Origin of the sequence: Halobellus sp. MBLA0158, from assembly GCF_041477585.1 — an archaeon.
Taxonomy (GTDB): domain Archaea; phylum Halobacteriota; class Halobacteria; order Halobacteriales; family Haloferacaceae; genus Haloquadratum; species Haloquadratum rubicundus.
Map to the genome: position 1 here is coordinate 2,000,109 of NZ_JBGNYA010000001.1, position 221,922 is coordinate 2,222,030.

Sequence of the window (221,922 nt, forward strand, 5' to 3'; positions counted from 1 at the left end):
CGCCGTCTCGCCGGGGTGGACGTCGACGCTGGCGACGGCGTCGCCGGATTCCAAGTCCATCACGATCACGCCCATCGTGTTGCGGCCGACCGTCGAGATGTCCTCGACCGGGGTTCGGAGGATCTGCCCGTCGCCGCTCATCACGAACAGGTGATCGCCGGGGCCGACGGTCTCCAGTTCGCAGACGCGCCCGTTGCGGTCGTTGGTCTTGATGTCGATGAGCCCCTTGCCGTTCCGGGACTGCCGCCGGTACTGGTCGACGTCGGTCCGCTTGCCGTAGCCGTGTTCGGTCACGGTCAGCACCCACTCGTGGCGGTCGGGCTCGACGGCCGCGAGCGCGGCCACCTCGTCGTCGCCTTCGAGGTTGATCCCCCGAACGCCGCGCGCCGAGCGGCCCATCGACCGGACGTCGGCCTCCTCGAAGCGGATCGCCATCCCGTCGCGGCTCGCGAGGATCAGGTCCCGGCTCCCGTCCGTGACCTCGACGTCCGCCAGCGCGTCGTCCTCGTCGAGCTTCGTCGCGATGATCCCGGTCGAGCGGATGTTCTGGAACTGCTCGACGCTCGTCCGCTTCACGTAGCCGTTCCGGGTCGCCATCGTGAGGTACTTCTCCTCGTCGGCCTCCATCTCGGCGGTGTTGACGACGGCGGTGATCTCCTCGCCGTCGTCTAAGTCGAGGAGGTTCACCGCCGACTTCCCGCGGGCGGTCCGGGACATCTCCGGCACCTGGTAGGTCTTGAGCTGGTAGACCTGACCGTGGTTGGTGAAGTACAGGAGGTAGTCGTGCGTGCTCGCGACGTACACCGACGAGACGCGGTCGCCCTCCTTCAGTTCAGTCCCGATGATGCCCTTGCCGCCGCGGTGCTGGGCGCGGAAATTATCGAGGGGCATCCGCTTGATGTAGTCGTCTTCGGTGACGACGACGACGACGTCCTCCTCGGCGATGAGGTCCTCGTGGGTGACCGTCCCGGTGTCCTCGACGATCGAGGTCCGGCGGTCGTCGTCGTACTCGTCTTTGATCTCCTCCAGTTCGGACTCCACCACGGCGTCGAGCTCGTCGGGGTCGTTCAGGATCGTCTCCAATCTCCGGATGCGGGCCTGGACCTCCTCGTACTCGTCTTCGATCTCGCCGGCCTCCATCGCGGTGAGCGAGCCGAGCTGCATCGCGACGATGTGGTCGGCCTGCGCCTCCGAGAAGTCGAAGGTCGGCAGCGCCTCGCCGTCGACCTCGACGACGTGCTCGCCGCGCAGTGCGGCCTTGGCGTCGTCGCGGCTCTCCGAATTGCGGATGACGTCGACCACGTCGTCGACGTTCTCCAGGGCCGTCAGCCGCCCTTCGAGGATGTGCGCGCGGTCTTCCTTCTCTTCGAGTTCGTAGGCCGAGCGGCGGCGGACGACCTCGCGGCGGTGGTCGAGGTACTCCTCCAGGGTCTCTTTCAGATCGAGGACCTTCGGCTGGCCGTCGACAAGCGCGAGGTTGATGACGCCGAAGGTGGATTCGAGGTGGTGTTCGAGCAGTTGGTTCTTGACCACCTCGGCGTTGGCGCCGCGCTTGAGTTCGACGACGACGCGGATGCCGTCGCGGTCGGACTCGTCGCGGAGGTCGCGGATGCCCTCGATCTTCCCCTCGTTGACGTCGTCGGCGATCCGCTCGACGAGGCGCGCCTTGTTCTCCTGGTAGGGGAGTTCGGTGATGACGATTCTGTCCTCTTGGACCTCGAACTCCGCGCGGACGCGGATCCGGCCGCGACCCGTCTTGTACGCCTTGTGGATCGCGTTGCGGCCGACGATGTTCGCGCCGGTCGGGAAGTCCGGCCCCTTGACGTGCTCCATCAGGTCCTCGACCGTGCAGTCGGGGTGCTCGATGAGGTGGGTCGTCGCGTCGATCACTTCCCCTAAGTTGTGCGGCGGGATGTTCGTCGACATCCCGACGGCGATGCCCGAGGAGCCGTTGACGAGGAGGTTCGGGAACGCGGAGGGGAGGACCTCAGGCTCTTCCAGCCGGTCGTCGTAGTTGGACTGGAAGTCGACGGTGTCCATCTCGATGTCGGCCAGCAGCTCTTCGGCGATCGGCGCCATCCGGGCCTCGGTGTAGCGCATCGCGGCCGGCGGGTCGCCGTCGACCGAGCCGAAGTTCCCCTGGCCGTCGACGAGGGGGTACCGCATCGAGAAGTCCTGGGCCATCCGCGCGAGCGTGTCGTAGATGGCGGAGTCGCCGTGCGGGTGGTAGTCACCCATCGTCTCGCCGACGATCGAGGAGGACTTCCGGTGCGAGGAGCGGGCGGTCACGCCCGACTCGTGCATCGCATAGAGGATGCGGCGGTGGACCGGCTTGAGGCCGTCGCGGACGTCGGGCAGCGCCCGGCCCGCGATGACCGACATCGCGTAGTCGATGTAGGACTGTTCCATCTCCTGTTCGATCCGGGCGGTCTCGACCTCGGCGGCGATGCCCGCGCCGGGATCGAACTTCTCGGGGGCGTCCGAGCTCATATGTCGACCCACTCCGCTTCGGTGGCTCGCTCCTTGATGAACTGCTTCCGCGGCTCGACGGCGTCGCCCATCAGCACCGAGAACATCTTGTCGGCGGTGGCGGCGTCCTCGACGGTGATCTGCTTCAACACCCGGTTCTCGGGGTTCATCGTCGTGTCCCAGAGCTGTTCGGGGTTCATCTCGCCGAGGCCCTTGAACCGCTGGACCTGGGTGGGGTTGCCGTCGCACTGCTCCTCGATGATGCGGTCGCGCTCGGCTTCCGTCATCGCGTCGTAGGTCTCGCCGCGGTACCTGACGCGGTACAGCGGCGGCTTGGCGGCGTAGACGTAGCCGGCCTCGACGAGCGGACGCATATGGCGGTAGAAGAGCGTGAGAAGGAGCGTGCGGATGTGCGCGCCGTCGACGTCGGCGTCTGTCATCAGGATGATGCGCTCGTAGCGCACGTCGTCGATGTCGAACTCCTCGCCGACGCCCGCGCCGATCGCGGTGATGAGCGCACGGACCTCGTCGTTCTCCAACACTCTGTCGAGCCGGTGCTTCTCGACGTTCAGGATCTTCCCCTTCAGCGGGAGGATCGCCTGGAACCGCCGGTCGCGGCCCTGCTTCGCCGAGCCGCCGGCGGAGTCGCCCTCGACGACGAACAGTTCGGACTCGCTGGGGTCGCGGCTCTGACAGTCCGCGAGCTTGCCCGGCAGCGACGTCGACTCCAGGGCGGACTTCCGCCGGGTGAGCTCCTCAGCCTGTTTGGCGGCCTTGCGGGCCTTCGCGGCCTCGACGGCCTTCATCACGATCGCCTGGGCGGTGTCGGGGTGCTCTTCGAGGTAGGTCCCGAGCTTCTCGTGGGTCACCGACTCGACGATGCCCCGGACCTCGCTGTTGCCGAGTTTGGTCTTCGTCTGGCCCTCGAACTGCGGGTCGGGGTGCTTGATCGAGATCACGGCGGTGAGGCCCTCGCGGACGTCCTCGCCCTTCAGGGAATCCAGATCGTCCAGGAGATTCTGCTCCTTGGCGTAGTCGTTGACGACGCGGGTGAGCGCCGTCTTGAACCCCGTGAGGTGGGTCCCGCCCTCGCGGGTGTTGATGTTGTTCGCGAAGGCGTGGATCGAGCCCTGGAGCTCCTCTGTGGCCTGCATCGCGACCTCGATCTCGATGTCGTTCTCCGAATCCGAGTAGTAGATGACGTCGTCGTGGAGGACTGTCTTGGTCTCGTCGAGGTAGCGGACGAACTCCCGAATGCCGCCCTCGTAGAGGAACGTCCGCTCGCGGGCGACGTCCTCTGGGACGTCCTCGTCGGCGCGCTCGCCCTCGGGCGCATCGTCGCGGCCGGCCTCCTCGACCAGCCGGATCTCGACGCCGGAGTTGAGGAAGGCCAGTTCGCGCAGTCGGCTTTCCAGGGTGGAGAAGTCGAACTCGACGGTCTCGAAGATGTCGCCGTCGGGCCAGAAGCGGACGGTCGTGCCCGTCTCTTCGCCATCCTCGAGGTCGCGGACGCGCTCGAAGGCGCCCTCCTCGGGCTCGCCGTGGTCGAAGCTGTCGCGCCACAGCGCGCCGTCGCGTTTGATCTCGACCGCCAGGCGCTCGGAGAGGGCGTTGACGACGGAGACGCCGACGCCGTGGAGCCCCCCGGAGACCTGGTAGGACTTGTTGTCGAACTTCCCGCCGGCGTGGAGGACCGTCATGATGACCTCGACGGCGGGTCGGTCGTACTGCTCGTGGGTGTCGACCGGGACGCCGCGGCCGTTGTCCGAGACCGACACCGAGCCGTCGCCGTGGAGGGTGACTTCGATGTGGTCACAGTAGCCCGCGAGGGCCTCGTCGATCGCGTTGTCGACGACCTCGTAGACGAGATGATGTAAGCCGCGAGAGTCCGTCGACCCGATGTACATTGCCGGGCGCTTCCGGACGGCCTCGAGGCCCTCCAGAACCTGGATCTGCCCGGCACCGTACTCTGTATCGCGTGACATTGAACGTATCTTCGTTAAGCCACGTCCGTTCTTAAACCCTCGCACGCGCGGGCGCGAGAAGGAGAATGCGGAGTCAGTCGAACCGACAGCACAAAGGCATCGCCCGCGCTACCGACACGTATGAGCGACGCCGAACGCGACGCCCCGAAGCCGAGCGAGATCGGCAACGAGACGGACGCGCCGCCGGTCTCGGAGAAGCCGTACAAGATCATCTTCGAGGGGAACAAATGCATCGGCGCGGGCCGCTGTGCCGAGGTCGCCGACAACTGGGAGATGGACATTAAATCCGGGCTCGGACGGCCCCAGTCGTACTACATCGGCGAGGACGAACTCGACGAGAACGTCCGGGCCGCGGAGATCTGCCCCGGCAAGAAGGACAAGGGCGTCATCCACGTCGTCGACCGCCGGACCGACGAGGAGATCGCGCCGGACCCGCACGGCGACGGGACGCTCAGCGTCGACTGGTAGCGCGAGCGGTCGGGCGAAACGAAACCACTAACCCGACGTCCCCGGAATCCCCGTGTGCGCGGGGGTGGCTGAGCCAGGCCAAAAGCGGCGGACTTAAGATCCGCTCCCGTAGGGGTCCGCGGGTTCAAATCCCGTCCCCCGCATCCGAATCTGCGAGCGACGCGAGCAGTTCGGTTCTACGGACGGATCTGAATCAGAAAGCGTCGCGAGCGTTGATTCTGCGGCACTCACGGCGTGAATCGGAAAGCGACTGCGTTGCGACCGCGGAGTGGACCCCTCATCCGACGATTTCGGTCCCCGACGGGAGGTACTCCCGCGCGGTCCGCTCGGCCTCCTTGCCCGCCGGCACGAGCGTCGGCTCGGTGATGGGCTCGTCGAACCGATCCCGGTCGGGCTCGACGGGCGCCAGCATCTCGGTGAACATCGATCCCCGGCGGCCGGCCGCGCCGACGATGCCCCCGTAGACCGGCACGTCCTCCGGGAGGTCGTCGGGATGCGGGAACTGCTCGCGGTAGGTCCACGTGGCCCGCCGGAGGTAGTCCGCCGCCCGCTCCTGCTCGTACTGGCTCTCGTCGAAGTACTGCTGGGCGTGCGGGTCGTCGGGGCCGACCTCGCCGTGCTCCGGCGACTCGAAGAGGACCGACTCGGTCGTGGTGTGGACGTGCGGGAAGCGGAGGTTCGCCGTGTAGCTGTCCGGGTATCGGATGATCAGCGGGAAAAACAGCATCCCCGGGACGGTCGAACGCCGCTGGATGCGCCACAGCGCTTCGAGGTAGTAGACGGCGAGCTCGCCGGCCAGATCGTCGCGCTCGCCCATAATGTACGCCCTCGCGACGTCTTCGTAGTCGTCGCCGGCGACCTGGCGAAGCCGGTATTTGCACCGCTCGGCGATGTACTCGAACTCCCGGTCGTAGGCCGTCGCGACCGAAATCGAGGGGTCAGAGAGCATATCGGCCTTCCGGCGGCACCCCTCCGCGAGCTTCATCGCCGTCTTGTGGAGCTGCAGCTCGTCCTCGTAGTTCCGTAGCGGCATCCGGATCGCCCGCCCCTCCAGTACGTCCGCCCGATCGCGCCACCCTTGCTCCCCTGAACTCATCAACCAAACACACGTTCCAGTGAGATAATAACATAAGCGGTCGGGCGGCCGCGCCAGTCGGGCGGATCCGCCGGCTGACGAGAGGGCGACGCGAGGGCGGGCCGATCGCTCCGACAGGGGTAAAAACCACCGCGCGGTAGGAGGACCAATGAGTCAGGAAGCGGCCGAGGAGGGTCGCGTCCGCGTCGTCGGGACCGCCCACGTCTCCGAAGAGAGCGTCCGCGAGGTCGAGGAGACGATCGAGGCCGAGCGCCCCGACGTCGTCGCCGTCGAACTGGACGAGGGCCGGTACCAGCAACTGAAGGGCGGCGAGCCCGACGACATCGAGCCGAGCGATCTGCTCTCCGGCAACACGGTGTTCCAGTTCATCGCGTACTGGATGCTCTCGTACGTCCAGGCGCGCCTGGGCGAGAAGTTCGACGTGACGCCCGGCGCGGATATGCTTTCGGCAGTTGAGACCGCCGAGGAACTGGGCATCGACGTCGCGCTCGTCGACCGCGATATCAACGAGACGATGCGGCGCTTCTGGTCGCAGATGGGCCTCGTCGAGAAGCTCCGGATGGTCGGCGGCCTCGCGTTCGGCATCGGCGACAGCCGCGGCGTGGGGCTCGCGGGAGGGACGATCCTCGGACTGGTCTTCGGCCCGCTCGTCGCGATCTTCGGCGGCAGCGTCGGCATCGGACTCCCGGTGCTCTCCAGGGTCGCCGGCGGCGCGATCCTGGGTGTCGCGGCCGCGGTCGCCGTCTGGATCGCTTCGGCGTCGATGGCCTCGACCGAAGACCGCCTGCTCGCCGCGCTCGGCATCGGCGTCGCCGCGGGCGGTATCGGCGGCGTCGGACTCGGGCTCGCCGCGCCCGTCACCGACCTGCTCGGGTCCTTCGTCGTTCGCGTCGTCGGAAGTATGACCCTGGGCGTCTTCGGCGGCCTGCTCGTCGGCGGCGTGCTCGGGCAGTTCGCGGCCTCGTTCGGCTACGGCGACGTCGAGGACGTCGAGGAACTGGATATGTCCGAGATGACCGACACCGACGTCGTGAGCGCGATGATGGAGGAGTTCCGGCAGTTCTCGCCCGGCGGCGCGCAGGCGCTCATCGACGAGCGCGACGCGTTCATCGCGCACAAGCTGATCGCGCTCAGACAGACCGGCGCCGACGTCGTCGCCGTCGTCGGGGCGGGCCACCGCGAGGGGATCGAGCGCTACCTCGACCACCCCGAGGAACTCCCGCCGATGGAGTCGCTCACGGGCACCCAGAGCGGCCGGATCCCGTGGGCGAAGGTCGTCGGCACCGGCATCTCGGTCGTCGTCGTCGGCTTCTTCGTCCTGCTGGCGCTGTCGTCGGCCGGCGACGGCACCCTGCTCCGGCTGTTCGGCGCGTGGTTCCTCGTCAACGGCCTCTTCGCCGCGGGGCTGGCGAAGGCCGCGGGCGCGCGGTGGTCGTCGTCGCTCGTCGGCGGCGCCGTCGCGTGGATGACCTCGATCAACCCCTTCCTCGCGCCCGGGTGGTTCACGGGCTATATGGAACTCCAGCACGACCCCGTGAACATCTCCGACATCGGGACGCTCAACGAACTGCTCGCCGACGAGGAAAAGCCGATCCCCGATCTCTTGGAGGAGATGTTCGCCGTCCCGCTGTTCCGCCTCATCGTCGTCGTGGCGGCGACGAACGTCGGCAGCATCGTCGCCTCCGCGCTGTTCGTCGCGTACCTCCTGCCCCTGTTCGCGCTCGACCTCGGCGGCGCGGCGGGCGTGACTCGGCTCCTCTTCGAGGGCGCGCGGAACGGCTGGGAGATCCTCTGGAGCGTGCTCGGATGAACAGAGCGACCGGCGCTGCCGAGGCTCGCGTGCGGTCCGCATCCGCACTCGCACCCGTGCCCACAAGGGCCATCACGCTCTCGCCCCAACCTCGCCCACGATGAGCGCGCCCAGTCCCAGCCTCTCGTTCAGCTCGAAGGAACTCCGGGACCTGGCGCTCGCGTGGATCGCGCTCGGTCTCGCGTTCGCCATCTTCTTCGCCGGCGGCGGCCAGCGCGCCGTGACCGGGATCCTCCGCGGCGGCATCGTCGGCCCGCTCCTGCTCAGCCTGCTCACCGCCGGGATGGGCTTTCTCCTCCACGAGGTCGCCCACAAGGTCGTCGCCGTCCGGTTCGGCCAGGTCGCGGAGTTCCGCGCCGACTACGGGATGCTCTTTCTGGCCGTGGTGAGCGCGCTCGCCGGCTTCATCTTCGCGGCCCCTGGCGCGGTCCACCACCGCGGCCGACTCACCAGGCGGGAACACGGGCTGATCGCGCTGGCCGGCCCGGCGACGAATATCGTCCTCGCGGTCGTGTTCCTCCCGGTGTTCTTCGTCGGCCTGCTGGTGAACTCGGAGTTCGTCGCGCTCGCGGGCTCGCGCGGGCTGACGATCAATCTCTTCTTGGCGACGTTCAATATGCTCCCCTTCGGACCGCTCGACGGCAAGACCGTACTGGGCTGGAGCAAAACGGCGTTCGCGGCCTTCTTCGTCCCTTCGGTGGTGCTGACGATCGGCGCCTTCGTCGTCGGGTTCGGGTTCTGATCAGTCGCGGTCCGCCGACGGCTGTCGGTGGCCGTGCCCGGCGACGAGGGCGAGCGCGTTCGCCGCGAGCAGGCCGGCGAACAGCGCGCCCTCGCTCCCGGTGAGCCCGCCCGCGAGGAGCGGGAGGTAGGCCGCCGGGAGCAGGACCGCGATCCAGAAGCCGACGGCCGCGACGCCGCGGCGTCCGACGTCGGCCGCGACGGCCGCGAGGTCGATCGGCCGCCTGAGCGCGTCGCGTTCGATGGAGGGATCGAAAGATTCGGGGACACTGGACATCTGTTCTCGTCCGTACGAAGGGGCGGGACCCCCATATAACGCCGAGAGCGTTCAGTCGTTTCGCGACCGTTCACCGCGGGCTCCCGGCACTTTGGCGACGTTTTACGAGCGTTTTAGAAGGCCGTAGATCGTTCAAAGACTGATCTGATACGTTCTCGCCGCTTGTGGTGAACAGATCCGAACGGGACCTCAGCGCGCTCGCAGACCGGACGTATTTTGATTCCTCGCCGCGGGTGTCCGCGTATGAGCGACGACGACGCGGCTCCGGGGGGCTCGGACGCCGACGACGAGGAACTGACCTACGCCGACGCGGGCGTGGACATCGAGGCCAGCGAGGCGGCGACGGCGGCGCTGATCGGCGCCGTCGGCGAGAGCGAGGGCGACTACGCCGGGCTGCTCGACATCGGCGACCGCTACCTCGCGCTGGCGACGGACGGGGTCGGCACGAAGCTCCTCGTCGCGGAGGCGCTGGCGGACTACTCGACGGTCGGTATCGACTGCATCGCGATGAACGCCAACGACCTCGTCGCGGCCGGCGTCCGCCCGGTGGCGTTCGTCGACTACCTCGCGGTGGACGAGCCCGACGAGACGTTCTCCGAGCAGGTGGGCCAGGGGCTCGACGCGGGCGCCGAGGCGGCCGACATCGAACTCGTCGGCGGCGAGACGGCCGTGATGCCCGAGGTCGTCCGCGGCCTCGATCTCGCGGGCACCTGCGCCGGCCTCGCGGCCAAGGACGCCGTCTTCCCCGGCGAGGCCGAACCGGGCGACGCGCTCGTCGGCTTTTCGTCCTCGGGGATCCACTCCAACGGGCTGACGCTCGCGCGGACGGCGGTCACCCGCGAGCACGAGTACACCGATCCCTGTCCGTTCGGCGACTACGACACCCTCGGGGAGGCGCTCCTCGAACCGACGCGGATCTACACCCATCTGCTGGATCCGATGCGCGACCACGACGTCCGCGCGGCGGCCCACGTCACCGGCGGCGGGTGGACGAACCTCGAACGGCTGGGCGAGCACCGCTACGTGATCGAGGATCCCTTCGACGCCCAGCCCGTCTTCGAGTTCGTCCAGTCGGCGGGCAACGTCTCCGACGAGGAGATGCACCGGACGTTCAACATGGGGACCGGCTTCGTCTGCGCGCTCGCGCCCGACGACGCCGAGGCGCTCGCCGATGACACGGAGGGCCGCGTGATCGGCCGCGTCGAAGAAGGAACGGGCGTTTCGATCCGCGGGCTCGAACTCTGAGGGCGGGACGAAGCGGCCTCGCAACCGGATTACAGATGTGCGGCGACGTCGGCCTCGGTGATGATGCCGATGGTGTCGCCGCCCTCGACGACCAGGACCGCGGAGTGGTGATCCAGCGCCGCGTCGATCTCTTCTAACGTCGCCGACCGCTCGACGGTCGTGACCGACTCCCGCATCACGTCCGCGACGGGGAGCGTCCCGACGTCGTCCTGCTCTTGTGCGTGCCGGATGTCGCTGTTGGAGATGATCCCGACGGGGCGGCCGTCGCGGATGACTGGCAGTTGGGAGAAGCCCTCGTCGAGCATCACGTCGCGGGCGAAGCGCACCGAGTCGTCGGGGGCGACGCTCGTGACGTCGTCGTTCATCAGGTCCTCCGCGCGGACGACGCTGCCTTCGGCCTCTTCGAGCGCGTTGACGATCCGACGGAGCGTCGACAGCCGGGGGTCGACGTCGCCGCCCTCGATCCGGGCGATGAGCGGCTGAGAGACCTCGGCCATCTCGGCGAGCGTGCTCTGCGTCAGGTCGAGCTCGGTGCGACGCTGACGCAGGTCCTCGGGCGTGGGAAGGTCCATACCCCTAATTACCCGAAGTTATACGAAAGTGTTTCGGGGCCGGCCGCTCACTGACTGCGCTCTGTGTCCCGGTCGTCCTCGTCGGCCTCGGTCTCGACGACCTCGATGACGTCGAGGGGGACGTCCCGCAGTGCGCCGCCGACCTCGCTCTTGGCGATCCGGGAGGCGTGCTCCTCGCTGTCGGCGTTGAACACGTCGATCTCCAGGAGGAGTCCGACGAGCGCCGTGTTCGCGGCGATGAACGCCGAGTCGAACGGCTCGCCGCAGGCGGGACACGGCGTAGCGCCCACCTCGACCTCGACGTACTCCTTGTCCTTGTCGTTGAGTCGCTTTCCGGCCTCGCTGACGGCGACCCCGATGGCGTCGTCGATGTCCTCGACGTCGCGGACCAGCCACGCGGCCTCCATCGCGACGAGATAGTTGCTCATACGAGCAGGTGGTGCCGTGGGGTTTCGTGTCTTGTGGTTCGATCCCGCGGGTGCGACTCCGTGACACTGAGATCGTCCATTTCAGGCACCCTACGGTGCGTACGCCACTCCGATACTGCGCATAACTTATGCGAACGAACCGTGCTGTTGAGCCCGTTCGTACGGCTCGCGCTCGGTGAGAATCGGAATCGTCCGGGGATCCGTGGCGAACGACAGAACCGCATCACAGCGTCGGCCAGCGCCACAGACTCGACGAGAAAAGCTTATATACACCGGCTGCCGCGGGAACGCCAAGGCGATGATAGAAGACCTGCACCGGGGCATTACCCTCGTACTGTATCAGACGACACTGCTGTTGGGCATCCTCGCGATGCCGGTCGCGCTCGCCGCGCGGCGTCTGGGACTCACGCTTCCGGTCCGCCCGCTCATCGAATCCGCAGAACGGACCTACGAGCGCGCCGACGGCGGGGCCGAGGGTCGCTAGGGATCGAAACGCTGTTTCTGTGCGGACGTCGCTACGCCGTCAGCGTCGGCTACGCGGGCGCCTGCGGCGTCGACGCGGCCGGCGGGGCGATACGGGCAACAGCGGTGGGAAGGGTGGCATTTATCAGCGGCGGGCGTTAACTGCGGGTAATGCGTACTCCTACGAGCGACGACGTTTCGGGGCGTCTCGATCCGCTGAACGGCGAGCACTCCGGCGTATTTGCGCCGGAACTCGGCGAGTTCGAGAACGCCGAACAGCGGGCCCAACAGATGGGCGACAAAGAGACCAAGACGGGGACGACCACGGTCGGGCTGAAGACCGAAGACGGCGTCGTGCTCGCGACCGACATGCGCGCGAGCCTCGGCCGGATGGTCTCCTCGAAGAACGTCCAGAAGGTCGAAGAGATCCACCCGACGGGCGCGTTGACCATCGCCGGGTCGGTCTCGGCCGCGCAGTCGCTCATCAGTTCGATCCGCGCCGAGGTCCGCCTCTACGAGGCCCGTCGCGGCGAGGACATGAGTATGCAGGCGCTCTCGACGCTCCTCGGCAACTTCCTCCGCTCGGGCGCGTTCTTCATCGTCCAGCCCATCCTCGGCGGCGTCGACGAGGAGGGCCCCCACATCTACAGCATCGACCCGGCCGGGTCGATCCTCGAAGAGGAGTACACCGTCACGGGCTCGGGCAGCCAGTACGCCCTCGGTGTCCTCGAACAGGAGTACAGCGACGACCTCTCGATCGAGGAGGCAAAGTCCGTGGCCGCCCGCTCGATCAAGAGCGCCGTCGAGCGCGACCTCGCCTCGGGCAACGGCATCAACGTCTGTGTCGTCACCGAAGACGGCGTCGACATCACCCAGCACAAGGACTTCGACGACGTCCTGTAGACGGGCGCCCCGCGGTCACGGCTCGACGCGTCTTCTCTTGGATTCGACCGTCGAGTCCCGACTACAGCCAGTCCGCGAACGACCCGTCCAGGAGCGTCTCCCGCTGCTTCCGGATGTAGTCGCGCTGCATCCCGGTGACGGCGTCGGCGAAGGAGTCGCCGTCGGCCAAGTACTCTCTCACCCGCGCGACCTTCCAGTCTGCGGGCGTCGTCTCGTGTTCGACCCGCGCCCGGAGCGGGCTGACGTACTTTTCGGCCTCCTCTTCGGTACAGCCGGCGGCGGTGAGCCCGTCGACCGCGTGGGCGAAGATGTCCTCGTAGATCTCCGCTTTGTCCATCGTCTCCGCGCCGTCGTTGCGGATCCACCGCTGGCGGCTGTCGAGCCCGTCGCGCATCGCCGCGTAGAAGTTCTGTCTGGCGGTCGACCACGACTGGTCGGTCGCGGGGTGGCGGCGCCGCGGCAGGCTCTCCATCAGCCCCGCGAACGTCGCCTGGAAGGCGACCGAGTCCCGCACCGTCGGCTGGGCGGCCAGCGGGCGGAACTCGATCCGGGCGTTCGCCGACGAGCGCGAGGCGCCGTCGAAGACCGGGCGGACCCACCGCCAGTACGTGCCGTGTTTCCGGCGGAGGGTCGCGAACTCGTCGTCGAAGCGGTTGCCCTCCTCGACGGGCATCGGGACCATCGTGTCGTCGGCGGCGACGCGGTCGACCGCCTGTTCGACGGTCTCCAGGTCGTCGGGGAAGCGCACCTTCTTCACGTCGTCGGTGTTGAGCACCGACTCGAAGACGACGATGCGATTCTCGGCGTAGCCCTCCGAGAGGATCTTCTGGGCGCCGACGTCGTCGTAGAGGTCCGGCGGGAAGAACGGGGAGTTTACCCCGAGGGCGAGCAGCGGGCCGGCGATCCGGAGCGCGTACGTGAAGAGCGTCGGGAGGTCGGCGGCGTGAGCGACCTGGAAGTGGGGCTGGATCGAGGTGATGAGCGACTCGGGCATCACCGTGTCGGCCGACAGCGAGACGTTCGGCGCGTCGATCGTCATCTCCTCGGCGGCGTTCGGCCCGTTCGCCATCGTGTGATACCGCACGGCGCCGCTCATGTTCGTCGCGATGCGGACGCCCTCGGCCTCGACGCTGCCGGTGAGGTACTCCCGGGCCGTCTCGCCGGCGGGGGGAATCGTCCAGAGGCCGTCGCTGACGAGCCGGATCCCCTCGGCGCCCGTGCAGTCCAGGGCCGCGGCCAGTCGGGCGCGCACCTCCGACTCCTGGGCGCGGAGTCCGGCGGGGTTCAGGGGCTGGGGGCTGGTCGTCATCTCGGCGTTGTGGAGCCCAAGTTCCTTCTCGAAGCCGATGAGTTCGAGCAGTCGACGGGGGACGCGCATCAGGCCGTAGGTGTCGGCGTCGTCGTCGGAGGCCGACCAGCGGCCGTCCGCGACGGCGTAGAATTCGTATTCGAGGCCGACGATGGACTGGTGGTTGTCGAAGGTTCCCTCCCGGAGCTCCGACTTCACGACCTCGGCGTCCGTCCGGGCCTGGGCCTCGAACTCCTCGGCGTCGACGGCGAGGGCGTCGCGCACGTCTGCCGCCAGCTCCTCGGTCATAGGACTCCCTGGACGGCCGGAGGGCTTCAATCCCGTGGCTCGGGTCCCGCGGCGACGCTCGCGGCCGCCCGACGCAGTCGGTTCGAGTCGGCGGACTCTTGTCGGCCCGCCGGATAGGAGGAGTCGATGCAGTTCGCAGCGCTGGCAGCGCGCGCCGAGGAACTGGAGGCGGAACCGGGCGACCTGGCGACGATCGGTCTCGCGGCCGATCTCTTCGCCGAAGCCGACGAGGATCTCCCGACCGTCGTGCGGTTCCTCCAGGGGCGCGTCTTCCCGGCGTGGGACTCGACGACGCTCGACGTCGGGCCGGCCCTCCTCCACGAGGCCATCGCGCGCGCCGCGGGACAGAACGTCACGGCCGACGACGTCGAAGCCGACCTCGCGGAGATCGGCGAGATCGGCGCCGTCGCGGCCACCTACGACTTCGGCGGACAGCGCGGCCTGGGCGCCTTCGCCGGCGACGACGGCGACGACCTGACCGTCGCCGAGGTGGACGAAACGCTCCGTGAGATCGCGCGGGTCACCGGCGACGGGAGCGAGCGCCGGCGGCTCGACACCCTCTTCGGCCTGTTCAACCGCGCGTCGCCGAGCGAAGCGAAGGTCCTCGCGCGACTCGTGCTGGGCGAGATGCGGATCGGCGTCGGCGAGGGGACCGTCCGCGACGCAGTCGCGCTCGCGTTCCTCGACGGCGAGACGGGCGACGAGTCGGAGGCTGGAGAGGCGGAGGCCGATGACGGGGATGACGAAGATTCCGACGACGAGCCGATCTCGCCCGCGGACGACGCCGTCGCGGCCGTCGAGCGCGCCCTGCAGGTCTCGAACGACTACGGGATGGTGGCCGAGGTGGCTCGCGAGGACGGGCGCGCGGGGCTCGACGACATCGGCCTGGAGGTCGGTCGCCCGGTCCAGGCGATGCTCGCGCAGGCCGGGACCGCGACCGAGGCCGTCGATGACTGGGGCGAGGCGGCCGTCGAGACGAAGTTCGACGGCGCGCGCGTCCAGGTCCACCACGATGGCGAGGGGACGAGGCTGTTCTCGCGGAATATGGACGACGTCACCGACCCGCTGCCGGAGGTCGTGGAGTTCGTCGACCGCGAACTGGACGGTCCCGCCGTCCTCGACGGGGAAATCGTCGCCGTCGCCGACGACGGCTCGCCCTGTCCCTTCCAGGAGGTGCTCCGCCGCTTCCGCCGGAAGTACGACGTCGAGCGGATGCGCGACGAGGTCCGCGTCGAACTCCGCGCCTTCGACTGCCTCCACGCGGACGGGGAGGACCTGCTGGACGCGTCGCTGTCGGAGCGCCACGAACGACTGGAGGAACTGCTCGGTCACACCGACGCCGTCTCGGACCTCACCGTCACCGACGACCCCGAGGAGATCGCCGAGATCGAGGACGCGGCGCTATCGGCGGGCCACGAGGGGATTATGCTCAAGGATCCGGGCTCGACCTACGCGCCGGGCAAGCGCGGCCGTAACTGGCTGAAGCGCAAGCCCGACGTGGAGACGCTCGACCTCGTCGTCACCGGCGCCGAGTGGGGCGAGGGCCGGCGCGCGAACCTCCTCGGGACGTTCCTCGTGTCCGCGCGGATCGAGGAAGCCGACCGGACCGACGCGACCGACGACGCCTACGCCACGCTCGGGAAGGTCGCGACCGGCATCACCGACGAGCGACTCGAATCGCTGACCGAGCGGCTCGAACCGCACATCGTCCGCGAGGAGGGACAGACCGTCGACATCGAGCCCGCGGTCGTCTTCGAGGTCGGCTACGAGGAGATCCAGCGCTCGCCGACCTACTCCTCGGAGTACGCGCTCCGATTCCCCCGGTTCGTCGACGTCCGCGAGGACAAATCCCCGAGCGACGCCGACACGCTCGCCCGCGTCGAGCGCCTGGCCGACGGACAGTAGCGGATCGATTGCTCGGTGACGGCGGCGGGGTCGACGGCGGTCACTCGACGGCGGTACCCGGCTCGTAGACCTCGATCTCGTCGCTGGTAATCACCACGGGGTACTCCCAGATCACCGCCGACAGGCGGAGGTTCGCCCGCGCGGAGTCGAGTAGATCGTCGATCGCGTCCGCGTCGACCCACGTGTACAGCGTCTCGGCCTCGGTGGGGACGCCGTCGAGCGGGGGCTCACAGAACGCCGAGACGACCGCGTTCGTCCCGTCCTCGTCGCGGTCCCGGGAGTACCTGACGAGCGGCTCCGGACCCGACAGTTCTCCCGCCCCGATTGGCTCTCCGATGCTGCTCATACGCGGCTTTGGGAGACCTAGGAAATAAACGCAAGCCTCCGAGTATCGTATTTGATATTCGTGAGAGGGAGAGTGCCTCGCTCGCCGGAGCCTTCCGGAGGCTCAGAGCACGCCCATCGCCGACAGCCGCTCGGGGAGGTACGTGTCGGTGACGAAGTCCAGCCCGCGGGAGGCCAGCGCCTGCTGTTCGGCCTTCTTCTCGATGTCGAGCTGGAGTTCGATCTGCTCGGTCCAGTAGTCGGTCTCGAATCTGGGGTCCTCCAGTTCGGATTCGAGCGCGTTGACGTCCGAGTCCGCCAGCGGGTCGGTGGGGAGGTCGTACTCGACGATGTCCTCCGGCTGGATCCCGACGAAGCGCGCCTCGGGCGTCGCGAGGTACTCCGAGAGGTGCGCGGACTTGATCGAGCCGTAGGCGACCGAGCCGTAGATCCGGTAGGACCACGGGTCGCCGTCTGTGAAGACCACGACCGGCAGGTCGAGTTCGTCGTGGAGGCGCTTCGTGATCCGGCGGGTCGCCCGGGCCGGCTGGCCCTTCAGGTGGACGACGAGGCAGTTGTACTCCTCGTCGAAGCCGTTCTCCACGAGGCGATCGCGCATCCCGCCGGTCTCGACGCAGAGCACGAAGTCGATGTCGTGATCGAGGAAGTCGATCGTGTCGGGGTTGTTGGGGATCTGGTAGCCTCCCTCGCCGACGTCCTTCTGGCAGTGGATCTCCCGTTCGCCGCGGCGGGTCTGCTCGCGGAGTTCGAGCGGGCCCATAAGCGTCGCACCCGACTCCTCGGGGCGCATGTGGAAGTCCTCGCGGGTGACGCCCGAGACGATCTCTAAGTCCTCGATCAGTTGGTTCGACTCGTCCTGACTCGAGAACTGCGCCTCCTCGTTGTCCCACGACTCCGAGAGGTAGTACAGCTCACGCAGCGTCGACGAGCGGTCGGCCTCCAACTGATTGACGAGGAACTCGATTGCGTAGGCGGCCTTCAGCAATTTCCGCGCGCCGCGGACGCTGTTGGCAGACCGCGTCGACGTGCGGTCGCCGTAGACCCAGACCTTCGATTCCTCGTCGAAGACGATGTTCGACTTCGTCCGCGTGGGGATGTTCATCTGGGGCACTTCGCCCGACGCGAACTGGTCGTAGAACTCCGCGGCGAGATCGACGAGCCGTTCCTGTGCGATTTCGTCGTCCTGTTTCGTGCTCATGGTTAGGCGTTGACCGTCAGTTTCTCCGCTTCGATGCCGTCGACGTCGACGTCGAACTCCGCGTCCCCGCTCGCCGTGTAGGTGAGTTCGACCGTCTCACCCGCCGGGACCGTCGGTTCCCACTTGACGAACCACTCGCCGTCGAGGTCGACGACGCTCGCGTCCTCGGGGAGGTCCGCGGGCTCGACCGAGACGATGTCTGTGATCTCGGGGTCCTCGTTGCGGTCGGAGTGGTTTTCGACGATCAGGGTGACGCTGTCGCCGTCGACCTCGCGCTCGACGCTGACGTTGTTCATAATCCGGGCCAGGGCGCCGTCGATGTTGGGCCGCGGCCGATCCGTGACCTCCGAGAGCTTGTCGGCCATCTCCGGGAGGATCTTCCCGAGGACGTCCTGCTTCTTCCGGCGCTTCTGCATCGAGCGCCGCTTGTTGAGGTAGGACTTGAGGTCGCGGGCGGCCTCGCGGATCGCGAGTTCGATCTCGTCTTCGATCGCGGGGATGTTCGCGATGGCGTCCTTGGACTCGCTCGTGAACGGGACGTTCGTGGACGCGACGTGGATCATAATCACCGCGGGGCCGTTCGGCATCCCCGACCCGCCGGGCTGGTCGAGCCCGTAGTTCCGCCAGCCGATCCCCTTCACGACGTCGGTCGTCGCACACGCCCCGCGCTGGTAGACGAGCGGCACGCGGTTGGCGAAGCGGAGGAGGTCGACCGTCCCGTCTTCGAGTTCGCCGCCGTAGGCGATGCCGGCCTCGACGATGAACGGGTCGCCGCCGTGGACCTCCGCGTCGCGCGTCGCCGCGGCGTAGAAGTCGGCGTCGAACTCCTTTCGAAGGCCGGCCTCGACGAGCTCGGCCGTGATCGGCGACAGGCAGTTCGTCGGCGGCGCGAGGATGTCGGTCTCGCGCATCGCCTCCAGGAGTTCGGAGGCGACGTCGCGCTCGCCCGCGACCTCCCGGACCTTCGGGACGTCGTCGGGGACGGTCCGCATCGTCTCCCAGACCGCCTCGACGACGTTCTCCCTGGCGGTCTCGCCGAAGGAGATCTCCTCCGAAACCAGGAGATCCGCCGAGCGGTCGACGTAGTCCACGAGGGTCGCTCGCGTGGCGCGGTGCGTCGGATCCCCGTCGCGGAATTTGTCGGCCAGCCGCTCGGCGATGCCGGCGACGGTCGCGTCATCCTTCCGCGTGCTCGTGGCCTCGTCGACGAGCGCGTAGAGGTCCGAGTCGAGGTCCCCCGTCAGGACCGCCCACGCCGCCTCGACGGCGTTTTCTCGCACCGTGTCGCCGAAGTTCGCGTCGAACTCGTCCTCGACGTCGTCGGCGACGGTGTCGACGATCCCCGCCAGTTCGCTGTGGGCCGTCCGCTCGCGCGACTGGAGGGTGTCAGCGACGCGCTCGGCGAACGTCGCGGTCGCCTCGGCGCCCTTGTTCGCGACGCTGTCTTCGATCGCGGTTTCGAGGTCGGTCTCGGGCTCGCGCGGCGCCGACCAGCCCATCTCGCGGCCGAAGTGCCGGTCCCGGAAGCGGTCGATGACCTTGTCGGCGGTCTTCGACCCGACGCGGGTGAACTCCTCTTGGAGGAAGCCCGACACCGAGTAGGACTCGGTGGCGTTGAGCATCTTGATCAGCGTCCCGAGCTCGACGCCGTGGGGGTGCGGGCGGATCTCTTCGGTTTCGGCAGGCAGGGACGCGCCCTCGACGCGCTCGTACCGCCGCGGCTCGTCGAGGCCGGGCTCGTCCAGAACCAAGCGGGCGTGGGGGTTGACGACCGCGGTGTGCTTGACATAGTCGTGGAGCTGCTGGCGCGCCCGCATGTTCGCCTCCATCTCCATCTCGATGCGGGTACCGTGAGTCGGCGAGAGTTCCGACTCGCCCGGTGCGCGCTCCTCTTCGACCTGGATCTCGGGCTCGTTGGTGTCGGTGTCGATGATTAGCTCGAAGTACTGGGCCGTCTCCGAACGCTGGGTGCGGGAGGTGATCTTCGCGGGCTTGCCGGAAGTGAGCTGCGAGTAGAGTACAGCCGCCGAGATGCCGATTCCCTGCTGGCCGCGGCTCTGCTCACGGGCGTGAAACCGCGAGCCGTACAGCAGTTTCCCGAACACCTTGGGGATCTGTTCGCGGGTGATCCCGGGGCCGTTGTCCTCGACGATCAGGGTGTAGTAATCGCCCGATTCCCTGATCTCGATCGAGATGTCGGGCTTGATCCCGGCCTCCTCGGTCGCGTCGAGGGCGTTATCGACGGCCTCCTTGACGGCCGTGACGAGCCCCCGCGCGCCCGAGTCGAAGCCGAGCATGTGCTTGTTCTTCTCGAAGAACTCGGCGATGGAGATGGCGCGCTGGCCCTCGGCCAGCTCCTCGGCGATCCCGCCGCCCTCCTCGCCGAGCGTCGACTGGAAAGACGTCATCTGCGGAGTCCTTCCTCGTGGACGGTTAAGAAGGGTTCGGGAGCGGGGTGAAAGTGAAACGACGGACGGCAGTCAGGTCCGCGGGAAACGCGGCGCTACTGCTCGACGTCGACCGACTCGATCTCGATGTCTTTCACCGGCTTGTCGTCGCTGTCGGTCGGCACGTCGCCGATCTCCTCTACCACGCTCATCCCCTCGACGACCTGCCCGAAGACCGCGTGGCGGCCGTCGAGGTGCGGCTGGGCGTCGAGCGTGATGAAGAACTGCGAGCCGTTGGTGTTCGGGCCGCGGTTGGCCATCGAGAGCTTGCCCGCCTCGTCGTGGTTCAGGTCCTCGTGGAACTCGTCGTCGAAGGTGTAGCCCGGGCCGCCGCGGCCGGTGCCCTCGGGGTCGCCGCCCTGGATCATGAAGCCGTCGATCACGCGGTGGAAGACCGTGCCCTCGTACAGCGAGTCGGTGCGGGTCTCGCCCGTCTCGGGGTCGCTCCACTCCTTGTCGCCCGTCGCGAGGCCGAGGAAGTTCTCGACTGTGCGCGGCGCGCGCTGTTCGAACAGTTCGACGGTGATGTCGCCCTTCGTGGTTGACAGCGTCACGACGGGGTTCTCGGGGTTTTCGAGTTCGGCGTCGTCGACCATAGGGGAGGAAGGAGCGACCGATACAAAACGGTGTCCACTCGGCCTCTCGACGCCCGCGCCGACTCACTCCGCGAGCGGCCCCGACGGAACGGCGCTCACGTGCATTCCGACGAAGCGCCACGTCGAGTCTGCTTCGTCGCCGACGCCGTCGGCATCGCCCTCGCGCGCTCGCCGTTCGAGCGTCCCGCTCCAGCGACTCTCGAAGTCGTATTCCCGCCCGGATTCGACGTCTCGCCACGCCATTTGGACGTCGTCGGAGAACCACGCGTGGTCGTCGCGTTCGGTAACCGAGAGCGCGTCGCTCTCGACGGTCCAGTCCGCCGTCGTTCGCGTCTGCGCTCTGAGCCCCGCTTCGATCTCGTCGTAGCCGGTCAGCTTCTCGGTGATCCCGTATTTCACGATGTCGTCGTCCCGCGCGAAGAACGGAGACAGCGGCTCGCCACTCCTAAGCGCGTCGTAGTACGCGCGGATCCGGTCCGCGGCGGTCGTCTCGCTGGTCATACTCGGCCCACGGCGGCCGCGGGGAAACGAGTGTCGGCGGTCAGAAACGAACAGCGGCGAGGAGACGGGACGAGAAGACGCCCGTATCAGAAGTCGCGGAGGTCTTCGAGGACGGCCGCAGCAGCGCCGGAGTCGATGCTCTCGCGGGCCATCTCCAGGCCCTCGTCGAGGGTTTCGGCGTCCTCGCGGGCGTAGATCCGGAAGGCGGCGTTGAGCGCGACCGCGTCGGCGAAGTGGTCCTCGCGCTCGCCGGCGATGATCTCCGCCGTCAGGTCCGCGGAGTCGCCCGCGACGTCGTCGGGGTCGACTTCGAGGTCCTCGTACTCGAAGTCCATCCCGTACTCGGGCGTCTCGATCTCGTAGTCGCGGAAGTCGCCGTCGGTCCACTCGCCGACCTTCGTGTAGCCGGGGCGGATGTCGTCGTAGCCTTCCATCCCCTGGAACATCACGACGCGGTGGGGGCTCTGGGAGTCCATATTCTCGAAAGTCTCGACGATCTTCTTCGCGAACGCTAGGTGGTAGAAGGAGCCGAGGTGGACGTCGGCCTTCGCGGGGTTGGCGATCGTCTCGACGGTGTTGACGAACGTGCGGACGCCCATCTGATCGCGGCGGTCCCACAGGGCGTGGACCCGCGGCGCGAACTCGGGCTGGTAGTAGAAGCCGAAGCCCGTCTCGTCGACCATATCCGCGCTCTCGTTCGGGACGAGTTCGGTCCGGATCCCGAGTTCGTCGAGGACGTGCTTGTAGGCGTCCTGTTTCTGCGTCGGGACGCGGTCGCCGGAGTGGACGACGACCGGCGTGCCCGCGCCGGCGGCGACGATGCCCGCCGCGGCGCCCAGGATCGCGGTGTCGCCCTTGCCGTCGTAGTTCGCCCCGCAGTCGACGGGGTCGGCGTCGGGCTCGGCGTAGACGACGTCCTCGGCGATCACGTCGGCGTAGGCCGCGAGCTCCTCGGCGTTGTTGTGCTTCCAGCGGTTCGCGAGCCAGAACGCCCCCAGCGTGGTGGGGTCGGGCTCGCCGGCGAGGATCCGCTCCATCGCTTCTGTCGCCTGCTCGCGCGTCATGTCCTCGGCGGACTTGACGCCCGTGCCGACGACCTCGGTCATCAGGCGCTTCAGCGGCCACTCCCCGAATTCGGCGGGCTCCGTCGCTTGAGCCATACGAATCGATTCGGGTTTGAGCATAAAAAGTGACCCGTTCGATTCCCACCTGGGAAGAGCCGAGACGGGAGCCGAAATAGGTACGTCCGTTCGGTCCCAGGTGTCGACAATGAGCGCACTGGACGAGGACTGGCGCGCCGACCTCGATGCGGTGGACGCCGCCCTGATCGACGACTACCAGAGCGGCTTTCCCGTCGTCGAGCGCCCGTTCCGCGCCGTCGCCGCGGACCTCGGCATCGACGAGGCGGAGGCGCTGGAACGGGTCCGTCGCCTCCGCGAGCGGGGCATCTTCCGGCGCTTCGGCGCGGTGCTGAATCCGCCGGTGATCGGCAGTTCGACCCTCGCGGCGGTCGCCGCGCCCGCAGATCGGTTCGACGAGGTCGCCGAGGTCATCAACGGCTACCGCCAGGTGAACCACAACTACCGCCGCGACCACACCTGGAATATGTGGTTCGTCGTCACCGCGGCTTCGAGGCGGAAGCGGGACGCGATCCTCGCGGAGATCGAAGACCGCACGGGCTGTCCGGTGTTGAATCTCCCGATGCTAACGGATTACTACATCGACCTGGAGTTCCCCGTCGTCAACGACGACGCCTTCGCCCGCGAGAGCGTCGCCGCGACCGACGCCTCCGCGACGCGCATCTCCGAGGAGGCCGTCGGCGACCTCACCGAACTGGAGGCGGCCCTCCTGATCGAGATCCAGGACGGCTTCCCGCTGTCGGCGACGCCCTACCGCGACGTCGCCGAGGCGATCGGCGCCGATCCGGGGGACGTCGTCGACGCCGTCGAGCGCCTCCTCGCCGACGGCTGTATCAAGCGCGTTGGCTGCGTGGTGAACCACATCGTCACGGGCTTCGACGCGAACTGCATGGTCGTCTGGGACGTCCCCGACGACGAACTCGACGCGCGGGGCGAGGCCGTCGGCGAACTGCCGTACGTGACGCTCTGTTACCACCGACCGCGACGCCCCGACCAGGACTGGGAGTACAACCTCTTCACGATGATCCACGGCCGCGAGGCGGACGCCGTCGACGCGAAGATCGACGAACTCGCGGCGGAGCACCTCCCCTTCGATCACGAGCGGCTCTACTCGACGGCGACGCTGAAGCAGACCGGCGCGCGCTACGACGAACTGGTGAGCGCCGGGAGCGAGTCCTAACCTAATCGAGGATCGCCGACAACAGCTTGTCCTGTGCGGTCGCGAGGTGCTCGGAGAACGTCGAGGGATCGATGTCCAGTTCCGAAGCCACGTCGCCGGCGTTCGCGCGCTTCGGGTGCTCGAAGTACCCCATCTCGTGGGCCGTTTCGAGCACCTCCCGCTGGCGCGCGGTGAGGGCGCTCCGGTCGACGACGGCCAGATCGGACTCCTCGCGGTCCCCGTCCGAGCGGACGAGCCGATGGACGGAGACGCCGTCCCAGCCCTCGTCGAGCCGCCTGATCACGTCGCGGAGCGTGTCGACGTCGGGCGCGTGGAAGCTGATCATCAGGGCCCCGTCGCGGGTGTGGACGTCGCGGACGGGGCACCCGAACGCCTCCACCGACTCGCAGAAGCAGTTCCGGTCGGGCGAGCGGTCGAAGCGGTAGACCTGCTCGGACCCGTACGAGAAGACCTCCGTGAACTCCCGGTCGTCGTCGGGGAGGCCGTCTTCGAGCGGGGCCGCCTCGTCTGTCTCCAGCACGAACTCCTCTGTCATCGGCGCGTCGGGGTCGCTGGGTGCGGACTTCGTCACCGACGTCGCCGGCGCGTCGGCCGCCTCGGACGCCCGAACGGCCGGGCAGTCGGGCGGGGATTCGACGGTCACCTCCGCGCGGATTCCGGTCACGGTCGCATCCAGGCCGCCCTGCCTGATCAATAATTCGGGATCGATCCGGATCGACTTATAAATGCCCCCGATATTTGGGGTCTTTCTATAACCATTTTACCGGTGAATCAGCAACCGTCTAGGAGAGTTCACCGCGAGAACTCACCATCACGAACGCAACCATGAAACGACGACAATCCCCCGTAGCCAAACTCGGACACGTCGCAGCGCACACGCCGGACCTCGACGAATCGCTCTGGTTCTTCAACGAGGTGATGGGCTTCCAGGTCACAGAGCGCGACGGCGACACCGCCTATCTCCGCGGCATGCGCGACTGGGAGCACCACACGCTCAGCCTGACAGAGAGCGGCCAGACGGGCGTCGACCACTTCGCGTTCCGGACCGAGAGCGAGGAAGCTCTCGACGAGCTCGAACAGCAGCTGAAAGACGAGGGCGAAGAGATCACCCACGTCGAGGCCGGCGAGGAGAACGGCATCGGCGAGGCGATCCGGGTCGACAAGTTCGGCCACAACTACGAGTTCTACTGGGACGTCGAGAAGCCGAAGGCCCCGGAGGGCAAGCGCTCCGGTCTGCTGAACCGGAATTACAGCGAGTCGGTGGGCAACCGGATCGCGCCCCGCCGGATCGACCACGTCCACGTCAACGACCCCGGCGAGAACGCGTTCAAGCACGACGAGTGGCTGCGCGAGGCGATGAACTTCCAGCTGAACGAGCGCTACGAGGACAAGAACGGCGAGTACTGGGGCTGGTGGTACGCCGTCACGCCGCTCCCCCACGACATCGCCATCCACCGCGAGGAGCCCGGCGACCCGACGCAGTTCCACCACGTCGCGTTCCACCTCGACAGCCTCCAGGACCTCTGGACGGCCGCCGACATCTGCAGCGAGCACGGCATCGAGATCAACAACCGGAGCAACGGGCCCGCGATGCACGCGATCACCCGCGCGGACTGTATGTACGTCAAGGACCCCGCGAGCCAGCTCCGCCTCGAACTGTTCGCCGGGCCGGGCTATCTGAACTTCGAGCCCGACTGGGAGCCGATCGAGTGGAAGGAAGAGTCGCTCGGCGGCCCGACGAACCACCAGTGGCACGGCGGCGGCCCGACCTGGGACGGTATCGACTACGTCTGAGAACGGCCGCTCTCGACGTTCGCAATGCTATTTTCGCTGCTGTCGTAGCTACCCGGACAGCGGCGAGAGCCGATACAGCATCCGCGCGGCGCCGAGCGCCCCCGTCTTGGCGAGCGCGCCGCCGCGGTAGGCGCCGTACTTCGCGTAGAAGCCGCTCTTCCTGACGCCCGCGCCGGCGTAGTGGCGCGCCGAGGTCGGGATCGGCGTCCGCCGGCCCTCGACCCGCGTGGCCCCGTCGCGGATCGCGTCGAGGACGATCTCGGCGGTGAGGTCTGCGCGCTCGATCCCCTCGATCTCGATCTCGGTGTAGGCGCGGCCGACGTACCCCACCTTGTGGGCGTCGCTCCCCGCGACGCCGGGATAGCCGCGAGCGTTGGCGTAGCGGCGCGCGCGGCGGTTCTTCCAGCCGGTGAACGCCCAGGAGTTGTACACCTCGATCGCGTCGGGGTCGACGTCGCGGAGCCGGCGTTTGCGCACGCCGTGTCGGCTCCGCTGGAAGGGGTGCGGCACGATCGCGACGCCGCCGCGCTCGCGGACCCACGAGGCCGTCTCGGCCATCGGCGCGCGGTGCGGGGGCATCTCCTCGATCCCCAGCGCGAGCAGGTGTCCGTCGGCGGTGGAGACCTCGACCCCCGGGATCCCGATCAGGCCGTACCGGGGCGCCAGCTCCGCCGCGCGGACGGACTCGTGGATCACGTCGTGGTCGGTCACGACGACGGCGTCGAGCCCGATCTCGGCGGCCTGTTCGAGGAGGAGCTCGACGGGGTCGGTCCCGTCGTAGGAGGCCTCGGAGTGGACGTGGGGATCGAGTCTGACGGTCAGCGACACGGGCGATCGTACGAGCCGGTAGCAGTAAAGCCTGTCTGCCTGGCGCGCTCGTCCGGTGCCGACTCCGTCAGTCCAGCGCCGCGCCGATGCGCTCGCCCGTCTCGTGGCCGTTCCAGAGCGCGCTCGGGACTCGGCCCTCGCCGGCGACCCAGTCGCCGGCGAAGTAGAGCCTGGCGTCCTCGGCGGTCCGGATCGCCTCCGCGTCGACCGCCGAATCCGGGAGCGCGTAGCGCCAGCCCTGATCGTCGGTCCAGTCGGGGTCGCGGTAGCGGTCCTCGCCCAGGAGGTCGGCGACGCGGTCGCAGACCTCGGACTCGATCTCGGCGAGCGCGTCGTCGTACGTCTCGGTCGACCACGCGGGGCTCATCTGGACGACGAGGAGGCTCTCGCCGTCGGGGACGTGCCCCGGCTTGCACTCCTCGCGGGAGAGCCAGCCGATCGCGTGCTCGCGGTCGGGGTTCACGAGCCCGTACCACGGGTAGGATTCGCGGAACGGGTAGTGGAGAACGACCGTCCGGATCGTCCGATACGGCACCGCGTCGACGGCGTCGACGAGCGCCTCGCGGCGCGCGTCGTCCCAGTCGGTCGCGCGCAGTAGCTCGGCCGTCTGCGGCGCCGGCGGCGTGACGAGCAGCGCGTCGAACGGGCCGTACTCGCTCCCTTCGGTGTCGGTGAGCCCCCATCGGGTCTCCGCATCGGTCTCGCGGTCTGTCCCCCGAGCCCGGATCTCGTCGATCCGCGTCCGGCGGTTGACCGTCGTGCCCGCGCGGTCGAAGAGCCGCTTTGCGAGCTGGGTGATACCCTCGGTCCACGTCCGCTTTGTCGACTCGCGGTCGCCCGGTTCGATGGTCCCCTCCCCGTCGAACGTCCAGACCGGCTCGTCGATCTCGACCAAGCCCTCGGTCCCCAGTTCTTCGAGGAGCGCGGCCGTCCGCTCGTCGGCTTCCTTCACGTAGTTGGCGCCGTGGTCGTAGTAACAGCCGTCGCGCCGCCGGGTGGCCGCCCGGCCGCAGACGCCGCCGCTCTTCTCGAAGACGGTCACCGCGACGTCGGCGTCGCGGAGGGCGTACGCCGCGGCCGCGCCGGCCGCGCCCGCGCCGACGACACCGAGCCGTGGGGTCGATCCGTCCGCTTGCTCTGCGCTGTCGCTCACAGCGGGTAGAAGGACGGTCCGGGCTTCAGCGTTCGGGCCGGTCGGCCCGGTCGGCGCCGTCCCGCAGGTATTTCACCGCCCACCACCCAGGACCGCGTATGGAGTACGACGCGGTGGTCTTCGACAACGACGGCGTGCTGGTCGAACGGCCCGGTGTGGAGCTTCTCCGGTCGGCCGCGCGCGAGGCGTTCGCCGCCGTCGGAATCGAGAACCCGGCCGACGAGGACGTCGAGGCCGTCGCCTACGGCGTCACACCCGAGACCCTAACGCGGGTCTGCGGCGCGTACGGCGTCGACGTGGACGACTTCTGGGCGGCCCGCGAGCGGACGGCGAGCGCGGCGCAGATCAGCGCGATGGAGGGCGGCGAGACGGACCGCTACCCCGACATCGACGTGCTCGATGACCTCGCGGCCCCGCTCGGAATCGTCAGCACGAACCAACAGGCGACGATCGACGCGATCCTCCGCCACCACGGACTCGAATCCCTCTTCGGGACCGCCTACGGCAGGGAGCCGACCGTCGAGAGCCTCCGCCGGAAGAAGCCCGCACCCTACTACCTGGAGCGCGCCCTCGACGACCTCGGCGCCGAGTCGGCGCTGTTCGTCGGCGACAGCGAGACCGACGTGCTGGCCGCACACCGGGCGGGCGTCGACTCCGCGTTCCTGCGACGCCCCCACCGCGCGGACACGATGCTGGACGCGGAGCCGACGTACGAACTCGACTCGCTGCGGTCGCTCCGAGACCTTCCTGGCGTTACGCTGCGTGAAAATTAGCCCGGAACGGTTATGAGGCGGGTCGACGGACCTGCCAGTATGCGGATTCCGAGCGGGGTCAGCGGGTTCGACCACCTGATCCAGGGCGGCTTCCTCCCCGGGCGGCTGTACGTCCTCTCCGGCCCACCCGGCAGCGGGAAGACCACGTTCACGGCCCAGTTCATCGCCGAGGGGCTCCGGAACGGGGAGAACTGCCTGTACATCACGATGCACGAGTCGCGCGACGAGCTCGTCGAGGATATGTCGAACTACGAGTTCGGCTTCGAGACGCTCACGAGCTCCGAGCAGTTCCGCTTTGTCAACCTCGCCGGCCAGCAGGGCACGCGGCTCCTGAATCAGTCCTCGGGGAGCGGCAACCCCTCCAGCGTCCAGGGCCTGACCGACAAGATCGTCGGCTTCGTCAACTCCCGGGACATCGACCGGCTCGTCATCGACTCGACGATGCTCCTGGAGCTCTTCTTCGCCGACGGCGAAGAGGAGATGACGCGGTTCCTCACGGCGCTGAAGACCTGCGATGCGACGACGCTTCTCATCTCGGAGATGACAGACCCGAGCGCCTACGCCGACGAGCACTTCCTCGCCCACGGGGTCATCTTCTTCCACAACTACCTGGAGGCGACCGGGATGCGGCGGGGGATCCAGGTCGTGAAGATGCGGGGGACAGACATCGACTCCGACATCCGGTCGCTGTCGTTCACCGACGAGGGGATCGTCGTCGACCCGACCAAACGGGTGGACTTCTAGATGTACGAACGCGCCTTCGACGTCGGCTGGGAGTCGCTCTCCGCGGAGGAGGCCGTAGAGCGGATGTACGCGCTCGGGATCGCAACCGAACTTGGCCACGAGTTCCCCGAGGAGCGAAAGCGGCTCCGCGGGCTCGCGTCGACGGCCTACGAGCGGAGCGTCCTCGATCTGGCGTTCGAGGAGGGGCGCCGCGAGGTGCGGGACGTCCGCCCGAACCACGAGACCGACGAGGGCGCCTGGGAGGAGCTGATCGAGGCCGCCGACTCGCCCGCGCCCGCCCGCGAGTCGCTGTCTGTCGACCCGTCCACGGACGTCCCCGAGGTCGTGGACCGCCCCGGCGCGCTGGACGGCTTCGACATCGACGAACTCGGCCGGCTGCGGTTCCCCTCGCTGCTCAAGCGCGACGAGGAGTAACCCCCTCGGGGGCGAGACTCTTGGCGCTCCAGCCCCAACTGCGGGTATGGCCGACGAGACACCCGTCGAGAGCGGACGCGACGACGTCCCGGACTCAGAGGACGAATGGCGCGAGCGGCTCTCCGAGGAGGAGTACGAGATCCTCCGCGCCCGCGGGACGGAACCGAAGTTCAGCGGCGAGTACCTCGACGAGAAGGACGACGGCAGCTACCGGTGTGCGGGCTGCGGCGCGGTGCTCTTCGACAGCGAGACGAAGTACGACTCCGGCTCCGGCTGGCCGGCGTTCTACGACGCCAATCAGGACGCCATCGAGACGCGGACGGACACGCGCCACGGGATGCGCCGCATCGAGGTGCTGTGTCGGAACTGCGGCGGGCACCTCGGACACGTCTTCGAGGACGGTCCCGAGCCGACGGGCAAGCGCTACTGCATCAATTCGGTCGCGCTCGACTTCGATTCCGACGCGGAGTGAGGAGACGCGAAGCGGGCGACGCCGCCGCGTGTCGGGTCACTCCTCGACGGCGAGGTTCGTCGTCAGCACCGGGACGTCGGCGCGGGCGACGACCTTCTGGGAGACGCTGCCCATCAGATTGTTGGTGTAGTCGCCGCGGCGGGTCCCCATCGTGATGAGGTCGACGCTGACCTCGTCGCTGTACCCGAGGATCTGCTCTGCGGGGTCGCCCTCGCGGATCGCGGTCGTGACGTCGATGCCGGCCTCGCGCAGGCGGGTCGCCGCGCGGTCGACGGCGGCCTCGCCCTCGCCCTCCAGTTCGGCGACGACCTCGGTCTTCATCTCGTCTTGCAGCGTGAGGAAGGCCCGGTCGTCGATGACGTAGAGGACGTGTACCTCGGCATCGCGCTGGACGGCGATGTCGGCGGCGGTCTCGACGACCGCGTCCATCGACTCGGTGCCGTCCGTCGGGAGCAAGATTCGCTCGAACATATGGCTCTGTGGGTGCTTTCGGCTGGGGCATCCTATATCCTCCTTTCTCGTCCCGTCGGCTCGGTTCGGCGAACGAGTCGTTGAAGTCGCTGCCGACCCAGGGTACCGGCGATGGACCTCCGGCTCCCCAGTCGGCGACCCTCCCGGGCCGAGACGGCCGTCTTCGTCTCCGGGGTCACGAGTATGGGCCTCGAAATCCTGGCCGGGCGGATCCTCGCACCGGCGTTCGGCAACAGCATCTACACGTGGGGCGGCATCATCGGCGTCTTCCTCGCCGCCCTGAGCCTCGGCTACCACCGCGGCGGCCAGCGCGCCGCCCGCAACGCCTCCTACGGCCGGCTCGGCTGGATCTTCCTGGCGACGGCGCTCTACGTCGCGGGCGTGATCCTGATCGGCGACGCCGCGGTGCAGGCGACGGAGCTGTTCCCGCTCCCGAGCGAGTTCGCGTCGCTGCCGGCGATCACGCTCCTCTTCGGCCCGCCGACGTACCTCCTGGGCTACGTGAGTCCCTACACCGCCGAGCTCGCCGGCGGCGACGTGGGCGCGACCGCGGGCCACGTCTACGCCGTCGGGACCGTCGGCAGCATCGTCGGCGCGTTCGGGACGACCTACCTCCTCGTGCCGACGCTCTCGGTCCCGCAAATCGGCCTCGTGCTCGGGCTGACGGCGCTCGTCGCCGCGGCAGCGGTCACCGCGCCCGACCTCCGCGGGACGGCCGGGCTCCGCGTCGGCGTCGTCGCCCTGGCGCTCGTCGCCGCGACGGCGACGGGCGGCCTCGGCCCCGCGGTGGCGGGCGAGACGGTCTACGGGACACAGACCGCCTACCAGGAACTCCAGGTCGTCGACCGCGGCGACGTCAGGACGCTGTACCTCGACGGCCAGCGCCACAGCGCGATGGACCTGACCGACCCCGACAGGCACGTCTTCGAGTACACGCGGTACTTCCACGCGCCGCTCCTCTTCACCGAGGACGCCGACGCGGTCGACCGCGTGCTGTTCGTCGGCGGGGGCGGATTCACCGGCCCGCGGATCTTCCACGAGACCTACCCGAACGTCACCGTCGACGTCGTCGAACTCGACCCCGCGGTCGTCGACGCCGCCGACCGCTACTTCGGCATCCCCGACTCACCGCGGATGAACGTCCACGTCGGCGGCGCCCGGCAGTTCCTCGAATCGACGAACCGCACCTACGACGTGATCGTCCTCGACGCCTACCGGAAGGACTCGGTGCCGTTCCAACTGACCACGGTGGAGTTTATGCGCCTCGCCGCCGACCGGCTGGACGACGACGGGGTCCTGCTCGCGAACCTCATCGCGGCGCCGACGGGGCCCGCCTCCGACTTCTACCGCGCGGAGTACAAGACGATGGAACAGGTCTTCCCGCGGGTGTACAGCTTCCCGACCGCCGGGGGGCCGGTCGTCCAGAACATCGAGGTGATCGCGACGAAGCAGACGGGGCTGGTGTCTGAATCGGAACTCCAGGGGCGGAACGACCGCCGCGACATCGGGATCGACCTCGCCGCGGATCTGTCGTCGTACCGACGCGGCGAGCCGACCGACGACGTGCCCGTGCTGACCGACGACCGCGCGCCCGTGGACAGCCTGCTCGACGAGGCCGTCGGCCAGCGGTACGTCCGCGTCCGGACGAACGAGTCGACCAACGGAACGGCGACGGCGGCGGCAACGGAGTAGGTACTGGGCCGACCAGTTCGCACCCGCCCGGATTCACCGCGAGAAGGAATGAGACGACCGAGAGATGTCGTTCACGCCACGAAGAGCAGCACGTACAGCAGTGTGGCGAACGCCGCTGCGAGCAGCGCGTGACCGATGCCTCCCGCGACCGCACAGACCCCGGCGACGAGGCGTTCGAGCGGCGTGAGTTCGGCGCCGAACGTCTGCCGTTCCAGGTGTTCGATTGCCATTGGAGTCACCTCCTATCTGGACAGTCGTACGGAGTACAAATACACCTGCCGAGGATTCTTATCGAGTGGGAACCGGAACGTGGCCGAATCGAAACCGCGAACTCAGAAGCCCAGGCTCCCCCAGCGGATGTACACCATCACGGCAACGATGCTGAGTTGCAAGACGCCCTGGAGTCCGCTCAGTTTCGCGTTGCGCATCCCGATCCGCCCGATGAGGTCGGCGTCGGGATCCGAGGAGGTCATCTCCAGATACATCCGCGCTTCGCCGGGCATCAGCACGCCGAAGCCCAGGATCGTGAGCACGCTGACGATGGCGAGCGCGAGGAGGATCGGGAGCCCCGGCATCGCCAGCGCGCCGAGGTTCGCCACCAGCGAGACCGCGCCGCCGCCGACGATGATTGCGAACAGCGCGAGCCAGCGCCAGTCGGTGAAGGCGTCGAACTGGAACGCGACCGCGGCGAGCGCCGGCCCCATCGCTACGACCGAGAACACGCCGCCCCAGGCCGCGAGCCCCGGGAGGTAGCCCATCTCGCTCGCGAGGACCATCCCGCCGATGATCGTCGTGAACGCCAGGGTCGGCATCAGGAACGCCATCTTCGGCGTGAAGCGCTGGAACACCTCGGCGCGCTCGTCGACGTCGAGGCCGCCCAGCACCGGCCCCAGGACCAGCGCCATAAACAGGTCGGTGCCGGTCCAGAGGACGCCGGCCATCACGTGGACGTAGGTCAGTTGCTGTACCGTTCCGAACGCGATCGCCGCGAGCAGGAGTCCGAGCGGGAGGACGACCGCGCCGACCCCGAAGGCGGGGTTCGCGCGGTTCGCCATCCCGCGGATCGTCCCGGTGATAGAAACGCTCACGCACGGCAGTCCGTCCGACGCCCGCATATATTTTATCGAACCTGACACGACGCGCCGCTTCCGCTCCGAGCGTCCGCTCTCAGGATGGCTATTGTCAGTCCAGGGTCACCGCGGCCGGGCCGCTGGTGTCGATCTCGAAGCGCGCGCCGCCGTCGCGCCCGCTCGTCGCCCGCACCGACCAGCCGTGCGCCTCGACGACCTCCTCGACGATCGAGAGCCCCAGCCCCGTCCCGGTCGGATCGGTCGTGTAACCGAAATCGAAGATGTGCGGGCGCTTCTCAGCCGGGATCCCGGGGCCGTCGTCCTCGACGAAGAACCCCTCGACGGCGTCGCCTTCGCCTGTTCGCAGGGGACCAACCTTGACCGTGACGCCGGGATCGGCGTGCTCGACCGCGTTCCGAAAGAGGTTCGCGAGCACCTCCTCCAGCCGGGAGGCGTCCGCCGAGACCACCGGCAGGCCCGCCTCGATCTCGACGCTCGCGTCCCCGCGGACCTGCGTCCACGCGGTCTCCGCCAACGCGGCGAGGTCGACGGGCTCGCGCTCGGCGATCGAGCGGCCCTGCCGCGCGAGGGTCAGGAGGTCGTCGATCATCCGTTCCATCCGCGCGTGGGCGTCGGCGACGCGCCCGAAGTGCTCATCGGCGTCGGTCTCCAGGGCGATTTCGAGGAAGCCCCGGGCGGCCGTGAGCGGGCCCCGGATGTCGTGGGCGACGACGTGGGCGAACTCCTCCAGCTGCTCGTTCTGCCGCCTGAGTTCGCGCTCGTTCGCGCGGATCTGCTGTTCGTCCGCGACGCTCGCGAACGCGGCTTCGAGGGCCCCCGCGAGCGTCTCCAGCACCTTGGCGTCCGTCTCGTCGAAGGCGTCGGGCGCTTCGGCGGCGACGGCGAGGACGCCCCACTGACCGACGGGGACCGCCACCGCCGACCCGATGGCATCGAGGCCGTCCGATGTCGCCCACCCGCCCCGGAAGTCGCCGAGCCGCGTCCGCTGTCCCGTCTCGAACGCGTCGCGGACGACGTCGATCCCGTCGCCCGCAGTCGCCGCCGAGAGGGCGGCTCCCTCGCCCACCAGTTCCCTCCAGGCGTCCGTCGCGGCGAGCCGGTCGAAGGAGTCGGTCGTCTCGTCGTGGCGCCAGACCGCGGCCGCCGGGAAGCCGACCGCCTCCGACGGCGCCTCGACCGCGATCGAAGCGACCGCGTCGTCGGTGTGGGCCTCGACGAGCCGCTGGGTCGCCCGCCGCAGCGCGTCGAGCCGGCGCTGTCGCCGCCGCTCGCCGGTGACGTCCGTGACGGTGACGACGGCGCCCCCGGTCCCGTCGTCCGCCTCGGTGACCGGCGCGGCGTTGATCGAGAGGTCGCGCCGCGTCCCGTCGGGCCGCTCGATCGAGCCCTCGACGCCCGTCACGGTCTCGCCCGCCATCACCCGCTCGAAGAGGTCCTCGAACACGGGGCGCCTGGACTCGGAGATCGCCGGGTACTTCGTCCCCACCGCCTCCGATTCCGGAATCCCGAAGAGCGACTCCGCGGCGTCGTTCCACCGCCGGACGACCGCGGACGCGTCGACCTCGATGATGGCCAGCGGGGAGGCCTCGAGGATGGAGACGACCTCCCGGGTGAGCGATTCGAGCTCGGACTCGTAGCGGTCCCGCTCGATCTCGTAGCCGAGCCACTGGACGACCAGTTCGACGAAGGCCCGCTCGGCGTCCGAGAAGTCGCGGTCCCTCGGCTCGGGACTGGCGAAACAGACCGTCCCGTAGAGCTCGCCGTCGACGACGAGCCTGCCGCCGAGGTAACAGCGCAGCCCCGACTCCCGGTACGCCGCGTCGTCGGCCCACCCCTCCTCGGGCGCGTTCCGGATCCCGAGGAGGCCCTCGCGCTCGATCGTCCGCCGGCAGTACGCCTCCTCCAGGGACCGGGTCGCTCCGGGCTGGAGGCCCTCGTGCTCGCCGACGGCCTCGACGACGCGCTGCTCCCGGCCGTCGATGCGCGTCACGAACCCGATCGGCAGGCCGAGCCGCTCACGCCCGATGTCGAGCAGTTCCCGGAGCCGCTCTTCCATCGAAAGCCCCGTCCGGGAGGCGCGGCCGTGGAGGTCCGTGAGGGCGCGCTCGTTGGCGCGGAGTTCGGACTCCAGCCGCTGGCGCTCCGTGACGTCGACCGCGACGCCGATGACGCCGTCGACGTCACCCGACTCGTCGTATGCGGGCTCGTACCACGCGTCGAAGACGACGTCCCCGAGTTCGACGGTCCGCGAGACCGACTCGCCGTCGAGCGCCCGGCGGCACGCGTCGCGGATCTCCTCACGCCCTGCGTACACCTCGTCGATCGACTGGCCGACGACCTGGCCGGGCTCCCGCCCGAGGGCGTCGAGGCCGCGGCCGGTCGACTGCACGAACACGCCGTCTTCGTCGAGCTCGAAGAGGACGACCGGGACATTCTCGGTCAGGGCCGACAGCCGCTCGTTCTGCTCGCGGAGGTCGGAGACGAGCCGCTTGCGGCGGGTGATATCCCGCGCGAAGCCGACGTGCCGGGTCAGTTCGCCGTCCTCGTAGATCGGCACGCCCTCGACCCAGACCCAGCGCTCGAAGTCCTCGCCCTCGTTGACGCGGTACTCCGTCTCGACGCGCGAGCCGTTCGCGAGTCGCTCGATCGCGTCCCGGACCGTCTCGCGGTCGTCGGGGTGGACGCCCGCGAGGAAGTCCATCGGATCGGCTTCGAGCGCGTCGGTCGACCGCCCCCAGATCCGCTCGTAGGCATCGTTGATGAACAGGCACTGCTTCCAGTCCGCCGAGAACATCCAGAACACGTCGGGGCTGTGCCGGGTGAGAAGCGAGAGGCGCTGGCGGCTCTCTTCGAGGGCGGCCCGGTCGCGCTCGCGCTCTGTGACGTCGCGGAGGATCGCCAGCACCCGGTCGTCGCCGTCGATCTCCGTGCGGTGGAGCGACACCTCCGCCGTCCTGATCTCGCCGTCGGCCCGTTCGACCAGCCACTCGAACTGCTGGTCCCGCTCGGCGGCCCGATCGACGAGCTCCGCCGCGGCGCGCTCGACCTCCTCGGGCGGGCCGCTGCTGAACTGCGTCACCGGCCGGCCGACGAGGGCCTCGACCGAGTAGCCGGTGAGATCGGCGACGGCGGGGTTCGCGTCGACGACGACGGCCGTCTCGGGGTCGTAGACGACGATCGCGTCGGAGACCTCCTCGAAGAGCTGGCGGTAGAAGTCGCCGGAGGACATACCCGAAAGACTGTCAGCAGCGGAGTAAATCTTTCCCGCTGATACGTGCGGCCCGAACCGGATGGGCGCGGGCTGATGATGTCGTCAGACATCATCAGGACTCAGCGGGGTGAGAGCGGACGCCGAGTCGGCGTCGCAACTGTCGTTCGTAACTGTCGGAAAATCGCGGATCGTCGTCGCCTTCGTATTACGGAGCGGCGACGGGTAGAACCGGATTAGACGCGGACGACGTTCGTCGCGCGGGGGCCCTTGGGGGCCTGTTCGATCTCGAATTCGAGTTCCGTACCCTCAGTGAGATCCTCGCCACCGACGTCTTCCATGTGGAAGAACACGTCCTCGTCAGCGTCCTCTGTCTCGATGAAACCGTAACCGCCCGTGTCGTTGAAGAAGTCAACCGTACCGTTTGCCATTGCAAATAGACGAATGCGAGGTATACGGATAAGGCTTCTGAATCTATTTTTCAAAATCCCGAATACGATTTACGAACATTCGATTTTCGTCGAATCCGTTTTGTCGTCTTTCGTTCGGTCGGTTCCGCGCGGCAGATCCCGTCGGTTCGCCGATTCGCGGGCGCCGGTCGACGGAAACGACAGATTTCGTTTCCTCCCCCCGAGACGGCGGGTCGTGTGCGGGTCGAACGTCACTCTCGACCGGCGTCGGCGACTCTCGCGGGGATCTACGCCTCTCGCGGGAAGTTGTCGATCGTATCCGCGCGGAAGGCGTCCTCGTCGAACTCGTAGTCCGCATCGAAGAACTCCAGGATCGTCTCGGTGTCGCGCATCGCGTTCTTCAGACTCGTCGAGGCGCCCGGCGAGGGCGTGATGTTGAAGATGATGTCGTCGCCGACGATCTTCGCCTCGCCCATATCCAGGGACTTCGCGCTCGTGTCGACGATCTGGGGGCGGACGCCGCCGTAGCCGCTCGCGCGGTCGATGTCGTCGAGGTCGACGCTCGGGACGACCTTCTGGACGTGCGGGAGGAACGCCCGCGGGCCGACCTCCGGGAGGTCGTAGAGCAGATTCCGGACGACGAACGGGAAGAGGATCCGGTCGGCCAGGATGTTGGCGTAGCTCAGGAACGACGCCGGATCGAAGCCGAAGACATCGAGGAAGTCCGGGACCGTCGAGAGCCGGCCGCGCTCCAGCGCCGGCACGAGCTTCGCCGTCGGCCCGAAGCGGGTGATGCTCGGGTCGTGGACGTCGGCGTCGCCGTGGACCGCCGCGAAGGGGAGCTTCTTCATCTGGAGGGTGTAGACCTTCCCGTTCAGCAGGTCGTTCGCGAGGAAGAAGCTCCCCGCGACGGGCAGGAGCGCCATATCCTCGCCGTAGCCGAGTTCCTTCGCGATCTGGAGGCTGTGAGAGCCCGCGGCGACGACGGCGACCTCGCAGTCGAAGGGCCCGCGGTCGGTCGTGAGCGTGTAGCCCTCGGTGTTGCGGGTGACGTCCGCGACTTTCGTGCCCGTGAAGACGTCGACGGAGGCCTCCTCGCGGGCCTGTTCGACGAAGGACTTCGAGGTCGCGCCGTAGTCGACGACGTAGCCGTCGGGCGTCTGGAGCGCGAGCAGGTCGACGTCGGGGTCGCGGCCCTCGACGACCTTCGGTTCGATCTCGGCGATCTCCTCGCGCCCGATCGGGCGGAGCTTCGGGAAGAGGTCGCCGAAGCCCTCGTCGTGGTAGCGCGTCTCCAGTTTCTCGACCTCGTCGTCGCCCACGCCGAGCACCATCTTGCTCCGCTTTGCGTGCATCTCCCGGTCCTCGTCGTGGTTCTCCAGGTAGCCCGCCAGCAGCTCGGCGCCGGTCTTGACGCTTTCTGCCTTCTCGTAGGTGTAGTTCGTCTCGATGTCGCCGAAGTGAAGCGTCTGAGAGTTGTTGGTGTGATGAGAGTTGATCGCCGCGATCTCGGGTTCCTTCTCGATCAGCGCGATCGATTCGATGTCGGTGAACTTCGCCGTCGTGTAGAGGAGCGATGCGCCGCTGATGCCGCCGCCGACGATGACTAAGTCATATTTGCCAGACATACTGAGTCCCTGTGGGTGTGACTACCTCGGTCACTGCGCTCCAACGGGATAACTCCATATCTTTCGATCGGCGTTTAGACGATCGACGAAGTCGATTTCGACGGTTTCAGGAATCGATGGGGTCGCTCCAGTTGTGGGAGAGACACCCACCCGGACGCCCGCCGCATCGTGTGGTTCTTCCGTCGGCGTTTGAACGAACGGGTATGGGATTCGGAAGCTACGACGAGTCCGAACAGCAGGACGCGAGCGCGGACCAGGAGACCGACGGCGAGGCCCTCAACGTCCACGAACACGACCACGACGGCGACGTCGCCGTCGAGTCCGACGTCGACACCGACGCGCTCGTCGACCGACTCGGCGAGATGCGCGAGGAGTAGCGGTCAGTCCGCTCCGGGGAACCCCTCGACGATCTCGACTCCGGAGGACGCGCCGATGCGCTCGGCGCCCGCATCGAGCATCGCTTTTGCCTCCTCGTAGGAGCCGACGCCGCCGCTGGCCTTGACCGGGAGGTACTCGGCCATCAGTTCGACGTCCGCGACGGTCGCGCCGCCGTCGGCGAACCCCGTCGAGGTCTTGACGAAGTCGGCGCCGGCGTCGACGGCGGCCTCGCAGGCCCGGTGTTTCTCCGCGTCCGTGAGGAGCGCGGTCTCGATGATGACCTTCACCGGGATCGGGACCGCGGCGACGACCTCCGCGACGTCGCTTTCGACGCCCTCGTCGTCGCCGGCCTTCAGCCGCCCGACGTTGATGACTATGTCCAGCTCGTCGGCGCCGGTCTGCCAGGCGTCGACCGCCTCGCCGTGCTTGGCCGCCGTCGAGTGCTGGCCGTGCGGGAATCCGATCACGGTCGCGATCGTGACCTCGGGCGCGTACTCGACCGCCTCGGCGATGTAACACGGCGGGATGCAGGCGTTCATCCCGTACTCGCGGGCCTCGTCGAGGACCCGCTCGACGTCTTCGATCGTCGTCTCCGGGCCCAGCACCGTGTGGTCGATGCGGGCCGCGAACTCGGCGCTGTCCATACCTCGTCCCTCGACGGCCAGCGAAAAAAGCCACCGGGTCGGACGGCCGTGTCCCCGTGCCGGGACGCTGGAGCGCTTCGGTACCGTTTTGCCCGCGGGAACGGACGCCGAGATATGGCGATACTCCCCGAGGGGTTCGCGCTCCCGCCGCCCGCGTATCTCCTCGTCCTGGTCGCGACGGGCGGGATCGTCGGACTGGCCCTGCGCCGCCGTCGCCCGCGGGTCACGCCCGCGCGCGTGCTCGCGTTCGCGCCTTGGATGGTGCTCGGATCGGCCGCCCACGTCCTCTACGTGGTCGACGCGCTCCCCAGCGTGATCCGCCCCCTCGCGGGCACGCCCGCGGTGTACCTCAGCGTCGCGATCGCCGCCGCGACCGCCTGGCTCGCGGTCGACGAACTGCTCGACGGATCCGGAGACGGACCGACCGTCGCGGGGGCGCTCGCGGGCACGGGCGGCCTGCTCGCGCTCGTCGCCGTCGGCGCAGTCCTCGCCGCGGGCGCCGCGGCCGGGACGCTCTCGCCCGCGCTCCCCGCCGCGGGGGTCGCGGTCGCGCTGGCCCTCTCCGCGGCGGTCTGGACGCTTCTGACGCGAGCGGTCCCGGACGTGGCGCGGACGGGCGCGCTCGGCGCCTTCGCCGTCTTCGCCCACACGCTCGACGGCGTCTCGACGGCGGTCGGCGTCGACCTGCTAGGCTTCGGCGAGCGGACGCCGCTGTCGCGGATCGTGATCGAGTTCGCCGCCGGGCTCCCGACCGCGGGGGCGATCGGCGGGGGCTGGCTGTTCGTCGTCGTGAAGATCGCGGTCGCGGCCGTGGTCGTCTGGCTGTTCGCGGACCTGATCGAGGAGGATCCAACGCAGTCGCAGCTCCTCCTCGGTTTCGTCGCGGCCGTCGGCCTGGGGCCGGCCGTCCACAACGTCCTGCTGTTTACGATCTCCGCGCCCGGGTGATCCCCGGGGCGGGCGAAGCGACAGAGCGCTTTTGTGACGCGGGAGCGTCGTCTCGGGAAATGCCCCGAGTCATCTGCGCCGGACACCTGAACTGGGACGTGACGCTCCGCGTCGACGCGCTGCCGTCGCCCGACGGCGAGGTGACGGTCGACTCGCGCCGGCGCGGCGGCGGCGGGAGCGCGGCCAACGTCGCCAACGGCCTGTCGGACCTGGACGTCGACGCGTCGCTGCTCGGGAGCGTCGGCGAGGACGAACACGGGTACGTCGCCCGCGACGAACTGGCCGAAAACGGCGTCGACGTCTCGAACGTCGTCGTGACCGGCGAACTGGAGACCACGACGAAGTACATCGTCGTCGAGCCCTCCGGCGAGGTGATGGTGCTCGGCTGTCCCGGCGCCAACGAGGCGTTCACCGCGGCCGATCTCCCCGACTCGGAACTGGCGGCCGCCGACCACCTCCACCTGACGAGCCAGGACCCCGAGACCGCGCGGCGGCTGGCCGAGCGGGCGCGCGAGCTCGACGTCCCGGTCAGTTTCGACCCCGGGCGGCGGATCGACGACCGGGGATACGGCCCGGCGCTCACGACCGTCGACTACCTCTTTCTCAACGACCGCGAGGCGGCGCTCGCCCTCGACGCGTTCGATCTCGCCGAGCAGACGCTGGTCCTGAAACACGGCCCCGAGGGGGCCGAGATCCGCCGGGGCGACGAGCGCACGGCCCACCCGGGCTATCCGATCGACGCCGTCGACACGACCGGCGCGGGCGACGCCTTCGCCGCGGGCTTCATCGCGGCGCTCGCCGACGGCGGCTCCGACCAGCGGGCGCTCGCGGTGGGCAACGCCTGCGGCGCGCTCGCCTCGAAGGTCCCCGGCGCGCGGACGACGCTCACCTGGGAGGAGATCCGCGCGTTCATCGGCGAGTGAACGGAGCGGCGTCCGTCTCGGCGGTCACGGACGTCGATCGACGGCGTCCCGCACGATTGATGGCGTCGCGGGGCGCGAGTCGTCGAAGCGGAGCCCTTTTGCTCGCGGGGCGAGAGGAGACCGACTCGTGACGGTTCCACTGGCCCTCGTCGTCGGCGGCACGCCCGTCGTCCGCTTCGCGCTGCTCGCTGCGGTCTGCGGACTGCTCGGAGCGCTCGTGATGGACGTCCCGATGGCGAACCAGGAGCACGGATTCACGCCGGCGTACGTCGCCGCGGGCACGCTCCGCCGGGTCGGCGCCGAGGAGGTGTCGTTCGAGTCCGCGTTCGTCTTCCACCACGTCACCGGAGGCGTCGCGGGGCTCCTGTACGCAGCGGCGTACCTGGCGTTCGGGCTCGCGTCGGCGGCCCTCGCCGGCCCGGGGGTCGCCCTCGGCGGCGTCGCCGCCTTCCCGCACGTACTCGCGACGCTCCTGGTCTCGGGGTTCGTCTACGGCTTCTTCGCCCACCTAGTGCTCCCGCGGGCCGGCCGCCGGATCTACGAGGAGCGCGCGACCGCGGTCCGGGGGCAGTGGCTCCGCTCGACCGTCGTCTTCGGGATCGTCCTCGGCGTGAGCGTGCCCGCGGCGACGACGCTGCTCTGAGTCCGGGCCGAAACCGGCCGAGTCCCGGCCGCCGCTCGATCGACCGGGTCGCTTTTCACCGTCTCCCGTGAGGTGTCCGTATGGCGAAACAACCCCACCTCCTGGTCGAGTCGGGCGACGTCCACGAGACCGCGCTCATCCCGGGCGATCCCGGCCGGGTCGACCGGATCGCCGACCAGTGCGAGGACGCCGAGACCGTCGCGCAGAACCGCGAGTACAAGGTCGTGAACGCGACCTACGAGGGCGTGCCGCTGACGATCTGCTCGACCGGCATCGGCTGTCCCTCGGCCGCCATCGCCGTCGAGGAACTCTCGGCGGTCGGCGTCGAGACGCTGATCCGCGTCGGGACGACCGGCGCGCTCCAGCGCGGGATCGAGATCGGCGACATGGTGGTCGCGACCGGCGCCGCGAAGGAGGAGGGGACCTCCAAGCGCTACGAGGACAGCGTGATCCCCGCGGTCCCCGATTACGACGTGCTCTCGGCGCTCGTCGACTCGGCCGAGGCGAACGGCGAGGACGTCCACGTCGGCCCGATCGTCTCCGACGACGCGTTCTACAACGAGAACGACGCCTACGTCGAGGAGTGGGAGGCCGCGAACCTCCTGTGCGTCGAGATGGAGGCCGCCGCGGTCTTCTCGCTCGCCCGCCGGAAGGGCCTGGCCGCGGGCGCGATCTGCACCGTCGACGGCAACCTCGTCGAGGGGACCCAGAAGGGCGCCGACTCCGACTCGGAGCTCCCGGAGAAGGCGAAGAACAACGTCGAGCGCGCGATCTCGCTCACGCTGGACGCCGTCGTCGACCTCGCGTAGGCGATGCTGGGCGAGCGGCTCTTCAACGCGGCGGCAGAGCGCCTCGCCGCGGCGCGGAGTCGCATCCGGCGGATCGAGCGCCGGGAGCTCTCGGAGTTCCGGCGGTGGATCCAGAACACCGACAATCTGCTGCACCTCTCGATCGTCCTCTTCGTCCCCGTGGTGATCGGGATCGTCACGTACCTCTCGAACCACGTCCAGACGCTGTCGTTCCTGCTCTTTCCGCCGCTGGCGTCGGGGACGTACACGCTGTTTTCCGACCCCGACGGCCGGCACGCCGATCCGGTCCGCTTCGTCGCGAGCCTGAGTTCGGGCGCGCTCTGCGGGCTGGCGGCCTACTCGACGACGGCGTGGCTCTACGGCGACACCGGCGGCGCGTTCGTCCACCCCGAGAGCGCCGCGCTCGCCATCTTCCTCACCGGGCTCGTGACGTGGGCGGGCCACGTCGAGGCGCCCTCGGCCTTCTCGACGGCGCTCTTGGCGCTCGTCACCGGCGACGTCGACCCCGTCACGTACGTCGTCAGCGTTTTCCTCGCGGCGGTGTTCGTCGCGGGCGCGTTCGTGATCTGGCGCGAGAGCTTCTACGAGAAGCGAGCGGAGTACCTCTACGAGACGGTCCACGGCGACGACCACGTGCTCGTTCCGATGCGCGGCGAGACCGCCGAGCGGACCGCGCTGTTCGGCGCGCGCCTCGCGGCCGCCCATGAGGCGGGCAAGGTAGTCCTGCTGGAGGTCGTCTCCGAGGAGCGGGCGGACGCGTTCGACCCCGACGATCCCTCGCCGTTCCACGAGTCGATCGGCGACTCCGACGGCCCCGAGGAGGCGGATCCCACCGAGACGGATTCCGACGCGGCGGCGCGCGACGGAGCGGTCGCCGGCGACGCCGACCCCGACGCGGGCTCGACCGAGTCGGGCCCGATGCTGATGCGCGAGACCGTCCAGCGGCTCGAACGCTGCGCCGCGAGCATCCACACCCGCGTCGGCGTCCCCTGCGAGGTCGTCGTCGTCTCCGGCGATCCGGTCACCGCGACGGTCGAAGCCGCGCGGGACGCCAACTGCGACCTCGTCGTGACGCCCTACGAGGAAGACCGGGGCACGCTGTCGTCGTTCGTCCGGGGCGTCTTCGCGAGCGACCTCGACGCGGTGGCCTTCCGATCGATGCTCGACCGGCGGCGGTGGACCCGGGTGCTGGTGCTCGTGGCCCGCCCGGGCGACGTCGCCCACGGGATGATCGACTTCGCCACCCGGCTGACCGGCGACCGCGGGACCGTGAGCGTCACGACCTGCATCGGGAGCGAGGTCGAGCGCCGGACCGCCGAGACCCACCTCGATCACCTCGTCGAGACCGTGAGCGGCAACGTCGAGACCCGGGTGGCCCGCTCCGACGTCGACGACTTCATCGCGGCGAACGCCGGCAACTACGACCTGCTCGTCTTGGGCTCCAGCGGCGAGCGCTCGCCGGCCTCGCGGTTCGTCTCCCCGCCGACGTTCCAGCGGCTCCAGGAACTGGACTGCGACGTCGCGGTCTTCGATCGGGGACGGCCGTAGGCGGGAGACCGAGCCGGAGTCCGAGCGAGGCGCTACTCGTCCTCGTTCTCGTCCCGGCCTTCGGGCGCGTCTCCCGCGTCCGGCTCCGCGTCAGTGTCGGAGTCGAAACTGAAGCCGGTCCCGTCGGCGTCCTCCGACTCGCCCGACGCCGACGTGTCGCTCTCACCGTCCGCTTCCGAGAACGACTCGTCGGCCGCCTCTGATGCTCCGCTGACGGCCGCCGCGGCGCTTTCGAGGTCCTCTTCGCCCGCGCCGAGCAGACGCTCTTCGAGTTCCTCGGCGCCGTGGCCGCCGAGCGCGGACTCCGCGAGGAAGTGCGCGCCGAGGGTCGCCGGGCTGATCACGGTGTCGGCGCCGGCGCGCTTCAGCTTGTTCACGTTCTCCCGCTGGGTCGCGGCGGCGACGATCGTCACCTCGGGGTTGAGCTGCCGCGCGGTCAGGATCGCCAGGGCGTCCTCGGCGTCGTTGTTCGTCGCGGCGACGACCGCCTGAGCGACCCCGACCTTCCCGCGGTGTTGGGCCTCCTCGTCGCTCGGGTCGTCTGTGAGGACCGTGTAGCCCCGATCGGAGAGGCGCCGCGCGCGCTCCTCGTCGGGGACGACCACGAGGACGTCCGCCTTCGCCGAGAGCTCTTCGAGAATCGGTTCCGTCAGGTCCCCGAAGCCGAGTACGAGGACGTGGTTGTCGAGTACGTCGAGTTGTTCTTCTGTCATACGTCCGAGTGCTTTCGAGAACTGCGCTTCGATCAGCGGCGTGAAGACGACCCCCAGCACCACCGCGAACGACGAGACCGTCACCAGGAGCACCGAAAGCGCGAACAGCTTCCCGACCGCGGAGGTCGGGGTGATGTCGCCGTAGCCGACGGTGCTCCCCGTGACGAGCGAGAAGTAGAAGGCGTCCAGCAGGGTGTCGACGCTGTTGAAGTGCTCTCGGAGCGCGAAGGCGCCGGCGGTCCCGTAGCCCTGCGCGCCCGCGAGCGCCGCGAGCGACGCGATCTGGGTCGTCGACAGCGAGATCTCCCGGTCGAACGCGCGGAAGTTCAGCCCCACGATGACGAGGGCGAACGCCGAGAGCGCGACGAGCGGGATCGACAGGCGCGAGGACTGGAGGAGCCCCTGCAGTCCGGAGATCGGAAAGAGCAGCAGCGCCGCCCACCACGCGCTCCGAAGCCGCCGGCGGAGGCCGAAGGCACACACGAGCAGGACGAAGCCGGTCAGCGTGCCCGTGAACGCGGTGATCTGCTTTACGACTCCCGGAACGACGACGCCGAAGAAGAGGAAGTCCGCGGCCCCGCCGACGCCGATGTTGGCGATGCCGGTCACGACCGAGACCACGCCGACGACGAGCGTCAGCACGACGGAGGCGCGCGCGCCGATCCAGTCCCGAGAGATCGCCATACGTTCGGGTCCCGCGCCGCCGCCTTAAGAATCTCGCGCTCGCGCTCGAAAAGCGTAAAGCGCCGGGCCGAGTGAGGCCACCGATGGCTTCGCTCCCGGTCGAAATTCTGTACGGGCTCTATCTGGGGATCCTGACCGGCCTCGTCCCCGCGCTCATCGCGTGGCTGCTCGGATTCGGGTTCAAGTACTTCACGGGCATCACCGTACCCGGGCTGGGGGTCGTCGCCCTCGGGGTCGCGATCGCCGGGCTCAACGGGGGCCTCTTGGCCCTCGCGGACCCGAGCCTCACCGGCTCGACGAATCAGCTCCGACTGACGATCGCGCTCCTGGTCGTCCTGATGGGCACGCTCTACGCGCACGGCCAGGGCGACAAGATGGGCGCGTCGCTGCCGAAGCGCCTCAGCCTGCGCGAACTCACGAAGCGGACGCTCTCGGCGGACGTCGTCGAGCTGGTCGGCGGCCGCGGCCAGGTCCGCATCTCCGTCGTCGGCGACGTCGGCGACCTCGAAGGCTATCCGCCGCTACCGGCCGCGCTCCGGGAGACCATCAGGGACGATACCTGGACCTTCCCCGCGGACCTCCCGCTCCCGGAGCTCGAATCGCGGGTCGAGGCCGCGCTCCGGACCGACTACGACCTCGTCGAGGTGTCTGTCACCCTCGACGAGCGCGGCCGGGCGTCGATCGTGGCCGCCCCGCCGTCGAGCGGGCTCTCGAAGCACCTCGACCCCGGCGAGCGCGCCGTCTCCGTCGAGGCCCTCGTGCCGACCGGCGCCGCGCGCGGCGACGAAGTGATCGCCTGGGCCGACGGCGAGCGCTACGAGGCGACCGTGCTCGGTGTCGTCGACGAGGCGGACGCGACCGAGGCGGAACCGACGCCCGAGCCTGACCTATCGGAGGACGAAGACCAGCCGGTGGCCGCCGAACCGACGGCCCCGGCGGCGGCCGGCGGTCGCGCCCGACTCACGCTCGCGGCGTCGCGAGCGACCGCGACATCGCTGCTCGCGGCCGACGACGTCAGGGTGGCGGTGCGGTCCCGCGGGAGCCGACGCGAGTTCGAGCTCGTCGGGCTCCTCCGACGGACCGGCAAGCGCTTCCGGCGCGTCACCGTCCGCGAGGGGACCGACATCGCCGGGACGACGCTCGGCGAGACGGCGGTCCGGGACGCCTACGGCGTCGCGGTGCTCGCCGTCCGCCACGGCGGCTCGTGGGTGATCGCGCCGCGGGGGTCCCAGGCGGTCGACGCCGGCGACGACCTCCTCGTAGTCGGGAGCAAGAGCGACCTGGACGCCTTCGCGGGGGTGGTGGCGTGACCCCACTCCAGGTCGGCGGCGCGATCCCGGACGATCCGACGCTCGTGAGCGCGGGGATCCAGGTCCTCGGGCTGTCGGCGCTGGCCGCGGGGCTCGCCGCGCTCGCGGCCATCGTCTACCGCTGGTACGCGCGCGAGGAAATTCCCGCGTGGTTGGCAACGCTCGTCGGCGCGGCGGGCGTCGCGCTCTACCTCAACGCCGTCGGGCTGTTCCAGCGCGCGGTCGGGACCGGCGCCACGGAGATCTTCGACCCGTCGACCGTGCTCGTCAACGCGGTGACCCTCGGCGCGGCCGTCGTGGTCTCGCCCGCGGGTCGGGCAGTCGGCGACCGACTCACCACGAGCGCGTTCGCGATCGCGGGCTCCCGCCAGCTCGACACCGACGTGAGCCGGATCGTCAGCAGCGTCGGCCGCGTCCGGCCGGTCGAACTCCCCGAGGAGCCGGGCGACATCGACGACATCGAGGGCTACGACCCCGTCCGTCCCGCGACGAAGGAGGAACTGGCGGGCAAGACGCTCCTCGTGCCGCGGCACCTCCGGGGCGAGGACCTCCGCGAGCGCGTCGTCGCGAGAATCAAGGAGGACTACGCCGTCGGCTACGTGGACCTCGAACTCGACAGCGACGGGGCGGTCACGCGACTCGGTCTCGGCCGTCGCATCGCCGGCATCGGCACCACGCTCGCGCCCGGCTTCGCGGCCGTCGCAGTCCAGGCGGACCCCGGTGCCGGCGCGTCCGCCGGCGACGCGGTGCAGTTGTGGCGGCGGGTCGAGCCCGACGAGACCGGCGCCGACACCGACGCGGAGGCGCCGGGCGTCGGGAGCGCAGAGCGCGTCGCGAGCGGTGAACTTCGTGCGGCGGGCGACGACGTCGCCACGGTCATCCTCGACGAGGCCGACGTCGCTGGCCTCGACCCGGAGGGGACCTATCGCCTGCTGACGCTGCCGACCGACCCCGGCGCCGAGCGGGAGTTCACCTCGCTCCTCCGCGCGGCCGACGAGACGATGGACGTCGTGACCGTGCAGGCGGGAAGCGCCCTCGACGGCGCGGCGCTCCGCACGCTCGAAGCGACGGTCGCGGCCGTGCGCTCGTCGGGCGGCGCGATCGAGCCGATCCCCCCGCGGAGCCGCGAACTCGCCGCGGGCGACGACCTCTACCTGGTCGCGCGACCTGAGCGCCTCCGCGAGATCGCGGGGCTGGCGAGCGCGTCGTCGGGGGACGGCGCCGGGCAGTGACCGAACGCCGGCCGCCCCGTCAGCGCGGCAGATCGTCCGCCGGTCCCACTGCGTAACGCTCAACTCGGCCCGGGCGCGAGTGAGGGTATGGACACGGTCAACTGGCGGCTCTTCGCCGACCTCGCCGAGGTCGCCGGCGGGCGGGAACACACGGTCTCGATCGAGGCCGACGCCACGGTCGAGGACGCGCTCGCGGCCCTGCTCGACGGGAGAGACGACCTCCGGGAACGGATCTTCGACGGGGACGAGCTCACGGACGACGTGAATCTGATGCGGAACGGCTCGCCGACCTCCCTCTCGGAGGGCGTCGACGACGGCGACGAACTCGCGATGTTCCCGCCGGTGACGGGCGGGAGCGGAATCGGACGCGGCGACGCCTGAGGCGGCCGCGACGGGACTACGACAGCCACTCGTCGGGCTTGGTGTCGTAGTCGACGTCGGCGGCCTGGATCCGGCGCTCCAAGTCGGGATCGAGATCGAACTCCTCGAAGCTCTCGCCGTCGTAGCGGATCCGGAGCCCCACCTCGGTCGGCTCCGGCTCGCGGTTCCGACGGCGCGCGACCTCGACGTCGTGTTCGTCGTACTCCTTCCGGATCGTCATCAGGTGGACCGGCCGGCCCCACAGCTCGTGGACGCGTTCGAGGACGTCCTGGGCCTGGTCGAGGTCGAGCATCACGCCGTTGTAGCGGTGGCCCAAGAGGAGCTCGCCGCGGTTGCCGAAGTTGTCGTCGAAGACCGCGATCGTCGGCTTCCCGAAGTTGGTGAACTGCAAGAGGAGCTTCTTCTTCACGTCGTCGGGGTCGACAGAAGCCACCCGGAAGTCGCCGGTCGAGCGGGTGTACTCGTAGGTGAAGTAGTTGTTCGACTCGACGAACTCCGGCGAGAGGAACGCGTCGACGAACGTCACGTCGTTGTGGCTCTCGCGGACCTCCCGCATCCGATCCCAGCCGGCCGTCCGGTCGACGTCTGCGATCGCGGCCTCGACGGTGTCGTACTTCTCGTCGTCGAACATATAGCGGGAGAGCTGTTCGAGCTTCTCCCGGCGAATCCGGCGGAGGAATCCGCGGTACTGCGGCTTCACGAGCGAGAAGTGACGCTCCGCGAGCCCCTCGTAGGTGAGCACCTTCCAGGGGTATCGGTCGACGTCGACCGCCTCGGGGTCCGACAGCGCCCGATCGAGCGTCTCCCAGTCGACGCGGGGGTCGCCCTCGGGGAGCGCCGCGAGATCTGAGAGCGTCTCAGAGCTGACCCCGTCGATCGCCGGGTGGGGCTCCAGGCGGTCTTGGACCTCGTCGAAGTCGACGACGTCGTGGAAGTTCCGCCAGGTGATCCCCTCGACGCGGAGGAGCTTGTCGGCGACTTCGCGCCTGTTTTCGGCGTTCTCGACGTACTCCCACAGCTCCTTGCCGAGCTTGTAGGGGTTCAGCCCCGGCGAGCCGAGCACCCTCGATTGGTGGTCCGCGTAGGTGAGGAACTCGTCCCTGCCGGCGAAGCGCTCTTCACCCATCATCAGCGACTCCCAGTAGGCGGCCCAGCCCTCGTTCATCGTCTTCGTCATCTTCTGGGGGGCGAAGTAGTACGCCTCCCGGCGGAGCAGATCCAGGATGTCCTTCTGCCAGGACTCCATCTCGACGGCCTCCTTGCTTTCGGGGTCGTAGACCGTCCCGTGCTCGCGGAGGAACCCGAGCACGTCCGTCCGCGGGTGGTCGAGGTCGGCGGCGGCCGCCTCCGCAGCGGCGAGTTCGTCGAGCCACTCGTCGTCGAAGACCGCGCCCTGGACCGTCTCGGAGAGGTCCATCTCGTCGAGTCGCTCCCGGAGGTCCTCCGGTTCGGTGGGCTCGCCGTCGCGGTCGGCGTCGATCGGGTGGTGCTGGTCGATCGTGTCCTCCAGGCAGGTGACGGCGTCGACGAAGCGCTCGACGGCCTCCTGGTCGATGTCGGGGTCGTCGACGTAGCGCTGGATCGTCTCGGCGTGGCGCTCCAGCATCGCGGCGGCGTCGAGGTCGCCGTCGCCCGAAAAGCGGGAGAACCACTCGTTGTTGCGGAAGAAGTCCGCGTGCGCCTCGACGTGGGTGATGACCGCCTTCTGGTCCGCGAGGGAATTCGACTCCTGGAGGAAGGCGTGGCTCGGATCGTCGTTGTTGACGATCTCGAAGGCCTTGCCCATCCCGAACTGGTCCTGCTTCCGCTGGCGGTCGTAGGTCATCCCCCAGCGCCAGTGCGGATAGCGGGTCTGGAAGCCGCCGTAGGCGATCAGTTGGTTCATCTCGTCGTGGTCGACGATCCAGTAGTTCACCGGGTAGGGGTCGAGTCCGAGCTTGCGGGCGAGGTTCGCGGCCTCCTCGACCGGCTCCTCCAGTCTGTCGGCCTCCTCGCGGGCGACGCGTCTGAATCGGTCTGGTCTGCTCATTCGTTGCCTCCGTCGGATCCTGATTCGGTCGACAGCACCTCGTAGATCGCGTCGGTGACGTCCTCGGCGGCGCCGACGCGGGCGACGACCACGCCGTCACCGTCGCCGAACGCGCTCTCGACCTCCTCTGCGTGGGTCGCGTTGATCGCGGTCCCGCCGGGCTGGGTCTCCACGTAGGCGTGGAGGTTCGCCGGGATGTCCCGCATCAGCGGGATCACCTTCTCGGTCGTGTCGTTCGAGGAGTTCTCGGAGTCGCCGGCGGCGAAGACGTAGCGGTTCCACTCCGCCCAGGGGTACTCCTCCTCTAAGATCTCCTTCGCGAGCTCGTAGGCGCTGGAGATCCGGGTGCCGCCGCCCGAGCGGATGCCGAAGAACTCCTCGCGGTCGACCTCCCAGGCGTCGGCGTCGTGGGCGATGTAGACGAACTCCGCGTTGTCGTACTTGCCCTGGAGGTACCAGTCCAGCGGCGTGAACGTCCGCTCGACGAGCTCGCGCTTGGTCTCCCGCATCGATCCCGAGACGTCGCGGATGTTGACGACGACGACGTTCTTCTGCTTCTTCTCCTCGATCTCGGGGTGACGGTAGCGCTCGTCGTCGCGGCGGAAGGGCACCTCCTTGAGGCCCTTCCGACGGATGCGCTGGACGGCCGTCGTCCGCTCGACCTCTTCGGTCATCTGCGCGAAGGAGTCCCAGCGGCCCCGTTCCTCACCGGGGATCGCGTCCCACTCGGACTCGATCCACGCCAGCGAGACGAGGATGTTCTCACCGCGACACCACTCGTAGACGGACTCGGGCGTCGCGCCCGCGACGCGCATCGCCTCGCGGACGAACTCCTCGTCGAAGTCGGTCGCGAGCTTGCGCTTGAGGCCCTGTTTGAACAGGCGCTCGAAGTCGAGCGTGCTGTTCGGCCCGGTGCGCGTGACGTCGGTGAAGTCGCCTTCGACCTCCTCGATCACCTCCTTGCCCTTGGGTTCGAGGTCCAGGCCGAGCTCCTCGTCGAGCTCCTCGGCGAACTCCTCGGGGTCCATCTCGTAGTGGCCGTGCTCGCCGCCCTCCTCGCCCGGCTCGCCGTCTTCGTCCCCGTCTCCGTCGCCGTCGCCGGGCTGGGCCTCCGGCTGGCCCACGGGCTGGCCGACGTCCGGGGTGTCCCCTTGGCCCTGGCCGACGCCACCCTTGTCGAGGCGGTCGTACTCGAACTCCGGTAGATCGACGACCTTGATCGGGATCTCGATCGTGTCCGACTCCGAGCCGCTGAGGTCGCCGTAGCGGATGAACGACTCCAGGTCCTCGCGGCGCTCCTCGCCGATCTCCTTGAACCGTTCGAGGTCCTCTCTCAGTCCCATCGGTGGCGCACCTCCCGGAGGACCGCCCGGCTCGTCAGTTCGGCGGAGGCCTCGGTGTAGCCCCGGGTCGTCAGCTCCGCGATGGTCTGGTCCTTCAGCCGCTCGGTTTCGGTCCCCTCCGGCGGGTCGTCCCACTGGGCGGGGTCGAAGTCCTCGTAGAGCCGCCTGACGTCGCTCCAGTCGTAGGTGTCGAGCACAGAGCGGATCACCGGGATCTCCGAGAGCTCGACGTCGTCGACGGTGAAGCCCTCGTCGCGGTTCTCCCAGGCGTAGCGGTTCAGGGCGGTGATGATCTTCTCCCTGCGGAACTCCGCCACCGCGTCGGTCGGGCGGTTCCCGAGGTAGTCCTCGTCGGCGAAGCGGCCCAGCTGTTCGGTCTCGAAGAGTTTCATCAGGAGCGGGTCGGGGTCGACGGGGCCGCGTTCGGTCTCGACCTGCTCGTCGCCGGCCCACGCGTAGACGTGTTCGACGTACTCCGCGACCGTCTCGCGATCGACGGAGCGCTCTGCGAGCAGCGCCGAGAGGACGTCCGCTTCCTGGCGGTCGAGGATGTACTCCTTGGCCTGGGTGACGCGACCCTCGTACTCGGCGCGCTCCGAGCGGGAGAAGACCGGCGCGTCCTGGAGTGCGTCGGCCATCGCGTCCAGGACGTCCTCGGGGAGGAGCACGCGTTCGACGTCGAGGTCGGCGTGGCGCCGTCCGGTGTCCTCGTGGAGCAGGTCGGCGACGACGTCGCGGGTGAACGTGACGGGGATGCCGTGGACGCCGTCGTCGCCGTCGAAGTCGAACTCCTCGACGGAGGTCCGGGTGTCGCCGTCCTGGACGTAGCCGAAGTCGAAGAGCAGCGCCTTGTCGACCAGCTCGTAGCCCGACGGCACGTCGTCGGTGTCGAGCCGCGTGAGGACGCTGTACATCGCCGCGGCCTCGACGGCGTGGGGCGCGAGCTCGCGCTCGTTCACTGATCCGGGGCCGCTCCGCACCTCGACCGAAAGCGGCGCGCGGATCCGCTCGCGGAGGTCGGCCTCGTCGGCGACGGTCCACACCGAGGTCTCGTCCGTGAGCTCGCGGCGGATCAGCTCCGCTTCGAGCGAGACGTTGGTGAGGTACCGGAACTCGTGTTTGTCGAGCCGACGCTTGAGCGCCTTCAGCGGATCTCGGCCGTTCCGGTCGGCGTACTTGTCGAGCTCGGCGTCGAGGTCCGGGTTCGAGATGATGAGCAGTTGGGTGTCGACGTCCATCCCGATGCCCTTGTCGAGCTTGACGTGGCCCTCGTCGGGGACGTTCAGCAGTTTCTGGAGCAGGTCCGCGTGCTGGGCGGCGTCCTCGACGATCGTGAGCAGGCCGTTGCCCTGCGAGAGCACGCCGTCGTAGCTGAACGCCTGGGGGTTCTTCCGACCCCTGGAGTCGAGTTCGCGGAGCATCCCCGGCATCCACGAGCCGACGAGGCGCTCCTTCGGCGTGCCGTCGTCCTCGGAGTGGAGGACGCCGATGCCGCGGCCGACGTCGACGACGTAGTTCTTCACCCGGAGGTGGGTCGGGTCCGTGACCGCCGAGAACAGCTCGCGGGTCCCCTCCCGGCGGTACCGCTCTTCGAGGTGGTCGTAGGCCTCCCGGGAGAAGGGATCGAGGTCGTTCCCGACCGCGATCGGTACGTGGTCGCCGGACTCGCGGTTCAGCGCCTCCAGCAGATCGGCGCGGACGTCGTCGGGGAACACGGAGAGGGGATGGGCCTGGACGGGGCTCTCGTACCAGTCCTCCTCGCGGTCGGGGTCAGCCTCCCCGCCGTAGGAGAGCCCGCGGGTGTCGCGGCCGGCGGCGATGTTCCACTCGACGGTGTAGCGCCGGCCCGAATCGGTCCGCGAGTACGCGCGCAGGCCGTTGATGAGACAGCGCTTCAGTTCGGACTTGCCCGTGGCCGTCGGCCCGTCGAACCAGAGGATCTTCTCGGATTTGCCCCGCTCGGCGGCGATCGTCCGCAGGTCGTCGACGAAGCGGTTGAGGACCTCGGTGTTGCCCAACACGGCGTGTTCGCCGTCGTTCGCGGGGTCGTCGAAGAAGCGGTAGCGCTCGCGGATCTCGCCCTCTTCGAGCACCTCGCGGGTCCCCATCGACTCGATCGCATCGAGCAGGTACTTCGAGGCGTGGGCGGCGATCGAGGGGCGCTCGAAGGCGGCCTCGACGTACTCTGCGAGGCTCATCGGCTCCTCGTAGGTGCCGCGGAGGTGCTCGTCGGCGCGTTCGACGTAGTCCCGCGCGGCGTTCGTGTGTGCCGTCATCTTAGCCCTCTAGCTCGCTCTTTGCCACCTCCGCGCCGGCGAACTCGAGCACCTCGCGTGCGCCCTCCGAGGAGTACCCCTGCTCGATCAGCGCGTCGATCCACGCGCTCCGCTCGTCGTCGTCGAGTTCGTTGGCGCTGACAAGCGCGGAGAAGTTGATGTTGTGCTTCTTGTCCTCCCAGAGCTTTCGTTCGAGGGCGCGGCGCAGGCGGTCGTTGTCCTGCGGATCGAAGGAGGTGCCGTCGCGGGCGCGCCGGGAGACCCAGTTCGAGACCTCCTGGCGGAAGTCGTCCTTCCGGTCCTCGGGGATGTCGAGCTTCTCCTCGACGGACCGGAGGAACGTCTCGTCGGGGTCCTGTTCGCGCCCGGTGAGTTCGTCCTCGACGGTGTCGTCGTCGATGTAGGCCATCACGTGGTCCATGTACTTCTCGCCCTGGCGGCGGATCTCGTCGATGTCGTAGGCCAGCGCGTGGCGGACGTCCTCGATGGCGCGCTCTTTGTACTCCTCGCGGACGAGTTCGAGGTAGCGGTAGTACCGATCGAGGTTCTCCTCGGGGATCGAGCCGTGGTTCTCGAGGTTGGCCTCGAAGTGCGAGAAGACCGTGAGCGGCGAGAGGTACGAGCGCCCGCGGTGGGTCGAGTCCATAATCGCCTCGGCGATCTCGTCGCCGATGAAGCGCGCGGAGACGCCGTCCATCCCCTCGGCGATGTCGGCCTTCTCCTCGCCGGCCTCCCGGAGCTTCCGGACGTCGACGTCGTCGCCGTCGTCGATCTCTCCGTTATACGCCTTCGCCTTCTGGACGAGCGAGACGTTCTCGTCGGGTTCGGTGATCCGCGTGAGGACGCCGAACAGCCCCGCCATCTCCAGGGCGTGGGGCTCGATGTGCATATCCGGCACGTCGGCGTTACGGAGCATCTTCCGGTAGATCTCGGCCTCCTCGTCGTACTCTAATACGTAGGGGAAGTCGATGCGCTTCGTCCGGTCGTTGAACGCCTCCATCTTCTCGTCGCCCTTCTTCTCCCTGTACTCGGGCATGTTCGTCCGCCCGACGATCACCTGGTCGATGTCGATCCGGGGGTTGTTCTTCGGCTTGATCGTCTGCTCCTGGGAGGCGTGCAGGAAGTCGTAGAGGAACTCCCGCTGGAGCTTCAACAGTTCCTCGCCGGAGAACAGTCCCCGATTCGCGTTGCAGAACGCGCCGGAGTAGTCGAAGGCGCGGGGGTCGGACTCGCCGTAGACCGCGAGCTTCGAGTAGTTGACGTCGCCGGTGAGTTCGGTCTCGTCCTGATTCTTCTTGTCCTTCGGCTCGAAGGTCTCGACGCACTGGCGCTTGTTCTCGCTGGCGAGGAGCCGGACGATCTCGACGTGGTTCTCCAGGACGGTCTGGAGGTCGTCGTCGTAGCGCGCCAGGAGCTTGTCGAGGTAGAACTCGGAGGCGGGATCGAGCGTCTGGTCGTTCCGGATGGTGTAGGGCGCCTCCAGCCGCTCGTTCAGTCGGTCGATCACCTCGTCGCGCTGCTCCTGGGGGAGGAGCACGAGCGGGTCCTGATTCATCGGCGAGGTCACGACGTCGTCCTCGGGGTCCTGATCGCGGATGACCTCACAGAGGTCGGTCCAGCGGAAGGTGTACATCCGGCCCGCGTCGGTCGTGGTGTAGTCCTCGAAGTAGCGCCGGACCATCCAGTCGAAGTGGGACTTCCCGGAGCCGACCGGGCCCAAGAGGAGCTTGATCCGCTTTTCCGGGCCGAGTCCGCGGGCGCCGGACTTCACCTTGTTCACGAACTCGTGGATCGACTCGTGGACCTCGCGGCCGTAGAAGGTGTTCTCGCCGTCGTGGAGCGGGTCCTCGGCGGCCATTCGGTACTCCACGACGCCGGCGTCCTCGTCGTAGTCGGTGCCGTAGTGGTCGAACATATCCGCCACGCGCTGGTGGGCGTTGCGGGCGATTCGCGGGTCCTCGTACACCGCATCAAGGTACCACTCGAACGACTTCGCTTCGCGGAGGTCCGAGGGAACCGAGTCCTTGTACTGCCGACTGAGTGATTCGAGGGTTTCTCTGTCACCGTTCATTGTTTCTCCGTCTCGGGGAGCGACGTCGGGACCGGTCCTCGGGAGGCCGGCCCCGCGCGAACGATGACGCGTTCGCGGCACCACCGGGACGTAGCTCCCGTTGGTCACGCAGGCGGCGAGACGGCGCGAGGCAGCGGCGACGAGACGGCGACAGGGCGACAGAACGTCGGTATTCGGCGCGTGATGCGTGTGCGGGCAGTCGCTCGATCCGATCGACCGAGACTGAGAGTGTGTGAGGGATACGCACACATAAGCCTTCCTTCGGTTTCGCGGTTTATGCCCGCGCGGTCACCGAATCAGTCCGAACGCGACGATATTTGTAGGCTCGCACAGAAACGTCCTCGTATGGACGACCCTCCCGAGGAGGCAGGGCCGGAAGGCGAGGCCGCGGCCGACGCGGACGCGTCCCCGCCCGCCGAACCGCCCGACGGCTGGACGCTCTGGAACGACGAACCCCGCGGGCGGCGGATCCTCGTGTTCCGCCCCGACGTGTTCAACGAGCGCGAGGGCCTCCCCGCGGCGTGTCTGCCCACCATCCTGATCTCGAACCGCTCGCGCGCCCCGCGTCCGGGCGCCTCGCGGGTCCGGACCGCGACCTGGCACGTCGTGCTCACCCTAGAGCCCGAGGTCGAAGCCGTCGCGGAGTCCTACGACAGCCGGGCGGCGGCCATCGAGGGGGCTCACGATCTCGCGCGCCGCTTCGCCGCGGGCGCGGTCGACTACCGGGAGGCGTACCAGATCCCGCGGGAGGAGTACTTCGAGCGTCTCGACGCGGTCATCGACGGCGACGGGGACGAGCCGTAATCGCTCCTGTCTCCGTCTACCACTCCGCGAACGGCACGCCGCCGGCCGCGTGATCGACGTAGGCCGACTGCATCACCCTGATCGCCTCCGGGAGGTCGGCCCCGTCGGTCCGAGCCTCCCGGACCCGCGCGCGCTTCCACGCGCTCGGGCTCGTGTAGGTCGCCTCGCGGCGCGCCTCGATCGGCGACAGCGCCCACTCGATCGCCTCGGCGCCGACCCCGAGGTCGTCGAGGCCGCGCCGCGCCAGCGAGAACAGTTCGTCGTAGATCCGCGGCGTCGCCGTCGTCGCCTCGCCGTCGCGGTCCACCCAGCGGAGGTCCGCGTCGGGACCGTCTTCGACGGCCGCGTAGAACGACGTGCGGGCGTCCTCCCACGACAGCGACGCGAGCGGGTGGTCCGTCACGTCGACGCCGCGGAGGACGCCGGCGACGAGCGCCTGGAGCCCGACGGTGTCGCGGAGCGTCGGCTGAGTCGGCAGCGGGCGGTACTCGATCCTGACGGAGGTCCGAGTCCCGTCGGGGTCGACCTCGCCGTCTGGCCCGCGGGGGAGGTCCCCGCCAAAGACCGGGCGGACCCACCGCCAGTACGTGCCGCGCTTGGCGCTGAAGGCGGGGTACGGGTCGGCATCGGCATCGGCCTCGGCGTCGGCGCCCGCGTCCTCCGCGTCGCCGCCGGTTCCGACCGCCCGCATCGCATCCGGCGCGGCGACGAGCGTCGGGTCCGTCGCGATCCGGTCGATCAGCTCCCCGATCGTCTCGACGTCCCGCGGGACGCGGCACTTTTCGGCGCCGTCGTCGACGGACCGCTCGAAGATCGGGATCCGGAGTTCGTGGGGCGTCCGGTCGACGACGTCGGGGTCGGCGCCGAGGTCGCCCTCGTAGCAGTCCGCCGGCAGGAACGGGGAGTTCGCAGACAGCGAGAGCAGCGGCCCCATCGTCCGCGTGGCGACGTTGAGGTACTCCGGCACGTCGTCGGGATCGGGGATCTGGAGGTGCGGCTGCATCGACGTCGCGAGCGACTCGACGAGCATCGAGGTCGCCTCCTCGAGCCCGGGCAGCCCGAGTTCGATCGTCCCGTCGTTGGCCTCGCGGATGGCCTGATCGAGCGCGACGTACCGGGGGACGGGCCGCATGTTCGACGCCCGGAAGACGCCGTCATCCTCCTCGCCCGCGTCGAGGTACTCGCGCGTGCCGACCGCGGGGCCGACGGTCCACATCGCATCGAGGACGAAGTCGCGGCCGTCGCCTTCGAGCGCCGTCCGCACGTCGCGGAGCGTGGTCCGGAGCTCGTCGAACTGCCGCCGGAAGCCGGCGTCCGAGACGACGTCCGGGGCCGTGTGGAGCTCGGCGTTGTGGAGGCCGAGCTCCCGGCTGCAGCCGTCGATGTCGAAGACGTGCTCGGGCGCCGGCGCCAGCGCGCCGTCGGCGTCGATCACGTACCCTTCGAGTTCGAGCCCGACCGCGAACGTCGCGGTGTCGTAGCTGCCGTCGCGGACGGCCGCCCGGAGCGATTCGGCCTCCGATTCGACCCGTGCTTCGAACGCCTCCCGCGTCTCGGGATCCAGGGCGTCGCGGACGGCGTCGGTCGTCTCGGTCATCAATCAGGTATCGATACCGACGGATAGTGAGGCTGTCGACTGCGGATCATTCCGCCTCCCGCTCGTCGGCGCCCGCTCTGTCCCGCGCGGTCGGGCTCTGTCCGCCCTGGCTCCCGCCCGTCGTCCGGAGGATGAACGGCCCGATCGAGAGGGTCCGCTTGGCGACGGTCCCGATCCGGAGCACGAACGACAGCAGGGCTGCGAAGGGGACGAGCGCGACCGCCGCGGCCGCGGCGACGACCCAGACGAAGTGCGTCACGCCGAGCGTCGAGCCCGCGAGCGAGTCGAGCGACGCGTGAAACAGGAGCATACTCGTGGCGACGACGAGCGCCGGAAGCGCGGTGTAGAGCATCGCCCGCGAGAGGTCGACGAGTTCCCACTGGAAGTAGAGCGTCTTGAAGTGCTCGCGCGCGGGGCCGAACAGCGTCAGCACCGACACGAGGTCGTCGAGCGCGTCGCTCGTGGCGCCGTCGTCGCCGACGCGCTCGTCGCGGAGGCGGCGCGCCTCCTGGACCTTCCAGGAGTAATTGAAATCCAGCGCCGAGGAGAGCACCGCGAACGTCCCGAACTGCCGGTTCGAGAGGTCGTCGCCGACGCGCGAGGCGTGCCGGCGGAGGTCCTCGGCGTAGTTCCGGACCTGCTCTGCGACGTCGTCGTCGAGGTCGGCGTCCGTCGCGGCGTCGCGGAGGCGTTCGGCGCGCGTCTCGACGGCGTCGACCAGCCGTCGGAGGAACGCCGACGGCGTCGCGGGCGCGACGTCGAGGCCCAGTTCGGACTCGACGTCGCGCCGGAACGACATCGCGCCCTCCATTCGGTCCCGCTGGTCGCCGAGCGTCCCGAGCTCCTGCGAGAGGACGAGCGAATTGATGGAGACGACGAGCGTGACGCCGGTGATCGTGGCGGTCACGAAGCCCTGAAACAGCGTCTCGATCGGATCGCCGGCGTCGCCGATCGGGGCCGGAGCGAGCACCGATGCGACGATCACGCCCGCGAAGAAGACTCCGACGGCGATGCCGGCGACGACCCATCGGTTCGCATCGAGCAGGATCCACAGCTTCGTGCGGCTCTCCTCGCCGCGCTGGCGCATCGTGTCGTCCGGTTCGCTCCCCGACGCCGACGAGTCCTCGACCATCGCTGTGGGGTTCGACGAGCGGACACAAAGAAGGCGGGGATGGGCGGTACGCGGCGCGCTCGCCGGCGCCGAGCTACTGCTCGTCGTCTTTCAGCTCTTCGAGTTCGGCCTCGACCTCGGCGTCGGAGACGTCCACGTCGACGTCGCTCTCGACGTCGTCGAGCTCCGCGTCGGCGTCCGCCTCGTCCCGGTCGCCGCTACCGCCGCTCTGGCTTTGGCCGTCGACTTCGGCCTTCAGCGTTTCGAGCTCGGCGTCGACCTCGGAGGCGGTCCGGCCGCTCTCCAGTTCCCGGTCGATGCTGTCCTTGTCCGAGAGCGCGTCGTCGAAGGCGCCGGTGTCGACGAGTTCGTCCATCGCCTCGGCGCGGGCCTCCATCTCGTCGGTCCGCTCCTCGGCGCGCTCGATGGCGCGAGAGACGTCCTCCATCTCGTCGCCGACGCCCGTCATCGCCTCCGAGACTCGGGAGGAGGCCTCGGCGGCCTCGTAACGGGCCTTCATCGTCTCCTTCTTCGTGCGGAACTCCTCGATGCGGTTCTGGAGTTCGTTCTTCTTCTCGACGAGGTTGTCCTGGGTGTTCTGGAGATCCGCGATCTGGGTCTCCAGCTCTTCGATCTGGGACATCTTCGCCTGCTTCTTTTCGAGCGCCTGGCGGGCGAGGTCGTCGCGGTCCTGGCGGACGGCCTCCCGCGCCTGGTCGTTGTGCTTTTCGACGTTCTCTTCGAGCCGCCGCTTCTGGATTTCGAGGCGCTTCTTCTGGGTCGTCAGGTCGGCGATGCCCTGCTTTACGTCCTGCAGTTCGTCGCGCATCTGCTCGTAGGAGTAATCGAGCGTCTCCGAGGGGTCCTCAGCGCGGTTGAGGAGGGCGTTCACTTTCGATCGGACGACGTAGGACGCGCGTGAGAGGATTCCCATATCCCCGCATTGGGCACGCCGGAGTTAAAACCTCACGTGCCGAACGCGCCGGGGATGAGCGAGACGGTCTTCCTGCCGGGCGGCCGCGACGCCCGCGGGACGCTCGACGTCGCGGCCGACGCCGCCGCCTCCGACGGTGCCCACCCCGCGCGCTGCGTGGTCGCCTGTCCGCCCCACCCGCAGCACGGCGGCACCCGGAGCGACGGGCGACTCACCGCGGTGAGCGACGAATTGAACGGAAGAGACGTCGACTGCCTCCGCTTCGACTACGGCCCCTGGGACGGCGGACGGGGCGAGCGGACGGACGCGACGAACGCCGTCGCGTGGGCCCGGGAGCGGTACGACCGGGTCTCTCTCTTCGGATTCAGTTTCGGTGCGGCGGTCGCGCTCTCGGCCGCGGCGCGTGGTGCGGACGTCGACGCCGTCGCCGCCTTGGCGCCGCCCGCACGACTGGGGTCGGCGCGGGCGGACGTCGAAACGGATCCCGGAATCGGCGGCGTCGACGTCGTCGCCGACCTCTCCGAGATCCCGGCGGAGGTCCGCGTCGGCGTCTTCTACGGCGCCCGCGACGACGTCGCCGCGGTCGGGCCGGTGGTCGAGCTCGCCCGCGAGCGCGGCTTCGACGTCACGGAGTTCGCGGCGGACCACTTCTTCGTCGGCCGGGAGCGAACAGTCGCGCGAGCGATCGCGGCGTTCCTGCTGGAGCGCGACTGAGCGACCTGTTCGCGCGGGGCGGGTGCGCGTCGCCTCCGCCTACGACGCCTCGCCGTAGCCCGCGGCGAACTGGACGGCGACGCCAACGAGGGCCGCGACGACGACGAAGGTCCAGAACGCGGCCCAGGCCGCCGCGCCGAGGCTCGTCGTCGCCGCGTAGGTGAGGACGGCCGCGGCCGCCCCGCTGCCGATGGTAGCGAGGAAGGGGAGGTCGCTCCACTGGCCGCCGGCGTTGGCGTACTCCGCGGCGTAGCCCCAGACGTTCCCGAGCGTGACGCGGAGCACGAACACCGCGAAGAGGCCCGAAACCGCCGCGACGGCGAGCGCGAACGGGTCGAGCGCGAGCAGATCGGCCGCCGAACTGGTCGAGCGGCGGAGCCAGGTCCCGACTCCGACGACGAACGCGGCGGCGTCGAGGAGGTACCACGGGCGGAACTCGTCGGGGAGGACTGATCGCGGGGACATACGTCCGCGTTCGGCGCGAGCATTCAAGAAATCACCGCGGGATCGCCGCCCTCGATCGGACTCCCGACGGGGTCAGTTGTACCCGCGCCAGCGGTGGCCGCACTCGGTACATTTGAAAAAGCGCGTCGGAGGCTCGTCGGCCGAGCCGGTCTGCTTGATCGTGTACCAGGCCTCGCCGTTGCCGCACTCGTCGCAGGTCACGTCGCTGGCGGTCGGCTTGCCCTCGAAGTTCGCGTCCTCGGTGGTCTCGATGACGTCGTCGTCGCTCTGTGCCTCGGTCGAGACGAACTGCTCGGCCAGTTCGGCGTCCTGTTCGGCGCGGGCGCCGCAGTCCTCGTTGGTGCAGACCATCTCGCCGCCCTCGGAGACCATCATCGTACCGCACTCGTCGCAGAACTGCATTTGGCCGGACTGAGACGCTGCGGACACAAGTGTCTCTCGGGAGCGTCCCCGAAACTCGGCTCGGCCCGTTCGCCCCTGACGAGCGGCGAGTGGTGGACCCCGAACCCCGACTACTCGTCGACCATCGGGCAGTTCCGGACCCGGAAGTGCTCTGCGTCCTCGACGGCGACGATGTCGGTCCCCTCGTGGGTACACGCCAGCTCCGGCGGGTCGTGGAGGTACGGGCACTTCTGGCAGTAGTCCCCCTTCGAGATGACGTGTTCGTTCGGCTCATCGGTCGCCTTTGCCCCCTCCGTGTCCTCCCCAGCGGCGTCACCGGACGTCAGCGATCCGACCGCGATCGACGGCTCCGACGCGTCCTCCAGCGAGGACCACAGCGACTCCTCGTCGATCTCGGCGACGGACATCTTCCGGAACGGCTCGTCCGGATCGACGTCGGCCTCCGGCTCTACTTCCGATTCCGGATCGGCATCGAGGGACGCCGTCGACGCCGCACCGGACTCGCGTTGGCGCCGCCGCTCCGAGACCTGACGGGCGAGGTCCGCGAGCGGTGCGTCGGTTCGGGTGTCGGTGTCGGCGTCAGTGTCCGCACCAGCACCAGCACCAGCACCGGAATCCGACCCCTCACCCGACTTCGAACCCCGGTCTTCCGATTCGATCTCCTCGCCGTCGCCGTCGTCGGGAGTCTCGCTCATCGACCCTCTCCTCCGTCCTGACTGGTACTCCCCTCGGAGCCGACGTCGGAACCGACGCCGACTCCGGAGTCCGACATCCGCCCGCCGAACTGGAATCCGCCGAGGGAGTCGTCTTCGGCGTCCGTGCCGGCCTCAAGCGCGGGACGCTGGCCGACCGTCAGGCGGTTCGATCCGAAGAAGCCGCGCTTCGGATCGATCTCCTCGAAGGTCGCCTCGCAGTGCGGGCAGTAGGGGGAATCGAGCAGGCCGAGGTGGACGGCCTCGCCGCAGGCGCCGCACTTGGCCGTGGTGACGCCGTGGCGGTTGGCCTCCCGGCGCAGCGACGCCGCGGCGTCGCGCTCGTTGGCCCGCCGTTCGAGATCGGTAACGCGCTCTCGGACGTCGGCGATCACGGACGCCAGCGTGTCGAGCTTCGCGTCGTGGTCGTCGCTGAGGTCGGTGAGGTACTGCAACACCTCCTCGTAGTTCTCGAAGCCGCCTTCGAGGCGGCGCTCCAGGTCGGGGTGGTCGTGATCCGCGGGCGCCTTCGCGTCGGTCTCGCGCTTGACCTGGATGACCCGCTCGCGGACGTCCGTGATCTTCTCGTCCAGTTCGGCCTCCAGTTCGGCGATTCTCGACACCAGGTCCTCGAGGGCGTTCGCCACCGTGTCGGCGTCCGAGTCCGCGAACGCCTCCGCGGCCGCGGCGCCGTCGGTCTCCGGGCCGATGGCGCCGTCGTTTAGCGCGTCTCTGACAGCCGCTGGATCCGGCGTCGTGCCGTCCTCGAACAGTTCCGGGTGCTCGTCGAGGAGGCGGTGGGCCGCGAGCAGCCGACGGACGATCTCCGGGCGGGACTCGCCCGTGGCGGCCGCTCGATCGGCCACCCACGCGTCGAGGTCCTCGGGCAGTCCGTCGGCCTGCTCGCTCGACATCTATCGGTCGTTGGGACTCGCTGACTTAAGTATGTGCGCCCGATCCGGGCGAGGTCTTATAAACGAACACGGGACCACCGCGACCGTGCGCTGACATCCGACCCGCGTCGCGCAGCGGTCGTGCGGCACGTCGACGCGGAAACCGAACCGGTGCCGCCTGTCCGCCACTCCCGTACTGGTGCGTCCGACCGGCCGTCCGTCTCCGCCCGCGTCGCCGCTTCGAGCGCGACGTCCCCGAGTCGCTACTCCAGGTACTCCTCTTCGCGGTCCGCGTCGTCCGGGCCGCCCTCGTCGGTCCGGCGGGTGACGTCGACCTGGTAGTGCTGGAGGATGTCCCGACCGAGGAGGAGGGGGTAGTCCATATGCGAGCGGTCCTCGACGCTCGCGGTGACGGTGTGTTGGGTGCCGCCGATCCCGATCACGAGATCGACCACGGGGCGCGCCTTCCCGGACTTCACCGACCCGGACTTCACGCGCGTCATACTCTTGATCGGTCCCGCACCGATCTCGGCCGCCAGCGACGTGTCGATGCTCGTCCGGGTCGCGCCGGTGTCCGACTTCGCGAACGCCTGCGTCGACCCGCTGGTCCCGGAGACGACGACCTCCTCGATGTAGCCGATCGTCGGGCGCTCGCCGGCCGGGCCGGTCTCGACCCGCGGCATCCCGTCGGGCCGTGAGTCGTCGAGCGTCGCCGACAGCTCTTCTACCCGACTGTCGTCGACCTCGCCGCCGACCTGCTCGATGGCGAGCTTGGCGATGTAGGGGGCGGGGCTGCGGCCCGTGGCGCGGTGGAGGCCGCGGAAGCCCGCGGTGGGGTTCATCTCCAGGACGAACCACCCGTCGTCGCCCTCGATGAGGTCGACGCCGACGTAGTCCAGTCCCATCACCTCGGCGGCGTACAGCGCCGTCTCGCGCGCCTCCTCGGGCATATCGTCCGTCGCGTCGAGGACGTCGCCGCCGAGCGCGACGTTCGTCCGCCACTCGCCCTCGGGCGCGTAGCGGTACATCGCGCCGATGACCTGGCCGTCGACGACGTACACGCGGAGGTCGCGGTGCTTGGCCTCGTCGCGCTCGATGAGGTCCTGGAGGAACGCCTGCCGGTTCCCGACCTTCGGGTTCACGGGGTCCGTGAGGTCGACCTTCCAGGTCCCGCCGCCGTGGGTCCCGATCGCGGACTTGTAGACGCCGACCTCGCCGAAGCGTTGCCGGCCCTGATTCAGCCGGTCGTTCGACAGCGCCAGCAGCGCGTCGGGGACCTTGATGTTCCAGTTCGCCAGCGTCGACGCCGTCGCGAACTTGTGGACCGCGGTGAGGACGGCCGCGGGCTCGTTCAGCATCGGCCGGATCCGCTCGAAGGTGGTCGCGAGCCCCAGCAGCTCGGCGGGCTCTTCGGTGTTCGAGAGCAGCAGGCGGTTGGCGACGATGTCGACCTCCGGCTCGATCGCGACGTCGCCGTCCTCGATCGAGACCGCGGTGTTCTCGCGGCGGAGCCAGATGCCCTCGTGGCCGAGGTCGTCGACGGCGTTGAGGATCGCCTTCGTCTCCTTGCTGTTGTGAAGCGAGAGGACGCCAACACGGACCTGCTCGTCGGAGTCGCGTGGATCGGTCATACCTATCGTACTCCTCCGGCGGATGAAATTAATGCCGATCCGGCAGCGCGCGACGCGGCGTTCCGAGGTACGAGCGTTTATCCCGCCGGATGTCCGAGGGCGGGTATGAGCATAGACGGGGCCTTCACCTACAATGGGGGGAAGGTCGAGCCCGGGGAGCGCCAGAACCTCCGGTACGGCATCAGCGAGACGTACCTGGGGGATCCGGTCCGCATCCCGGTGACGATCATCAACGGCGAGCGCGACGGACCGACGGCCTTCCTCTCGGCGGCCGCCCACGGCGACGAACTCAACGGCATCGAAGTGGTGCGGGAGGTCGCCCACGAGTGGGACCTCTCGGAGCTCGCGGGCACTCTCGTCTGTCTCCCCGTGCTGAACGTCCCCGGATTCCTGGCACAGCAGCGCTACCTCCCGATCTACGACCGCGACCTGAACCGATCGTTCCCCGGCGACGAGACCTCGACGAGCGCCAAGCGGATGGCCGCGCGGATCTTCGCGAACTTCGTGGCGCCCTGCGACTTCGGCCTCGACTTCCACACCTCGACCCGGGGCCGGACGAATATGCTCCACGTCCGCGCGGATATGGCCGACGACGACATCGCCCGCCTCGCGCACGCGTTCGGATCGAACGTCATCATCGACAGCGAGGGGTCGAGCGGGATGCTCCGCACCGAGGCCGCCGAGGTCGGGGTCCCGACGGTGACGATCGAGATGGGCGAGGCCCACCGCTTCCAGCGCGGCCTCATCGACGAGGCGCTCCGCGGCGTCGAGAGCGTCTTCGCCGAGTACGACCTCTGGGACCGGTCGACCGTCCGCTGGCCCGGCTGGCGGACCGTCATCGACGACGACAACGAGAAGACCTGGATCCGCGCGGACGCCGGGGGAATCGTCGATATGCACTACGAGCGCGGCTCGCTCGTCCACGAGGGCGACCGGATCTGCACGCTCACCGACCCGTTCAAGAGCGACAACATCGCCGTCGAGGCGCCCTTCACGGGGCTCCTCGTCGGCGTGCTCGAAAACCCCGTGGTCTACCCCGGAAACCCCCTGTGTCACCTGGTCGAACTCGAATCCGACGTCCGGCAGGTCGTCGAGCGCGAGCAGTCGCGGCGGGTGCAGCCGAGAGCGGATCGGTAATCGAGCATCGATCGAGCATCGACCGGGCGGTTCGCGCCGTCGGTCGGAGAGACGGCGCTCGATCCGCACGACAGCGACGCCGTCGAAATCGCCGCCGTCCGGCGATCGAGCCCGGCTGTGTGCCGGGACGTACACGTAAGTTCTATAGTGGGTCCGTCCCGACGTCCAGAAGAGTATGAGTCAGTCTTACAATCGGGGCCGCATCGAGGACTTCGGCCGCTGGCGGGAGTTCTCGGCGGGAATGTGGGCCTGGGTGTTCCACAAGTTCACGGGCTGGGTGCTCGTGGGCTATCTCTTCACCCACATCGCCGTGTTGTCGACGGCACTGCAGAGCCCGGAGGCGTACACGACGACGATCCAGTCGCTGGAGAGCCTGCTCGTCGTGCGCATCCTGGAGGTCGGGCTGCTCGCGGTCGCCGTCTTCCACATCCTCAACGGGCTCCGACTCCTGTTCGTCGATCTCGGACTCGGACTCGAATCGCAGGACAAGAGCTTCTATGCGTCGCTGCTTCTCACCGGCGCGATCGTCGTCGCGAGCGTGCCGACGTTCCTCGCGGGGGTGTTCGGCTGATGGCCGAGCGCTACTCCTCTTTCGAGCGCGGCGGCCGCCGGTGGCTCTGGCAGCGCATCACCGCCGCGTTCCTGGTGGTCGTCCTCGCGTTCCACTTCTTCCTCTTGCACTTCGTCCACCACGCCGACGAGGTGACCTTCGCGATGTCGCAGGGCCGGATGCAGGAGCTCACCTACTTCTCGCTGATGATTCTCTTTCTGCTGACAGCCACGTTCCACGGCGTCAACGGCGTCTACAACGCCCTCGTCAATCAGGGCATCAGCGGGACCCGCAAGACCGCCGCGAAGCTCGTCCTCGGGCTCGCGAGCGTCGTCGTGATCGTCCAGGGTGTCAGAACCGCACTCGCGTGGGCCGGAGGCGTCCCGATCTAAGACAATGAGCACGCAACTCCCAGAACAGGTCGACGACGAATCGTCCGCCGACGAGGTCGAACCGCAGCCGGAGGCCCAAGAGCGCCGCCTCCAGAAGAAGCGCGACCGCGCCGCAGAGCAGGAGCGCCAGCGGCAGGCCGAGGAGGCCGAGAAGGCGCTCGACGACGAGGACACCTACCACCTGAAGGTGTTCCGCTACGACCCCGAGATCGCGGGGAAGAAAGAGCCGCGCTTCGACGACTTCCACGTCCCCTTCGAGAAGGGGATGACCGTCCTCGACGCGCTGATGTACGCCCGCGACACCTACGATTCGAGCCTCACGTTCCGGCACTCCTGCCGGCAGGCGATCTGCGGCTCGGACGCGATGTTCGTCAACGGCTCCCAGCGCCTCTGCTGTAAGACCCAGCTGTCGGACCTCGAAGAGCCCGTCCGGATCGAGCCGCTCCCGCACGCGGAGGTCGTGAAGGACCTCGTCGTGGACATGGAGCACTTCTACGACCAGATGGAGGCCGTCGAGCCGTACTTCCAGACGAACGACCTCCCCGACGGCGAACTCGAAGAGCAGCGCCAGTCGCGGGAGAACCGCGAGAAGGTGAAGATGTCGACGCGGTGCATCTGGTGCGGGGCGTGTATGTCCTCGTGTAACATCGCCGCGGGCGACAATCAGTACCTCGGCCCGGCCGCGCTCAACAAGGCCTACCGCTTCACGATGGACGAGCGCGAGGGCGAGGAGATGAAGCAGCAACGCCTCGAAATCCTCGAACAGGAACACGGCGTCTGGCGGTGTCAGACCCAGTTCTCCTGTACGGAGGTCTGTCCGAAGGACATACCGCTGACGGAGCACATCCAGGAGCTCAAGCGCGAGGCGGTCAAGAACAACCTCAAGTTCTGGTAATCAAAGGTACGACTATGCACGAACACGACGTCATCGTGGTGGGCGCCGGGGGCGCGGGGCTCCGGGCGGCCATCGCGGCACAGGAAGAGGGGGCCGACGTGGCCATCGTCTCGAAACTCCACCCGGTCCGGAGCCACACCGGCGCCGCGGAGGGCGGCATCAACGCGGCGCTGCGGGAGGGCGACTCCTGGCAGGACCACGCCTACGACACGATGAAGGGGTCGGACTACCTCGGCGACGCGCCGGCCATCGAGACGCTCGCCCAGGACAGCCCCGAGGAGGTCATCCAGCTCGAACACTGGGGGATGGCCTTCTCGCGCGAGGAGGACGGCCGCGTCAGCCAGCGGCCGTTCGGCGGCCTGTCGTTCCCGCGGACGACCTACGCGGGCGCCGAGACGGGCCACCAGCTGCTGCACACGATGTACGAGCAGCTCGTCAAGCGCGGCATCGAGGTCTACGACGAGTGGTACGTCCTCGATCTTGCCGTCTCCGACGAGCCCGAGCCCGAAGACCGGTCGTGCCACGGCGTCGTCGGCTACGACATCCAATCGGGGACGATCGAGGGCTTCCGCGCCCGCGACGGCGTCATCCTCGCGACCGGCGGCCTCGGCCAGGTCTACGACCACACGACAAACGCCGTCGCGAACACGGGCGACGGCGTCGCGATGGCCTACCGCGCGGGCGTCCCGATCGAGGACATGGAGTTCATCCAGTTCCACCCGACGACGCTTCCCTCCACGGGGGTCCTGATCACCGAGGGCGTCCGCGGCGAGGGCGGCATCCTCTACAACGAGGAGGGCGAGCGGTTCATGTTCGAGTACGGATACGCCAACAACGACGGCGAGCTCGCCTCCCGCGACGTGGTCTCCCGCGCCGAACTCACCGAGGTCAACGAAGGACGAGGAATCGAAGACGAGTACGTCCACCTCGACATGCGTCACCTCGGCGAGGAGCGGATCGTCGACCGGCTCGAAAACATCATCCACCTCTCGGAGGACTTCGAGGGCGTCGACCCCCTCGAAGAGCCGATGCCCGTCAAGCCCGGTCAGCACTACGCGATGGGCGGCATCGAGACCGACGAGAACGGCGAGACCTGCGTCTCGGGGCTGTACGCCGCCGGCGAGTGCGCCTGCGCATCCGTCCACGGCTCGAACCGCCTCGGCGGCAACGCCCTCCCGGAGCTCATCGTCTTCGGCGCGCGCGCCGGCCACCACGCCGCCGGCCGCGATATGAAAGAAGCGGAGATCCCGACGGGCAAGCGCGGCGACTGGGAGGCCGGCGACGTCGACACGCCCGTCGAACCGGGCGACGTGCCGGGCACCGGCGCCGGCGATGCGGTCGCAGACGGTGGCGCGGCCGCGTCGGATCTCGATCCCGACGAGCTGGTCCAGCGCGCGACAGAGCGGACCCAGGTGCGCATCGAATCGCTCCTGGACAACGAGGACGGGCGCAACCACGCCGAGATCCGCTCGGAGGTCCAAGAATCGATGACCCAGCACGTCAACGTCTTCCGGGAGAAGGAGGGCCTCAAGCAGGCGCTCCGTGACATCCGCGAGGCGCGCGAGAAGTACGCCGAGGTCGGCGTCGCCGACCAGTCGCGGACGTTCAACACCGACCTCCTGCACACGATCGAGACGCGGAACATCATCGACCTCGCCGAGGCGATCACCCTCGGCGCGCTCGCCCGCGAGGAGTTCCGCGGGGCCCACTGGCGGAAGGAACACCAGGAACGCGACGACGAGAACTGGCTGAAGCACACGCTGCTGTCGTGGAACGGCGGCTCGCCCGAACTGTGGTTCAAGCCGGTCATCCTCGAAGGCGAGGACAAGCGCTACGAGCCGAAGATCCGGAGCTACTGAGCCCCGTCTCGACTCCTCGGTATCGTATCTCCCGTTCCGGCGTCACCCCTATAGGGGACCGCAGCGTACCGCAGTGTGGAAGGGTGGCTCAGTGGTAGAGCAATCCGGCAGCGACCGTCACTCGGTCGCTCCGGCATACGGCTTCGCGTGGTTCGACTCCCGCCCCTTCCACTCCGAACCCCGTGCCAACGCGTCTCACTGTCGTCAGGAGTCGAAAGACAACCCGTCGATTCGGCGCGAAATCGCGATGAAGGATCGTTCGGGATTCTCGAAACAGCCGTTTCAGCCGCTCTGAAACCCCGTCACGAATCCGGGCAGTTCGACGATCGTTGTAGATGGGTTTTATTATCGTCGAACCCAACGATCCGGTAACAACGATGCAGCGCTCGATGCACTCTCAGCCGACAGCCGGGATCGACGCCCCGTCGATGCCGTCTGAACTCGAATCGCCGCGGGCGAAACTGGTCTATCTGTTCCTCTCGACCCACGGTGAAGCCTCACTCGCCGAACTCGAAGCCAGTCTCGATATGAAGAAGATCTCGCTGTACAGCATCCTCTCGACGCTCCGAGAGCGCGAACTGATCGATCAGGACGCCGAGCGGTACCGCCTCAGCTAGGCGCTGTTCCTCGCAGTTCGGAACGTAATCGATGCGGAGCGGAGCGTTTATGCACCGAATAGAGCCGTTCCGGCTCGGATCTAGACTTCGTCGCCGCTGTGGAAGAGGGTGAGCTCTTCGGCCTCGTAGATGTTGATGAGTTCGGTCACGATCTCGTCGTAGTCTTCCTCTCCCTGCCGGAGGGAGTCGAGTCGGGCGACGGTCTCCTCGTCGAGGTGTACCTGTGGCATACGTAGGGCCACGCCGCCGGGCAACTTAAACGCCCGGTCGCGACCCGGATAACGGAGCGAATGGCGAGACGGCGCGGGGACGTCGCCCCGCGGTCACAGCCCGACCAGCGCGATCGACGTCGCGATCGCGGCGCTCGACCAGCCGACGCCGACCCAGGTCAGCACGGCGAACGCCTGTCGGGCGCCCTCCTGGGTCCACCCGGAGTGGCCCCCGAGCCGGTCCTGCACCGCGCCCAGCGACTCGCCGAACCCCACGGTTCCGGCCCACGTGGCGACGCCGAACCCGAACACCAGCGCGCCGAGGGCGAAGGACGTGTCCGTGGCGGCCTTCGGTCCGGACAGCGGCAGCAGCGCGCCGGCGACGACGACGCCGAGGGCGGCGCCGACGCCGAGCCACCGCGCGATCGCGCGGCCGTCGGGCCGGCCGTCGGTCTCAGTCAACGGTCTCCCGCATCCGCGGGTCCAAGGCGTCGCGCATCCCGTCGCCGAGGAGATTGAAGCCGAGCACCGTCAGCGCGAGCAGTAGACCGGGGAAGAACGACCACCACCACGCGCCCGAGAACAGCCCGAACTCGACGCCGTTCGAGAGCATCATCCCCCAGGTCGGTTCGCCCGGGCTGGCGCCGAAGCCGAGGAACGACAGCGCCGCGATGTCGATGATCGCGAGGCCGTAGTTGAGCGTCGACTGCACGGTGATCGGCGCGAGGCAGTTCGGCAGGACGTGCCGGACGAGGAGCCGAGGGTCGGTCGCCCCGAGCGCCTTCGTGGCGTCGGTGTACTCGTCTTCGAGCACCTTCAGCGCCGCGCCGCGGACCACGCGCGCGAACCGCGGCGTGTAGACGAGCGTCAGCGCGGCGACGGCCCGCCACAGGCCCAACTCCTCGGGGAAGATCGTGACGAGCGCCAGCGCCAAGAGCAGCGACGGGAACGACAGCAGGACGTCCATCGTCCGCATGATGAGGTTGTCCGTGAGGTCGCCGTAGTACGCCGCGAGGATGCCCAGACCGACGCCGAGGACGGTCGAGGCCGCGACGGTGACGGTCCCGTAGAGCACCGCGTACCAGGCCCCATAGAGCACCCGGGGGAAGATGTCGCGGGCCTGTCCGTCGGTGCCGAACGGGTAGTCCATACTGGGCGGCGCCTCGGCGGGGTGTGTGCCGAACTGCGTCGCCATCAGGTCGCTCAGGTCGTAGGCGACCCGCGCGTACGCCGCGAGCACGATGACCCCGGCGATGATGACGAGCCCGGTGACGGCGAGTCGGTTCGAGAGCAGCTGCGAGAGGAACGGGCTCGCGCGGAGCCGCTCGACGATGCCTCGGTCGACGGTGCCGGTCTGTGTTTCAGTGCTCATTGTTCGATGCGGGGGTCGAAGACCGAGTAGGTGATGTCCACCGCCAGATTCACCAGCGTGTACAGCACGGCGAAGACCAGGACGGTCCCCTGGACGACGGGGTAGTCGCTACGGTTGATCGCGTCCACGAGCAGCGTGCCGATGCCGTTGATCTCGAAGACGGTCTCGGTCAGGACGGCCCCGCCGAGCAGGGAGCCGAACTGGATCCCGATGACGGTGATGACGGGGATGAAGGCGTTGCGGAGGCCGTGTTTCATCACGGTGATCTTCGAGCCCTGACCCTTCGCGCGGGCGGTCCGCATGTAGTCCTGGCGGATCACCTCGACCATCGACGAGCGCATCATCCGCGAGAGCAGGGCCATCTGGTAGATCCCAAGCACCACCACCGGCAACAGGAGGTGATAGACGGCCGAGCGGAACGCCGCGACGTTTCCGGCCAACAGCGTGTCGACGAGGATGAACCCGGTGACCGGCTCGATGAAGAACTCCGAGCCGATCCGGCCGCTCGTCGGCAAGAGGCCGAGGAACTGCGCGAAAAGCAGGATGAGGAGCGGGCCGCTCCAGTAGATCGGGACGCTGATGCCGCTGAGCGCGCCCACCCGGGTGAGGTGGTCGGCCCAGGTGTCCTGTTTCACCGCGCTGAGGACGCCGAGCGGGAGCCCGAACAGCAGGCCCGCGATCTCGCCGAGCAGCGCGAGTTCGATCGTGATCGGGAGCCGATCCGCGAGGATCTCGCTCACCGGCGTGCCGCGATTGACCTGGTAGGACTGGCCGAAGTCGAACGTCGCGACGTCGCCGAGGAACCGCACGTACTGCTGCCACAGCGGGTCGTCGAGGCCGAGATCGGCCCGGACCTCGTTGACGAACTCCTGGCTCGCGCGCTCGCCGGCGATCGTCACCGCGGGGTCGCCCGGCGAGAGGTGGAGGATGGCAAAGACGACCGTCGCGACCCCGAACAGCACGGGGAACAGCAGGAGGAGCCGTTTCAGGACGAACCGTTTCGAGACCATTCAGGGAGAACGGCGAGTGGGAGGCGGAAAAAGTCTGTGCTCGTTACTCGACCTCGACGACTTCGAGGTACGGCCCGCCGATGGCCGCGACGGTGTAGTTGCTCACGCCGTTGGAGACGCCGCGGACCTCGTCGGCGTAGTCGATGAACACCCAGGGGGCCTCGTCGTGGGCGAGCTGTGCGGCCTCACGGTAGAGCTGGGCCCGCTCTTCCTGGTCGGTGGTCGTCTGGGCCTGCTCGACGAGATCCATATACTCGCTGTTTGCCCACGCCGCGTTGTTCGAGGTGTTGAAGCCCTCGGTGTCCCAGGAGACCCAGTCCTGTCCCTCGGGGACCTCGGTCTGGGGATGGAGCAGGACGTAACAGAAGTTGTCGGGGTCGGCATTGTCGGTGTACCAGCCCGCGAGCGTCGCGTCGTGGCGCCCCTGGCTGGTGTAGGTGAGGTAATCGGAGAACTGCCGGTCGTCGATCGACACCTCGATCCCGACCTCTGCGAGGTTCGAGCGGATCGTCTGGGCGGTCGGGAGCGGCGCGGGGTTGTACCCGCGGGGGTTCTGGAACGTCGTCAGCGAGAACGAGAAGCCGTCGCCGTAGCCCGCCTCTTCGAGGAGGCTCTGGGCCTGCTCGGGATCGTACTCGTAGGGGCTGATGTCGTCGTTGTGCCCGAACAGCGCCGGCGGGATCGGCTGGTCGGCCTCGGTGGCGATCCCCGAGTAGATGTTCTCGACGATCGCCTGCGTGTCGATGGCGTAACTGATCGCCCGGCGGACCCGGCGGTCGCGGAACGCCTCGACCCGCGAGAGATTGAACGCCATATAGCCGATGTTGATCCCCGTCGCCGTCCGGTTCTCCGCGGTGTCGGAGCCCTCGATGATCTGCATACTGTCGGGGTCGAGCCCGTCGATGATGTCGAGTTCCTCCTCGACGAGGGCCTGCGCCCGCGTGGAGTTCTGCCCGCGCGTCAGGAACAGCACCTCGTCGACGTTCGGGGTCTCGCCCCAGTAGTCGTCGAAGGCGCTGAGCCGGATGCGGTTGTTGGCGTCGTCGAGGGTCTCGAGCTGGAAGGGGCCGGTCCCGACCATCTCCTCGTTGAGGTTGGTGTCGCCCTCGATGGCCTCCTGGGAGATGACGACGGCCGCGAACATCGCCAGGTTCCGGAGGAACGGCGCGTACGTCTGAGTCAGCGTGATCGAGAGCTCGTAGTCGCTCGGGGCTTCGACCTCCTCGATCCAGTTGCCCAGCGTGAACGGGCCGTACACGGAGGCGTCCTCGAAGTAGTACTCGTAGTCCTCGTCGACGAACCGCCGGTAGGTGGCGATGAAGTCGTCGGCGGTGAACTCCGAGCCGTCGTGGAACGTCACGTCCTCGCGCAGCGTCAGCGACACCGACTCCCCGTCGAGGGACCACTCGGTGGCGAGCCCCTCGGTGAGGGCCGCCTCGCCGATCTGGAAGCTGATCAGCCCCTCGTAGGCCTGATTGGTCACCTTCGCGACCTCGCCGCTCGTGGTGTTCTGCGGGTCCAGCGTGCTGGAGTGCGCCCCGCGGCCGTATCGGAGCCTGGTCGTGTCACCGCCGCCGGTGTCGCCGTCGCCCTCGGTCTCGGTGTCTTCCATCCCGCCGTCGGTGTCGCCCTCGGTCGCGGTGTCCTCACCGCCGCCCCCGCCGCACCCGGCGAGCGAGGAGATCGACGCCGCGGCGACCGACGCGCCGCCGGCTCGTTTGAGGAAGCTACGTCTCGAGGTACCGTTGGTATCAGGGACCATATGTCGGATATATAGTGCTATCTTGTTAATACTGATGGAAAAATAGAACTATTATGACATACATCCGGAAGGGGTCGTCTCGGCGCTCGCGCGCCGGGCGATTCACTCGTCGTGGAGGTGACAGGCCGCGGGGTGATCGCGTTCGCCGAGGCGGGGATGTTCCCGCTCGCAGACACTTTCGAAGGTCTCCCGGAGGGTCGCTTCGGCCCGGTCCCACCGGTCGTTCTTCAGATGCTCGAACGACTCCGCCACCACCGCTCTGGCCTCTTCGGGAAGGGGGCCGTCGAAGAAGTACTCGAACAGCGCCGGGTGCTCGTCGGTGGCCGCAGCGCCGCCGTCGGCGACGGCCGCCGGCGAGGACTCGGACTCGATGCGGACCTCCGATTCGATCGCGTCGAGGTCGATGTCGCCCGCTTCGAGGCGCTGGCGGTAGAACATCACCTCGCGGTAGCGCTCCTGGTCGATGTCGAGGTCGTCCGGCGGAATGATCGACGGACAGCGGGTCCGGAACCGACAGTTCGACGGCGGATCGATCGGCGAGGGTACGTCGCCCCTGAGGATGGTCCGATCGCCGGTGTCCGCCAGCGGGTCGGGTTCGGGGATCGCCGACAGGAGCGCCCGGGTGTAGGGGTGCTTCGGCGTCTCGAAGAGGTCGTCGGTGTCGGCGACCTCGACGATCTCCCCGAGGTACATCACCGCCACCCGATCGGAGATGTGCCTGACGACGCTCAGGTCGTGGGCGATGAACAGGTAGGTGAGTCCGAACTCCTCCTGGAGGTCTTCGAGGAGGTTGATGATCTGCGCCTGCACGGACACGTCGAGCGCCGACACCGGCTCGTCGGCGACGATGAAGTCCGGATCCACGGCGAGCGCGCGCGCGATGCCGACGCGCTGGCGCTGGCCGCCCGAGAGCTCGTGCGGGTAGCGTCCGTACTGGGCGCGTTCGAGGCCGACTGCCTCCATCAGCTCGAACACCCGCTCGCGGCGGTGGCCCTCGGCGAGGCCGTGGATCTTCAGTGGCTCCATAATCGTCTGGCCCGCCGTCATCCGCGGGTCCAGGCTGGACATCGGATCCTGGAACACCATCTGCATCTCCTTGCGGCGCTTCCGCAGTTCCGACTTCGACAGCGAGCCGAGGTCCTCGCCGGCGAACACGACGGTGCCGTCGGTCGGCGGGTCCAGGTGCAGGATGGCCCGCCCCGCGGTTGACTTCCCGCAGCCGGATTCGCCGACCAGCCCGAGCGTCTCGCGTTCCCGGACGTCTAGGTCGACGCCGTCGACCGCCTTGACGCTCCGGTCGCCCCCGCCGACGACGCGGTCCAGCGGACCGTCCTCCTGTTGGTAGTACTTCCGCATCCCGCGGACCTCGACGAGCGGGTCGCCGACGTCGGCCTCGCCCCCCGCTTCGACGCCTTCGGTCCCGTACGCGGCCTTGTCGAAGCTCTCGTGGACGCACTTCGCGCGGTGGTCGACGTCTTCCGGGCCGTGTTGCAGGTCGGGGATCTCACCCTCCAGACACCGGTCTTCCGCCCAGGGACACCGGGGCGCGAAGTGACAGCCCTCGGGGAGGTCGATCAGGTCGGGGACGTTCCCCTCGATCGGGGTCAGCCGCTCTTTGTCCTCGGTGGGGATCGACTCCAGGAGCGTGTACGTGTAGGGGTGGCTGGGGTTGTGGAAGATCTCCTCGACGGGGCCCTCCTCGACGATCTCGCCGGCGTACATCACGGCCACCCTGTCGCAGGTCTCGGCGACGACGCCGAGGTCGTGGGTGATCATCAGCACCGACATCCCGAAGTCCTCCTGGAGGTCGTCGATGAGGTCGAGGATCTGCGCCTGGATCGTCACGTCGAGCGCGGTCGTGGGCTCGTCGGCGATGAGCAGATTCGGCCGGCACGCAAGCGCGATGGCGACGAGCACCCGCTGGCGCATCCCGCCGGAGAACTCGTGTGGGTAGTCGTTCACCCGCTGTTTCGCCTCCGGGATGCCGACGGCCTGGAGCATCCGTACGACCTCGTCCATCACCTCTTCGTCGCCCTTCCGGCCGCCGATCTTCGGGAGGATCTCGCGGATGCCGTTGAGCCAGGAGTCCTTCTTTTGGCCGCCGTAGCGGTGCAGCCGCAGCGACTCCGCGATCTGCTCGCCGACGGTGACGGCGGGGTTCAGCGACGTCATCGGGTCCTGGAAGATCATCCCCATCTCGCCGCCGCGGATCCGCCGGACGGCCGCCTCGGGCGCAGACGTCACGTCGACGACGCCCTCCCGAATCTCGACGTCGCTCGGGGCCGTGCCGTCGCGAAGCCGGGCGCGGGCGTCGTCGTCGACGTAGACGAAGCCGTCGGCCGCGTCGTCGAGGGCCGCGGCGAGCGCCCCGCCGACGTCTTCGGGAGGCGCTCCCTCGGCGAGCCGGTCGGCGGCATCGCGGAGATCAGCCGCGAGGTCTGCGGGGTCGGCGTCGCGATCGAGGTCATCCGCCATCCCGCGGAGTTCGGCCGAGGCGTTTCGGGGCCGGTTTCCGGCGCGGAGGTCGCCGCCGAGGGACGAGACGGCTTCGACGAGCCCCGACGGATACGGGACCAAGGCGTTGCCGAACTCGTCGAGGAGCGAGGCGGCCAGCGCCGCGTCGCGGAGGGTGATGCGACCGTCGACGATCTCGCCCGGATCGTCGATGAGGTCCATCGCGGACAGGGCGGTGACGCTCTTTCCGGAGCCCGACTCCCCGACGAGGCCGACGGTCTCGCCCGGTTCGACGGTGAGGTCGATCCCGTCGACGGCCTTGACCGCGCCCCGTTCGGTTTTGAACTGGGTCCGAAGGTTCGAGAGCGAGAGGAGGTCGGTCACCCTCGCCGATTGCACAGTTTCGGAAAAATATCTTGGGGGAGCAGTGGAACGTTTTATGCCGCCACCGGCACGCGTGCCCGTATGAGCGACCCGCCCGCGGACGAGACGCCACCGAACGTACAGGCACGGGACGGCTGGACGGCCGTCATCGAGGACATGGAGGCCACGGCAGCGGAATACCGGGAGCAGGGATGGGAGACGCTCGAACTCCATCCCGGGGACTCGGTCCTCGTCGACTCCGGCCGTCGGACCGGCATCGACGTCCTCCTCCCGGATCCGGAGTTCGAAGAGCTGGAAGGGCTGGTCGAGCGCGGGTCCTTCCGCGACGTGGAGGTGTTCCGCGCGACGGGCGACGCGCTGGTGTACCTGCTCGTCGTCGAGACCGACCCCGACGACGAGACGGCGGTCTTCGTCCCCGCGTACTACGACCCGGCCGCCGGCGCCGACACCCTCGAATCGATCCGCGAGACGGGATCGATACGGCTCTTCTGCCGCCGGCTGAACGACGACACCGTGACGTTCGTCCACGACGACCCCGCGCCGTTCCTGCCCGAGACGCCGTAAGCACGGACCGGGGATCCGGCGCCGGAGTGACGACGAACGAACAGATCGAATTTCGAAGGACGGTAAATTGAAACCCTTTCGATGGAATACCTCGTGATATGAGACACATCGACGACTCGCCGATCACGCGGGACGGAAACTCCCTCATTCTCGCCTACGACCACGGGACCGAACACGGGCCCGTCGACTTCGAACCGATGCCGAAGAGCGCCGACCCCACGCACGTCTTCGAGGTCGGCCGCCACGACGCGGTGACGGCCATCGCCTTACAGAAGGGAAACGCGGAGTACTACCGCGCCTGGGAGCGTGAAAACGACGTCGGCGACGGCGCGCCGCTGCTCGTCAAACTGAACGGCAACTCCAACCTCGCAAAGCGGGACGACTACTACTCCCCCAAGCAGTGCTCGGTGCGGTACGCCGCCGAGGAGCTCGACGCCGACGCGGTCGGCTACACGATGTACGCGGGCTCGCTCCACGAGGACGAGATGTGGAAGGAGTTCCGCGACGTCCAGGAGGCCGCCCGGAAGCACAATCTCCCCGTGGTGATGTGGAGCTACCCGCGCGGCAAAGGGATCCAGGAGAACGACGAATACACGGGCCAGGAGGACCCCGACGTCGTCGCCTACGGCGCCCGCCTCGGCCTCGAACTCGGCGCCGATATGGTCAAGTGCAAGTACCCCGGCACGCAGGCCGGCTGGCAGCAGGTCGAAGACGCCGTCAGCGGGCTGAAGACGGTGATGAGCGGCGGGTCGAAGCGGAGCGACGACGCCTTCCTCGAAGACGTCTACTCGACGATCGCGGTCGGCGGCAACGGCCTCGCGGTCGGTCGGAACATCTTCCAGCGCGAGGACCCCGAGGGGCTCCTGGACGACCTCGAACGCGTCATCTTCGAGGGAACGGACCCCGCGGAACTGTAGGTCGTAGGTCGTGTAGGTCGCCGCCGCGCCGACCCCGCTACCGGGACGCGTCGAGTATCTCTGTGACTTCCTGCTTCGTCGCGGCCGCGAGTGCCCGCCGGGCCAGTTCCCGCGCGTCGGAGCGCGTCGTCTCCGCCACCGCCCGTTTTATTTGCGGGACGGCGGGCGGGCTCACGCTCAGTTCGTCGAAGCCGAGCCCGACGAGCAGTGGCGTCAGGTCGGGATCGCCGGCCATCTCGCCGCAGATCCCGACCCAGGCGTCGGTCCCCGCGGCCGCCGCGACGGTCGCTTCGATCGCGCGGAGCACCGCGGGCTGGCGGTAGTCGCGGAGGCCGGCGACCCGCTCGTCCCCGCGTGCGGCGGCCATCACGTACTGCGCGAGGTCGTTCGTGCCGACGCTGAGGAAGTCGACGCGGTCGAGGAGGTCCTCGGCGAGGAACGCCGCGGCCGGCGTCTCGACCATTACGCCGAACTCCGGGCGCGCGTTCGAGACGCCGTCCGCGTCGAGGTCGGCCGCGACGGAATCGAGCGTCTCGGTCGCGGCGTCGACCTCCTCGACCGTCGAGACGAGCGGGACCATCACCGACAGGCGCCCGCCGTCGGCGTCGCCCGCGGCGCGCAGCAGTGCGCGGAGTTGCGTCTCGAAGAGGTCCGCGTCGGGACCCAGCGAGCGTCGGACGCCGCGCTCCCCGAGGAACGGATTCTCGGACTCGGGACGGTCGAGGTAGTCGACCGGCTTGTCGCCGCCGACGTCGAGCGTCCTGACGACGACCCGACCGTCCGGGAACGCCGCCAGCGCCTCGCGGTAGACGTCGTACTGCTCGTCTTCGGTGGGAGGCGAAGACTGGTCGAGGAAGAGGAACTCCGTCCGGAAGAGGCCGATCCCGTCGGCGCCGTGCTCGACCGCGGCCCGGACGTCGGCTTCAGTCCCCGCGTTCGCGGCCACCTCTATCGGCGTGCCGTCGGCAGTCGCGACCGGGTCGCGGCGGACTTCGACGTCGGCGTCGGCCGCGGCGGCTTCCAGCGTCGACTCGGCCGGATCGACGACGACGGTCCCCTCGCTGCCGTCGACGACGACCTCGGCGCCGTCGTCGACATCCCGCAGCGCCTCGCCGACGCCGACGACCGCCGGGAGCCCGAGCGACCGCGCGAAGATCGCCGCGTGGGAGGTCGGCCCCCCGGAGACCGTGGCGAAGCCGGCGATCCGGTCGGGGTCGAGCCGGGCGGTGTCGCTCGGCGTCAGCCGCTCCGCGAGGACGACGCTGCCCGGCGGCAACGCGGCGAGGTCAGTCCGCTCCTCGTCGAGGAGGAGTCGGAGCAGCCGGTCACGCACGTCACGCAGGTCGTCCGCGCGCTCTGCCATCCGGCCGTCCAGGTCGGCAAACTCCTCGATCACCCGGTCGAACGCTCGCCTCACCGCGTGCTCGGCGGGGTATCCCGCATCGAGTTCCGCGTCGACGTCCTCTGTGATCTGCGGGTCGTCGAGGAACTGGACGTGCGCGTCGAACACCGCGGCCTCGGACTCGCCGAGCCGTTCGGCGGTGCGATCGCGCGCCCGGCGGAGCTCCTCGCGAGCGACCTCGCGGGCCTCCTCGAACCGATCGCGCTCCCGCTCGGCGTCGACAGAGTCGGGGTCGGGCGGGTCGCCGAGAGCGACCGCCGCGTCGGGACCGTACCAGACGCCGGTCCCGGCTCCCGACCGCGGGGCGACGCCGGTCCCCGAGAGCCGTCGTTCGGTCACCGGCTCAGAGTTCGTCTTCCGGGGTGGTCAGGATCCGCACCAGTTCGTCGAGCGCCGCCTCGGCGCCGTCGCCCTCGGCGATCAGTCGCACCTCCTCGCCGGGTTCGACGTCGAGGCGGGTGACAGAGACCATACTCACGGCGTTCACCTGGTCGCCGTCCACGCGACCGACGGTGATCTCGGCGTCGGCCTCGCCGGCGGCCTCGACGAACTTCGAGGCGGGCCGGGCGTGGAGTCCGTCCTCCGGGACGACGGTGACGACGCGTTCTGGCATCAGCGGTTCGCCTCCTCCGGGGTGCGGTCTGGCGTCAGGTCCGGCCGTGCGGCCCCGCTGGTCCTTCGGGACATCGGTGGTCGTACCAGGCACTCTAGATCTGTAAGTGTTCCTCGCGGTCGGGGGATCGAGCGCGGACGAGAGATCAAAAGCAGTCGATTCGAGCTCCGAGCACGAGCCCGAGCGCCGACTCGACGCCGAAATCGGGACTGCGAGTCAGTCCAGCCGCTTGAGGACGGCCGTGGTGACGTCTTCGGTTCCGGCGTCGCCGCCGAGGTCGGGCGTCCGGGGGCCGTCCGCCAGGACGGACTCGACCGCCGCGCGCACGTCGTCGGCCGCGTCGCCGTACCCGAGGTGATCGAGCAGCATCGCCGCCGAGAGGATCGCCGCCGAGGGGTTGGCGACACCCTCGCCCGCGATGTCGGGCGCGGTGCCGTGGACGGGCTCGAACAGGGCGTTGTCCGGGCCGACGTTTGCCGACGGGAGGAGGCCGAGGCCGCCGACGAGGCCGGCCGCGAGGTCCGAGAGGACGTCGCCCGCGAGGTTGGGGCAGACGACGACGTCGAACTGCGTGGGGTCCAGACAGACGCGCGTCGCGAAGGCGTCCATCAGGACCTCCTCGGTCTCGACGCCCTCGCGCTCGGCGACGTCGACGACGGCGTCGCGGAAGCGGCCGTCGGTCTCGCGCATCACGTTCGCCTTGTGGGCGACGTGGAAGCCGTCGGCGCCGCGCTCGTCGACGTACTCGCAGGCGAACTCCGCGAGGCGTTCCGAGGCCGAGGTCGTGACGACGCGCGTCAGCGTCGAGAGGTCGTCCGAGAGGCGGTCCTCGTGGCCCGAGTAGACGCCCTCGGTGTTCTCCCGGAGGAAGACGAGATCTGTCTCCGGGCGGACGGCGTCGACACCCGGGTAGGCCCGCGCGGGCCGGACGTTGACGAACGAGCCGACGGCCTCCCGGAGCGGGAGGATCACGTCGGCCGCGGTCTCGCCGGCGGCGCCGAACAGCGTCGCGTCGGCCTCGGCGACGGTGTCGTAGGTCTCCTGGGGGAGCGCCTCGCCGGTCTCGTCCTTCACGGCGTCGCCGGCCTCGGCGCCGACGAAGCGGAAGTCGCCGACGGCTTCGAGGACGGAGACGGCCGCGGGGACGACCTCCTTGCCGATGCCGTCGCCCTCGATGACGACGATCTCCTCAGACATCGACGTAGGGGAGTTCGGCGGCTTTCTCGGCGACCGCGTCGGCGTTGGACTTCATCAGCGCCGTCGTGTCCCAGACGCCCTCGGTGAGCGCCCGCCGCTGTGCGTCGTCGACGGTCGCTTCCACAGTTTTGTCGCCGTAGGTGACCGTCTCCGATTCGACGTCGACGTGGATCTCGCCGTCGGGGTTCTCGTCGATCCACTCCTGGAGGTCGACGATCGTCTCGTGGTCGGCGGTGACCGTCGGAATGCCCAGCGCGAGGCAGTTGCCGGCGAAGATCTCGGCGAAGGACTCGCCGACGATCGCGTCGATCCCCCAGCGCATCAGCGCCTGGGGGGCGTGCTCACGCGAGGAGCCGCAGCCGAAGTTGGCGTTGACCGCGAGGACCGAGGCGTCCTGGAACTGCGGTTCGTTGAAGGGGTGGTCCTTCTGGTTGTCGTCGTCGTCGAACCGCTGGTCGAAGAAGGCGAACTCGCCGAGGCCGTCGAAGGTGACGACCTTCATGAAGCGCGCCGGGATGATCTGGTCGGTGTCGATGTCGTTGCCGCGGACGGGGATCCCGGTGCCCGTCACCGAATCGATCTCGGGGATCTCGTCCGTCATACCGTGGTCACCTCCTGCAGGTCGCGCACGTCAGTCACTTCGCCGTTGATCGCCGCCGCGGCGACCATCCGCGGATTCATCAGGACCGTCCGGCCGTCCTTCGAGCCCTGGCGGCCGATGAAGTTCCGGTTCGAAGAGGACGCACACGCCTCGTCGCCCTGCAGCTGGTCCTCGTTCATCCCGAGACACATCGAACAGCCCGCGTTGCGCCACTCGAAGCCGGCGGCCTCGAAGATTTCGTCCAGGCCCTCCGCCTCGGCGGCGGCCTTCACGCGCTGGCTTCCGGGGACGACCATCGCGCGGACGTCCTCGTCGACCTGTCGGCCCTCGACGATCTCCGCCGCGCGACGGAGGTCGGGCAGGCGCGCGTTCGTACAGGATCCGAGGAAGGCGACGTCGATCTCGTAGCCCTCCATCGTGTCGCCTGGCTCGACGCGCATGTGCTCTTGAGCGCGTCGCGCCGTGTCCTGCTTGTCTTCGGGCAGGGACTCCGGCTCCGGGATCGGCTCGGAGATGCCGATGCCCTGGCCGGGCGTGGTGCCCCAGGTGACGACGGGCTCCAGTTCGGAGCCGTCGATGGTGACGACGTCGTCGTACTCGGCGTCGTCGTCCGAGCGGATCGACTCCCAGTAGGGTTTGAGCTCGTCGAACTTCTCGGGGTGCTCCTGGAAGTAGTCGGTCTCCTTGAGCCACTCGTAGGTGGTCTCGTCGGGGTTGACGTAGCCGGCGCGAGCGCCGCCCTCGATGGACATATTGCAGATGCTCATCCGGCCCTCCATATCGAGGTTCTCGATGGCCTCGCCGGCGTACTCGTAGACGTAGCCGACGCCGCCCTCGGTGCCGAGTCGGCGGATCACTTCGAGGATGATGTCTTTCGCCTCGACGCCCTCGCCGAGTTCGCCGGTGACCTCGATCTTCCGGACCTTCTTCTTCTCCATCGCGACGGTCTGGGTCGCCAGCACGTCGCGGATCTGGCTCGTCCCGATCCCGAACGCCAGCGCGCCGAACGCGCCGTGGGTCGAGGTGTGGGAGTCGCCGCAGACGATCGTCTTGCCGGGCTGGGTGAGCCCCTGCTCGGGCCCGATGACGTGGACGATCCCCTGATCGCCGGTGGATGGGTCGGAGAACTGGATCCCCGACTCGCGGACGTTCTCCTCCAGTTCGGACATCATTTCCTCGGCCGCGTCGTCGCGGTACGGACGCGACTGGTCGGCCGTCGGGACGATGTGATCGACGGTCGCGTGGGTCAGTTCGGGGTAGGCGACCTCCAGGTCGCGCTCCTGCAACATTCCGAACGCCTGGGGGCTCGTCACCTCGTGGATGAGGTGGAGGCCGACGAACAGTTGCGTCTGTCCGGTCGGCAGCTCCGAGACGGTGTGTTCCTCCCAGACCTTGTCGTACAGCGTGCCCTCACTCATCGACATCACCTTGGACGTCAGTGGATACCCGTGTTTCGGTCATCTTCGGATCAGTCGTCCGCGGCCGCCTCGGCGGCCTCTTCTTCCTCGTCGGCCCACGCGAACAGGTCGCGCAGCGGCTCGCCGACCTCCTCGATGTGGTGGGTCTCTTCGGCGTGCTTCAGCTGCGTGTAGGACGGCCGGCCCGCCTGGTTCTCGTTGATCCACTCGCGGGCGAAGGTGCCGTCCTGGACGTCTTCCAGCATCGCCTCCATGTTCTCCCGGACGTGCTCGTCGATGATGTCGTCGCCGCGGGAGAGCCCGCCGTACTCGGCGGTGTCGGAGACGGAGTCCCACATATTCGAGAGCCCGCCCTCGTACATCAGATCGACGATGAGCTTCAGTTCGTTCAGGCACTCGAAGTACGCCATCTCCGGGGAGTACCCGGCGTCGACGAGCGTCTCGTAGCCCTCCTTGACGAGCGCGGTCGCCCCGCCGCAGAGCACCGCCTGCTCGCCGAAGAGGTCGGTCTCGGTCTCCTCGCGGAACGTCGTCTCGATGACGCCGGCGCGGGTGCAGCCGATCGCCTTCGCGTACGCGAGGCCTTCCTCCTTCGCCTCGCCGGTCACGTCCTGGTAGATCGCCAGCAGACCGGGCGTGCCCTGGTCGTTCTCGTAGTTCCGGCGGACCAGGTGTCCGGGGGACTTCGGCGCGACCATCGTCACGTCGACGTCCTCGGGCGGCTGGATCTGGTTGTAGTGGATGTTGAAGCCGTGGGCGAACTGGAGCGTGTCGCCGGGCTCCAGGCTCCCTTTGATCTCCTCGAAGACCGCCGGCTGGACGGTGTCGGGGACCAGCACGGAGACGATGTCCGCCTCGTCGGCGGCCGTCGCGGGCGTCGCCACGCGGAGGCCGTCGTCCTTCGCGGCCTGTCGCGAGGACGAGCTCTTCCGCAGGCCGACGACCACGTCGACGCCCGATTCGGCGAGGTTCTGCGAGTGGGCGTGGCCCTGGCTGCCGTAGCCGATGACGGCTACTGTCTTGTCGTCGAGATACGAACTGTCCGCGTCGTCGTCGTAGTATACGGTGGTGTCTAGATCTGCGTCTGTCATTATGCGTTGAGTCTCTATTGTGCGTTTGTCGGTCGGGTCGGTTCGTCCGCGGTGCCCGGCTTCTCGCCCGGCACGGTCGCCTGATTGCCGCGCGCGAGCGCCGTGTAGCCCGTGCGGGCGATCTCGATGATGCCGAACTGCCGGAACGCGTCGATCGCGTCGTCGATCTCCTGCTCGTCGCCGGTGAGCTGGACCGTGATGGTCTTCGGCCCGGCGTCGAGCGTCTGGCCGTCGTACATCTCGGTGACGGCGTGGACCTTGTCGGGCTCGTCGCCCTCTACCTTCAGGAGGACGAGTTCGGTCCGCACGGCGTCGGCGTCGAGTTCGCCGACGGCGATGACGGGCTTGAGCTTGGCGAGCTGCTTTTCGACCTGGTCGATCCCCGGTTCGGGCTCTTCGACGACCAGGGTGATCCGCGAGTGGTTCTCGACGGTGGTCGGCCCGACGGTGAGGCTCTCGATGTTGAACTGCCGCCGGGAGAACAGCCCCGAGACCCGCGAGAGGACGCCGGGGTCGTCTTCGACGAGCGCCGAGATGACCGCGCGCCGCGGCTCGTGTTCGGCCTCGGCTTCGGGATCGATGCGGATCCCCTGGGAGTTGCGCCGTCCCTCCGGGTGGGGGCGCTCGTCCGGCGAGGGGCCTTTCAGTCCGTGCTTCGGCAGGTCTTCGTCCGAGTCGTCGGTCACCTTGAAGTCGTCCGAGCTCATAGCTGGTCCTCCGTGAGTGCGAATTTGCCGTTCGCGCCACCCGAGGGAACCATCGGGTAGACGTTCTCCGCCGGGTCGATGTGGAAGTCGATGACCGAGGGGCCGTCGTACGACAGCGCCTTTTCGACGGTGTCTGCGACCTCGTCGTAGTCGTCGACGCGGAAGCCGCGCGCTCCGAACGCCTCGGCCAGCATGTCGAACTCCGGACACCAGTTGTACTCCGCGGCCATCCGGCGGCCCTCGAAGAAGGCGTCCTGCCACTGGCGGACCATCCCGATGTACTCGTTGTTCAGGACCGCGACGGTGATGTCGAGGTCCTCGCGGACGGCGACAGAGAGCGCCTGGATCGTCATCAGGAAGGAGCCGTCGCCGTCGATACACACGACCTGCTGGTCGTCGTCGGCCGCGATGCGCGCGCCGACGGCGGCCGGGAGGCCGTAGCCCATCGTCCCGAGCCCGTGGCTGGAGACCCAGGTGCGCGGCTCGGAGAAGGTCCAGTACTGGGCGGCCCACATCTGGTGCTGGCCGACGCCGGTCGTGACGATGGTGTCGTCGGCGGTCGCCTCGTCGAGCACCTCGACGACGAACTGCGGCTTCAGCGGCTCGTCGTCCGGGGTCGCATAGTCCATCGGGTACTCGTCCTGCCAGGTGAGACACTGCTCGCGCCACGATTCGGCCTCGGGCGCGCGACCGATGGCGTCGTCGAGCTGGTCGAGGACGATCCCCGCGTCGCCGATCAGCGGGTAGTCAGCGTGGACGTTCTTCGAGATCTCGGCGGGATCGATGTCGATGTGGATGACCTCCGCCTCCGGCGCGAAGGTGTCGATGCCGCCGGTGAGGCGGTCGTCGAACCGGGTCCCGACCGCGATCAGCAGATCGGTGTGGGTGATCGCCATATTGGCGTAGCCCGTGCCGTGCATCCCCGCCCACGAGAGACAGAGGTCGTCGTCCTCGGGGAACGAGCCGATGCCCGGCATCGTCGTGACGACGGGGATCTCGTACTCGCGCGCGAACGAGCGCGCCTCGTCGGTCGCGTCGGCCTTGATCACGCCGCCGCCGAACAGCAGCAGCGGGCGCTCTGCGGCCTCGATCGCGTCGGCCGCCTCGCGGACGTCGGCCTCGTCGGCGACGTACTGCGGCTGGGTCGTCTCCGGCGGCGTCGCCGGGCCGGGCTCGGCGTCGGTCTCGCCGAGCGTGACGTCCTTCGGGAGGTCGACGAGCGTCGGCCCCGGTCGCCCCTCGTCGGCCAGGGCGATCGCCTCGCCGACGGTGTCGCCGACGGAGTCGGGGTCGTCGGCGAAGTAGTTGTGCTTCGTGATGGGCGCTGTCACGCCGGTGGTATCTGTCTCCTGGAACGCGTCGGAGCCGACCATGTCCGCCGGGACCTGGCCGGTGAGCGCGACGAGGCCGTCGGAGTCCATGTTCGCGTCGGCGATGCCGGTGACGAGGTTCGTCGCCCCCGGCCCCGACGTCGCGAGGCAGACGCCCGGCTCGTTGCGGACGACGCTGAAGGCGTCGGCCGCGTGTGCGGCGCCCTGCTCGTGGGCCATCGTGATGTGCCGGATGTCGGAGTGATACAGCGCGTCGTAGACGGGCATAATCGCCCCGCCCTGGACGCCGAAGGCGGCCTCGACGCCCGCGTTTTCCAGGGCGCGGATGACCGACTCCGAGCCGGTCGTTACGGGGCCGATGGCCCGTTCCTCGTCGGCCTCCTCTTCGGTCGCCGACGGCGGCTGTTCCTGCTTGCTCATCGGCGAGACCCTCCTGCGGGGGTGGTCTGCTGGCGGTGCGTCGGTCGTGTGTGTGGAGTTCGGGGTCGAGCGTCGTGTGGCATTGGCCTGGTGTTACGGTTGCTGGTCGGTCGAACGGCGGGCGCGAACTGACGAGAATCGAAAACGGGTGTGTGAGGGGCTAGGGGGCCCCTACGATGATCCGCGAGACGACGTCGAGACCGCCCTCGACGCCGGGCGACCGCCGCCCGTCGACGGGAGCCGCCGCTCTCCGAGCGGCGGACGTCGCGGGGGTGTGCGGTCGTCGCATCGTACCCGATAGATGATTCTGGTCCGTAATTAACGTTTCGCGCTCCGGTTCCCCGACGAGTCGCCCGGCGACGCGCCCGTGGCTCGGGGAAGCGAGCGAACGGGGCGCGCGCCATCAGGCGCGGACCTCCTCCTCGTCCTCGTCGGCGCGGTCGACGCCGACCTCGCGGGCGAAGCGCGTCAACACGTCGACGGTGACGCGCTCCTTCTCCGCGCCGTAGTCCTTCACGCGACGGGTCACGTCACGTACCTCGGTATCGGTCGGCGCGAAGCCGGATTCTTCGAGCCGCTTTCGGACCGAGTGCGTCCCGGTGTGCTTGCCGAGGACGAACTCTCGCTGGGCGCCGACCATCTCGGGGGTCATCACGCCCGGCTCGAAGGTGTCGGAGTTCTCGATGACGCCCGCGGCGTGGATGCCGCTCTCGTGTGAGAAGGCGTTCCGTCCTACGACCGGCTTGTTCGCCGGAACCGGGATGTCGCTCGCCTCCTCGACCATCCGCGACAGTTCGGTGATTCGGGTGGTGTCGATCCCCGTGTCCACGTTGTACAGCGACTCCGCGGACATCACGACCTCCTCAAACGCGGCGTTACCGGCGCGCTCGCCGATGCCGTTGACCGACACCTGCGCCTGCGACGCGCCGGCCTCGAAGCCCGCCATCGCGTTGGCGGCCGCCAGCCCGAAGTCGTCGTGGGCGTGGACGTCGATCCGCGCGTCGGTGTGCTTGCGCACCTCGCGGATCATCCCGGCGAAGCGGGTCGGCGTCGCGACCCCGCAGGTGTCCGGGATGTTGATCCAGTCCACGTCGACCTCGTCGACGGCCGAGATGATCTCGGCCAGGAAGTCGATGTCGGTCCGGGTGGCGTCCATCGGGGAGAACATCACCTCGACGCCCGCGTCCTTCACGCGCTCGACGCTCTCGACCGCCCGCTCGACGGCCTCTTCGCGGGAGGCGTGCATCGAGTCGGCCAGCTGCACGTCGCTCGTGCTGACGAAGACGTGGACCAGTTCCACGCCGGAGTCGAGCGCGGCCTCTACGTCTTTCTCGACGACGCGCGCCAGCCCGCAGACGGTCGTGTCCGTCGCGGCGGCGATGTCGCTCACGGACTCGAACTCGGCGTCCGAGTTGACCGGGAACCCCGCCTCGATGACGTGGGTGCCCATCTCGTCCAGCGTCGCGGCTATGTCCCGCTTTTCGTCGTAGCTGAACGAAGTGCGTGGCGACTGTTCGCCGTCGCGGAGCGTCGTGTCAAAAATCCGTACCTCGTCGATCTCGGATTCAGTTATTTGGGCTAATGTGCCCTGGAAGAACTCGACCAGCCGGGGTGTCCGACTGAGCCTCCATGTCGTCGTGAGACATTGTACTCGATACCTGCCCGGAAAGATATTAAAGGCTTTCGCTGTGGGGATCTGCGTCACGAGGGCCGAGAAAGGCGATTAGCGTCCGTTTCACCCGCTCTCGATGGATCTTGAGGCCGCTTTCCGAGTGATGGCACGAGCTCTCGGGCGTCGGCGACGCGAGCCCTCTCTCACCCGATCGCTGTCCGTTCGGCGTAAATTTCGCCTCGTTTTCGGAGTTCGTTCATCCCTCGCGGCTCGCGCGCGGTCGTTACTGGACGAACGACCAGCCCGGAATTCCGCGGTCGCTCGCCGACGACGAGCGCCGTGGGGCCGACGGCCGTCAGAATCCTTTTCGTGTCGCTTTCCGTTGAGGCGGGTATGAGCGACTTCAATCTGAATCTCTCCGCGGCCGAAGAGCACCTCGAAGACGACGTCGAGGGGGAGGTCGTCCTCGGGGTGCTGGACGGAACGACCGCCGACGAGGAGTGGATCGACACCGTCGAGCAGGGCAACGTGTTGGTGCTGGCCGTCGAGGGCGACCTCAACGAACTCGCGAACGGCTTCGCCCGGCCGGTGAAGGATATGGGCGGGAACCTGACGCACTTCCGGCGGTTCCTCGTCGTCTCGCCGCCGGGCGTCGAGATCAACACCGAACGGCTCTGAACGGGAGCGGGCCGTGCCCGACGGTCACGTCCCGGGCAGGAACGTCAGCACGTGGCCGTCGTCGTCGACGACCCGGAGTCCGCCCTCGGCCGCGGTCGGACCGGCGGCCCAGGGACCGCCCGCCTCGACGGCCGCGTTGGGGTCGACCGTCCGGAGCGCCAGGTCGACGTGGAGGCCGCCGCGGGCGTCGGCGATCCCCAGTTGCGGCTCCCAGAGTTCCAGGTCGACGGGTCCCGAGAGCCGGACGCGGCGCCGCTCGTCGCCGCGGTCGACGACCTCGAAGCCGAGGCGTCGGTAGCGCGCCTCGGCGCGGTCCAGATCCGTGACCTCGAAGACGACCTCGAAGATGCCCGAAAGCGGCGGGGCTTCCGTATCGACGGCCTCGTCCGGCGCGGTCGCGTCCGCCGACGTGTTCGACGCGTCGGCAGGGCTCTCCCCGTGGATGCCGCCGATCTCGACGCAGTGACCCGCGGGGTCGTAGACGTACAGCGAGTCGCTCGACCCGAACGAGAACTCGACGGGGTCGAGGTCGGCCAGGCGGCGTCGCCATCGGGGGTAGGCGGACCGGGACGTCGCGAACGCGAAGTGCGTGTGGACGCCTCCGCGGGGGCGGTCGACGGGCCGTCGGAGCACGAGCGCGGTCCGGCCCGCGCCGTCGTCGGGGCGCTCTGCGGCCTCGCCGATCGGGTAGCGGACGCGGGTCGCATCGGCCGCGTCGGCGGCGAGCCCGAGTCGGCCCTCGTAGAACTCCCGCACCGTCGCGAGATCTTTCACCTCCAGCCCGAGTCTGGCGAGCCCGGTGAGCATACGCGTGCTCCGGACGCGACGGGCAAAGAGGTACTGGACGTCAGAGGGGGAGGACAGTCTGACGAGGAGCATCGACTCGGGGGCGGCGGGCTCCGAGGACCCTCACCCGGCAAACCTATTTGACCGAGGTGTCTGTACGGAGAGGTGATGACCGAGAGCGGGGACCCGGAGCGTCCGATTTCAGACAGACACAGCGAAATCCGGGTCCTTCACGTGGACGACGATCCCGACTTCGTCGACCTCACCGCGTCGTTTCTGACTCGTATCAACGACTCTTTTTCCGTCTATACCTCGACGAACCCCGAGACCGTCCTCGAACGCGTCCGCGGCGAGCGCCTCGACTGCGTCGTCAGCGACTACGAGATGCCACAGATGAACGGCCTCGAGCTGCTCGAACGCGTCCGCGACCTCGACGAGGACGTCCCGTTCATCCTCTTTACGGGCAAGGGCTCCGAGGAGATCGCGAGCAAGGCCATCTCCGCGGGCGTGACGGACTACCTCCAGAAGGAGGTCGGGACCGAGCAGTACACCGTCCTCGCGAACCGGATCGAAAACGCCGTCGAGCAGAACCGCTCCCTAGAGGCGCTCGCCGAGAGCCAACGGCGGCTCTCGCGGTTCATCGACCAGTCGCCGCTCGGCACGATCGAGTACGACGAGAACTTCAGGATCGTCCGCGTGAACGAGGCGGCCGGGGAGATCACGGGCTACGAGCCCGAAGAGCTCGTCGGCGGGACCTGGCTGCCGATCGTCCCCGAGGAGGAGCGGCGGCACGTCGCCGAGGTCGAGCGACAGCTCCTGTCGGACCGCGGCGGCTACCAGAGCGTCAACGAGATCGTTCGGAAGGACGGCGAGCGCCGGCTGTGTTCGTGGCACAACCGCGTCGTCACCGACGAGGACGGCGACGTGATCACGATCTTCTCGCAGTTCGAGGACATCACCGAGAAGCGCCGCCAGCGGCGGGAGCTCGAACGGACGAACGCGATCCGCTCGACGCTCTTCGAGACGCTGCCGGTCGGCGTGCTCGCCGAGGACGCCGACCGGAACGTCCTCCAAGTCAACGACCGGCTGTTCGAGCTCTTCGAGTTCTCCCAGTCACCCGAGGACGTCGTCGGCGACGACTGCGAGCGGTTCGCGAAACGGATCAGCGGCCGGTTCGCGGAGCCGGAGCGGTTCGTCGACCGGATCAACGAGATCATCGCGGAACGCGAGCCGGTCTGGAACGAGGAGGTCGTCTTCGCGGACGGTCGCGCGCTCGAACGGAGCTACCGGCCGATCGAACTGCCGGAGGGCCGGGGGCACCTGTGGGTCTACCACGACGTCTCCGAGCGGCGCAAGCGCGAGCGGCGGCTGGAGGCGCTGAACGAGACGGCCCGTGAGCTGATGCGCGCCGAGACCAACGAGCGGGTGGCCCAGATCGGCGTCGACGCCGCGCGGTCGATCCTCGATTTGGATCTGAACGCGATCCACCTCTACGATCCCGACAAGGGGCTCGATCCGGTCGCCGCCACCGAGGGGACCTACGACGTGATCGGGGAGCCGCCCACCTTCTCGCTCGACGACAGCATCGCGGGGCGAGTGTTTCAGGAGGGGGAGCCGAGCGTCGTCACCGACGTCCACGAGGATCCCGATCGCCACAACGAAGACACCCCGATCAGGAGCGAGGTGTTCTTCCCGCTCGGAGACTACGGGATCCTCCTTGCGGGCTCTAAGGAGCCCGACGCCTTCGACGAGAGCGAACTCGTCCTCGGGGAGATCCTCAGCGTCAACGTCGTCCGCGCGCTTGAACAGGTCGAGCGCAACGAACGCCTCCGCGAGCGCGAGCGCGAACTGACCCGGCAGAACGCCCGGCTCGAACAGTTCGCCTCGGTGGTCTCTCACGACCTGCGCAATCCGCTGAACGTCGCGGAGGGCCGGCTCGAACTCGCGATGGAAGAGTGCGACAGCGAACAGCTGGAATCCGTCCGGAACGCCCACGAGCGGATGAAGTCGCTCGTCGACGACCTCCTGACGCTCGCCCGCAAGCGCGACACCGAGGTCGATCGGGAGCCGGTCCGGCTCGACCAGTTCGTCCGGACCTGCTGGGCGAACGTCGACACCGGCGAGGCGGCGCTCGAAGTCGAGACCGACAGGGAGCTCGCCGCCGACGAGAGCCAGCTCAGACAGCTGTTCGAGAATCTGTTCCGGAACGCCGTCGAACACGGCGGCGCCGACGTCACCGTCACGGTGGGATCGGTCGAGGGCGGCTTCTACGTGGAAGACGACGGCCCGGGTATCCCCGCAGAGGACCGCGACGAGATCTTCGAATACGGCTTCTCGACGGCGCGGAACGGCACGGGCTTCGGCCTCGCGATCGTCCAGCAGTGCGTCGAGGCCCACGGCTGGGAGATCCAGCCCGCCGAGGGGGAGGCCGGCGGCGCCAGGTTCGAGATCTACACCGACTGAGCCGGCCGGGGGAAGTCCGTGTCCCCGGCGCCGCGACCGACAGCATATATACGACGCCGACGCACGTCCCCAACGATGACGCTCGATCTGTACCCCGAGGCGCGCGAGGCACTGGACCCCGACGACGGCGAGGTAGACACGACGGAGCTTGTCGTCACCGACGACGTCCTGGTGAAGGGGTTCGCGCTGGGTCCCGGCGCGGAGCTCGAACCGCACGAACACGCCGACAGCACCAACGTCTTCCACGTCCTCGAAGGCTCGGTCGTGGTCGTCCGCGATGGGGCGGAAGAGACCGTCGAGGCGCCGGGGGTCGTCCGACACGACCGCGGAGCCGTCCACGGCGCGCGCAACGAGTCCGACGACGTCGCCGTCTTCACCGCGAGCCTCTGCCCGCTGCCCTGACGGGGGTGACGTGGCTTCCGACACCGGGTCGGATTGCCCCCGTCGCAATCACCAACGGCGTGTCGCCCCTCCGTTGCGGTGATGAGCCGCGTTCGCGTCGCGACCGGCGCCCGCCTCCACTTCGGATTCGGCAATCTGAGTCTCGACCACGAGCGACTGTACGGCGGCCTGGGTGTCGGTCTGGACGCGCCGCGGACGGTGGTGACCGCCGAGCCCGCAGACGACGTCGCGTGCGCGCACGACCTCGGCCGCGAGTACGCCGAGCGCGCGGTCGAACTGCTCGGCGTTTCGGGCGCGTCGGTGGCCGTCGAGTCGACGCTACCGCGACACGTCGGACTCGGCAGCGGGACGCAGTTGGCGCTCGCGACCCTCGCGGCCGTCGCCCGCGCCCACGGCTGTGACCCGCGGGCGAGGTCGCGGGCGCCGGAACTGGGACGCGCCGGTCGCTCCGGCGTCGGCGTCGCGGCGTTCAAGCGAGGCGGCGTCGTCGTCGACGGCGGCCACCCGAGCGAGGCGTTCACCCCCGAGCGCCCGGCCGACGGGACGTGGGAGACGCCGCCGGTCGCGATCCGTCGCGACGTGCCCGAGGGATGGCGGTTCCTGCTCGTCGTCCCCGAGGCCGACGTCGGACGGAACGGCGAGTGCGAAGACGAGAGTATGCGCTGTGTGATCACGGACGCCGACCCGGGCGTCGCCGACCGGATCGCGGGCGTCGTCCTGCGGCGGCTGCTGCCGGCGCTCGCCGACGGATCGGCCGCGCGGTTCGGCGCCGCCGTCGAACGGATCGACCGACTCAACGGCCGCTGGTACGCCGACGAGCAGTCGGGGATCTACCGCGAGCCCGTCGGGACGCTCGTCGACTTCCTCTCCTCTGAGCCGTCCTGTTTCGGCGTCGGCCAGTCCTCGTGGGGCCCGTGCGTCTACGGCGTCACCGACGTCGACCACGCCGACGCGGCGCGCCGGGCCGGGGAGGAAGCGCTCCGATCGGCCGGCCTCGACGGCGAGGTGCGCGTCGTCGCGGGACGGAACGAGGGCGCCGAGATCGTCAGGACGTAGCCTCGGGCGACCGCGCGGAGCCTCGGACGGTGGCCCGAAACCGTTAACGCCGCCGCCGGAAACGTGTGCGTATGGACCGAATCCCGTTCGGGGTCTCGCGCTTCGATCGGATCGTCGACGGCGGCGCGCCTCCGGGAACGGTCGTCCTGCTGGTCGGCGAACCCGGGGCCGGGGCCCGGGAGTTCATGTACACCAGCGCGACGATGAACGCGCTCGCCCACGGCGACGAGGAGCTCTTCGAGCTCCACTACGGCGACCTCCACGAGGCGGCGTCGCCGCCGCCGGAGGTCCACTACCTCTCTTTCACCGCCGACGAGTCGAACGTCCGCCGCGAGATGTCCTACGTCCTCGACGACGAGCTCGTCGAGGCCGCGGCCGACGGGATCACGGTCCGGGACTTCTCGCCGGAGTTCTTCCAGCTGAGCCCGGTCCCGCGGGAGTGGTACCTCGGCGAGACGACGACCCTGCGCGACCTCGGCGGCCGCGAGGAGCGCGCGGACGTCCTCACGGCGCTCGGCCAGTACCTCAACGCGAACGCCGCGGAGAACCTCGTCGTCATCGACTCCATCACCGACCTCGTCTCGGCGATCTCCGACGAGATGGCCTGGAACGACATCGCGATGCTCATCCGCGGGCTGGGGAAGGCCGCCCACCGGTGGAACGGCCTCGTCCTGGCGTACGCCAGCAGTGAGACCCTCGAACCGACCGAACTCGGACACCTGATCGACGCCGCCGACGGGACGCTCCAGTTCGAGTGGGAGTCCGGCGGCTCCAAGCGCGCGCGGACGATGGTCGTCCAGGAATTCCGGGGCGTGCTCTCACAGATCGAACGCGAGAACATCGTCCGCTTCGAGACCGAGATCCACGAGGGCGGCTTCGACGTCAGCGACGTGCGGAAGATTCGCTGACGTTGACCGAATGGGCGCTTGCTGCGGGAGTCGGACTCAGGACGCCGATTCGGACTCTGACTCTGACTCGGACTCGGACTCGATCTCGCTCACGCCGACGATCTCGAATCTGGCGCCGCCGTCCGCCCCGTCGACCGCTCGGATCTCCCAGCCGTGGGCCTCGACGATCTCCGAGACGATCGAGAGCCCGAATCCCGTGCCGTCCGAGGCGGTCGTATAGCCCGCCTCGAAGATCTCGTCGCGGGCGTCTGCGGGGATGCCGGGCCCGTCGTCTTCCACGTAGAAGCCGTCTTCGAGGCAACCTACCGTCACGGTGACGTCGGCGCCGCCGTGCTCGATGGCGTTCCGGAACAGATTCTCGAACAGCTGCTGGAGTCGCTCGGGATCGGCCTCGACCTCGCACTCGACGTCCTCGGTGACGACGAGGTCGGCCCCGTCGGCGGCGATCATCGACCAGGACTGCTCGGCGAGCCGCGATATCACGACCCGCTCGGTTTCGTCGATCGAGGCGCCCTCGCGGGCGAGAGTCAGGATCTCCTCGATCAGCTGTTCCATCCGCTCGTGGGCGCGCACGACCGCGTCGAGGTGGTCGACGTCGCCGGAGTCGATCGCGAGCTCGGTCCGGCCCTTCGCGACCTGGAGTGGGTTGCGGAGGTCGTGGCTGACGATGCTGGCGAACTGTTCGAGCTTCTCGTTCTTCGCTTCGAGCTCCCGCCGGTACTGCTCGCGGTCGGTTACGTCCGTGAGGACGATCGACCGGCCCGTCTGAGCGCCCCCGGTGGTGAAGGGGTTCGACGAGACGTTGAAGTAACGCGTCTCCCCGTCGGTCTCGGTCTCGAACATCGGTTCCTCGTCGTCGAGCGCGGCTGACAACTGCGGCGCTACCTCGTCGAGCGGTTCGTCGATCCCGTCCGCGAGGCCGGGAAAGACCTCGCTCGCACGCGCGTTGAAGTCGCGGATCTCCCCGTCCTCGTCGAGGACGACGATCGGGTCGGCGGCCTCGCCCGCCACGCGGACGTACTGGAAGCGGTCGAAGTAGATGGAGAAAACGCCGACCGCGAACGCGGCCACCCCGATCGATGAGTAGGTGATGTCGAGCGCCCACGGGAAGATGGCGCCGGCGACGTCGAAGACGACCGGGATGCCGGTCAGGGCCAGCAGGACGAAGAGCGGCCTGGTGTCGGTGTTGACGCGGACGAACAGCTCGAAGAGCGTGAAGAAGCCGACGGCGGTGAGCGCGTAAGCGACGCCCATCACGAGCCAGTGGAGCGGGCGGTGTCTGACCTGGAGGTACGCAAAGGGCGTCTCGACGACCTCCGTGACGAAGTACCAGTGGTGGACCGGATTCGTCACTTTCACCGCCACGATGAGGAGAAACACCGCGAGGAACGCCTTCCGGACCGTGGTACTGCGGTGGAGCGACCGCCCGGTGTAGGCCGAACAGAAGTACAGCCACGGACCGACCGACGCGAGGCCGACGACGAGGCCGACCTCGTAGAAGACGTACTGGAGCGTCGGTGTCGGCATCGTCAGATATCCGACGTGGGCGGCCGCCCAGCCCCCGCTCGTGACGAGGAGCCAGAAGAGCCCTCGGCGGGTCTCTTCGTGTTCGATTCGGCGGCATCTGGGGACCATCCAGAGGCAGGCGACGGCGGCGGCGGCGAACGCGAGAACGTATATTCCGTAGAGCGCGCCAGACGATAGTGAAAGCGGCATTACTTGACATAGGGACATTGTCAGGAGTCGGTATTAAGCCACCGACCCGGCGCAAAACGGAACGCGGGTGTGGGGTGTCGATCGGCGGTTTGGGTGCATTCCCCGTGGGTGCCTCTGACTCGGGCGGCGGGTGGAGACGGGACCGGCCGCCAGCGGTGAGTGCCGCGAGCGGGCGGTCAGCCCGGCACGCGGCGGTTCGAGGCCGGCCGGAGCAGGACCGGCCTGATAGTCCGCACCCGGCACGCTGTCAGCGCGGCGGGATGCCGCGAGTACGGCCCCCCTGTGCCGGGGGTGCGGGCGTCGCCGACCCGTCCATCCATCGGGTCGGCGTACCGCGACGCCGCCGAAGCGACGTCGCAGTTACCCCTTGGACGGGGAAGTACTTCAACTGAGGAGACCGTCAATTCGGATTTGATCCGCGGCGAAATCCAAATCCGGCTAAATTCGGCTAAAACGTCAACGGATCGACCGACTGCGTCGGGGTCGAAAATATGCGCTCGAACGTCCTCTGTGCCGTCCTTCCGCCGTCTTCTCGCTTTCTCGCTGTCTTCCTGCCCCTCTCTCGGTTTCCTCGTCGCTTTCTTCCCGATCGCCGCCAGATGGATCATCCCTGACGCGCGTTCCGGCGGACCGACGGCCTTTCGGTCGGAGAAGTGGAGCCGTCGGGTATGTGGTCCCGAGACGCCCTCCTGTTCGCCATCCTGCTCGCACTGTTGAGCCTCGCGTACCGCCTGCCCGCGGGGGGCGGTTCCCAGCCGCTCTTGGCCGCCGCGGGAATCCTCGGTGTCGTCGCGTTCGCCGGCCGGACGCTGTATGCGGTCGCCGAAGCGTTTCGGCCGCCGGAGTCGGACGCCGGGAGCGACGCGGCCTGACTGACGCCCGCCGATCCAGCGGGTGCTCCGGGCTCCGGATCGGGCGACGCTTTTTGTAGGATCCGGCGCTAGCCGACGTATGGCGACGATCAAAGACAGCGTCCACGACCACATCGAGGTCGAGGGCGTTGCCGAAGCCCTCCTCGACACCGAGCCGGTCCAGCGGCTCCGACACATCAAGCAACTGGGCACGGTGCAGTTGGTCTACCCCTCGGCGAACCACACGCGATTCGAACACTCCCTGGGCGTGTACCACCTGGCCGACCGCGCGCTCGACCACCTCGGCATCGACGGCGTCCAGGGCGAGCGCATCCGCGCGGCGGCGCTCCTCCACGACGTCGGCCACGGGCCGTACAGCCACAACGTCGAAGAGGTGACCCACCGACACACCGGGAAGTACCACGACGACGTCGGGGAACTCCTCGCGCAGGGCGAGGTCGGCGAGACCCTCCGCGAACACGACCTCGACCCCGAGCGCATCGCGGGGCTCGTCGCCGGCGAGGGCCAGTACGGGCAGTTGGTCTCCGGCGAACTCGACGTCGACCGGATGGACTACCTCGTCCGCGACGCCCACCACACGGGCGTCCCCTACGGCACGATCGACCACGAGCGGCTGATCCGCGAGCTCACCTTCGTCGACGGAGAGCTGGTGCTCGCGGAGGGGAACGTCCAGACCGCCGAGTCGCTCCTGCTCGCGCGGGCGCTGATGAACCCGACCGTCTATCAACACCACGTCGCCCGCATCTCGAAGGCGATGCTCCGCCGGGGCGCAGAGCGGCTGCTCGATCAGCCCGACATCTCGGCCCAGCAGCTCCGCCGGATGGACGACCACGACCTGCTGGCCGCGCTGCGGGCCACCCCCGAGACGAGCGAAGTGGCCCGCCGCCTCTTCACTCGCGACCTCTACAAGCGGGCGGTCTGGGCCGAGCTCGAAGCCGTCCCCGAGGACGTCGTCGACGCCGACGTCGAGACCCTCCGGGACCTCGAACGGGCCGTCGCCGAGCGGACGGGGCTCGCCCACGAGGAGGTCGTCCTCGACGTCCCCGAGCGGCCCTCGATGACCGAGTCGACCTCGCGGGTGATGGTGAGCGGCGAGATGCGGCAGCTGGGCAAGCAGTCGCCGCTGGTGTCGGCGCTCCGTACCGCCCAGAAACAGCAGTGGCGGCTCGGCGTCTACGTCCCCGCGTCCGAGACCGACCGCGCGGGACGGGCCGCCGTCGAGGCGCTCGGGCTCGATCTCGACGGCGCGCTCGTTTCGGACGTCCGGCCCGGCGTGACGGCGACGCTGGACGAGTTCACCGACTGATCCCCTCCGGGCGCCGCCCTGCCGAGGGTTTCAAGCCGCTGGGTCGGCGACGATGAGCCGATGCTCATCGAGGGGACGATACTCGCGGGGCCGTCGTTCGAGCCGATCGAGGGCCGCGTCGTCGTCGAGGACGGGGAGATCCAGGCGGTCGAGGAGGCCGAGGTGCATTCGGAGAACATCGTGCTGCCGGCGTTCGTCAACGCCCACACGCACATCGGCGACTCGATCGCCAAGGAGGCGGGCGCGGGGCTCTCCCTGGACGAACTCGTCGCGCCGCCGGACGGGCTCAAACACCGGCTCCTCCGCGCCGCCAGCCGGGAGGAGACCGTCGGCGCGATGCGGCGCTCGCTCAAGCTGATGGGCGACACCGGCACGGCCGCCTGCGTGGAGTTCCGCGAGGGGGGCGTCGAGGGCGTGGAGTACATCCGCGAGGCCGCCGCGGACCTCCCGATCGAGCCGGTCGTGCTGGGCCGAGAGACCGAGGCCGCGATGCGCGAATCGGACGGCTTCGGCGCCTCGGGCGCGCGCGACGGCGACTTCGACAGCCTGCGGACCGCCACTCGCGAGGAGGGAAAGCTCTTCGGCATCCACGCCGGCGAGCGCGACCCCCACGACGTCAACCCCGCCTTGGACCTCGATCCCGACTTCCTCGTCCATATGGTTCACCCCGAGCCCCTCCACTACGAGCGGCTGGCGGACAACGAGATCCCCGTCGTGGTGTGTCCCCGCTCCAATCTCGTGACCGGCGTGGGGGTACCGCCGGTCCGCGAACTCGCCGAGCGGACCACCGTCGCGCTCGGCACCGACAACGTGATGCTGAACTCCCCGTCGATGTTCCGGGAGATGGAGTTCACCGCGAAGCTCGCGGACGTCTCCGCCAGGGAGGTCCTCCGGATGGCGACGCGGAACGGCGCCCAGATCGCGGGGCTCGACTGCGGGCTGATCGAGGCCGGGCGGCCGGCGAAACTGCTCGTCCTCGACGGCGACTCCGACAACCTCGCGGGCGCGCAGGACGTCGTCCGCGCGGTGGTCCGCAGGGCCGGCGCCGCCGACGTCGCGGACGTGATCCTCTGATACTGACTGACGACGAACAGTACGCGGCCCGTCGGCTGACCTGCGCTTCGATATAAATCCATCTACCTGCCAACGACTCACACGGAATAATCGACATACAGCGTCGACCCGAACCACAGCCGGAGAGACCGCTGTCTAGTAACCTTTAACCGATTTAGACCAGTAGTTAGCGACAAGATGGCGAGCAACAAGATTCTCGGTATCGACCTCGGTACCACGAACAGCGCGTTCGCGGTGATGGAAGGGGGCGACCCGGAGATCATCGTGAACTCCGAGGGCGAGCGGACGACGCCCTCCGTCGTCGCGTTCGACGACGGGGAGCGACTCGTCGGGAAGCCGGCGAAGAATCAGGCCGTCAAGAACCCCGAGCAGACGGTGCAGTCGATAAAGCGCCACATGGGCGAAGAGGACTACACCGTCGAACTCGACGGCGAGGACTACACGCCCGAGCAGGTCTCGGCGATGATCCTCCAGAAGATCAAGCGCGACGCCGAGGAGTACCTCGGCGACGAGGTCGAGAAGGCCGTCATCACGGTCCCCGCGTACTTCAACGACCGCCAGCGCCAGGCCACGAAGGACGCCGGCGAGATCGCCGGCTTCGAGGTCGAGCGCATCGTCAACGAGCCGACCGCGGCGTCGATGGCCTACGGCCTCGACGACGAATCCGACCAGACCGTCCTCGTCTACGACCTCGGCGGCGGCACCTTCGACGTCTCTATTCTGGATCTCGGCGGCGGCGTCTACGAGGTCGTCGCCACCAACGGCGACAACGACCTCGGCGGCGACGACTGGGACGAGGCCATCGTCGACTACCTCGCCGACGAGTTCGAAGACGAACACGGCATCGACCTCCGCGACGACCGGCAGGCGCTCCAGCGGCTCGAAGACGCCGCCGAGGAGGCGAAGATCGAACTCAGCAGCCGGAAGGAGACCACGATCAGCCTCCCGTTCATCGCGACGACGGACTCGGGCCCGCTCGACCTCGAAGAGAAGCTCACCCGCGCGAAGTTCGAGTCCCTCACCGCGGACCTGCTCGACCGGACGGTCGACCCGACAGAGCAGGCGCTCTCGGACGCCGGCTACGACAAGTCCGACATCGACGAGGTGATCCTCGTCGGCGGCTCCACGCGGATGCCGCAGGTCCAAGAGAAGGTCGAGGAGATGACCGGCAAGGAGCCGAAGAAGAACGTCAACCCCGACGAGGCCGTCGCGCTGGGCGCGGCGATCCAGGGCGGCGTCCTCGGCGGCGAAGTCGACGACATCGTCCTGCTGGACGTCACGCCGCTGTCGCTCGGGATCGAGGTGAAGGGCGGCCTCTTCGAGCGGCTCATCGAGAAGAACACCACCATCCCGACCGAGGAGTCGAAGATCTTCACGACCGCGGCCGACAATCAGACCTCGGTGAACGTCCGGGTCTTCCAGGGCGAGCGCGAGATCGCCGAGGAGAACGAGCTCCTGGGTGAGTTCCAGCTCACGGGCATCCCGCCGGCGCCGGCCGGCACCCCGCAGATCGAGGTCGCCTTCAACATCGACGAGAACGGCATCGTGAACGTCGAGGCCGAGGACAAGGGCTCCGGGAACGCCGAGTCGATCACCATCGAGGGCGGCGCGGGCCTCTCCGACGAGGAGATCGAGGAGATGCAGCAGGAGGCCGAAGAACACGCCGAGGAAGACGAGCGCCGCCGCGAGCGCATCGAGGCGCGCAACGAGGCCGAGAGCACGATCCAGCGCGCGGAGACCCTACTCGAAGAGAACGAGGAGAACGTCGACGACGACCTCCGGGAGTCGATCGAGGCGAAGATCGAAGACGTCGAGGAGGTCCTCGAAGACGAGGACGCCACGAAGGAAGAACTCGAAGAGGTCACAGAGGCGCTGACCTCCGAACTCCAGGAGATCGGCAAGCAGATGTACGAGGCCCAGCAGGCCGCCGGCGGCGCGGGCGGCGCCGGTGCGGGTGCCGCGGGCGCAGGTCCCGGCGGCGCCGGTCCGGGCGGCGCGGGCCCCGGCGGAATGGGCGGCGCCGGCGCGTCCGGCGACGGCGACGAGTACGTCGACGCCGACTTCGAGGACGTCGACGACGAAGACGAAGAATAGCCGGAGCACTCGTCTGCTCACGAGATTTTTCTCGTAGACGTCGACATCGAGGACGAGGAGACGGGCGCGCGGCCGTCTCCTAGCCGTCTCCCGTTTCGAAACCGCCGGACGAAACGGGGACAGATTTATGTACTTCATCTAGTATTTACCGGCGGAGATATGACAAAAGCACTCAAAGCATCCGGATTCCTCGGTCTGGCGACGATGATGGCGGTCGGCCTGCACCAGTTCGTGATTCTCTCGGGCGGCAACCCCGTTCCGCCGTGGATGATCGGCGGACACGCCCACCTGGGCGTGCTCTCCATCCTGGCTATCGTGATGGGCTTTGCCGTGCCCGCGCTCGGCGTCACCGGGCAGCTTCGGACGGCCGTGACGGTCCTCTACATCGCCGGGCAGTGGGGGATCCCCGGCATCGTCTGGCTCGGCGAGGGGTTCGGCCTCACCTTCCTGATGCCGACGGGCTTCCTGTGGGGGCTCGCGCTCATCGCCTCGATGCTCATCATGTTCTACGTGACGATCACGGGCGACGGCGACGCGGGCGACCGCGGCCCGACGGCGACGGCGCCCGCGGACGACTGACCCGCTGGCGGACGGTCGGCGTCAGCGCGGCGTCTGACACCGAACCAATACTTTTCCCGTAGGCCGCGCACGGATCTCCTATGCCGATAAGCGACGACGAGTGGGAGTCCGGTAGGGCGTGGACCGATCTCGAACGCGCGGTCGCGGAGTTCCTTGGCGCGGTCGGCCCGCGCGCGTACTCGGTGCCCGAACTCCACGAATTACTCGTCGACGGCGGGACGGTCGCACCGCCCGAGTCCGACGAGGCGGGCCTCGACGTCGTCCGGGACGACGAGCACGACGAAACGGCATCCGCAGATTCCGAGCGGGTCGACGTCGCCCGGATGGACGTGACAGAGCGAGAGGTCCGCGAGGCCGTCACCGGGCTCCGGGACGCGGAGTACCTGGACTCGAAGGAGATCCGGACTGGCGACGGCTTCGTCACGTACTACCGGCGGTGCGACTGCGGGATGTTCTAAGCACGTTCGTGTATACTTTCGGCCGAGAAAAGGCAGAAGATGGCATATGGACGGGTTTTTAGCCCCCGGAATCCGTACGATCGGATATGCCAGACGGGCGGGACCCATCGAACCCCACACCCGGACGCGGACCGACGGACGCGGGATCGGCGCACACACGAGCGAGCGACCCGGCGGAGACCCGGGCTGACCTCTCGGGGCCGACCGAGAAGTGCGGGGTCGTCGGCGTCGCGCTCGAAGACCGGGCCGCGGCACGCCCGCTGTACTACTCCCTGTACGCCCTCCAGCACCGGGGCCAGGAGTCGGCGGGCATCGTCACTCACGACGGCTTCCAGCAGCACAGCCACGTCGAGATGGGCCTCGTCGGCGACGCCTTCGACGAGTCCGACATCGAGTCGCTGGCGGGCCAGACCGGTATCGGCCACGTCCGCTACCCGACCTCCGGCGGCGTCAACGCCTCCTGTGCCCAGCCCTTCTCCGTCTCGTTCAAGTCGGGCTCGCTCGGGCTCTCGCACAACGGCAACCTCGTCAACGCCGACGAGATCCGTGACGAACTCGCCGAACTGGGCCACGCGTTCACCTCCGACGGCGACACGGAAGTGATCGCCCACGACCTCGCGCGGAACCTCCTCGAGGCCGATCTGGTCCGCGCCGTCAAGCGGACGATGGACCGCATCCACGGCTCCTACGCCCTGACGATTATGCACGACGAGACCGTGCTCGCGGTCCGCGACCCGCAGGGCAACCGCCCGCTCTGTATCGGCAAGCTCGACGACGGCTACGTCGTCGCCTCCGAGTCGGCCGCGATCGACACCCTCGACGGCGAGCTCGTCCGCGACGTCCGCCCCGGAGAGCTCGTCGTGCTCGAAGCCGACGGCTCCGGCTTCGACTCCTACCAACTGGTCGAACAGGAGAACACCGCCCACTGCTTCTTCGAACACGTCTACTTCGCCCGCCCGGACTCGATCATCGACGACACGCTCGTCTACGAGGCCCGCCGCGGGCTCGGCCGGAAGCTCTGGGAGGAGTGCGGCGTCGAGACCGACGTCGTGCTCCCCGTGCCGGACTCCGGCCGCGCCTTCGCCTCGGGCTACGCCGAGGCCGCAAACGAGACGACGCCCGACGGCGCCGCCCGCGGCGAGGACGAAGAGCCCGTCGAGTTCGCCGAGGGGCTGATGAAGAACCGCTACGTCGGCCGGACGTTCATCATGCCGACCCAGGACGAGCGCGAGCGCGCCGTGCGGCTGAAGCTCAATCCGATCAAGAGCACGATCGAGGGCCGCTCGGTCACGATCATCGACGACAGCATCGTCCGCGGGACGACCTCGCGCCAGCTCGTCTCCCTGCTCCGCGACGCCGGCGCCGAGGAGGTCCACGTCCGGATCGGCGCGCCGCCGATCGTCTCGCCGTGCTATATGGGGATCGACATGGCCTCCCGCGAGGAGCTCATCGCCGCCGACCGCTCGATCGAGGAGATCTCCGAGGAGATCGGCGCCGACAGCCTGGGCTACCTCTCGGTCGACGCCATCGCCGAGGTGCTGGACCAGTCGAAGCTCGATCTGTGTCTCGGTTGCGTCACCGGCGAGTACCCCTACGATATCGACGGCGAGGAGACCGACCGCGACGTGAGTCGCCCCGTGATCGGCGACCCCGCGCTGGCCGACGACTGAGCGGCGCCGACGGGGAATCCGGGCGCTAGCGACGCCTCAGACGCAGAAGAGGAACGGATTGACGAGCGCGACCCGGTCGCCGTCGTCCAGTTCGGTGTCGAAGCCGTCGAGCGTCTCGTTGAACCGCCCGTTCACCAGGATCCGCGCGTAGGCCCGCGTCTGTTCGCCGTCGGGGTTCTTCAGGAGGTCGCCGGGGACGTCGCCGGCGTCGATCGGCGCCCACCCGCGGGTGGCGGACTCGGCTTCGGTCTCGGCGATCACGAGGTCGCGGACGTCGTGTTCCTCGAAGAACGCCGCGGCGAACTCCCGCAGCGTGTCGCCCTCGAACGTGAAGGTGATGCTCGGCGTCCCGAGGGCGTCGCGGACGTGGCCGGTCGCGCGCACCTCGACGGTCGTCTCGGGCCGCTGTCGGAGATCCGTGGTCGATGTCTGGGCCATACGGGCGGTAGCACCGCCGATCGGTTAGGCGGATCGGCGAACATCTTCGCCCGGCGTCAGTAGACCACGTACAGGAGCAGGTAGACCACGTCGCCGAGGAAGAACGAGATCAGCCACAGCGAGGCGGCGATTCGGCCCACGCGGCGATGGGCGGTGTCGTAGATGGCGCTGACGGGCCGCGTGACCGCGAGCAACAGCACGTAGTACACGAGCGGGATGCAGACGATCGCCAGGAGGATGTGGACCGCCAGGATCGGGAGGTAGACGAACTGGTACACCGTCTCCGGACCCGGAAATTCGGCGGGGCCCTGAAGCGCGATCCGGTAGAGATACAGGACGAGAAAGGCGACGAAGAGCCCGAGCGTCGAGAGCATCATCGCGCGGTGGCGGTCGACGTCGCCGGCGCGGATGAACCGGACTCCGAGGACGATCGTCGCGATCGCGAGGGTGCTGAAGACGGCGTTGATGTGGGGGATCGCATCGAGGAATGCGGACGGCGCCGTCGGGAGAAGCCCCACCGGAACGGCTCCGAGAACGGTCCCGAAGACCGCCGCCAACGAGACGACCGTGAGCGCGGCCGTGAGTCCCGGCACGTGGTCTCGCGCGCGGAGTTCCATACCGGAGAATGCCGGACGGAGCGGTAAAAACAGTGCCGGCTCACGCCCGCTCCGCCGTCGAAAGGAAACTCATTTAAATTACCCCGGACAACCACTGAGTGCGTAATACGACACCGCGAGCGTGGGTAGCCAAGCCAGGCCAACGGCGCAGCGTTGAGGGCGCTGTCCCATAGGGGTCCGCCGGTTCAAATCCGGTCCCACGCATCGCACGGCGGCACACCCGCCACTCGATGCAGGTGCTCATCCCTTCGGGGACACAGCACCCACGCACAATTCTACCGCAGCTACCCCGGACAGCCACGGGTGCGGATTCCGTCACGCCGTCCGGGGGGTACGCTTTACACCGTGGAGGCAGTACGGGAGGCTATGCCGAAATACTCCACCGGTAGCGGCGGGGGCGGTGGCGACGGGGACAGCTGCGAACTCTGCGGTCGCGCCACCGGCTCGCTCCGGCGCGCGAACGTCGCCGGCGCGGAACTTCTGGTCTGCGAGGACTGCGCTCCGCACGACGACTCTCGGAAACAGAGCGGCTCGGGTGCCGGCGCAGGCGCAGGCACCGGAGGCGGGAACGGCGCCGGCGGCGACTCGGGGCCGTCCCGGAAGAAACGCGCCGCCCAGCGACAGGCGCGGATGTACGACCAGGCGAAGGGCGATTCCTCCCACTGGGAGGAGTCCGGGACGGACTACGAGCGCGACCGCCTCCCGTACCTCGTGACTGGATACGGCGAGCGCACCGAGACCGCCCGACAGGAGGCGGGGCTCACGACGGAGGAACTGGCGGCCGAACTCGACGTCGCGGAAGACGACGTGGTCGCGGTCGAGCAGGGCCGCGCGACGCGGGCCGGCGTCGGCGGCTCGCTGATCCGGGCGCTCGAAGAACGGCTGGACGTCGACTTGGTCGACGAGTAACCGATCAGCCGATCGGAACTGCCACCATTTTTGTCGGCGCCACGCCTGAGCGGACGTGTATGAACACGCGCGCACCGGCGGAGCCGGAGGTCCGCGAGTTCACCGCCGAGGTCGTCGACGTCGATGCCGACGACCGGACGGTGACGCTCGATCAGACGTACTTCTACGCCGAGAGCGGGGGCCAGCCCGCCGACACCGGAACGATCGACGGAATCCGCGTCGTGGACGTCCAGGACGACGGCGAGGTCGTGCGGCACACGCTCGCCGAGGAACCGGGCCCGGGCTTCGAGGCCGGCGAGACGGTCACGGGCGTCGTCGACGACGACTTCCGGACCTACTGTATGCGGGCCCACACCGCGAGTCACCTGCTCTACGGCGCCGGCCGGCGGCTCCTGGAAGACCTCGGCTACGGCGGCTTCGACATCTCCGAGGAGAAGGTCCGCGTCGACTTCACGACGACGACCGACATCGACGACGAGACGCTCGTCGAACTCGAACGGCTCACGAACCGCGCCGTGTGGGAGTCCCGGGACGTGAGCTGGTACGAGCTCCCGACCGAGGAGGCCACCGCTCGCGAGGACGTCGCGTTCAACACCAAGACCGAAGAGGGCGTGATGGCCGGCGCCGACACGGTCCGGATCGTCGAGGTCGACGGCTGGGACGTCGCCGCCTGCGGCGGCACCCACGTCTCGAACACCCGCGAGATCGGGCCGGTCACGGTGCTCGACCGCTCGAACCCCGGTGAGGGGCTCACCCGCGTCGAGTTCGCGGTCGGTCCCGACGGCATCGACCGCCGGGCGAGACAGCACGCCGCGCTCCGCGAGACGGCGGCCGAACTCGAAACGAACGCCGGCGAACTCGCCGAGACGGCCGCGTCGCTCCGGAGCGAGCGCGACGACCTCGAAGCGCGCGTCCGCGAACTCGAACAGGCGGCGCTCTCGAACGCGCTCTCCGACTTCGAGACCGTCGACAAGGCGGCAACGTGGCGACTCGGCGTCCTCGCCGACGCGGACCCGAACGACGCCGGCGACGCGGCCAAGGACGCCGTCGACGACGACGGCGTGGTCGTCGCCGTCGGCGACGGCGAGCGCCCGTTCGTCGTGGTCGCGGCCGGTCCGGACAGCGGCGTCAACGCCGGCGACGTGGTCGACGACGTGACCGACGCGTTCGGCGGCGGTGGCGGCGGCGGGCCACCGTTCGGCCAGGGCGGCGGCCTCGACGCCTTGCCCGAGGAAGTCCTCGACTACGTCCGGCAGTGGGAGCCGAGCGACTGACGCCGTTCGCTGACCGCTCTCCCTCGAACCGACGCTTCCGAAGCGCCTTTTCCCGTAGCGCTCCTATCGACTCCGATGATGGACGGTACGCAGTCGGACGCGAGGCGTCCGCTCGACGGGTTCGACGCCGCGGTCTGGGACCTCGACGGGACGCTCGTCCGACTCCCCGTCGACTGGGACCGGGTCACCCGCGACGTCGCCGCCGTCTTCGAGTCGGCCGGCCACGACGTCCCCGGCACGGACCTCTGGGACCTCTTGCAGCGCGCGGACGGGACCGACCTCGCCCAGGAGGTCGAGACCACGATCGCCGACCACGAGCGGGCCGAGGCGATACACGCCGAGCGGCTCCCGTACGCCGACGCCGTCGGCGGCTTCGACGCCGAGGGCGTCTGCTCGCTGAACTGCGAGGACGCCTGTCGGACCGCGCTCGATGTCCACGGGCTCACGCCGCACGTCGACGCCGTCGTCGGCCGCGACACCGTCGCCGCGCGGAAGCCCGACCCGGCGCCGCTCCTGGAGACGATCCGACGGCTCGGCGTCGACGCCGACGACGTCGTCTTCGTCGGCGACTCGCCGCGGGACGAGGAGGCGGCGCGGCGGGCCGACGTGGCGTTTCGGTACGTCGACGACGCCTCCCTGCGGCGATAGGCTAACAGGCGGCACGGCCGCTCGCGGGACGGTGTGCCGCACACCCGCGTTACGCCCCGCGGTCACTCTCAGCGCACGGCGGGGGTGGCGTCCCGATCGCACTTGAACGCTCGGAGCGACCGCCCCGATTCCGGCCGGGGCCGTTAAGTCCGGTCAGATCCGATTTCGCGGCGATGAGCTATCCCGTTCGCTACTACTGCCCCCACTGCGGAGCGGTCTTCGAGCTGGAGCGCGAGGGCTACCTCGCGGACAAGTCCGTCACCCCGTATCCGCTCGTCGGCTGGGAGTACGTCGCGCCCGACGCGGACTTCGAATCCGCCGACGGCGTTCGTCTCGTCTGCGGCGACGGAGCGGACGGCCTGCGGTGGATCGGCGAACGGAGCGAGGCCGACGACGTCGAGGACCCTTCGTCGGAGGCGCCGTGCGGCCGGGAGCTGTACCTCTCGTTCGTCCGCTTCGTCGACGGCGAGGAGGTCGAACCCGAACCCGACCGCGAGCAGACGACGATCGCGGGACCGGGTCCGTCGGGTCCGCGCGGACCCGACGGGCCTCGCGGTCCGGGCGGTCCGAGCGGCTCGGGCGGATTCGAGCGGTAGTCAGAAAACCAGAAAACGACGGCTCAGGGAAGGTCGACGTCGATACCGGCCACGTCGCCGGCGGCCTTCACGGTGTTCCACAGGAGCATCGCGCGGGTCATCGGACCGACGCCGCCCGGCACGGGCGTGATCGCGCTGGCCTTCTCCTTGGCGCTCTCGTACTCGACGTCGCCGATGAGCTCGGAGCCCTCGTCGGTCTCGACGCGGTTGATCCCGACGTCGATGACGACGGTGCCCTCGGTGAGCATCTCGCCGTCGATCATCTCGGGGACGCCCGCGGCGGCGATGACGATGTCGGCGTTGCGGGTCTTCTCGGCGAGGTCGTCGGTGCGGGAGTGACAGACCGTCACGGTCGCGTTGCCGCCCTTGTCCTTCTGGATCAGGAGGTTCGCCATCGGCTTGCCGACGATGTTCGAGCGGCCGACGACGACGGCTTCCGCGCCCTCGGTTTCGACGTCCGCGGCTTCGAGGAGCTTCTGGACGCCGTGGGGCGTACAGGGCTTGTACCGGGCGTTGCCCGCGACGAGGCGGCCGACGTTCTCGGGGTGGAAGCCGTCGACGTCCTTCGCGGGGTCGATGCTCCGCAGGACCTCGCGCTCGTCGACGTGGTCGGGGAGGGGCATCTGGACGAGGATGCCGTGGACCTCGGGGTCGGCGTTGAGTTCGTCGATGGTGTCGAACAGTTCCTCGGCCGGGGCCTCGGGGTCGATCTCGACGTCCTTCGTCGCGATGCCGACCTCCTCGCAGTCCTCGTGTTTCATCCGGACGTACGAGGCGCTCGCGGGGTCGTTGTTCATCAGTACGGTCGCGAGACACGGCGTCGTCCCCGCCTCGGTCAGCGTCTCGATGCTGTCGAGGAGGCCGTCTCGGACGTCCTGGGCGACGGCGTTGCCGTCGATGATCTCCGTCATATCCAACAGAGAGCGGGTAGCACACTTCAAATGTGCGGGTTCGGTCTCGCCGGGCGTCGGCAAATGTCGCGGGACGTCGTCGCCGAAAACGAATCCCGTAAAAGGAGAATCTCCTTAGATCAGACCTCTATCTCCGACTCTCCGCTACTGCTACTCGTAGAGCGGGTACTCGTCGCAGAGTTCCTGGACCCGCTCGCTCACGTCGGCGACGACGTCCTCGTCGTCGTAGTCGTCGACGACGCGGACGACGAGTTCCCCGACCTCGCGGACGGCGTCCTCGTCGAAGCCGCGGGTCGTCAGCGCCGGCGTCCCGAGACGGATCCCGCTGGGGTCGAAGGCCGAGCGCGTCTCGCCGGGCACCGTGTTCGCGTTCATCACGATGCCGGCCTCCTCGAGGGCGGCCTCGACGTCCTTGCCCGTCGTGTCCGGATGCGAGGGCCGGAGGTCCACGAGCACGAGGTGATTGTCGGTGCCGCCCGAGACGAGTTCGAGTCCCTGCTCGCGGAGTTCGTCCGCGAGGGCCTTGGCGTTCGCGACGGTCTGTTCGGCGTAGGCCTCGAATTCGGGCGAGAGCGCCTCTTTGAAGCCGACGGCCTTGCCCGCGATGTTGTGCATCAGCGGGCCGCCCTGCGCGCCGGGGAAGACAGCGTTGTCGACGGCGTCGGCGTGCTCCTCGTCGCACATAATGATCCCGCCGCGACCGGCGCGGATGGTCTTGTGCGTCGAGCCCGTCACGAAGTCGGCGACGCCGACGGGCGAGGCGTGGACGCCCGCGGTGACGAGCCCCGTGATGTGGGCGATGTCCGCGAGGTGGTAGGCGTCGACCGATTCGGCGATCTCCTGCACCCGCTCGAAGTCGACCTCGCGGGGGTACGCAGAGTACCCAGAGACGATGATGTCGGGCTCGAAGGTCTCTGCTTTCTCCGCGAGGTCTTCGTAATCCACGTAGCCGGTGTCGGCGTCGACCTCGTACTGCTCGACCTCGTAGGTCTTGCCCGTGAAGTTCGCGGGGTGGCCGTGCGAGAGGTGGCCGCCGTGAGTCAGATCCAGCGAGAGGATCTTGTCGCCCGGTTCGAGCATCGCCAGGTAGACGCCCATATTCGCCTGGGTCCCCGAGTGCGGCTGGACGTTGACGTGCTCTGCGCCCCACAGCTCCTTCGCGCGCTCGATCGCCAGTTCCTCGATCTCGTCGGCGTACTCACAGCCCGCGTAGTAGCGCTCGCCAGGGTACCCCTCGGCGTACTTGTTCGTGAGCGCGCTCCCCTGGGCTTCGAGCACCGCCTCGCTCACGTGGTTCTCGCTCGCGATCATCGCCAGCGTGTCCCGCTGCCGCTGTACCTCGTCTGAGAGCGCGTCGGCGACGGCCGGGTCGACGTCGCGGACGTGGCTGTAATCCATACGTGATACCGAGCCCGTACCTCCAATAAGTGTGTCCACTTCGTCTCCGGCGTCGCCGTCGGCGGCGACGCTACGCCCGCGAGCGATCAGTTCAGGAGGTCGCGCGCGACGGCCGCGAGCTCGTCGAGGTCGGCGTCGGCGAGGCGCTCGTCCGCGAGGCGGAGCCGAAGGCGGGGCCGACCCACGTCGATCGGGACCTTCTCGGTCTCGATCAGCCCTCGCTCTTCGAGGTCGCTCTTCGTGCGGGAGAACGTCGCCTTGCTCGCGATACCGACGTCTTCGCCCCACTTCGAGACGTCGTAGAGGAGCACCTCGTTCCGGGCGGCGACGAGCAGGCTGATCGTCACCTCGTCGATGCCGTCCGCGCCGTCGACCGACTGAAGCGAGTCGAGGACCCCGTCGAACTCGTCCCGGACGTCGCCGCCGAGGTCGTCTTCGAGCGACGACCGGACCTCGGAGAGCGCCGGCGTCCGGAGACGGAACGCCTCGGCGTCCTCGAAGCGCTCGCGGTACGCCTCGTGGGCGCTCTCGACGAAGGACTCGTCGTCGGTCGTCAGGCCGGCCACGCTGTCGCCGGCCGCGACGACGGCGACGACGGACGACTCCGTCACCAAGAGCGTGTTCGACGTGCCCTCTGCGGTGCTCCGGAGGTCCAGGGATCCGGACGCGACGAGATCGGACGCGTGGCTGGCGACGAGGAAGTCGCCCATCACCGACTTCAACTGCGACTCGCCGGCGAGGACCCGGAGTTCGGGCGGCGCGTCGGCGCCGACGGCGAACTCGACGAGCGATTCCACGACGGCGTCGCTCGGCCCGATCACGTAGACGGGGCCCGAGGCCGCCCGGAGGGACGACGACAGGACGTGCTCGACGCTGTCTCCGAGCACGTTCGACGCGGGGGACATACCTTGTCTCATTTACCAGTGTCTACTTAATTTTACCGCAGTCGGGGCTGTATATTCCCCGGACCGGACGCGAGAGGCATCTCGGGAGCGCTTCCGCGTTCCGAGACCCGGCGATTTTTCCCCGTGAGCGTCGAGGGCGGATCTATGCCCTACGAGATCGAACTCGCCGGCAGCGGTCCGGCCGCGGCGGCCGCGCGGGCGGCCTTCGAGGACGTCGACGCGACCGTCGGGACCGGCTTCGACGATCCGGCGCTGACTCTCGCCGTCGTTCCCGCCGGACGGGACGCCGCCGGACTGGTCGGCTCCGACGACCGCCTCGTGCTCGTCGAGATCGGCGGCGTCGGCGGCCGCCCGGTCGAGAGTCTCGACGCCGCGGTCTCGGTGTTCGACGCCGACGGGCCGCGGTTCGACGACCTCCGGACCCGCGTGGCCGCGACGACCGACGCCGAGGGCTCTCCCTCGGGCGACCGCAGCGCGGTTCGACTCGCCGGCGCGGTCGCCGGACGGCGCGCTGTGGCCCTGCTCGCTGGCGATACGAGCGTCGCGGACACCACGGTCGAGGTGTCCGGGACTGGCATCGCGGCCGAGCGGCCGGTACTTCCCGTGCCGGACCCGGACTCGCGGGATCGAACGGTCCGCCGCGACCACCGGTCGGTCGATGTCGACGACTCGCTGGCGCGGGCGGAGCAGGCGCTCGACGAGCGGACCGGACTCGTCGCTCAGGTCGGCGAGCGGGAATCGTTCCCCGTCCCGTACTACCTCGCCCAGATCGCGACGACCGAGGGCTTCAGCGACGCCCGCGCCGCCGAGTTCGCCGCGGGCGTGGACCCCGACTGGGACGTCGCCTTTATGAAGGCGCTCGGCGAGGGACTCGAACGTTACTGCGCCGGCGTCTATCGGCAGACGGAGTTCACGGTCGCGCCGGAGCGCACGCGCTCGCGGCCGGTGCCGCCGTCGGCGTTCGTTCTCCCCGAGGACACCACGCCGGTCGACCCGGACACGCCGACCCCCTGGGTCGCGGGCGAGGACCTCCACACCGGCGAGTCGGCGTCGCTGCCGGCGGAGTTCGTCCACTACCCGCCCCCGTCGGAGCGGCACACGCCGGCGATCACGACCGGCCTCGGACTCGGCAACTCGGGGACGGAGGCGCTGCTCTCGGGGCTCTACGAGGTGATCGAACGCGACGCCACGATGCTCGCGTGGTACTCGTCGTTCGAGCCGCTCGGGCTCTCCGTCCCGGATTCGCGCTACGACGAACTGCGGAAGCGCGCGCGAGCCGAAGACCTGTCGGTGACGTCGCTCCTCGTCACGCAGGACGTCGACGTGCCGGTCGTCGCGAGCGCGGTCCACCGCGACGGCGAGTGGCCGCGGTTCGCCGTCGGCTCGGGGGCCTCGCTGGATCCGGCCGACGCCGCGCGGTCGGCGCTGGCGGAGGCGCTCCAGAACTGGATGGAGCTGCGCTCGATGGGTCCCGAAGGAGCGGCCGAGGAAGGGGGCGCGATCGGGGAGTACGCCGACTTCCCCGCGGCCGCGCAGGACTTCGTCGATCCCGACGTGACGGTGCCGGCCGCGGAGGTGGGTCCCGCGGACGTTCCGGCTGGAGAGGCCGAGCTATCGGAGGCGCTGGATCGCGTCGCCGACGCCGGCCTCGACGCCTACGCCGCGCGGACGACGACGGCGGACGTCGCATCGCTCGGATTCGAGGCGGTCCGGGTGCTCGTGCCGGCGGCGCAGCCGCTGTTCCAGGGCGAACCGTTCTTCGGCGAGCGGGCGCGGACGGTCCCCGAATCGCTGGGGTTCGAACCGCAGTTGGATCGGGCGTATCACCCGTACCCGTAGGACCTGAGGCGCGACCGACGCTCCGCTATCGGGGCAAAGCGAACAGCCGACACGAACCGCTCGCGCGACGACGTGTCGGACACCCGCGGCCCGTCGCGCGACACATTCCGGGGAGACGCGGGGTCTGGCCGCGTTCGAGTATAAAAATCCGAGGCGGGAATCGGCTCAGACGCCGAAGGTCGCCCGGAGCATATCCCGGGTGCCCGGACCCAGTCCGACCGCGAGGACCGCGACGAGGAGCAGTATCGTGTACCGCGGGCTCTCCTCGAAGATCTCCTCTTCGAAGACCCAGAGCACGAACGTCGCCGCGGCGAGCTTCAGGACGAGGAACGGCCAGGTGTCGCCCGTGACGGCGAGCACCGACGCCGGCAGCACCGCGCCGGTGACGTCCACGACGAACTGATTCACCGGGTGCTTCGGGATCAGGTTCGGGCCGGCGCCGATCGCGGTCATCCAGTCGAGGCCGACGACGTTCGCGACGCCGTCGACGGCGTGGCCCCACAGGACCACGAAGCCGATCCGGCCGGTCCCGGCGTTCACCGCGGGCGCGTACCGCTCGATGAGCCACCAGGAGGCGGCCGCGGCGAGCGTCGCCCCGACGAGGGTGATGACGAGTACCTGCGGGTAGAATTCGACGCCCTCGGCGCCGGAGAGGACGAGCGAGACGAGATAGCCGAGCGTCACGGCGAAGATCGCCGTCCCGATCCCGAAGAGCAGCCGATCGTAGCGCTCGACGAGGTCCGCCCGCGACGCGGCGACGGCGGCGACGACGGCCCCGAGGGTGATGACGAAGACCGTGAAGTAGATGATCGGGCTGATGACGAGCGTGTTCAGGGGATAGCTGATGAGCGCGTCGGCGGCCGAGCCGGCGTCGTTCGCGTCCTCGACGACCCGGAGCGCGCCCCCGAAGAAGACGAAGGGCAAGAGCGCGTAGAAGAACGTCCGGTCGGTCCCGAGATCGAGTCGGCGGAGGAGGAACACCACGCCGATGAGGGCGACGAGCAGCGTCACCATGTACCCGACCTCGGAAACGAGCGTGTAGCCGGGGTAGGCGACCGGCTCGGCCGCGTTCGCACACGCCTGCGCGTCGTAGAGGTACTGGACCGTGCTCCCCGGCCGGACCGCACAGACCGCGGAGTTGGCGTCGGCCTGAACGGGGCCCCAGAAGTAGTGCCAGATGAAGCCGTCGTAGACGACCTCCGGGCGGACGAGCGTCCCGACGACGAGGGCCGCAAGCGCCAGGAGGACGCCCGCCCCCCAGAGGCGTTCGGGGTCCGATCCGACCCGGTCGGCGACTGTCGACATACACGGAACCCCGGTTCCGGACGTGTTGAGGATTCCGGTCGACGGCGGGCGATCGACCGCCGAGCGGCGCCGATTCCGCGAGGGAACGCCGATTACTCCCCGTCGATCTCGCGGGCGGCGTCGAGGAGGGCGTCGTGGACGCCGCCGTTGGAGGCGACGAGCCCGACCGAATCGTGGCGCCAGCGGTCCCCCGACAGGTCCGTGACGGTCCCGCCGGCCGCCCGCACCATCGCGACGCCGGCGACCGTATCCCAGGGGTGCGACCGGATGTTCGTGACGACGCCGTCCAGGGAGCCGTCGGCCACGCCCGCCAGCTCCGCCTGCGCACAGCCGATCCGGCGGAGGTCCCCGAAGCGGTCCACGACGGCCTGACACGCCCGGGTGTACTGATCGCGCGAGTCGAAGTCCCACCACATCGTCGGCGTGGCGACGCCGGCCTCGGGGTCTGTCTCCGCGGAGACGGTCACGGCCTCGCCGTTCCGGTACGTCGTCTCGCCGTCGGTCCAGTAGTCGTCGCCGAGGGCCGGCAGCGACGTCGCACCCGCCGCCGGGTCGCCGTCGCGGACGACGGCCACGGCCGTGCCCCACGAGCGGATGCCGCGGACGAAGTTGTTCGTCCCGTCGATCGGGTCGACGATCCACGCGGTCCCGGATTCCGGCACCGACTTCGAGGCCCCCTCTTCCTCGCCGACGATCGCGGCCTCCGGGTACTCACCGCGGATCACGTCGATGACGGCGGCCTGCGCGTCCCGGTCGGCCTGGGTGACGACGTCGGTCTTTTCGCCCTTCTGCTCGACGTCGATGCCCGTGCGGAAGCGGTCGGCCGCGACCGCCGCGCCCGCCTCGGCCGCCCGGCGGGCCAGCGCCACAAGGTCTCCGTTCGCCATACCGACCCTCCAGGCCCGCGCGTGGTAAACGTCTCGGACCGGGACCCGGCGACTCGATCGCCATCCCCGTGGTCCCCGTTCGCGCCGTTTTCCGGCGGTACGAGACGATTAACTCGATTTCGAGTCTGAGTACACTTTAGTGGTCGGGACCGTATGTGACAGATATGAACCCGTCCGACGCGGCACGACAGCTCCAGTACGCGGTCGCCTCGCAGGCCGACACCTACGACTACGAGATCAGCCACTGGGAAGCCCACGCCTACGAGGACGTCTTCGCAGAGGTCGCCGACCGCGGGGACCTCTCGGACGTGATGAACGTCGTCGAGGAACTCGGCGACCGCTTCGTCGACGGCACGCGACCCTCGGCGGCCGAGGCGCGGCAGATCGCCGACGGCGTGCTCACGGCCGGCGGACGGCCGCTCACGGACGGCGGCGAGAACTGATAGTGGTTACTCTCGTCTCTTCCCGCTGAACGCCGTCACTCGGGGCGGCGTTCGGCGGTAAACAGCGAGAGTAATCCTATGAGCCGGCTGTCGCGACGGACGCTCTTTTCACCGCAGTTTCGCGGAGTCAGTCTCCTCACTCGGAGTCGCTCGGCCGCAAGTGCTCGCAGTCGCCGGCGCTGACGACGCGCTCGCCGTCGTCGGTGCGGACCACGAGGCTGCCGGGGAGCCGGACGTCGACGGCCTCGCCCTCGATCGTCTCGGTCGGCGTCTCGACGCGGACGCGACGCCCGAGCGTCGCGGCGTACTCGCGCCACGCGTCCAAGATGTCGCTCGGATCGGCGCCCTCGCCGGTCAGCTCAGCGAACCGCTCCAGCACGCGCTGGAGGAACACCCGACGGTCGACGTCGCCGACCTCGGCCCGGAGGCTCGTCGCCCCGGGGGGCAGCGCGTCGGCGTCGACGTTCGCGTTCACGCCGATGCCGACGACGAGCCACGAGACCCGGTCGGCTTCGCCCTCCATCTCCGTCAGGATCCCCGAGAGCTTCCGCTCTGTGCGTCCCGCATCGTCGCGTCCGTCGTCCTCGGCCGCCACGAGCACGTCGTTCGGCCACTTGATCCGGGCGTCGACGCCGGCCTCGCGGGCGGCGCGGGCGACGGCGACCGCCGCGGCGAGGGTGTAGATCGGCACCTCCGCGGGGGGGCGTCGCGGGCGCACGAGCAGGCTGGCCCAGACGCCGCCGGCGGGTGATCGCCACTCGCGGTCGAGCCGACCGCGGCCGCCCGTCTGCTCGTCTGCGACCACCACTACGTCTTCCTCGCCGTCGGCCGCGAGCTCGCGGGCGCGGTCGTTCGTGCTCGGGAGCCGGTCGTGGTACTCGATCCGGTACGGCGCGTCGAGGCCGAACTCGATCGCCGCGGCGCCGTACTCCGGAACGGAGGCGACCTCGTAGCCGTCGTCGGCGCTCTCGATTTCGAAGCCTGCGTCCCGGAGGAATTCGATGTGCTTCCAGACCGCCGCCCGCGACACGCCCAGGCGGTCGGCCAGCGCCGGTCCCTCGACCGGCCCGTCTTCGAGCGCCGCCAGGACGTCGCGTCGGGTGTCGTTCATCGCTGGGGTCACGCCGCGCTATTCGAGGACGACGAGGGTGTCGCCCATATCGACGCTGTCGCCCTCGGCGACGAGGACGTCGGAGACGGTGCCGCCGCGCTCGGTGACGACGTCGTTCTCCATCTTCATCGCCTCCAGGACGCAGACCACGTCGCCGGCGCCGACCTCGTCGCCGACCTCGACGTCGACGGCCAGGATCGTCCCCTGCATCTCGGCGGTGACCTGCTCGCCGTCGCCCTCGACGACGACCTCCTCGTCGTCGGACTCGGCCGCCTCCGGGCGGGAACGGGTCGACGGCCCGCCGGCGTCGGCGGCCGCTCCCGCGCCGTTGGCGACGGCCTCGACGTCCGGGACCGGCGGCGCGCCGCGCTCTTCGAGGTTCACCTCGAAGCGCTTGCCGTTGACCTCGACGGTGAACTCCCGTTCGGTGACGTCGTCGCTCTCGCCGTCGTCCTCTTCCCCGGTGTCGTCGCTCCCCGCATCGCCCCACTGCTCGACCGCCTGATCGATGCGCTCGCGATCGAGCTCCTCGTCGAGGTACTTCGTCGTGTGCTCGCCCGCCCGGAACGTCTCGTCTGTCACCATCAGTCGGTGGAACGGGATGATCGTCTCGATCCCCCGGATCTCGAACTCCGAGAGCGCCCGTTCCGACCGGGCGAGACACTCCTCGCGGTCCCCCGCGGCGACGATCAGCTTCGCGATCATCGAGTCGTAGTCGCCGCCGATCTCGTCGCCCTGGCGGACGGCGTCGTCGATGCGGACGCCCGGCCCGCCGGGCGGGTCGTAGGTCTCCAGCGAGCCCGTCGCGGGCGCGAAGTCGTCGGCGGCGTTCTCGGCGTTGATCCGGTACTCGATCGCGTGGCCCTCGATCTCGACGTCGTCCTGTGCGAAGTCGATCTCCTCGCCGGCGGCGACCCGCAGTTGCCACTTCACGACGTCGATGCCGGTGACCTCCTCGGTCGCGGTGTGTTCGACCTGGATCCGCGTGTTGACCTCCATGAAGTAGAACTCCCCGTCTTCGACGAGGAACTCCACCGTGCCGGCGTTGGTGTACTCCGCCTCGCGGACCCCGCGGCGGGCCGCGTTGCCGATGCGCTCCCGGAGGTCGGCGTCGAGCGCCGGCGACGGCGCCTCCTCGATCACCTTCTGGTGCCGTCGCTGGAGCGAGCAGTCGCGCTCGCCGAGGTGCCGGACGTTGCCGTGCTCGTCCGCGAGGATCTGGACCTCGATGTGGCGCGGCGATTCGAGGTACTTCTCGACGTAGACGGAGGAGTTGTCGAAGTAGGCCTCGCCCTCGCGCTGGGCCGTCTCCAGTTGGTCTTCGACCTCGTCCTCGGAGTGGACGACCTTGAGGCCGCGGCCGCCGCCGCCGCCCTCGGCCTTGATCGCGACGGGGTAGCCGTACTGCGCGGCGATCTCCTTCACCTCGTCGGCGGACTCGACGGGCTCTGTCGTCCCCGGGACGACCGGCACGTCGGCCTCCTGCATCAGCGCGCGGGCCTTCGTCTTCTCGCCGAGGCGCTCCATCGCGTCGGCGGAGGGGCCGATCCAGGTGAGGTCGCTCGCTTCGACCTTCCGGGCGAACTCGGCGTTCTCCGCGAGGAAGCCGTAGCCCGGGTGGACGGCGTCGGCGCCGGCCTTCCGTCCGGCCTCGATGACCGCCTCGTGGTCGAGGTAGGAGTCGGCGGCGCGCGCGGGGCCGACGTTGTACGCCTCGTCGGCGTAGCGCACGTGTCCCGCGTGCTTGTCGGCGTCGCTGTACACCGCGACGGTCCGCACGCCCAGGTCGCGGCAGGCCCGCATCACCCGCACGGCGATCTCTCCGCGGTTAGCGACGAGCACCTTGGTGAACATTTGGCGATGTATTCCGAAACGCGGTACCTCTATCTGTCGGTTCCCGACGAATCGAGTATCGACGACCGTCGAATAATCCGGATCGGTGGCGATGCCAGAACTGACCGTTCGGCGGGGCAATCAGCCCAGGGCGTTTCAATTTTGAACGTCCGTGAAATACGTCGCGAATCCAAACCGCCTTATGTGTGTGTCTCCCACGCCCACCAATGTCAGTACGTGTCGGCATTCTCGGTGCGACCGGTGCGGTGGGACAGCGATTCATCCAGCTTCTCGACGACCACCCGACGTTCGAGCTCGCGGCGGTGACCGCCTCCGAGGAGAGCGCGGGCAAGACCTACCGCGAGGCGGCGAAGTGGCGCGTCAACACGCCGATCCCGGACGACGTCGCGGAAATGACCGTCGGCGCCACGACGCCCGACGACGTCCCGGACGACGTCGATCTGCTCTTCTCGTCGCTCCCGTCGGGCGCCGCCGCGGAAGTCGAACCCGACTTCCTGGAGGAAGGCTACGTTGTCTCCTCGAACTCCTCGAACGACCGGATGGCGCCCGACGTCCCGCTCACGATCCCCGAGATCAACCCCGGCCACCTCGACCTGATCGAGGTCCAGCGCGACGAGCGCGGCTGGGACGGCGCCCTCGTGAAGAACCCCAACTGCTCGACGATCACGATGGTCCCGACGCTCGCGGCACTGGACCAGTTCGGCCTGGAATCCGTCCAGGTCTCGACGCTGCAGGCCGTCTCCGGCGCGGGCTACTCCGGCGTCACCTCGATGGAGATCATCGACAACGCCATCCCGCACATCGGCGGCGAGGAGGAGAAGATGGAGACCGAATCGCGGAAGCTCCTGGGCACCTTCGACGGCACGGGCGTCGACCTCCACGGGATGGACGTCGCCGCCTCGTGCAACCGCATCCCGACGCTCGACGGCCACCTGGAGAACGTCTTCGCCGAGACCGAAGAGGACGTCTCCCCGGAGGAGGCGGCCGCGGCGATGCGGGAGTACCCGAGCGCGGACCTGCCCTCCTCGCCGGACCAGCTCATCCACGTCTTCGAGGACCTCGAACGGCCGCAGCCCCGACTCGATCGCGAGCGCGGCGACGGGATGCAGATCTCCGCCGGCGGCCTCCAGGAGACCGAGGCCGGCCTGAAGTACAACTGTCTGGCGCACAACACCATCCGCGGCGCGGCCGGCGCCTCGCTCCTCAACGGCGAACTGCTCGTCGAAGAGGGCTGGGTCTAAGGTACCTCCGTTCATCGTTTCGGAGTCGCGTCCGCCGGGGTCGTTTCCGTCCGCGGTCGTGAGTCGTCCGAACACGTTCCCCACCAGGTTTTGGTCGTTCGGTCCATATCCAACGGACGAGATGTCCGACACACCATCCGAAGGCGACGAAGCACCGACGTTCACCGCGACGTACAAGGGCAGCGACCACGAGACGTTCGACCTCGCCGACCACCTCGGCGACGGGCCCGTCGTGTTGGCCTTCTTCCCCGGCGCGTTCACGCCGCCGTGTTCGAACGAGATGGTGGCGTTGCAGGAGCGCTACGATGACTTCGCGGACGCGGGCGCGACGCTGTTCGGCGTGAGCGCCGACTCGTCGTTCTCGCTCGGGGCGTTCGCCGACGAGTACGACCTGGCGTTCGACCTCGTGAGCGATATGTCCGGCGACGCCATCGAGGCGTACGGCCTCTCGATGGAGATCCCCGACCTGGGGCTGTACGGCATCGCCAACCGCGCGGTGTTCGTCCTCGACGACGACGGCGTCGTCACCTACAGTTGGGTCGCCGAGGATCCCACGAACGAACCCGACTACGAGGAACTGCTGGCGGCCGTCGAAGCGGCCTGATCGGCCGGCGCGACCGAGTCGGCTCGGAACCTACTTTTCCGTCCGCGACCGAGCGGTCGTATGACCGAAGACGCGGTCCGAGCGGCGTTTCCCGAACTCGACGCGATCGAGGATCCGGACCTCCGCGCGGGCGTCGTCGACGCGTGGGCGACTGCGATGGCCGAAAACGGCGTTTCCGACCTCGCGTCGGTGCCGTGGCTGCCGCCGACCCAGCGCGAGCTCTCGCTTGACGGCGAGTACCTCGTCGATCACGTCCGCGACGTGGCCGCCGGCGCGATCGGCCTCGCCGAGACGCTGTTGGACCGCCGGGGCGACGCCCTCGCGATCGACACGGACGTCCTCGTCGCGGGCGCGCTCGTCCACGATGTGAGCAAGCTCGCCGAGTTCGACGGGATGGACGACACGGCGGTCTACGACCTGCTGGGACACCCCTACTACGGCGTCCACGTCGTCGCCCGAAGCGGACTCCCGGTCGAACTGGCGCACATCGTCCTTTCGCACACGAGCCGGACGGCGGTCGAGCCGGCGACGATCGAAGCCGAGATCATCAGGCGGGTCGACGAGGTGGCGGCCTCGGCGATCCGGTGGCGGGCGACCGACGACCTGCGGACGGTGTGAGCGGTCGGAGTCAGATTCGACGCGAAAACGGCGATCAGAGCAGCGCGAGCGCGAACTCAATCAGCCCCTGCATACCGCTGCGAATCTTCGGCGGACCGCCGTGCTCGATCACGTCGGCGGGAATATGCACCCAGACCGCCAAGAGCAACAGTAAGCAGAACTGCCGTGAGGAGATCAAGCTGGTGGAGCCATCTCGGGCCGTCGATGAGGACCGTGAGGATATCAAATAGATCAACGCTAATCCCAGCGAGCCCACAAGCGCCGACGACCAGAAGTGGTACCAGGCGGGATGTATCGGGTCGTACATTCATATTCCGAGACCCGATCTGCGTCCAGTTAACTGAACGGGTGTAATTACCAACGCTGAAAATCTCTCTCGTTTTGACCCGTCGCGCGCAGGCAGGGGTCGTCGTCGGATCAGAGACGAGCCGAAAAAGAGCGGCGAGCTAGCGTTCTTTCGCGCCGGGGTTCGTCACGGCGCCGTTCGCCGCCGAGCCGAAGTCGTTGCCGTACTTCGCGAGCACGCCGGAGGTGTACGCCGGCTCCGCGGGCTCCCACTCTTCCTTCCGGGCGTCGAGTTCTTCCTCCGAGAGGTCGACAGAGAGCTCCCGCTCGGGGATGTCGACGGTGATCTCGTCGCCGTCTTCGACGAGGCCGATCGCGCCGCCGACGGCGGCCTCCGGCGCGACGTGGCCGACCATCGGGCCGCGGGTCGCCCCGGAGAAGCGGCCGTCGGTCAGGAGCGCGACGTCGTCCTCGTGGCCCTGGCCCACCACGGCCGCGGTGACGCCGAGCATCTCGCGCATCCCGGGACCGCCCTGCGGGCCCTCGTTGCGGATGACGATGACGTCGCCCGACTCGATGTGGCCCTCCTGGACGTACTCCATCGCCGCCTCCTCGTTCTCGAAGACGCGCGCGGGGCCCTGGTGGTGGAATTTGTCGTCGCCGGTGACCTTCAGGACCGCCCCGTCGGGCGCGAGGTTGCCGGTGAGGATCTTGATCGCGCCCTCCTCCTGGTAGGGTTCGTCGACGGTGTAGATGAAGTCGCCCTCGATCTCGTCGTCGTTCGGGAGGTCCAGTTCGTCGAGTTCCTCCTCGATCGTCCGGCCGGTGACGGTCATCGCGTCGCCGTGGAACAGCCCCGCGTCGAGGAGGCGCCGGATCACGACCGGGACGCCGCCCTCCTCGTGGAGGTCGTTCATCGTCTTCGTGCCGCCGGGCTGGAGGTTCGCGATCTTCGGCGTCCGGCGGGAGATCTCGTCGAACTCCTCGATCGAGAGGTCGATGCCGGCCTCCGCGGCGAGCGCGAGCAGGTGCAGGACCGCGTTGGTCGAGCCGCCGATCGCGACCTGGAGCGCGATGGCGTTCTCGAAGGACTCCTTCGTGAGGATGTCGGAGGGGCGGATGTCGTTCTCGACGGCGTTGAGGACCGCTTCGCCCGAGCGGCGCGCGACGTCGTAGCGCTCCGGCGACTCGGCGGGCGCGTCGGCGGTGCCGAGCGGCGCCATCCCGAGGGCCTCCGAGATGGAGGCCATCGTGTTGGCGGTGAACATCCCGCCGCAGGAGCCCGCGCCGGGGCAGGCGTGCCGCTCTAAGTCGTCGAGTTCGTCGGCGCTCATCTCGCCCTCGGCGTAGGTGCCGACGCCCTCGAAGACGTTCTGGATGGTGACGTCGCGGCCGTCGTGCTCGCCGGGCATAATCGACCCGCCGTAGAGGAACACCGAGGGCAGGTCGGTCCGGATCGAGGCCATCATCATCCCGGGGAGGTTCTTGTCGCAGCCCGCAACCGTGACGAGGGCGTCCATCCGCTCGCCGAAGGCGACGAGCTCGACGGAGTCGGCGATGACCTCCCGGGAGATCAGCGAGGCCTTCATCCCCTCGGTGCCCATCGAGATGGCGTCCGAGATCGTGATCGTCCCGAACTCGATCGGCATCCCGCCGGCGTCCTCGACGCCCTCGACGGCCGCGTCGGCGACGTCGTCGAGGTGGACGTTACACGGCGTGATGTCGGCCGCCGGGTTGGCGACGCCGACCATCGGCGAGCCGAGGTCCTCGTCGTCGAAGCCCATCGCGCGGAACATCGCCCGGTGCGGGGCCTTGTCGGCTCCCTCGGTGACGTCCGCGCTGGGGAGGTCGGGGTCCTTCCCGCTGGAGAACGGCTCCTCGTCGCCGTCCTCGCGTTCGCGTGGTTCCTGCTTGCTCATACATCAGGGTTGTCGCAGCGCCATTAAAAGGCCACGTTTGGGGCGGTCGGCGTCGATCGATCCGACGCGGACGGCGGGGCGGCGGGCGGCCAGCGGCTTCCGAACTGTCCGGTACTTACAAGCGCTCGCTGGACGAACGGATATATAACACCCGAAGAATGGTTCAATCGGACATATCGCAGACGGAGTACGAGACGAGCCAGGAGCTGATGGACCTGCTCCGGTACACGGCGGAGTCGCTGAGCCTGGACTTCACGCGGTGGGACGAACAGCACGTCTCAGGTCCCAGCCTCTACTTCCTCGTCGTCGCCGACGTCGACGTGAGCGGGTACACAGATCCGCTCGGCGCCAACAAGTGGCCGGTCAATCGGTGCCGGGTGGTGTCGGGGTCGGCCGAGGCGTTCGTCGAGGCGGCGCGGGACGTCGCGTTCACCTGCGACGGCGCGATCGTCGTCGCCGCCGACGGGACCGTCCAAGAGCAGATGGTCCGGGTCAGGAGCCCCAGCCACGAGTCGACCGCGGCGTTCGATCTGGAGTACGCCGACTGGATGGGGACGAAGCATATGAGCGCGCTCGAAGCGTCGACGCGCGAGGAGGTGCTGTGGGCGGTGACGCTCAGCGAGGAGGACGGCCGCGTGACCTCGTTCCTGAACGGGACCTACCAGGACTACCCCCGCGAGGAGATCGGCGGGCGGTGGCGACCCGAGTGACGGCGGCCGCCGGTCCCCGTCCTCGAGTTCTGTGACTACTGTCAGTTCTCGTCTCCGTCCCCGTCCCGCGTCGCCAACCCCGCGAGGTGGGGCGCCTCGGGGACGATGATCTCCTCGCTGCCGAGCCGCGCGGCGTTCTCGCTCCCCGGCAGACAGAACACGGGGACCCCCTGGACGACGCCCGCGGTCGCCCGCGTCCCGACGATCCGGGTCCCGATTTCGGCCTCCGAGCGCCGTCGGAACAGCTCCCCGAACCCCGGGAGCGACTTCGCGAAGAGGTCCCCGACCGCCTCGACGGTCACGTCGTCGGGCGTCACGCCGGTCCCGCCGGTCGTCACCGCGACGTCGACGTCCTCGCGGTCGACGAGGCGGTCCACGGTCGACTGCACGGCGTCGAAGTCGTCCTCGACGACCTCGCGGACGGCGACGTCGTGGCCCTCGGCCTCGAACGCCGCCTCGATCACGTCGCCGGCGGGGTCGTCCTCCAGCGACCGCGAGGTCGATATCGTGACCACCGCCGCCTGCAGCGTGCCGACGTCGTGGGCGTGGTGGCCGTCGTGGTCGTGGTCGTGGTCGTGGTGATCGTGTCCGTCTCCGTGATCGTGGCTGTGGTCGTCCCCGTGGTCGTGATCCGAATCGTGATCGCTCATACACCGGGGTTTTCGCCCCACCGACAAAGGTCCACAGCATTCAGGTGGCCCTCGGCGATGGCGAGGCCGACACCGAATGAATGGACCGCGAAAACAGTCTGCAGCGAGGAGACGAGAGCGCGGGCGTCAGTTGTCGCCGGCCTTCGACTGCCACTCGTAGTCGCGGCGCTTCGCGGACTTCCCGAAGCCGCACGACGAACAGACCTTCTTCTTCACGTGGTAGGACTTCTCGCCGCAGCGTCGGCATTTGACGTGCGTCGTCTTGTTCTTCTTACCTTGACTCGGGGTGCCTGCGCCCGTCATGTTTGTATCGTCACGACGTTGTCGCCGCGTATAATCGTTGTGTCTTCGACCGCTGTGACCTCCAGTTCGGCCTGGACGGCGTCGTCGACGTCGGTCGCCGGCTCGAGGACGGCGTTCATGTGCTGGTCGTATCCGGCGAGCGTGCCGTAGTACGCCGTGCCGTCCTTCAGCGTGATCGTGACGACATCTTCGAGCGCGGCTTCGAGAACGTCGAGGGGTCGTCCGCTCATACCCCAAGCGCCTCCCGTTTCGGTATTAAATGTGCCGAACCGGCCCCGTCCCCGGGGAATTCGCCCGAGGCGTCGTGATGCGACTCCGGGTGTCGGGCCTGCGCGGCGGGCCGTCCGTATCCCACTCAGCTACGACGAGCCTCTTCTTCGACGAGCGGGACCGAGAGCACCACCACGCCGCCGGCGTAGTCGTCGTCGCCGACCGAGATCGCTCCGCCGAGCTGCCGGATGATGAACCGGACGATCCAAAAGCCCAGCCCGCTCCCGTGGCGGAGCGGCGTCTCCTCCTCCTCGAAGAGGGCGACGCGCTCGTGGTCCGGAATCCCGGGCCCGCGGTCGGCGATCCGGACGTCGACGTAGCCCGCCGCGTTGCTGGCCGAGATCGTGACCGTCACGACCTGGCAGTCCGCGTGCTTGATCCCGTTCTCGCAGAGTTCGACGACCGCGGGGTGGAGGCGCTCGGAGACCGAAAGCGCCGGGTCGACCTCGATCGAGGCCCGGACGGTGCTCTCGGGCCAGTCCCGCGTCACGGACGTCCGGACCGCGTTCGTGAGGTGTTCCAGGGTCACCGTCCCCCCGGCGTCCTCGTCGAACAGGCGCTCGATCTGTCGGGCCTTCTCCGCGAGGCCGATCCACCGGTCGGCGATGCGGTCGATCACCTCCGCGGAGGCGGCGACCTCCTCGTCGTCGTGCTCGGCGAGGGTTCGCGCGTGCCCGCGCAAGAGATTCAGATCGTTGCGGACGTTGTGGCGCATCAGTCGATTGAGGACGTCGGCCTGCCGCTCCCGGTGCTTCCGACGCGTGACGTCGATGTGGAGAAGGACGCGGCCGCGGGCGTCGCGTCGGGGCACGCCCTCGACCAAGGTGTGTATCAGGCGGCCGTCGGCACCCACGAGACAGTGTTCGACGGTCGAAGCGCCCAGGTGCGAGACCCAGCGTTCGTGACGCCAGTCGGCTCGGTCCGACTGCGACCCGTCCGTCGGGTCGGCGCCGGCCGACGAATCGGCCAACGGTTCCCTATCGCGTGCGGTCGCGCCCTCGAAATTCGAGGACTCGTCCGCCGCCGGGGCGGAACTCCACCGCCAGGAGTCGCCGCCGTCGGACCGGGTCGACCACGGGCCGTTCTCGGGCCCGGTGTCGGGCGTGGTCTCGGACGCGTAGACCGAACGCAGCGGCCGGCCGGTGAGTTCGTCGGACGACAGATCGAGCCGGCGGACGAACGCGTCGTTGCACTCTTCGATGCGCTCTATGCCCCGATCGTCGACGACGGTCCGAACCGCCAGCAACGGGAGTTGCTCGAACGCCCCCACGTCCCCCCTCGTGAACACCCCGTCACGATCCATCGTACATCACGCTTGTGCCAACGACTACCAGATAGGCTAATGAACCTTGCCTCGGAAATATCGAATCCGATAACTCCGATCCGATTCTGTCCCCGTTTCGAACGGTCGAATCGCTCGCCAATACGGCTTTCTGACTACCCGACTGCGCCGGTACAAACGGTGAGAATCAGGGCCGGCGTCTTTGAACAAGCGCGTGACCCGAGTGCTCGTCCGGCGGCGCGAGACGGGCGAGCGCCAACCCGGTTAGTTTTTAGTACCAGGCCGAGAATGGGTTCGTACCAGACTCCCGCGGGCAAGTGCCCGACCGCCGGGCACGCGGGACCGACGACCGACGCGCTGCAAGACGCCGGGGCCGATCGGTCCCGAGACCGGCCCACCCGGGGCCACGGAACTCGACGGGACGTTTACGTGAGCACCCTCGCCACGTCGGCGGACAGTCGCGACGACCGTCCGAACCGGTGGCTTTCGATGCTCGGATTCGACTATGGAAATCGAAATTGCGACAATCGGCGGATACGAAGAGGTCGGTCGACAGATGACGGCCGTTCGCGCGGGCGACGACGTCGTCATCTTCGATATGGGCCTGAACCTCAGTCAGGTCCTGATCCACGACAACGTGGAGACCGAAAAGATGCACAGCCTCGATCTGATCGACATGGGCGCCATCCCGGACGACCGGGTGATGTCCGACCTCGAGGGCGACGTGCAGGCCATCGTGCCGACGCACGGTCACCTCGACCACATCGGTGCCATCTCGAAGCTCGCGCACCGGTACAACGCGCCGGTCGTGGCTTCGCCCTTCACGATCGAGCTGGTGAAACAGCAGGTCGAAGGCGAGACGAAGTTCTCCGAGAGCTTCAACAACGACCTCGTGAAGATGGAGGCCGGCGAGACGATGTCGATCGGCGACTCCGGCAACGTCGAACTCGAGTTCGTCCACGTGACCCACTCGATCATCGACGCGATCAACCCCGTCCTCCACACGCCCGAGGGCGCGATCGTCTACGGCCTCGACAAGCGGATGGACCACTCGCCGGTCCTGGAGGACCCGATCGATATGGAGCGGTTCCGCGAGATCGGCCGCGAGGACAACGGCGTCCTCTGTTACATCGAAGACTGCACCAACGCGGGCCGGAAGGGCCGGACGCCCTCGGAGTCCCACGCGCGCTCGCACCTCGAAGACACGATCCGCTCCATCGAGGACTACGACGGCGGCATCGTCGCCACGACGTTCTCCTCGCACGTCTCGCGGGTCTCCTCGATCGTCGAGTTCGCCAAGGACATCGGGCGCCAGCCCGTGCTCCTCGGCCGCTCGATGGAGAAGTACTCCGGGACGGCCGAGCGGCTCGGCTTCGTCGACTTCCCCGACGACGTCGGGATGTACGGCCATCGCAAGTCCGTCGACCGGACGTTCAAGCGGATCATGAAGGAGGGCAAGGAGAACTACCTGCCCATCGTGACCGGCCACCAGGGCGAGCCGCGCGCGATGCTCACCCGGATGGGTCGCGGCGAGACCCCCTACGAGATCGAGGACGGCGACAAGGTCATCTTCTCGGCGCGGGTCATCCCCGAGCCGACCAACGAGGGCCAGCGCTACCAGTCCGAGCGCCTCCTGAAGATGCAGGGCGCCCGCATCTACGACGAGATCCACGTCTCGGGCCACCTACGCGAGGAGGGCCACTACCAGATGATCGACGCGCTCCAGCCCCAGCACATCATCCCGGCTCACCAGAACCTCGAGGGGCTGGCGCCCTACGTCGACCTCGCGGAGTCGCAGGGCTACGCGATGGGGCGGGACCTGCACGTCACGCGGAACGGCAATATGATCCAGCTGGTGGAGTGAGATGAGCTCGGAAGCGACGGAGGAACGGGTGCTCGAGGCCATCGCCGCGCGGCGCGAACTCGTCAACGACGCGCTCGACGACGACGTGCCGATGGGATCGCCCGAGCGGCTCTACGAGGCGACGCGCTACCTCTTGAAGGCCGGCGGCAAGCGGCTCCGGCCGACGGTCTCGCTTCTGACCGCCGAGGCGCTGGCGGACGTCGAGCCGCTGTCTGCGGACTACCGCGCGTTCCCCGCGCTCGACGGCACGGAGATCGACGTGATGTCGGCGGCCACGAGCATCGAGGTCATCCAGTCGTTCACGCTCATCCACGACGACATAATGGACGACGACGACCTCCGTCGCGGCGTCCCCGCGGTCCACAAGGAGTACGACACCGAGACCGCGATCCTCGCGGGCGACACCCTCTATGCGAAGGCCTTCGAGCTGCTCTCGGAGACGGGCGCCGACCCCGCGAACGGCCTCGAAGCCGTCCGGCGGCTGGCGACGACCTGCACGCAGATCTGCGAGGGTCAGGCGCTCGACATCGAGTTCGAGCGCCGGACCGAGGTGCTCCCCGAGGAGTACCTGGAGATGATCGAGCTGAAGACCGCGGTGCTGTACGGGACCGCGACCGCGACGGCCGCGACGCTGATGGGCGCCGACGACGACGTGGTGGAGGCGCTCTACCGCTACGGCATCGACTCCGGGCGGGCGTTCCAGATCCAGGACGACGTCCTCGATCTGACCGTCTCCTCGGAGCAGCTCGGCAAGCAGCGCGGCTCGGACCTCGTCGAGAACAAGGAGACGCTCATCACGCTCCACGCCCGTCAGCAAGGCGTCGACGTGGACGGCCTCGTCGAGACCGACGACGTCGACGACGTCTCCGAGGCGGAGATCGAGGCGGCGGTCGAGCGGCTCGAAGCCGCCGGGTCGATCGAGTACGCCGAACAGAAGGCCGAAGAGCTGACCGCGCGGGCGAAAGAGCACCTCGACGTCCTGCCGGACAACGAGGCGCGCGACCTGCTCGCGGACATCGCGGACTACCTCATCACCCGCGGGTACTGACGCGACCGCGTTCTCCCGCGGTCGCCTCACCGCTCACGCCGACAGCGCCTCGGCCAGTTCGTCGAACGTCTCGACCGTCAGGTCCGGGTCGCCGCCGAAGCCGTCCCAGGGGTCGCCCTTCCGATCGACCCGGACGCCCTGCATCCCGGCGTGCTGGGCGCCGTACACGTCGAACCACGCGGCGGTCACGTGCGCGATCTCGTCGATCGGCGTCCCCGTCCGTGCGGCGGCGTGGCGGTAGAGTTCGGCGTCGGGCTTGAACGTCCGCACCTCGTCGGCGCTGATCGTGTCCGCGATCAGGTCGCCGATCTCGGCGTGGTCGACCATCGAGGCCAGCATCTCGGGGTTGCCGTTGGAGACGACGTAACAGTCGTAGCCCGCCTCGCGGAGCCGTTCGATCCCGTCCCGGACGTCGTCGAAGACGTCGAGTTCGTGGTAGACGGCCAGGATCTCGTCGCGTTCCGAGTCCCGGATGTCGACGCCGTGGGCGTCGAGCGCGTACTGGAGCGCGTCGCGGTTCATCTCGTAGAAGGGCTGGTAGGCGTCGACGTGGTTGGCGACGAAGGTGTACTCGATCGAGCGCGCCCGCCAGAGCTTCGAGACCGGCTCGGGGTCGTCGACTCGGTCCGCGAGGGCGGCCTCGGCGGCGTCGACGTCGACGATGGTGCTGTACGAGTCGAAGGTGACCGTGCGGACGCGGTCGGGGGCGAAAGACATCGCCGGGGGATTACAGAGCCACCGACAAAACAGTGAGGCGGCGGTCCCGCGCGGCCGGACGGTTCTTGTCGGCGGCGGGTGAAGGCGAGATATGGTCTCGAACACGCGGCTGTACGGCGCGGCGATCGCGTTCGCCTCGGGTCTGTACTCGCTGTGGAGCGCCTCGATGACGGCGCGGATGGGCGTCGGCGGGTGGCTGATGGCCGCGATCGGCGTCGTCGTGCTCGTCCACGGGGCCGTCCTGCTCACGAGCTACGCGTCGCGACTGCGGAGTACGAGCGGCCCGCTGATGATCGGATACGCCGCCGTGATGCTCCTGCTCCAGGCGCTGTCGGGGGCCGGGATGACGACGATGGGCGGGTCGGGTCCGGGATCGATGAACGGCGGGATGGCGGACGGCGGGATGATGGGCGAAAGCGCGATCAGCGCCGGGATGGGGTGGGACGCCGGGATGGTGTTTCTCGCCCTGTTGATGCTCGTGAGCGGCGTCATTATGACGCGAGAGCGGGACTCGACGGAGATGTGAGTCGGCGGGAGCGACCGACGACGACGCCGAAGACGAGCACGAGCGGAACCGCGACCGCTCCGGCCCCCGGAATCCGCTTCTGTTTTTACCGGGGAGGACGCACCGACGCCTAATGGACGACGATCTACGCGAGCGCGTCGAGCGCGCGGCGGAGAAACACGCCCTGCTCAACGCGGTCAAGTACGAGAGCGACGCCGACGTCGGCGCCGTGATGGGCCCGCTGATGGGCGAGAATCCCGACTTCCGGGAACACGGCGACGAGATCCCGGGCGTGGTCGGCGGCGTCGTCGCCCGCGTCAACGACCTCTCGACCGAGGAAAAGCGCGAGCGGCTGGAAGAGCTCGCGCCCGAGGAGCTGGCCGAGATCGAGGCCGAAGACGAGGGCGACGACCACGACCTCCCGGACCTCCCGAACGCTGAGGACTACGACGAGGTGCGGATGCGCGCCGCGCCGAACCCCAACGGCCCCTGGCACATCGGCCACGCGCGGATGCCCGCGGTCATCGGGACGTACAAGGAGCGCTACGACGGATCGTTCGTCGTCCGCTTCGACGACACCGACCCCGAGACGAAGCGCCCGGATCTGGACGCCTACGACGCCATCCTGGAGGACATCGACTACCTCGGCTTCGAGCCCGACGAGGTCATCGTCGCCTCCGATCGCCTGGGGACCTACTACGAGCACGCCCGCGAACTGATCGAGTGCGGCGGCGCCTACACCTGCTCGTGTTCGGGCGAGGCCTTCTCGGACCTGAAGAACAGCGGCGAGGCGTGCCCGCACCGCGACAAGGACGAGTCGACGACGATGGCGGAGTTCGAGGAAATGGTCGACGGCGAGTACGACGCCGGCGAGATGGTCCTCCGGGTCCGGACCGACATCGAGCACAAGAACCCCGCGCTGCGCGACTGGGTCGCCTTCCGGATGATCGACACGCCGCACCCGCGCGAGGAGGCCGCGTCCTACCGGTGCTGGCCGATGCTCGACTTCCAGTCGGGCGTCGACGACCACCTCACGGGCGTCACCCACATCATCCGCGGCATCGACCTCCAGGACTCCGCGAAGCGCCAGCAGTTCGTCTACGACTACTTCGACTGGGAGTACCCCGAGGTCGTCCACTGGGGTCACGTCCAGGTCGACGCCTACGACGTGAAGCTCTCGACCTCGGAGCTCAAAGCGAAGATCGACGCCGGCGAACTCGACGGCTGGGACGACCCGCGAGCGCCGACCCTTCAGAGCCTCCGTCGGCGGGGGATCCGCGGCGAGGCCGTCGTCGAGGCGCTCACGGCGCTCGGGACCTCGACCTCGAACGTCGACCTCTCGATGAGTTCGATCTACGCCGAGAACAGAGAGCTCGTCGACGACGAGGCCGCGCGCTACTTCCTCGTCCGCGACGGGCGAGCATTCGATGTCGAGGGCGGCCCCGACGCGGGACACCCGCCGCTGCACCCCGACCACGAGGAGCGCGGCGAGCGGACGATCCCGGCCGATCGCGTCGTCGTCGAGCCCGAGGACGTGCCCGCGGAGGGCGAGCGCGTCTGGCTGAAGGGCTACGCCTGCGTCCGTCGCGAGGGCGACGCGCTCGTGGCGACCGGCGATTCCATCGACGCGGTGCGCGAGGGCGGCGTCGACGTGATCCACTGGGCGCCGGCCGAAGACAACGTCGAGGTGCGGATGCGGACGCCCGACGGCGACGTGAGCGGCGTCGCAGAGCCCGACTTCGCCGGGACTGACGTCGACGACGTCGTCCAGTTCGAGCGGATCGGCTTCGCCCGCGTCGACGACCACGGCACCGAGGAGTCGGTCGCCTACTGGACGCACCCGTGAGCCGGGGGCCGGACGCGGGATCGACGGAGGGCGACGGGGTCGACCGCGACATCGTCGATCTCACGCGGCCGGTCGAGTCCGGAATGCCGACGTATCCCGGCGATCCGGAGGTCCGAATCGAGCCCCACGCGACCCACACGGACGACGGCTACCGCGTCTCCCGCATCGCCCTCGGCAGTCACGCCGGCACGCACGTCGACGCGCCGGCCCACACCGAACCCGACGGCGCGACCCTCGGATCGTTCTCGCTCGCGGACCTCCGATTCCGCGCCCGAGTGGTCGACTGCCGCGGCGCGGGCGCGAACGAGGCGATCGGGGCCGCGGCGCTCGATCCGCTCCCGCTCGACGACGTCGGCGCGGTCGTCTTCCGGACGGGCTGGAGCGACGCCTGGGGGACAGGTCGGATGACCGACCACCCGTACCTCGCTCCCGAGACGGCCCGGCGGTGCGCGGAGGCGGGCGTCGCGGTCGCGGTCGACGCGCTCAGTCCGGACCCGACCGGCGGAGACGGCTTCGACGCGCACCGCGCGCTCCTCGGGGCGGGCCTGCCGATCGTCGAGAACGTCCGCGACCTCGGGACGCTTCCCGACCGCGCGTTCGAGCTGTGCGTCGTGCCCCTCGCCGTGGACGTCGACGGCGCACCGGCCCGCGTCTTCGCTCGCGTGTGAGGCGCGCGCCGCGCGGGATGGCCGGACGGATGCCCGATCACCCCGGCCCTGGCGACCGATCGGCGGGCGTCCGGCTTAATCCGGATTAAACGGCGGAAAAACGGCGGGAAAACCGGCCGAACCGCGGTTCACGGTCGTCCCGGTTTAGGTACTCTCGGGTCGTCCGTCCGGGTGAGGATCGACGATGAAGCGAACAACGATACTCGCCGCCGCGCTCGCGGTGCTCGTCGCCGCGACGGGCGCGGCGGTCGCGGCGCCCGGAAGCACAGCCCAGTCAGACGCCGGAAGCGCGGACGCGGCCGGCGACGCGCCCGCACAGGCGCAGTCAGGTGCCGAGGAGGCGGGCGACGCCGGGCCGCCGGACGAGCTGCCCGGTCCCGTCCCGGACTTCGTCTCGAATATCCACGGGCTGATCCAGCAGTTCATCGACGGCACGCTGGACTCCCTGGGGCCGAACGTGAGCGAGGCGGCCGGGAACGGCGACGAGAGTTCGACCGACGGATCGGACACGGACACCGCGACGACGACTCCGTGAGCCGATCCCGGCCCTCTCGGAGGGTGACCGATACCACTTTGGGCGGGTCGGACGAATAGCGAGGCGAACGCAGGACCCCTCCCGCTGAGTTGGCTATGGAAGGCAAACCGATCATCATCATCGCGCTCTTGGTCGCGGTCGGCGGCGGGGCCGCCGTCATCGGCGGCGATCTGCTCCCCGGAAACGGCGACGAGAGCACGGCACCGTTCCCGACCGAGACGCCGGGACCGAGCACGGCGACGGAGACCGGCGGCGGCTCCGGCGACGCGACCGCGACGGCGACAGCGACGCCGACGCCGCCGTTCGGATTCGTGATCGAGGACATCACGTCCTGCGGGACGACCTGCCGGAACGTCACCTCGACGCTCGTGAATCAGCAGGACACGACGGCCTCGGACATCACCGTCTACACGCGGATCTTCGCCGGCCGAGGCGTCGGCAGCGACGACGACGTCATCTGGCGCGGCCAGGAGGGCGTCGGCACGCTCGGTGCCGGCGAGTCGTATACGACGACCCGCCAGGTCGAACTGTCCTACTCGGAGGCGCTCGCGGTCCAGAACAACGACGGCTGGATCACCGTCCAGACGACCGTCGAGACGGCCGACCAGACCGTGACGTTCAGCGACGAGCGGCAGGTCGCCTGACCGGCACCTCACTCCCGGATCCGGAACGTCCTTACCCGCAGGCGCCGAACCGCGCGGTATGGTGCTTGAAGTGCGGGCCGTCTCCGACCTCTCGCCCGACGAGCGCGCGGCCTTCTTCGACCGCGACGCGGGCGTGAGCGACGTCCGGAGCGACGTCGAGGAGATCGTCGACCGGGTGCGGACCGAGGGCGACGTGGCCGTCCGGGAGTTCTGCCGGGAGTTCGACGGCGTGGAGGTGGGCAACCTCGACGTGACCGACGACGCCGAGCGGGCTTACGACGAGATCGACGCCGAGGTGCGCGAGGCGATCGAGACCGCCGCGGCGAACGTCCGGGCGTTCCACGAGCGGCAGGTCCCCGAGGACTGGCGGGACTCGTTCGGCGGCGACTCGGGCGGCGTCCGGGAGCTCGGCCGCCGCTTCCGCCCGTTGGAACGCGTCGGCGTCTATGCCCCCGGCGGGACCGCCGCCTACCCCTCCAGCGTCCTGATGGGCGTCGTGCCCGCGAAGGTCGCGGGCGTCGACCACGTCGCGCTCGCGACGCCCCCGGCCGAGGAACTGAATCCGGTGACGCTCGCGGCCGCCCACGTCGCGGGCGCGGACCGGATCTACAGCGTCGGCGGCGCGCAGGCGATCGGCGCGCTGGCGTACGGGACAGAGAGCGTCACGGGCGTCCAGAAGGTCGTCGGCCCCGGAAACAAGTGGGTCACCGCGGCGAAGGCGGCCGTCCGCGGCGACGTCGACATCGACTTCCTGGCCGGGCCCTCGGAGGTCCTGGTGCTCGCCGACGAGACGGCCGACCCCGACCTCGTCGCCGCCGACCTCGTCGCGCAGGCCGAACACGACCCCGCCGCGTCGGTCGTCGCCGTCACTGACGACGAGGCGCTCGCCGCAGACGTCGTCGAGGCCGCAGGAAGCGAGATCGACGAGCGCGAGCGCGCCGGGGTGATCCGCGAGGCGCTCGAAAACGACGCCTCGGGCGTCCTCCACGCCCGCTCGATGTCCGAGGCGGTGCTGTTCGCCGAGGAGTACGCCGCCGAACACCTCTCGATCCAGGCCGACGACGACGAGGCCCTGTTGGACCGGATCACGAACGCCGGGAGCGTCTTCCTCGGACCGCACACGCCCGTCGCGGCCGGCGACTACGCCTCCGGGACGAACCACGTGCTCCCGACCTCAGGCGGCGCGAAGCGCTACGGCGGCCTCTCGGTCGACGCGTTCCTCCGATCGACGACGGTCCAGCGCCTCGACCGCGACGGCCTGGACGGCCTCGCGGACACGATCACGACGCTCGCCGAGGCCGAGGGGCTGGAGGCTCACGCCGAGAGCGTCAGGGCGCGGTTCGACGACGGAGACGCCGGGGCGGGATCCGATTCCGGCCCCGAGGCGGAGCCCGAGTAACGGATGGTCGCCCGCCGCCCGCCGACGTTCGCCGACGCCTGCCGCGCCGTCCTCGACGACCCCGCGGGCGACCACGCCGCCGACACGACGCTCGCGCCGATCCACGCGCGGACCGTCCCCGAGACGTGGGGCGAGCGGCGCGCCCACCTCGTCCGGACTCGCTTCCCGGCGGACGTCGAGCGGGTCCTCGAACTCGGCTGCGGGATCGGCGCGCTCCTCGGGCCGCTGAGCGCGCGGTACGACGTCGTCGGCGTCGACGACGCCCGCGCGTACCTCCGCTTTCCGGCCGCGCGCGGCGAGGCTGTCGTCAGGGGTTGGCCGACAGATCCCCCGGTCGGAGCCGCCTTCGACGCCGCCTGTGTCTTAGAGCGTAGCGCCGCGCGATACGGGCCGCTGGACCTCTGTGTGGCCGCCTACGGATCGCTCCGCCCCGGCGGCATCGTCGTCGTCGCGGCGCCGACCGACCCAGATGCGGTGATCGAGCCCGGAGTCGAGACGTACAGCGGCGCGCGATACTTCCTGGAGCGCGCGGTCGACGTGGCCGGCGACGGCACCGCCGTCGTCGACTACCGCGTCACCGACCGGCGGACCGGCGACGCGGCGGTGGCGACCGAGCGCCGAACCGTCGCGACGACCTCGGCGGACGGACTCGCGGCCGCGCTGCAGACTGCGGGCTTCGAGGACGTGCTCGTCTCCGGGGAGAGCGATCTGCCGGGCCTCGTCGTCGGACGCGGCGTCCGCCCCGTCGAGACCGGCGCGGCGGGCGCGGACCTCGAAGCGCTCCCGTCCGGAGACGAGGAGCGAGAGCGAGAGTGAGAGCGGGGACGAGCCCGAACGATCAGTCGGAGTCCTCGCTGCGGATCGTCAGGACGGGCACCGGAGAGCGTCGCACGACCCGCTCGGTCGTGCTCCCGAGGAGATACCGATCGAGCCCGCGGCGACCGTGGGTGCCCATCACGATGACGTCGGCGTCGACGGCGTCGGCGTAATCGAGGATCGTTTCGACCGGATCGCCCGTCTCCACGGCGTCGACGAGGTCGACGGTGTCGGTGAGGCGTTCTGTCGCGTCGGCCAGGATCCGCTCGCCCTCCTGTTCGAGCGCGTCGACGACCTCGCCGCCGAGCGTCGTGACGCTGTCGCGGTTGCTGTCCGCGACATAGAGGAGATGGAGCGTCGCGCCGTGGTCCCGCGCCAGCCCCACCGCGTGGTCGAGCGCCGCGTTGGCCTGGTCGCTGCCGTCGGTCGGAACGAGGATGGTGTCGTACATACCTGGGGGTTCGCGAGCGGAGGGGATATAACCCTCGCAGGCCGGCGTAATGGGATCCGGTTATCCCCTCGGGGGGTCGGTGGCGTCAACATTAACATCGTCGGCGCGGAAGGGGTGTGTATGAGTACAGAGACGGCCGGCGGCGACGCCGACGCGACCGTCACCGTCACCCAGGAGGCTGCCGAGGAGGCGCTCGGCCTCATCGAGTCCGAGGGGCTCGACACCGACGAGGCGGGACTGCGCCTGTTCGTCCAGCAGGGCGGCTGTGCGGGCCTTTCCTACGGGATGCGGTTCGATCACGAGCCGGAGCCCGACGACGCGGTCGTCGAACAGCACGGCCTCCGGGTCTTCGTCGACCCGGCGAGCCAGAACTACGTCGGCGGTTCGACGCTGCGCTACGAGGGCGGCCTCCAGGGCGCGGGCTTCCACGTCGAGAACCCGAACGTCGTCAGCGAGTGCGGCTGCGGCGAATCCTTCCGGACGTAACGCGGCCGGCCCCCCACCGACGGGCCGAGCGTGAGGCCTATACTGCCACGTCGTCAACCCCGGGTATGGCTGTCGAACTCGATCCCGTCGCCGCGCCCGGCGGCGAGACGGTGTACGTCGATCGCGACCGGGCCGAACGGGGGGCCAAGGGGCCGTTCTACGTCGCCTACGCGACCCCCGACGGGACGGAGCGCTGGGGGTTCTTCTGTGCGAACTGCGAGTCGGCGGACAACGCGATGGACACGATGGGTAGAATCGAGTGCAACGTCTGCGGCAACATCCGCAAGCCCGACGAGTGGGACGCCGCCCACGAGTAATCCGACTGAAATCGGAATCTGAGCCTCCGTCGCCCGCGATTCCCAGGTGTGTGATACCGTAACAAGCTTTATGCACCAGGCTGTCGTAGGTCCGAGTACATGCCCCCTGTCAGCATGCCTCCCTCGGAGGACGCCCGGGCGATCTTCAGTCGGCTGGGCTACAGTGTCTCTGGCGACGGCGCGGAGTTCGTCGCCGAGCGAAAGTGGCGCACCGTCCGCGTCACGGCGCTTGCGGACGGCGACGACCTCAACGGACGCCGCGCGCTCGCGGACGGCGGCGAGCCGTCGAACGACTATCAGTTCCGATGCTTCGTCGCGCCGAAGGAAGCGACAGGGGACGTACAGAATCGGCTCGCGAGCGTCGATCCGGGATACGAGTGGGCCGTGATCGGCGTCGACGACGACGGCGACTACGACGTCCACCTGCCGGACGCCTCCTGAACGCCGTCGGCGTCGGAGCCGACACCGCGCGTTTTTCGATGCCGGCCCGACCGACTCGAACGGACCGAGAGCTCGCGGCTCGTCGACCGCGTCGCTACCGACCCACGAACCGTTTTGTATCCGGCGGTACCTACCCGTCGGTATGTCGGACTCCGGGCTGTCGAGCGTCGTCGAGAGCCGCCGCGTCAACGCCGCCCTCGCGGGGAGCATCGCGCTGTTCCTGGCGGCCGCGGCGGTCGGGCAGTTCCTCGACGGGGAACTGGAGTGGGCGGGGTTCACCGTCGCGGTTCTGGTGGTCGCGTTGATCCCGCCGGTCGCCCGCCGCCGCCCGACGGCGATGCTGCCCTGGGAGGTCGTCTTCCTGGCGGCGCTGCCGATCGTCTCCCGCGCGCTCGTCGCCGGCGAGACCGTCGGCGGGATGACGTTCTCCGGGCGGATCATCACCTACGTCGCCGTGGCGGCGCTCGCGCTCTTGATCGCCGTCGAACTGGACGTGTTCACGGGCGTGAAGATGAACCACCGCTTCGCGGTCGTCTTCGTCGTCGTGACGACGATGGCCGCCGCGGGCCTCTGGGCGGTCGTCCGGTGGCTCTCGGACGTCCTCATCGGGACGCGGTTCCTCTACGACGGCCGGACGGAGCACGTCATCGAGGAGGCGCTGATGTGGGACTTCGTCGCCGCGACGCTCGCCGGCGTCGCCGCCGGCGTCCTGTTCGAGTACTACTTCCGGCGGCACGCCCGCCTCCTGAAACGGATCCCCGACGCCGAGCCGGGCACCAGGCCCGACGGCGAGGAGGTGCCCACCCGATGAGGGTCCGCGACAACCTCCAGATCACCGTGCGGCGCCAGCGTCAGGCCGCGCGCGCGATGCAGTTCCTCCTGGCGCTGATGTTCCTGAGCGGCCTCGCGCTCCGCAACGCGGGGGTCGCAGTGAACGCGCTCGTGGGCCTGCTCGTGACGTTCCTGCCGGGCGTCCTCGAAGAGGACCTCGGCATCCCGATCGACGCCGGCCTCGCGCTGTGGATCACGGCCGCGGTCTTCCTCCACGGGCTGGGGACGATCACGATTCCGGGGATCGGCAAGCCCTACGCCGACATCTGGTGGTGGGACCACCTGACGCACGCGCTGTCGGCCAGCCTCGTCGCGGCCGTCGGCTACGCGACGACCCGCGCGGTCGACATCCACTCGGACGCCGTCACGTTCCCGCCGCGGTTCCAGTTCGTCTTCATCCTGCTTTTCGTCCTCGCGTTCGGCGTCTTCTGGGAGGTGATCGAATTCGCCATCGGCCTCGCGGCCTCGCTCACGGGAACGCCGGGCGTCCTCACCCAGTACGGCCTCGGGGACTCGATGCTGGATCTCGTCTTCGACACCGTCGGCGCGGTCCTCGTGGCCATCTACGGGAGCAATCAGCTCTCGGATGTCATCGACGCCCTGACGGCGCGACTCGAAGCGGCGCAGGGCTGATCCGGCGCCGCTTCACCGTCCGCTTGCCCCGGCCGTGTGACCGATTCCGTCGCTCCGCGGGAGGTCGTCGGGACAGGCCCGATCCGGCGTTCCGTCTGTCGCACCGTCGTACGTGTTCCCGCAGACTGCCCGCTGGTCGTCCTGGCCCCTGACGGCGGGGAACGCGATCGCTTTGTCGTCGAAGCCGGTGATTCGGTTCCCGTAGACGGCGTTGTCGGCGCCGCCGCGTCGTTCGATCTCCGAGGGGTCGTCTTTCGCCGCCCGCGCGTCGCGAGCCTTGTAGCTTCCCACTTCGACGCCGTGGCCGTTCCCGTTCCGCAGGTCGCACCACCGGACGGTCGCGCCGAAGCTCTGGAACCGCACGGACGCCGCCGGGGAGTCTTCGGTGTTCGCCGAGCCGCCGCCGTCGGTGCAGTACTCGACGAGGATGTCCGAGGTACCCAGTTTCGTGTTCACGATCTCGGAGTGGGGGTGGCCCGCGCTGTTGTCGAGGTGATGCACGTGGATGTCCGACGTCCGGTCGTACTCGGTCCAGGGGTGCCAGTCTTTCCCGAGGTTGCTCGGTGAGGTCCCGACGTAGACGATTTCGCCGTTGTGCCCCGGCGTGTCGGTCAGGAAGTACTTCGTCCCCGCGGGGCCGATCACCTCGAACGGCCCGACCGTCGAGTGCTGGGTGCGTTCGAGGCTCACCAGCGACTTCTGCGTGTTGCCGATGCGGTGCGGCGCGATCACGAGGTCTTCGAGGTACTCGTCGGTGTCCGTCGGCGGCCGGGCCTGGACCAACTGCGCGCGGCTGTAGGAGTTGACATCGTCGGGCGCGTCGGGATTCTCCAGCCCGTCGATCGAGAGCCCCGTCAGGTGGATGTGGCTGTGACGAATGAACACGACGTTATAGATCCGTGGATCGCTCCGGAGGACCGCCTCCGGTGGCCCGGTGATCGTGATCGGCGCGCCCGGTTCGCCCCCGTGCGGGGGCTCGATCTTTTCAGTGTACGCCCCGGGTCGAACGTGGACGGTGTCCCCCGGTCGCGCGCGTTCTACCGCCTCCTGGATGAATTTGTGCGGGTCGTCGCTCGTCCCCGACGCGCCGAGGGAGCCGTCAGGCGCGACGAAGATCGTGTTCGGCCGCTCTCGCGGAGTCGAGGTCTGCGGTGCCCCCGTCGTGGACCCCGACACCGTGTCGGCCCCGCCCGACGTCCCGCGTCGGTCCGTCCCGGCACAGCCGGCGAGCAGGCCGACGCCGAGGGCCGAGAGATACGACCGTCGTTTCATACGTCGCCCTGTGGTCGCGGCCGAAAGTAGCTATTCGACGCGAGCTGACATATCTTGGGCGGCGTTGGGGTGACGAGCGACAGCCGCCGCCTCCCCGAGACTTATCGTGCTCCGTGCTGTACCTCCGCACGGCGATGGTCTTCAAGAAGGTCACCCTAATCGGTCGTAGCGGAGAGAGCTTCGACGAGGCGGTCGACGACGCGATCGACCGCGCGGAGGAGACGCTCGACAACGTCCACTGGATCGAGGTGGACGAACTCGGCGTCGAGATCGCCTCCGTCGAAGACAGAGAGTACCAGGCGGAGGTCACCGTCGCGTTCCAGCTCCGAGACGGCGACTAGCGGACGCGAGCCCGGCCGCGACGACCGGCGCGTCGGCCCGACCGTGACACACCGACGATTTCTTCTCCGTCGCCCGACCAGTCAGTGACAATGCCGCGTCTCCTCCACTACTCTGACATCGAGAACGTCTACGACGACCCGGTCCGCGTGGGTCGGCTGGCGGGCGCGGTGCGCTCGCTCGACGGCCCGGACGCGGTGGTCTGCGGCAGCGGCGACGACACCGCGCCGGGCGTGCTCTCGCTCATCGAGCGCGGCCGGCAGGCGCTCGATTTCTTCCGCGCTGTCGACGCCGACGTCGAGACCTTCGGCAACCACGACTTCGACTACGGGCCGGCGGCGGCGCGGGACCTCGTCGCCGACGCGCCCCAGACTTGGCTCTCCGCGAACGTCTTCGACGCCGACGGCGAGCGCTTCGCGGGCGACCACGTCGCCCCCGCGACCGTGATCGAGGTCGACGGGGCGCGCCTGGGGTTCTTCGGCGTCACCGACCCGGCGACGCCGTCGCTGAATCCGATGGCCGGCGACATCCGGGTCACGGACCCCTACGAGGCCGCCGCCGAGGCCGTCGCATCCCTCCGCGAGCGTGACGTCGACTACGTCGTCGCCGTCTCGCACCTGGGCGGTGGCGACGACGAACTGGTCCGCCGGGTCGACGTCGACCTCGTCCTCGGGGGGCACGTCCACGCCGAGCGCCGGGAGCGGGTCACCGGGACGCCCCTGCTCCGGCCGGGCGCGAACGGTCACGTGATCTTCGAGGTCCGCCTCGGCGACGGGATCGACGTCGTACGCCACGAGACGGGCGACGCGCCAGTCGCCGAGGACGTCGTCGAGGCCCTCGAAGGCCGCGTCGACGCCGCCGGCTTGGACGAGGTGGTCGCCCGCGTTGCGGAGCCACTGGACCGGAGCGAGGAGACGGTCTTCGGCGGCGAGTGCCGACTCGGCAACTTCGTCGCCGACGCCTACCGGTGGTCGCTCGGCGCCGACGTCGGCCTCCAGAACAGCGGCGGGATCCGCAACGGGCCGCCGCTGTCGGGCGACGTGACCGTCGCCGACCTCGTGAGCGTCATCCCCTTCGAGGAGCACGTCGTCCGCGCGGAGGTCACCGGCGCGGAACTCCGCGAGATCGCCCGCGAGTCCGCGGCCAGCGTCGTCGACTTCGGCGAGCCCGGCTGGTGGCACGGCCACTTCTCGGGGCTGTCCGTCCGCTGGGACGACGGCTCCGACGAGCTGCTCTCGGTCCGCGTCGGCGGCGAGCCGATCGATCCCGAGCGGCGCTACACGATCGCTACGTCCGCCTATCTCCTGCATACGGACCACGAGTTCCCGACGCTCGGCGAGCGACACCGCGCGGGCGAGGGCGACATCCAGTTCGAGGTGCTCGCCGCCTACGCCCGGGAGTTCGGCGTCGGCGCGGCCGTCGAGGGGCGCGTCCGGCGATACGGAGCCGACGAGGCGGAGTCGGCGCTCCGCGGGGAGTCGGAATGAGACGCGGGACCGCGCCGCCGATCCCGCGGCCGAGTGGAAACGTTCAGGGGCCGCGGGGGCGTTCGCTCCGACGATGACGCGCGTCGTGGTCCCCGTCCGGTATCCGCTGTCGAAGCACTCGCGAGCGACGCTGTCGGAGGCGATCCGGATCGCCGACGAGCGGGAGGCCGAGCTCACGGTCCTGCACGTCGACCTCTACCAGGAGAGCCACGGCGTGACCCGCGCCGAACTGAAGCGCGCGGTCGAGGTCGCCTTTGGCCCGCAGGACCGGACGCGGTACGTGGTCCGGCGGGGGTTCCTCGTCGAGGAGACCATCCTCGAGGAGGTCGCGGCCGACGAGGCCGACATCGTCGTCTTGGGCTCCAAACAGGCGAGCCGGTGGCGGAGTATGCTCCGGCGCTTCCTCGACGACCCCGACATCGAGTCGTACCTCCGCGAGAAGCTGGAGTGTACCGTGATCACCGTCCAGGCCGAGTAGGACCCGACGCCGCGGGGGGCCCCGGCCTCGCGACCTCGGCGGCGCTCGGGTCACTCCTCGCCCGCGCCCGAGGACGCGTCTCCGGGCGGGGCGCCTTCCGACGGTGGCCCGTCAGCGATCTCGGCGTCCCGCTCCCGACGCGTCGCGGGCGCCGCTTCGGCGGCGACGTCGGATCGGTCCCCTCGCTTCCCGACCGTCGCGTCCAGCGTCCCGCTCGTGTCGTCGAAGACGAGGTGACGGTGCGGGTACGCGAACTCGACGTCGCCGTCGGTCTCGGCGACGCCGTCCCAGATCCGGTCGCGGACCCGCGACTCGACGGTCGGGATCTTGTACGGCTTGTGCGCCCAGTAGCGCAGTCGGAGGAGCACGCCGTCGTCGGCGAACTCCGAGCGGAGGACCGTCGGCCGCGCGGGGTACCGGGCGCTCCCGATGCGGATGTCCGGACCGCCGCCGATGACCGCCTCGTCGTCGGCGGCTGCGCTGCGGAGCAGCTGCTTCGCGCGCTCGGTGTCCGACTCGTAGGTGACGAGGACGTCGAGCGAGAGCCGAACGCGCTCGTCCTCGGCGGAGTAGTTCGTGACCAGCTGATCGCGGATCACCGAGTTCGGAATCACGAGGAAGGTGTTGTTGAGCGTGAACAGCTTCGTGTAGCGGATCGTGATCTCGTCGACGAAGGCGCGGCGACCGTCGGTCAGTTCGATGAGGTCGCCGATCTCGTACGGCTGGTCGGCGAGGATGAACAGGCCGTTGATGATGCTCCCGACGATCGGCGCGAGGACGATACCCAGGACCGCCGAGAACACCGTCACCGAGAGGACCAGATCGCCGACTTCGAGGCCGAGAATCCTGGCCGCGCCGCCGGCGGCGAGCAGCACGACGCTGACCCGAATCAGGCGCAAGACGGTCTGTGCGACGCTCTGGCGTCGGAACTGCTTGGCGACAGAGCGCCCGACCAGCCTGACGACGTACCGCGAGAGGAGGACGCCGAGGCCCAACATCAGGACTGCGCCGACGATCCGCCACCCCGGGAACTGGAGCCACTGCGGCACCGTCGCCGCGATCGGTCCGCTGGCGGGGGCCGTGGTGCTCGCGGCCGTCGTAGCCGACTGCATATCTCCGTCCACGACGGGGGCGAACAAAAAGCGTTCTTCCCGTCCGGGTAAAGTGATAAGTCACCGCTCCGTGTCGGATCGGTATGGCAGGCGCCTCCGACCGCGAGCCCGACTTCACGATCACCCACGACGCCGACCCGAGCGAGACGCTTCTCGTCGGCCTCTCGTCGTTCGGCCTCGCGGGGCTGACCGCCGTCGACTACCTCGTCGATCACCTCGACCTCCGCGAGCAGGGCCACCTCTCGGCGGAGGGGCTCCCCACCGTCACGCCCTTCGAGGAGGGTCGACCGCGACATCACACCCGGCTGTTCTCCCGCGACGACCTCGACGTCTCGGTCCTCGTCGGCGAGCTGTTCGTCCCCGTCGGCGCCGGGCGGGCCTTCGCGGACGCGATCCTCGACTGGACCGAGGCGAACGGCGTCCGCGACGTGGCGATCCTCTCGGGCGTGCCCATCCCCCACGGGCCGGACGACCACCGGACGTACTACATCGCGACCGACGACTACCGCGAGCGGTACCTCGGGGAGTCCCCGATCCCGCCGATGGGGCGGGGGTTCCTCGACGGGACCAACGCGGCGCTCATCGAGCGCGGCCTCGACTCGCCGCTCGGCGTCTGCACGTACGTGACGCCCGTCCACGCCCGCGTGCCCGACGTCGAGGCGTCGATCCGCCTCGTCGAGACGGTCCAGTCGGTGTACGGCCTCGACGTCGACGCCGGCCCGCTCGAAGCGTTCGCGGGCGAGATCGAACAGTACTACGCCGAACTCGCCGAGCGGATGGACGCCCGCGACGAAGACCTCCCCGAGGATCGGATGTATATGTGACCGTCGATCGTGGAAAACGACGTTTCGGAATCTAGTGCTACTCGAAGCATAGTAAATTGTAAGTGGGCGCGACGAGACGGGCTCGTATGGCAGACGAACTCCGGACGACGCTCGAACGCGTCGGAGAGCGATTCAACCTCGGCGAGTACGAGATCGAGGCCTACCTGGCCGTCCTCGAACACGGCGAGCTGACGGCCTCGGAGATCGCCGACGGGACCGAGATCCCCCAACCGCGGGTGTACGACACCGTTCGGAGCCTCTCGGACCGCGGCCTCGTCGAACTGCGGGAGTCGCGGCCGATGAAGGTCGTCGCCGTCGACCCCGACGACGCCTTCGGGAACGTGAAGCAGTCGCTCGACGACCTGGTCTCGGAACTGGAGGCCCGATACACCGCGCCGGCGCGGGACACCGAGGCCGTCTCGCTGGTGAAGTCGCGGTCGACGATCCTCCGGTACATCGAGGAGATCATCGACGACGCCGAGTACGAGCTCGTGCTGTCGCTCACGCCGGACCTCCTCCGTCGCTTCCGCGACGACCTCGCGGCCGCGATCGACGACGGCGTGAGCATCGACCTGCTCGTGACGCCCGCCTCGCGCGCGCCCGACCCCGAGGAGTTCGACTACCTGGAGATCGCCACCGTCGCCCGCGCCCGCCGCGGGATCACGACGCCCGTGCTGGCGGTCGCCGACGGCAACTACTCGATCTACGCGACCCAGGACGCCCTCCGCGACGACCGCGACCGCTACGGCGTCATCTTCAACCGCTCGGCGCTCGGCTTCCTGGTCTCGGGCTTCTTCGGGACCGTCCTGTGGACGACCGCGGAGACGCTCGTCGCAGACGGCAAGCGCCGGCCCTTCCCGCGCCGCTACGCGTCGATCCGCCGCGCGGTGAAGGACGTCCGGGAGTTCGACGGGCCGTTCTACGCGTCGGTGACGGGACGGGACGTCGAGACGGGCGACCCCGTCCTCGTCGAGGGCGAGGTCGAGACGACGACGTTCGAAGAGACGGAGGAGGTCGCCTCGCTCCGCCTGGAGACCGAGGAGGGCATCCTCGAAGTCGGCGGCCTCGTGGCCTCGCTCGAAGACGTCGAGGCCCAGGAAATCATCCTCGGGCGGGACGGGATCCCGGACCGCGACCAGTTCGAGTGACCGGGGCTCCGCCGGCGGCCCGACCCGTCAGGACCCGCCGATCGCCTCCCAGTCGGTCACGTCGGTGACCGTCCGGTTCCGGAGGTCGACGACCGCGGTGTACCGCGTCTCGCCGGTCGCGTTCCGAACCCTGACCACCGCCTCACCGGGGACGTAGCTCCGATTGCGGGTGACCGTGACCGAGCCCGACTCCGAGGTGGAGTCGACCCGGAAGACGGACGCGTCTCCCTCGCCGGCCCCGCCTTCAGATGAAACTTCGTATTCGACGTGTCGACCGACGTCGAGCCGCTGGATCGGTTCGACGACCAGTCGCGGATCCCGCACCGTCGAGAGGTATCGCCGGAGCGTCCTGTTGTTCCGCGCGACGGCCTTCGCTCGCTCACGCTGGCGCTCGGTGAGCGGGCCCTCGTCGACCGAGAGGCTGTACCGCCTCGCTCCGGTGCGTTCGATCTCGACGCTCCGTATCTCGCTCGTGTCGTTCGCGACGACCGCCTCCCGGCCGTCGCCCGCGACCGTGACCGAGTCCTCGGAGACGACGAACGCGCCCCCGGGGTCGGGAGTCGCCGGGCCGATACCGATCGCGACGCCGATACCACCGATCGCGACGCCGACCGCCGCCAGTCCGAACAGGAGGGCGATCGGCGAGCGGGGAGCGGATACCATCACTCGACCGTTGTGTGAAAGGCCTCATCAGCGCTTCGTCGGAAGGCGTTCGAAACGGCTTCGAAACGCGTTTCATCGGTGTTTCAGTCGCTTTCGCGGGCAAATAGGATAACTTACATACGGGTCGAAATGCCAAGCCCCGACGATGGAAGCCCTCCGAGACGACCGCCTGATCGCGGCGACGGTCTTCGTCGTCGCGACGCTGGTGTTGACGGTGCAGTTCCTCACCCCCTCGCCCGTCGTCGTGTCCGTCGGAGACGGCGGCGCAACGACGACCGAGCTGGGGAGCTACTACACGCGGGAGGACGCCGCCCTCCTCGCCATCGCGGCGTGCCTGTTCGGCGCGGCGGGGACCTACCTATTCGCCTCCCTCCGCAGCGATCCGGCGACAGGGGAAAACGAAGCCGACGCTCAGCCCGAACCCGAGACGTCGAATCCGGGGTCGGAGTCCGAACGGGAGTCGGAATCAGCACGCGAGGACACCCGCCGGGACGAGTGGGCGGCGACGGCGGACCGCCTCGCCGGCACCGAGGAGACCGTCTACCGGACCGTCCTGGAAGCGGAGGGAGAGCTCCCGCAGGCCGAGGTAGTGGAGCGGACCGACCTCTCGAAGGCGACCGTCAGTCGGGTGCTGGACAGCCTGGAGCGCCGGGATCTGGTGGATCGGCGTCGGCGCGGCCTGGGGAACGTCGTGCGCCTCCGCTGATCGTGGCCCGGCGGGAGACACAACGGCTTTACCCCTCCCTTCGCAATCGGATTTGACTGATGGAGTCGCGCACGCGGACCTACCTGGAGGGGCGGTTCGGCGACTACTACCGCCGGAGCGACGTCGCCCTGCCGCCCGCGGCCGAGCGCCGCGAGTGGGGGCACATCCCCTGGAGCGCGGGCTCGACCACGATGGTCCGACACCAGTCGCTGCTGGACATCGGCGACCTCTCGGACTTCCTCCACCGGACCGCGCCGCGGCACGTCTACTTCTCGTCGGCGCGCTTCGCCGACCCCGGCGCGGGCTCGATGGACGAGAAGGGCTGGCAGTCCGCGGACCTCGTCTTCGACCTCGACGCCGATCACCTCCCGGCCGTCGATCCCGCGGAGGCCTCCTACGCGGAGATGCTCGCGGCCTGCAAGGAGGAGCTCCTGAACCTCCTTTCGTTCGTCGACGACGACTTCGACTTCTCGGACGTCACGGTGGTCTTCTCCGGCGGCCGGGGCTACCACGTCCACGTCCGCGACCCCGAGGTCCGGGGGCTGGACAGCGAGGCCCGCCGGGAGATCGTCGACTACGTCCGGGCGATCGACCTCGACGTCGACGGCCTGATCGAGACGCGCTCGGTCCGGGGGACGACCCGGCGGATGCTCCGCCGCCGCGGCGGGTGGGGCGCCCGCGTCCACCGGCGGCTCGTCGACCTGTCCGAGCGCCTGCGGGAGATGGACGAGGGCGATGCGCTCGATCGCCTCCAGGAGCTGGAGGGGATCGGCGCCGGGCGCGCGGAGACGATCCTCGGCCAGATCGAGCACAACTTCGACGCGATCCGCGAGGGCAACGTCGAGGCCGGCGGCCCGGGCACGCGGATCCTCGTCGAGGCGCTCGCCGAGGAGGCGATCGAGGCGGAGACCGCGCCGATCGACGAGCCCGTGACGACGGACACGAAGCGGCTCATCCGCCTGCCGGGGAGCCTCCACGGCGGGTCCGGCCTCGCGGTGACGCCGCTCGATCGCGACGAGATCGAGGCGTTCAGGCCGCTTGAGGACGCGATCCCGGACCGCTTCCGCGGGCGGGAGATCCGGGTCTCTGTCACCGAGCCCGGCCCGGTCGACTTCGACGGCGACACGTTTACTATCCCGGAGGGAGAGCAATCCGTAGAAGAGTGCCTCGGGATCTTCTTGATGACCCGGGGACGCGCGGAGAAGATCAAAGAGTGACACGAGTGAGGGACCGAGAATGGATCTAGACGAGCTGCGGAGCGTCCAGCGGACCGAGCGTCAGAAGGACAGCCTCCAGCACCTCCGCGACTCGTTCTACGAGGACGTCGCCGACTACATCGCCGACCGGAAGGCAGAGCGCAAGCGCCTCGCCCAGGATGCGGACGACCCGTTCTCGGACCCCGACGTGGGGCGGCTGACCGACGAGATCGAGACCGCAGAGGACGTCGTCGAGGCCATCTACGAGCGCCGCGTCGGCAAGGTCGTCAAGCTGGCGTCGTTCGCGGCCGCGGATATGAACGCCGACACCGGCGGCCTGACGGCCGAAGAGCGGAACCTCTTCGAGGACCTCGTGGCGCGGATCAAGGGGAACCGCGAGACCGTCCTCGACGTCCTCGCCGGCGAGGGAGGCTCGTCGGGGGAGTCGCCGGCGACGTCACCGTCGACGCCGTCGGAATCGGCCGCGGCCGGCGGCGCGGACCCCACGCCGGCCGACCCCTCGCGAGCGCCCGAATCGGAGCCCCAACAGAGCGCGTCGCCAGCGGCGGACGACGGCGCCTCAGCGTCCGACGGGACGCCGCCGACGCCGGACGACGTCCTCGCCGAGGCGATGGGCGGCGGCTCGGCCTCCGGCGAGGCCGCGTCCGCGGACCCGACCGAGAGCGAGGGGTCGGATCCGACGGTCCCCCCGGACGCCCCGCCCGATGCGGTCGCGGCGGACGCCCCGGTCGTCGGCGACGAGCAGAGCGACCAAGGCCCAAACCGAGAGCCGACGAACGGTGACGGCCGCGACGAGGCTTCCGACCCGCCGGGTGGACCGGAGGCCGTCCGCGACGGAGGCGTCGCCGCGGCCGCCGACTCGGGAGGGTCCGCGACCGACTCCGCTGGTGAGGCCGCCGGCGACGACGCGGCGGCCACTGCCGAGTCCGCGTCCGACTCCGACGCCCGAACCGGGGACACAGAGCGCGTGACGCTCAAGATCACAGAGGACGTGGGGCGGATCTTCGGCGTCGACGAGCGGGAGTACGACCTCGCCTCCGAGGACGTCGTCACCCTCCCGACGACCAACGCGGGGCCGCTCATAGAGCGGGACGCGGCCGAGCGACTGGAGTGAGTCGGCAACCCCCGCGGTCGAACGGTACGTTCAAGCGGCCGAGCGCGGAACCCCCACTGTGCTCGACCAAGGCGCCCCCGCACCGAACTTCGAGTTGCCCGACCAGTACGGCGAGCGCGCCTCGCTCGCGGACCACCGCGGCGAGTACGTCGTAGTCTACTTCTACCCCCGCGCCGACACGCCAGGGTGTACGACCGAGGCCTGCGGCTTCCGCGACGTCTACGACGAGTTCGAAGCGCGCGGCGTGACGGTGTTCGGCATCAGCGACGACCCCGTCTCTGACCTCGCGGACTTCGCCGACGACTACGACCTGCCGTTCCGACTGCTCTCCGACGAGGACGGCGCCGTCGCGAGCGCCTACGACTCCTACGGCGAGAAGAATATGTTCGGCAACACCTTCGACGGCGTGTTCCGGAACACCTACGTCGTCGATCCCGAGGGCGAGATCGCGCTCGCCTACGAGGGCGTCTCGCCCGAGGACCACGCCGTCGAGATCCTCGACGACCTGGCCGACCTCGGCGTCGAAGCCTGAGGCGATCGACACCGCGTTTCCGGTGAAAGAAACGGTAAACAATGGGTTAGTTTTTCAACCGTCTCGACCATCAGATTCGCGAAAAATCCGCGTTCAGTCCGGCGTGGAATCCGGGATCCGGAATCCGATCGGCGAGCGCTACTGGAACGTCCGGCTGACGCCGGCGTCGGGTTCGCGCTCGACCTCGTTCTTCTCGAAGCGGTCTTCGATCTCCTCGTAGCGCTCGCGGGTCTCGGCCGTGACGCTCGGGCCGACCTCGTCGAGCGCCCGCTCGAAGTGGTCCATCGTCACGCGGACGTTGCCGATCGAGTCGGCGACCTCCTCGCGGGAGACGCTGTTGATGAACTCCCGGCTGGCGGCCATCGAGGCCTCGCGGCAGACCGCCTCGATGTCGGCGCCGACGTAGCCTTCGGTCCGGCGGGCCAGCGAGTCGAGGTCGACGTCGTCGGCCAGCGGCTTGTGCTCGGTGTGGACCCGGAAGATGGCCCGGCGGGCCGCCTCGTCGGGGACGGGCACGTGGACGTGGCGGTCCAGCCGGCCCGGCCGCAGGAGCGCCGAGTCGATCAGGTCCGGGCGGTTCGTCGTCGCGACCACGACGACGTCCTCCAGGGTTTCGAGCCCGTCGAGTTCGGTGAGCAGCTGGGAGACGACGCGCTCGGAGACGCCCGAGTCGCCGGTGTTCGAGCCGCGCTCGGTCGCGATCGAGTCGATCTCGTCGAAGAACACCACGGTCGGGGCGTTCTCGCGGGCCTTCTTGAAGATCTCGCGGACGCCCTTCTCGGACTCGCCGACGTACTTATCGAGGAGTTCGGGGCCCTTCACCGAGATGAAGTTCGACTCGGACTCGTTGGCGACGGCCTTCGCGAGCAGGGTCTTCCCCGTGCCCGGCGGGCCGTACATCAGCACGCCCTTGGCGGACTGCATATCCATCGCCTCGAAGACCTCGGGGTAGTCGAGCGGCCACTGGATCGTCTCGCGGAGGCGCTCCTTCGTGTCTTCGAGGCCGCCGACGTCCTCCCAGGTGACGTCCGGCACCTCGACGAACACTTCGCGGAGTGCCGAGGGCTCGATGCCCTTGATGGCCTCCTTGAAGTCGTCCTTCGTGACCTCGATCGAGTCGAGCACGTCGGCGTCGATCTCGTCGGATTCGAGGTCGAGTTCGGGGCGGATCCGCCGCAGTGCGGTCATCGCGGCCTCCTTCGCGAGGCTCTCGATGTCGGCGCCGACGAAGCCGTGGGTGTTCTCGGCGTACTCGTCGAGGTCGACGCCCTCGCCGAGCGGCATGTTCCGCGTGTGGACCTGGAGGATCTCCTTTCTGCCGTCCCTGTCGGGCACGCCGATCTCGATCTCGCGGTCGAAGCGGCCGCCGCGCCGGAGCGCGGGGTCGATCGCGTCCACTCTGTTGGTCGCGCCGATGACGACGACCTCGCCGCGCTCGTCGAGGCCGTCCATCAGCGATAGCAGTTGGGCGACCACGCGCCGCTCGACGTCGCCGCCGGCCTCGCCGCGCTTGGGCGCGATCGAGTCGATCTCGTCGACGAAGACGATCGCCGGCGCCGACTCCTCGGCCTCCTCGAAGATCTCGCGGAGCTGTTCCTCCGATTCCCCGTAGTACTTCGACATGATCTCGGGACCCGAGATCGTGTGGAAGGAGGCGTCGATCTCGTTGGCGACGGCCTTCGCGATCAGGGTCTTCCCCGTGCCCGGCGGGCCGTGCAGGAGCACGCCCTTCGGCGGCTCGATGCCGAGCCGCTGGAACAGTTCGGGGTGCCGCATCGGGAGTTCGATCATCTCCCGCACCTGTTCGAGCTCCTGGTCGAGCCCGCCGATGTCCTCGTAGGTGACGTTCGGCGTGTCGCTCTCCTCGTCCGCGCCGGACTGGATCTCCTCGGCGGGCGTCTGGCTGATCGTCACCTCGGTCGAGTCGGTGACGACGACCGTGCCCTCGGGCTCGGTCGAGGCGACCTTCAGCGGGATCGGCTGATTCGACGCGGACATAAAGCCGAATCCGAAGGGGACGCGGATGTTTTGCCCCTGGGTGACCGGCTGGCCCGCGAGCTTGTCGCGGAGGTGCGCGCCGATGTTACCGCTGATCCGGAGGTTCTGCGGGAGCGCGACCGAGACGGACTTGGCCGGCTTGATGTCGGCCTTCTCGACCTCGACGCGGTCGTCGATGCCGACGTTCGCCTGCTGGCGGAGCCGGCCGTCGATCCGAATGACGCCGGAGCCCGTGTCCTCGGGGTAGCCGGGCCACACGCGGGCGATGGCGGTGCCTTCCTTGCCGTCGATTCGGATGTAGTCGCCGCCCTCCAGGCCCATCTCCTCTGCGGCCTGGCGGTCGATGGCCGCGAGCCCGCGGCCGGCGTCCTTCTGCTTGAGGGGCTTGACAGTGAGCTTCATCTATTTTTCACCCGTGATGGTGAGTACGCCGTTGTTCGTCGTGACCGATGCCTCGGGTCCGGGGAGTTCGAACTCCGCCTCGGAGACGTCGTCGTCGATCTCGGCCACGATGATCGCGGTGTCGCCGACGACGTCGACGTCGAGATCCTCGTCGGCGACGCCGAGGTCCGCGACGAGAACCCAGCTGTCGTCGTATTCGTACCGGCGGACGATCCGCTCGTCTCCACCGGCGAGTTGCGTGTTGCTCATCGTTGATTCCTAACTCAAGGTTAGTCGCTTAAGTATTTAAATCTGTCGCACACGAATCGCAGTACAGCGGTGGGTACTGCGATTGACCGGTCGAATTGCAGTTCGGGCCGAGACGTCGGTGGCGTCGGTCGATTCCGTTCAGTCGTTCGAGGCTTTATGACCCTGCCTCGCGAACCGACGCGGTATGGACACGGTCACACACCACGGTCGGGAGACGGCCTACCGGACGGTCGATCGGGGCGGGGCCGGGCCCGCCGTCCTGGCCGTCCACGGGAGCGGCGGCACCCACCGGGTCTGGACGCCGCAGTCGACGCTGGCCGACGAGTATCCGATCACCGCGCTCGACCTCAGCGGCCACGGCGAGAGCGACGACGTCGCCGCGGAGCCGGGCTACGAGACGCTCTCGGCGTACGTCGACGACGCGGTCGCCGTCGCCGAGGCCGTCGACGCCGACGTCATCCTCGGCAACTCCCTCGGCGGCGCCGTGGCGCTCCAGGCCGCCTTAGAGCGGGAGGTCGACCTCGACGGACTGCTCCTCACCGGGACCGGCGCGCGGCTCCCCGTCCTCGACGACGTGCTCCAGTGGGTCAAAGACGACTTCGACCGCGTGGTCGAGTTCTTCCACGAGCCCGATCACCTGTTTCACGACGCCAACGAGCGGACGCTCGAGCTCTCCCGGCGCGCCCTCCGCCAGACGGGGCGGGCCACGATGGAGCGGGACCTCCTGACCGCCCACGACTTCGACGTCCGCGACCGGCTGGGCGAGATCGCCGTTCCCGCGCTCGCCGCCGTCGGCGAATACGATCGCCTCACGCCGCCGCACTACCACGAGCGGCTCCGCAAGGACATCCCCGACTGCGAACTGCGGATCCTCGACGACGCGGCCCACCTCGCGATGCTGGAGCGACCGGACGCCTTCAACGACGCCGTCGCCGACTTTCTCGACCGACGCGTGGGAGACTAATCCGCCCGGCCGCGGCGATCGGAGCGTCGCAACGGCCCAAATCGGCACGCCTTTGCGCCCGCGCTCGAAGCCCGGAACCGTGCAGCCAGTCGAGACGTCCGACCCCGACGGGGTCGACTACGGGTGGGTGATGCAGACGACGTTCGTGCTCACCATCGTCGTGGGCGCGCCCGTGGTCGCCCTGCTCTCGCTTCGGACGCCGCTTCCGACCTGGGGCGCCCGCGTCGAGTTCGCGATCCGCGTCGGCGCCGTCGTCTGGATCGTCGTCGCGCTCGCGGTGTACGCGTACGCCCGCCGCTTCGACGCCGGCGACGGCGGCCGGGACCCCGACGAGATCGACGGCGACGAGGGCTCGTAGGGGCCACGGTCCGCCGCCGTCGGAAGGTCTTTCACCCGAGTCGTCCACGCTCAGGTATGATCGACGAGACCATCGCCGAGATCCGGGAGATGCAGACGCACAGTTCGTCGGTCGTCGCCGTCAAGGCGACCCAGGCGCTCTCGGAGCTCGCCGCCCGCGATCACGCGACCGTCGAGGAGTTCGAGCGCGACCTCGAACGGAACGCGAGCGCGCTCAAGCGGGCGAACCCCTCGCACGCCTCCCTGTTCAACGCGATGGAGACGGTGCTCGTGAACGTGGTCGACCGGAAAGACACCGTCGACGAGGCCAAGGAACTCCTCGACGAGGTCATCGACCGCGTCGTCGAGGACGTCCGCGAGGGGAAGTCCCGCGCGGCGCAGAAGGCGGTCTCCACCTTCGAGGACGGCGAGACGTTCCTCACTCACGACTACTCCTCGACCGTGCTGGAGGCCGTCGAGACGGCGGCCGGGGAGGGCCGCGACCTCACCGCCTACGTCACGGAGGCCCGCCCGCGGTTCCTCGGCCGCAAGACCGCCCGGCGGCTCGCGGCGGTGGACGGCATCGAACCGCACCTGCTCGTCGACGGCGCGGCCGGGTCGTTCCTCGGCGAGTGCGACCGCGTGATCGTGGGGATGGACTGCATCGTCCAGGACACCCTCTACAACCGCGTCGGCACGTATCCGATCGTCGCGACCGCGAACCACCTGGGCGTGCCGGTCACGGTCGTCGGCTCGGCGGCGAAGATCGTCGACGACGGCTTCGTCTTCGAGAACGAGTACCGATCGCCCGCGGAGGTCTCTCTGGAGCCGATCGAGGACGTCCTGATCGAGAACCCCGCCTACGACGCGACGCCGACGGACCTGATCGATCAGGTGATCACCGACAACGGCGTCCGCGAGCCCTGATCACTCGCCGACGACGGACCGCCGGAAGAAGTCGGCGAACCGCTCCCGCAGGGTCGCGCCGTCGCCCAGTCGAAGGTAGTACGCGTCGCCGCCGTCCTCGTAGTAGCCGGTGATCCGCCGCTGGATCTCGAAGCCGAGGTGCTCGTAGAAGGAGAGCGCGTCCTCGTTCGTCGCTCGCGCGTGACAGGAGATCGAATCGTGATCCTGGAGCGCGGCGGCGACGAGGCGCTTGCCGTAGCCCTCGCCGCGGCGCTCGGGCGCGACCGCGAGAAAGAGGATGTAGCCGTCGCGGCGGACCGACGCGAAGCCGACGAGGTCGTCCTCCTCGAAGAGCAGGTGGTCTTCCGCGCGCCGGTAGGCGTCGACGAAGAACGTCCGCCGCTGTTTGAGGACCCCCTCGCGCTCCCGGATCCGCTCTTTGAGGTCCCAGGCGGCCTCCGCGTACTCCGCGGATCCGGGTGCGTCCACCCTCGTCTCGACGTTGACGCTCACACTCCCGTATAGACCCACGACCGATATAATTCCACCGTCGGTTCGGAATCCTGCCGGAGCGTCGCCCCCGAGAGAGCCGATCAGAACGCGACCACGAGCGCGAGCGCGACGAGGACCGAGCCGGTCAGGAGGACCTGCGCGACCGTCGACGCGAGCACGCCCACCGTCGAGTAGAGCGCGATCCGGAGGCTCGCATCGGCGTCGGCGTGCTGGGCGAACTCGACCGCGAACACGGTCGCCGCGAGGCCGAACACGAAGCCGACGGGGCCGGCCACGAACAGGAGCACGACGCCGACGACGACCGCGGCCGCTGTCGTCGCGAGCGAGGCCCCGCCGGCCCGGGCGGCGATGGCGCCGCCGAAGTAGTCGACCGCCATCGTCAGGAGCCCGACGGCGACGAGGGCAATAACGACGGGGAGCGAGGGGTCCGCGTACCCCGTCGACCACCAGTACAGCGCCACCGCCGCGACGGAGAGCGCCCCGCCGGGCAAGAGCGGGAGCGCGGCGCCGACGACCGCGAACGCGGCGAGGCCGAGCGCGAGCCACGCGAAGAGGTCCATATCCGGGAGTCGTCGCCGGCGGAAATGAAGCCGGCGGCTCGGCGGCGTCCCCGTCGACGCCTACTCCTCGAACCGCGCTCGCTCTCGGCGGACGACATCGCGGCCGGCGCCGTAGCGGTCGACGAGCGTCCCGCACGCCGAGCCGAACGCGCGCATACACTGCCGCGTCGAGACGAAGCCCAGTTCGTCGGCGACGTCGCCCCAGGGACGGGTCTGCAGGACCTTGCGCACGAGCAGTCGCTCCTCGCGCGGCGTCAGTCCCACCTCCTCGCCACCGGAGTCTCCGCCCGCGGGCGCGCCGACGAGCGCCGCGAACGCCAGCCGTCGGAACGCGTCCGGCGCCGTCGCGTACTGGCCGGGCCCCGCGGCGGCGCCGACGACGACGCGCCACTCCCGATCGGAGAGCGTCGGCGGCTCCTCGGGCGGCGGACACGACGCCAGGGCGGCGCGGACCACGTCCGGGTCGGCGTCGCGGAGCTGGTCTGCGAGGATTCCCGGCGCGCGCCCGCGGAACCACCGCGCGTGTCGGTCCCGGAGCTTCCGTCCCGCCTCCGAGAGCGGATCGAGCATCAGCGCGGAGTACTCGCCGCTGGACTCGTTGCGCGTCGTCGAGAGGTGAACCGTCTCGAAGCCGTTGCGTTCCCAAAAGGAGCACAGTTCGGGCGTCGCGCCGTATCCCACCCCGAGGTAGTCGGCGGCGCCGTCGAACTCCGCGCGGATCTCGTCGAGGAGCCGCGACCCGAGCCCGCGGGATCGGGCGGCGTGATGGGTCGCGATCCGGACGACGCGGTAGCCGACCGGGACGCCTGCCGCCTCGTCCCGAAGCTGGCTCGTGAACACGTCAGGCAGCATATTCCCCCGGACCCGCTCGCCCTCGTACATCGCGCTCCGCGTCTCCGCGTCGAGCCCGCCCTCGCGCGCGAGCAGCGCGACGCTCACGACGTGGCCGTCGTATTCCAGCGCCCGCACGCGGAGGTTCGGCGCGTCGAGCAGCCGCGCGAGGTCGTCCGGCTCGGTCCGGTAGTGCGCCAGGACGAGCAGGCCGAACACCTCCCGGAGCAGCGATTCGTCCGCGGCGAGCTCGTCCGGCGTGAGCCGGCGGTAAGCGACCGACGACGGCTCGGCGTCGGCGACGGCCTCGTCGACCGGTGGGCGCGCGTCCAGAAGCAACGCACGAAAGGCCCAGGTCTCGACCGGATCGCCGGGCGCGTACCGGATCGGCTCCCGCATCGAGACGTCGGTCACGACGTGGGGCGCCTCGGTCAGGTCGTCGCGGAACCGCACCGAGAAGCCCCGACCGGCGCCCTCGTAGCCGTGGACGGTCGTGACGAAGGCGACGGCGTCGGCGTCCAAGAAGGCCGAGAGCAGCCGAACCGGAAGCGCAGCCGCTTCGTCGACGATCACGGCGTCGGGGGCCTCGGGGAGGTCGGCGGCCTCAGCGGGTGGGGAAAAGCGGACGCGACCGCCGCCGGTCGCGACGAGGGTCCCGTCCGCGTTCGCACCTTCATTTCCCTCTCCCGGCTCATCGAGCGCGCCAAGTGCGTCGAGAAGCTCCCGGGCGCGGGCGAAGACGTCGGCCGCGTTCCGCCGGTCCGGCGCCGTGACGAGGACGTCGCTCCCCGCGGCGGCGAGCGAGCCGGCCGCGAGCCCCGCGGCGCTGGACTTCCCGCGCCCGCGGTCGGCCTCGACGACGACCGCCTGCGGAGTCGCGATGTCGCCGTCGCTCTCTCCCGTGCCGTCCGGCCCCGCGAGCGCCTCCAGCGCGCGGACCGCCCGGCGCTGATCCGTCGTCAGACACGCTTCGTAGGCGGCCTGGGGGAACCGCCGCGAACTTTGACTGGAGGGCGTGATCGCCGTCGAGGAGCGACTCGCAGCGGCGGACACACCGGAGTCGTCGGGTCGCCGCACGACCGTCCCCGCGTCGACGTCGACGATCGCGACGCCCGGATGCGTTCGCAACGTCTCGACGAGCCGGCGGCGGAAGCGCCCGCCGACGTCGTCGACGCCGGACGGCGGGACTGCCAGCGACGCCTCGAAGTCGCCCGGCCGATCGGGCCACTCCTCCAGCGGCGGCGTCAGGAGCACGAACAGCCCGCCGCCGTCGACCGTCCCGACGAGGCGGCCGACGACGTTCGGCGAGAACGACTCGTGGGCGTCACAGATCACCGCGGTCCGGGTGGTCCCGAGGAGCTCGCGCGCGTGCTCCGGCGCGACGCGGTCGAACCGGAACCCGTCGCGGGCCGTGACGATCGTGACCTCGTCGTCGGGGACCTCAGCCCCCTCGACGGCGTCGAAAGCGGCGTCGATGCCGGCCTCGCGCGCGCCGGCGAGGACGAGCAGCCGGCGGTGGTTCGACTCGCGCGCCGCGTCGCGGAGGGCGGCGGCGAGGGCGGCGACGCTCATACCCGCGGAGAGACGGCGGTCGCGTAAGGGAATTGCGCTCGGCGCGGCCCACGGCCCGGGTGAGATTGGTGATCGGGCGGCGGGACCGGTGAATCCGCGTGTGGTCGCGTGACACGCCAGGGCGCCATTGAAAGCGCTTTTATGGGATCCCCAGCTACCGATGTGTACAGCCTGCCCGGGGTTGATGATACTCCCCGCCGTCAGGGAACCACCGTTTCCGGCGGGGCAGTCGAGCCCGCGAGCAGGAGAGGAACAAACCATGCCAGTCTACGTAGAATTCGACGTCCCAGCCGACCTCGCCGAGGACGCCCTCGAGGCCCTCGAGGTCGCCCGAGACACAGGAACCGTAAAGAAAGGAACCAACGAGACGACCAAAGCCGTCGAGCGCGGCACCGCCGAGCTCGTCTTCATCGCCGAGGACGTCTCGCCCGAAGAGATCGTGATGCACCTGCCCGAGCTCGCCGACGAGAAGGGCATCCCGTACGTCTTCATCGAGACCCAGGACGAGGTCGGCCAGGCCGCCGGCCTCGAAGTCGGCTCGGCCGCCGCCGCCATCGTCGACGCCGGCGACTCCGAGAGCCAGGTCGAAGACATCACGGCGAAGGTCGAGGAACTGCGGTAAGCCACGATGAGCGCAGAAGAGACCGCCAGCGACTCGACCTCCGCCGAGGTCATCGAGATCGTTGGCAAGACAGGGATGCACGGCGAGGCCATGCAGGTCAAGTGCCGCATTCGCGAGGGCTCGAACCAGGGCCGGATCATCACCCGGAACGTCCTGGGCCCCGTCCGCGAGGGTGACATCCTCCAGCTCCGCGAGACGCAGCGCGACGCCGACTCCATCGGAGGCCGATAAGATGGTCGAAACGCGCACCTGCGACTACACCGGCGAAGAGATCGAACCGGGCACGGGCACGATGCTCGTGAAGAACGACGGCACCATCCTCCACTTCAAGGACTCGAAGGCCGAGAAGAACTACCGCCTCGGCCGCGAGCCGCGCGATCTGGAGTGGACCGAAGCCGGCAGCGGGGACAGCGAATGAGCCACCACGACGAGCGCACCTTCGTGATGGTCAAGCCCGACGGCGTCCAGCGCGGGCTGATCGGCGAGATCGTCTCGCGCTTCGAAGAGCGCGGGCTGAAGCTCGTCGCCGGGAAGTTCATCCAGATCGACCAGGACCTCGCCCACGAGCACTACGGCGAACACGAGGACAAGCCGTTCTTCGACGACCTCGTCGAGTTCATCACCTCCGGACCGGTCTTCGCGATGGTCTGGGAGGGCGCCGACGCGACCCGTCAGGTCCGGTCGATGGTCGGCGAGACCGACCCCGCCGAGTCCGCCCCGGGCACGATCCGCGGCGACTACGGCCTCGACCTCGGTCGGAACGTCATCCACGCTTCCGACCACGAGGACGAGGGCGCCAACGAGCGCGAGATCGACCTCTTCTTCGACGACGAGGAGCTCCTCGACTACGAGCGGATCGACGAAGCCTGGCTGTACGAAGACGCCGGCGACCACTGAACGGTCACGACCGATCGGGTCCGCCGATCGCTTCTCCGATTTTTCGACCCCCGAGACCCATCGCTATCCTCTTTGGCGTGCGACGGGAACGCCGGGTATGCAGAAGACCTGTACGCGACTGCTGGCCGCATCGTCGCTCGTGTTCGGCCTCGCGGGCGCGCTCTTCCCGCGACGCGCCATCGACCTCGCCGGCCGGTTCGTGCTGGCGGGCTACGAGAACCCCGAAGACCTCGAACCCAGCGAGTGGTACGTCTCGGCGTGGCGGGCGCAGTCGGCGCTCTCCGCCCTGGCCGGAGCTGTCGTGCTGACGCTCGAATACGGACTCGACGGCGACGAGAACGGGGACGGAGACGCGGACGTCGGGGCCGAAGAGGCCGGCGCGGCGTAGCCCCTCCTACGGTCCGGGCTCGGGCGCGACGACGTCGATCTCGCCGGCGTCCAGTTCGGCCTCGACCTCGCGGGCGGCCGCCACCAGATTCTCCATCTTCTGGTAGGCGACCTCGCGGGGGAGCAGTTTGACGCCGCAGTCCGGCGAGACGGTGAGCCGCTCGGGCGGGACCACCTTCAGTCCCTCTTGGATGTTCGCCTTGATCTCTTCGACGGACTCGACCTCGGCGTCGTGGACGTCGACTACGCCCAGGGCGAGGTCGGGCTCGAAGTCCGGCTCCCGGAAGACCTCGATCTGCTCGTAGCCGTCGTTGCAGAGCTCGACGTCGAACTCGTCGATCGGGAAGTCGTTGATCTCGGGGTAGATCCGCGAGTAGTCGCCGTAGCAGACGTGCAGGCAGATCCGGACCTCGTCGGGGATGCCGTCGACGATCCGTTCGAGGGACTCGCCGACGATGGCGTGGTCGTCCGGCGTCGTCGCCAGCGCGGGCTCGTCGATCTGGACGTACCGCGCGCCGGCGTCGACGAGCTGTTCGACCTCCTCGTTCACCAGGTCCGCGAGGTCGTACGCCAGCGCGGCCTCGTCGTCGTAGGCCTCGTTGAACGACCAGCGCGCGAGGGTGTAGGGGCCCGTGATCGGCACTTTCACGGGCTTTTCCGCGACGTCCGAGGTGAACTCGAACTCGTCGACGAGCCACGGCTCGTCGTATTCGACCTCGGAGACGACCGAGGGCTTGTTGAAGTAGTTGTGGCCCCAGACCTTCACCGGGCCGTTGAACTCGTAGCCGGGGATCCGGTGGGCGAAGTACTCGACCATCTCTTCCCGCCGCATCTCGCCGTCGACGACGGTGTCGAGGCCGGCGCGTTCGTGCTCGCGGGTGATCACGCGCGCGGCGTCGTCGTGGGCTTCGCTCAGGTCCTCGTCGTCGAACTTCGCGTCGGGATCGTCGACGAGGTCGCGGACGCGATTGAGCCACGTCGGCTTGGGGTAGCTGCCGACGACGGTGGTGAGCAGGAAGTGCTCTGTGTCGTGGCCGTCAGGGCGGAACTGCTCGCGGTTGTCGGCGTCGCGGGCCATCAGGCCGTCACCTCCTGATCGAGGTCGGCGGCCGCAGCCAGCGCGCCGAGTTTCTCGCGGTACTTGTTCACGGGCAGGTAGAACGGCTCGGTGTTCGTCGAGAGGTAGACCGTCTCGAAGTCCGTCGCGGGCACCTGCTCGCGGAACCACGAGGCGCGCTCGCGCAGGGTCTCGCCGGACTCAACGAGCGTGTTCTGGCCGTCGGCGACGCCCAGCGCGACGTCCTCGGGACAGCCGTACTCGGAGGCGTTGTAGACGGTCTGCTCGCGGTCGTCGGCGACGAGATCGAGGCCGACCGCCGAGACGTCCGCGTCCAGGAGGTGCGCGTAGGTCTTCTCCGAGAGCGCGCCGAAGTAGGTGTGGACGACGACGTCGGCGTCGGTGGCCGCGGCGACGGTGTCGATCGCCTCGGGCACGTCCGGCGCGATGTCGTCGTCGGGCGGCGCGGCGACGAGCGAGGGATCGAGAAGGAAGAGCGTCTCGTGGTCGGGGAACGCCGCGACCTCGTCGGCGAGGAACTCCGCGACGGCGGCGAGGAACTCCGCCTCGTCGCCGTAGTGCTCGTCGGTCGCGAGGTCGGCGAGCGAGTAGGGGCCCGGCAGGACGGCCTGGAGCGGGGCGTCGCCGTCGAGGAGTTCCGTCGCCGCGTCCAGTTCCCCGGCCACGTCGCCGGAGGGCGTCAGCGCCTCGACGACGCGCGGGTCGCGGTAGAAGTTGTTGTTGTCGTAGTAGCGGACGATCCCGCCCGTGTCGACGCTGTCGTGGACCGCGAGCGGGTGCGCGAGCATATCGTCCCACCGGAGCTGGCCTTCGACGATCCGATCGAGGCCGGCGTCGCGCTGGTCGTCGACGGCGTCCGAGCGCGCGCGGTCGTACGCGTCGGCGATCTGTCCGGACTCGTCGCCGCCGATCAGGTCGCCCTTCTGATGCCCCTTGAGGTCTGCGAGCTCCGACTTCGCCCAGTCCGGGAGCGGGAACAGCCCGGGCGTCGTCGCGAGGAGTTCTGTCATCGCCCGTGGCTAAGAAATGCTGTTGCTTAATATTTGCTATGCACTAATATTTCTATTAGTAATTATCTGGCGTCGGACCGAAGCGCCACGACGGTGAGCGTCTCGAACGGATACGACTCCTCGACGACGACCTCGTGGGCGAACCCGCAATCGGCGGCGTGTTCGAGGACCTCGTCGTAGCCGGTGAGCGAACTGACGAGGAGCAAGACGACGCCGTCGGGTGCGAGCACTCGCCCGACAGAGTCCAGGAACGGATCGACCAGTTCGCGCCCGGACTCACCGCCCGAGAGCGCCCGCTCCATCCAGTCGTCCCACTCGTTGTCGGGGTCGGTCGGGAGGTACGGCGGATTGAACGCCACCGTGTCGAAGGCGCCGTCGGCGAACGGCTCGACGAGGCTGCCGCGGACGACCTCGAACGCGGGCGCTTCGCTCCCGTCGCCGTCGGAGACGGCGTCGACCGCTCGCGCGCGGGCCGCGCGGCAGGCGTGGGGATTGAGGTCGCTCGCGACGACGGCGTCCACCTCCGGGGCGTCGGTCGCGGCCCGCTCTGCGACCCAGCCGGAGCCGGTCCCGACTTCAAGCAGCCAGCCGCGACCCCGCTCGACGACCGCGGTGGCGAGCAGTCCCGAGTCCTCGGCAGGCTGGTAGACGTGGGTCTCGACGCCCCGGCTCTCGGCGAGGTCGCGGGCGGAGTCGTCGGTCACGAGGCCTCTCCGTCGGCCCCGTCGGTTTCGGACCGGTCCCCGCCGCTGTCCCCGCTGTCGGGATCGCCCCCGTCAGCGGCGGGCGGTTCGGCCGCGACCGACCCCTCCGGGGACGCGCCCTCGCCCGCGAGGACGAGGCCGCCGGCCTCCTCCCGGCCCGTCAGCTCGCGCTGCGGGAACGGGATCTTGATGCCCTCGTCTTCCAGCGCCTCCTTGACAGCGCCGATCACCGCCGTCTGGGAGCGCCACTTCCGCCGCGCGCTCGGATTGTCGATCCAGTACCGGACCCCGAGCACGACCGCGGAGTCGTCGAGCCGCTTGAGCACCACCTGGGGCGTGGGGACGTTCATCGGATCGTCGAGTCCCGAGACGGCCTGTTGGGCCACCTTCGCCGCGCGCTCCGGGTCGGCGTCGTAGTCGATGCCGACCTCGACCTCGATCCGGAGGCGACCCTTGCGGCTACGGTTCACGAGGCTCTCCGAGGAGACCACGTCGTTGGGGATCATCACGTACTCGCCGTCGAACGTCTGGATCCGGGTGTTGACGATCGTGATGTCGGTGACGATGCCCTCGTGGTCGCCGACCTGGATCCAGTCGCCGATCTCGAAGGGGCGGGAGAACATCAACACGAAGCCCGCGAGCAGGGCGCCGAGGGTCTGTCTCGCGGCCATCCCGACGACGATGCCCAGGAACCCCGCGCCGACGAGGATGCCGCCGATGTTGATCCGCCACAGCGACAGGACGATCACGAACGCCAGGAGGTAGAGGGACACCTGACCGACCCGGAAGGCGATCTCCCGCTCGTGCTCGCCGAGCGACGAGCGCGTCTGGGCGATCTCCTCGACGAGCTGTCGGATCAGGCCCGTCATCGTGTACGCGCCGATCAGGAAGAGCGCGGAGATGCCGATCCGGACGATCGTCTCGGGGCCGTAGTTGCTCCCGAAGACGCCCAGCAGTTCGTCCGAGAGCCCCCAGACCGCGACGATCCCGAGGCCGGCGACCGCGGCGACGATCATCGTGCCGATCGTGACGAGCACGTGCCAGGCGGTCGGCGGGAGCCGATCGGGCTCGACCGCGTGGATCCGCTCGGTCCGGGCCAAGAGTGCCATCACGATGACGCCGATCGCGAACGTAACCGCGATCCGGGCGGGCGTCGACGGGACGAGCTGCGAGACGCTCGCGAGCGCGTCGCCCACGCCGCCGGCGGACGTCTGGGTCGTCTGGATGGGGAGACTCACGGGGAGCACCTCAGCGGCCGTGCTCGTCTGCGATCTCGGCCAGTCTGGCGAACGTCTCGGGCGCGAGCGAGCCCGCGCGCTTGCGGAGCAGATCCGGGTCCTCGGCCTCGACCGCCTCGACGACGGCCTCCGGCTCCGAGAGTCCAGAGATGTGCGCCGTGTTCCGGATGCCGTTGCGGATCGTCTTCCGCCGCTGGGTGAAAAGCGCCTTCACGAAGTCGAAGAAGAACGCCTCGTCGTCGACCGCGTAGTCCGGCGCGCGTGGCGTGAGGCGGACGACCGCGCTCTCGACGGCCGGCGCGGGGTCGAACGCGTCCGGGGGGACGATCTCGACCACCTCGACCGCGGCGTAGTGTTGGGCGCTCACAGAGAGCCGGCCGTAGTTGTCGGTGCCAGGCTCGGCCGCCATCCGCTCGCCGAACTCCCGCTGGAACATCAACACGAGCGGGCGCCCCTCCGGCAGGAGTCGGAAGGCGATCTCCGAGGAGATGCCGTACGGGAGGTTCGAGACGCAGGCCGAAAACGCCGGGAGATCGACCGACAGCGCGTCGCCTTCGAGCACCGTCAGGCGGTCGGAATCGACCTCGGAGGCGAACTCCTCCCGGAGGAACGCCGCGAGGTCGGGGTCGCGCTCGATCACCGTCACCGCGTCGGCGACGGCGAGCAGCCGGTCGGTGAGCGCGCCCGTGCCGCCCCCGATTTCGAGGAGGTGCGTCGTGTCGGCATCCTCGGGGAGGTACGTCGGGATCCGATCGAGGACCCGGTCGTCGACCAGGAAGTGCTGGTCGCGGTCGGGGTCGCCGCGGATCCCGGCCCGCCGACGGAGGTCGTCGGGGTCGCGGAAGGCGGCGTCGGGCGTCGTATCAGTCATCGGTGTGGGTTGCGCGCGGGAGCGGGTAAACGTCTCGGCTCGGTGTGTGGTGCCTGCCGTCGGACTACTGCTCGCGGCCGACGAACGTCTTGTACTTCAGGTCGTCGTCGCGGAGCTCTTCCATTATTCGCTCCGTGAGCACCTCTCGGGGGTTGTGGAGCCCGGAGACGCGGTCTTCGAGGTCCTCGAAGCTCTCGAAGGGCCCCCGCTTGCGCTGGTCGAGGATGTTGTTCCGGAGCTTCTTGCCGATCCCCGGGAGCAGATTCAGCTGGTGGAGCCGGAGCGTGATCGGCTGGGCGTCGTTGTAGAAGTCGACGAACCGCTGTTCGTTCGCGTCGATGATCTCTTCGACGGCGTACTCCAGTTCCGCGTTCGCGTTGTTCGAGAGGTCGTCGTAGTCGACCTGCTTGAAGCCCGAGACGACGTCGCGGGCCTCGGTGGGCCCGATCACGACGCGGTCGCCGATCGAGATGTCGGCGTCGTCCGAAAGCGTCAGTTCGAAGAGGCGGAAGTCCCGCTCGCCGAGGGCGTACGCCAGCGGCGACTTCCGGTGTCGCGGACGGTCGTCGTCCGCTCGCCCGTGCGGGAGGTGATCGAGGATGACCGCATAGCGTGCCTCAACGGCCTCGGACTCGTCCGCCGCGTCGGCGGCGCTTTCGTCCGACTCCGTCGGGGCGTCGGGACTCCCGCCTTCGGTCGTAGTCATACACAGACCTATGCCTACGGATTATTTAAAAAGTGGGCCGACGGAGCCGACAGCCGCGCCGCGACGGGGAAACCCCGACGGGTGGCGGCGCGGGCCGTCAGACGTACTTCGCGACGACGTTCAGGATGTCGTCCAGTTCGTCGCCGTCGAGGGCGTACCGCTCCTGGGCGTACACGGCCCGGAGCTCGTCCCGGCTCTGTGGCAGCAGATCCGCGATCTTGATCGCGGTCTCCGGATCGACCTTCTCCTGTTCGAGGAGCTCCTCGACGAGGTCCCTGGACTCCTCGGGATCGAGGTGGGCGAACCGATTGACGTGCTCGATCGCCCGCGCGAGCTCGTAGCGCAGCTCGCGCTCCTCGTCGGCGGCGCGCTCGGCCTCGACGTCCTCGAGGAGCACCTTGACCTCAGAGACGGTCAGGTACTCCTCGTCGACCTTCTCTTTGAAGATGGTCATCGCGTGCGCTACTCCTGCGCGCGCAGGTGGGCCGGACGGGTGATGAGCGTCTTTTCGGTGCCGCCGTCGACGATCCGAACCTTGAACGCTCGGCCCTGCTTCCCGACGACTTCGCCGGTGTGACCGTTGAATCGGGGGTGGAAGCGACCTTCCTGCACGCTCGGGTCGATCTTCAGGTGGACCTTCTGACCCTCGTCGTACTCGGCGATGGCGCGCTGCGGCGGCGACGTCCCGCGGTTTCGGGGCTTGTTCGAGAGCTTTCCTCGCGTCCCGTGGAGTGGACCGTTGGAACTCGGCATAGTCGTTGGAACCCCCTACTTCCGACGCGGTTATAAAACGCACGTTCCAGTTCCGCCGGCCGCGACCCGCGCGAGCCACCGACGCCGCGGCCGCCGGAGGCCGATCGATCTCGACAAAATCTAAACCACGGGGTGTCGTACGGCCGAGTATGGCACAAGAATACGCATCCGGGGGACAGCTTCCCGACGACGTTGAGGTCGAGGGCGCACTCGCGGGCGACGGCGGCTCGGCACACGGAGACTCCAGTTCCCGGCTCGAACAGTTCGGGCTGGGGGTCGCAGCGAGCATTATGCTCGGCGGCGTCGTGGGGGTCGCCGCCGCCTCGGCGCTCGAAGGGAGCGCCGTCGCGCTCATCGTCGCGATCGGACTCGGCTTCCTCTTTTCGCCCCTCGTCGGGCTCCTCACCCTCCGCCGCGCCGAATAGTCGGTCCCTCGCACCGCTCTCGGCTCGGACGCGACCCGGAATCGACGCGACAGGTGCAGCCGCGGCTGGCGGACGTTCCGGGCGGGAGAAAACGGAGCGGAGCGCGCCGAAAACTCAGATGCGGCCGACGTTTTCGACCGAGACGCTCTCGACGCCGTCGACGTCGGCGAAGGCCTCTTCGACGGCCTCGGTGCCGCCGGCGTCGTCGGGGACGATCACCGTCGGGAGGAGCGCGACCAGGCCGAACGCGACGTCGTCACGCTCGAAGCCGTTGATCTTCGCGCCCTCGGGCAGTGACTGTTCGAGCCGCTCTTGGAGCTCGTCGAGGTCGATTTCGGGGCTGTTCGGCATTACCTTGATCTTGGCTGCGACTTTTCCCATCGTTCAGGGTCCCATGAACCCGCAGTCGGGGCACTCGTAGAGGTTGCTCTGCTTTCGGCACTTTGCACACCGCGAGATCTCGTGGCCGCACTCCGGGCAGTCGAACGTCGCCGCGCTCATCCCGGAGATGTTGATGCCACAGGACACGCACTGTCGGGCGTGTCGCTGTTCGGACTGGCTCATACGCTATCTGACCCTCCCGCGACTTTTAACGGTTGTCTTTCCCGGTCACCCCAGCAGTATCGGGCCGAACAACACCCCCATCAGGTGGACGCGACGGGCGCCGACGCGGGGCGGCAAGAGCCCGACCAGCGCGGCGAGGCAGAACACGGCTCCGCCCAGCACCCCGGCGAATCCCACGGCGAGCGCACCCAGGAGAGCGAGCACGGCGAGCGCGAGGGGCCGACGCGGGAGCCGGCGGACGGCGCCGAGGTACCACTCGCCGACCGTCACGAGCAGGCCGATCCCGGCGCCGGCCGCGAGCACGAGCACGGCGAGCGCGCCCGCCAGGGACCACGGATCGAGCGTCGTCCCGACGCCGACGCCGCTCCCGAGGGATTCGAGTGCCACGGTCACGCCGCTCCGGGGTGCGCCCAGAACCAGGAGCGACGCGACCGCGAAGACCGCCGTGGCCGTGTCGGCGCCGCTCGTGGCCACGACGTAGGCCCGATCGGAGCCGCGGCCCGCCGGGCCGCTGCCGCCCGCACCGCCGAGCGCCAGCACCGCCGCGACGCCCGCGGAGACGCCCGGGAGGTAGCCGACGAGCGCGCCGCCGCCGGCGCCGGAGCACGCGGCCCGGAGGGTCGCCGCCGGCGACAGCCCGAGTTCGGTACCCTCCTGCGGCGGGATCTCGCCCCGGGCGGCCAGCGCATCGAGCAGCACGGGCGCGCCGAACAGGCCGCCGAAGAGCGGGGCGAGCATCGACGCCGCGTCGGGCGGGGCCAGCGGCCCCGACGCCGGGAGATCGAGCGTCAGGAGACCGAGCGCCGTCGCGGTCGCGAGACAGAGCAGGCCCCCGACGCGGGCGCGCCGGGTCGGCTCGGCGAGGATCAAAAGCGCCGCGACGAGCGCAAGCAGGAGCGGGAGCGCCGAGAGTAACAGTCCCCGCCCAGCGGCGATGGCGAGCGAGAGCGGGATCGCGGCGAGGACGGCGACGACGAGCGCGACGCCGCTGCCGAGCGCCGACAGGCGGATGGCTTCCCGTCCGCGACCCGCGACCACGAGCCGATGCCCCGGCAGGGCGCCCGGGGCGGTCGCGGCGTCCGGAACGCCCAGGACGAGCCCGGGGACGATAGAGAGGAACGTGTGGACGACGCCGGCCGAGAGCACCGCGGCGGCGACGGCGGCTGGCGGGCCGTCGATCCCCGGCGCGAGGCCGGCGAGGAGGAACGCGACGCTGTTGACGTGGAGCCCGGGGACGAGTCCCGTGATCGTCCCGAGGGCCACGCCGAGCAGGGCGTACGCGAGCGGCGTCGTCGGCGATACCATCGGCGGGAGTGGGCCCGTCCCGGTATTTGAACCCTCGCGGCGAGACGGCGCACTCCACCATTCTATCCCTTCCCCGGATCGGGGGGTTTTTCGCCGGAGCCGCCCGAGAAGGGGCCGTGTCCGACGCACTCACCACGGGGTGTCGCGCGCTCGACGGGCTCTTGGGGGGCGGTTTCGAGCGCGGCACCGTCACGCAGCTCTACGGCCCGCCCGCGGCCGGCAAGACGAACGTCGCGCTCTCGGCGGCGGTCCGGGTCGCGGGCGCGGGCGATCGCGCGGTATACATCGACACGGAGGGGCTCTCGATCGATCGCTTCCGCCAGCTCGCCGACGCCGTCGCGGGCGACGACGCGACGGTCGAGGAGATCACCTCGCGGCTCATCGTCTCCGAGGCCCACGACTTCGAAGAGCAGGAGCAGGCCGTCCGCGACGCCGAGGAGTTCGCCGAGCGCGCCGAACTGATCGTCCTCGACAGCGCGACGGGCTTCTACCGGCTGGAGCGAACCGCCGACGGCGAGGCCGGCGAGTCGCTCCGCCGGGTCGCACGGCAGGTCACCCACCTGCTCTCGCTGGCGCGGAAGCACGACCTCGCGGTCGTCGTCACGAACCAGGTCTTCACCGACCCCGACACCGACCGCGCGCGGCCGCTCGGCGGCCACACGCTCGAACACTGGACGGGCGCGGTCGTACGCTTGGAGCGGTTCCGCGGTGGAAACCGCCGCGCGACGCTCGAGAAACACCGAGCGAAGCCCGCCGGCGAGTCGGTGACCTTCGAGATCACGGACGAGGGGCTGGCAGCGACCGAGGTCTGACGGGGTCGAAAGCGAAGACGGAACCGGGAGACGAGAAGGAGCGAAAGCGAAGCGCCGACCCGATTACAGTTCGCCGAGCTTCCGGATGAGCTGGCCGCGGTACTTCTCGTCGGCGTTGAGGCCCTTCAGTTCGAGGACGTTGCGTTCGAGCTTGTCGAGCGCGACGTGGAAGGCGTGTTCGGCGCCGTAGCCCTCGCCGCTGCCCGCGACCTGGCCGTGGCTGGTCCGCAGGCGGATCTGACACTGGATCAGCGGCGTGCCGCGGAGCTTCTCCTTGTGCTCGTGGAAGCGCACGTGCGCGTGAAGCACCTGCATCTGCTGGTACTTGTCGACGACCGTCGTGATCTCCTCGACGATCTCCTCGCGGGAGAGCGTCTCCAGCAGCCGGACGTTGGTGATCTGAACGTCCATGCTCTCCTCTTCGGTGAAGGTCAGCGCGCGCAGGATGTCCGTCTTGGTGACGATCCCCTTGACCTCCTCGCCGCTCTCGGTCGGGGTCACGACGAGCCCGGAGAGGTCGTTCTCGAACATCCGCTCGACCGCGATGTCGACGGTCTCGGCGGGGCGCGCGGTGACCACCGGCGAGGACATCAGGTCGTAGACGGGGAGATCGAGCATCCGGTCGAGGTCGCCGCGCCGGTCGCCCCGGCCCTGGCGGTTGTCGTCGCGGACGACGAACTCGACGAGGTCGTGGGTGGTTATTATCCCGGTGAGCTTGCCGGAGTCCTCGTTGATGACGGGGAGCCGCGAGATACCGTGCTCGCGGAGTCGGTTGATCGCCTGGCCGACGTGGGACTTCTCGCCGACAGTGACGACGTCCTCGGAGTAGATGTCCTCGACGGAGATCGCATCGAGACTGTCGATGACGGCGTCGAGGATCGCGTCGCTGGTGACGACGCCGTAGAGCTTCGAGCCCTCGTAGACGGGCGCGATCTTCACGTCGCCCTCGACGAGCATCCGCGCGGTCTCGCGGACGTCCTCGTGGCGGTCGACGCGCGGTGCGGACTTCATCACGACGGAGGCCTTCGTGTCGTCTTCCATCCGGGAGCGCACGAGCTGCTTTTCGCCGATCACGCCGGCGTACTCGCCGTCTTCGGTGACGACGATCCCCCGCGGGTTCTCGCGCTCGAAGATCGCGCGGATCTTCCCCAGGCGCTTGTCGGCGTCGACTTCAACGAAATCAGGAGTGGCAATATCAGTAATATCCATAATGGAGTAGCCTCCGCCTGATCGTAGGCCGCCTGCCGCCTTGAAACTTCGTCCCGTTCTCACCGCGCTGGCAGCGGCGAACGCGCCGGGAGTGTTATTTTCCCGACAAAATAGGCGTCAGTCGTCGGCTCTGGCGCTCTCGAACTGCTCGGCCGGGAGGCGGAGTTCGGCCAGTCCGGGCAGGTGTTCGATGTTGAACACGACCTTCAGATCGTCGGTGACGGGCTCGCCGATGCAGGACAGGCGGACGCCGCGCTCTTTCATCTCGTCTGTGAGGACCGTGCTCACGGGCATCTCCACCTCGCCCTCGACGACGGCGACGGCGCAGTTCGCGCACGCGCCGCCGCGGCAGGCGTAGGGCCACGCGAAGCCGTAGCGCTCGGCGGCTTCGAGCAGCGTCTCCCGCTCTTCGACGACGAGGATCCCGTGGCTGTCGACCGGGAGGTCCGCGGCCTCGGCCTTCTCGAAGAGGTCCTCGTCGGTCAGTTCCCAGCCCCGCGCCTGGGCGACCTCGTAGTCGAGGTACTCGACGGTCGGGCCGAGCGTCTCCTCGTCTTCCGCGCCCTCGTCTTCGTCCGATTCGTTCGCCGCATCCGCCCGCCCGTTGCCTCGGCCGCGTCCGCCCTCCCGGCCGTCCCCCGAGCGACCCCCTACCCCGTCTCCGGTCGCGTCGCTCTCGAAGGTCGAGGGATCGCGTCCGGCCGAGATGTGCTCGTAAGCCCGTCGGACGCGCTTGAACTCCGCCAGCGACCCGCCGTGGTCCGGGTGGGCCTCCTTCACCCGCTCCCGGTACGCCCGGACGACGTCGTCCTCGTCGGCGTCGGCGTCGATCCCGAGTACGTCGTACGGCGACTCCACGGGGGCCTTTGGGAGATGGCGTGGTTAAGTCCTCCCCTCTCACCGTCGTCGCGTGGCCGTCGCCGCCGCCAGGAGGATCGCCGCGACGGCCACGACGATGCCGAACCCCGGCGTCGACCCGCCGCTCGTTCCAGGCGTCGAGCCGGTCGCTTCCGTCGGCGACGACGGCGTGGCGGTGCCCTCGATCGAATCACCGTCGCTCCCGTCCGCCGCGGCAGAGTCAGCGGCGGTCGTTCCCGGAGTCGACCCGCCGACGCCCCCGCCCGCCGACGCGTCGTCGACGCCGATCGCGAAGACCGAAAAGCCGGGCGTCGTGGCCTCGTAGACGCCGTCGCCGAGCGGCGCCGTGTCCAGGCGCTGCCACGCCCCATCGTGGTAACGGTAGAGCCGAACGCGCTCGGGCGTCGTGCCCGGGGGCAGCGACGACTCGGAGACGGCGAACTGGAGGGATGCCCCCGCGATGCGGTCATCGGGGAGATCGACCGCGTCCGCCCGGAAGTACCCGACCGCCGTCCCGTCGTCGAGGGAGGGCGCGTCCGCGGTCGTCGGCGTCGGCGGCGTCACCGAGACGCTGAAGTTCGCCGCGTCGCCGGAGGGCCGTAGCCGGAGGCCCGTGACGCCCGCGACCGCCGACGTCGCCGCGTCGCCGAACTCCGCCGACACCGTCTGGCCGGCAGCCGCGCGCTCGACGGTGACCGAGACGCCGCCGGCGGTCCGGTCGACGCGAACCCGCGGGTCGGGCGTCGGTGTCGGGGTTGGCGTCGGCGTCGGTGTCGCCGTCTGCGGTGGGGGAAGCGGCGCTCCGCCCCCGCCACCGCCCCCTCCGCCGCCTCCGCCTCCACCGCCGTTCCCTCCTCCGTCGCTGCCGCTGTCGAACTGGAGCGCGTTGGTCGATTTCGACCCCGTGTTCCCGGCGACGTCCGTCGCCGATACGGAGACCGAGTACGAGCCGTCGGCGCCGATCCCGCCGCCGTCGACCGTGAACGTTCCGGTGTAGGTGTCGTCGTCGTCCGAATCAGAGAGCGACACCGTCCCCGCGCCGAACGACGCGGCGTCCGCTGAGACCGAATCGACCCCGCTCGTCGCGTCGGTGACCGTCGCGGAGACCTGGACGCGGTCGCCGTCTTCGACGGTTCCGTCGCCGTCAGTCGCGTCGGTGATGGACGGCGACGCGATCGTGGGCGGCGTCGAGTCGGGCGCGAGTTCGACGTCGCCCTCGGAGTAGTGGATCGGGATCTCCAGGCGGATCCCCTCGCTCGTGACAGTGCTCTCGGCGGATGCGGGCGCGGAGCCGAGCGCGGAGACGTTGATGCTCGCGGGGTCGGAGACGCCCCAGTCGTCGAGGACGGCCGTGGGGACGAACGCGTCGAAGAAGCCCCGGTTCTGCCCGCCGCTGGCGTTGAGGTGGGGCGCCGCGACGTACAGCGAGAGCGCGTCCGTGGTCGTGCTGTACGCCGGCGTGCCGAACGCCTGGGCGTCGGTCAGGAGCATCGTTCCGTTGAACCGATCCCGTCGCGCCCGGTCGAACACCGACAGGTCCGAGACCGCCAGGTCGATCGTCGCGGGCGAGCCGAAGTCGGCCGTGTCGGTCTCGGACCACGGCTTCGTCGTCCCGTCGAGTTGGGTCTCGTTGTACTGGACGTCCGCCGGATCGGCCGTGACGTTGATCGTCGTCGTGTCCGCGTCGACGGCGGTGACGTTCCAGGTGGCGTTCCGCCCGGCGCCGAGGAGGAGCCGCGGCGTCCAGTTCTTCACCGTGACGTTCACCGCGAGCGTGGTATCCGGTTCGACGCCGAGGTCCGAGAGGTCGGTCCGGTTGGCGAGATCGGAGTCGGCGGCGTCGCGAAGCTGGACCTGGAGCAGTCCGCCGCTCCCCTGGGTGAGATAGACGTTCGCGGTGACGTTCGACATGTCGGGCGCCGGGCCGTCAAGGTGCGTCACGACGACGTCCCGTGTCACCAGTTTCACCGTCGCGTTCGCGTCGCCCGAGCCGTCGTTGCCGGCCGCGTCCGCCGCGGTGACGAGCGCGAGCCGGTAGCGCCCGGCGTCCGGGAGCACCGTCTGATTGACGTACGTGCCTCCGCCGGGCGTGTCGAAGTCGGCGAGGGAGAGCGTCCGGACGCGCGCGTTGCTGTCGAGGTCGGTGATCGTGAGATTGACCGTCGAGAGAGTCTCGTTGCTGTCGAAGCTCGTGTAGAGCGTGCGCGTGTCTGTGACCTGGACGCCGAAGTCGGTGACGTTCGGCGCGGCGCGGTCGCTGACGTTGAGCTGGAGCGCGTTCGTCGCCGTGCTGTTTTCGTTGCCCGCGACGTCGACCGCCGTGAGGGAGACGGCGTAGCTGCCGTTGGGCGCGGCCTGGTCGGCGTCGACGGCGATCGTCGCGTTGTAGACGTCGTCGCCGTCGGGGTCGGTGAGCGCCACCGTGCCCGCCCCGAACGCCGATGCGTCGGCGGTGACGGCGTCGACGCCGCTGTCGGCGTCGGTCGCCGTGACGTTGAGTTCGATCTCGTCGAGGGCCGTCACGTTGCCGTCGCGGTCGCCGAGGTCGAGGGCGTTCGCGTCGGTGATCGACGGCTTCTCGCGGTCGACCGCGAGCGTCAGCGTGTTCGTCTGGGTCGTGTTCTTCGTTCCGCCCCGGTCGTACGCTTCGATCGGAATCGCGTAGGAGCCGTTCGGTGCGGCCGTCGACCCGTTCACCGAAACGGTCGCGTTGTAGACGCTGTCGCCGTCGGGATCGGTGAGACTCACCACGCCAGCGCCGAAGTCCGAGGCGTTCGCGGTCGCGTTCTTGACGCCGATTCCGGCGTCGGTCGCGGTGACGTTGATGCGGATGTGATCGTCGGTATCCACCGTCCCGTCGCCGTCCGTCTCGTCCACGGCCGTCGCGTCGGTCAGCACCGGCGGGACCGGCTCCGGATCGGTCGACGAGACGGTGACGCCCGCGTCGACGAGGCCGTAGCCGACGTCGTTGTTCGGCAGTGTCCAGTGATTCGTATCGTTCCCCGTCGATTCCAGAAGCGAGATCGCGTCCGCTGGCGTCAGCGACTCGTTCTTGTCCAATGCGAGCGCGACGACCCCGCCCGCGTGCGGCGCGGATGCGGAGGTGCCGTAGAACGGGTCGTCGACGCTCGTCGAGACGCCGTCGGGCGCCACCACGTCGGGCTTGATCCGGCCGTCGATAGTCGGGCCACGCGAGGAGAACGATTCGACCGAATTGTCCCCGTAGTACGTAGCACCGACCGTCAGGACAGCATCAGTCGTGGGATTGGTGACGCTCTGTACTGTCGTGTGCGGCGACAGCGAACCGCTGCTACTGAAGACGGTGAGATTGAGCGCTTCCGACCCGCTCTCGCGTTTGACGGCGACGTAGTCCGTCGAATCGTAGGTCCCGACAGCCTCCCTCGGCTCCCAGGTCCCGTCCTGGACATCGTCGGAGATGTAGGTCGGATTGTTCGGAAAGTCGCTCTTGGTGTCGAAGAGGTAGAGGTCGAGGTTCTGGTCGCTCTGCGGCCAGTCGTCCCACTGGAGGTATACGTTTCCGTTCCCGCTCACAGTCATCAGTTCCTGGCTGTCGGCGAAGTTCAGCCAGTCGTTGTTATCGCCGTCCTTCCAGGTGCCGTTCCAGTGTTCCCCGTCGGCGGTGTTGCCGGCCGAGACGCTCCACAGCGTCCCGTTCGCGGCCGACTGTCTGAACTGATCGTTGAAGTAGCCGCTCCCGTTCATCGGCCCGACGTTGTACCACGACAGCGACATCACGGCCACGTCCGCGGAGGTGTTCTCCCGGATGTACTCCATCGCGTCGTAGAGGCCGACCTCGGTACCGATGTCGATCAGAACGAGCGAGGCGTTCGGCGCGGTGTCGACGACCAACTCAGAAACCGCCGTCCCGTGGCCGTCGGATGTGTTCGAGAAGCTCCCCGAGGGGGCGTACACGTCGACGACGTTGTCGCTGATCTCCGGGTTCGTCGCGTCGAAGGCGACGTCCACCACCGCCACGGTGACGTTGTCGCCGTACTGGCCCGCGCCGTACGCCGGCGAGACGTTCATATTCGACAATCCCTCGCTCTCGACGCTCCCGCGATCGATCGCCTGGGCGACGGGGCGGTTCGGTCGGCGGATCCGCTCGACGGCCGGGGTGTCGGCGAGCGTTGTCAGCGCCGTCCGCGGGAGACTGGCCTGGACGAACCGGCCGTGTCGGACCGCGACCGCCCCCGCGTTGCCGCGAACGCGACGCGCGACGGCGTCCGCCGATCCGGGCGCCGCCTCGACGACGACGTCGACCATCTCGACGCCCGCCGTGGTCAGGCTGTCCGGCGTCGCGCGGCCGTCGCCCCCGCCCCGGCCGTCACCGCCGTCGAGCAGTCCGGCCGCGATCTTGGCCTCGGGCGGCGGGCCCGCCGCGTCGGTCGTATTCGAGCCGTTTTGTGCGGATGTCGGGGTTGACGTGGACGGAGGAGTCGCGGTCCTCTCCGCTCGGGTCGGCGGCTCGGCGGCCGACGACGAGACGGAGTGCCGGTCCGCGGCGCCGACCGCAGACGAGGCATCGTCCGGCCCGCCGAGTCCGCTCGCGAACGCCGGGGCGGCGCCGGCCGTGAGGAGCGCGGCGACGGTCACGAGGACGATCGCGGTCCGCATCTCAGGTGGGTTGCGGCCGCGACGGCGGCCGGACCGCGGTGACGTTCTCGTGCCGTGCCAGCCCGACGAGGTCGTCGACGGCGACGAAGCCCTGGACGAGGCCGTCGCGCCGGAGTTCGACGGTCACGCCGTAGCCGTCGGGGAGCGCCCGGCCGCCGGCCAGTTCGATCACCGCCTGGACCGACCCGTCCTCGTAGACGAGCCCGTGCGGGTCGGCGTAGGCGGTTCGGTTCTCGGCGGTCGCGAGGTCGTAGAGCCGCCGATCGAGGTCCGGAGGGCGGGAGGGAGTCGCCGCGGCGGTGGTCGCCGTCGGCGACTGCGTCGGGGACGCTCGCGTCGTCGCCGTCGGGTCCGAGATCGGTGAGCCCCAGCCTGTACACCCGGCCAGGAGGACCAGGCCGACTGCGAGCAGGGGCGGCAACGGGTCGCGAGCGCGGCACGTCACAGTTCGGAAGGAGGTCCTCCGCGGTATGAATATTATTGATACTCGATTGATACGCAGACGGTTCTTTCCCGATAAATCGCGGGAAAGCCATCGGAGGATCCCGCCAGACGTCGATCGCTACGGTTTTCACTCGATGTCCGAACTAGCTCGATATGCCGAAGGCGACGACCGACACCATCGCGACGCTCCTCGAGAGCGCGATCGAAGAGACCGACGACTCCGAGGTCCACTACAAGCTCCGAACTGCGCTGCAGCTGCTCGACGTCGTCGAGCGACGCCAGGAGAGCGCCATCGATCTGCTGACCGACGAGGAGTTCGACGGGGAACTCCGCGAGCGGCTCGAAGAACTGGGCTACCTCTAGTGTGGGACCGCCGTTCGGATCACGCGCTCCCGTGAACTGACGGAGGCCCCCGAGCGCGAGCGACGATCAGTCCCGGTCACTGCTCCCGCAGCACCGCCAGCAGGTGATCGGCGACCGGCGGGACGTACGTCGCGTAGTGGTACGCGTACAGGAGCCCGCCGTAGGTCTCGTTGATGGTGTACGTCGAGACCTCGCCGTCGTCCAGGTCCGCGACGTCCTCGTGGAACTCGCGGAGCTGGTACAGCAGCATATCGGTCGCCGGCCAGTCGAGTTCGAGCCGGAGCGCCTGTGGCTCGCCCGTCCAGACCATCCGAAGCGCGTCGACGGCGTCCCCGCGGGCCTCGGCGATCGGCGCCACCGTCTCCGGGACGCCGTAGTTCCCGGCGTCGATCTCCTCGACGACGGTGCGGAAGGTCTGGAGGGCGGCGAGTCCGACCGCGGCCTGGAGGCACCGACTTGCCGGCTGGCGTTCGAGGCCTCGGCCCTCGACGAAGTCGTCGCCGACGAGCTCTCGGGCGTGACGGTAGAGCTCGCCGGCCGGCGTCTCCTCGATCGACCGCGCAAAGGGCGGTTCGTCCAGGTCCTCGTACTCGTGGACGTCGGCGTGCGCCGAGGTGATCCGGTGCTGTTCGACGAGCCGCCCCGCCGTCGACTCGATCGCGTCGCGATAGGACGTCGGATCCGCGACCGACTCGCGGTAGGTCCCGCGGAGCGAGGTCGCGTCCGCCAGCGACGCCCGCGCGTACTCGACCGATGCGGCGAGGTCGCTCACCGCGAACGCCTCGTCGCGCGGCGCCTCCGGAAACGACGCGGGCTCCCGGAGTGACCTCCGGACGCTCTCGACGAGGCCCTCGATGTGATTGTGGACGAGCAGCGCCTCCAGCGCCGAAGCGCCGTCGTAGGTCCACGAGCGGAGGAAGTCGTACAGGTCCGATCGCACGCGCTCCCGCCGCGAGCGGAGTTCCTCTCCGTCGACCCGTCCGATCGCCGCGCGGTAGGCGGCGTTGATCCCCGCGGCGTCGGCCCGGACCGACCGGAGGTCCCCCAGCCGCTCTCTCGGAGCGGTCCGGTCGGGGAGATACTCCGATTCGCTCCCGCCGGACGGACCCGTCTCGTTCCCGCGCGCGTCCCGGAATCGATCCGTGACCGACGATCGGCGTTCCGCGAGCTCCGCAGCGAGCGCCTCGTTGGGGAGATCCGGCGATTCGGGAACCTCATCGAGGAGTGCGCGGATCCGCGACCGGTGGCGGTCGAACGCGCTCGCCGGAATCGACAGCGGGAACGCGGTCGGCGGTGTGGGCGGCGGCCGCTCGGCCAAGTCGGTCAGCGCCGCGTGATCGTACGAGAGCGTGTCGTCGTCGCCGCCGAGGACAGCGTCTCCGACGCCGCCGCAGCCCGCGAGCGCACCGGCGATGGCCGTCCCGGTCGCAGCGAGCATCTGCCTGCGGGTACGCCGGGTCATTCGTCCGCACCTCCCGCGTCTGTGGCCGCTCCCGTCGCATTCGTCGGCGTGACCGGCTCGAAACTGACGACCGTCGGCCGATTGTCGCACGAACTGCTGAACCCCATCCCGAGAGTGTTGAACGAGTCGCCCGCGAACGGGAGCCGGATCGCGACGCCGACGGTGTCTTCGGCGTCCCGCTCGCAGGCGACGTCCGCCGGACGCATATCGCGACAGTACTGGGAGTCGACGCCGTCGTCTTCCTCCGAGACGGAGACGAGCCGGAGGTCGTAGCACTCGGGGATCGGTCGCACCAAGAGCAGTATCGACTCGGTCTCGAAGTCGGTCGAGTCGACGAACTGTTCGAGCTGTCGCGCCTCCGGAACGTCGGCGAAGGACGGGACGTTCGCCCGTTCCGTGAGGTGCTCGTAGGTGTAGGAGCGGCGCGCGGCGGATTCGTCCTCGATGAGCGACGCGCCCTCGTTGTTTCGGACCTGCTCCCGTTCGTAGTCAGTGACGGGACGTTTCTGCTCTGCGAAGTGCGGCTCCGCCCCCGTCCGGTCGAGGGATTCCGAACAGCCGGCCACCGAGCCGACCACCGGGAGGGACGCCGCCGCGAGGAACCGCCGTCGGGACCAATCGGACATACGAACCAAGGGCCCGCCGATCGGTGAAGGTCTTTTGCCTCGCGCGGCCCGAGCCAGCCCTGTAACGGAGAGCGACGGCTTCGCGCGGAAGTAGTGGTGCTATTCAGCGATAGAGTGTCGGCGTCGCTCCGCAGTGCGATTCGGCGTAGAAAGAAGTGGGTTGGCTATCGATGTGGGGTGGTCCTTCCCGCCGTGATCAGGTGTCGTTGTTTCACTTCGCCTTCGGTGAATCAGTCGAACGGATCGGTCTGCGAACTGAAATCACAGTTATCTGCCTGACTCTGTTAGTCGTCATCGGTCTCGTCTGGAGAGATCTTCTGATAGATCGTCTCGACGAAATCAAAGACCAATTCGCCGGCCTTGAGAATGGCAATGACGACCTCTTCCATATCTCTCACATAAGACTTTCTGGAATAATGGTTTGCTGTACTGAGTGGGACCACCTCAGAGACGACTATCGATACTCTTCGACGTCGACGACCCGTTTGGTCGCCTCGTGGGTCAAGTCGCCGTCCGCGGAGACGACCGGCGCGCCCCATTCGCGACCGACGGCGGCCACGAGCCCGTCGACGCCGTCGAGATACGGTCCGCCGGGCTCGATCTCGTCGGCGATCCGGGCGGCCGTCTCTGCGAGCTCGTCGTCGACAGCGACCACTTCGCCCCAGCCCAACGCCGCGATCGCCTCGTCGACGTCGCCGTCGGGGTGGTTTCCGACACCGACGAGCGTCTCAGCGTACGCCGGTGCGGGGAAGATCCACGTCTCGTCGTCGCCGCCGTTTGCCGCGTAGTAGTCTTTCGTCGCCGAGACGCCGCTGAGGTAGTCGATGAGAAAGTTCGCGTCGAGGACTCTCATACGTTCCCGAGACCGCGCATCCGCTCTTTCCGCTCGTCTTTCGCGTCGGCGCGTTGCTCGCGGATCCACTCGCCTTCCGCTTCAGACAGCAGCCCGAATCCGTCCTCGAAGTCGCTGTCGGTCGTCTCGCCGAGCAGCCGATCGAGGACGTCGTTGTAGGACTCGCCCTCGCGCCGTCGGCTGTCGAGGCGCTTTTTCACCCGATCGCTGATCCGGATCTGCTCGTCGGCGGTCGCCATTACTCGTGTCAACGTTGGCGTTGACAGCGTAAAATCGTTTGGCACAGTCGTGGGGGGCACTGTTCAGATAAGATCGAAAAGTGAGGCGGTCGTAGTTCGTTGGTGCCTATGCAAGAACCCAACCGCCTCACCGGAGGTAGCGACTTTCCAGAGTTAGGTTTTGTGGAGCGAGAGGCGACACCCGAGTCGGCGATGAAGTTGGGTATCCAACTGCATTTGGCGGGATTATCGCTGTCGGATACCGTCTCTGTTCTTGCAAGCCTGGGTGTCGATCGGTGTCGCTCCACCGTTCACAACTGGATTCAGAAGGCAGACCTACAGCCTGCCGAGGGACAGAATCCGAATTACGTCGCGGTTGATGAGACTGTAATTCGAGTGAATGACCAGCGCTACTGGCTGTTTGCGGCGGTCGATCCCGACACGACTCGCCTGCTGCACGTGCGACTATTCCCGACCAGGACCCAAGCGCTGACCGAGATGTTCCTTGCGGAACTCCGCGAGAAACATCTCGTTTCTGACGCGATCTTCCTGGTCGATGGCGCACCCTGGCTGCAGGCGGCCTGCCACCGTCACTCGCTCCGATTCCAACACGTCACTCACGGGAATCGGAACGCCGTCGAACGTGTCTTCAAAGAACTCAAACGCCGAACTGAAGCCTTCGCAAACCACTTCAGACACGCTCGTCCTGAAACCGCAGAAACGTGGCTCCAAGCATTCGCCGTCTGTTTCAATCAACTAATCTGAACAATGCCGTCGTGGGGCGTCACAGAAATCTTGCTCCGGTGGCGTATTTCACGATCTCACAGTCGAATGAGTTCTCAGAGTCTGCCTGCGAATTTCACAGTGTATCTCCTACCGTCTCCTGTAGAGGAATCGCGTAGCACGGGAAGAGACGTTCTACTGGGCTCACACTGAGGCACTGTTTTGTATCCCAAGCAGGAATGCGTCGCTTATGGTCCCCTATGTTAGTGAGGTGCTGTTCAACGAACCGCAAGGCCGTCGTATGGCACTCATTCAGCTCGGCCTGTCGTTTACCTTCTTGTGTATGTTCGCGTATGCTTGGAGCGTCGGCGACGCTGGCGAAACCCGATGGTTACTATTTATGATCGCCGGAACCGCTCTGTCCGGAATCGCCGAGTCCCTCCCAGAGACCCAACTCCGGACGGTGGGCGTACTCCGTTTCGGGGCGGTCCTCGTATTGCTGTGCGTCGTCGCTGCGCCCCTCCTCGGTCTCGAATTCTTCTTCGGAGGATAACCGCTGGTGGTGACGGTCTCTGTACTGAGCGATTCGGTAGTAGTAATCTCATTCCCTTTCGGTGAATCAGTCGAAAGGATCCGTCTGTGTGTTCGCTGGCACTCCGTGAGATCACCAGTCAGCGAAGGAGGGCACCAAACCTTGATTGAGGAGCCGCCAGTCGAACCGCACGATGGTACAAGGCGGTCCAGCTGTCCAGGTCGGTGTGATTGCTCTCTCGATTCTGGGTCTCTGGATCGGTGCGCGCTTTTTGGTTGATGCGGTCGTTCGGTTAGCCCGCCGATTCGGTCTGTCGGACCTCACTATCGGACTAACCATTGTGGCGATGGGGACATCCACGCCGGAACTCACCGTCTCGGTTGACGCCGCGCTCAAAGGGCTAGGAGATATCGCGGTCGCAAACGTCCTCGGCTCGAATATCTACAATCTGGCGTTTATTCTGGGGGTGATTTCCTTGCTGAAAGTTATCCCAATCGCCGCATCGATCGTCCACCGTGACGGGATCGCGCTGTTAGCGAGTACCCTGCTTGGTGGTCTCGTCGTGTACGACCTCGAAATTTCGAGACCCGAAGGAGCGCTGTTGGTAGGAGTCTTCATCGCGTACACTGCCAATCTCCTGCGATCTAGCCAGAAATCCCCCGATCACACTGCCGAGGTATCGTCCGCTGGATCGGCCGCAACCCACCCGGTGACAGAGCAGGAGACGTTTCGCGGACGGGATGTCGTGTTTCTCTGTGGCGGGCTGGCGTTGGTCCTCGTGAGTGGCGATTATATGGTGCTGGCCGCTTCGGACTTGGCCCGCAGTGCCGGTATCTCGGAGTGGGTTATCGGTGGAACCATCGTCGCGGCGGGTACCTCGACCCCTGAGTTTGCCGTGTCACTTGTCGCTGTCCGGCGCGGAAGTCTCGGCGTCTCGGTCGGAAACGTCGTCGGGAGCAATGTCTTCAATATCACAGGAATTCTGGGGGTGGCAGCTGTCATCCAGCCGTTGATAATGAATAGTAGTCCTGTTGTGACGCTGGGATGGCTGGCAGGTATCTCCCTAGTGATGGTCACTGCTTTGTGGACGGGACGAGTTCTCTCTCGATTGGAAGGTGGTTTGTTCGCCGTTTCCGAGGTCGTCCGCTGGGTACTGGGTGCTGTTGGTCTACTCGGCTGATCGCGTTCCTCTCAGCGACGCGAAGTCCGCGTAACCACTGAATGGGCGCGAATCGGGGGCCTTGACCGAGGGCACACTATTCGGAGTCGTCGTCGAGGGTATCTTCGACAGCCTGAGAGTCGACTGCGTCAGGTGAGGGCGGGAGTTTGTTTTTCACGAGCCACAAGCTCGATCGATAGATCCCGTATCCCAATCCGGTGAACAGAATCAGGTCGACGATGTATAGTTCGATGAATTTGACGGGAGTGATTTGACTGAGTTCGAGATCGCCAAAGAGAATGAGAATCTCGAGCGTAATGACGAGGATTACCGCCGGCCCGAAGAGGACCAAGAACCCGATAGCAATGAGAGGGAGACGTTCCCGCGAATCGGTCGATTTCATACTAGCTGATACTTTTCGTACGCCAATGAGTACTTCGACCGATCTGCTCTTACCTGAGAGCGGATGGGAACAAAGACAGAGAAACGTGGTGAAGGGCCGAGTAAAAGCGAATGCCACGAAAACGAGGATCCCCGAAATACCTGCTTAGCGCGCGAGTTGTTTCCCGTATATCGATTTATCAGTCCTCTTCAAAATAAGGCGGCGTCTCCATTCCAGTACTTACCCACCACCGCCGTTTCCACCAAACGCGCCCTTCTCGGCTTCTAATTCGTTCTCACGACGGGATCGCTCGCTGTCTGGATCAGAAACGGATTCTTGGGAATCTTCGTTTGACTGCGTAATTGAGAGCACCCAGCCGATGCTGTACACGACCAAGCCGCAGCCGATGCCGCCCACCGTATCAAAAAGGTGCATTCCAACGAGTGACGTGATGACACTCAGCACCGGGCCACCGATAATGGCGTAGCCGAGATTCTCTCTCAGAAAGCGGTGCTCCCTCATACGGGACGCATTGGCTGAGTGATGGAAATACTTTGTCGCTACTCTTTGTTGAGCAAGTTCCAACGGAAGACCTCGAATCGGTGGCTTACAGGCGGATCTTATCGGTGACCTCCGAACGCTCTGTGGGAAAATCATCGAAATTACGGGAAGAATTTTGTTTGTACAGGCCGAATCCGTCGCTATGACCTCGAAGGCCGACAAGCGGGGCCGAATATATCTCCCGAAGGAGATCCGGGAAAAGCACGGCCGGCAGTACCGCATCGTCGATCTACCCACCCACGTCGCGCTGTTTCCCGTCGCAGACGACCCCCTCGACGCGGTCGAGACGGCGGTCGGTGACGCCCTCGCGGACGAGGACGTCGACGAACTCAAAGCCGAGGCCCGCGTGAAGGCCGCTCGTGAGGTCGCAGACGAACGGGACGCGGACGGGACCTGACGCCGGATGTACGTCGAGAGCGACTTCCTCTTCGCGCTGGCGAAGCCCGACGACTGGCCGAAGGAGAACGCGACGGCCGCGCTCGAATCTGACGACGTCTATACGTCACTCACCGCCTACACCGAATTTCTGGTGTATTGGTACGACGAAGAATCAGGCGAGTACACGGTCGATATCGCCGAACTCATCCCGAACCTCTTGGAACTCGTGCCGATTCGCCCGGCGGAACAGGAGGACGCGCTCCTCGTCGCGGTATCCTTTATCGAGGAGTACGGCACGACGCCGTTCGATTCCATTCACGCGGGTATTGCTCACACAAACGGCGATACCGTGCTTTCGACGAAGCAGGATTACGACACGGTGGGCGTCGAACGCGTCCCGCTCGATTCGTACCGCGACGATTCGAACTGAAAACTCCGAGCGGTGCCGGACCACCGTTTCCGTGTACGTTCCTCACTGCGACGTTCCGTATCCCGCCTCCGTATGCAGTCGATCACAGCAATACGAAAGTCGCACAGGAGCTCCATCTGGATCCCGACGAGGCGCTGTTGTTCAAACCGGGAGGCGACGAGCTGTGCATCCGAAAGGGAGTCCACTGAGAGAACTGAGTGGGCGGGGTGGGTCCGAAGAAAGACCTGTATGGCTCCAGCGATCAATTGCCGCTGGTATCACGATGGGCCGGAGCATCGAGATCACTGGCAATTCGCTCATTTATCTCTTCTATATCGTTTCGCTGGCCGGCCTCGTGGCGATTTTAGGCACTGTCGTATTTCCGCTTGAGGATCCTGGAAGCGCCGCGCTTGCCGTGCTTCTCGTGTCGTTGACGGCCGTGGGAATTATCGGGTTTTGGCGTCGGGTGACTGACCGCGACGGAGAGCATCTCGGGACCGTTGAGGATCTCGCGTACGACCCGATTGCATACCCCGGGCAAGCGGCCAAGCACAACTGGGCGAAAGCGATCCGTCGCTTGCGCGTCGATGGTGAGGAAGACGACGACTGACTCTATATCGGGCTCGCTCGTTAGTCGGTCGCCTCGCCGAGGTCGTCAAGTCCGTCAAAAAGTAGTGGGTTGGGGCAGATTTGAACTGCCGGCCTCCTCCATGTCAAGGAGGTGTCATAACCAGACTAGACCACCAACCCGCCTGGCGCATGCTCGCTCGCACTCTTCCGAGCGCATCTCCCGATTCCCGGTGTACGTAATTGAAGGTTTCGTTTCGCGGATCGGACGCCGTCGTCCGGTTTGAGGTCCGACGGCAGTCCAGCGTCCCAGACCCGACACGGGCCGGTCGTTCGGCCGATGGCGGCGATCGGCCGGAGTGACCGCTCCGATAGCCTTATACTGGTGAACGAATTTGTTCACTGTAACACGAAGACGTACATCGGTGATCACGATGACACTCCAAGATTACATCGAACGCGCGACGGAGGGAACGGATCTGACACAGGCGGAGGCCCGCGAGGCGGCCGGTCTGGTCTTCGAGGACGCGACCGAAGCCCAGATCGGGGCGCTGCTGGCGGCGCTTCGCGCGAAGGGCGAGACCGAGACGGAGATCGCCGGCTTCGCGCAGGGGATGCGCGACGCCGCCCGGACGATCGATCCCGACCGGGACCCGCTCGTCGACACCTGTGGGACCGGCGGCGACGACTACAACACCATCAACGTCTCGACGACGAGCGCCATCGTGGCCGCGGGCGCGGGCGCCGCGGTCGCGAAACACGGCAACTACTCGGTCTCCTCGTCGTCGGGGAGCGCCGACGTCCTGGAGGTCGCGGGCGCGGACGTCGAGGCCGAGCCCCCGGCCGTCGAGGAGGCGATCGAGCGCGACGGGATCGGCTTTATGCTCGCGCCGGTGTTCCACCCCGCGATGAAGGCCGTGATCGGCCCGCGGAAGGAACTCGGAATGCGGACCATCTTCAACGTCCTCGGGCCGCTCACCAACCCCGCCGGCGCGGACGCGCAGGTCGTCGGCGTCTACGACCCCGACCTCGTGCCGGTGCTCGCGCGCTCGCTCTCGCACCTCGCGGTCGACCGCGCGCTCGTCGTCCACGGCTCCGGAATGGACGAGATCGCGCTCCACGACGAGACGCGGGTCGCGGAGGTCGACGGCGACGACATCGAGGAGTACACGCTCACGCCCGAGGAGATCGGACTCGACGCGGCGCCGATCGACGCCGTCGCGGGCGGCACGCCCGAGGAGAACGCCGAGGACCTCCGGGGGATCGTTACCGGGACGGTCACCGGCCCGAAGCGGGACATCATCCTCGCGAACGCGGGCGCGGCGATCTACGTCGCGGGGCTGGCCGACAGCATCGAAGACGGCGTCGAGACGGCGGCGAAGGCCATCGACGAGGGCGACGCGACGTCGACCTTCGAGGCCCTCTGCGAGCCCGTCGACGCCGCGGCGGAGCGCTGACGATGGTGCGAACGAAGATCTGCGGCGTCACGAACGAAGCCGACCTGCGCGCCGTCGAAGGGGCAGGCGCGGACGCGGTCGGCGTCATCGCCGACGTCCCGGTCGAGACGCCCCGCGAAGTCGCCGTCGAGGACGCCGCCCGGCTCGTCGCGGCCGCGCCACCGTTCCTCACGACGACGCTCGTGACGATGCCCGACACGCCCGCCGAGGCCGTCGACGCCGCCGACCGCGTCGGGTCGGACGTCCTCCAACTGCACGGCGACTTCGCGCCCGGGGCGTTCCGGGAGATCCGCGACTCCGTCGGTGCCAAAATCGTCGCGGTCGTCGACGCCGAGGACCCGGAGCGCGCTCGCGACGTCGCGCCCGCGGTCGACGCCGTGCTCGTGGACTCGATCGACGGATCGGGCGCCGGCGGCACCGGCGAGACCCACGACTGGGCGGCGACGGCCGAAGTGACCGCGACGCTCGATGCGCCGGTGATCCTCGCCGGCGGCCTCGGGCCGGAGAACGTCGCCGAGGCCGTCGAGACCGTCCGGCCGTTCGCCGTCGACGTCGCGAGCGGCGTCGAGGCACGCGGCGGGCAGAAGGACCACGACGCGGTCCGGGCGTTCGTCGCCAACGCGGCCGCGGCGGGCGAGCGGATTGCCGGCGACGACGCGGAAGCGTCCGGGGGGAGTCGGACGGACGACGACCGGACGGTCGAGGAGGTATCGTCGTGAGCGACCGCGGCGACGACGCTGATAGCGTCAGCGCGCCCGCGCTGTCGCAGTCCCGCGAGTCGTTCGTCCGCGAGGTCGAGCGCGCCACCGCAGAGGCCGAGGGGCCCGTGGTCGCCCACGTGACCGCGGACCTCCCGGAGACGGAGCCGCTGTCGGCGTACGCCGCGCTCGCCGATCGGAGCGACTACGGCTTCCTCCTGGAGAGCGCCGAGAAGACGCCCTCCAGCGACCCCGCGGGCGCGTTCGCGCCCGACCACGCGACCGCGGACCGCCACGCGCGCTACTCGTTCGTCGGCTACGATCCCGACGCCGTGATCACGGTCGATCTCGACGGGACCGACGTCGAACGCCTCGGAGGTCGCGCGGCCGAGTACGTCGAGGCAGAGATCGGCGATAGCAACGACGGGGACGAAGACGCCGGCGCCGACACTCGGAGCGACCCGGACGTCCTCGACCGCCTCCGGGCGGCCTTCCCGGGCCTCCCGCGCGTCGGCTTCCCGGACGACGACCGCCAGCGGCTCCGCGGCGGGCTCGTGGGCTTCCTCGCCTACGAGGCCGTCTACGACCTCTGGCTCGCGGAGGTCGGGATCGAGCGCCCCGAGACCGACACGCCGGACGCGCAGTTCGTCCTCACGACGAAGACGCTCTCGTTCGATCACGCCGAGTCGTCGGTCTCGCTCGTGCTCACGCCCGTCGTGACGCCCGACGACGACCCGAGCGCGGTCTACGACGAGCTCCGAGAGGAGGCCGACCGCGTCGCCGAGACGCTCGCCGACGCCGAGGCGCCAGAGACCGGCGGCTTCGTCCGGACGGGCGAGTCCGCGGGGCCGAAAGCGGAGTACGAGGCCGCGGTCCGGAAGACGAAAGAGCACGTCCTCGACGGCGACATCTACCAGGGCGTCATCTCCCGCGTGCGGGAGCTGTACGGGCAGGTCGACCCGCTCGGGCTCTACGAGGCGCTGCGGGAGGTCAACCCCTCGCCGTACATGTACGTCCTGCGGCACGACGACCGCCACATCGTCGGCGCGAGCCCCGAGACGCTGGTGTCCGTGCAGGGCGAGCGCGTCGTCTCCAACCCGATCGCGGGGACGTGTCGGCGCGGCACGAGCCCCGTCGAGGACCGCCGGCTGGCCGGCGAGATGCTCGCCGACGGGAAGGAGCGCGCCGAGCACACGATGCTCGTCGACCTCGCGCGCAACGACGTCCGTCGGGTCGCAGAACCGGGCAGCGTCCGCGTCGAGGAGTTCATGAACGTCCTGAAGTACAGCCACGTCCAGCACATCGAATCGACCGTGACGGGGACGCTCGCGGGTCAGGACAGCGGGAACGGCGAGTACCCCGGGGGCGCCGACGCCTTCGACGCCACGCGGGCGACGTTCCCCGCAGGGACCCTGACGGGCGCGCCGAAGGTCCGCGCGATGGAGATCGTCGACGACCTCGAACGCTCGCCCAGGGGCGTCTACGGCGGCGGCGTCGGCTACTACTCGTGGTCCGGCGACGCCGACTTCGCGATCGTGATCCGGACGGCGACGGTCGAGGCGGGCGCCGACGGGGGCGATGACGTCGTCGCCGTGCGGGCGGGCGCGGGCATCGTCGCCGACAGCGACCCCGAAGCCGAGTACGAGGAGACCGAACAGAAGATGGACGGCGTGCTCACTGCCGTCGAGCGGATCGAACGCGACGGCGGCTCCGAGGGCGGGGCCTCCGACGGCGCCGAGAGCGACGAGGACGCCGAGGACATAGAGGAGGTGGCCCGATGACGCTCCGCCTGCTCGTGGTCGACAACTTCGATTCGTTCACCTACAACCTCGTGGAGTACTTCTCCGAACAGCGGGTCGACGGCGAGCGCGTCGACGTTGTCGTCCGCAAGAACACCGCGTCCATAGCGGAACTCCGCGAGATCGACCCCGACGCGATCGTGATCAGTCCCGGCCCCGGCCACCCGAAGAACGACCGCGACGTCGGCGTCACGAACGAGGTCCTGACGTCGCTCTCACACCGCATCCCCACGCTCGGCGTCTGTCTCGGCCTCGAAGCGGCCGTCTACGCCTACGGCGGCGAGATCGGCCACGCCCCCGAACCCATCCACGGGAAGGCGTTCCCGGTCGAACACGACGGCCGCGGCGTCTTCGCCGGCCTGGACCAGGGCTTCCAGGGCGGCCGCTACCACTCGCTCGTGGCGACGGCCGTCCCGGACGACTTCGAGGTGTCGGCGACGACGAGCCACGCGATCGGGGGCGGCGACGCGGGCGAGGGAGGAGAAGAGAGAGCGGGCGAGGCGCCGGAAGCGACCGATCTCGTGATGGGCGTGCGCCACCGCGAGTATCCGATCGAGGCGGTGCAGTTCCACCCCGAGTCGGTGCTCACGGGCGTCGGTCACGACATCGTGCGGAACTTCCTCGAAGAGTGCGTGCTCTCGCGATCGATCGACGAGCGCGCGCGGGTCTGAATTTCTCCCTTTTCCGGTCGGTCAGCCCAGGAGATTGATGCCGAAGAACGAAAGCACCAGCAGTCCGCCGACGACGAGCGCGGCGATGGTGACGAGCCGCCAGGCGATCTTCAGCGCGATGCGTCCCACGAGGACGACGATTCCGACGCCGACGATCACCGCGAGCGCCTGCCCGAGCGGCTGGGAGAGCAACCCCCCGAGCTGAAGGAGCGCGAGCGACGGCACGACCGATGCGAGTGCGGACATACCCGATATATCCCCGGTAGAGGGAATAAGTCTGTGGGGTAATTCGGGGACGTCGCGGACGGAGGCCACCGAAGAGCGACGCCGTCCCGCCGGCATAGGTATGTAATATGACTATTAGGGGCCTCTAGCGGATCGGAACGCGCCGGAGTCGACGCGCGACCCGGCGGAATCGCCGCCGAACTGGGTCGATCCGCCGCCGTCGGACACCCCATCTGTTCGGTTGGATATCGATAGACAGCGACGAGATATCTTCCGGATATTTCACTTTCACTCCGGTCTACTAACCTTGATAACTCGCTGGGTCGAACGGACGCCCGTCACGTCGGAGGCGTGCCACCGGCAGGGGGGAGTAAGGTATCTGATGTGATAGGTATTCGGCCGTCTGCTGATACCGAAGCCTTAAACCGACCTGCCGCACTCACAAGCCATCGTCACAAATGACCGGAACTGAGCCAGTCGCACGAGTCGAAATCGCCCGGTGGACTTCCACAGGGCGGGAGGAACAGTAAATGAGCAATCAGCCCGAGAGAGTCGACGACCTGGAACTGCCCGTCAAGCGGACCGACGGGGAGACGCTCGAAGAGCGACTCACCGCGAACGCGTACCACAACATTCTGCCGGCGCGGTACCTCCGCAAGGACGCCGACGGCGAACTCATCGAGTCCCAGGAGGACCTCTTCCCCCGCGTCGCGAAGAACGTCGCGCTCGCGGCGGCCGTCTTCGAGGCCGAAAACCAAGGCGTCGAGGTCACCGTCACGCCCGAGCAGCTGAAGCCCGACCACCCGCGTCGGGACGAACTCGCAGAAGAGGTGTTCGGCAAGGGCGTCACCGCCGACGCCGACGCCGAGACGGCGCTTTCTGTCTACAACGTCAACAAGTTCGCCTACGACACCGTCGTCCCCGAGCTGCCGGACGAGATCCGCACGCAGGTCGAAGAGACCCGCGAGGAGTTCGAGTCGCTGATGGACTCGCTCTCCTTCATGCCGAACTCCCCGACGCTGATGAACGCGGGCGACGAGCTTCAACAGTTGTCGGCGTGTTTCGTCGACTCGCCCGACGACGACATCGACGACATCCACCAGACCGCCAAGGAGGCCGCGCAGGTCTTCCAGAGCGGCGGCGGGATGGGCTATGCCTTCTGGCGGCTCCGCCCCTACGGCGACCCCGTCGGCTCGACCGGCGGCATCGCCTCGGGGCCGATCACCTTTATGCGGACCTACGACCAGCTGTGTGAGACCATCGCGCAGGGGGGCGCACGACGCGGCGCGCAGATGGGGGTAATGCGGGTCAGCCACCCGGACGTCATCCAGTTCATCCACGCCAAGAACAAGGACGTCTCTCTGGCCCACACCCTGCGGCTCAACGACCCCGACGACTACACCCACAACTCCTTCCAGGACGCCCTGGAGGAGGCGCGCGAACTCATCGACGACGAGGGCCGCGTCCCCAAGCACCTCCGGAACGCGGTCGAGGGCCACCTCTCGAACTTCAACATCTCGGTCGGCATCACGGACGACTTCATGGACGCGCTGTTCGAGGGCGAGGAGTTCACCTTCACCAACCCCCGGACGGGCGAGCCGCACGTCGCCACGCCCGAGACGAAGGAGCTCTACGAGATGTTCGACCTCGGCGAACACGTCGAGGTCGGCGAGGAACTTTCGGTCCCGGCCCAGGACCTGTGGGACCACATCGTCGAGGGCGCCCACGAGAACGGCGAGCCGGGCGTGATCTACCTCGAACGCGTCAACAAGCAGCACTCCTTCGACGTCGAGGAACACCCCGACCACCAGATCCTGGCGACGAACCCCTGCGGCGAGCAGCCGCTGGAGGAGTACGAGGCCTGTAACCTCGGCCACATCAATCTCTCGACGCTCGTCGACTTCGACGCGCCCGACTGGCGCGTCTGGTACGACGCCCACGGCGACGAGTACGACTCCTTCGACGACGCCGTCGACGCCTTTTTGGAAGAAGCGATCGACTGGGAGGAGTTCGACTACCGGATCGACCGGGGAACGCGGTTCCTCGAAAACGTCGTCACGATGTCGGACTTCCCGGTGCCGGAGATCGAACAGAAGGTCCGGGACATGCGGAAGATCGGCCTCGGCGTGATGGGGCTGGCCCAGCTGTACATCCAGCTCGGCATCCAGTACGGCACCGAGGCGGGCAACGAGGTCGCCCGCCAGCTGATGACGCACATCAACCACGAGTCCAAGCGGACGAGCCACGAGCTCGCGGAGACCCGCGGCTCGTTCAACGACTGGGACGACTCCAAGTACGCGAACCCGACCGAGTACCGCGAGTGGTTCGAGCACCACACCGGCGAGGACGCCGACGACTGGGCCGAGGGCTACCCGATCCGGAACCACAACACCACGACGGTCGCGCCGACGGGCACGACCTCGATGGTCGGCAACACGACGGGCGGGATCGAGCCCATCTACAACGTCGCCTACTACAAGAACGTCTCCGACGACGTCCAGGGCGACGAGATGCTCGTCGAGTTCGACGACTACTTCCTCCGTGTCCTGGAGGCCAACGACATCGACGTCGACACGGTGAAGGAAGAGGCCCAAGAGCAGATGGCCGCGAACGAGTTCGACGGCGTCTCGTCGCTGTCGACGGTGCCCGACGCGATCTCGGAGCTGTTCGTCGTCACCGGCGACCTCTCCGGCAAGCAGCACGCCGCGGTGCAGTGCGCCACCCAGGAGGGCGTCGACTCCGCCATCTCGAAGACCTGTAACTTCCCGAACTCGGCCTCGAAGGAGGACATGGACGAGGTCTACCGCTACATCTACCGCAACGGCGGGAAGGGCGTCACCGTCTACCGCGACGGCACGCGCTCGAAGCAGGTGCTGACGACGCGCGCGCAGAACACCGACTTCGCCGACGAGAGCGAGGCCGCGGAGGCGCTCGTCGAGCAGATCCGGGAGGTCTTCGGCGGCGTCGAGGGCTTCCTCGAGAGCGACGAGGTACAGGCGGCCATCGACAGCGAGGTCGAGCGGCTGCTTTCGGCCGCGGACGGCGAGACCGACCTCGGCAAGAAGCGCCCGCGTCCGGACGTCCTCCACGGCGTCACCCAGCGCATCGACACGGGCTACGGCAAGCTTTATGTCAACATCAACGAGGACCAGGATGGAAAGCCGTTCGAGCTGTTCGCGAACATCGGCAACTCCGGCGGCTTCACCGCCTCCTTCACCGAGGCGCTCGCGAAGACGATCTCGACGGCGCTGCGCTCGGGCGTCGATCCCAACGAGATCGCCAGCGAGCTCCAGGGCATCCGCAGCCCGAAGGTCGCCTGGGACAAGGGCGAGCAGATCAACTCCATCCCGGACGCGATCGGCACGGCGATGCGGCGCTACCTCGACGGCGAGATCGACAAGGGCTACCCGCAGCAGCAGAACCTGACCGAGCTGTCGGAAGACGGCGAGACGGAGGCCAGCACGCCCGGCCGGCAGACCGACGGCGGCGCGACGGTCGACGTCGGCGACGTGGACGTCGGCGAGTCCGCCGACCGGACCAACGCCGCGGCCGCCGGCGCCGACGACGCGACCGACGACCTGTTGGCGGCGGGCGAGAGCCCCGAGTGCCCCGAGTGCGGCAGTATGTCGCTGTACTTCTCGGAGGGGTGCAAGACCTGCGAGGCCTGCGGCTGGTCCGAGTGCTGAGGCGCTCGCTGGCGTAGCGATCGACTTCCGATTTTCGTCGCCGGACGCGAACCTTCTTGTCGACTGCGACCGCCCGGACGAACGTGAGCGACGCGACCGAGACGCCGCCCGGCCGGCCCTGTCCGCTCTGCGGGCGATCGATGGCCCGGCGACACTGCAAGTACGTCTGCCCCGAGCACGGGGTGGTCTACGACTGCAGCGACACATTTTGGTGATCTGATACTGGAAAGCGCGAACCGCCGATTCATAGTATATGAGTCTGGTGGCCGACCGTTCGGACTGCGGTCGGATCGGTGTCAAATCGGCACGAAGCGTTATATGAATTCAGTCCGTATCAGAGATGACAGATGCGTGGCCGGACGGAATCGCGACGAGACACCCCGACCCGTAGCACCTAACGATGGTGAGAGAAGAACAGATCCGACAGAGTAAGGCGATCCAGCGGCGCACCGGGAAGACGTTCCACCTGGCGACGCGCGTCCTGCCCGAGCGGGTCCGGCACGCGACGTACGTCCTCTATGCCTTCTTCCGGGTCGCCGACGAGGTCGTCGACGCCGAGGAGACCCCCGCGCCGGCGGAACAGCGCCGGCGACTGGAAACCCTCCGTCGCCAGGCCCTCGGCGAGGAGTCGTCCGACGACCCGGTGCTGACGGCGTTCGCCGAACTCCGCGAGCGGCACGACATCCCCGCGTCCGACGTCGACACCTTCATCGACGCGATGCTCGCGGACATCGACACCGACCGCTACGAGACCTACGAGGAACTGGAGGCGTACATGGACGGCTCGGCGGCCGCGGTCGGCCGGATGATGACCGAGATTATGGAGACGCCGCAGGCCGACGCGGCGCTGCCGCACGCGACGGCGCTCGGCGAGGCGTTCCAGCTCTCGAACTTCCTCCGGGACGTCCGCGAGGACATCATAGAGCGCGACCGGATCTACCTCCCGAGAGAGACTCTCCGGAAGCACGACGTCACCGAGGAACAGCTCCTGAACTTCGAGTACGACGAGAACTTCCGGGCGGCGATGGAAGACGAACTGGAGCGCGCGGAGGCGCTGTATCGAGAGGGCGTCGCCGGCATCGACTACCTCCCCGAGGACTGCCAGTTCGCGGTGTTGCTCGCGGCGGTCCTCTACGCCGACCACCACCGCGAGATCCGCAAGCGCGACTGCGACGTCCTCTCGACGACGCCGTCGCTGTCGGCGGCGCGGAAGCTCTATCTCCTGGCGAAGACGCGCCTCTTCTGGGCGATCGAGCGCGACCCCGTCGCGGTGTTCCGGCGGGTCAGCGTCGTTCCCTACCCCGAGGACGGCGACGCGGCGCGGGATCCCGGCCACTCCGGGCCGTCGCCGAGCCACCCCTCGGGAGCGTCGCGGCGGGGCGGCCGCGTCTCGGGCTGGCTCCGGGGCTTCACCGGCGGAGAGTAGCGAGCCCGCCCGACAGCGGCATATCGAACCGGTCCGTCCGGAGGAGACCGAGCCCGAACAGCACGGCCCCCGCGACCGGAATCCAGTTGCCGAACCACGCGTTGATCCCGCCCCAGAGGATGACAAAGGAGACCAGGTCGTCCAGCAGGAACTCACAGTCCGCCAGCCGATTCAAGAGCGCGCGCCGGTCGTAGCCCCAGTCGAGCGCGAGGGTCGCGACCGTCGCCGAGAGGACCCAGCCGGCGTAGTTCGAGAGCGGCACGCCGTAGAACGCGCCGCCGCTCGGGTAGACCCAGAAGCCGAGCGCGACCGCCCCGGGGTCGAGGACGACGTCCATCGCCAGCACCGCGGCGATGACCGCGGCCAATCTGACCCCGGTCCGCGCGGCGCGCTCGCCGAGCAGGAGCAGACAGAGGAGATAGGAGTTCATCACCAAGGGGATGAAGAAGATCGGAAGCCCCAGCGGGACGCCCGCGACGATCGGCCCGAGGTCGACCCCGTAGAAGAAGTCCCCGTAGGGAATCCCGGTGTGAACGCCCAGGTACTCGATCCCGTACGCGTAGAGCGTCAAGGCGCCGACGCCGGCCGCCGCTCGCCGGTCGGTGATCGGGAGGACGCCGACGACGAGCGGCGAGCGCATCACCGCCGTCCCCAGGAGGATCAGCAGGCCGTTGAACGCCAGCGGCTCGGGCAGGACGCCCTCGGCGCTGGCCAAGAGGAGCACGATCCCGTTGAGGGGGAAGAACACCGAGATGGTAAAGCGGTTCTCGCGGACGAGGCGTTCCAGCCGGCGCTCCCACTCCGCACGGAAGCGAGGGAGACCGGCGCGGAGCGAGCCCAGGCGCGAAGAGTCGACCGACTCCCGCGACTCCGGCGGGTCAGGCATTGACGAGCCTCCAGAGCGCGCCGAGAGTGAGAAGCGTCCCGACGGCGGTGTTGACGACGGGATACCACCAGTACGCCCGGTCGACGTCGACATCCGAGAGATAGATCGCGAACACCAACACCGGGTACGCCGCGAGGAGGAGGCCGATGCGACCGTCGACCAGTCCGAAGACGGCCGCCGCGGCGAGCCAGCACGCGAGGCAGTACGCGAGCGTCCGGCGCTCGCCGAGGAACGTCGCCGTCGTCCTGATCCCGGCCTCGCGGTCGGGTTCGATGTCGGGGATCGCCGAGAAGGTGTGCATCCCCATCGTCCAGAGCCACGCGGCGGCGACCGCCGCCAGCGGCGGATGCGAGCCCGCGACGGCGGCGTAGGCGGCCGCGCCCGGCAGGACGTAGAGCCCGTTCGACAGCGAGTCGAGGAAGGGCGTCGTCTTGAAGCGCAGCGGCGGCGCCGAGTACTGGAAGCCGAGCAGGAAGAAGCCCGCGAGGTACGGCCACGCGAGCGTGGGCGTAGCGGCGAACGTGGCCGCGCCCAGGAGCGTCGAGGCGACGACGACCGCGGCGACGACCGTATCGCCCCGCCAGCGCGCCTCTCGATCCGACTTCTTGGGGTTCTCGGTGTCGACGTCGGCGTCGAAGACGTCGTTGACGCCGTAGAGGAAGACGTTCGCCGGCAGGAGAAAGTACGCGAACAGCCCCACGGTGAGCGGCGTGAACAGCCCGCCCGTCGAGTCGACGCCGAACGCGACGCCGACGACGACCGGGCCCGCGAGGTAGAGCCAAAAGCGCGGCCGCGACAGCGTCAGCAGGTAGCGCACTCGCCCGAAGGTTCCCCCGGACATATCAGTTCAGCCCGCCCGCTCGGCCATCGCTTCCGCCGTTAGCTCGCCGCTGATGAGACACATCGGCACGCCGATGCCGGGCGTCGTGAACGCGCCCGTGAAGTAGAGGCCCTCGACGGCCTCCGATCTGTGGGGCGGCCGGAACAGCGCGGTCTGTCTGAGCGTGTGGGCGAGCCCCAGCGCGGTCCCCTTCGTGGCGTTGTAGCGCTCGGCGAAGTCGGAGACGCAGAAGGACTCCTCGACGACGATCCGGTCCCGGAGGTCGACGCCGGTGTGCTCGGCGATGTCGTCGAGGACGAGGTCGCGGTACTCCTGCCGCATCTCCGGGGTGTCCTCCAGCCCGGCCGCGATGGGCACGAGCGCGAAGAGGTTCGAGTGGCCCTCGGGCGCGACGTCGTCGTCGGTCTCGGAGGGAACACAGAGGTAGTACGCCGGGTCGTCGGGCCACGCCGGGTCGTCGAAGATCTGCTCGAAGTGCGCGTCCCAGTCGGTCGGCAGGACCAGGGTGTGGTGTTCGAGCGGGTCGACGTCGCCCTCGACGCCCAGATAGAGGAGGAACGCCGAGGGCGCGTAGGTCCGCGACTCCCAGTAGTCCTCGTCGTACTGGCGCTTCCCCTCGTCGAGGAGCTCCATCTCCGTGTGCCGGTAGTCGGCGTCGCTGACGACGTAGTCGGGGAACCACTCCGCGCCGGACTCGGTGCGGACGGCGAAGGCGCCCTCGCGGCCTTTGATCTCCGCGACCGGGCTGTCGAGGCGGTAGTCCACGCCGAGTTCCCTTCCCATCTCCGCGATGCCGTCGACGACGCCGCCGAGGCCGTTCTCGGGGTAGTACACGCCCATATTGAAGTCGACGTGGCTCATCAGATTGTAGAGCGCCGGGGTGTTGTTCGGCGCGCCGCCGAGGAACACCAGCGTGTACTGCATTATCTGCTGGAGCTTCGGATGCTCGAAGTACTCTTCGACGTGGTCCTGCATCGAGCCGACGAGCGAGAGCCCGCGGGCCTGCTTTGCGACGTCCCAGTCTATGAAGTCCGAAAGCGAGCTCCGGTCCTCGTAGACGAAGTGTTCCATTCCCACCTCGTAGTTCGTCTTCGACTTCTCCAGGTACTCGTCGAAGCGCTCGCCCGCGCCGGGCTCGTAGGACTCGAACACCTGTCGGTTCCGTTCGAGGTCCGGGACCATGTCCACGCGGTCGCCGTCCTTGAAGAAGATCCGGTAGTGCGGATCCAGGCGGGTGAGGTCGTAGTAGTCCGACGGCTCGCGGCCGAAGTGCGAGAAGAACCGCTCGAAGACGTCGGGCATCAGGTACCACGAGGGGCCCATATCGAACCGGAAGCCCTCGACCTCCAGCCGGCTGGCGCGGCCGCCCAGCTGGCCGTTCTTCTCCAGGAGGGTGACCTCCGCGCCCGCGTCCGCGAGGTAGCACGCCGTCGAGAGGCCGCCGAAGCCGCCGCCGATCACGACGACGTCGGCGCCGGCGAGCGCGTCGAGGTCCGGGGGAGTGTCCATAGCGGGTCGTGGGGCGTCGAAACCATAAATCGACTGACCGAGCGGGTCGCCGAGGCTCCCGGCGGCGAGAATCTTTACCTGCGAACGGACCCAGGAGTCGATATGACGCTCACCGACGCGACGGTCGTCGTGACGGGCGCGAGTCGAGGAATCGGCCGGGCGCTCCTGGGAGCGTTCGCCGGCGAGGGCGCCGCAGTCGTCGGCTGTGCGCGGGACGTCGACGCGCTCGACGAGGCCGTCGCCGACGCGCGGGCGACGCGGGAAGCCGCCGACGCCGAGCGCGACGCGCCGATCGAGGGCGTCCGCGCCGACGTGCGGGTCGCCACCGACGTCGAGCGGGCGATGGACGTCGCCGACGGGATCGGCCCCGGAGACGGAGTCGACGTCGTGGTGGCGAACGCGGGCGTCAACCACGGCGATCCCGGCGAGATGCCGATCCACGAGGAGTCCTACGACCGCTTCGACGACACGGTCCAGACGAACCTCCGCGGGGTCTTCGCGGCCGCGAAGGAGGGGCTCGCGCGGATGCCGGCCGACGGGCGCTTGCTCGTGCCGTCGGGGTCCGTCGCCGTCGACGCCAAGCCGGGGATGGGCGCGTACGCGGTCTCGAAGGCGGCCGCCGAAGCCGTGATCCGGCAGGTCGCTGCCGACGCCGACCAGACCGCGGCGGTCGTCGATCCCGGGATCGTCGAGACCGATCTCAGCGGTCCCGGCGGGCGCGCGCCCGAAGACGTCGCGCCGATGTTCGTGTGGGCCGCCGGCGAGGCCGACGCCGAGGAGATCGACGGCGAACGCGTCGATCTCCGGACCTGGAAGCGGGCGACGCGATCGCGGTGAGGCGGCTTTCCGACGCCGAATCCGGAGTAGTCTGCCGCGACGCCTCGCTCCGACACGCTTATTAAAACGAGCGTTCGTGTTATGAACGTGAGCGTTATTAATTCGGACGGCGGCTTTCATATCCGCGATCGGATCTCGACGGTCGGGCTCCTCGCGACGCTGGTGTTGGTGGGGCTTTCGATCCTCGCGGTCGCGATGAGCATCGAGAACCACGGGAAGCTGGTCGGGATCTCGTGGGTCGCGTTCCTGGCGATGGCGTTGGCGGCGCCGCTCGGAGCGCGGACGAGAGCCGAGAGCGGCGGCGCGCTGGTGTGGGGCTACGGGCTCGCCGCGGGCGCGATGGTGACGAGCGCGGCCGTCTTCCTGGTCCCGCAGGCGATCGGCCAGCACCCGCAGTGGGGCGGCTTCGGCGTCGCGTTCGGCCTGCTCGCGGGCTTTGCCTCCCACACGGTCGGGCATCGACTCGCCCATATGGACCTCCCGATCGACCGGACGGTCGCGGAACTGACCGCCCACGCCTTCTCCGCGGGCGCCATCATCGGCATCATCTACGGGAACATGCCCGAACTCGGGGCGTTGCTGGGGCTGGCGATCGTCTCCCACAAGGGACCCGCGGGCTACGCCGCCGCCCGGCGGCTCGCGAACGCCGGCCGGAACGCGTCGATCCTCCTCCTGCCCGCGACGGGCGTCGGGATCGCCGGCATCGCCACCTCGATGATCGCGCTGCCCGCGTCGGGGCCGGTCCGCGGCCTCGTCTTCGGCTTCGCGGCCGGCGTCTTCCTCCACGTCGCGATGGACTTCCTGCCCCGGTGTGAGATCGGCAGCGAGATCCACAGTATGCTGTCTGTCTCGGGCGACGCCCACGCGGTGCTGGACCGCCTCCGGGTCCACGCCGTCGTCTCGACGTCGATCGGCGGCCTCGTCGTCCTCGCGGCGTGGCTCGTCATCGCCTGAACGACGCGCCACGCCACCAGTTTTTCCGACTCACTCCGTCCCGGCGTACTCGCGGAGCACCGCCGACTCGGCCTTCCGGACCAGTTCGCCCGCGGTGCTCGTCGCGCAGTCGAGCGCGGCGGCGACGTCCACGATGCTCCCGGTCCGCGGGACCTCGTAGTAGCCGACCGACACCGCGGCGTCGAGCGCCGCGGCCTGCCGCTCTGTGAGCCGCGAGGGCGACGAGGACCTCGCGAACGGGCGAACGCGCTCGATCTCGATCGCTCCGAGCGCCGACAGCGACTCCCGGAGGTCCGAGAGCGCCGACGCCTCGCCGACGGCCTCGAAGGTCACCGGCCCTGAAGACGAAAAGACGACCGGCGGGACGAAGATCACGGCCGCGTCTGCGACGACTTCCAAGACGGGATCGGGGAACTCGTAGGCCGCCTGGCTGAGGAAGGCGTAGGTACCCCCGCCGTCGCGGACGAGCGAGCGCTCGGCGAGCGACTCGATCGCCGAGAGCACCGCGCGGACGGCGTCGGGATCCGCGTCGAACCACAGCAGCGTCGTCGCGTCCGCGGTCGGACTCCACATCAGCAACTCCGCACGCGAAACCGAATCGGTATCGACGACCGCCCGGTGGAGGGGATGCCGGAGGCGGTCCGGGTACTCGATCGAGAACTGGACCTGCTTCATTCGGCGCTGAGCCGACGTTCGCCCGGTCGGACCATCAATCATCGTGTTCGGTTCGCGGTCTGCTGATCTCGCCGCCGCGACGATTCGTAGTGATTACTCTCACCGTTTACCGCCGAACGCGACGCCCGGTGACGGCGCTCGGCGGTAAGAGACGAGAGTAATCACTATCAGGCCGGCGACGCCGCCAGCTCCCGCTCGTCCCGCTGTGCGCCCACCACGTCCGGCACGGCGCGCAGGAGCGCGCCGAGGTGGTCGGCGCCCTCGTACTCGTCGAACGCCGCCCCCGGGAAGTGATCGGCGAATCGACGGGCGCCGTCGATCGGCACGTTCGCGTCGCGACTCCCGTGGTGGAATCGGACGGCGATCGGCGGTCCGTCCGTCGCAGGGTCCCACCGAGCGGCGTGGCGGAACTCGACGGCGGCGGCCGCCGCGTCGCCGCCGACGGCTTCCAGGAAGTCGGCCTTGACGACCGCCGCCGCGTCCTCGGGGACGTCGTCGGCGCCGTCGGTGGTGTACTGGGCGACGACGGCCGCGGGGTCCAGCTGGGCGGAGAGCCACGCCTGACCGCGGAGAAGAGCTTGGAGAAGCGCGGGCGTCGACCGCGCCATCCGGTGGAGAAGCCGCTGAATCGGCGGCGTCTCGTCGGATAGCGCCGGGGGCACGGCGCCGGAGACGACGTCGAGCCGATCGAAGCGCTCGGGGTGTCGAGTCGCCGCCGCGAGGCCGTAGGGCGCGCCGCCGGAGAACGCGACGAGGCCGGCAGAAGCGACGTCGGCGTCGTCGAGGACCGCGACGAGCGCGTCCGCCGTCTCCTCGATTGTCCTGTCGGGCCACGGGTCCGACGCCCCGTATCCCAGGCGGTCGGGTGCGAACACTCGGACCTCGTGCTCTCGTGCGGCCGCATCGAGCAGCCGCCCCAGCAGACGGGAGCCGGGCGTCCCGTGGAGGAACAGGAGCGGTGTGCCGTCCGGGTCGCCGTATTCGGCGTACGCGACCGCTCGATCGCCGACCCGGACGACTCGGAGGGGTGCGTCGCCGTCGGTCTCGTTCGTCGGTGAGCGCGTGATCGTCATCGTCCTGGCGATGGATACGTGTGGTATCCGGGTGTCAATACTGCCGGATGAGTCCGGTGATTTATATTCTGGGTCCGAATCCGGACGCATTCTCCGCAAGCGACCCGATTCACAACGTCGGCGCCCGGAGTCGGCGTATGCGACTCACGGACGGCGTGTACGGCCTGGAACTGGACGTCGCGTTCGCCGGGCGGGAGCTCACGATCAGGCCCGTCGCGGTCGAGACGCCGCGCGGACTCGTCCTCCTCGACGTCGGACTTCCCGGCGGCCGCGAGGACCTCCGCGAGGCGCTCGCGGCCGAGGGGCTCGCGCTCGACGACGTCTGGGCGGTCGCGGTGACTCACCAGGACCTCGACCACGCGGGGTGTCTGGCGGCCGTCGTCGAGGAGACCGGTGCGGTGGTGATCGCCCACGAGGCCGACGCGCCCTATCTCGAAGGCGAGCGCGAGCTCATCAAAGGCGGGGACGACCGCCCCGACTTCGAGCCAGTCACGGTCGATTTAGAGATCGTGGGCGGCGAGACGTTCGCGACCGCGGCGGGCCCGATGTGCGCGGTCCACACGCCCGGTCACACCCCGGGACACACCTCTTACTTCCTTCCCGAGCCGGGGGTGCTCGCGGCCGCCGACGCGCTCAACGTCGTCGACGGCGCGCTCTCGGGGCCGCGCGAGGACGCGACGCCCGATCCGGAGACGGCCTGGGAGAGCGTCGCCGACCTGGCCGAACTCGACGTCGAGCGGACGTTCTGCTTCCACGGGGGCCACATCGAGGCCGGCCGCGAGGAGATCCGGGAGCTGGCTCGGGACCGAGGGCGCTGAGGCCGCTCAGAACCCGTAGTCGCGCTGTTCGTGCTGGACGCTCACCCACTTCGGGCGGGTGAACTCGTGGATGACTTCCTCGGCGTTGAACGCGCCGATGCCGGAGGCGCCGACGCCGCCGAACGGCATGTGGGGCTCCTCGTTGATCGGCTGGTCGTTGACGTGGATCATCCCCGTCTCGACGCGTTTTGCGATCTCGCGGCCGCGGCCGGTGTCGCCGGCGTAGACGCTCCCGGAGAGCCCGTAGTCGGTGGCGTTGGCGATCTCGACCGCTTCGTCGACATCGCTGGCCTTGATGACCGGTGCGACGGGTCCGAAGTGCTCGTTGCACGCGGTCGGCATATCGTTCGTGACGTCCGCGAGGACGGTCGGTTCGAGGACCAGCGAGTCCTCGACGCCGTCGAGTTCGTGGGCCTCGTTGCCGGTCACGAGCGTCGCGCCCGCGTCGACGGTGTCCTGGATGTAGTCGAGGATCTGGTCGCGCTGTGACTCGTTGATGATCGGGCCGACGATGTTCTCGGGGTCGTGGACGCTCCCGGTCGGGATCCCCTCGGCGTAGCCCGCGAGGATCTCGACGTACTGGTCGTAGACGTCCTCGTGGACGATGTGGCGGTTGATCGAGATGCAGATCTGTCCCGAGTGGATGAACGACCCGAACGCGCCGGCCTCGGCCGCGTCCTCGACGTCGGCGTCGGCGGTGACGATGTGGGCGTTGTTGCCGCCGAGCTCCATCGCGGGCGCCGCGAGGTTGCGGGCGGCCATCGACGCGACCTCCCGTCCGACGGGGGTCGAGCCGGTGAACGCGACCACGTCGGCGTCGGGGTGGCCGGCGACGGCGTCGCCGATCGCCGAGCCCGTGCCGGTGACGACGTTGAGCACGCCGTCGGGGAGGCCGACGTCCTCGAACAGCTCCGCGATGAGGAGGCCGCCCGTGACGGGCGTCTCCGAGGAGGGCTTGAGGACGACCGAGTTCCCCATCGCGATCGCGGGTGCGACCGCCCGCATCGTGAGGACGAGCGGGAAGTTCCACGGCGTGATGGCAGAGACGATCCCCTCGGGCCGCCGCTCGACGACGTTCTCCTTGCCGGGGATGTTCGAGCCCGCGTGTTCGCCCTTCATCCGCGAGGGGAACGTCGCCGCCTCCGCCATCTGGGCGACCGTGTTCTCGGTCTCGATGTTCGCCTTCGCCATCGAGGAGCCGCCCTCCGAGAGCAGGAGTTGGACCGTCTCGTCGAAGCGCTCTTCGAGGTTGTTCATCGCCTCCAGTACCGCTTCCTGTCGCCGCCCGGGCGCCGCGTCGGCCCACTCCTCCTGGGCGCGGGCCGCGGCCTCGTAGGCCGCGTCGACGTCCGCCTCGGTCGCGGCAGGCACCTCGAAGAGCGTCTCGCGCGTGGAGGGATCCGTCACCGCGAGCGTCTCCCCCGACGACGCGGACACCCACTCGCCGTCGATGTACTGTCGGGACCACTCGCTTTCGGCTGAAGTTGTCGCCATATAACGAAAGAATATGATTATCGTACTTAGGTGTTCACCTCGCGGACAATACCGACTCAACTCAGACGGCGACCGAGAGCGGTATATTCGTCAGATTCGCCGATATTGTCGGTTGGAAACGATCGAAATCCGCCTATGTCGGTTTTATTAGTAAATGGCCGATATTGCCGGCCATATACATATATCGACGAAAAAATCGGATTGTTACGAAAACTGTCCGAAAGCGTCGCTCAGATCTTCAGGACGCTGTGGACGTCCTCGCCGCCGAGGAGGTTGTCGTAGGCGTCGTTGATCTCTTCGAGGTCGTACTCGCGGGTGATGAGTTCGTCGAGGTAGTAGTCCCCGTCGAGGTAGCGGTCGATGACCTCGCCCGTCGTTTGCCGGGGGCTCGCGCCGCCGTAGAGACAGCCCTTCATCTCGCGCTCGCCGTCGAGGAGTTGCTGGGGCGAGATCGGGATGCTCTCGGCGGCCGACCCCGCGGTGATGATGAGTTCGCCGCGCGGGCCCAGGAGGGGAACGAGGTCGGCGACGAGCTCGCCGCTGGCGACGCCGACAGAGAGGATGACCGCGTCGGCGCCGAAGGGATCGGCGTCGCGGACGACCGATTCGAGGTCCGTCTCCTCGGGGTCGACGGCGCGGTCCGCGCCGAACTCCAGGGCCTTCTCGCGCTTCATCGCGACGGGGTCGCTCGCGATCACCGTCCCCGCGCCGGCGTGGGTCGCGCCCTGGACGGCGTTCAGACCGACGTTGCCCGCGCCGACGACGACGACGGTGTCGTTGGGCTCGATGTCCGCGCGGTGTGCGCCCGACCCGTAGCCCGTCACGACGCCGCAGCCGATGATCGAGGCGACGTCGGTCGGGAGTTCGTCCGGGATCGGGTAGACCTCCGACTCGGGGACGACGACCTCCTCGGCGAAGGTCCCGAGCGTGAGGAACTGCGCGAGGTCCTCGTCGCCGTCGTGGAACCGACAGGTGTCGTCGAGCAGGTGGCCCTCGTAGAGGCTCTCGCCGCCGCGGACACAGAGATGCTGCATCCCCTTGACGCACATCTCGCAGACGCCGCAGGCGGGGACCCACAGCGTGAGGACGCGGTCGCCGGGTTCGACGCCCGTGACGCCGGGGCCGACCTCGACGACTCGCCCGGCGCCCTCGTGACCCGCGACGACGGGATAGTTCCGCTGGAGGGCGCCCTCGACGGCGTGCCAGTCCGTGTGGCACGCGCCCGCGTACTCGATCTCGACGCGTACCTCGCCCGCCTTGGGATCGTCCAGTTCGACGTCCTTCACCGTGAATCCGTCCGTGTCCGGTTCGTCGACCAACGCGGCTGTGACAGTGCGTGACATCACATCAGACCGCGTGATCGATCGAAATAAGTGTAATTATTATTTAATTCACTCCGGCCGAAGTTAATGTATCGTGCGCGGCAGTCCGAGCCCAGTTATTAACTTAAACGACATATATTATTAGAAGGTGCGATTTCACGGCAGATTTATAGCAGCGATATTAATAAGACCGGAGCCACTCGGTTCACGTAATGACAGAATCGACCGGAGAAAACGAGGCCGCAGACGACCACGAAGCGCCCGACGTCGAGGGAAATCGGGGACGTCCGGACGCGTCCGGCGAGCGCGCGACGGCGACGTTCGAGGTCCCCGAGATGGACTGTCCGTCCTGCGCGGGGAAGGTCGAGTCGGCGCTCGCCGGGGCCGCGGGCGTCGACGACGTCGACCCGCGGGTCGCGAGCGGGACGCTCACGGTCGCCTACGACGCGGCCGAGACGGACGTCGCCGCCATCGGGGACCACATCGAACGGGCGGGCTACGGCGTCGCCGACGTCGACGTCCGCTCGGCGACGCTGTCGGTCCCGGGGATGGACTGCGCCTCCTGCGCCAGCAAGGTCGAGAGCGCGCTCGACCGCGTGGCGGGAATCCGGCGCTTCGAGACCAGCCCGACCACGGGGCGCGTCCGCGTCGACTACGGCCCGGAGGCGTCGCGCGAGGACCTCGTGGCGGCGATCGAATCCGCCGGCTACGAGGTAACGAACGGGGACGAAAGCGCGGGCGGAAATGAGAACAGCGACGACGCCGACGCCGAATCGGACGCCGGATCGGTCTGGACCAGCACCCGCGGGATCAAGACCTGGATCAGCGGCGGCTTTCTGACCCTGGGTCTGCTCTTCGAGTTCTTCCTCGCCGGCGCCAACGTCCGCGTCGCGAGCGTCCTCGGCGCCGAACTCCTCCTGGCGGACGTGCTCTTCCTCGTCGCCGTCGCGAGCGGCGGCCAGGTGATCCTCCGCGACGGCTACTACTCCGCGCGGAACCGCAACCTCGACATCGACTTCCTGATGTCTGCGGCCATCGTCGGCGCCTTACTCGCCAGCCTCGCGTTCGGCGAGGCCCTGTACTTCGAGGCCGCGACGCTGGCGTTCCTCTTCAACGTCGCCGAGCTGCTGGAGTCCTACGCGATGGACCGCGCCCGCGACTCCCTCGCGGAACTGATGGACCTCTCGCCCGACGCGGCGACGGTGAAGCGCGACGGCGAGGAGGTCACCCTCCCCGTCGAGGAGGTCGAACGCGGCGACGTCGTGGTCGTCCGCCCGGGCGAGAAGATCCCGATGGACGGCGCGGTCGTCGAGGGCGAGAGCGCGGTGAATCAGGCGCCGATCACCGGCGAGAGCGTGCCCGTGGACAAGACCGTCGGCGACGAGGTCTTCGCGGGGACGATCAACGAGGGCGGCTACCTCGAAGTCGAGGTGACCTCGACCGCGGGCGAGGACACCCTCTCGCGGATCGTCGAGATGGTCGCCGAGGCCGAGTCGAAGAAGACCGAGCGCGAGCAGTTCGTCGAGCGCTTTTCGTCGTACTACACGCCGGTCGTCGTCGCCTTCGCGGCCCTGACGACCGTTGGCGCGCCGTTCGTCCTCGGCGTGACGTGGCCGACCGCGGTCGTCTACGGGCTGACGCTCCTCGTGCTGGCGTGCCCCTGCGCGTTCGTCATCTCGACGCCGGTCTCTGTCGTCTCGGGCATCACGAGCGCGGCGAAGAACGGCGTCCTGATCAAGGGCGGCACCCACCTCGAAGCGATGGGCGCGGTCGACGCCGTCGCCTTCGACAAGACCGGCACGCTCACCACCGGCGAACTGACCGTGACCGACGTGGTCCCGCTGAACGGCAACAGCGAGGCCGACGTCCTCCGCTGCGCCCGCGGGCTGGAAGCCCGGAGCGAACACCCCGTCGGCGAGGCCATCGTCGCGGCCGCGGGCGAGGCCGGCGTCGGCGGCGACGACACGGCCGAGATCGAGTCCTTCGAGGCGCTCACCGGGAAGGGCGTCCGCGCGGACCTCGGCGGCACGCCGCACGTCGCGGGCAAGCCCGGGCTGTTCGAGGAGCTCGGATTCGACCTCTCGCACGTCCACGCGACCACCGACGGCGGCGTCGTCACCCGGACGGCGAAGCAACTGTGTGAACGGAACGACTGCCTCGACCTCCTTGAAACGACGGTCCCCGAACTCCAGTCCCAGGGCAAGACCGTGATCCTGGTCGGAAAGCCCGAGTCCGGGTCCGACGCCGAATCGGGAACCGAAGGCGGCGAACTTGAGGGCGTCATCGCGGTCGCCGACGAGGTCCGCCCGGAGGCCGAACGCGCGGTCGCCCGGCTGCGCGACCTCGGCGTCTCGAAGACCGTGATGCTCACCGGCGACAACGAACGGACCGCCCGCGCCATCGCCGAGCGGGTCGGCGTCGACGAGTACCGCGCGGAACTGCTCCCCGAGGAGAAGGTCGCAGCCATCGAATCGCTCGTCGCGGAACACGAGCGCGACAGCGCGCCCGGCGGCGTCGCGATGGTCGGCGACGGCATCAACGACGCGCCCGCGCTGGCGACCGCCACCGTGGGCGTCGCGATGGGCGCGGCCGGCACCGACACCGCCCTGGAGACCGCCGACGTGGCGCTGATGGCCGACGACCTCTCGAAGCTCCCCTATCTGTACGAACTCGCGGGCGACGCCAACGGCGTCATCCGGCAGAACATCTGGGCGAGCCTGGGGATCAAGGCGCTCCTCGCGGTCGGCGTCCCGTTCGGCTACGTCCCGATCTGGCTGGCCGTCCTCGCCGGCGACGCGGGGATGACCCTCGGCGTCACCGGGAACGCGATGCGGCTCTCGCGGGTCAGCCCCGACGAGTGATCACTCGGGCCCGCCCACGAGAGTGAGGAAGCGCGGCGGCACCCGCTCGGTCGTGTACACGCCCCGGCCCCGCTTCGTGATGTCGTGCCCAGCGTTCAGCATCGCGGCCGCGTCGACGACCAGGAGGACCGGGTCCGCGGCGTGTCGACTGCCGACCGCGAGCGCCTCGGCCTCGCTGTCGGAGAGGTGGACCAACTGCCGGCTCATCGGCCGCAGTCCCTCGCGGCGGATCTTCGCCACGCTGTCCGGGTCGGTGCCGTGATACAGCGTATCCGGCACGGGCCGATCCGTCGATTCCAGATCGACGTCGACCGAGTGGCCGTAGGTCGCGCGGATCCGATCGCCGTCGAGCTCGAACCGCCCCTTCGGATCGACGGCGACGACGCCCCTGACGGCCGTCTCTCCGACCCAGTCGTACTGTTCGGTCGCCGCGGCGACGACCTCGACGAACGGCGCCCAGCCCGCGTCGGTCAGTTCGATCCCCGCGTCGCCGGGGCCGTGGCGGAGCGCGTAGCTGAGAAAGCGCGAGAGCCGCTCGCGCCGGTCGCCGGACAGTACGATACTCACGTCGGCGCCGCAGTCCGGACACGAGTCGGCGGCGACGAAGCCGTGATCGGGACACTCGCGGACGCCGTGCATCTCAGGATCAGATAGCCGGGCGGCCGTCAAGTGCGGTTCGGCTCGTCGTCACTCGGCGCGCAGCCGAACGGCGACGTCGTCCGGATCGCGGACCTCGATCCCGCGGTCGATCTCGCGGGACTCGACGCCGGCGTCAGCGAGCCGGTCTCGGACCGCGACCAGGGTTTCGGTGTCGGGCACGACGATCTCGAACCACGAGAGGCCCCGACCGCCGGCCGGAGACGTCCGTCGGTTCCAGGTGTTGACGCCGACGTGGTGGTGGTAGTCGCCCGCGGCGAGGAAGAGCGCCCCGCGGTCTTCGACCTGCACGCCGAAGCCGAGGGCGTCGACGTAGAACGACCGCGCGTCCGGAAGCGACGTCGCCTCCAGGTGGACGTGGCCGAGGTCCGTCCCCGTCGGCGCGTCGGCGGCCCCGTCCGAGGCTTCGGCGAGCGACTCCAGGTCCAGCGGGTAGGTGCCCATCTCGGCCGTGCCGTCGGCGCTCCGCGGCCACGCCTCGCGCGGGCGGTCGCGGTAGATCTCGACGCCGTTGTCCTCGGGATCTGAGAGGTAGAGCGCCTCGCTGACGTCGTGGTCCGAGGCGCCCGAAAGGGTCCAGCGCTCGCGGACGCGTTCGAGGGCGGCGCCGAGCGCCGTCCGCGAGGGAACGCGGAACGCGCTGTGGAACAGCCCCGCCTGCGAGCGGTCGCGGGGCGCGGCCGCCGCATCGCGGACGAGTCGAAGCACGGGATCGTCGCCGGCGCCGAGCGTTGCAGCGGCGTCCGAGCGCTCCAGTACGTCGAGGCCGACGACCCTCCGGTAGAACGCGGTCATCTCGTCGAGGTCTTCGACGCGGAGCGCGACGCGGCCGAGTCGGGTCTCGTCGGGCAACGGGGTGTCGGGAGCGTCTGCTGTCATTGCGAGACGTACGCGGTCGGGCGTGAAGGATCTTCGTCTCCGGGGGATGAGAGCGAGATCAGAGCGCGTCCAGAAAGGCGTCGAACGCGCCGCTCTCGGGATGGACGTGGCAGTAAGTCCCGAGCGTCTCGTACTCGCAGAGCCCGTCGTGGTCGCCGTCGATGCCGTCGCCGCGCTCGACGTCGAAGGCGAAGCGGGCATCCTCCGCGGAGTCGGCCTCGGAGTAGTGGAACTCGTGGCCGCGGAGCGTTTCGCCCGCGGCCGCCGTGAGCGCGCCGTCGCGGGCGCGGAGTTCGACGTGATCGAGCGCCTGGTACCGCTCGCGCATCCGGACGTCCGCGGGGAGGACGCCGGCCATCCGGTGGGTCTCGCCCTCGACGGTCGTCAGCGACTCCGCGAGCGCCATCAGCCCGCCGCACTCGCCGTAGATCGGGCGCCCGTCGGCCGCCGCGTCGGCGATCTGCGTCAGTGCGGGGCTCTCCGACAAAGCCGCGGCGTGGAGTTCCGGGTAGCCGCCGGGGAGGTAGACGCCGTCGCAGGCCGGGAGCGCGTCGCCGGCGGTCGGCTGGAAGGTCACGACGTCGGCGCGCTCGCGGAGGCGTTCGAGCGTCGCCGGGTAGCAGAACCGGAAGGCGTCGTCGCGGGCGACCGCGACGCGGGCGCTGGTCCGCTCGCCCGCCGATTCGACGTTCTGCGGGCGCGGCGGCGACCGCGCGACGTCGAGCAGGCGATCGACGCGGATCCCGTCGGCGGCTGCGTCGAGCGCTTCGGTAGAGAGCGGCGACTCGTCGCCCATCCGGAGTCCGAGGTGTCGATCGGGGATCTCCAGGTCCTCTCGGGGCGGAATCCGGCCGAAGTACTGCAAGCCCTCGGGCAGGGCGTCGCGGATGCCCTGCTCGTGCCGGCCGCCGTGGGCGCGCTGGGCGATCACGCCCGCGACGTCGACGTCGCGGCCGGCGTGGGCGGCGAACTCCCGGAAGCCCACCGCGGTCGCGGCGACGCTCTCCATTCCCGCCTTCGCGTCGACGACGAGCACGACCGGCAGGTCGAGCGCCTCGGCGACCGCCGCGGTGCTCGATCCGTCGCCGTCGTAGAGCCCCATCACGCCCTCGACGACGCAGACGTCCCCCTCGCCGCGGTAGTAGTTCCGCCGGAGCCCCGCCTCGCCCTGGAGCCACAGGTCGAGCGTGCGCGATGGGCGACCGGCGACCTGGGCGTGGTGACTCGGGTCGATGAAGTCGGGGCCCGCCTTCGCGGGCTGGACGTCGCGGCCGGCGGCGTCGAGCGCACGGAGGACCGCGAGGGCGGCGACCGTCTTGCCGACGCCGGAGCGCGTCCCGCCGACGACGACGCCTCTCATACGCGGGTCGCGACCCCGGCGGTGCGCCGATGCTCCGTCACGGCCGGCCCTCCCCGTCCGTCGCGACGGGGCGGTTGGTCCGCGCGAGCTGTGCCTCGAACGTCTCCTCGCCGTCGTCGCCGGCCGCCAGCGCGCGCTGCTTTTCGACCTCGGCGTGGAGCGCGTCGGTGATCCGCGGGTGGGTGCCGAACGGGTCGGCGTACTCGATGCCGCCGCGGCCGAGTTCGAGCTCCTCGGGGATCCGCCGCTCCGTCGCTTCGGTCCGGGAAAGGAACAGCGGCACCGCGACCGCCCGGTCCATCGTCGCGTTGTAGCGGACGCACTCGACGGCCGGGTTCTGGAGGAGGTAACACGTCAGGACCTCGCCGTAGCCCGAGCGCTCGCGGAGCCGCGCGGCGTGGTAGTCCGCGGTCTGTCGGTGATACGGCTTCGAGCTGCTGCCGAAGCCGACGAGGACGAGCGAGACGTCCTCCGCCGCCGGGACGCGTTCGCCGCCGCGCTCGGCGATCACCTCGGTGACGGCGGGGCTGCCGCCGAGCGGCTCGCAGTAGCGCACGTCGCCCGGGACGTACGAGAGCGCCGCCGGGATCTCGGTGAGGGTGTCGTGGGTGTGTGCCGTACACATCGGGACCGCGTAGACCACGTCGCCGCCGACGCGCTCGAAGGCGCCGCGGAGCTCGCGGACCGGCTCGGACTCGTAGGTCGCCACCGCCACCTCGTCGACGTCGGCGCGGCGGCCGAGTCGCGCGGCGTGCGCGTCGAGGACCTCGCGGGCGTTCCGCGCCTCGCGGCCGATGAGCAGGACTGTTTCGGTTGTCATTGTGGCCTCCGATAAGACAATTTCAATTTAATTATCCCAAATTGGGTTGCTTTTGTGGTCGGGAGCATCCCGCAAATAAGTTGCGGTGACAGTGATTACTCCCGTCTCTCACCGCCGAGCGCCACCCCCGTCGACGACGCTCGGCGGTAAACAGTGAGCGTAATCATTATGAGTCACGGCGCGCGGACGACGAGCACCGAGAGGTCCGAAAAGCGGGAATCGCCGTCTCCGACGTCAGCGCCCGCGAGGTCGGCCAGCGTGGTCCGCGTCACCGACTCGTCGTCGTGGGTCAGCCGCTCGAAGACCAGGGCGTCGAGCGACGGGGGCGCGCCGGCATCGAGGAGGTCGCCGGCGACGTCCTCGGGCATCCAGTCGAAGGGGCGGGGAAGCACGAGCAGGTGGCGCTCGCCCGCGTCCGCGCGGAGGCGCCGGAGGTCGGCGTCGATCGAGCCGCTCTTGTGGAGCGTCACGAACGTCGACGCCTCCATCGGCGTGCGAGCCCGGCTCGCGGCGATCTGGAGCGACGAGACGCCCGGGATCACTCGGACCGGCGCGTCGACGGCGGCCTGGACCTTCCCGACGAACTGGTAGCCGGAGTGGTTCGGATCGCCCATCAGGACCGCGGTGCCCGACGCCCCGTCGGCGACACGGTCGGCGAACGCCGCGAGCGTCTCGGCCTCGTCGCGGTAGCCGCAGGTCAGGACCTCCGTGTCGGCGCCGACCGCCTCCGCGACGAAGTCGACGACGGTCTCGAAGCCCACGACGACGTCCACTTCCCGGATCGCCCGCTCGCCGCGCGGCGTCAGGTACTCGGGGTTTCCGGGCCCGATCCCGACCGCGAAGACCGGCTCCCGGTCCGCGTCGGCTCCGGCGCCGACACCGACTTCGGGCGCGGAGGCCGCCAGGGACGCCGGATCGGGGCCGCTGTCCAGGTCGTAGTCGTCGCTCACGGGAGTTCGATCTCCCCGCCGCGGGCGTCGCTGGCGACGTGGACGAGTTCGTTCGTCAGCCCCGCGGCGAGCCCACTCCCGCCGCGGCGCCCGACGTTCGTGATCGCCGGGACGCCGTGGGCGGCCGCGGTCTCGCGGAGGCGCTCGCGGCTCTCTGCGGCCTTGACGAACCCGACCGGCGTCGCGACGACGACCGCCGGGCGCGTCCCGTCCTCGATGCAGTCCGCGAGCGCGAGCGCGGCGGTCGGGGCGTTGCCGACGACCGCGACAGCGCCGTCGTAGACGCCCTGACGATCCAGTTCCAGCACCGAGGCGGCCGTCCGCGTCATCCCGGTCCGCTCGGCGAGGTCGGCGCCGTTGCCGATGGCCTTTCGCACCGGGCAGTCGTGGCCGCGGCCCGTGATTCCGGCCTTGACCATCGTGATGTCGGTCACGATCGGGGATTCGTCGAGGACGGCTCGCGCGCCGGCGACGACGGGCTCGGAGTCGGTCTCGCCGGTGAAGCGCACGAGGTGCTGGAACTCGGGGTCGCCGGTGGCGTGGACGCTCTTCTGTCTGATCCGGTCGGCGAGCGTCTCGTCCGGGACGAGCTCCCGGACGCGGTCCATACTCGTCTCGGCGATCTCCATCGCGTTCTCGGTGGTCGCGCCGAGGTCGGCGTACGACTCGAACTCCCCGTCAGTCGTCATCGCTCGGCACCTCCGGGGCGTCCGCGCCGCTCGCGCGGGCTTCGAGGTCGCCGTCGACCCGGAGATTGATATCTCGGAGCCGGTCGGTCGTCGCCTCGTCGGCGCCCCACAGACCCCTGTCGATCGCCTCCAAGAGCGTGTCGGTGATGCTCTCCAGGGCCCAGGGGTTGACGTCGCGCATCCACGCTCGTCTCTCCGCGTCGAAGGCGTACTTCTCGGCGACGTCCGCCCAGAGCGCGTCGCTCACGACGCCGGTGGTCGCGTCCCAGCCGAGCACGACGTCGACCGTCGTGGAGAGGTCGCCGGCGCCCTTGTAGTCGTGTTCTTCCATACTGTCGAGCCAGTCGGGGTTGAGCACGCGGGCGCGCATCGCCTTGCGCACCTTCTCCTCGTTCGTGTAGACATCGACGTTGTCGGGGTCGCTGGAGTCGCCGACGTAGGAGGCGGGTTCCGAGCCGGAGACCTCGGAGACGGCGGTGATGAAGCCCCCGTGGAACGCGTACCAGTCCGAGGAGTCGAACTCGTCCTGCTCGGCGGTGTCTTCGATCTTCACCGTGGCCTCGACGCCGCCGAGCCGCCGCTCGAAGGCGTCGTGCGCCTCCGAGACCGAGCCGCGCTTGCCGAGGGCGTAGCCGCCCCACTGGACGTACACCTCTGCTAAATCAGAGCGATCGTCCCAGTTGCCCTCGTCGACCGCCTTGTTCGTGCCCGCGCCGTACCCGCCGGGGCGGGTCGTGAACACGCGGTGTTTCGCCGCGGACTCGGGGTCCTCGACGCCCGCCGCGTCGAGTTCCTCGGTCTCCTCTTCGACGTGCTTCTTCACGTAATTCTTCTCGTGCGGCTCGTCGAGGTCGACCACCGCGTCGACGGCGTCGTGGATGACGCCCGCGGCCTGCGGGAACGCGTCGCGGAACAGCCCCGAAACGCGGGTCGTGACGTCGATCCGCGGGCGGCCGAGATCGTCGAGCGGGATCGGCTCGACGTCGTCGATCCGGCCGGCGTCGGTCCAGACGGGCTCGACGCCCATCAGCGCGAGCACCTGCGCGATCGTCTCGCCGCGCGTCCGGACCGTGGGCGTGCCCCAGGCGACGACGCCGACCTCCTCGGGGTACTCGCCGTGCTCGTCGGCGTGGCGCTCGGCGGTCCCTTCGGCGACCTCGCGGCCGACCCGCCAGGCGCTCTTGGCCGGGACCTTCCGCGGGTCGAGCGTGTAGAAGTTCCGAGCCGTCGGGAGCAGGTCGACGCCGCCGCGGGTGGGCGCGCCGCTCCCGCCGGGCGGGACGTACTCGCCCGCCAGCGCCTCCGCCGTCCGCGGGATCTCGGCCTCGGCCTCGGCGACGCGCGGGGCGACCTCCTCGCAGATGAACGCGAGCGCCGCCCGGAGGTCGTCGTGGGCGCCCGACGCCGCGCGGGCGTCGCCCAGCGGGTCGACGTCGACCACGAGGAGGTTCATATTCACCTCGTCGTCCGGGCCCGCCTCGGCCTCCGATTCGGGGAGGTCGAAGCCGTGTTCGGCGAGCGCCTCGACGAGGTCCAGGCTCGTCTCGTAGACCGCGTCCGCCGCCGCCGACAGCGTCATTCCCAGGTCGTCGTCGTAGGCTTCCGGCTCGTCCAGCATTCGCTGATAATCGACGCCGAGGACGCCCGCGACGGCCTCCCGCAGGCTCGGGCCGCCGGGGTTCTCCAGGCGGGTGAGCGCGACCAAGTACTCGGTCAGGCGGTCGCCCGCGGGCGGCTCGCCCATCGTGTGCAGGCCCATCCGGATCTGGGTCGTCTTGACGTCGGTGAGGTACGCGTGGACCCGCTCGACGAGCTCGTCGACGTCGACCGCGTCGCCGGCGGTTTCGCCCTCGGTGAGCGTCGCGCCGGCCTCGTCGGGACCGCGGACGTCCGCTTTCTCGTCGATCTCGCCGGCGATCCCGAGTTCGACCGCGAGGTCGAGGTCGTTCACCGCCTCGCGGAGCAGCGCTTCGAGGTGCTCGCCGTCGTCGGCGCGGGCGTCCTCCATCCCGGCCTCGCGGTACTGATCGGCCAGCTCCTCCAGTTCCGCGAGCTCGTCGTAGGTACCGGCGTTTCGCATCACCGGCGTGAGGTAGTCGACGATCGCCGCGTAGGAGCGGCGCTTGGCCTGCGTCCCCTCGCCGGGGTTGTTGACGATGTAGGGGTAGACGTTCGGGAGGTCTCCGATCAGCTGATCCGGCGCGCTCTCGCCATTCAGGCCGACGGTCTTGCCCGGAAGCCACTCCAGGCTGCCGTGGGTGCCGAGGTGGACGACGGCGTCCGCCTCGTAGGCGTTCCGGAGCCACTTGTAGAAGGCGACGTAGTCGTGCGGCGGCTGGAGGTCCGAATCGTGGTAGACCTTCGAGGGATCGATCCCGAAGCCGCGCGGGGGCTGAACCGTCACGAGGACGTTCCCGAACTCCGTGCCGGGGATCGCGAACGGCCTGTCGGGGGGGTCGCCCCACTCGTCGACGACGTGTTCCCGGAAGCGCTCGTCCGTCGATTCGAACCACTCGGCATACTGCTCTGGAGAGACGACGTCGACGCTCAGGTCGCGGACGTCCTCGGGCGCGACCCAGCGGTCGTCGAGGGTGAGCTGTTCGGTGAGCCGCTCGATGAGCGCCTGGCCGGTGTCGGGGAGCGATACCTCCGTCTCACCGCCGCCGAGGTCGTACCCCCGCGCGTCGAGTTCCTCCAGGAGATTGACCGCGCTCTCGGGGCTGTCGAGGCCGAACGCCGTCCCGATCCCGTCGTCGCTCGGCGGGTAGTTGTGCAGGACGACGGCGACGTTCTTCTCGTCGTTCGGGACGTGTCGCAGGCGCGCCCAGTTGACCGCGAGGCGCGCGGCGTGGTCCACGCGGTCGTCGATCGGGAAGTGCTGCTTGGGCGCGGTGCCGATCCCGGCCGCGTCGTCGGTGCGCTCCTTGCCGCTGATCGGGTGGGTGATGACGTTGCCGTCGAACTCCGGAAGCGCGACAGAAAGCGCCAGCTCGAAGCCCATCACGCCGGTATCGCTGGATTCGTAGCGGGAGCGCGAGCGCATCGTCGTCACGGTCTGGAGCACCGGCACGCCGAGGCGGTCCAGGAAGACGTCTTCGGCACTCCCCTCGTCGTCGGCGTCGCGGCCGCGCTCGTCCATCGACAGCGAGAACATGAACGACGAGAGGACGGCGTCGACGACCGGCTCCCCGCGGTCGTCGAGGAGCCACTCCTCGGTCACCCGTTCAGCGTCCCACTGCTCGTCGGTGTCGGTCGCGGGGTTGCAGAAGATCGGGAGCGCGTCGGCGCCCTGGGCCTCGATGGCCCTGACTTGTGCGTCGACGTAGCGGGTGTTCTCGTGGGTCCAGTGGGACTCGTAGAACCAGACCGCCACGGTCGGCGCGTCGGGGTCGTGGGTCGCGCGGAGGTCCTCGTAGGACGCGCCGGGGTGATCGGAGTGGTAGACGCCCTCGGTCGGGAGCGTCACCGGGTCGTCGTGGTCGCGGTCCGCCGCGCCGTACCGGTCGACGAGGAACCGCGCGCAGTTGGCCATATTGCTGGTGCCGCCGCGCTCCAGGTACTCGTAGACGCGCTCGCGGTCCGACGCGGGGACCGACGTGTCCTCGACGGCGTAGGCGTCGCCCGTCGACTTCACGACGAGCGGGACGCCCGCGTCGTCGAGCCGCGAGACGGCGCGGTCGTAGCCCGGCATACTCTCTTCGGCGCCGTGCAGCCAGAAGATCGCGGCCGTCGCGTCTTCGATCTCGTCGAGAAAGGCGTCGACGTCGGTCCCGTCGTCGAGGTCGCTCTCCGAGCGGACGATCCACTCGACGTCCGTCCGTTCGGCGGCCCGCTGGACGGCGCCGAGTTCGTTCTCGGTCGCGAGATACAGTCCGATTGTGGGTTCGGCTGGTGGCATAACGTTGTTAAACCTCTATTTCTCTAACTCAAGTATGGTTGATTTAGCTGGCGGCAAAAATCCTTCGCACGGGGGGAGGGAGGGGCTCTCGTTTCCCGAGATCGTCGGCCAGGAGGACCTCAAGCAGGCGCTGCTCGCGGTCGCGGCGAACGGCGACCTCGACGGCCTCCTGATCCGGGGGGAGAAGGGCACGGCCAAGTCCACGGCGGTCCGGGCTCTGAGAGACCTCCTGCCGGAACAGCGCGCGGTCGCGGACTGTCCCTACGGGTGTCCCCCCGACGATCCGAGCCGCCAGTGCGCCGACTGCCGCGAACGCACGGATCCGCCGACGGCGACGCGCTCTGTTCCGCTGGTGACGCTTCCGCTCGGGGCGACGCGGGATCGCGTGGTCGGCACGCTCTCGGTCGCGGACGCGCTCGGCGGCGACCACGAGTTCGACCCCGGTCTGCTCGCCCGCGCCAATCGGGGGTTCCTCTACGTCGACGAGGTGAACCTCCTCGACGACCACCTCGTCGACGTCGTCCTCGACGCGGCCGCCAGCGGCAGCAACCGCGTCGAGCGCGACGGCGTGAGCGTGCGCCACCCCGCCGACTTCACGCTCGTCGGGACGATGAACCCCGAGGAGGGCGACCTCCGGCCGCAACTCCGCGACCGGTTCGGGCTCTGCGCGACGGTCACGGGCTGTGAGGACCTCGACGACCGGGTCGCCATCGTCGAGCGCGCGCTCGGGGAAGACACGAGCGGTACCGACGTCGAAGAGGAAAGCGGCACCACGGTCGGAGAGCTACGGGACCGCCTCCGGAGGGCGAGCGACCGCCTCGACGACGTGACGCTGCCGACCGAGTTCGCGCGGGAGATCGCAGAGCTGTGCCGGGACGCCGGACTCGACGGCCACCGCGGCGACATCGCCACGGCGCGCGCCGCGCGGACCATCGCGGCGCTGGACGGGAGAATGAGAGTCATCGAACCGGACGTCCGCCGGGCCGCCGAACTCGCGCTGCCGCACCGGCTCCGGTCGCGACCCTTCGAGGACGCGCCCGATCCGGAGGACCTGCTCGACGAGCAGTTCGGCGACTCGCCGGACGGCGAGAACGAGGGGAACGGCGACGAGTCGGACGGCTCGGCCGGCGACGACGGGGCCGACGGGGCGCACGACGAGGGCGAATCCGAGTCCCAGTCCTCGTCTGCGGCCGAAGAGCGGAGCGACGAGACTGAGCGCCGCGAGGACGCTAATCCGGATGACGACGCGGGAGACAGCGAATCCGGAAAGGGTGGCGGAACCACATCCGGAAAGAGCGAATCGTCGGGAGACGGAGAACCGGACCGCCCGGAGCCGGATTCCGGACGGGATCCACCGCCGTCTGCGGAGGGTCGGACGGCAGATTCCGCCCCGGACGACGTGGCGGAAAACGAGGCGTCCGAGGATGCGGGCGACCGAGACCGGGAGAGCGA

220 protein-coding genes and 4 tRNA genes (2 of these 224 running past the window's edge) are annotated in these 221,922 nt (G+C 68.9%); 110 read left to right on the forward strand and 114 right to left on the reverse strand.

The window, feature by feature from the left end; translation table 11 throughout:
• Both gyrA and gyrB read right to left on the reverse strand, forming a co-directional pair.
• Window positions 1–2,490, reverse strand: partial view of a DNA gyrase subunit A gene (gene gyrA, locus OS889_RS10255; protein ID WP_372389624.1) — the 5' portion only. The gene continues 87 nt to the left of window position 1, outside the view; only the first 2,490 of its 2,577 coding nucleotides appear in the window; its start codon is at window positions 2,488–2,490; its stop codon lies beyond the left edge, outside the window.
• Complete coding sequence (gene gyrB / locus OS889_RS10260; protein WP_372389625.1) at window positions 2,487–4,454, reverse strand: DNA topoisomerase (ATP-hydrolyzing) subunit B; 1,968 nt, start codon at window positions 4,452–4,454, stop codon at window positions 2,487–2,489. The genes gyrA and gyrB overlap by 4 nt, the downstream gene beginning before the upstream one ends.
• Before the next feature lie 120 nt (window positions 4,455–4,574).
• Here gyrB and OS889_RS10265 point away from each other — a divergent pair, with 120 nt between their 5' ends.
• Both OS889_RS10265 and OS889_RS10270 read left to right on the forward strand, forming a co-directional pair.
• Window positions 4,575–4,922 carry a ferredoxin gene (locus tag OS889_RS10265; RefSeq protein ID WP_372389626.1) on the forward strand — a complete coding sequence of 116 codons (348 nt, stop codon included), beginning with the start codon at window positions 4,575–4,577 and terminating at the stop codon, window positions 4,920–4,922.
• 58 nt (window positions 4,923–4,980) lie between these two features.
• Window positions 4,981–5,065: transfer RNA gene (locus tag OS889_RS10270), tRNA-Leu, on the forward strand.
• 134 nt (window positions 5,066–5,199) lie between these two features.
• Here the strand turns inward: OS889_RS10270 and OS889_RS10275 are convergent.
• Complete coding sequence (locus OS889_RS10275) at window positions 5,200–6,018, reverse strand: HVO_2248 family motility-related protein (RefSeq protein ID WP_372389628.1); 819 nt, start codon at window positions 6,016–6,018, stop codon at window positions 5,200–5,202.
• Between the two features lie 148 nt (window positions 6,019–6,166).
• Between OS889_RS10275 and OS889_RS10280 the strand changes: the two genes are divergently transcribed.
• Window positions 6,167–7,828, forward strand: coding sequence for a TraB/GumN family protein (locus OS889_RS10280; protein ID WP_372389630.1), 1,662 nt, complete (start codon window positions 6,167–6,169; stop codon window positions 7,826–7,828).
• Window positions 7,829–7,928: 100 nt separating this feature from the next.
• Entirely contained in the window at window positions 7,929–8,570 is a 642-nt protein-coding gene (locus OS889_RS10285; protein WP_372389631.1) for a zinc metalloprotease, read from the forward strand.
• On the opposite strand, the gene OS889_RS10290 is transcribed toward OS889_RS10285, so the two are convergent.
• A complete protein-coding gene (locus OS889_RS10290) occupies window positions 8,571–8,846 on the reverse strand; it encodes a DUF8028 family protein (RefSeq protein WP_372389632.1) in 276 nt (91 codons plus the stop codon).
• Between the two features lie 243 nt (window positions 8,847–9,089).
• On the opposite strand from OS889_RS10290, the gene purM reads away from it, so the two are divergent.
• Entirely contained in the window at window positions 9,090–10,091 is a 1,002-nt protein-coding gene (gene purM, locus OS889_RS10295) for a phosphoribosylformylglycinamidine cyclo-ligase (protein ID WP_372389633.1), read from the forward strand.
• 29 nt (window positions 10,092–10,120) lie between these two features.
• Here the strand turns inward: purM and OS889_RS10300 are convergent, their stop codons facing one another.
• Window positions 10,121–10,663, reverse strand: a complete 543-nt coding sequence (locus OS889_RS10300) for a CBS domain-containing protein (RefSeq protein WP_372389634.1) — start codon at window positions 10,661–10,663, stop codon at window positions 10,121–10,123.
• Between the two features lie 47 nt (window positions 10,664–10,710).
• Entirely contained in the window at window positions 10,711–11,091 is a 381-nt protein-coding gene (locus tag OS889_RS10305; protein WP_372389635.1) for a DUF555 domain-containing protein, read from the reverse strand.
• A 298-nt stretch (window positions 11,092–11,389) separates the two neighbouring features.
• On the opposite strand from OS889_RS10305, the gene OS889_RS10310 reads away from it, so the two are divergent.
• Together OS889_RS10310 and psmB are read left to right on the forward strand one after the other, a co-directional pair.
• Window positions 11,390–11,575, forward strand: coding sequence for a hypothetical protein (locus tag OS889_RS10310; protein ID WP_372389636.1), 186 nt, complete (start codon window positions 11,390–11,392; stop codon window positions 11,573–11,575).
• 149 nt (window positions 11,576–11,724) lie between these two features.
• A complete protein-coding gene (gene psmB, locus OS889_RS10315; protein ID WP_372389637.1) occupies window positions 11,725–12,456 on the forward strand; it encodes an archaeal proteasome endopeptidase complex subunit beta in 732 nt (243 codons plus the stop codon).
• Between the two features lie 61 nt (window positions 12,457–12,517).
• Here psmB and OS889_RS10320 read toward each other — a convergent pair whose 3' ends face one another.
• The gene (locus tag OS889_RS10320) at window positions 12,518–14,053 is read right to left on the reverse strand and encodes a glutamate-cysteine ligase family protein (protein ID WP_372389638.1); all 1,536 of its coding nucleotides are present in this window, start codon (window positions 14,051–14,053) and stop codon (window positions 12,518–12,520) included.
• A gap of 126 nt (window positions 14,054–14,179) precedes the next feature.
• Between OS889_RS10320 and ligA the strand changes: the two genes are divergently transcribed.
• Entirely contained in the window at window positions 14,180–15,958 is a 1,779-nt protein-coding gene (ligA, locus tag OS889_RS10325) for an ATP-dependent DNA ligase LigA (protein WP_372389640.1), read from the forward strand.
• A 40-nt stretch (window positions 15,959–15,998) separates the two neighbouring features.
• On the opposite strand, the gene OS889_RS10330 is transcribed toward ligA, so the two are convergent.
• The 6 genes from OS889_RS10330 to OS889_RS10355 form a co-directional block, all read right to left on the reverse strand.
• On the reverse strand, window positions 15,999–16,304 hold the full coding sequence (locus tag OS889_RS10330) for a HalOD1 output domain-containing protein (protein ID WP_372389641.1): 306 nt from the start codon (window positions 16,302–16,304) through the stop codon (window positions 15,999–16,001).
• 102 nt (window positions 16,305–16,406) lie between these two features.
• Window positions 16,407–17,501, reverse strand: coding sequence for a DNA topoisomerase IV subunit A (locus OS889_RS10335; RefSeq protein ID WP_372389642.1), 1,095 nt, complete (start codon window positions 17,499–17,501; stop codon window positions 16,407–16,409).
• Window positions 17,502–17,503: 2 nt separating this feature from the next.
• Window positions 17,504–19,909: a DNA topoisomerase VI subunit B gene (locus tag OS889_RS10340; RefSeq protein WP_372389644.1), complete on the reverse strand. Its 2,406-nt coding sequence runs from the start codon at window positions 19,907–19,909 to the stop codon at window positions 17,504–17,506.
• Between the two features lie 95 nt (window positions 19,910–20,004).
• Window positions 20,005–20,544, reverse strand: coding sequence for a peptidylprolyl isomerase (locus tag OS889_RS10345; protein ID WP_372389646.1), 540 nt, complete (start codon window positions 20,542–20,544; stop codon window positions 20,005–20,007).
• A 63-nt stretch (window positions 20,545–20,607) separates the two neighbouring features.
• The gene (locus tag OS889_RS10350) at window positions 20,608–21,045 is read right to left on the reverse strand and encodes a nuclear transport factor 2 family protein (protein WP_372389647.1); all 438 of its coding nucleotides are present in this window, start codon (window positions 21,043–21,045) and stop codon (window positions 20,608–20,610) included.
• Window positions 21,046–21,131: 86 nt separating this feature from the next.
• On the reverse strand, window positions 21,132–22,205 hold the full coding sequence (locus tag OS889_RS10355; protein ID WP_372389648.1) for an anthranilate phosphoribosyltransferase: 1,074 nt from the start codon (window positions 22,203–22,205) through the stop codon (window positions 21,132–21,134).
• A gap of 109 nt (window positions 22,206–22,314) precedes the next feature.
• Between OS889_RS10355 and ahbB the strand changes: the two genes are divergently transcribed.
• Window positions 22,315–23,364, forward strand: coding sequence for a siroheme decarboxylase subunit beta (ahbB, locus tag OS889_RS10360; protein ID WP_372389649.1), 1,050 nt, complete (start codon window positions 22,315–22,317; stop codon window positions 23,362–23,364).
• 1 nt (window position 23,365) lies between these two features.
• Here the strand turns inward: ahbB and OS889_RS10365 are convergent, their stop codons facing one another.
• Window positions 23,366–24,028, reverse strand: a complete 663-nt coding sequence (locus OS889_RS10365; RefSeq protein WP_372389650.1) for a helix-turn-helix domain-containing protein — start codon at window positions 24,026–24,028, stop codon at window positions 23,366–23,368.
• A gap of 161 nt (window positions 24,029–24,189) precedes the next feature.
• On the opposite strand from OS889_RS10365, the gene OS889_RS10370 reads away from it, so the two are divergent.
• A complete protein-coding gene (locus OS889_RS10370) occupies window positions 24,190–25,158 on the forward strand; it encodes a VOC family protein (RefSeq protein ID WP_372389651.1) in 969 nt (322 codons plus the stop codon).
• 48 nt (window positions 25,159–25,206) lie between these two features.
• Here the strand turns inward: OS889_RS10370 and OS889_RS10375 are convergent, their stop codons facing one another.
• Window positions 25,207–25,986 carry a CehA/McbA family metallohydrolase gene (locus OS889_RS10375; protein ID WP_372389652.1) on the reverse strand — a complete coding sequence of 260 codons (780 nt, stop codon included), beginning with the start codon at window positions 25,984–25,986 and terminating at the stop codon, window positions 25,207–25,209.
• 67 nt (window positions 25,987–26,053) lie between these two features.
• Complete coding sequence (locus OS889_RS10380) at window positions 26,054–27,139, reverse strand: NAD(P)/FAD-dependent oxidoreductase (protein ID WP_372389654.1); 1,086 nt, start codon at window positions 27,137–27,139, stop codon at window positions 26,054–26,056.
• Window positions 27,140–27,237: 98 nt separating this feature from the next.
• Here OS889_RS10380 and OS889_RS10385 point away from each other — a divergent pair, with 98 nt between their 5' ends.
• Genes OS889_RS10385 through msrB form a run of 4 tightly spaced genes read left to right on the forward strand, consistent with a single transcriptional unit; the run spans window position 27,238 to window position 29,542 of the window.
• Window positions 27,238–27,912, forward strand: a complete 675-nt coding sequence (locus OS889_RS10385) for an HAD family hydrolase (RefSeq protein WP_372389656.1) — start codon at window positions 27,238–27,240, stop codon at window positions 27,910–27,912.
• A 39-nt stretch (window positions 27,913–27,951) separates the two neighbouring features.
• Entirely contained in the window at window positions 27,952–28,656 is a 705-nt protein-coding gene (locus OS889_RS10390) for an RAD55 family ATPase (RefSeq protein ID WP_372389658.1), read from the forward strand.
• Window positions 28,657–29,070, forward strand: coding sequence for a DUF8057 family protein (locus OS889_RS10395; protein ID WP_372389660.1), 414 nt, complete (start codon window positions 28,657–28,659; stop codon window positions 29,068–29,070).
• 46 nt (window positions 29,071–29,116) lie between these two features.
• On the forward strand, window positions 29,117–29,542 hold the full coding sequence (gene msrB, locus OS889_RS10400; protein ID WP_372389663.1) for a peptide-methionine (R)-S-oxide reductase MsrB: 426 nt from the start codon (window positions 29,117–29,119) through the stop codon (window positions 29,540–29,542).
• A 36-nt stretch (window positions 29,543–29,578) separates the two neighbouring features.
• Here msrB and OS889_RS10405 read toward each other — a convergent pair whose 3' ends face one another.
• On the reverse strand, window positions 29,579–30,013 hold the full coding sequence (locus OS889_RS10405) for a universal stress protein (protein WP_372389665.1): 435 nt from the start codon (window positions 30,011–30,013) through the stop codon (window positions 29,579–29,581).
• A 111-nt stretch (window positions 30,014–30,124) separates the two neighbouring features.
• Here OS889_RS10405 and OS889_RS10410 point away from each other — a divergent pair, with 111 nt between their 5' ends.
• Window positions 30,125–31,705, forward strand: coding sequence for a spermidine synthase (locus OS889_RS10410; RefSeq protein WP_372389668.1), 1,581 nt, complete (start codon window positions 30,125–30,127; stop codon window positions 31,703–31,705).
• A gap of 71 nt (window positions 31,706–31,776) precedes the next feature.
• Here OS889_RS10410 and OS889_RS10415 read toward each other — a convergent pair whose 3' ends face one another.
• The 5 genes from OS889_RS10415 to OS889_RS10435 form a co-directional block, all read right to left on the reverse strand.
• On the reverse strand, window positions 31,777–31,935 hold the full coding sequence (locus tag OS889_RS10415) for a hypothetical protein (protein ID WP_372389670.1): 159 nt from the start codon (window positions 31,933–31,935) through the stop codon (window positions 31,777–31,779).
• 102 nt (window positions 31,936–32,037) lie between these two features.
• Window positions 32,038–32,793: a hypothetical protein gene (locus OS889_RS10420; protein ID WP_372389672.1), complete on the reverse strand. Its 756-nt coding sequence runs from the start codon at window positions 32,791–32,793 to the stop codon at window positions 32,038–32,040.
• A gap of 94 nt (window positions 32,794–32,887) precedes the next feature.
• Window positions 32,888–36,025 (reverse strand): PAS domain S-box protein, encoded by a 3,138-nt coding sequence (locus OS889_RS10425; protein WP_372389675.1) that lies wholly within the window; start codon window positions 36,023–36,025, stop codon window positions 32,888–32,890.
• Between the two features lie 215 nt (window positions 36,026–36,240).
• Window positions 36,241–36,435, reverse strand: coding sequence for a cold-shock protein (locus OS889_RS10430; protein WP_089766429.1), 195 nt, complete (start codon window positions 36,433–36,435; stop codon window positions 36,241–36,243).
• A 266-nt stretch (window positions 36,436–36,701) separates the two neighbouring features.
• Window positions 36,702–38,042, reverse strand: coding sequence for an FAD-dependent oxidoreductase (locus tag OS889_RS10435; protein ID WP_372389677.1), 1,341 nt, complete (start codon window positions 38,040–38,042; stop codon window positions 36,702–36,704).
• Between the two features lie 203 nt (window positions 38,043–38,245).
• Between OS889_RS10435 and OS889_RS10440 the strand changes: the two genes are divergently transcribed.
• Window positions 38,246–38,419 (forward strand): DUF5786 family protein, encoded by a 174-nt coding sequence (locus OS889_RS10440; RefSeq protein ID WP_372389680.1) that lies wholly within the window; start codon window positions 38,246–38,248, stop codon window positions 38,417–38,419.
• A gap of 3 nt (window positions 38,420–38,422) precedes the next feature.
• On the opposite strand, the gene deoC is transcribed toward OS889_RS10440, so the two are convergent.
• Window positions 38,423–39,064 carry a deoxyribose-phosphate aldolase gene (gene deoC, locus OS889_RS10445; protein ID WP_372389682.1) on the reverse strand — a complete coding sequence of 214 codons (642 nt, stop codon included), beginning with the start codon at window positions 39,062–39,064 and terminating at the stop codon, window positions 38,423–38,425.
• A gap of 114 nt (window positions 39,065–39,178) precedes the next feature.
• Here deoC and OS889_RS10450 point away from each other — a divergent pair, with 114 nt between their 5' ends.
• The 5 genes from OS889_RS10450 (at window position 39,179) to OS889_RS10470 (ending at window position 43,935) form a co-directional block, all read left to right on the forward strand.
• Window positions 39,179–40,012 (forward strand): DUF63 family protein, encoded by an 834-nt coding sequence (locus tag OS889_RS10450; protein ID WP_372389685.1) that lies wholly within the window; start codon window positions 39,179–39,181, stop codon window positions 40,010–40,012.
• 59 nt (window positions 40,013–40,071) lie between these two features.
• Window positions 40,072–40,935, forward strand: a complete 864-nt coding sequence (locus OS889_RS10455) for an ATP-dependent ribose-1-phosphate kinase (protein WP_372389687.1) — start codon at window positions 40,072–40,074, stop codon at window positions 40,933–40,935.
• Between the two features lie 127 nt (window positions 40,936–41,062).
• Window positions 41,063–41,578 (forward strand): hypothetical protein, encoded by a 516-nt coding sequence (locus OS889_RS10460; RefSeq protein ID WP_372389689.1) that lies wholly within the window; start codon window positions 41,063–41,065, stop codon window positions 41,576–41,578.
• Window positions 41,579–41,658: 80 nt separating this feature from the next.
• A complete protein-coding gene (locus OS889_RS10465) occupies window positions 41,659–42,387 on the forward strand; it encodes a guanosine phosphorylase (protein ID WP_372389692.1) in 729 nt (242 codons plus the stop codon).
• A gap of 3 nt (window positions 42,388–42,390) precedes the next feature.
• The gene (locus OS889_RS10470; protein ID WP_372389694.1) at window positions 42,391–43,935 is read left to right on the forward strand and encodes a universal stress protein; all 1,545 of its coding nucleotides are present in this window, start codon (window positions 42,391–42,393) and stop codon (window positions 43,933–43,935) included.
• A gap of 32 nt (window positions 43,936–43,967) precedes the next feature.
• Here the strand turns inward: OS889_RS10470 and OS889_RS10475 are convergent, their stop codons facing one another.
• Window positions 43,968–45,332, reverse strand: coding sequence for an NAD-binding protein (locus tag OS889_RS10475; protein ID WP_372389696.1), 1,365 nt, complete (start codon window positions 45,330–45,332; stop codon window positions 43,968–43,970).
• Window positions 45,333–45,415: 83 nt separating this feature from the next.
• Between OS889_RS10475 and OS889_RS10480 the strand changes: the two genes are divergently transcribed.
• From OS889_RS10480 to OS889_RS10490, 3 genes are all read left to right on the forward strand, one after another.
• On the forward strand, window positions 45,416–46,642 hold the full coding sequence (locus OS889_RS10480; protein WP_372389698.1) for a potassium channel family protein: 1,227 nt from the start codon (window positions 45,416–45,418) through the stop codon (window positions 46,640–46,642).
• Entirely contained in the window at window positions 46,639–47,874 is a 1,236-nt protein-coding gene (locus OS889_RS10485) for a DUF8167 domain-containing protein (RefSeq protein ID WP_372389701.1), read from the forward strand. Before OS889_RS10480 ends, OS889_RS10485 begins: the two co-directional genes overlap by 4 nt.
• An 87-nt stretch (window positions 47,875–47,961) precedes the next feature.
• Entirely contained in the window at window positions 47,962–48,255 is a 294-nt protein-coding gene (locus OS889_RS10490) for a ubiquitin-like small modifier protein 1 (protein WP_372389704.1), read from the forward strand.
• Between the two features lie 16 nt (window positions 48,256–48,271).
• On the opposite strand, the gene OS889_RS10495 is transcribed toward OS889_RS10490, so the two are convergent.
• Genes OS889_RS10495 through OS889_RS10510 form a run of 4 tightly spaced genes read right to left on the reverse strand, consistent with a single transcriptional unit; the run spans window position 48,272 to window position 55,974 of the window.
• Complete coding sequence (locus OS889_RS10495; RefSeq protein WP_372389706.1) at window positions 48,272–50,284, reverse strand: SpoVR family protein; 2,013 nt, start codon at window positions 50,282–50,284, stop codon at window positions 48,272–48,274.
• Window positions 50,281–51,627, reverse strand: coding sequence for a YeaH/YhbH family protein (locus OS889_RS10500; RefSeq protein ID WP_372389709.1), 1,347 nt, complete (start codon window positions 51,625–51,627; stop codon window positions 50,281–50,283). The genes OS889_RS10495 and OS889_RS10500 overlap by 4 nt, the downstream gene beginning before the upstream one ends.
• On the reverse strand, window positions 51,618–53,903 hold the full coding sequence (locus tag OS889_RS10505) for a PrkA family serine protein kinase (protein WP_372389711.1): 2,286 nt from the start codon (window positions 53,901–53,903) through the stop codon (window positions 51,618–51,620). Before OS889_RS10505 ends, OS889_RS10500 begins: the two co-directional genes overlap by 10 nt.
• Before the next feature lies 1 nt (window position 53,904).
• Entirely contained in the window at window positions 53,905–55,974 is a 2,070-nt protein-coding gene (locus OS889_RS10510; RefSeq protein ID WP_372389714.1) for a PrkA family serine protein kinase, read from the reverse strand.
• 345 nt (window positions 55,975–56,319) lie between these two features.
• Here OS889_RS10510 and OS889_RS10515 point away from each other — a divergent pair, with 345 nt between their 5' ends.
• Window positions 56,320–56,778 (forward strand): DUF5820 family protein, encoded by a 459-nt coding sequence (locus OS889_RS10515; protein ID WP_372389715.1) that lies wholly within the window; start codon window positions 56,320–56,322, stop codon window positions 56,776–56,778.
• A 16-nt stretch (window positions 56,779–56,794) separates the two neighbouring features.
• Here OS889_RS10515 and OS889_RS10520 read toward each other — a convergent pair whose 3' ends face one another.
• The 3 genes from OS889_RS10520 to OS889_RS10530 form a co-directional block, all read right to left on the reverse strand.
• A complete protein-coding gene (locus OS889_RS10520) occupies window positions 56,795–58,375 on the reverse strand; it encodes a glutamate-cysteine ligase family protein (RefSeq protein ID WP_372389717.1) in 1,581 nt (526 codons plus the stop codon).
• Window positions 58,376–58,421: 46 nt separating this feature from the next.
• Window positions 58,422–59,507, reverse strand: a complete 1,086-nt coding sequence (locus OS889_RS10525; protein ID WP_372389719.1) for a DUF7972 family membrane protein — start codon at window positions 59,505–59,507, stop codon at window positions 58,422–58,424.
• A gap of 73 nt (window positions 59,508–59,580) precedes the next feature.
• Complete coding sequence (locus OS889_RS10530) at window positions 59,581–60,420, reverse strand: PspA/IM30 family protein (RefSeq protein ID WP_372389721.1); 840 nt, start codon at window positions 60,418–60,420, stop codon at window positions 59,581–59,583.
• 54 nt (window positions 60,421–60,474) lie between these two features.
• Between OS889_RS10530 and OS889_RS10535 the strand changes: the two genes are divergently transcribed.
• The gene (locus OS889_RS10535) at window positions 60,475–61,134 is read left to right on the forward strand and encodes an alpha/beta hydrolase (RefSeq protein ID WP_372389723.1); all 660 of its coding nucleotides are present in this window, start codon (window positions 60,475–60,477) and stop codon (window positions 61,132–61,134) included.
• A gap of 39 nt (window positions 61,135–61,173) precedes the next feature.
• On the opposite strand, the gene OS889_RS10540 is transcribed toward OS889_RS10535, so the two are convergent.
• From OS889_RS10540 to OS889_RS10560, 5 genes are all read right to left on the reverse strand, one after another.
• Window positions 61,174–61,599: a hypothetical protein gene (locus OS889_RS10540; RefSeq protein ID WP_372389724.1), complete on the reverse strand. Its 426-nt coding sequence runs from the start codon at window positions 61,597–61,599 to the stop codon at window positions 61,174–61,176.
• A 72-nt stretch (window positions 61,600–61,671) separates the two neighbouring features.
• The gene (locus tag OS889_RS10545) at window positions 61,672–62,001 is read right to left on the reverse strand and encodes a transcription factor S (RefSeq protein WP_372389725.1); all 330 of its coding nucleotides are present in this window, start codon (window positions 61,999–62,001) and stop codon (window positions 61,672–61,674) included.
• A gap of 110 nt (window positions 62,002–62,111) precedes the next feature.
• A complete protein-coding gene (locus OS889_RS10550) occupies window positions 62,112–62,696 on the reverse strand; it encodes a DUF8135 domain-containing protein (protein ID WP_372389726.1) in 585 nt (194 codons plus the stop codon).
• The gene (locus tag OS889_RS10555; RefSeq protein WP_372389727.1) at window positions 62,693–63,607 is read right to left on the reverse strand and encodes a CopG family transcriptional regulator; all 915 of its coding nucleotides are present in this window, start codon (window positions 63,605–63,607) and stop codon (window positions 62,693–62,695) included. Before OS889_RS10555 ends, OS889_RS10550 begins: the two co-directional genes overlap by 4 nt.
• A 242-nt stretch (window positions 63,608–63,849) precedes the next feature.
• Window positions 63,850–65,217, reverse strand: coding sequence for a putative ATP-dependent zinc protease (locus tag OS889_RS10560; RefSeq protein ID WP_372389729.1), 1,368 nt, complete (start codon window positions 65,215–65,217; stop codon window positions 63,850–63,852).
• A gap of 105 nt (window positions 65,218–65,322) precedes the next feature.
• Here OS889_RS10560 and OS889_RS10565 point away from each other — a divergent pair, with 105 nt between their 5' ends.
• From OS889_RS10565 to OS889_RS10595, 7 genes are all read left to right on the forward strand, one after another.
• Window positions 65,323–66,354 (forward strand): succinylglutamate desuccinylase/aspartoacylase family protein, encoded by a 1,032-nt coding sequence (locus tag OS889_RS10565; RefSeq protein ID WP_372389730.1) that lies wholly within the window; start codon window positions 65,323–65,325, stop codon window positions 66,352–66,354.
• Between the two features lie 175 nt (window positions 66,355–66,529).
• Complete coding sequence (gene sdhC / locus OS889_RS10570; protein WP_372389732.1) at window positions 66,530–66,925, forward strand: succinate dehydrogenase, cytochrome b556 subunit; 396 nt, start codon at window positions 66,530–66,532, stop codon at window positions 66,923–66,925.
• A complete protein-coding gene (locus OS889_RS10575; protein ID WP_372389733.1) occupies window positions 66,925–67,296 on the forward strand; it encodes a succinate dehydrogenase hydrophobic membrane anchor subunit in 372 nt (123 codons plus the stop codon). The genes sdhC and OS889_RS10575 overlap by 1 nt, the downstream gene beginning before the upstream one ends.
• 4 nt (window positions 67,297–67,300) lie before the next feature.
• Window positions 67,301–68,191 carry a succinate dehydrogenase/fumarate reductase iron-sulfur subunit gene (locus OS889_RS10580; RefSeq protein WP_372389735.1) on the forward strand — a complete coding sequence of 297 codons (891 nt, stop codon included), beginning with the start codon at window positions 67,301–67,303 and terminating at the stop codon, window positions 68,189–68,191.
• 14 nt (window positions 68,192–68,205) lie between these two features.
• Complete coding sequence (locus OS889_RS10585) at window positions 68,206–70,050, forward strand: FAD-binding protein (RefSeq protein WP_372389736.1); 1,845 nt, start codon at window positions 68,206–68,208, stop codon at window positions 70,048–70,050.
• Between the two features lie 77 nt (window positions 70,051–70,127).
• Window positions 70,128–70,221 (forward strand) — tRNA-Arg (locus tag OS889_RS10590).
• A gap of 206 nt (window positions 70,222–70,427) precedes the next feature.
• Entirely contained in the window at window positions 70,428–70,667 is a 240-nt protein-coding gene (locus OS889_RS10595) for a TrmB family transcriptional regulator (RefSeq protein WP_372391601.1), read from the forward strand.
• Window positions 70,668–70,747: 80 nt separating this feature from the next.
• On the opposite strand, the gene OS889_RS10600 is transcribed toward OS889_RS10595, so the two are convergent.
• The 6 genes from OS889_RS10600 to OS889_RS10625 all read right to left on the reverse strand — a co-directional run bounded on the left by OS889_RS10600 (window position 70,748) and on the right by OS889_RS10625 (window position 77,858).
• On the reverse strand, window positions 70,748–70,897 hold the full coding sequence (locus tag OS889_RS10600) for a DUF7557 family protein (protein WP_372389737.1): 150 nt from the start codon (window positions 70,895–70,897) through the stop codon (window positions 70,748–70,750).
• Between the two features lie 93 nt (window positions 70,898–70,990).
• Complete coding sequence (locus OS889_RS10605) at window positions 70,991–71,338, reverse strand: DUF7268 family protein (protein WP_372389739.1); 348 nt, start codon at window positions 71,336–71,338, stop codon at window positions 70,991–70,993.
• The gene (locus tag OS889_RS10610; RefSeq protein WP_372389740.1) at window positions 71,331–72,248 is read right to left on the reverse strand and encodes an ABC transporter permease; all 918 of its coding nucleotides are present in this window, start codon (window positions 72,246–72,248) and stop codon (window positions 71,331–71,333) included. The genes OS889_RS10605 and OS889_RS10610 overlap by 8 nt, the downstream gene beginning before the upstream one ends.
• The gene (locus OS889_RS10615; protein ID WP_372389741.1) at window positions 72,245–73,258 is read right to left on the reverse strand and encodes an ABC transporter permease; all 1,014 of its coding nucleotides are present in this window, start codon (window positions 73,256–73,258) and stop codon (window positions 72,245–72,247) included. Before OS889_RS10615 ends, OS889_RS10610 begins: the two co-directional genes overlap by 4 nt.
• A gap of 43 nt (window positions 73,259–73,301) precedes the next feature.
• Window positions 73,302–75,020: an ABC transporter substrate-binding protein gene (locus OS889_RS10620; protein WP_372389743.1), complete on the reverse strand. Its 1,719-nt coding sequence runs from the start codon at window positions 75,018–75,020 to the stop codon at window positions 73,302–73,304.
• Between the two features lie 102 nt (window positions 75,021–75,122).
• The gene (locus OS889_RS10625; RefSeq protein WP_372389744.1) at window positions 75,123–77,858 is read right to left on the reverse strand and encodes an ABC transporter ATP-binding protein; all 2,736 of its coding nucleotides are present in this window, start codon (window positions 77,856–77,858) and stop codon (window positions 75,123–75,125) included.
• 81 nt (window positions 77,859–77,939) lie between these two features.
• Between OS889_RS10625 and OS889_RS10630 the strand changes: the two genes are divergently transcribed.
• Both OS889_RS10630 and OS889_RS10635 read left to right on the forward strand, forming a co-directional pair.
• Entirely contained in the window at window positions 77,940–78,422 is a 483-nt protein-coding gene (locus OS889_RS10630; RefSeq protein WP_372389745.1) for a DUF7529 family protein, read from the forward strand.
• 98 nt (window positions 78,423–78,520) lie between these two features.
• Window positions 78,521–79,339: a class I fructose-bisphosphate aldolase gene (locus tag OS889_RS10635; RefSeq protein ID WP_372389746.1), complete on the forward strand. Its 819-nt coding sequence runs from the start codon at window positions 78,521–78,523 to the stop codon at window positions 79,337–79,339.
• A 37-nt stretch (window positions 79,340–79,376) separates the two neighbouring features.
• Here the strand turns inward: OS889_RS10635 and ptsP are convergent, their stop codons facing one another.
• The 9 genes from ptsP to OS889_RS10680 all read right to left on the reverse strand — a co-directional run bounded on the left by ptsP (window position 79,377) and on the right by OS889_RS10680 (window position 89,791).
• Entirely contained in the window at window positions 79,377–81,080 is a 1,704-nt protein-coding gene (ptsP, locus tag OS889_RS10640; protein WP_372389748.1) for a phosphoenolpyruvate--protein phosphotransferase, read from the reverse strand.
• A gap of 4 nt (window positions 81,081–81,084) precedes the next feature.
• Complete coding sequence (locus OS889_RS10645; protein ID WP_372389749.1) at window positions 81,085–81,354, reverse strand: HPr family phosphocarrier protein; 270 nt, start codon at window positions 81,352–81,354, stop codon at window positions 81,085–81,087.
• A 216-nt stretch (window positions 81,355–81,570) separates the two neighbouring features.
• On the reverse strand, window positions 81,571–82,551 hold the full coding sequence (gene leuB / locus OS889_RS10650; RefSeq protein ID WP_372389750.1) for a 3-isopropylmalate dehydrogenase: 981 nt from the start codon (window positions 82,549–82,551) through the stop codon (window positions 81,571–81,573).
• A complete protein-coding gene (leuD, locus tag OS889_RS10655) occupies window positions 82,544–83,152 on the reverse strand; it encodes a 3-isopropylmalate dehydratase small subunit (RefSeq protein WP_372389751.1) in 609 nt (202 codons plus the stop codon). The genes leuB and leuD overlap by 8 nt, the downstream gene beginning before the upstream one ends.
• Complete coding sequence (leuC, locus tag OS889_RS10660) at window positions 83,149–84,570, reverse strand: 3-isopropylmalate dehydratase large subunit (protein ID WP_372389753.1); 1,422 nt, start codon at window positions 84,568–84,570, stop codon at window positions 83,149–83,151. Before leuC ends, leuD begins: the two co-directional genes overlap by 4 nt.
• A gap of 50 nt (window positions 84,571–84,620) precedes the next feature.
• On the reverse strand, window positions 84,621–85,661 hold the full coding sequence (gene ilvC, locus OS889_RS10665) for a ketol-acid reductoisomerase (RefSeq protein WP_372389754.1): 1,041 nt from the start codon (window positions 85,659–85,661) through the stop codon (window positions 84,621–84,623).
• 14 nt (window positions 85,662–85,675) lie between these two features.
• The gene (gene ilvN, locus OS889_RS10670) at window positions 85,676–86,368 is read right to left on the reverse strand and encodes an acetolactate synthase small subunit (RefSeq protein WP_372389755.1); all 693 of its coding nucleotides are present in this window, start codon (window positions 86,366–86,368) and stop codon (window positions 85,676–85,678) included.
• Window positions 86,365–88,119 (reverse strand): biosynthetic-type acetolactate synthase large subunit, encoded by a 1,755-nt coding sequence (gene ilvB / locus OS889_RS10675; RefSeq protein WP_372389757.1) that lies wholly within the window; start codon window positions 88,117–88,119, stop codon window positions 86,365–86,367. The genes ilvN and ilvB overlap by 4 nt, the downstream gene beginning before the upstream one ends.
• A 403-nt stretch (window positions 88,120–88,522) precedes the next feature.
• On the reverse strand, window positions 88,523–89,791 hold the full coding sequence (locus OS889_RS10680; protein WP_372391603.1) for a LeuA family protein: 1,269 nt from the start codon (window positions 89,789–89,791) through the stop codon (window positions 88,523–88,525).
• A 333-nt stretch (window positions 89,792–90,124) separates the two neighbouring features.
• Here OS889_RS10680 and OS889_RS10685 point away from each other — a divergent pair, with 333 nt between their 5' ends.
• Complete coding sequence (locus OS889_RS10685) at window positions 90,125–90,409, forward strand: DUF5779 family protein (RefSeq protein ID WP_372389758.1); 285 nt, start codon at window positions 90,125–90,127, stop codon at window positions 90,407–90,409.
• Between the two features lie 24 nt (window positions 90,410–90,433).
• On the opposite strand, the gene OS889_RS10690 is transcribed toward OS889_RS10685, so the two are convergent.
• Window positions 90,434–91,216 (reverse strand): VOC family protein, encoded by a 783-nt coding sequence (locus OS889_RS10690; RefSeq protein WP_372389759.1) that lies wholly within the window; start codon window positions 91,214–91,216, stop codon window positions 90,434–90,436.
• 147 nt (window positions 91,217–91,363) lie between these two features.
• Here OS889_RS10690 and OS889_RS10695 point away from each other — a divergent pair, with 147 nt between their 5' ends.
• The 4 genes from OS889_RS10695 to OS889_RS10710 all read left to right on the forward strand — a co-directional run bounded on the left by OS889_RS10695 (window position 91,364) and on the right by OS889_RS10710 (window position 96,024).
• Window positions 91,364–93,658, forward strand: a complete 2,295-nt coding sequence (locus OS889_RS10695; protein ID WP_372389760.1) for a hybrid sensor histidine kinase/response regulator — start codon at window positions 91,364–91,366, stop codon at window positions 93,656–93,658.
• A gap of 75 nt (window positions 93,659–93,733) precedes the next feature.
• The gene (locus OS889_RS10700; protein WP_372389761.1) at window positions 93,734–94,060 is read left to right on the forward strand and encodes a cupin domain-containing protein; all 327 of its coding nucleotides are present in this window, start codon (window positions 93,734–93,736) and stop codon (window positions 94,058–94,060) included.
• Window positions 94,061–94,141: 81 nt separating this feature from the next.
• Window positions 94,142–95,116 (forward strand): beta-ribofuranosylaminobenzene 5'-phosphate synthase family protein, encoded by a 975-nt coding sequence (locus OS889_RS10705; RefSeq protein ID WP_372389762.1) that lies wholly within the window; start codon window positions 94,142–94,144, stop codon window positions 95,114–95,116.
• A 71-nt stretch (window positions 95,117–95,187) separates the two neighbouring features.
• Window positions 95,188–96,024: an RAD55 family ATPase gene (locus OS889_RS10710; protein WP_372389763.1), complete on the forward strand. Its 837-nt coding sequence runs from the start codon at window positions 95,188–95,190 to the stop codon at window positions 96,022–96,024.
• A gap of 36 nt (window positions 96,025–96,060) precedes the next feature.
• Here the strand turns inward: OS889_RS10710 and OS889_RS10715 are convergent, their stop codons facing one another.
• A complete protein-coding gene (locus OS889_RS10715; RefSeq protein ID WP_372389764.1) occupies window positions 96,061–97,740 on the reverse strand; it encodes a sensor histidine kinase in 1,680 nt (559 codons plus the stop codon).
• Window positions 97,741–98,408: 668 nt separating this feature from the next.
• Here OS889_RS10715 and OS889_RS10720 point away from each other — a divergent pair.
• The 7 genes from OS889_RS10720 to purF all read left to right on the forward strand — a co-directional run bounded on the left by OS889_RS10720 (window position 98,409) and on the right by purF (window position 105,793).
• On the forward strand, window positions 98,409–98,612 hold the full coding sequence (locus OS889_RS10720) for a hypothetical protein (RefSeq protein ID WP_372389765.1): 204 nt from the start codon (window positions 98,409–98,411) through the stop codon (window positions 98,610–98,612).
• Window positions 98,613–98,691: 79 nt separating this feature from the next.
• On the forward strand, window positions 98,692–99,918 hold the full coding sequence (locus OS889_RS10725; protein ID WP_372389766.1) for an HD domain-containing protein: 1,227 nt from the start codon (window positions 98,692–98,694) through the stop codon (window positions 99,916–99,918).
• A 60-nt stretch (window positions 99,919–99,978) separates the two neighbouring features.
• Window positions 99,979–100,992, forward strand: a complete 1,014-nt coding sequence (locus OS889_RS10730) for an amidohydrolase family protein (protein WP_372389767.1) — start codon at window positions 99,979–99,981, stop codon at window positions 100,990–100,992.
• Between the two features lie 177 nt (window positions 100,993–101,169).
• The gene (gene dnaK, locus OS889_RS10735; protein ID WP_372389768.1) at window positions 101,170–103,086 is read left to right on the forward strand and encodes a molecular chaperone DnaK; all 1,917 of its coding nucleotides are present in this window, start codon (window positions 101,170–101,172) and stop codon (window positions 103,084–103,086) included.
• 159 nt (window positions 103,087–103,245) lie between these two features.
• Window positions 103,246–103,665, forward strand: coding sequence for a DUF8059 family membrane protein (locus tag OS889_RS10740; protein WP_372389769.1), 420 nt, complete (start codon window positions 103,246–103,248; stop codon window positions 103,663–103,665).
• A gap of 80 nt (window positions 103,666–103,745) precedes the next feature.
• Window positions 103,746–104,123: a hypothetical protein gene (locus tag OS889_RS10745; RefSeq protein ID WP_372389770.1), complete on the forward strand. Its 378-nt coding sequence runs from the start codon at window positions 103,746–103,748 to the stop codon at window positions 104,121–104,123.
• An 86-nt stretch (window positions 104,124–104,209) separates the two neighbouring features.
• Window positions 104,210–105,793, forward strand: a complete 1,584-nt coding sequence (gene purF / locus OS889_RS10750) for an amidophosphoribosyltransferase (protein ID WP_372389771.1) — start codon at window positions 104,210–104,212, stop codon at window positions 105,791–105,793.
• A 36-nt stretch (window positions 105,794–105,829) separates the two neighbouring features.
• On the opposite strand, the gene OS889_RS10755 is transcribed toward purF, so the two are convergent.
• Together OS889_RS10755 and OS889_RS10760 are read right to left on the reverse strand one after the other, a co-directional pair.
• Window positions 105,830–106,231, reverse strand: a complete 402-nt coding sequence (locus OS889_RS10755) for a MoaD/ThiS family protein (RefSeq protein ID WP_372389772.1) — start codon at window positions 106,229–106,231, stop codon at window positions 105,830–105,832.
• 56 nt (window positions 106,232–106,287) lie between these two features.
• Window positions 106,288–106,848, reverse strand: a complete 561-nt coding sequence (locus tag OS889_RS10760) for a DUF420 domain-containing protein (protein ID WP_372389773.1) — start codon at window positions 106,846–106,848, stop codon at window positions 106,288–106,290.
• A gap of 119 nt (window positions 106,849–106,967) precedes the next feature.
• On the opposite strand from OS889_RS10760, the gene OS889_RS10765 reads away from it, so the two are divergent.
• From OS889_RS10765 to OS889_RS10785, 5 genes are all read left to right on the forward strand, one after another.
• A tRNA-Leu gene (locus OS889_RS10765) sits at window positions 106,968–107,052 on the forward strand.
• 162 nt (window positions 107,053–107,214) lie between these two features.
• Window positions 107,215–107,757, forward strand: a complete 543-nt coding sequence (locus tag OS889_RS10770; protein ID WP_372389774.1) for a helix-turn-helix domain-containing protein — start codon at window positions 107,215–107,217, stop codon at window positions 107,755–107,757.
• 59 nt (window positions 107,758–107,816) lie between these two features.
• On the forward strand, window positions 107,817–109,031 hold the full coding sequence (locus OS889_RS10775; RefSeq protein WP_372389775.1) for an alanyl-tRNA editing protein: 1,215 nt from the start codon (window positions 107,817–107,819) through the stop codon (window positions 109,029–109,031).
• A 75-nt stretch (window positions 109,032–109,106) separates the two neighbouring features.
• Entirely contained in the window at window positions 109,107–109,679 is a 573-nt protein-coding gene (locus tag OS889_RS10780; RefSeq protein WP_372389776.1) for an HAD family hydrolase, read from the forward strand.
• A gap of 173 nt (window positions 109,680–109,852) precedes the next feature.
• Window positions 109,853–110,275 (forward strand): DUF7969 family protein, encoded by a 423-nt coding sequence (locus OS889_RS10785; RefSeq protein WP_372389777.1) that lies wholly within the window; start codon window positions 109,853–109,855, stop codon window positions 110,273–110,275.
• A gap of 23 nt (window positions 110,276–110,298) precedes the next feature.
• Here the strand turns inward: OS889_RS10785 and OS889_RS10790 are convergent, their stop codons facing one another.
• The 3 genes from OS889_RS10790 to tbsP all read right to left on the reverse strand — a co-directional run bounded on the left by OS889_RS10790 (window position 110,299) and on the right by tbsP (window position 113,489).
• Window positions 110,299–111,186, reverse strand: a complete 888-nt coding sequence (locus OS889_RS10790; RefSeq protein WP_372389778.1) for a bifunctional methylenetetrahydrofolate dehydrogenase/methenyltetrahydrofolate cyclohydrolase — start codon at window positions 111,184–111,186, stop codon at window positions 110,299–110,301.
• 150 nt (window positions 111,187–111,336) lie between these two features.
• The gene (glyA, locus tag OS889_RS10795; protein ID WP_372389779.1) at window positions 111,337–112,584 is read right to left on the reverse strand and encodes a serine hydroxymethyltransferase; all 1,248 of its coding nucleotides are present in this window, start codon (window positions 112,582–112,584) and stop codon (window positions 111,337–111,339) included.
• 86 nt (window positions 112,585–112,670) lie between these two features.
• On the reverse strand, window positions 112,671–113,489 hold the full coding sequence (gene tbsP, locus OS889_RS10800) for a transcriptional regulator TbsP (protein WP_372389780.1): 819 nt from the start codon (window positions 113,487–113,489) through the stop codon (window positions 112,671–112,673).
• A gap of 144 nt (window positions 113,490–113,633) precedes the next feature.
• Here tbsP and OS889_RS10805 point away from each other — a divergent pair, with 144 nt between their 5' ends.
• The gene (locus OS889_RS10805) at window positions 113,634–115,328 is read left to right on the forward strand and encodes a YcaO-like family protein (protein ID WP_372389781.1); all 1,695 of its coding nucleotides are present in this window, start codon (window positions 113,634–113,636) and stop codon (window positions 115,326–115,328) included.
• A 165-nt stretch (window positions 115,329–115,493) separates the two neighbouring features.
• On the opposite strand, the gene OS889_RS10810 is transcribed toward OS889_RS10805, so the two are convergent.
• Both OS889_RS10810 and OS889_RS10815 read right to left on the reverse strand, forming a co-directional pair.
• Complete coding sequence (locus OS889_RS10810; RefSeq protein WP_372389782.1) at window positions 115,494–116,633, reverse strand: DUF63 family protein; 1,140 nt, start codon at window positions 116,631–116,633, stop codon at window positions 115,494–115,496.
• 92 nt (window positions 116,634–116,725) lie between these two features.
• Window positions 116,726–117,520: an inositol monophosphatase family protein gene (locus OS889_RS10815; protein ID WP_372389783.1), complete on the reverse strand. Its 795-nt coding sequence runs from the start codon at window positions 117,518–117,520 to the stop codon at window positions 116,726–116,728.
• Between the two features lie 164 nt (window positions 117,521–117,684).
• Here OS889_RS10815 and OS889_RS10820 point away from each other — a divergent pair, with 164 nt between their 5' ends.
• The gene (locus OS889_RS10820; RefSeq protein ID WP_372389784.1) at window positions 117,685–117,963 is read left to right on the forward strand and encodes a hypothetical protein; all 279 of its coding nucleotides are present in this window, start codon (window positions 117,685–117,687) and stop codon (window positions 117,961–117,963) included.
• A 136-nt stretch (window positions 117,964–118,099) separates the two neighbouring features.
• Here the strand turns inward: OS889_RS10820 and OS889_RS10825 are convergent, their stop codons facing one another.
• Both OS889_RS10825 and OS889_RS10830 read right to left on the reverse strand, forming a co-directional pair.
• Window positions 118,100–119,074, reverse strand: a complete 975-nt coding sequence (locus OS889_RS10825) for a biotin--[acetyl-CoA-carboxylase] ligase (protein ID WP_372389785.1) — start codon at window positions 119,072–119,074, stop codon at window positions 118,100–118,102.
• A gap of 18 nt (window positions 119,075–119,092) precedes the next feature.
• Complete coding sequence (locus OS889_RS10830; protein ID WP_372389786.1) at window positions 119,093–120,928, reverse strand: acetyl-CoA carboxylase biotin carboxylase subunit; 1,836 nt, start codon at window positions 120,926–120,928, stop codon at window positions 119,093–119,095.
• Between the two features lie 206 nt (window positions 120,929–121,134).
• On the opposite strand from OS889_RS10830, the gene asd reads away from it, so the two are divergent.
• From asd to OS889_RS10845, 3 genes are all read left to right on the forward strand, one after another.
• Window positions 121,135–122,169: an aspartate-semialdehyde dehydrogenase gene (gene asd / locus OS889_RS10835; protein ID WP_372389787.1), complete on the forward strand. Its 1,035-nt coding sequence runs from the start codon at window positions 121,135–121,137 to the stop codon at window positions 122,167–122,169.
• Window positions 122,170–122,290: 121 nt separating this feature from the next.
• Window positions 122,291–122,773, forward strand: a complete 483-nt coding sequence (locus tag OS889_RS10840) for a redoxin domain-containing protein (RefSeq protein WP_372389788.1) — start codon at window positions 122,291–122,293, stop codon at window positions 122,771–122,773.
• Between the two features lie 60 nt (window positions 122,774–122,833).
• A complete protein-coding gene (locus OS889_RS10845) occupies window positions 122,834–123,391 on the forward strand; it encodes an HD domain-containing protein (protein WP_372389789.1) in 558 nt (185 codons plus the stop codon).
• 446 nt (window positions 123,392–123,837) lie between these two features.
• Here the strand turns inward: OS889_RS10845 and ilvD are convergent, their stop codons facing one another.
• Complete coding sequence (gene ilvD / locus OS889_RS10850) at window positions 123,838–125,595, reverse strand: dihydroxy-acid dehydratase (RefSeq protein ID WP_372389790.1); 1,758 nt, start codon at window positions 125,593–125,595, stop codon at window positions 123,838–123,840.
• Between the two features lie 158 nt (window positions 125,596–125,753).
• Here ilvD and OS889_RS10855 point away from each other — a divergent pair, with 158 nt between their 5' ends.
• Window positions 125,754–126,305 (forward strand): hypothetical protein, encoded by a 552-nt coding sequence (locus tag OS889_RS10855; protein ID WP_372389791.1) that lies wholly within the window; start codon window positions 125,754–125,756, stop codon window positions 126,303–126,305.
• Window positions 126,306–126,346: 41 nt separating this feature from the next.
• Here OS889_RS10855 and OS889_RS10860 read toward each other — a convergent pair whose 3' ends face one another.
• The 4 genes from OS889_RS10860 to OS889_RS10875 all read right to left on the reverse strand — a co-directional run bounded on the left by OS889_RS10860 (window position 126,347) and on the right by OS889_RS10875 (window position 128,831).
• Entirely contained in the window at window positions 126,347–126,955 is a 609-nt protein-coding gene (locus tag OS889_RS10860; protein ID WP_372389792.1) for a MogA/MoaB family molybdenum cofactor biosynthesis protein, read from the reverse strand.
• 126 nt (window positions 126,956–127,081) lie between these two features.
• Window positions 127,082–127,258, reverse strand: a complete 177-nt coding sequence (locus OS889_RS10865) for a 50S ribosomal protein L37e (RefSeq protein ID WP_089766274.1) — start codon at window positions 127,256–127,258, stop codon at window positions 127,082–127,084.
• Window positions 127,255–127,488, reverse strand: a complete 234-nt coding sequence (locus tag OS889_RS10870) for an LSM domain-containing protein (protein WP_372389793.1) — start codon at window positions 127,486–127,488, stop codon at window positions 127,255–127,257. Before OS889_RS10870 ends, OS889_RS10865 begins: the two co-directional genes overlap by 4 nt.
• Before the next feature lie 125 nt (window positions 127,489–127,613).
• On the reverse strand, window positions 127,614–128,831 hold the full coding sequence (locus OS889_RS10875) for a sensor histidine kinase (protein ID WP_372389795.1): 1,218 nt from the start codon (window positions 128,829–128,831) through the stop codon (window positions 127,614–127,616).
• A gap of 484 nt (window positions 128,832–129,315) precedes the next feature.
• On the opposite strand from OS889_RS10875, the gene OS889_RS10880 reads away from it, so the two are divergent.
• Both OS889_RS10880 and idsA3 read left to right on the forward strand, forming a co-directional pair.
• On the forward strand, window positions 129,316–130,674 hold the full coding sequence (locus OS889_RS10880; protein WP_372389797.1) for an RNase J family beta-CASP ribonuclease: 1,359 nt from the start codon (window positions 129,316–129,318) through the stop codon (window positions 130,672–130,674).
• Window position 130,675: 1 nt separating this feature from the next.
• Window positions 130,676–131,722 (forward strand): geranylfarnesyl diphosphate synthase, encoded by a 1,047-nt coding sequence (gene idsA3, locus OS889_RS10885; protein ID WP_372389798.1) that lies wholly within the window; start codon window positions 130,676–130,678, stop codon window positions 131,720–131,722.
• Window positions 131,723–131,755: 33 nt separating this feature from the next.
• On the opposite strand, the gene OS889_RS10890 is transcribed toward idsA3, so the two are convergent.
• Window positions 131,756–132,439, reverse strand: a complete 684-nt coding sequence (locus tag OS889_RS10890; protein ID WP_372389799.1) for a haloacid dehalogenase type II — start codon at window positions 132,437–132,439, stop codon at window positions 131,756–131,758.
• A 91-nt stretch (window positions 132,440–132,530) separates the two neighbouring features.
• Here OS889_RS10890 and OS889_RS10895 point away from each other — a divergent pair, with 91 nt between their 5' ends.
• The 7 genes from OS889_RS10895 to OS889_RS10925 all read left to right on the forward strand — a co-directional run bounded on the left by OS889_RS10895 (window position 132,531) and on the right by OS889_RS10925 (window position 138,852).
• A complete protein-coding gene (locus tag OS889_RS10895; protein ID WP_372389800.1) occupies window positions 132,531–132,965 on the forward strand; it encodes a hypothetical protein in 435 nt (144 codons plus the stop codon).
• Between the two features lie 112 nt (window positions 132,966–133,077).
• Complete coding sequence (locus OS889_RS10900) at window positions 133,078–134,790, forward strand: glutamate--tRNA ligase (protein ID WP_372389801.1); 1,713 nt, start codon at window positions 133,078–133,080, stop codon at window positions 134,788–134,790.
• Window positions 134,787–135,458 (forward strand): cyclase family protein, encoded by a 672-nt coding sequence (locus OS889_RS10905; protein ID WP_372389802.1) that lies wholly within the window; start codon window positions 134,787–134,789, stop codon window positions 135,456–135,458. Before OS889_RS10900 ends, OS889_RS10905 begins: the two co-directional genes overlap by 4 nt.
• A gap of 184 nt (window positions 135,459–135,642) precedes the next feature.
• Complete coding sequence (locus OS889_RS10910; protein ID WP_372389804.1) at window positions 135,643–135,993, forward strand: hypothetical protein; 351 nt, start codon at window positions 135,643–135,645, stop codon at window positions 135,991–135,993.
• A 95-nt stretch (window positions 135,994–136,088) separates the two neighbouring features.
• On the forward strand, window positions 136,089–136,637 hold the full coding sequence (locus OS889_RS10915; RefSeq protein WP_372389805.1) for a hypothetical protein: 549 nt from the start codon (window positions 136,089–136,091) through the stop codon (window positions 136,635–136,637).
• Between the two features lie 58 nt (window positions 136,638–136,695).
• On the forward strand, window positions 136,696–138,036 hold the full coding sequence (gene hisD / locus OS889_RS10920; protein ID WP_372389806.1) for a histidinol dehydrogenase: 1,341 nt from the start codon (window positions 136,696–136,698) through the stop codon (window positions 138,034–138,036).
• 3 nt (window positions 138,037–138,039) lie between these two features.
• Window positions 138,040–138,852 carry a class I SAM-dependent methyltransferase gene (locus OS889_RS10925; protein WP_372389808.1) on the forward strand — a complete coding sequence of 271 codons (813 nt, stop codon included), beginning with the start codon at window positions 138,040–138,042 and terminating at the stop codon, window positions 138,850–138,852.
• A 22-nt stretch (window positions 138,853–138,874) separates the two neighbouring features.
• On the opposite strand, the gene OS889_RS10930 is transcribed toward OS889_RS10925, so the two are convergent.
• Window positions 138,875–139,303: a universal stress protein gene (locus OS889_RS10930; RefSeq protein ID WP_372389809.1), complete on the reverse strand. Its 429-nt coding sequence runs from the start codon at window positions 139,301–139,303 to the stop codon at window positions 138,875–138,877.
• Window positions 139,304–139,423: 120 nt separating this feature from the next.
• On the opposite strand from OS889_RS10930, the gene OS889_RS10935 reads away from it, so the two are divergent.
• The 5 genes from OS889_RS10935 to OS889_RS10955 all read left to right on the forward strand — a co-directional run bounded on the left by OS889_RS10935 (window position 139,424) and on the right by OS889_RS10955 (window position 142,011).
• Window positions 139,424–139,789 (forward strand): HesB/IscA family protein, encoded by a 366-nt coding sequence (locus tag OS889_RS10935; RefSeq protein ID WP_372389811.1) that lies wholly within the window; start codon window positions 139,424–139,426, stop codon window positions 139,787–139,789.
• A gap of 65 nt (window positions 139,790–139,854) precedes the next feature.
• On the forward strand, window positions 139,855–140,106 hold the full coding sequence (locus OS889_RS10940) for a DUF5816 domain-containing protein (RefSeq protein ID WP_372389812.1): 252 nt from the start codon (window positions 139,855–139,857) through the stop codon (window positions 140,104–140,106).
• Window positions 140,107–140,205: 99 nt separating this feature from the next.
• Window positions 140,206–140,547 (forward strand): DUF7116 family protein, encoded by a 342-nt coding sequence (locus tag OS889_RS10945; protein ID WP_372389813.1) that lies wholly within the window; start codon window positions 140,206–140,208, stop codon window positions 140,545–140,547.
• Window positions 140,548–140,689: 142 nt separating this feature from the next.
• Window positions 140,690–141,358, forward strand: a complete 669-nt coding sequence (locus OS889_RS10950; protein ID WP_372389814.1) for a hypothetical protein — start codon at window positions 140,690–140,692, stop codon at window positions 141,356–141,358.
• Complete coding sequence (locus OS889_RS10955) at window positions 141,355–142,011, forward strand: DUF2238 domain-containing protein (protein WP_372389816.1); 657 nt, start codon at window positions 141,355–141,357, stop codon at window positions 142,009–142,011. The genes OS889_RS10950 and OS889_RS10955 overlap by 4 nt, the downstream gene beginning before the upstream one ends.
• A gap of 12 nt (window positions 142,012–142,023) precedes the next feature.
• Here OS889_RS10955 and OS889_RS10960 read toward each other — a convergent pair whose 3' ends face one another.
• Window positions 142,024–143,283, reverse strand: a complete 1,260-nt coding sequence (locus tag OS889_RS10960; RefSeq protein ID WP_372389817.1) for a right-handed parallel beta-helix repeat-containing protein — start codon at window positions 143,281–143,283, stop codon at window positions 142,024–142,026.
• A 134-nt stretch (window positions 143,284–143,417) separates the two neighbouring features.
• Here OS889_RS10960 and OS889_RS10965 point away from each other — a divergent pair, with 134 nt between their 5' ends.
• From OS889_RS10965 to OS889_RS10975, 3 genes are all read left to right on the forward strand, one after another.
• Window positions 143,418–143,624: a dodecin gene (locus tag OS889_RS10965; protein WP_372389819.1), complete on the forward strand. Its 207-nt coding sequence runs from the start codon at window positions 143,418–143,420 to the stop codon at window positions 143,622–143,624.
• Window positions 143,625–143,714: 90 nt separating this feature from the next.
• A complete protein-coding gene (locus OS889_RS10970; RefSeq protein ID WP_372389820.1) occupies window positions 143,715–145,109 on the forward strand; it encodes a bifunctional metallophosphatase/5'-nucleotidase in 1,395 nt (464 codons plus the stop codon).
• A gap of 73 nt (window positions 145,110–145,182) precedes the next feature.
• A complete protein-coding gene (locus tag OS889_RS10975) occupies window positions 145,183–145,587 on the forward strand; it encodes a universal stress protein (protein ID WP_372389821.1) in 405 nt (134 codons plus the stop codon).
• A gap of 50 nt (window positions 145,588–145,637) precedes the next feature.
• Here the strand turns inward: OS889_RS10975 and OS889_RS10980 are convergent, their stop codons facing one another.
• A complete protein-coding gene (locus tag OS889_RS10980) occupies window positions 145,638–146,699 on the reverse strand; it encodes a mechanosensitive ion channel family protein (protein WP_372389823.1) in 1,062 nt (353 codons plus the stop codon).
• An 83-nt stretch (window positions 146,700–146,782) separates the two neighbouring features.
• Here OS889_RS10980 and OS889_RS10985 point away from each other — a divergent pair, with 83 nt between their 5' ends.
• Window positions 146,783–147,523, forward strand: a complete 741-nt coding sequence (locus OS889_RS10985) for a proteasome assembly chaperone family protein (protein ID WP_372389824.1) — start codon at window positions 146,783–146,785, stop codon at window positions 147,521–147,523.
• A gap of 86 nt (window positions 147,524–147,609) precedes the next feature.
• Window positions 147,610–148,671, forward strand: coding sequence for an HTH-type sugar sensing transcriptional regulator TrmB (gene trmB / locus OS889_RS10990; protein ID WP_372389825.1), 1,062 nt, complete (start codon window positions 147,610–147,612; stop codon window positions 148,669–148,671).
• A 27-nt stretch (window positions 148,672–148,698) separates the two neighbouring features.
• Here trmB and OS889_RS10995 read toward each other — a convergent pair whose 3' ends face one another.
• Window positions 148,699–149,334 carry a hypothetical protein gene (locus tag OS889_RS10995; protein WP_372389827.1) on the reverse strand — a complete coding sequence of 212 codons (636 nt, stop codon included), beginning with the start codon at window positions 149,332–149,334 and terminating at the stop codon, window positions 148,699–148,701.
• 145 nt (window positions 149,335–149,479) lie between these two features.
• Between OS889_RS10995 and OS889_RS11000 the strand changes: the two genes are divergently transcribed.
• The 4 genes from OS889_RS11000 to bcp are packed head-to-tail and all read left to right on the forward strand — an operon-like array spanning window position 149,480 to window position 152,903.
• Window positions 149,480–150,040, forward strand: coding sequence for a helix-turn-helix transcriptional regulator (locus OS889_RS11000; protein WP_372389828.1), 561 nt, complete (start codon window positions 149,480–149,482; stop codon window positions 150,038–150,040).
• 59 nt (window positions 150,041–150,099) lie between these two features.
• On the forward strand, window positions 150,100–151,257 hold the full coding sequence (gene priS, locus OS889_RS11005) for a DNA primase small subunit PriS (RefSeq protein WP_372389829.1): 1,158 nt from the start codon (window positions 150,100–150,102) through the stop codon (window positions 151,255–151,257).
• Window positions 151,258–151,276: 19 nt separating this feature from the next.
• A complete protein-coding gene (locus OS889_RS11010) occupies window positions 151,277–152,371 on the forward strand; it encodes a DNA replication complex subunit Gins51 (protein ID WP_372389831.1) in 1,095 nt (364 codons plus the stop codon).
• A 58-nt stretch (window positions 152,372–152,429) separates the two neighbouring features.
• Entirely contained in the window at window positions 152,430–152,903 is a 474-nt protein-coding gene (gene bcp, locus OS889_RS11015) for a thioredoxin-dependent thiol peroxidase (RefSeq protein ID WP_372389833.1), read from the forward strand.
• A 138-nt stretch (window positions 152,904–153,041) separates the two neighbouring features.
• Here bcp and OS889_RS11020 read toward each other — a convergent pair whose 3' ends face one another.
• Window positions 153,042–155,303 (reverse strand): CDC48 family AAA ATPase, encoded by a 2,262-nt coding sequence (locus tag OS889_RS11020; protein WP_372389834.1) that lies wholly within the window; start codon window positions 155,301–155,303, stop codon window positions 153,042–153,044.
• A complete protein-coding gene (locus tag OS889_RS11025; protein ID WP_372389835.1) occupies window positions 155,304–155,552 on the reverse strand; it encodes an Hsp20/alpha crystallin family protein in 249 nt (82 codons plus the stop codon).
• A 184-nt stretch (window positions 155,553–155,736) separates the two neighbouring features.
• On the opposite strand from OS889_RS11025, the gene OS889_RS11030 reads away from it, so the two are divergent.
• The 3 genes from OS889_RS11030 (at window position 155,737) to OS889_RS11040 (ending at window position 157,779) form a co-directional block, all read left to right on the forward strand.
• Window positions 155,737–156,516, forward strand: coding sequence for an alpha/beta fold hydrolase (locus tag OS889_RS11030; RefSeq protein ID WP_372389837.1), 780 nt, complete (start codon window positions 155,737–155,739; stop codon window positions 156,514–156,516).
• 79 nt (window positions 156,517–156,595) lie between these two features.
• Entirely contained in the window at window positions 156,596–156,874 is a 279-nt protein-coding gene (locus OS889_RS11035) for a DUF5822 domain-containing protein (protein ID WP_372389839.1), read from the forward strand.
• Window positions 156,875–156,930: 56 nt separating this feature from the next.
• Window positions 156,931–157,779: an eIF2B alpha/beta/delta subunit family protein gene (locus OS889_RS11040; protein ID WP_372389840.1), complete on the forward strand. Its 849-nt coding sequence runs from the start codon at window positions 156,931–156,933 to the stop codon at window positions 157,777–157,779.
• Here the strand turns inward: OS889_RS11040 and OS889_RS11045 are convergent, their stop codons facing one another.
• From OS889_RS11045 to tmcA, 3 genes are all read right to left on the reverse strand, one after another.
• Window positions 157,780–158,271 carry a GNAT family N-acetyltransferase gene (locus OS889_RS11045; protein ID WP_372389841.1) on the reverse strand — a complete coding sequence of 164 codons (492 nt, stop codon included), beginning with the start codon at window positions 158,269–158,271 and terminating at the stop codon, window positions 157,780–157,782.
• An 80-nt stretch (window positions 158,272–158,351) separates the two neighbouring features.
• Window positions 158,352–158,831, reverse strand: coding sequence for a DUF456 family protein (locus OS889_RS11050; protein ID WP_372389842.1), 480 nt, complete (start codon window positions 158,829–158,831; stop codon window positions 158,352–158,354).
• A gap of 60 nt (window positions 158,832–158,891) precedes the next feature.
• Window positions 158,892–161,234 carry a tRNA(Met) cytidine acetyltransferase TmcA gene (tmcA, locus tag OS889_RS11055; protein WP_372389843.1) on the reverse strand — a complete coding sequence of 781 codons (2,343 nt, stop codon included), beginning with the start codon at window positions 161,232–161,234 and terminating at the stop codon, window positions 158,892–158,894.
• Between the two features lie 259 nt (window positions 161,235–161,493).
• Here tmcA and rpl7ae point away from each other — a divergent pair, with 259 nt between their 5' ends.
• From rpl7ae to OS889_RS11080, 5 genes are all read left to right on the forward strand, one after another.
• Window positions 161,494–161,856 (forward strand): 50S ribosomal protein L7Ae, encoded by a 363-nt coding sequence (gene rpl7ae / locus OS889_RS11060; protein WP_372389844.1) that lies wholly within the window; start codon window positions 161,494–161,496, stop codon window positions 161,854–161,856.
• Window positions 161,857–161,862: 6 nt separating this feature from the next.
• Window positions 161,863–162,087 (forward strand): 30S ribosomal protein S28e, encoded by a 225-nt coding sequence (locus OS889_RS11065; RefSeq protein WP_049986948.1) that lies wholly within the window; start codon window positions 161,863–161,865, stop codon window positions 162,085–162,087.
• 1 nt (window position 162,088) lies between these two features.
• Window positions 162,089–162,274, forward strand: coding sequence for a 50S ribosomal protein L24e (locus OS889_RS11070; protein ID WP_372389845.1), 186 nt, complete (start codon window positions 162,089–162,091; stop codon window positions 162,272–162,274).
• A complete protein-coding gene (ndk, locus tag OS889_RS11075) occupies window positions 162,271–162,753 on the forward strand; it encodes a nucleoside-diphosphate kinase (protein ID WP_372389847.1) in 483 nt (160 codons plus the stop codon). The genes OS889_RS11070 and ndk overlap by 4 nt, the downstream gene beginning before the upstream one ends.
• A 97-nt stretch (window positions 162,754–162,850) precedes the next feature.
• Complete coding sequence (locus tag OS889_RS11080) at window positions 162,851–163,141, forward strand: DUF6199 family natural product biosynthesis protein (protein ID WP_372389849.1); 291 nt, start codon at window positions 162,851–162,853, stop codon at window positions 163,139–163,141.
• A 6-nt stretch (window positions 163,142–163,147) separates the two neighbouring features.
• Here OS889_RS11080 and OS889_RS11085 read toward each other — a convergent pair whose 3' ends face one another.
• The 8 genes from OS889_RS11085 to OS889_RS11120 form a co-directional block, all read right to left on the reverse strand.
• A complete protein-coding gene (locus OS889_RS11085; protein ID WP_372389850.1) occupies window positions 163,148–164,218 on the reverse strand; it encodes a methionine synthase in 1,071 nt (356 codons plus the stop codon).
• Window positions 164,218–165,228, reverse strand: coding sequence for a 5-methyltetrahydropteroyltriglutamate--homocysteine methyltransferase (locus tag OS889_RS11090; protein WP_372389852.1), 1,011 nt, complete (start codon window positions 165,226–165,228; stop codon window positions 164,218–164,220). Before OS889_RS11090 ends, OS889_RS11085 begins: the two co-directional genes overlap by 1 nt.
• Window positions 165,229–165,290: 62 nt before the next feature.
• Window positions 165,291–165,932 carry a HemK2/MTQ2 family protein methyltransferase gene (locus OS889_RS11095; RefSeq protein WP_372389854.1) on the reverse strand — a complete coding sequence of 214 codons (642 nt, stop codon included), beginning with the start codon at window positions 165,930–165,932 and terminating at the stop codon, window positions 165,291–165,293.
• Window positions 165,929–167,170 (reverse strand): mechanosensitive ion channel family protein, encoded by a 1,242-nt coding sequence (locus OS889_RS11100; protein WP_372389856.1) that lies wholly within the window; start codon window positions 167,168–167,170, stop codon window positions 165,929–165,931. The genes OS889_RS11095 and OS889_RS11100 overlap by 4 nt, the downstream gene beginning before the upstream one ends.
• 10 nt (window positions 167,171–167,180) lie before the next feature.
• Entirely contained in the window at window positions 167,181–168,041 is an 861-nt protein-coding gene (locus OS889_RS11105) for a 16S ribosomal RNA methyltransferase A (RefSeq protein ID WP_372389858.1), read from the reverse strand.
• 64 nt (window positions 168,042–168,105) lie between these two features.
• On the reverse strand, window positions 168,106–168,747 hold the full coding sequence (locus OS889_RS11110) for a DUF655 domain-containing protein (protein ID WP_372389860.1): 642 nt from the start codon (window positions 168,745–168,747) through the stop codon (window positions 168,106–168,108).
• A 97-nt stretch (window positions 168,748–168,844) separates the two neighbouring features.
• Entirely contained in the window at window positions 168,845–169,201 is a 357-nt protein-coding gene (locus OS889_RS11115) for an RNA polymerase Rpb4 family protein (RefSeq protein WP_372389861.1), read from the reverse strand.
• A gap of 8 nt (window positions 169,202–169,209) precedes the next feature.
• Window positions 169,210–169,500, reverse strand: coding sequence for a 50S ribosomal protein L21e (locus OS889_RS11120; protein ID WP_372389862.1), 291 nt, complete (start codon window positions 169,498–169,500; stop codon window positions 169,210–169,212).
• Between the two features lie 149 nt (window positions 169,501–169,649).
• Here OS889_RS11120 and OS889_RS11125 point away from each other — a divergent pair, with 149 nt between their 5' ends.
• The gene (locus OS889_RS11125) at window positions 169,650–169,925 is read left to right on the forward strand and encodes a glycine zipper domain-containing protein (protein WP_372389864.1); all 276 of its coding nucleotides are present in this window, start codon (window positions 169,650–169,652) and stop codon (window positions 169,923–169,925) included.
• A gap of 114 nt (window positions 169,926–170,039) precedes the next feature.
• On the opposite strand, the gene OS889_RS11130 is transcribed toward OS889_RS11125, so the two are convergent.
• From OS889_RS11130 to OS889_RS11140, 3 genes are read right to left on the reverse strand one after another with little or no spacing between them, the layout of a single operon-like run.
• The gene (locus OS889_RS11130) at window positions 170,040–170,306 is read right to left on the reverse strand and encodes an elongation factor 1-beta (RefSeq protein WP_372389866.1); all 267 of its coding nucleotides are present in this window, start codon (window positions 170,304–170,306) and stop codon (window positions 170,040–170,042) included.
• A 3-nt stretch (window positions 170,307–170,309) separates the two neighbouring features.
• A complete protein-coding gene (locus OS889_RS11135; protein ID WP_372389868.1) occupies window positions 170,310–170,489 on the reverse strand; it encodes an HVO_2753 family zinc finger protein in 180 nt (59 codons plus the stop codon).
• 45 nt (window positions 170,490–170,534) lie between these two features.
• Window positions 170,535–171,794: a tripartite tricarboxylate transporter permease gene (locus tag OS889_RS11140; protein WP_372389870.1), complete on the reverse strand. Its 1,260-nt coding sequence runs from the start codon at window positions 171,792–171,794 to the stop codon at window positions 170,535–170,537.
• A 116-nt stretch (window positions 171,795–171,910) separates the two neighbouring features.
• Between OS889_RS11140 and radB the strand changes: the two genes are divergently transcribed.
• On the forward strand, window positions 171,911–172,606 hold the full coding sequence (radB, locus tag OS889_RS11145) for a DNA repair and recombination protein RadB (RefSeq protein WP_372389871.1): 696 nt from the start codon (window positions 171,911–171,913) through the stop codon (window positions 172,604–172,606).
• Between the two features lie 63 nt (window positions 172,607–172,669).
• Here the strand turns inward: radB and OS889_RS11150 are convergent, their stop codons facing one another.
• The 4 genes from OS889_RS11150 to OS889_RS11165 form a co-directional block, all read right to left on the reverse strand.
• Complete coding sequence (locus OS889_RS11150) at window positions 172,670–173,815, reverse strand: CBS domain-containing protein (protein ID WP_372389872.1); 1,146 nt, start codon at window positions 173,813–173,815, stop codon at window positions 172,670–172,672.
• Between the two features lie 117 nt (window positions 173,816–173,932).
• A complete protein-coding gene (gene fer / locus OS889_RS11155; protein WP_372389873.1) occupies window positions 173,933–174,673 on the reverse strand; it encodes a ferredoxin Fer in 741 nt (246 codons plus the stop codon).
• Between the two features lie 39 nt (window positions 174,674–174,712).
• Complete coding sequence (locus tag OS889_RS11160; RefSeq protein ID WP_372389874.1) at window positions 174,713–179,308, reverse strand: S8 family serine peptidase; 4,596 nt, start codon at window positions 179,306–179,308, stop codon at window positions 174,713–174,715.
• A 1-nt stretch (window position 179,309) separates the two neighbouring features.
• On the reverse strand, window positions 179,310–179,753 hold the full coding sequence (locus OS889_RS11165; RefSeq protein ID WP_372389875.1) for a hypothetical protein: 444 nt from the start codon (window positions 179,751–179,753) through the stop codon (window positions 179,310–179,312).
• 152 nt (window positions 179,754–179,905) lie between these two features.
• Between OS889_RS11165 and OS889_RS11170 the strand changes: the two genes are divergently transcribed.
• The gene (locus OS889_RS11170; RefSeq protein ID WP_372389877.1) at window positions 179,906–180,115 is read left to right on the forward strand and encodes a hypothetical protein; all 210 of its coding nucleotides are present in this window, start codon (window positions 179,906–179,908) and stop codon (window positions 180,113–180,115) included.
• Between the two features lie 76 nt (window positions 180,116–180,191).
• On the opposite strand, the gene OS889_RS11175 is transcribed toward OS889_RS11170, so the two are convergent.
• The 4 genes from OS889_RS11175 to OS889_RS11190 all read right to left on the reverse strand — a co-directional run bounded on the left by OS889_RS11175 (window position 180,192) and on the right by OS889_RS11190 (window position 183,295).
• Entirely contained in the window at window positions 180,192–181,577 is a 1,386-nt protein-coding gene (locus tag OS889_RS11175) for a hypothetical protein (RefSeq protein ID WP_372389878.1), read from the reverse strand.
• On the reverse strand, window positions 181,574–182,203 hold the full coding sequence (locus tag OS889_RS11180) for a hypothetical protein (RefSeq protein ID WP_372389879.1): 630 nt from the start codon (window positions 182,201–182,203) through the stop codon (window positions 181,574–181,576). The genes OS889_RS11175 and OS889_RS11180 overlap by 4 nt, the downstream gene beginning before the upstream one ends.
• Before the next feature lie 454 nt (window positions 182,204–182,657).
• Window positions 182,658–183,056 carry a PIN domain-containing protein gene (locus OS889_RS11185; protein WP_372389880.1) on the reverse strand — a complete coding sequence of 133 codons (399 nt, stop codon included), beginning with the start codon at window positions 183,054–183,056 and terminating at the stop codon, window positions 182,658–182,660.
• The gene (locus tag OS889_RS11190; protein ID WP_372389881.1) at window positions 183,053–183,295 is read right to left on the reverse strand and encodes an antitoxin VapB family protein; all 243 of its coding nucleotides are present in this window, start codon (window positions 183,293–183,295) and stop codon (window positions 183,053–183,055) included. Before OS889_RS11190 ends, OS889_RS11185 begins: the two co-directional genes overlap by 4 nt.
• A gap of 108 nt (window positions 183,296–183,403) precedes the next feature.
• On the opposite strand from OS889_RS11190, the gene OS889_RS11195 reads away from it, so the two are divergent.
• The 3 genes from OS889_RS11195 (at window position 183,404) to OS889_RS11205 (ending at window position 185,709) form a co-directional block, all read left to right on the forward strand.
• Window positions 183,404–184,039 carry an IS6 family transposase gene (locus OS889_RS11195; RefSeq protein WP_372388535.1) on the forward strand — a complete coding sequence of 212 codons (636 nt, stop codon included), beginning with the start codon at window positions 183,404–183,406 and terminating at the stop codon, window positions 184,037–184,039.
• Window positions 184,040–184,247: 208 nt separating this feature from the next.
• Complete coding sequence (locus OS889_RS11200; protein ID WP_504923076.1) at window positions 184,248–184,550, forward strand: DUF8011 family protein; 303 nt, start codon at window positions 184,248–184,250, stop codon at window positions 184,548–184,550.
• Window positions 184,551–184,722: 172 nt separating this feature from the next.
• Window positions 184,723–185,709 carry a calcium/sodium antiporter gene (locus OS889_RS11205; protein WP_372389884.1) on the forward strand — a complete coding sequence of 329 codons (987 nt, stop codon included), beginning with the start codon at window positions 184,723–184,725 and terminating at the stop codon, window positions 185,707–185,709.
• Window positions 185,710–185,785: 76 nt separating this feature from the next.
• Here OS889_RS11205 and OS889_RS11210 read toward each other — a convergent pair whose 3' ends face one another.
• A complete protein-coding gene (locus OS889_RS11210) occupies window positions 185,786–186,091 on the reverse strand; it encodes a hypothetical protein (protein WP_372389885.1) in 306 nt (101 codons plus the stop codon).
• Window positions 186,092–186,310: 219 nt separating this feature from the next.
• Complete coding sequence (locus OS889_RS11215; RefSeq protein ID WP_372389887.1) at window positions 186,311–186,592, reverse strand: hypothetical protein; 282 nt, start codon at window positions 186,590–186,592, stop codon at window positions 186,311–186,313.
• A gap of 181 nt (window positions 186,593–186,773) precedes the next feature.
• On the opposite strand from OS889_RS11215, the gene OS889_RS11220 reads away from it, so the two are divergent.
• From OS889_RS11220 to OS889_RS11230, 3 genes are all read left to right on the forward strand, one after another.
• The gene (locus OS889_RS11220; protein ID WP_372389888.1) at window positions 186,774–187,028 is read left to right on the forward strand and encodes an AbrB/MazE/SpoVT family DNA-binding domain-containing protein; all 255 of its coding nucleotides are present in this window, start codon (window positions 186,774–186,776) and stop codon (window positions 187,026–187,028) included.
• A 6-nt stretch (window positions 187,029–187,034) separates the two neighbouring features.
• Entirely contained in the window at window positions 187,035–187,439 is a 405-nt protein-coding gene (locus OS889_RS11225) for a PIN domain nuclease (protein ID WP_372389889.1), read from the forward strand.
• A gap of 262 nt (window positions 187,440–187,701) precedes the next feature.
• Window positions 187,702–188,028, forward strand: coding sequence for a DUF8000 family membrane protein (locus tag OS889_RS11230; RefSeq protein ID WP_372389890.1), 327 nt, complete (start codon window positions 187,702–187,704; stop codon window positions 188,026–188,028).
• A gap of 65 nt (window positions 188,029–188,093) precedes the next feature.
• Here OS889_RS11230 and OS889_RS11235 read toward each other — a convergent pair.
• Window positions 188,094–188,168, reverse strand: a tRNA-Val gene (locus OS889_RS11235).
• Window positions 188,169–188,419: 251 nt separating this feature from the next.
• Between OS889_RS11235 and trpD the strand changes: the two genes are divergently transcribed.
• From trpD to trpG, 4 genes are read left to right on the forward strand one after another with little or no spacing between them, the layout of a single operon-like run.
• The gene (gene trpD / locus OS889_RS11240; protein WP_372389891.1) at window positions 188,420–189,442 is read left to right on the forward strand and encodes an anthranilate phosphoribosyltransferase; all 1,023 of its coding nucleotides are present in this window, start codon (window positions 188,420–188,422) and stop codon (window positions 189,440–189,442) included.
• 2 nt (window positions 189,443–189,444) lie between these two features.
• Entirely contained in the window at window positions 189,445–190,161 is a 717-nt protein-coding gene (locus OS889_RS11245; protein WP_372389893.1) for a phosphoribosylanthranilate isomerase, read from the forward strand.
• Complete coding sequence (trpE, locus tag OS889_RS11250; protein ID WP_372389894.1) at window positions 190,158–191,921, forward strand: anthranilate synthase component I; 1,764 nt, start codon at window positions 190,158–190,160, stop codon at window positions 191,919–191,921. Before OS889_RS11245 ends, trpE begins: the two co-directional genes overlap by 4 nt.
• Complete coding sequence (trpG, locus tag OS889_RS11255; protein WP_372389895.1) at window positions 191,918–192,610, forward strand: anthranilate synthase component II; 693 nt, start codon at window positions 191,918–191,920, stop codon at window positions 192,608–192,610. Before trpE ends, trpG begins: the two co-directional genes overlap by 4 nt.
• 21 nt (window positions 192,611–192,631) lie before the next feature.
• Here the strand turns inward: trpG and OS889_RS11260 are convergent, their stop codons facing one another.
• Window positions 192,632–192,856 carry a DUF8029 family protein gene (locus tag OS889_RS11260; protein ID WP_372389896.1) on the reverse strand — a complete coding sequence of 75 codons (225 nt, stop codon included), beginning with the start codon at window positions 192,854–192,856 and terminating at the stop codon, window positions 192,632–192,634.
• A gap of 509 nt (window positions 192,857–193,365) precedes the next feature.
• Here OS889_RS11260 and OS889_RS11265 point away from each other — a divergent pair.
• The 3 genes from OS889_RS11265 to OS889_RS11275 all read left to right on the forward strand — a co-directional run bounded on the left by OS889_RS11265 (window position 193,366) and on the right by OS889_RS11275 (window position 197,947).
• A complete protein-coding gene (locus OS889_RS11265) occupies window positions 193,366–196,521 on the forward strand; it encodes an adenosylcobalamin-dependent ribonucleoside-diphosphate reductase (RefSeq protein WP_372389897.1) in 3,156 nt (1,051 codons plus the stop codon).
• 83 nt (window positions 196,522–196,604) lie between these two features.
• The gene (locus OS889_RS11270) at window positions 196,605–196,736 is read left to right on the forward strand and encodes an HVO_2523 family zinc finger protein (RefSeq protein WP_372389898.1); all 132 of its coding nucleotides are present in this window, start codon (window positions 196,605–196,607) and stop codon (window positions 196,734–196,736) included.
• 185 nt (window positions 196,737–196,921) lie between these two features.
• Window positions 196,922–197,947 carry a phytoene/squalene synthase family protein gene (locus OS889_RS11275; protein WP_372389900.1) on the forward strand — a complete coding sequence of 342 codons (1,026 nt, stop codon included), beginning with the start codon at window positions 196,922–196,924 and terminating at the stop codon, window positions 197,945–197,947.
• Here the strand turns inward: OS889_RS11275 and cruF are convergent.
• The 3 genes from cruF to crtID are packed head-to-tail and all read right to left on the reverse strand — an operon-like array spanning window position 197,931 to window position 201,183.
• Window positions 197,931–198,833, reverse strand: coding sequence for a bisanhydrobacterioruberin hydratase (cruF, locus tag OS889_RS11280; protein WP_372389901.1), 903 nt, complete (start codon window positions 198,831–198,833; stop codon window positions 197,931–197,933). The genes OS889_RS11275 and cruF overlap by 17 nt on opposite strands.
• Window positions 198,826–199,674 carry a prenyltransferase gene (locus OS889_RS11285; RefSeq protein WP_372389902.1) on the reverse strand — a complete coding sequence of 283 codons (849 nt, stop codon included), beginning with the start codon at window positions 199,672–199,674 and terminating at the stop codon, window positions 198,826–198,828. Before OS889_RS11285 ends, cruF begins: the two co-directional genes overlap by 8 nt.
• Window positions 199,675–199,680: 6 nt before the next feature.
• On the reverse strand, window positions 199,681–201,183 hold the full coding sequence (crtID, locus tag OS889_RS11290) for a bifunctional phytoene desaturase/3,4-desaturase (protein ID WP_372389903.1): 1,503 nt from the start codon (window positions 201,181–201,183) through the stop codon (window positions 199,681–199,683).
• Between the two features lie 102 nt (window positions 201,184–201,285).
• Between crtID and OS889_RS11295 the strand changes: the two genes are divergently transcribed.
• Entirely contained in the window at window positions 201,286–202,020 is a 735-nt protein-coding gene (locus tag OS889_RS11295; RefSeq protein WP_372389904.1) for an SDR family oxidoreductase, read from the forward strand.
• A gap of 120 nt (window positions 202,021–202,140) precedes the next feature.
• A complete protein-coding gene (locus OS889_RS11300; protein WP_372391606.1) occupies window positions 202,141–202,974 on the forward strand; it encodes a ZIP family metal transporter in 834 nt (277 codons plus the stop codon).
• A gap of 30 nt (window positions 202,975–203,004) precedes the next feature.
• Here the strand turns inward: OS889_RS11300 and OS889_RS11305 are convergent, their stop codons facing one another.
• Window positions 203,005–203,649 (reverse strand): helix-turn-helix domain-containing protein, encoded by a 645-nt coding sequence (locus OS889_RS11305; RefSeq protein WP_372389905.1) that lies wholly within the window; start codon window positions 203,647–203,649, stop codon window positions 203,005–203,007.
• Between the two features lie 167 nt (window positions 203,650–203,816).
• Window positions 203,817–204,722, reverse strand: coding sequence for an alpha/beta fold hydrolase (locus OS889_RS11310; RefSeq protein ID WP_372389906.1), 906 nt, complete (start codon window positions 204,720–204,722; stop codon window positions 203,817–203,819).
• A gap of 137 nt (window positions 204,723–204,859) precedes the next feature.
• Between OS889_RS11310 and OS889_RS11315 the strand changes: the two genes are divergently transcribed.
• Window positions 204,860–205,540: an MBL fold metallo-hydrolase gene (locus OS889_RS11315; RefSeq protein WP_372389907.1), complete on the forward strand. Its 681-nt coding sequence runs from the start codon at window positions 204,860–204,862 to the stop codon at window positions 205,538–205,540.
• Between the two features lie 6 nt (window positions 205,541–205,546).
• Here OS889_RS11315 and OS889_RS11320 read toward each other — a convergent pair whose 3' ends face one another.
• Together OS889_RS11320 and OS889_RS11325 are read right to left on the reverse strand one after the other, a co-directional pair.
• Entirely contained in the window at window positions 205,547–207,034 is a 1,488-nt protein-coding gene (locus OS889_RS11320) for an aldehyde dehydrogenase family protein (RefSeq protein WP_372389908.1), read from the reverse strand.
• A gap of 230 nt (window positions 207,035–207,264) precedes the next feature.
• On the reverse strand, window positions 207,265–208,377 hold the full coding sequence (locus OS889_RS11325) for an alcohol dehydrogenase catalytic domain-containing protein (protein WP_372389910.1): 1,113 nt from the start codon (window positions 208,375–208,377) through the stop codon (window positions 207,265–207,267).
• A 191-nt stretch (window positions 208,378–208,568) separates the two neighbouring features.
• Between OS889_RS11325 and OS889_RS11330 the strand changes: the two genes are divergently transcribed.
• Entirely contained in the window at window positions 208,569–211,217 is a 2,649-nt protein-coding gene (locus tag OS889_RS11330; protein ID WP_372389912.1) for a heavy metal translocating P-type ATPase, read from the forward strand.
• Here the strand turns inward: OS889_RS11330 and OS889_RS11335 are convergent, their stop codons facing one another.
• The 7 genes from OS889_RS11335 to cobN all read right to left on the reverse strand — a co-directional run bounded on the left by OS889_RS11335 (window position 211,218) and on the right by cobN (window position 220,470).
• Window positions 211,218–211,856, reverse strand: coding sequence for an RNA 2'-phosphotransferase (locus tag OS889_RS11335; protein WP_372389914.1), 639 nt, complete (start codon window positions 211,854–211,856; stop codon window positions 211,218–211,220).
• Window positions 211,857–211,904: 48 nt separating this feature from the next.
• Window positions 211,905–212,753 carry a VOC family protein gene (locus OS889_RS11340; RefSeq protein ID WP_372389915.1) on the reverse strand — a complete coding sequence of 283 codons (849 nt, stop codon included), beginning with the start codon at window positions 212,751–212,753 and terminating at the stop codon, window positions 211,905–211,907.
• A 58-nt stretch (window positions 212,754–212,811) separates the two neighbouring features.
• Window positions 212,812–214,113, reverse strand: coding sequence for a cobyrinic acid a,c-diamide synthase (locus tag OS889_RS11345; protein WP_372389917.1), 1,302 nt, complete (start codon window positions 214,111–214,113; stop codon window positions 212,812–212,814).
• A 37-nt stretch (window positions 214,114–214,150) separates the two neighbouring features.
• A complete protein-coding gene (locus OS889_RS11350; protein ID WP_372389919.1) occupies window positions 214,151–214,933 on the reverse strand; it encodes a CbiX/SirB N-terminal domain-containing protein in 783 nt (260 codons plus the stop codon).
• Between the two features lie 173 nt (window positions 214,934–215,106).
• Complete coding sequence (locus tag OS889_RS11355; RefSeq protein ID WP_372389920.1) at window positions 215,107–215,883, reverse strand: cobalt-precorrin-7 (C(5))-methyltransferase; 777 nt, start codon at window positions 215,881–215,883, stop codon at window positions 215,107–215,109.
• Entirely contained in the window at window positions 215,880–216,572 is a 693-nt protein-coding gene (locus tag OS889_RS11360) for a precorrin-8X methylmutase (RefSeq protein ID WP_372389922.1), read from the reverse strand. Before OS889_RS11360 ends, OS889_RS11355 begins: the two co-directional genes overlap by 4 nt.
• Window positions 216,562–220,470, reverse strand: coding sequence for a cobaltochelatase subunit CobN (gene cobN / locus OS889_RS11365; protein ID WP_372389923.1), 3,909 nt, complete (start codon window positions 220,468–220,470; stop codon window positions 216,562–216,564). Before cobN ends, OS889_RS11360 begins: the two co-directional genes overlap by 11 nt.
• A gap of 34 nt (window positions 220,471–220,504) precedes the next feature.
• Here cobN and OS889_RS11370 point away from each other — a divergent pair, with 34 nt between their 5' ends.
• Window positions 220,505–221,922, forward strand: the 5' portion of a protein-coding gene (locus tag OS889_RS11370) for a VWA domain-containing protein (protein WP_372389924.1). The gene runs 841 nt beyond the window's last position; only the first 1,418 of its 2,259 coding nucleotides appear in the window; its start codon is at window positions 220,505–220,507; its stop codon lies beyond the right edge, outside the window.

Excerpts from the sequence above, each read along its gene's own strand:
- gyrB (WP_372389625.1), bottom strand. The coding sequence starts at position 4,454 with ATGTCACGCGATACAGAGTACGGTGCCGGGCAGATCCAGGTTCTGGAG.
- OS889_RS10265 (WP_372389626.1), top strand. The coding sequence starts at position 4,575 with ATGAGCGACGCCGAACGCGACGCCCCGAAGCCGAGCGAGATCGGCAAC.
- OS889_RS10275 (WP_372389628.1), bottom strand. The coding sequence starts at position 6,018 with ATGAGTTCAGGGGAGCAAGGGTGGCGCGATCGGGCGGACGTACTGGAG.
- OS889_RS10280 (WP_372389630.1), top strand. The coding sequence starts at position 6,167 with ATGAGTCAGGAAGCGGCCGAGGAGGGTCGCGTCCGCGTCGTCGGGACC.
- OS889_RS10285 (WP_372389631.1), top strand. The coding sequence starts at position 7,929 with ATGAGCGCGCCCAGTCCCAGCCTCTCGTTCAGCTCGAAGGAACTCCGG.
- OS889_RS10290 (WP_372389632.1), bottom strand. The coding sequence starts at position 8,846 with ATGTCCAGTGTCCCCGAATCTTTCGATCCCTCCATCGAACGCGACGCG.
- purM (WP_372389633.1), top strand. The coding sequence starts at position 9,090 with ATGAGCGACGACGACGCGGCTCCGGGGGGCTCGGACGCCGACGACGAG.
- OS889_RS10300 (WP_372389634.1), bottom strand. The coding sequence starts at position 10,663 with ATGGACCTTCCCACGCCCGAGGACCTGCGTCAGCGTCGCACCGAGCTC.
- OS889_RS10305 (WP_372389635.1), bottom strand. The coding sequence starts at position 11,091 with ATGAGCAACTATCTCGTCGCGATGGAGGCCGCGTGGCTGGTCCGCGAC.
- OS889_RS10310 (WP_372389636.1), top strand. The coding sequence starts at position 11,390 with ATGATAGAAGACCTGCACCGGGGCATTACCCTCGTACTGTATCAGACG.
- psmB (WP_372389637.1), top strand. The coding sequence starts at position 11,725 with ATGCGTACTCCTACGAGCGACGACGTTTCGGGGCGTCTCGATCCGCTG.
- OS889_RS10320 (WP_372389638.1), bottom strand. The coding sequence starts at position 14,053 with ATGACCGAGGAGCTGGCGGCAGACGTGCGCGACGCCCTCGCCGTCGAC.
- ligA (WP_372389640.1), top strand. The coding sequence starts at position 14,180 with ATGCAGTTCGCAGCGCTGGCAGCGCGCGCCGAGGAACTGGAGGCGGAA.
- OS889_RS10330 (WP_372389641.1), bottom strand. The coding sequence starts at position 16,304 with ATGAGCAGCATCGGAGAGCCAATCGGGGCGGGAGAACTGTCGGGTCCG.
- OS889_RS10335 (WP_372389642.1), bottom strand. The coding sequence starts at position 17,501 with ATGAGCACGAAACAGGACGACGAAATCGCACAGGAACGGCTCGTCGAT.
- OS889_RS10340 (WP_372389644.1), bottom strand. The coding sequence starts at position 19,909 with ATGACGTCTTTCCAGTCGACGCTCGGCGAGGAGGGCGGCGGGATCGCC.
- OS889_RS10345 (WP_372389646.1), bottom strand. The coding sequence starts at position 20,544 with ATGGTCGACGACGCCGAACTCGAAAACCCCGAGAACCCCGTCGTGACG.
- OS889_RS10350 (WP_372389647.1), bottom strand. The coding sequence starts at position 21,045 with ATGACCAGCGAGACGACCGCCGCGGACCGGATCCGCGCGTACTACGAC.
- OS889_RS10355 (WP_372389648.1), bottom strand. The coding sequence starts at position 22,205 with ATGGCTCAAGCGACGGAGCCCGCCGAATTCGGGGAGTGGCCGCTGAAG.
- ahbB (WP_372389649.1), top strand. The coding sequence starts at position 22,315 with ATGAGCGCACTGGACGAGGACTGGCGCGCCGACCTCGATGCGGTGGAC.
- OS889_RS10370 (WP_372389651.1), top strand. The coding sequence starts at position 24,190 with ATGAAACGACGACAATCCCCCGTAGCCAAACTCGGACACGTCGCAGCG.
- OS889_RS10385 (WP_372389656.1), top strand. The coding sequence starts at position 27,238 with ATGGAGTACGACGCGGTGGTCTTCGACAACGACGGCGTGCTGGTCGAA.
- OS889_RS10390 (WP_372389658.1), top strand. The coding sequence starts at position 27,952 with ATGCGGATTCCGAGCGGGGTCAGCGGGTTCGACCACCTGATCCAGGGC.
- OS889_RS10395 (WP_372389660.1), top strand. The coding sequence starts at position 28,657 with ATGTACGAACGCGCCTTCGACGTCGGCTGGGAGTCGCTCTCCGCGGAG.
- msrB (WP_372389663.1), top strand. The coding sequence starts at position 29,117 with ATGGCCGACGAGACACCCGTCGAGAGCGGACGCGACGACGTCCCGGAC.
- OS889_RS10405 (WP_372389665.1), bottom strand. The coding sequence starts at position 30,013 with ATGTTCGAGCGAATCTTGCTCCCGACGGACGGCACCGAGTCGATGGAC.
- OS889_RS10410 (WP_372389668.1), top strand. The coding sequence starts at position 30,125 with ATGGACCTCCGGCTCCCCAGTCGGCGACCCTCCCGGGCCGAGACGGCC.
- OS889_RS10415 (WP_372389670.1), bottom strand. The coding sequence starts at position 31,935 with ATGGCAATCGAACACCTGGAACGGCAGACGTTCGGCGCCGAACTCACG.
- OS889_RS10425 (WP_372389675.1), bottom strand. The coding sequence starts at position 36,025 with ATGTCCTCCGGCGACTTCTACCGCCAGCTCTTCGAGGAGGTCTCCGAC.
- OS889_RS10430 (WP_089766429.1), bottom strand. The coding sequence starts at position 36,435 with ATGGCAAACGGTACGGTTGACTTCTTCAACGACACGGGCGGTTACGGT.
- OS889_RS10435 (WP_372389677.1), bottom strand. The coding sequence starts at position 38,042 with ATGTCTGGCAAATATGACTTAGTCATCGTCGGCGGCGGCATCAGCGGC.
- OS889_RS10440 (WP_372389680.1), top strand. The coding sequence starts at position 38,246 with ATGGGATTCGGAAGCTACGACGAGTCCGAACAGCAGGACGCGAGCGCG.
- deoC (WP_372389682.1), bottom strand. The coding sequence starts at position 39,064 with ATGGACAGCGCCGAGTTCGCGGCCCGCATCGACCACACGGTGCTGGGC.
- OS889_RS10450 (WP_372389685.1), top strand. The coding sequence starts at position 39,179 with ATGGCGATACTCCCCGAGGGGTTCGCGCTCCCGCCGCCCGCGTATCTC.
- OS889_RS10455 (WP_372389687.1), top strand. The coding sequence starts at position 40,072 with ATGCCCCGAGTCATCTGCGCCGGACACCTGAACTGGGACGTGACGCTC.
- OS889_RS10465 (WP_372389692.1), top strand. The coding sequence starts at position 41,659 with ATGGCGAAACAACCCCACCTCCTGGTCGAGTCGGGCGACGTCCACGAG.
- OS889_RS10470 (WP_372389694.1), top strand. The coding sequence starts at position 42,391 with ATGCTGGGCGAGCGGCTCTTCAACGCGGCGGCAGAGCGCCTCGCCGCG.
- OS889_RS10475 (WP_372389696.1), bottom strand. The coding sequence starts at position 45,332 with ATGGCGATCTCTCGGGACTGGATCGGCGCGCGCGCCTCCGTCGTGCTG.
- OS889_RS10480 (WP_372389698.1), top strand. The coding sequence starts at position 45,416 with ATGGCTTCGCTCCCGGTCGAAATTCTGTACGGGCTCTATCTGGGGATC.
- OS889_RS10490 (WP_372389704.1), top strand. The coding sequence starts at position 47,962 with ATGGACACGGTCAACTGGCGGCTCTTCGCCGACCTCGCCGAGGTCGCC.
- OS889_RS10495 (WP_372389706.1), bottom strand. The coding sequence starts at position 50,284 with ATGAGCAGACCAGACCGATTCAGACGCGTCGCCCGCGAGGAGGCCGAC.
- OS889_RS10500 (WP_372389709.1), bottom strand. The coding sequence starts at position 51,627 with ATGGGACTGAGAGAGGACCTCGAACGGTTCAAGGAGATCGGCGAGGAG.
- OS889_RS10505 (WP_372389711.1), bottom strand. The coding sequence starts at position 53,903 with ATGACGGCACACACGAACGCCGCGCGGGACTACGTCGAACGCGCCGAC.
- OS889_RS10510 (WP_372389714.1), bottom strand. The coding sequence starts at position 55,974 with ATGAACGGTGACAGAGAAACCCTCGAATCACTCAGTCGGCAGTACAAG.
- OS889_RS10515 (WP_372389715.1), top strand. The coding sequence starts at position 56,320 with ATGGACGACCCTCCCGAGGAGGCAGGGCCGGAAGGCGAGGCCGCGGCC.
- OS889_RS10520 (WP_372389717.1), bottom strand. The coding sequence starts at position 58,375 with ATGACCGAGACGACCGACGCCGTCCGCGACGCCCTGGATCCCGAGACG.
- OS889_RS10525 (WP_372389719.1), bottom strand. The coding sequence starts at position 59,507 with ATGGTCGAGGACTCGTCGGCGTCGGGGAGCGAACCGGACGACACGATG.
- OS889_RS10530 (WP_372389721.1), bottom strand. The coding sequence starts at position 60,420 with ATGGGAATCCTCTCACGCGCGTCCTACGTCGTCCGATCGAAAGTGAAC.
- OS889_RS10535 (WP_372389723.1), top strand. The coding sequence starts at position 60,475 with ATGAGCGAGACGGTCTTCCTGCCGGGCGGCCGCGACGCCCGCGGGACG.
- OS889_RS10540 (WP_372389724.1), bottom strand. The coding sequence starts at position 61,599 with ATGTCCCCGCGATCAGTCCTCCCCGACGAGTTCCGCCCGTGGTACCTC.
- OS889_RS10545 (WP_372389725.1), bottom strand. The coding sequence starts at position 62,001 with ATGCAGTTCTGCGACGAGTGCGGTACGATGATGGTCTCCGAGGGCGGC.
- OS889_RS10550 (WP_372389726.1), bottom strand. The coding sequence starts at position 62,696 with ATGAGCGAGACTCCCGACGACGGCGACGGCGAGGAGATCGAATCGGAA.
- OS889_RS10555 (WP_372389727.1), bottom strand. The coding sequence starts at position 63,607 with ATGTCGAGCGAGCAGGCCGACGGACTGCCCGAGGACCTCGACGCGTGG.
- OS889_RS10560 (WP_372389729.1), bottom strand. The coding sequence starts at position 65,217 with ATGACCGATCCACGCGACTCCGACGAGCAGGTCCGTGTTGGCGTCCTC.
- OS889_RS10565 (WP_372389730.1), top strand. The coding sequence starts at position 65,323 with ATGAGCATAGACGGGGCCTTCACCTACAATGGGGGGAAGGTCGAGCCC.
- sdhC (WP_372389732.1), top strand. The coding sequence starts at position 66,530 with ATGAGTCAGTCTTACAATCGGGGCCGCATCGAGGACTTCGGCCGCTGG.
- OS889_RS10575 (WP_372389733.1), top strand. The coding sequence starts at position 66,925 with ATGGCCGAGCGCTACTCCTCTTTCGAGCGCGGCGGCCGCCGGTGGCTC.
- OS889_RS10580 (WP_372389735.1), top strand. The coding sequence starts at position 67,301 with ATGAGCACGCAACTCCCAGAACAGGTCGACGACGAATCGTCCGCCGAC.
- OS889_RS10585 (WP_372389736.1), top strand. The coding sequence starts at position 68,206 with ATGCACGAACACGACGTCATCGTGGTGGGCGCCGGGGGCGCGGGGCTC.
- OS889_RS10595 (WP_372391601.1), top strand. The coding sequence starts at position 70,428 with ATGCAGCGCTCGATGCACTCTCAGCCGACAGCCGGGATCGACGCCCCG.
- OS889_RS10600 (WP_372389737.1), bottom strand. The coding sequence starts at position 70,897 with ATGCCACAGGTACACCTCGACGAGGAGACCGTCGCCCGACTCGACTCC.
- OS889_RS10610 (WP_372389740.1), bottom strand. The coding sequence starts at position 72,248 with ATGAGCACTGAAACACAGACCGGCACCGTCGACCGAGGCATCGTCGAG.
- OS889_RS10615 (WP_372389741.1), bottom strand. The coding sequence starts at position 73,258 with ATGGTCTCGAAACGGTTCGTCCTGAAACGGCTCCTCCTGCTGTTCCCC.
- OS889_RS10620 (WP_372389743.1), bottom strand. The coding sequence starts at position 75,020 with ATGGTCCCTGATACCAACGGTACCTCGAGACGTAGCTTCCTCAAACGA.
- OS889_RS10630 (WP_372389745.1), top strand. The coding sequence starts at position 77,940 with ATGAGCGACCCGCCCGCGGACGAGACGCCACCGAACGTACAGGCACGG.
- OS889_RS10635 (WP_372389746.1), top strand. The coding sequence starts at position 78,521 with ATGAGACACATCGACGACTCGCCGATCACGCGGGACGGAAACTCCCTC.
- OS889_RS10645 (WP_372389749.1), bottom strand. The coding sequence starts at position 81,354 with ATGCCAGAACGCGTCGTCACCGTCGTCCCGGAGGACGGACTCCACGCC.
- leuB (WP_372389750.1), bottom strand. The coding sequence starts at position 82,551 with ATGTCTGAGGAGATCGTCGTCATCGAGGGCGACGGCATCGGCAAGGAG.
- leuD (WP_372389751.1), bottom strand. The coding sequence starts at position 83,152 with ATGACGGACGAGATCCCCGAGATCGATTCGGTGACGGGCACCGGGATC.
- leuC (WP_372389753.1), bottom strand. The coding sequence starts at position 84,570 with ATGAGTGAGGGCACGCTGTACGACAAGGTCTGGGAGGAACACACCGTC.
- ilvC (WP_372389754.1), bottom strand. The coding sequence starts at position 85,661 with ATGACAGACGCAGATCTAGACACCACCGTATACTACGACGACGACGCG.
- ilvN (WP_372389755.1), bottom strand. The coding sequence starts at position 86,368 with ATGAGCTCGGACGACTTCAAGGTGACCGACGACTCGGACGAAGACCTG.
- ilvB (WP_372389757.1), bottom strand. The coding sequence starts at position 88,119 with ATGAGCAAGCAGGAACAGCCGCCGTCGGCGACCGAAGAGGAGGCCGAC.
- OS889_RS10685 (WP_372389758.1), top strand. The coding sequence starts at position 90,125 with ATGAGCGACTTCAATCTGAATCTCTCCGCGGCCGAAGAGCACCTCGAA.
- OS889_RS10690 (WP_372389759.1), bottom strand. The coding sequence starts at position 91,216 with ATGCTCACCGGGCTCGCCAGACTCGGGCTGGAGGTGAAAGATCTCGCG.
- OS889_RS10695 (WP_372389760.1), top strand. The coding sequence starts at position 91,364 with ATGACCGAGAGCGGGGACCCGGAGCGTCCGATTTCAGACAGACACAGC.
- OS889_RS10700 (WP_372389761.1), top strand. The coding sequence starts at position 93,734 with ATGACGCTCGATCTGTACCCCGAGGCGCGCGAGGCACTGGACCCCGAC.
- OS889_RS10705 (WP_372389762.1), top strand. The coding sequence starts at position 94,142 with ATGAGCCGCGTTCGCGTCGCGACCGGCGCCCGCCTCCACTTCGGATTC.
- OS889_RS10710 (WP_372389763.1), top strand. The coding sequence starts at position 95,188 with ATGGACCGAATCCCGTTCGGGGTCTCGCGCTTCGATCGGATCGTCGAC.
- OS889_RS10715 (WP_372389764.1), bottom strand. The coding sequence starts at position 97,740 with ATGCCGCTTTCACTATCGTCTGGCGCGCTCTACGGAATATACGTTCTC.
- OS889_RS10720 (WP_372389765.1), top strand. The coding sequence starts at position 98,409 with ATGTGGTCCCGAGACGCCCTCCTGTTCGCCATCCTGCTCGCACTGTTG.
- OS889_RS10725 (WP_372389766.1), top strand. The coding sequence starts at position 98,692 with ATGGCGACGATCAAAGACAGCGTCCACGACCACATCGAGGTCGAGGGC.
- OS889_RS10730 (WP_372389767.1), top strand. The coding sequence starts at position 99,979 with ATGCTCATCGAGGGGACGATACTCGCGGGGCCGTCGTTCGAGCCGATC.
- dnaK (WP_372389768.1), top strand. The coding sequence starts at position 101,170 with ATGGCGAGCAACAAGATTCTCGGTATCGACCTCGGTACCACGAACAGC.
- OS889_RS10740 (WP_372389769.1), top strand. The coding sequence starts at position 103,246 with ATGACAAAAGCACTCAAAGCATCCGGATTCCTCGGTCTGGCGACGATG.
- OS889_RS10745 (WP_372389770.1), top strand. The coding sequence starts at position 103,746 with ATGCCGATAAGCGACGACGAGTGGGAGTCCGGTAGGGCGTGGACCGAT.
- purF (WP_372389771.1), top strand. The coding sequence starts at position 104,210 with ATGCCAGACGGGCGGGACCCATCGAACCCCACACCCGGACGCGGACCG.
- OS889_RS10755 (WP_372389772.1), bottom strand. The coding sequence starts at position 106,231 with ATGGCCCAGACATCGACCACGGATCTCCGACAGCGGCCCGAGACGACC.
- OS889_RS10760 (WP_372389773.1), bottom strand. The coding sequence starts at position 106,848 with ATGGAACTCCGCGCGCGAGACCACGTGCCGGGACTCACGGCCGCGCTC.
- OS889_RS10770 (WP_372389774.1), top strand. The coding sequence starts at position 107,215 with ATGCCGAAATACTCCACCGGTAGCGGCGGGGGCGGTGGCGACGGGGAC.
- OS889_RS10775 (WP_372389775.1), top strand. The coding sequence starts at position 107,817 with ATGAACACGCGCGCACCGGCGGAGCCGGAGGTCCGCGAGTTCACCGCC.
- OS889_RS10780 (WP_372389776.1), top strand. The coding sequence starts at position 109,107 with ATGATGGACGGTACGCAGTCGGACGCGAGGCGTCCGCTCGACGGGTTC.
- OS889_RS10785 (WP_372389777.1), top strand. The coding sequence starts at position 109,853 with ATGAGCTATCCCGTTCGCTACTACTGCCCCCACTGCGGAGCGGTCTTC.
- OS889_RS10790 (WP_372389778.1), bottom strand. The coding sequence starts at position 111,186 with ATGACGGAGATCATCGACGGCAACGCCGTCGCCCAGGACGTCCGAGAC.
- glyA (WP_372389779.1), bottom strand. The coding sequence starts at position 112,584 with ATGGATTACAGCCACGTCCGCGACGTCGACCCGGCCGTCGCCGACGCG.
- tbsP (WP_372389780.1), bottom strand. The coding sequence starts at position 113,489 with ATGTCCCCCGCGTCGAACGTGCTCGGAGACAGCGTCGAGCACGTCCTG.
- OS889_RS10805 (WP_372389781.1), top strand. The coding sequence starts at position 113,634 with ATGCCCTACGAGATCGAACTCGCCGGCAGCGGTCCGGCCGCGGCGGCC.
- OS889_RS10810 (WP_372389782.1), bottom strand. The coding sequence starts at position 116,633 with ATGTCGACAGTCGCCGACCGGGTCGGATCGGACCCCGAACGCCTCTGG.
- OS889_RS10815 (WP_372389783.1), bottom strand. The coding sequence starts at position 117,520 with ATGGCGAACGGAGACCTTGTGGCGCTGGCCCGCCGGGCGGCCGAGGCG.
- OS889_RS10820 (WP_372389784.1), top strand. The coding sequence starts at position 117,685 with ATGAACCCGTCCGACGCGGCACGACAGCTCCAGTACGCGGTCGCCTCG.
- OS889_RS10825 (WP_372389785.1), bottom strand. The coding sequence starts at position 119,074 with ATGAACGACACCCGACGCGACGTCCTGGCGGCGCTCGAAGACGGGCCG.
- OS889_RS10830 (WP_372389786.1), bottom strand. The coding sequence starts at position 120,928 with ATGTTCACCAAGGTGCTCGTCGCTAACCGCGGAGAGATCGCCGTGCGG.
- asd (WP_372389787.1), top strand. The coding sequence starts at position 121,135 with ATGTCAGTACGTGTCGGCATTCTCGGTGCGACCGGTGCGGTGGGACAG.
- OS889_RS10840 (WP_372389788.1), top strand. The coding sequence starts at position 122,291 with ATGTCCGACACACCATCCGAAGGCGACGAAGCACCGACGTTCACCGCG.
- OS889_RS10845 (WP_372389789.1), top strand. The coding sequence starts at position 122,834 with ATGACCGAAGACGCGGTCCGAGCGGCGTTTCCCGAACTCGACGCGATC.
- ilvD (WP_372389790.1), bottom strand. The coding sequence starts at position 125,595 with ATGAGCAAGCAGGAACCACGCGAACGCGAGGACGGCGACGAGGAGCCG.
- OS889_RS10855 (WP_372389791.1), top strand. The coding sequence starts at position 125,754 with ATGGTTCAATCGGACATATCGCAGACGGAGTACGAGACGAGCCAGGAG.
- OS889_RS10860 (WP_372389792.1), bottom strand. The coding sequence starts at position 126,955 with ATGAGCGATCACGATTCGGATCACGACCACGGGGACGACCACAGCCAC.
- OS889_RS10865 (WP_089766274.1), bottom strand. The coding sequence starts at position 127,258 with ATGACGGGCGCAGGCACCCCGAGTCAAGGTAAGAAGAACAAGACGACG.
- OS889_RS10870 (WP_372389793.1), bottom strand. The coding sequence starts at position 127,488 with ATGAGCGGACGACCCCTCGACGTTCTCGAAGCCGCGCTCGAAGATGTC.
- OS889_RS10875 (WP_372389795.1), bottom strand. The coding sequence starts at position 128,831 with ATGGATCGTGACGGGGTGTTCACGAGGGGGGACGTGGGGGCGTTCGAG.
- OS889_RS10880 (WP_372389797.1), top strand. The coding sequence starts at position 129,316 with ATGGAAATCGAAATTGCGACAATCGGCGGATACGAAGAGGTCGGTCGA.
- idsA3 (WP_372389798.1), top strand. The coding sequence starts at position 130,676 with ATGAGCTCGGAAGCGACGGAGGAACGGGTGCTCGAGGCCATCGCCGCG.
- OS889_RS10890 (WP_372389799.1), bottom strand. The coding sequence starts at position 132,439 with ATGTCTTTCGCCCCCGACCGCGTCCGCACGGTCACCTTCGACTCGTAC.
- OS889_RS10895 (WP_372389800.1), top strand. The coding sequence starts at position 132,531 with ATGGTCTCGAACACGCGGCTGTACGGCGCGGCGATCGCGTTCGCCTCG.
- OS889_RS10900 (WP_372389801.1), top strand. The coding sequence starts at position 133,078 with ATGGACGACGATCTACGCGAGCGCGTCGAGCGCGCGGCGGAGAAACAC.
- OS889_RS10910 (WP_372389804.1), top strand. The coding sequence starts at position 135,643 with ATGAAGCGAACAACGATACTCGCCGCCGCGCTCGCGGTGCTCGTCGCC.
- OS889_RS10915 (WP_372389805.1), top strand. The coding sequence starts at position 136,089 with ATGGAAGGCAAACCGATCATCATCATCGCGCTCTTGGTCGCGGTCGGC.
- hisD (WP_372389806.1), top strand. The coding sequence starts at position 136,696 with ATGGTGCTTGAAGTGCGGGCCGTCTCCGACCTCTCGCCCGACGAGCGC.
- OS889_RS10925 (WP_372389808.1), top strand. The coding sequence starts at position 138,040 with ATGGTCGCCCGCCGCCCGCCGACGTTCGCCGACGCCTGCCGCGCCGTC.
- OS889_RS10930 (WP_372389809.1), bottom strand. The coding sequence starts at position 139,303 with ATGTACGACACCATCCTCGTTCCGACCGACGGCAGCGACCAGGCCAAC.
- OS889_RS10935 (WP_372389811.1), top strand. The coding sequence starts at position 139,424 with ATGAGTACAGAGACGGCCGGCGGCGACGCCGACGCGACCGTCACCGTC.
- OS889_RS10940 (WP_372389812.1), top strand. The coding sequence starts at position 139,855 with ATGGCTGTCGAACTCGATCCCGTCGCCGCGCCCGGCGGCGAGACGGTG.
- OS889_RS10945 (WP_372389813.1), top strand. The coding sequence starts at position 140,206 with ATGCCCCCTGTCAGCATGCCTCCCTCGGAGGACGCCCGGGCGATCTTC.
- OS889_RS10950 (WP_372389814.1), top strand. The coding sequence starts at position 140,690 with ATGTCGGACTCCGGGCTGTCGAGCGTCGTCGAGAGCCGCCGCGTCAAC.
- OS889_RS10955 (WP_372389816.1), top strand. The coding sequence starts at position 141,355 with ATGAGGGTCCGCGACAACCTCCAGATCACCGTGCGGCGCCAGCGTCAG.
- OS889_RS10960 (WP_372389817.1), bottom strand. The coding sequence starts at position 143,283 with ATGAAACGACGGTCGTATCTCTCGGCCCTCGGCGTCGGCCTGCTCGCC.
- OS889_RS10965 (WP_372389819.1), top strand. The coding sequence starts at position 143,418 with ATGGTCTTCAAGAAGGTCACCCTAATCGGTCGTAGCGGAGAGAGCTTC.
- OS889_RS10970 (WP_372389820.1), top strand. The coding sequence starts at position 143,715 with ATGCCGCGTCTCCTCCACTACTCTGACATCGAGAACGTCTACGACGAC.
- OS889_RS10975 (WP_372389821.1), top strand. The coding sequence starts at position 145,183 with ATGACGCGCGTCGTGGTCCCCGTCCGGTATCCGCTGTCGAAGCACTCG.
- OS889_RS10980 (WP_372389823.1), bottom strand. The coding sequence starts at position 146,699 with ATGCAGTCGGCTACGACGGCCGCGAGCACCACGGCCCCCGCCAGCGGA.
- OS889_RS10985 (WP_372389824.1), top strand. The coding sequence starts at position 146,783 with ATGGCAGGCGCCTCCGACCGCGAGCCCGACTTCACGATCACCCACGAC.
- trmB (WP_372389825.1), top strand. The coding sequence starts at position 147,610 with ATGGCAGACGAACTCCGGACGACGCTCGAACGCGTCGGAGAGCGATTC.
- OS889_RS10995 (WP_372389827.1), bottom strand. The coding sequence starts at position 149,334 with ATGGTATCCGCTCCCCGCTCGCCGATCGCCCTCCTGTTCGGACTGGCG.
- OS889_RS11000 (WP_372389828.1), top strand. The coding sequence starts at position 149,480 with ATGGAAGCCCTCCGAGACGACCGCCTGATCGCGGCGACGGTCTTCGTC.
- priS (WP_372389829.1), top strand. The coding sequence starts at position 150,100 with ATGGAGTCGCGCACGCGGACCTACCTGGAGGGGCGGTTCGGCGACTAC.
- OS889_RS11010 (WP_372389831.1), top strand. The coding sequence starts at position 151,277 with ATGGATCTAGACGAGCTGCGGAGCGTCCAGCGGACCGAGCGTCAGAAG.
- OS889_RS11020 (WP_372389834.1), bottom strand. The coding sequence starts at position 155,303 with ATGAAGCTCACTGTCAAGCCCCTCAAGCAGAAGGACGCCGGCCGCGGG.
- OS889_RS11025 (WP_372389835.1), bottom strand. The coding sequence starts at position 155,552 with ATGAGCAACACGCAACTCGCCGGTGGAGACGAGCGGATCGTCCGCCGG.
- OS889_RS11030 (WP_372389837.1), top strand. The coding sequence starts at position 155,737 with ATGGACACGGTCACACACCACGGTCGGGAGACGGCCTACCGGACGGTC.
- OS889_RS11040 (WP_372389840.1), top strand. The coding sequence starts at position 156,931 with ATGATCGACGAGACCATCGCCGAGATCCGGGAGATGCAGACGCACAGT.
- OS889_RS11050 (WP_372389842.1), bottom strand. The coding sequence starts at position 158,831 with ATGGACCTCTTCGCGTGGCTCGCGCTCGGCCTCGCCGCGTTCGCGGTC.
- tmcA (WP_372389843.1), bottom strand. The coding sequence starts at position 161,234 with ATGAGCGTCGCCGCCCTCGCCGCCGCCCTCCGCGACGCGGCGCGCGAG.
- rpl7ae (WP_372389844.1), top strand. The coding sequence starts at position 161,494 with ATGCCAGTCTACGTAGAATTCGACGTCCCAGCCGACCTCGCCGAGGAC.
- OS889_RS11065 (WP_049986948.1), top strand. The coding sequence starts at position 161,863 with ATGAGCGCAGAAGAGACCGCCAGCGACTCGACCTCCGCCGAGGTCATC.
- OS889_RS11070 (WP_372389845.1), top strand. The coding sequence starts at position 162,089 with ATGGTCGAAACGCGCACCTGCGACTACACCGGCGAAGAGATCGAACCG.
- ndk (WP_372389847.1), top strand. The coding sequence starts at position 162,271 with ATGAGCCACCACGACGAGCGCACCTTCGTGATGGTCAAGCCCGACGGC.
- OS889_RS11080 (WP_372389849.1), top strand. The coding sequence starts at position 162,851 with ATGCAGAAGACCTGTACGCGACTGCTGGCCGCATCGTCGCTCGTGTTC.
- OS889_RS11085 (WP_372389850.1), bottom strand. The coding sequence starts at position 164,218 with ATGGCCCGCGACGCCGACAACCGCGAGCAGTTCCGCCCTGACGGCCAC.
- OS889_RS11090 (WP_372389852.1), bottom strand. The coding sequence starts at position 165,228 with ATGACAGAACTCCTCGCGACGACGCCCGGGCTGTTCCCGCTCCCGGAC.
- OS889_RS11105 (WP_372389858.1), bottom strand. The coding sequence starts at position 168,041 with ATGACTGATACGACGCCCGACGCCGCCTTCCGCGACCCCGACGACCTC.
- OS889_RS11110 (WP_372389860.1), bottom strand. The coding sequence starts at position 168,747 with ATGACTACGACCGAAGGCGGGAGTCCCGACGCCCCGACGGAGTCGGAC.
- OS889_RS11115 (WP_372389861.1), bottom strand. The coding sequence starts at position 169,201 with ATGACCATCTTCAAAGAGAAGGTCGACGAGGAGTACCTGACCGTCTCT.
- OS889_RS11120 (WP_372389862.1), bottom strand. The coding sequence starts at position 169,500 with ATGCCGAGTTCCAACGGTCCACTCCACGGGACGCGAGGAAAGCTCTCG.
- OS889_RS11125 (WP_372389864.1), top strand. The coding sequence starts at position 169,650 with ATGGCACAAGAATACGCATCCGGGGGACAGCTTCCCGACGACGTTGAG.
- OS889_RS11130 (WP_372389866.1), bottom strand. The coding sequence starts at position 170,306 with ATGGGAAAAGTCGCAGCCAAGATCAAGGTAATGCCGAACAGCCCCGAA.
- OS889_RS11135 (WP_372389868.1), bottom strand. The coding sequence starts at position 170,489 with ATGAGCCAGTCCGAACAGCGACACGCCCGACAGTGCGTGTCCTGTGGC.
- OS889_RS11140 (WP_372389870.1), bottom strand. The coding sequence starts at position 171,794 with ATGGTATCGCCGACGACGCCGCTCGCGTACGCCCTGCTCGGCGTGGCC.
- OS889_RS11150 (WP_372389872.1), bottom strand. The coding sequence starts at position 173,815 with ATGGATATTACTGATATTGCCACTCCTGATTTCGTTGAAGTCGACGCC.
- OS889_RS11160 (WP_372389874.1), bottom strand. The coding sequence starts at position 179,308 with ATGCGGACCGCGATCGTCCTCGTGACCGTCGCCGCGCTCCTCACGGCC.
- OS889_RS11170 (WP_372389877.1), top strand. The coding sequence starts at position 179,906 with ATGCCGAAGGCGACGACCGACACCATCGCGACGCTCCTCGAGAGCGCG.
- OS889_RS11175 (WP_372389878.1), bottom strand. The coding sequence starts at position 181,577 with ATGACCCGGCGTACCCGCAGGCAGATGCTCGCTGCGACCGGGACGGCC.
- OS889_RS11180 (WP_372389879.1), bottom strand. The coding sequence starts at position 182,203 with ATGTCCGATTGGTCCCGACGGCGGTTCCTCGCGGCGGCGTCCCTCCCG.
- OS889_RS11185 (WP_372389880.1), bottom strand. The coding sequence starts at position 183,056 with ATGAGAGTCCTCGACGCGAACTTTCTCATCGACTACCTCAGCGGCGTC.
- OS889_RS11190 (WP_372389881.1), bottom strand. The coding sequence starts at position 183,295 with ATGGCGACCGCCGACGAGCAGATCCGGATCAGCGATCGGGTGAAAAAG.
- OS889_RS11195 (WP_372388535.1), top strand. The coding sequence starts at position 183,404 with ATGCAAGAACCCAACCGCCTCACCGGAGGTAGCGACTTTCCAGAGTTA.
- OS889_RS11200 (WP_504923076.1), top strand. The coding sequence starts at position 184,248 with ATGGTCCCCTATGTTAGTGAGGTGCTGTTCAACGAACCGCAAGGCCGT.
- OS889_RS11205 (WP_372389884.1), top strand. The coding sequence starts at position 184,723 with ATGGTACAAGGCGGTCCAGCTGTCCAGGTCGGTGTGATTGCTCTCTCG.
- OS889_RS11210 (WP_372389885.1), bottom strand. The coding sequence starts at position 186,091 with ATGAAATCGACCGATTCGCGGGAACGTCTCCCTCTCATTGCTATCGGG.
- OS889_RS11215 (WP_372389887.1), bottom strand. The coding sequence starts at position 186,592 with ATGAGGGAGCACCGCTTTCTGAGAGAGAATCTCGGCTACGCCATTATC.
- OS889_RS11220 (WP_372389888.1), top strand. The coding sequence starts at position 186,774 with ATGACCTCGAAGGCCGACAAGCGGGGCCGAATATATCTCCCGAAGGAG.
- OS889_RS11225 (WP_372389889.1), top strand. The coding sequence starts at position 187,035 with ATGTACGTCGAGAGCGACTTCCTCTTCGCGCTGGCGAAGCCCGACGAC.
- OS889_RS11230 (WP_372389890.1), top strand. The coding sequence starts at position 187,702 with ATGGGCCGGAGCATCGAGATCACTGGCAATTCGCTCATTTATCTCTTC.
- trpD (WP_372389891.1), top strand. The coding sequence starts at position 188,420 with ATGACACTCCAAGATTACATCGAACGCGCGACGGAGGGAACGGATCTG.
- OS889_RS11245 (WP_372389893.1), top strand. The coding sequence starts at position 189,445 with ATGGTGCGAACGAAGATCTGCGGCGTCACGAACGAAGCCGACCTGCGC.
- trpG (WP_372389895.1), top strand. The coding sequence starts at position 191,918 with ATGACGCTCCGCCTGCTCGTGGTCGACAACTTCGATTCGTTCACCTAC.
- OS889_RS11260 (WP_372389896.1), bottom strand. The coding sequence starts at position 192,856 with ATGTCCGCACTCGCATCGGTCGTGCCGTCGCTCGCGCTCCTTCAGCTC.
- OS889_RS11265 (WP_372389897.1), top strand. The coding sequence starts at position 193,366 with ATGAGCAATCAGCCCGAGAGAGTCGACGACCTGGAACTGCCCGTCAAG.
- OS889_RS11275 (WP_372389900.1), top strand. The coding sequence starts at position 196,922 with ATGGTGAGAGAAGAACAGATCCGACAGAGTAAGGCGATCCAGCGGCGC.
- cruF (WP_372389901.1), bottom strand. The coding sequence starts at position 198,833 with ATGCCTGACCCGCCGGAGTCGCGGGAGTCGGTCGACTCTTCGCGCCTG.
- OS889_RS11285 (WP_372389902.1), bottom strand. The coding sequence starts at position 199,674 with ATGTCCGGGGGAACCTTCGGGCGAGTGCGCTACCTGCTGACGCTGTCG.
- crtID (WP_372389903.1), bottom strand. The coding sequence starts at position 201,183 with ATGGACACTCCCCCGGACCTCGACGCGCTCGCCGGCGCCGACGTCGTC.
- OS889_RS11295 (WP_372389904.1), top strand. The coding sequence starts at position 201,286 with ATGACGCTCACCGACGCGACGGTCGTCGTGACGGGCGCGAGTCGAGGA.
- OS889_RS11305 (WP_372389905.1), bottom strand. The coding sequence starts at position 203,649 with ATGAAGCAGGTCCAGTTCTCGATCGAGTACCCGGACCGCCTCCGGCAT.
- OS889_RS11310 (WP_372389906.1), bottom strand. The coding sequence starts at position 204,722 with ATGACGATCACGCGCTCACCGACGAACGAGACCGACGGCGACGCACCC.
- OS889_RS11315 (WP_372389907.1), top strand. The coding sequence starts at position 204,860 with ATGCGACTCACGGACGGCGTGTACGGCCTGGAACTGGACGTCGCGTTC.
- OS889_RS11320 (WP_372389908.1), bottom strand. The coding sequence starts at position 207,034 with ATGGCGACAACTTCAGCCGAAAGCGAGTGGTCCCGACAGTACATCGAC.
- OS889_RS11325 (WP_372389910.1), bottom strand. The coding sequence starts at position 208,377 with ATGTCACGCACTGTCACAGCCGCGTTGGTCGACGAACCGGACACGGAC.
- OS889_RS11330 (WP_372389912.1), top strand. The coding sequence starts at position 208,569 with ATGACAGAATCGACCGGAGAAAACGAGGCCGCAGACGACCACGAAGCG.
- OS889_RS11335 (WP_372389914.1), bottom strand. The coding sequence starts at position 211,856 with ATGCACGGCGTCCGCGAGTGTCCCGATCACGGCTTCGTCGCCGCCGAC.
- OS889_RS11340 (WP_372389915.1), bottom strand. The coding sequence starts at position 212,753 with ATGACAGCAGACGCTCCCGACACCCCGTTGCCCGACGAGACCCGACTC.
- OS889_RS11345 (WP_372389917.1), bottom strand. The coding sequence starts at position 214,113 with ATGAGAGGCGTCGTCGTCGGCGGGACGCGCTCCGGCGTCGGCAAGACG.
- OS889_RS11350 (WP_372389919.1), bottom strand. The coding sequence starts at position 214,933 with ATGACAACCGAAACAGTCCTGCTCATCGGCCGCGAGGCGCGGAACGCC.
- OS889_RS11360 (WP_372389922.1), bottom strand. The coding sequence starts at position 216,572 with ATGACGACTGACGGGGAGTTCGAGTCGTACGCCGACCTCGGCGCGACC.
- cobN (WP_372389923.1), bottom strand. The coding sequence starts at position 220,470 with ATGCCACCAGCCGAACCCACAATCGGACTGTATCTCGCGACCGAGAAC.